This is a genomic window from Cyanobium sp. Aljojuca 7A6, assembly GCF_024346455.1.
Classification (GTDB): Bacteria; Cyanobacteriota; Cyanobacteriia; order PCC-6307; family Cyanobiaceae; genus Cyanobium.
In genome coordinates, this window is record NZ_JAGQCY010000001.1 from 1 (window position 1) to 219503 (window position 219503).

Genomic DNA, 219503 nt, shown 5'->3' on the forward strand with positions numbered 1-219503 from the left:
GAACGCACTGTTGCCGGCCTACCTGCGGATCTATAACGGCTGCAGGTGCCACATGGCCCTCGGTGGCCTCACCCCCCAGCAGCGGCTCGCTGAGCTGCAGGCATGAACAACCTGGTGGGAAAGCACACCTAGAGGATCTGCTCAGCTGAAGCCACATCAGGGAGGGTGAAAGGGACGGGGGTCTTGATGAACTACAGGAAGGCCGCCTGGGGCAGGGGCCGGCTCAGCAGGTAGCCCTGAACCTCATCGCAGCCGAGGTCGCGCAGCAGGGCCAGCTGCTCGGGGGTTTCGACCCCCTCGGCGATTGTGCGCATGCCCATCGAGCGAGCCAGGTTGATGATCGTCACCACGATCGCGCGATCATCTTCGCTGGACACCAGATCGCGGATGAAGGATTGGTCGATCTTGAGCCGATGGGCATGGATCTTCTTCAGGTAGCTCAGGGAGGAATAGCCGGTGCCGAAGTCATCGATGGCCAGTCGGATGCCAAGGGCGTAAAGCTGCTCCATCTGGGCCAGGGCCTTCTCCGGATCCGCGAGCGTCACCGACTCGGTAAGCTCCAACTCCAATTGGTCGGGCGGGAACCCTTCCGCGTCAAGCTCTTCGATCACCATGCTGACGAGATCCCCATGGTCGAACTGCAGCGCAGAGATATTGACCGAGACGGTCAAAGGGGTTGATCCAAGCTCCATCCAGGCGCTGGCATCCTGGAGGGCCACGCACATCACCCATTGGCTGATCGGCAAGATCAGACCACACATTTCGGCCAGGGGAATGAATTCGGCAGGCGATACCGGACCCAGCTTGGAATGGGTCCAGCGGACCAGGGCTTCGGCCCCGAAGATGCGGTTGCTACTGAGCTCGAACTGGGGTTGGTATTCCACGCTGAGTTCTCCACGCTGGATGGCCTGGTGCAGGGCATTGGTGAGCTGCAGGGCGCGGATACTCCTTTCCTGAACGTTGGGTGTGAAGAACTGGAGGCCGTTGCGGCCGGCGATCTTGACCTGATGGAGTGCCATGTTGGCGTTGCTCATCAGTTGCTCGGGTGTGGTGCCATCGTCGGGGAACATCGCAATGCCCACCGAAGCGGTTAGGTAGAGGGGTTCCGCGCCGAGGCTGAAGGCCATGGCAACCAATGTCCGCAACCGTTCCGTCATCGCCAGGGTGGCCGTGGTGTCCGAATCGGGCAGCACCACCACGAATTCGTCGCCACCGGTGTGGGCCAGAGTGTCGGCGTCCGCCAGGTTGGCCTTCAGGCGCTTGGCCATCTCCAGCAGCACCCGGTCGCCGATGGCATGGCCCAGGTTGTCGTTGACGTGCTTGAAGTTGTCGAGATCGAGAACCAGCAGGGCCAGGGGCAGGTTGGAACGCCTGGCCACCTCAAGGCCGTTGCGGATCCGATCCTGCAGCAGGGTGCGGTTGGCCAGGCCGGTAAGGGGGTCGAAAAAGGCCAGCCGCTCAATCTGCTCCTTGGCGAACTTGCGTTCGGTGATGTCACGGGTCACCCCGTGGAGCTCCACCCGGCCGGTGCGTTTGTTGCGCACCATCTTGGTGACCGATTCGGTCCAGACCCTCGAGCCGTCCTTGCTCAGGAGTTCGGTCTCGTCGATCGAGACGATGTCGCTGCTGCGCAATCCGGCGCTGAACTGGGCCAGCTCTTGGCTGATCTGCCCTTTCAGCCGCTCGGCGGCCTCCCCACCCAAGGCCTCACCGAACGGCCTGGCCATCACCTCCTCGGCCGTGAATCCCTGCAGCCGCAGCACGGAGGGGCTCACATACAGGTAGCGAAGCGTTTCGGGATCCAACGACCAGATCACTTCGTGGGTGGACTCGGTGATCTCCCGAAACTTCTCCTCGCTGACCTTGACCGCGTCCTCGAGCGCCACGTGGGCGGCCTCGAGGCTGAGCCGATCGAGGGCGACATCGATGTCACCGACCATGTCGAGCAGCAACTGCTGGCTCTTGACATCGAAACTGTCGGTTTCATTGGCGTAGATCCCCAGACCTCCGATCACGACGCCGTCGCGATGCAGGGGCAGGAAGGCGGCAGCCCCCCAGCCGTAGGGGATTGCCTGCTCGTGCCAGGGGACGCACGAGGCCTCCGTCATGAAATCACTGATCCAGCAGGGGTGGTTGTCCCGCAGGGCAATCGCAAAGGGGCCTTGTCCCTTCGGGTCTTCCGGATCGAGGTTGATCTCCAATCCAGCCAGATAGGCGCTGTCGTTGCCGAACCAGGCCACCGGCCTGATGCGGCGGCTGAGCGGTTCGATCATCCCCACCCAGGCCAGTCGCATCTCCCCCGACGTGACCGCCAGGCGGCAGATCTGCGCCAGCATCTCCTCAGAGTCCCCAACACTGGCCACCACTTTGTTGGCGGCACTCAAGGTGGCGTAAAGGCGATTAAGGCGCAGAATCCCGGCTTCGTGATGTTTGCGCTCGGTGATGTCCCGGCAGAGCATCAGGTAGCGGGGGCCATTCCCGTTCTGCGGTTCCCGACGGGCTATCGAGAGCTCGAACCAGACGGCGCCCCCGGGCTTGGCCACCTCGATCTGCTGCCTCGGGGACCTGCCGTTCGCCGCGGCCTGCCCCAGCGCCGCCTTCATCTTGTCGGCGGCGGCGGGAGCAAGCACATCCTCCAATCGACTCAGCACCTCGGATTTCTCGGGCAGGTGGAACAGCCCCCGTTCGGCACTGTGGATCGCCAGGATCTCGCCGGCATCGGAGAGTTCGACCAGGGGATCGGGAATGGCGTTGATGGTGGCATTGAGGTCCATCTGGACCCTTTCCAGCTCCGCGGTCCGCCGCCGCACCACCACCTGCACGCTGCCCACCCAGAGGGCGATCAGGCCCACCACGGCCAGCACGCTGGCTACCAGAACTGAGGTCTCCGGCCCGGACGTCGAGGTGGCGATCACGGGCACCGAAGGGCATCGCCGCCGCTGCCGTCACTCCTGTGACGTCTCATTGGGAGAACTGGCCGAGGTCAATGTGAAAACTTAGTAAGGATGTCCGGATCGATCCCGCTTCTGCCCCGGATCCGCTGCACCAATTCCAGACTGTTGCGTGGATCCAGCAACTGTTGCGAGGATCGGGCCGCTGCCACCATCGGCCTGAGAGAATCCGCCCCAACCCTCAGGACCCCATGACCTCGGCGGTGAGCACGGCTTTCGACTTCACCGCCTACCTGGAGGCGGCACGCTGGCGCGTGGAGGCCGCTCTGGAGAGCTCCCTGGGCCCGGAGCGCCCGGAGTCCCTGCGAGAGGCGATGCGCTACTCGCTGCTCGCCGGCGGCAAACGCCTGCGGCCGATCCTCACCCTGGCGGCCTGTGAGCTGGCCGGCGGTGACGCGGAGCTGGCCATGCCGACGGCGGTGGCCATGGAAATGATTCACACCATGTCGCTCATCCATGACGACCTGCCCGCCATGGACAACGACGACCTGCGCCGCGGCCGGCCGACCAACCACAAGGTGTACGGCGAGGCCAAGGCGATCCTGGCGGGCGATGCCCTGCTGACCCGAGCGTTCGAGATGGTGGCGCTGCGCAGTCCGGGAGTGCCGCCCGAACGACTCCTGCAGGTGGTGGGTGAGCTGGCCCTGGCCTCCGGTGCCCCTGGTCTGGTGGGCGGCCAGGTGGTGGACCTGGAGTCCGAGGCCCGGCTGGTCGATCTCGACACCCTCGAGTACATCCACCTGCACAAGACCGGCGCCCTGCTGCGGGCCTGCGTGATCTGCGGCGCCCTGATCGCCGGGGCCTCCGAGGAGCTGCTGGCGTCCCTGCGCACCTACGCCCGCGGCATCGGCCTGGCCTTCCAGATCATCGACGACATCCTGGATGTCACGGCCAGCAGCGATGTGCTCGGCAAGACGGCGGGCAAGGATCTGGCCGCCGACAAGACCACCTACCCCAAACTGCTGGGCCTGGAGGAATCCCGCCGCCGCGCCGATGCCCTGGTGAGCGAAGCCAAGGCGGTGCTCGACCCCTGGACCACCCAGGCCGCGCCCCTTCTGGCCCTGGCCGATTACATCACCAGTCGCGACCGATGAGCGAAGCCGTCGGCGCGCTCGAGGCCCTGGGTGAACTCCTGGCCAATGGTGTGCTCGCCTGGGGATTGGTCGCGTGCGGCATGGCCCAGCTCTCCAAACTGGTGATCGAACTGGTGCTGCATCGCCGTTGGCGGCCGGCGGTGCTGGTCGAGACCGGCGGCATGCCTTCGAGCCACTCCGCCCTGATGACCGGCACCGCGGCGGGCCTGGGCTGGGAACTGGGCTTCGCCGATCCCCTGTTCGCCCTGGCGGCCGTGCTCTGCTTCGTTGTCCTCTATGACGCCAGCGGCGTCCGCCGCGCCGCCGGACTCACGGCCCGGCGGGTGAACGGCCTCCCCGACGGCCTCTGGGACACCCAGGCTGGGGCTGGCGACAGCAGCACTGACCCCGTGCTCCTTCCCCTGAAGGAGAATCTGGGCCACACCCGCAGCGAGGTGCTGGTCGGCAGCCTGATGGGCCCCCTGGTGGCCCTGCCGGGCCTGGCCCTGCTGGGATCGCCCTGGCAGATCGCCCTTCAGGCCGGTTGGTTGCCGCTGGGGTGAGCGATCTCCCCGGCCTGAGCGACGACCAGCAGAACGCCGCCGCGGCCTTTGCCGCCTGGCTGTCGGCCCCCGCCGACGGCCAGGCGTTCGTGCTGGAGGGCTTTGCCGGCACCGGCAAGACGTTCCTGTCGATGCGCTTCCTGGCCCAGGCGGAGAGGGCCGGCCTCTGCTGGACCGTGGTCGCCCCCACCCACAAGGCGGTGGGCGTTCTGCGCCATCACCTTGCCCTGGCGGGCCTGCAACCCACCTGGTTCCCCTCCACCATTCACAGGCTGCTGCGGCTCAAGCTGAAGCGGGAAGGGGATCGGGAGCGTTGCGAGGAAACCACACAAACCGCCCTGGCCCTCGAGAACCTTGGACTGGTGCTGGTCGACGAGGCCTCCATGGTGGATGGCAGCCTGCTGGACATCACCCTCCGCTGCGCCCAGGCCTCCCGCACCCGCCTGGTGTTCGTGGGGGATCCGGCCCAGTTGCCACCGGTAGGGGAGGAGCAGAGTCCGGTGTTTGCCATGGCCCGGGCGCAGCGGGTGGCCCTGACCCATGTGGTTCGCCATCAGGGCCCGGTGCTGCGACTGGCCGGCGGCCTGCGGGAAGGCCACCTGCCCTGCCGCCGGCCCCCTGTGCTGGCCCCGATCCGCAGCAGCTCCGGCCGGGTGTCGCTGCTGGGGCGGGACGACTGGCTGGCCGCTGCCCAGGAGGGTTTGCGCCGCAGCGCCGCCGAAGGGGATCCCGACCTGGCCCGGATCCTCTGCTACACCAACCGATCCCTGGAGCGGCTGGTGCCGATCGCCCGCCGCGCCCTGCATGGCGCCATGGCGGACCAGCTGCCCGTGCTCCCCGGTGAGGTGCTCATCACACGCACGGCCGTGATGGCACCGGCCTGCCGCGAGGGGGACGCCGCCGCCGAGGAGCCGGACCTGCTGCTGGGCAGCAACCGGGAGCTGGTGGTGCGCGATGTGCGCCCGGACCGCTGTGATCTGGCCGATTTCGGTGTGGAGGCCTGCCTCGGCGCCCCCGTGATCGACACCCTCACCGCCACCGTGGAGGCAGGGGAGGCCCAGCTGAACCTGCGGCTGCTGCCGCCCCTGGGCAGCGGTCCACGCGCCAGCCTGGATGGGGTGATGGAGGGGCTACGGCAGCAGGCCCGTGAGGCGGGCAAAAAAGATGGCACGCCCTTCTGGCGCCGCTACTTCCTGGTGCGCGACGCCTTCGCCTCCCTGGGACCGGCGGCCGTGCTCACCGTCCACCGCAGCCAGGGCAGCACCTTCGGCGAGGTCTTCATCGACGAGGACGTCTTCTGGCCCCGGGACCTGCGGCTGCGTCAGCGGCTGGTCTATGTGGCCGTGAGCCGGGCCAGCCAGGCGGTGACCCTGATGGCCGGGGCCGGTGATGCTGCCGAACGGGAGCACTGGGGACACTGGCTGCGGGAGGCCGACGCTGGCGCAGCCGCCCCGTGAAGTGGCGCTGACGCGTGCCCACCGCCTACCCTCTGGTCGTTGTTTCCTGACGGGACCCCCTCCCCTGAATCCTCTGCTTGCCATGCCGCCGCCTCTCGCGGAGCCGACGCGTGTGCTGGGTACCAGCCAACCGGAGAGCAAGGACTCAGCCAACCCTCCCGGGACCAGGGAATCCGATGGCGGCGGGGAGCTGGGCAGTGACGTAGGGGCCCTGCTGATCGCAGGTGTAGTGGCGGGAGTTGTGGTGCTGGTGCGGCGCTGGCTGAGGCTGCGCTCTCGGCCCCCGGTGCCGGGACTACCACGGGAGCGGGTGTTGCCGTTCTCGCGCCACGGCACCCTCCACGACCCCAAGTATCTCGGCCGGATTCTCGAGGCTGAGGACCCACCGGCCGGTCCCTGATCTCAACCGGCCCGCAGCCCCTCGATCCCCTGGGAGCCGAGGTAGGCGGCCAGGCCGAAGCAGACGGCGGCCACGATCAGCTCAGCGTTGGCAAACAACCAGCCCTTTCCTGCCTGCAGCACGGGCAGCAGGCGTTCCTGGCCTACCAGCGCCAGCCCCGCCAGGGGCAGCAGCAGCAGCACGCCGGTGAAGAGGCTGAAGACGCCAGTGATGAGCACTTCCCTGGGCCGGCTCAGCCCCGCCTCCAACAGGCTGGCGGCGGTCTTGGCGTAAAGGAAAAGATCGTCGGGGCTCGACACCTGCACGGCGGCACTGAGGCCGAGCAGCAGCGGCAGGGGCAGGGCGCAGAAACCATCCAGTCGGCGGGTCCAGCCGGGAGGTCCACCCTCCTGGCGACTGCCCAGCAGACCCTTGAGGCCCAGCGCCAGCAGCCCCCCCGCGCCCAGCAGGTCGAGGCCGGTGCGCTGATCGGTGCCCTGCTCCATGGTGAGCAACAGACCATGGCCCACGCCCAGCAGCAGGGCCATGGCCGCCGCAGAGGTGAGCAGCCACCCCAGCACGAACAAGCTGCCCCGACGCAGTGGGCTGGGGCCCACCAGGATCAGCAGCAGCAGGCCGATGTGCAACGGGCTGAAGCTGATCGCCAGGCCGAAGCCGAACAATTCGCGCCAGAGGCTGGTGGTCGGCATTGCGATGGTCTCTGACGCTCCATTGTCCGGTGCCGTCCTGCCCAGGCCAAGGGGTTGTTGGGGCGGCACCAGAAGGGGGTGGCGTCAGAGTGGCGGTTGGTTGCATGCCCGTCACGATGGCCCGTCTCCAGGAAGCCCTGCGCTCGCTTCGCACCCTGCGGCTGCTGGGGGACATCGGCCGCAGCGGTGGATCCCTGACCAGCGTGGCCGATCTGGTCGACAATTTCGCCGGCAGCCAGCAGATGGCCCTCTGCCTCGAGCGCTTCCTCGCCCTGCCCGGTGGCCCGGAGCTGCTGGAGGAGGCGCCACCGCCCCTGCAGCTGGATCTGGAGTCCCTGGCGCAGCTGCCGCGGGGGACCCTGGGCCACAGCGTCGCCGGGGTGCTGCTGCGGCTCGGCTACGACCCGGACTTCGCCCGGCCCCGGCCTGTGGCAACGCCGGAGCAGTGGCTGATCCAGCGCCTCGCCACCACCCATGACATCCACCATGTGGTGAGCGGTTTCGCCACCGTCGGTGAAGGGGAGAACGGGGTGCTGGCGATCACGGCCGTGCAGATCGGTTTCCCCGCCTTCGTCATCCTCAACACCGCCGCAGCCTTCGGCAGTTTCCGCTTCCAACCCGAGCGCTACGCCCTGGTGAGCCAGGCGATCGCCCGCGGCATGGCCATCGGTCTGGCGAGCGCCCCCTTCTGCGTGCAGCGCTGGGAAGAGGGCTGGGATCGGCCCCTGGCCGACTGGCGGCGGGAGCTGGGCGTGCTGGATCCTCTGCAGGACGAGCCCTACGCCTTGCGGCGGATGCTGGACGATCTGGACGCGGAACTCTGAGCGTTCAGCGACTTCGGGCGGCCCGGGCGTTCAGGTGCGGATCTCGAACCAGTCGGTGCCAGCCACCGCCACCTGGGCGCTGGTGACCCCGCTGACATGGGCGCCCTGGGGCCCCTTCTCGCACCAGAGCCGCAGTTCCACCAGCCGATCGGGAAGCCCCTCCGCCTCCAGTTCCACCGAACCGTCGGAGCGGTTGCGCACCCAGCCACTGAGGCCAAGATCAATGGCCTTCTGGCGACAGCCCACCCGGTAGCCCACCCCCTGCACCAGCCCCCGCACGTTCATGCGCCAGCGTTCCTGGGGGGTGGCAGTCACCCGGAGAGCGGGCTGAACGAAACGGCGTTCATCGGCAGCGGCACGGCGCTGGCGGCGGCTCTCGCCAGTCTCGAGGGAATCGCCGGGCATCCAGCCCAGTGGAGGTGCAGCCAGCTGGCGTGAACGTTCGGGGCGGTCCATCCTTCGCTCCTTGCTGGTGTTCCCCAGCCATCAAGTTGCCACAGTCCCTCCCCGCCTGACAACTCATCACCGATGGGCGGTTGGGGCAACAGCTGCCAGCGGTGGAACTCATGGCCGCAGAGAGCTTCACCGCGGCGCACCAGCAGCCCATCGGCACCCGGCAGGGCCTGGCGGTAGCCGAGGCTGAGCACTCCCCGGCGGGCGCTGAAAGGGAGCAGTCCGGCCATGGGGTGAGCAATCCCGTCGGCATCCTCCAGCTCCCGGCCCAGCAGCAGCAAGCCACCGCATTCGGCCACGATCGGCAGACCGGCACGAGCCGCGGCGCTGAGGGATCCCAGGCTGCGGCGGCTGGTCGCCAGCTGGGCGGCATGCAGCTCGGGATAGCCCCCGGGTAGCAACAGCGCGCGGCAGTTCTCCGGCAGGGGCTCGTCGGCCAGGGGACTCCAGGGCACTGGCCGCAGGCCGCAGGCCGCGAGCAGCTCCTGGGCTTCGGGGTAACGGAAGTGGAAGGCCGCATCGGTGGCGATCGCCACAGGCAGCGGGCCGGAGGCGGTGGGCGGCGCCGGCGGAGTCTGTTCCAGGCACCAGCGAATCGGATCCAGCTGTTCCGGCCGGCCGGCCGGCGGCGCCAGCAGGGGCCAGAGACGGGACAGATCGAGGTGCTCTTCGGCCAGCCGGGCCCAGATCCGCTGGCGCTCGCCCAGGTCGCCCAGTTCGCCCGGGGTGAGCAGGCCCAGGTGGCGGGAGGGCAGTTCCAGGCTGGGATGGCTGGGCAGCACCCCCAGCAGGGGAACTTCGATGGCCTCGAGGGCTTCGGCGAGCAGGCGGTGGTGCCGGTCGCTGCCGACCCGGTTGAGCACCACCCCGGCCAGGGCCACCCGAGGGGGGCCGTGGTCACGGAAACCGCGCACCAGGGCCGCCAGGCTGCCGGCCTGACGCGAAGCCTCCACCACCAGCACCACCGGCAGCCCCAGCAGATCCGCCACGGCGGCGGAGCTGCCCTCACTGCCGGAGCCACGGCCATCGAACAGACCCATGACCCCCTCCACCAGCACCCGCTCGGCCCGGCCGCCATGCCAGCGGTAGCTGCGCCGCACCCACTCCTCGCCGCAGAGCAGGGTATCGAGGTTGCGGCAGGGGCGGCCCGCCACGGCCCCCAGCAACTGGGGGTCGAGGTAGTCGGGCCCCACCTTGAAGGGCTGGAGGCTCTCCCCCCGCGCCCGGGCCACGGCCGCCAGGGTGAGGCTCAGCAGGGTCTTGCCGCTGCCGCTGCAGGGGGCGGCGATCAGGCAGCTCATGCGATCGGATCGGGACGGCGATGACGCGCCGCCGGATGGGAGAGCGCTTCAGCCTGGCAGCAGGGTGGCCGCCAGGGGCACGGCCGCCGCCAGCAGCGGAGAGGTGGAATCGTGGCCGCCGGACAGCAGGCGGGCCATTTCCATCTCCTCGCTCTCCTCGGGCAGGGGCACCACCCCCTCGGCCAGTTCCATGCTCGCCATGCCCCCCGACTCCAGACGCATGCAGCCCCCCGACTCCGAGCAGAGGATCACGCACAGGGGTGGCCTGCTCACCGGTTCGCAGATCAGCCGCATGCCGACGATGGCGCCTGGGTGGGTCTTGGGCACCCCCATGGGCACGGGCATCAGGGTGAACTGGACCGCCACCCCGTCGGTGCGCTCGAACTCTGCGGTGATTCCCGAGCCGGGCCCATCGACCTCCACCAGATAGCTGCTCACCAGGTGCCAACCCAGGCGATCGGCGACCCAGGCCGCCAGCAGCAGGCCCTTGACCGGGTGGTCCCCCTCCACGTCGATGTCGAGCTGCACCACATGGCCGAGGGCATCCCGACGGGACGGGGGGTCGAACACCATGGCCAGGGACTCGCGCCAGGTGCGCAGCCGCAGCCAGTTGAGATCGTTGACAGCCTGGCCGGAGCTGATCCGGGCCAGCATCAGGTCGAGGCAGCGGCGCGGCTCCCCGAGGGAACTGTCGATCACCAGCCGCCGCGGCACCGGCGCCAGGGCCTCCAGCATCTCGGAGGGTTCATCCAGGCTGCTGTTCCACCACACCCAGCAGGGCAGGGTGTCATCGATGAGGGTCTGGAACAGGTCGAGGCTCTGCTGCAGCGCTCCCATGCCGCCGCGCAGCACCACCACATCCCCGCAGGCGGCGCCAGCACCGCCCTCCTCCGGCAACGGGCAGTAGGCGGCCACGAGGGTCTCGAGGGGATGGCCGGGGTCGAGGGTGGGGGCCAGGGTGATCAGCCGCCGTGGCATGTGGGCACTGATGGCGCTTTCCACGAACTGGCCACGCAGGTCCTGGCTCTTGTGGTCGCCATCCTTCTGGCCGATGGCCCAGGCCAGCCGGGGATCCATCGGGGCCGTGCTCAGGGGCAGGTCGGTGTCCGGCAGGGCCAGCCGGGCCGCCTCGAGAAGCTCCTGGCGCAGCAGACCTGTGATCGGGCCATCCACCCGGCCGATACGCACCATCTGCTGCTCCAGCCAGGACGGCTCCCACACCACCAGGGTGAAGGTGGAAGCCCCGATGGATCCCTCCAGATCATGGGTCCAGAGGCGTTGAAGATAGGGATGGACCTCCTCGGGCGGCAGATCGAGGGGAGCCTGGAGGGTGAGCTGGGGAGCCATGGGGGCGCGGAAGGGTCGGAGATCGCTGGTCGGCGGAAATGGATCGGACGTGGGGGCCTGGGGCCGTTCGTCAGGGGCGGCGCCAGCTCAGGCCGTCCTCGGCCAGGAGGCCGTCGGCGGCGGCCGGACCCCAGGTGCGGGCTTCATAGGGGTGAACCGGTAGCTGCCAGGGGGATTCCTCGATCAGGGCCAGCAGCGGGGTGTAGAGCCGCCAGGCCGCTTCCACTTCGTCGCTGCGGGTGAACAGGGTGGGGTCTCCCAGCATGGCGTCGGCGAGCAGCCGGACGTAGCCCTCATCGGAAGGTTCCCCGAAGGATTCGTCGTAGCTGAAGGCCATGTCGACGGGCCGGCTGCGCATCCCCGAACCCGGCGCCTTGACCTCGAACTTGAACTCGGCGCCCTCATCGGGCTGGATGCGCAGGATCAGCTGGTTGGGGGTGGGGGCGCCACCGGCGGCGTCGAAGAGATGCACCGGGGCCTCGCGGAAGGTGAGCACCACTTCGCTGAGGCGCTTCGGCAGACGCTTGCCAGTGCGCAGATAGAAGGGGACCCCCTGCCAGCGCCAGTTGTTGATGGCCACCTTCATGGCCACGTAGGTCTCGGTGGTGCTGTTGGGGTTCACCCCGGGCTCCTGGCGGTAGCCGGGCAGGGGCTTGGCCAGGCTGCCGCCGGCGGCGTACTGGCCGCGCACACAGCACTTCCAGGCCTCCTCCTCATTGGCCAGGCGGGCCGACTGCAGCACCTTGGCCTTCTCGTTGCGGATCGCCTCCGGATCGAAGCGGCCGGGGGCTTCCATCGCCGTCAGGGCCAGGATCTGGGTGAGGTGGTTCTGCACCATGTCCCGCAGGGCGCCGGAGGATTCGTAGTAGCCGGCCCGTTCCTCCACCCCTACGGTTTCGGCCGCCGTGATCTGGACGCTGGAGATGTAGTTGCGGTTCCAGATCGGCTCGAAGATCGTGTTGGCGAAGCGCAACACCAGGATGTTCTGGACCGTTTCCTTGCCCAGGTAATGGTCGATGCGGAACACCTGGCTTTCCTTGGCGCAGGCCTGCACCACCTTGTTGAGGGCCTGGGCGCTGGCGTAATCACGGCCGAAGGGTTTCTCGATCACCACCCGGCTGCGCTCGGGATCGGCCAGCAGGCCCGCCCCGGCCAGGGCACGGCAGCCGCTGCCGTAGAACTCGGGCGACACCGAGAGGTAGAAGGTGCGGTTGCCGCGGGTGGCCCGCAACCGGTCGATGCCCTCCAGCCGCTGGCCGAGGCGCACCAGGTGCTCGGGCTGCTGCAGATCCACCGGCTCGTAGAAAAGACCCTGGGCGAACTGCTCCCAGGCGCTGCGATGGGCGGCGATTTCCTCCGCCAGCGCGGCGCCCATCTTGTCGCGAAACTCCTCGTCGCTCCAGGGTCGCCGGGCGCAGCCGAGCACGGCGAATTCGCTCGGCAAGCGGCGCTGGCGGAACAGCTCGAACAGGGCCGGGATCAGCTTGCGGTGGGTGAGATCGCCGCTGGCCCCGAAGATGACGATGCACTGGGGCGAGATCACCCGCTCCTGGCGCAGACCCACCCGCAGGGGATTGGTGAGGATGGCGGTCATGGGGAGGGCGTCCGGTCACCCTGGTTTAACGGCTGCTCCGGCATCCCGCTGCATCGCCGCCGCAGGGAGCCTGCCGGTGTGTGCATTCTCGGATCGTCGGCCATGAAAAAGGCCCGCTGGAAGCGGGCCTTGAAGCGGTTGGGGAGTCTGGTTGGCCGCTGGGGTCAGTAGGTCTCCACGTGCCAGCGGTCAGCCTTCTTGAGCTGGGGCCGCAGCTCGCTCCAGTTGAGGTCCTTGGCGGCGGCGGCGGCGGTCATGGCCTCGTCGATGCCGGGCTCCATGCCGCGCAGACCGCACATGTAGACGTGCGTCTTGGGATCTTCGATCAGGGAGAAGATCTCATCGGCATGCTCGGTGACCCGGTCCTGGATGTACATGCGCCCGCCACTGGGGTTCTGCTCCTCGCGGCTGATCGCCTTGGTGTAGCGGAAGTTCTCCGGGAACTCGGCCAGGTAGCGCTGCAGGTCGTCTTCGTAGAGCAGGTTGGGGGTCTTGGGCACGCCCATGATCAGCCAGGCCTTGCCACGGAACTGGTAGTCGGGGTTCTTGGCGCGCTCGGTCGGTTCGAACATGCGGCGCAGGTAGGCCCGCATCGGGGCGATGCCCGTGCCGGTGGCCAGCATGATCACGTTGGCCTCCTCATCGGCGGGAAGAAGCATCTCCTTGCCCACCGGGCCGGTGATCTTCACCTTGGCCCCCGGTTCGATGTCGCACAGGAAAGTGGAGCAGACGCCGTTGATGATGCTGCCGTCCTTCTCGTACTGGAGCTGGCGGACGCAGAGGGAGACCGTGCCGCCCTCGCAGTTGTCGCCATGGCGGGTGCTGGCAATGGAATAGAGGCGCAGCTTGTGGGGCTTGCCGTTGGCGTCCTCGCCATCGGGAATGATGCCGATGCTCTGGCCTTCGACGTAGTGCAGGTTGCCTTCGGAGAGGTCGAAGGTGATGTGGTTCACACGGCCGATGGCTCCCTCCGTCAGGAGGCTGTAGTTGCCGATGACCGTGCCGATGAAGGGGTCCTTGGGCTTGTAGAGGTTGACCGGGACGTCGGCGTGGCTCACGGGGGCTTTCCTGGCGGGGGTGGTAGAGGCGGCCGGGGCTTCGGAGCCGGCGTCGGTGGAGGGAGCCTGGGTCGCGGACCCGGCCGGGAGCTCCTCGGCGTTGATGGCTCGGATCTGACCACCCTGAAGGGCAATGGTCTGCATCAGTCGCTGCAGTTGGCCGAACGGCACGGTGAGACGTCGTTCCGCCCGCCGCTGCAGACCGACGCCGAAGCCTTCAACGACAACCGTGAACATGCGGCCGTCGGACTGGGTGGCCTTGCCGGTGGAAACGCGCATACGGACGACGGTGCCGAAAATCGGCCCGATCATAGAGAACACGCCTCAGACCCATCGGTGTGCCTTCTTTGACCGGAAAGCGGAAACACGGGCTAGTTTGTGTTTCGACGCACCCTTGCCGGTGCCGTCCGCTGCCTCCTTCCCCCAAGCCCCGAGCGAGCTCCGATCCGTCTTGGCACAGCTTCTGGCGTTGTTTCCCAGCCCCGTGACCCTCCCGTCCCCCGAGGCCATGGTCGCCAGAGAGGCCTGTTGTGCCCTCGACACGATCCAGCAGGAGATGGAACGATTGCCCCAGGGCACCCGTCGTCTGGCGGTGCAGCTGCGCCTCAACCTTGCTCCCGAGTGGATCTGGTCGGTCCTCACCGACTACGACCACCTCGATCAGTTCATCCCCAACCTGGCCAGTTCCCGCCAGCTCTGGCGTCGCGGCAACCAGGTGGCCCTGGAGCAGGTGGGCACCCAGCAGTTCTGCGGCCTGCGCTTCAGTGCCCGCGTGCAGCTGGAGCTCAATGAAGAGCCTGACCAGGGCTGCCTCGCCTTCCGCATGCTGGAGGGCGATTTCCGCTGCTTCCAGGGCCTCTGGCAGGTGGGTGTCGACGACACCAGCACCTGGCTCCTCTACGACCTCACGGTGCAGGGCAAACCGGGCATGCCGATCGGTCTGATCGAGCAGCGTCTCAAGGAGGACCTGGCCAGCAATCTCCGTGGCGTGCAGCGGGAAGCCCAGCGGCGCTTCGAAGCGGGCTGAAATCCTTCGCGGCACAAGGCCGAGAGTTGGGCATGAAGGCTTAGCCGCCAACGTGATTGGCTGCCCATCGGGAAACGGATGACCCCGCGGTCCAAAGCATCACCGCCTCGGACCCGGAACCGATGCATACCCCCAAGGGGATTCGAACCCCTGTCGCCTCCGTGAAAGGGAGGTGTCCTAGGCCTCTAGACGATGGGGGCGAGGCCACAGCCGGCTTGCGGCCGATCTGATGTGATGGACGCTACGGGCCAGAGGGACCCTTCGTCAAGGAAGGCCAGTGGCGGCGGACGGTTCGCTGGCAGCGCGCACCGGCTCTGGGGAGCTCTGGCCGGTCCAGACCGGCACCGTGAAGTTGAAGCAGGCGCCCTCACCGGGTTCGGATACCACCCAGATGCGGCCCCCATGCACCTCGGCGATGCGGCGGCACACGGAGAGCCCAACGCCAAAGCCGGAGGTGGTGCCGGAGGTCTGGGGCAGACGCACCCGGTCCTGGAAGATGCGGTGCTGCTCCTGGCGGGGAATGCCCGGGCCGCTGTCGCAAATGCTCACCTGCACCCACTGGCTGGTGCGGTGCATGAGGCTGAGGCTCACCTTGCCGCCATCGGGGGTGAACTTCAGGGCGTTCTCCAACAGATTGAGCAGCACCTGGCGCATGCGCCGCTGGTCGGCATGGACATCGGGCAGGTCGGAGGGGATGTCGGTGACCAGCTGCAACCCCCGACCCAGCCAGAGCTTCTCCAACTCCAGGATCGCTTCGGCCGCCACCTGGCTCAGGTCGAGGCGCTGGGGATTGAACATGGCCTCCCAGCGGGTGGTGCCCACCTCCAGCAGGTCCCTGGAGAGGGCCTCAATGTCGTCGAGCCTGCGGTTGAGCACGTCGCGGAAGCGGCTCTCGTCGATCTGGCCCAGGGCGTGGCTCTGCAGGGCCAGCTTGGCGGCGGTGAGAGGGGTGCGCAGCTCATGGGCCACCATGCGCAGCAAGCGTTCCTGGACCCCGAGCCGCTCGATCAGGGTTTCGTTCTCCTGTCGCAGCACCAGCAGCTGGTCCTCAAGCTGCACCTCCCGCTGGCTGCGGCTGCCGTCGATCTCCGCCGGCCTCAGGCTGAGCCCCAGGCTGGTGACCACCTCCATCTGCTGCCAGCGGGGTAGCCAGGTGCGCAGCTGCACTGCCAGGGTGTTGCCCGCGAAGACCTGCTTCGGCAGGGGGTCGAGCTTGATCAGGGCCGGGGTAGCCACCAGCCGGTGCAGTTCGAGCAGCTCGGGATGGTCGGCGGGATCGGCCACCTGAAGCGACACCTTGCAGGTGCACTCCTCGGAGTTGAGGAAACCCAGCAAGGCACGAAGGTCGGCCGATGCCATGTGGTGGTGGGCGGCCACCAGGAGCAACTTCAGCGGTTTCTGGGGCTCACCGCCGGCCGCGCTGGCCTCAGCGGTGGCGACCGGCACCGCCGACATCGGGAACTCGGACTCCCCCAAGACCGGCAACGGCAGGCATGCGGCAATGCACCCAACCTTATGGGGTTCTGGGCACAACCCCGTGAACCTCGCTAGGACTTCAGGCAACGACTGTCTGTGCCGGGGTGGGCCAGCTATGACCACACCAAGACAGCCGGGCCTTGCCAGCGGGGGGCCCGTGCAGAGCCGTATCCGCCTCGACACCAGCGTGCGGCGCTGGTTTGCCCGCAACCTGGGCCTGTGGCGCTCGCGCCGCACCTACTTCTTCACCGAGGACGACGCGGTGCTGCGCGTCGACATGAACCTGCGCATCGAGGTCCACAGCGAATTGGTGGACGGGGATGAGGGCTACCGGTTCACCTGGTGGGCGGAGGGGCATCAGCCCTTCTTTGAGAGCAAACCCGACTACAGACCCGAGGGCACCATGGAGGCCTGGCTGTGCGGCCACCAGTTGCGGCGCAGCTGCGGCTATCTGGCGGGGGCCCCCACCGTCAGCCAGATCCGCCAGATCGATGAACACACCATGGCGTTCCAGTCCCACTACGACGATTGGGAGGTGCTGGAGCAGATCCGCCTGGTGGATGGGGACAACTACCGCTCCCGCTCGATCCATACCTGGCGCCACGGCAGCCTCGAACTGGTGGAGCTCCACCACGAGATCCGGCTGGAGCCAGCGGGAGAGCCGATCGGTTAATCGCTGTCAGCGCCTTGGCCACGGCGCCAGGGCCGCCTCGCGGAGCGGTCTCTGTGGCGGGTGTGGCAGCCGCTGCGATGCATCACGATGGAGGTTCACGGATTCCTACCCCTTTGTCTCTCCTGCTTCGCCGCACCCGGCCGCTGCTGGCAGCACCCCTGCTGGCCATGCCGTTGCTGCTGGCTCCCGTGGCAGCCCACGCCGCACCCGCCACCGCCGCTGAGATGGGTCTCTACACCCGCATCGGCGCCGTCAACGTCTGCATCTCCCGCGCCGCCGGTATCGACTTCGAGAAATCGGTGGGCATTGCCGGAGAAACCATCGCCCAGCTGATTCTCGGCCAGCACAAGGGCGAAATCCAACAGGTGGGCACCAAAGCCCTCTCCATCGAGGAGTTGCGCCGCGGTGCCATCAACTCGGCTGTGCTTGGAGCGGCCGAGATCTGCCCCAAGGAGGTCCCGGCCGACGTGATGAAGAAGGTTCAGGACGCCATCAAGCAGCAGGGCGCCGCCAAGCCAGCCCCCAAGTGAGTCTCTGATGGCTGTCGTGCACCTCGCCGACTACCGGCCCGCTCCCTACCGTCTCGAGCGCACCGATCTGACGGTGCGCCTGTTCGACGACCACGCCCTGGTGGAGGCGCGACTGGCGTTCCTCCCCGGGCCTGGCGCCGAAGCGCCGCAAGGAGCCATTGCACCGCTGGAGTTGAGGGGTGTGGATCTGGAGCTTCGCTCCCTGCACCTCGATGGCCTACCCCTGCCCGCCGAGGCCATCCAGCTGGAGCACGACCGCCTGCTGCTGCTGCAGCCGCCCCAGCGGCCCTTCGTGATCACCAGCGAGGTGTGGCTCGATCCGCGGGCCAACACCAGCCTCGAAGGGCTCTACGTCAGTGGGGGGATGGTCACCACCCAGTGCGAGGCGGAGGGGTTCCGCCGCATCACCTACCACCCGGATCGCCCCGACCTGCTCAGCCGCTTCCGGGTGCGGATCGAGGCTGACCGGGACAGCTGCCCGGTGCTGCTCTCCAACGGCAACGGCGTCGAGAGCGGGGACCTGCCGCCCGGACCCGACGGGGCCGCGCGCCACTACGCCGTCTGGGACGACCCCTTCCCCAAGCCCTCCTACCTGTTCGCCCTGGTGGCGGGCCGGCTGGAGGAGGTGCGCGACACGTTCGTCACCGCCGACGGCCGCACCGTGCAGCTGCGCCTGCACGTGGAGCCGGGCGATGCCCCCTTCACCGCCCACGCCATGGCGTCGCTGAAGCGGGCGATGGCATGGGACGAGCGCGTCTACGGCCTGACCTACGACCTCGACGAGTACAACATCGTCGCGGTGCGCCACTTCAACATGGGCGCGATGGAGAACAAGAGCCTCAACATCTTCAACTCCAAGCTGGTGCTCGCCGACGCCGCCACGGCCACCGATGCTGAGCTGGAGCGCATCGAAAGTGTGATCGCCCATGAATATTTCCATAACTGGACGGGCAACCGCATCACCTGCCGCGATTGGTTCCAGCTGTCCCTGAAGGAGGGGCTCACCGTCTTCCGGGATCAGAGCTTCTCGGCCGATCTGCATGGCCATGCCCTGAACCGGATCGAGAACGTGGCGATGCTGCGTAACACCCAGTTCCGGGAAGATGCGGGGCCGACGGCCCACCCGGTGCAACCGGATCAGTACCAGGCGATCGACAATTTCTATACCACTACGATCTACGAAAAGGGCTCGGAGGTGATCCGGGTGCTGCACACCCTGCTGGGGGAGGAAACCTTCCAGCGGGGCATGGCGCTGTATGTGGAGCGCCACGACGGCACCGCTGCCACCTGCGAGGACTTTGTTCAGGCGATGCAGGACGCGGCCGGCGAAGTGGACGACAGCTGCCGCCTGCCACCCTTCGATTTCGTCCAGTTCCGCCGCTGGTACCACCAGGCGGGCACGCCGGTGCTGCACGTCCGGCGCCGCTGGAACAAGGCGGCCGGAATCCTGGAGCTGTACGTGCGCCAGGCGACCCCCTCCACCCCCGGCCAACCCCAGAAGCAGCCCCTGGTGATCCCGCTGGCCGTGGGACTGGTGAGCCAGGCCGGCCAGCCCCTGCCGATGCGGCTGGTGGCCGAAGACCCCGACCACGGCGCCGCTCCTCTGCTGCCACGGCGCTGGGGGGCGGGCACCCGCCTGCTGCTGATCGATCAGGAGGAGCAGTGCTTTCGCTTTGAGGGACTGCCGGCCCAGGCACCGCCGCCGGCCCTGTCCCTGCTGCGCCAGTTCTCGGCACCGGTGAAGGTGGAGCTGGGGCGGCCCTCCAGCGAGCTGGTGCACCTGCTGGCCGCCGACAGCGACCCCTTCTCCCGCTGGGACGCCGGCCAGCTGCTGCTGCGCCGGGCCGTGCTGCGCCGGGCCGCCGGCCGGGTCGACGCGGTCCTGGAAGAGGCGCTGATCGCCGCCTTCGAGCGGATCCTGGCCGATCCCTCCCTGTCGGAGGCCAGCCGCAGCGTGCTCCTGGCCCTGCCGGGGCTGGCCGAACTGGAGGATGCCGCGCCACAGCCCGACCCTCCGGCCCTGTTCGCAGCCCTGCAGGCCCTGCGTTGCCGCTTCGGGGAGGCCCTGGCCGAACCGCTGCAGCGGGCGCTGCAGCGCTGCAGCGCCCAATGGTCCCTGGCCTGGCCGGAGGGGGTGGGCGACCGGATGCTGACAGCTTCGATCTGGAGCTGGCGCGTGGCCGCCGGCGACGCTGCGGTGATCGCCGCGGCACGGGCCGCGGTGGATGGCCCGTCGATGACCCTGGCCCGGGCAGGCCTGCGGGCGCTGCAGGATCACCCGATCGCGGCCCGCCAGCAGGCGATGGAGGCCTTCTATGCCCGCTGGGAGCACAAGCCGGTGATCCTCGATTCCTGGTTCGCCCTGGAGGCCGCCGCCCCGTTCGCCGATGGCCTGGAGCGGGTGCAGCGGCTGCTCGACCACCCCCGCTTCGATCCGGCGGCACCCAATTCGGTGCGGGCGGTGCTGGGGGGACTGGCGGGCAATCCGCCGGTGTTCCATGCCACCGATGGCAGCGGCTACCGCTTCATGGCCGACAAGATCGCCGCTCTCGATCGCCGCAATCCGATCACGGCCTCACGCATGGCCAAGGTGTTCAGCCGCTGGCAGAGCTACGGCGCCGGAAGGCGGGAGCGGATGCAGGAAGCTCTCGAACAGCTGGCGGCAGCGGAGCTCTCCACCAACACCAGGGAAGTGGTGGGGCAGTGCCTGGGCGGACCGGTGCAGAGCACCTAGGGGCGTGGCGGAGGCTGGATCCTTGGGGCTGCACCGCTCCCGGTTCCGAACACCTCCTTGTTGAGGCGGCGGAAAGCGGCCTGGCGGAAAGCCGCGCCCTCGGGCCCCGCATACTGCCCCCAGAGCCCCTCCCAGTAGAAGAAGATCACCCCATGACCCCGGGCGGCGGAAAGGCGAACCTTCTGCTCGAGGATGGTCATATCGGGGGTGCGGCCGCCGAAGCCGGAGAGGATGCCGATCTCCACGGGCATGCCCCAGCGACGGGCCTTGACCAGGGCCGGCTGGTCGAGGTCGCGGGCGAATCCCTTGACCGAATAGGCGTAGTTCTGCACGATCAGGTCGTCGACCAGTTCGCCCAGGGCCCAGAGCTCCCAGTCCTGCAGCCAGTGGTTGTAGGCGAAACGAAAGGGGCCGGGCGACAGGCTGATCACCGTGCGGCGCGGGCCGCCCACGGTCTGCATGGTGCTGCGCAGTTCCCGCAGCAGGGCGGTGAGCCGCTGGCGGCGCCATTTCATCCAGTAGCGATCGTTGAAGTTGGCGGGCGGCTCCCGGCCGGTGTCCGCCAGGTAGAGGGCGCGGGTGTAGCGGTCGTAGCCCAGCTCCACCGGCCAGGCGAAGTGGTCGTCGAGCTGGATGCCGTCGACGCCGCAGCGCTGGACGATCTCGCTGATCAGACCGATGAAGCGGGCCCGCACCCCCGGATGGGCCGGATTCAGCCACACCCGCAGGTCCTTGAGCGGGGAGGTCTTGAGGTTGGCGCCGTGCATGGCGTAAAGCGCACTGCCATCGGCGCGGCGCAGCACCCACTCGGGGTTCCGCTGCACAACCTCGGCATCGGCCGGCTCCATCAGGCCGTACTCGAACCAGGGGATCACCTGCATGCCACGGCGGTGGGCCGCCTTGGTGAAGCGGCAGATGGGGTCGAGGCCGGGGTTGGAGCGGGCCAGGGCCGGCTCCAGCGGTGCCCAGCGACTGCGGTGGAAAGTGGCCCCCCGGCTCCAGACGTTGGGGTAAAGGGTGTTGAAGCCGGCGGCATCGAGCTGGCCCACGGCGGCCTCGATGCGGTTGGCGTCGTAATAGAGGGGGCTGGGGCTGTTGGTGAGCCAGACCCCCACCCGTCGCTCAAAGCCTCCTGGCAGGCGGCCCTGGGCGCCGGCCGGCCGGGGAGCTCCCACCGTCAGGGCCAGCAGGGCCGTGACGAGCACGGTGAGCGGCACCGGCAGATGGCGCTTGAGATGGGCGAAGCGCTTGAGCGGCACCCGCTGGACGGGTGGTTCGGGAGCGGTCATGGCGGTGCCGCTCAGCGGAACATCGAGCTGACCGAGCTCTCCTGGTGGATCCGCCAGATCGTTTCCCCCAGCATGTTGGCGATCGAGAGCACCCGCAGCTGGGGAAAGTGCAGATCGGGGGGCAGGGGGATGCTGTTGGTCACCACCACCTCCTCGAACAGGCCCGGGGTGGAGAGCCGCTCAAAGGCGGGAGGGGAGAACACGGCGTGGGTGGCGCAGGCCAGCACCCGGGCCGCCCCCCGCGCCCGCAGCAACTGGGCGCCCTGGAAAATGGTGCCGCCAGTGTCGATCATGTCGTCGATCAGGATCGCGGTCTTGCCGACCACATCACCGATGACGGTGAGGCTTTCGGCCACGTTGTGGCCGGAGCGGCGCTTGTCGATGATGGCCAGGGGGGCATCCTTCATCTGCTTGGCGAAGGCCCGGGCCCGGGCCACACCGCCGACGTCGGGGGAGACCACCACCACCTCACCCAGATCCCTGGTGGCGAGGTAGTCGACCAGGACCGGCGAGCCGTAGATGTGGTCGCAGGGGATGTCGAAGTAGCCCTGGATCTGGGAGGAGTGCAGGTCCATGGCCAGCACCCGCTCGACCCCGGACTTGACCAGCAGGTTGGCGACCAGCTTGGCCGTGATCGATTCCCGTCCCGCCGTCTTGCGGTCGGCCCGGGCATAGCCGTAGTAGGGGATGACGGCCGTGATCTGGCGCGCCGAGGCCCGCCGGCAGGCATCCACCATGATCAAGAGCTCCATCAGGTGATCGTTCACCGGAGCACAGGTGGGCTGGATCAGGAAGACGTCGCAACCGCGGATCGACTCCTGGATCTGAATGTAGAGCTCGCCATCGGCGAAGCGCTTGATCACCCTCGGGCCGTCGGGCACGCCGAGGTAGGCGCCGATTTCCCGCGCCAGGTCGGGATTGGCGTTGCCGCAGAACAACCGCAACCGGCGAGGGTCGTGGCTGGTGAGGGGCGGCTGCCCGCTCTGCTCCACCCGTTCAGCGGTTGAGAAAGTGGACAAGGGCGCAGGCGGCGATGCTTCGCAGCACGATGGTAGAAGCGTGCCGGCCCGGACAGTGCAAACAACCATGTCGGTTTCAGGGACCGAAACGAAGCGCCACGGCGGCCTGCTGCTGGTGGGGTTGGGGTTGCGCCGTGAGCTCGAGGGTCTGGCGCCCCTGGCGGCGCGGCTGGCTGCTGCCGAAGCCATGGCCCTGCGGCAGCTGGCCAGGGCCAAGGATCCCGATGCCAGCCTGGCGGCCCTGACGAACGAAGCCACGGGCCCATGGCTGGCCGCCCTGCCCCTGGATCCGGGCCTGCCGCTGGCGCGGGGTGGTAGCTGGGCCGAGGCCCTCGGCGCCTGGCGCCAACCCTGTCTCCTGGTGATGCGGGGGGAGCAGATGGCCACGGGATTGCCGGCGGCCGGCGCCGCCCTGCTGGCGCAATGGCGAGTGCCCCTGGCCGGCCTGGTGCAGATGGGCGGCGACTGGCAGCCCCTGAAGCGCCGCCGCGATGGCCTGCCCTGGCTGGGTTGGCTGCCTGATGCTGGCGAGGCGAGCGGCGAGGGGGAGGCCGCGATGGCGGCGCTGCAACAGGTGCTGCGCAGCCGCTGGCGGGTGCTGCAGGCGGCCTAGGCCCCAGGCATGGCACGCCTAGCCCGGCTCACTCCCCGAGGGCCTCGGCCACGGCGCGCTGGAACACCGCTTCCTCGGGGGTCACGCCGGTCCACTGCTCAAAGATCTGCATGGCCAGCTGCACCAACATTTCCACGCCATCCACCACTGGGCAGCCGCGGCTGCGCGCCGTGGCCAGGAACGGGGTGATGCGGGGGTTGGTGATCACATCCACCACCACGCAGGCCGGATCCACCGTGTCCCAGCGGATGGGCACCGGCTCCGGCTCCGGCGCGCAGCCCAGGTGGGTGGCGTTCATCAGCAGGGTGGTGCCCGCCGGCACCAGCACCTCCCCCTGCCACGCCTGCCACACCGCCGGCACACCGGCGGCGCGGGTGACCGTGCCCGCCACCTCCTGGCCCTGCTCCTGGCGCCGGGTGATGAGGGTGAGGTGGGCCGCACCGGCCCAGGCCATCTCCACCGCCATCGCCCGACCGGCACCGCCCGCCCCGAGCATCGCCACCCGCTTCCCGGCCAGGGGCGCCAGCTTCTCGATCGCCTTCACCACCCCTTTGCCGTCGTTGTTGTGGCCGATGAGGCGTCCCGCCTCGATCGTGAGGTAGTTGGCGGCACCGATGGCACGCACGTCGTCATCGACGGCATCCAGCAGCGGCATCACCGCCACCTTGTAGGGCACAGTGATCGCCATGCCGCGGTAGCCCAGGGGCACCAGGGCCCGCACCGCCAGGGCAAGATCCGCCGCGCTGGCGATGTCGTTCTTCCAGAACTGCCAGCACAGCCCGTGGTGGGCATACACCGCATCGAACATCCGATCGATCGGGTTCTCAGCCACAGGATGGCCGAGCATGCCGGTCATCTGCTTCTGGGGAGGGATCACGGCAAGCCGGCGGCAGCCCCAAGGCTGGCAAGGGTGAGGCGTTGGGGTTGGCGGGGGACAACAAGGCGATACAACGTTCCAGCCCCGCGCCATGGGCGCCGAGAACCACCTTCAGGTGATGCCTCCTGCCCCCACCTTCAAACCCGCAGCGTGATCTGGCCAAGGATGGTGCTGGCGCCGGTGGCAATGAACTGAACCCCGATCGCCAGGGTGAACAGGCCCATCACCTTGATCAGCACCGTCATGCCCACGTGGCCCAGCATCTGGGTGAGGCGGGTGGCGAAGGTGAACATCAGGCCGATCAGGGTCGTCATCGCCAAGATCGCTGCGAATAGGGCGATGTGATTGCTGAGACTATGGGCACTGCTGGCGTACACCGTGATCGTCGACATCGTTCCGGCGCCGGTGGTGAGGGGCAGGGAGATCGGCACGATCGCTGATGATGTCATCTGCCCCACATCCATGTGCGACACATCGAAATTCTTCTCGTGTGAATCGCCCGGATCGCTGGCATTGAGCATGCTCAGGCCGCTGAAGCCCAGCAGCAGGCCGCCAGCGATCTGGAAAGCACTCACGCTGATGCCGAAGAACTTCAGCACCGCCGTGCCCAGGACGTAGGCGCCCAGCATGATCAGCAGGCTGGAGAAGGTGGTGATGCGAATCACCCGCCGCACCTGAACGGCCGGCACCCCCTGGCTCAGGGTGAGAAACGGCCCGATGGCAGGGAAGTTGTTGGCGACAGCGAACAATCCCAGCAGGTAATGCTGAAAGCTGCTGGGCAGCATCAGTTCGGGGGTGATGGCCATGGAGCCCAGCAGCTGACGGCCATCATCCCGGACACAGCCCGGAGCGCTATGGGGCCGCCGGCTCCTTCCACAGCGGTGGCGTGACGGCGGGATCCAGCTGGCGCAGTCCCTTGTGCTTCTCCTCGGCGGGCTTCAGCGGCAGGCTGGCGAACTGCACCGGCTGGCTGCCATCCAGCCCGGCCGCCAGCAGGCTGAGGGCCTCGCTCGGCGAGAGGTTGGTCTCCACCTTCGGCTGCAGCTGGCTCACCAGAAAGGGCAGCTTGGCGAGCCGTTCGGGCTGCACCATCCGCTCCCGCAGGCTGCTGGCCACCAGCTGCTGGTTGCTGCGCCGGCCGGTGTCGCCGAGCCATGGGTCGCGGAAGCGCACCAGCTGCTCCACCTTGGCGCCGCCCAGCTGCTGCAGGCCGGCCTCCAGGTCGATGGTCAGCTTCTGGGTCTTGTCGGTGTAGCTCATCCGCCGGGGCGGGCTCAGTTCCAGCCCCCCCAGGCCGTTGACCAGATCCCTCAGCGCCCCCCTCGAGAGCACCAGGTAGCGGTCGGGACTGGGGGGCTGCAGCCCCACCAGCTCCCGCACCGCATCGGCGGTGAGCGCCACGCCCCCGAGGCGGAACGCCTCACCGAGCCGTTTCGGGCCCTTCTGGCCGGGCAGGTTCACCGCCACTTCGGTGGGCAAGTTGAGCACCTGCAGGGGTCCCTCGGGATTGATGCGCACCAGCAGCAGGGCATCGGCGTTGGCCGGGCCGGCGGGGGCGGCGCCATTGCGCGGCGCGCCGATCCGCTCGGCATCGCTGCCGATCACCAGCAGGGTGATGGCCCGCGCCGGCTTGGCCGCCAGGCTGGCCGGGCCGACCTCGGGCGTGGGGGCCAGGGCCCGGTCCGGCATCGGCCAGAGCAGTCCCAGGGTGGCCATCCCCACCACGGCGCCGGCGGCGGTGATGCCGAGGCTCTTCAGCATCCGCCCGCTCAGCAGGGGCCGCTTCGGGGCCGGGGCCGCCACCGTGGACGTCGCCGTGGAGGTTCCGGTTCCGGGTGCCGGGGTTTCGGCGGGGCGGCGGGGCTTCCGGCGGGCGGGCATCGGGGCCGAAACGGAGAGGTGCTGGAGGGCACTCTGACGCAGGCGCCGCCCCCCCTTCGGTCCTGGCGCTATCAGGGGCCGGCGGCATCGAAGCGCAACGACGGATAGCTTGAGCGTCGAGCCACTGCGCCCACCACCGCTTGTCCACCGTTCCTTCACCGGCGCCGTCGTCCCTGGCGCCGCACGATCGAGCCCGACCCCTGGCCAAGGGCAGCCCCAAACCGGCCAAGGATCTCTGCAGCGACTGCGGCCTCTGCGACAGCCGCTGGGTGGCCTACGTCCGCCGGGCCTGCGCCTTCCTTGAGCAGCGCTTCGAGGCGATGGAGGAGCAGGCCCACGGCCGCAGCCGCCGCCTCGACGACGACGATGAGCTCTATTTCGGCGTGCACCAGCGCATGGTCACCGCACGCCTGCGCCAGCCGATCGAGGGGGCCCAGTGGACGGGCATCGTCAGCCGCCTCGGCGTGCGGGCCCTGGAGACGGGCCTGGTGGATGCGGTGCTGTGCGTGCAGCAGAGCCCGGACGACCGCTTCACGCCGGTGCCCGTGCTGGCCCGCACCCCGGAGGAGGTGCTGGCGGCGCGGGTGAACAAGCCCACCCTCTCCCCCAACCTGGAGGTGCTGGAGCAGCTGCCGGGCAGCGGCATCGAACGGCTGCTGGCCATCGGGGTGGGCTGCCAGATCCAAGCCCTGCGGGCCGTGCAGGCCACCCTGCCCCTGCAGAAGCTTTACGTGCTGGGGCTGCCCTGCGTCGACAACGTCAGCCGCCAGGGGCTGCAGACCTTCCTGGAGAGCGCCAGCCGCTCCCCCGACACGGTGGTGCACTACGAGTTCATGCAGGACTTTCGCATCCACTTCCGCCACAGCGACGGCCAGGAAGAAACGGTGCCCTTCTTCGGCCTCGACACCCCCGCCCTCAAGGACGTGTTCGCGCCGAGCTGCCTGAGCTGTTTCGACTACACCAATGCCGGCGCCGATCTGGTGGTGGGCTACATGGGGGCCGGCTTCGGGCGCCAGTGGATCACCGTGCGCAACGCCCTCGGCCAGGAGCTGCTGGATCTGGTCGAACCGGAGCTCGACCTGGCGCCGGTGACCAGCTCCGGCGACCGCCGCCAGGCGGTGCAACAGGGCATCGACGCCTACGAGAAGGCCCTGAAGCTGCCCATGTGGCTCGCCGAACTGGTGGGGGTGTTCGTGCAGCGCTTCGGGCCCAAGGGCCTCGAGTACGGCCGCTTCTCGATCGATTCCCACTTCACGCGCAACGCCCTCTGGCTGCAGCGCCACCACCCGGAGAAGGTGGAGGCCCACATCCCCGCCTTCGCCCGCCGGATCGTGGACCGCTATCGCCTGCCGAAACCGTGAGCGGCGACCCCCGGGCCTGCGGCGTGCTGCTCCATCCCACGGCCCTGCCGGGAACCGGGGCCTGCGGCAGCTTCGGTGCCGCCGCCCGCGACTGGATCGACCTGCTGGCCGCCGAGGGGGTGGGGGTATGGCAACTTCTGCCGCTATCTCCCACCGATGGCACCGGCTCCCCCTACAGCTCCCCCAGCGGCTCGGCCCTGAACCCCTGGCTGATCGATGCCGACGGGCTTGTCGCCGAGGGCCTGATCACCCCCGCCGACCGGGACGCCCTGCCCGCCGGGCCTGACGATCGCCTCGATCCGGCCTGTGCCGGGGAGCGGGCGGCCGCCATTGCCGCCGCCCTGGCCCGGGGCTGGGCCGGGCAGTCGCCGGAGCGCCTGGCGGCCTTCGATCGCTGGGAGGCGCGCCAGCGCTTCTGGCTGGTCGACCACTGCCGCTTCATGGTGATCCGCCGCCTGCAGGGGGGACAGCCCTGGTGGGAGTGGCCCGAACCCCTGGCGCGGCGCCAGCCCCAGGCGCTCCGTGCGCTCGCCGGCGCCCAGAGCCAGGCTCTGCTGGAGGAGGCCCTGCTGCAGTGGCAGCTCCAGTGCCAGTGGGGCCGCCTGCAGGACCGGGCCCATGCCCAGGGGGTGCGGCTGGTGGGGGATCTGCCCTTCTATGTGGCCCACGACAGTGCCGATGTCTGGAGCCATCGGCGCCTCTTCTCCTTGCGCGCCGATGGGGGGCTGGTGGAGCAGAGCGGCGTGCCGCCCGATTACTTCGCCGCCACCGGCCAGCTGTGGGGCACCCCGGTGTACCGCTGGTGGGTGCATCGCCTGGGCGGCTTTCGCTGGTGGCTGAAACGGCTGCAGCGCCAGCTGGAACTGATGGATCTGCTGCGGCTGGATCACTTCCGGGCCTTGGAGGCCTACTGGAGCGTCCCGGGGCGGGATATCACCGCCGAGCACGGCACCTGGCGCCCCTCCCCCGGCCGGGCCCTGCTGCGCCGCCTGTGGTGGCGCTGCCGCCGCCAGGGCCGACTGCTCGCCGGTGGGCGGCTGCCACTGATCGCCGAAGACCTTGGCGTCATCACCCCGGCGGTGGAGGCCCTACGCGATCGCTTCGCCCTGCCGGGGATGAAGATCCTCCAGTTCGCCTTCGACGGCAACGACGACAATGCCTACCTGCCGGCGAACTACAAGGGCAGCCGCTGGGTGGTGTACACCGGCACCCACGACAACGCCACCAGCCTCGGTTGGTGGCGGGATCTCGACGACGACGCCAGGGGACGGGTCGCGGCGGTGGTGGGAGGTGAGGTGCGGGCGCCGAGCTGGCAGCTGCTGGAGGTGGCCCTGGCCTCCCCGGCCGAGCTGGCCGTGGTACCGCTGCAGGACCTGCTGGAGCTCGGCGACGAGGCCCGCTTCAACACCCCCGGTACGACTGAAGGCAACTGGAGCTGGCGGCTGTCCCAGCCCGTGGCGGCGATGGCGGGGCCCCTGCAGGGCTTCGGCGCCATGGCGGCCCGCTACGGCCGGGGACGGGAGGCGGCGGCGGCCGGGGGCGGATAGAGGAACTGCGCCTGGCCCTGGCCGCTGGAGGGGTCGGGGCTCTGGGCGGCAGGGGTGGCGGGCGCCAGGGGCTGGCCGTTCCAGCGCACGGATCCGGCCGCCGGGGCCGGCTCCAACCGCAGACTGAAGGGAGGCAACACTGGCAGGCTGAGGCTGCCCTGCACCGCCGGCAGCTGGGTTTCCACGCCCCGATCACTGCGCAGCGAGACCCGGGTGGGCTTGGCCAGCTCGAGGCGCAGCAGGCCGAGGGCCAGATCGGGTCGGTTCTGGCTGGTTTCTCGGCGCAGCCGCTGCAGCCCCTGGCCGGCGGCGGCCTTGCCCAGGGGGCGCAGGTCGGGGTAGGCCTCCAGGATGACCCGATCGGCATCCTCCAGATTCGCCTGGTCGGTCTGGGCCGCACTCAGGGGCGGGATGGGCTGCAGGGCATGCAGGCCCTGGGCGGCCAGCTGGCGCTGTTGCAGGTTGAGGCCATAGAGGAGCGCAGCGCAGAGCACCGCGTAGAGCACGGTGCCCTGCCAGGTGGTGAAGACATCGATCGAGCCGGGGGTGAAACGCAGCAGCACCGTGTCCCGCCGCCGCCCGTTGCGCCGCTCCTGCTCCGGCGGCAGCACCCCATCGAGACACCCCCCGGGCAGCTCCAGGTGGTGCTCCAGCAGAGGGAGCATGGTGCGCAGGTAGGCCGCTTCCGGCAGCCGGTCCCGCCAGCCCCGCTCCAGGGCCTCCAGCACGGCGGTGCTGATGCGGGTGTCGAGGGCCAGCTGGCGCAGGCCGAGGCCGCGGCTCTCCCGGGCCTCGCGCAGCTGCTGGCCGGCGAGCAGCAGGGGATCCTGGCGTCGCTCCTCCACCACCGTCCCCATGCGGCGGCGCTGCCCCGGCAGGCGCTCGCGCAGACGCTGAAACAGGGACGGGGCCGGCTTGGGCAAGGGAGGGGGGCTCAGGGAGCGACGGCCAGGGGGCCCCATTCTCCCGGTTCGACCTCACGCCAGGATCCTTCCGCCAGATCGCCCAGCTGCACCGGGCCGACGGCGACCCGCCTCAGATCCAGGACCGGGTGGCCGAGGATCGCCGCCGTGCGCCGGATCTGGCGGTTGCGACCCTCCCGCAGCACCAGCTCCAGCAGGGTGGCGCCGCGATGGTGGCGCAGACGATGCAGCTCCACCGGCTGGCTGGGCAGGCCATCCAGGGGTACGCCGGCCCGCCAGCGCTCCAGGGTGGCCGCCCGCGGCCATCCCTCCACCCAGACCTGATATGTCTTGCGATGGCCGTAGCGGGGATGGGTGAGGCGCAGGGTGAGGTCGCCGTCGTTGCTGAGCAGCAGGGCACCACGGCTGTCGGCATCGAGCCGACCCACCGGATGCAGGCCGCGACGCCGCTCCGGCGGCAGCAGGTCGAGCACGGTGGGGCGGCCGTGGGGGTCGTGGCAGGTGCTTAGCACCCCGGGCGGCTTGTTGAGCAGCAGGGTCAGGATGGTGCGAGGCAGCTCCAGGGGCTGGCCGTCGACGCTGATGCGGTCGCAGGTGGGATCGGCGCGGTCGCCCAACTGGGCCAGGTCACCGTTGACCCGCACCCGGCCGTCGCGGAGCCACGTCTCCGCTTCCCGGCGGGAGCAGAGCCCTGCGGCAGCCACGAGTTTCTGCAGACGGTCGGCAGCCATGACCCCATTCTGCGGACCGCTCCAGGTCGGAGCGAGTCCGCAAAGTGATGGTAGATTTACGAAACCAAATGGTTTCGTAACAAGGGACGATGCCTTCGATCACCGTCACGGCTGCTTCCGCGTCCCTGCTGGTCCCCACCGGCGATTCCTTACGCTCCTATCTGCGGGACATCGGGCGGGTGCCCCTGCTGAGCCATGAGCAGGAGATCACCCTGGGCCGCCAGGTGCAGGAGCTGATGGCCCTTGAAGACCTGCGCGAGGAACTCAGCCTGCGCTCCGGCGGCGAGGAGCCCAGCCCCGAACTGCTCGCCGCCGAGGCGGGCCTCACCCCGGCGATGCTGCGCAAGCGCCTGCACGCCGGCCGCCGCGCCAAGGAGCGGATGGTGGCCGCCAACCTGCGCCTGGTGGTGAGCGTCGCCAAGAAATACACCAAGCGGAACATGGAGCTGCTGGATCTGATCCAGGAGGGCACGATCGGCCTGGTGCGGGGTGTCGAGAAGTTCGACCCCACCCGCGGCTACAAGTTCTCCACCTATGCCTACTGGTGGATCCGCCAGGGCATCACCCGGGCCATCGCCGAGAAGAGCCGCACGATCCGGCTGCCGATCCACATCACCGAAACACTCAACAAGCTCAAGAAGGGCCAGCGGGAGCTGAGCCAGGAATTGGGCCGCACCCCCACCCTGAGCGAGCTGGCGGTGGCGGTGGAACTCCCCGAAGAGGAGGTGAAAGACCTGCTCTGCCGCGCCCGCCAGCCGGTGAGCCTGGAGACGAAGGTGGGTGACGGGGAGGACACCGAGCTGCTGGACCTGCTGGCCGGGGACGACCTGCTGCCGGCCGACCTGGTGGATGGCGAGTGCCTCAAGGGCGACCTGCGGGCCCTGCTGGAGCAGCTGCCGGAGCTGCAGGGCAGGGTGCTGAAGATGCGCTACGGCATCGACGGCGAAGAGCCGATGAGCCTGACCGGCATTGCCCGCACGCTGGGGATGAGCCGTGACAAGACCCGCAATCTGGAGCGGCGTGCCCTCGAAGGTATTCGGCACCACTCCCGCTCCCTCGAGGCCTACCTGGTGGCCTGAGCCACCACGGCTCGCCAAAAAGCCCCCGTTTCCGGGGGCCTTGTTCGTGCCAGGGGCGGCTTGGCTTCAGTAGCGGGGACGGCCACCACCGGCGCCGCCGCCGCCGCCACCGGTGCGGGGCTGGGCCTTGTTGACCCGGATCATCCGCCCCATCCACTCGACATCCTGAAGGTCGTCGATGGCCTTGGTTTCATCGGCCTCATTGGCCATTTCAACAAAGGCGAAGCCGCGCTTGCGGCCGGTTTCCCGGTCGACGGGCAAGCTGCAGTTACGCAACTCTCCATACTGCGCAAACAGATGGTTGAGATCCTCCACCTCCGCATCGAAGGAGAGATTTCCAACGTAAATCGTCATGAACAGAGAAACAATTATGAACGGATTCGTCGATAGCCCTTGCAGGACGTTGTCACTCGCCGAAGAGAAATCTTTGAATCACTAGAAGCGTACAGCCTGGTTGGACTGGCAGGCTGGGGCCGTTGCTAAAGGCGAACCATGAAGGGACAAGGGTCGGCCATCGCCCTGGTGGCGCTCTGGATCCTCGGCTGGGGCGTTGGCGGTTCGCTGATCGATGCCGGCCTGATCAAGGCGGCGGTCTACAGCCTGGAAGGGGGACAGGTGGGAACCCTGATCACCTTCGTGCTCTGGAGCCTGCTGTGGGGCGGACTGGGCTTGAAGCTGTGGCAGAGAAGGGGCGCTGGGGGATCCCAAGACGCCCACCCAGAAGACGCACCCTGACTCTCGCCAAGAGCCCTGGGCTACTTGCGGATGCCGAGCAGCTGGGCGCCGTAGTGCTCGCTGAATTCGGCCTGGTGCTGCCAGGCGGAGAGGAGGGTCTTGGCGACCTTGCGGAGTTCCTCGATGTCGTCGCAGCTGTCGATGGCGCGGGAGTGGACGGCGATCGAGAACTGCCGGTTAAGCGAGAGGGAGGTCGGCATGTCCTGCTTTCAATGTTTCAGAACGTTACAAGACCTTGCCGGCAGGAGGGCGGCGGCTAACCGTACTGGCTGCCCAGCAGGCCTGAGCCCTCAGAAGAACTGGTCGAAGTTGTCAAAGTCGACAGCACTGAAGGTGCCGTCCTGCACCTGGGCCATCAGACGCTCCAGCTGAACCCACAGGGCACCACCGGTCAGCAGGGACAGCACGAAGGCCACCAGCAGGGCGGTGCCGGCGCCGAAGCCGAACACCTGCAGGCTGGCACCGATGAAGAGGGTCACGCCGATCACCAGGCCCCCGTAGGGCAAGGTCGTTTCCAGGTTGGAGATCGGCAACAGGGCCAGCCGGTCCTGCTTCCAGCCCTCGAGCCGGTTCTGGATCATCTTGGCGAAGGTGAGGCCACACAGCACGGCCATGGCCAGGCCAATGCCGGCCAGCATGTAGGGCGGGTAAGTGAGCGGGGCGTATTCCAGCAGGATCTCCAGGGCATCCAGATCGCCGAAATCGCCGCTGGCCTGGTCCAGCCCAGCCTGCTGCAGGGTCACCGGAGCATTCGCGAGGGCGGCCAGCAGCTGGGTCACGGCAGGGAGTCAGGAAGCGATCGGGCCCGACCCTAGGCGCCGAGGCCGCCTCCTCAGCTGAATCGGCTGCGCAAGCGGTGGACGATGGCATTCAGGGCCAGCAGCAGCAGGCCCACGCCGATGAATACCAGACCCCGCAGACCCAGGTCCGCCTGGGCCATGTCGATGGCCAGCAGGCGCAGCAGGCAAGCCCCCAGCCCCACCAGGGCCACCAGTCGGAACTGGGGCTCGCGCAGCACCACCCCCAGCAGGTAGATGGCGAAGGCTTCGCCGGTCCACAGGAGCGTCAGCAGGGCGCGGTCGTAGCCGCTGGCCAGCACGAGGGCCACGGCGACAAACAGGGGGTAGTACAGCCAGCGGTTGCGGCGCTGCGCCACCCGCGCTCCGATCCAGACCAGAACTGGCCATCCTCCGGGCTGGGCCAGCCGTTCCAGATCGAGCCAACGGTGGGAGGCCACGACGAAGGCCGTCTGCAGCGCGATCGCCACCACCCCGGCAGCCTGGGCAGCTCGGCTGCCCATGGGGATGGGCGAAAGGCCCCCACCGAGGCTGTACACCAGCGCCAGCACCGACAGCCAGTAGACGATCACGCCATACACCTGCAGCCGGATGGCGAACAGCCGCACCAGCGCCGGGGAGACCAGTACCAACGCCAGCAGGGACCAGGCGACGGGTCGCCAGGGGGCGCTCATTTCCCCCTGCAGCGTCAGGCCCACACCCAGCAGGGCGCCCTCAAGGAAACAGGGCTGAACCAGCTGCCAGGTCCGCAGCCGGGCCAGGTCCGCCCCCGCCCGGAAGAACCAGCCGTGCAGACAAACGGCGATGGCCAGGAGCTCGACCAGCCAGCGACCCCGCAACTGCAGGGCCCCGAGCGTCACCAGCTCCTGGCTGGGCCCGATCACCAGCAGATAGGCGACGCCGAAACCGGCCAGGTAGATCAGAGAGAGCCGCAGAGCCACCCGCACCGCCGCCCCCCGCAGTCGGTGGGTGGTGGCCAGGACCCCGGCGGACAGCAGCAGCCAGGCCACCCCTGGCAACAGCGGTGAGATCGGCTCCAGGAGCCACAGGGCGCCCAGACCCACATCGAAGCCCAGCAGGCCGAGGCCGAGGCCTTGCAGGCGGCGGCGGCCACCCCACAGCGCCAAGAGCAGCGCCAGCAGCCCCAGGGGCAGCAGGCGTCCGAGCAGGGCGACCGGCGGCCAGGGGGCCTGGGCCAGCAGCGCCAGCCAGCCAAAGGCGTGGGCCGCCCCAATGGCCACGCTGATGCCCAGCAGCAGGCCGGGGGGGTGCCAGCGCCGTGCCGCCACCAGGAAGGCCCCCATCACCACCAGGCTCAGCGGAGAACGCCAGTCCTGCGGTACCACCAGCGCTGGCCCCACAGCGATCAGGCCGCCGGCCAGCCAGCCCAGCAGAGGTGGCAGGGGTAGCGGCACGCCGCGGCGTTGCAGCAGCACCTGCATGCCGGCCAGCAGGGCGGCTCCGCCGGTGAGCACGGCGCCGGCCTGCAGCTGGGCCACCGGGTCACGGTTCACCAGCGCAGCCACCAGGGCCGTGATCGCCAGCAGCAGGCCGGCCGCTGCGCTGAGCCACCAACCGACACGGCGCAGGGGCTCGGAGCCCTCCCGCACCGCCAGGCCCAGGAACAGCAGGCACTCCAGCAGCACAACGCCGGCCAGCAGCGGCCCATCGGCGATCAATGGCGCCAGGCTCAGCAGGGCGACCAGCACCAGGGTCTGCCCAACCAGCGCATCGCCCAGGGCCAGCCAGCGTGGACCACGGCACCGGGCACCCCGCCCGAGCAGCAACGCCGCCGCGGCGCTGAGCGCCAGGGCCGTGGCCCTGGCGGCTGCCTCACGGGGATAGAGCAGCAGGCCGAGGCCGAGGCCGCCCCAGAGACTCAGCAGCAGGGCCGCAGGCAGGGCCTGAAACCGGGCTGGCGCCGCGCCCGGCCGGTGCAGCCGCAGCAGGCCCAGGCCGAACACCAGCAACGCCGCCAGGGCGGCGCCGCTCGTCAGGAGGCTGGAGACAGCCAGCGCCGGGGCGTTGGCCAGAAACCAGGCGAGCTGAAACAAGCCATAAACCCAGCTCACCACCAGCCGGTGCCACGGCCAGCGGTGCCGCAGGGGCAGCTCGCCGCCCACCAGGGCGATGACCGTGGCGATCGTCAGGGCAGGGCCGCCCTGGGGAGCGATCGCCAGGGGCACCAAGCTCACGGCCACGTGCAGCGACGCGATCGTGGCGGTGCGTGCGGTGGCGGCCAGGCCGAGGTTGACCGCCACACCCATGGCCAGCAGGGCGAGAACCGCCGCCGGGTCCTCCACCCACTGCAGACCGAGCTGGGGCAGCCCACCGGCGGCGGCGCAGGCAAACAGGACCAGGGCACCGCCACCGCTGCGCAGGCCATCGGTGAGGTCGCGCCAGCGCTCCCGCCGGCCCCAGAGCAGCGACGGCAGGGCCAGGAGCCCGCCCGCCAGCAGGATGACCAGAAAGCGCTCCCGGGCCTCCAGCCGCAAGCCTGCATTGATCGTCATGAAGGTGACTCCGGCCACCACCACGAGCACGCCGAGCAGGCCGCTCCAGTTCTCCACCAGCAGCCGCTCGATCCGCTTCCAGGGCCCGGCGGCGCCCTGGGCCGACCGCAGCGGAGCCACGGGCGCAGGCGCGGGCAGCATCGCCGCCGGCTCCAAGGCCGCCGACGTCAACGCGGCAGGCTTCTCCGCTGGGGCGATCCGTGCCTGACCGGGCCAGGGTTCTCCCGCCAGGCGCTTCTCCAGGGCCTCGCTCCACAGCGACAGGGCGAAGAAGCGCTGGCTGAGTGAAACGGTGTGCCGCTCAAGGCGTCTGAGACGCCGCTCCAGGGACAGGGTCTGCAGAATCCACCCGGCCACCAGCAGCAGCAGGACGATCAGCAGCAGAGCCTCGGTCAAGGGGCCGACGGGTTGTCAGGCAGCGAGTGGATTCAAGCGGGCCAGCAAGCCCGTGGCCAGCTTGCGGGCGGAGAAGGTGCGGCCCATCAGCCCCAGCAGGGCCTGGAGATCGTCGGTGTGCAGGCGGTCGTGGCTCACCAGGCTGAGCAGCAACCGTTGACGCAGGCTGGTTCCCTCCTTGCCCAGCAGCAGTCGCAGGCCGTCACGCGCCACCGGCAGCAGGTCGGTGGCGGTGGTGCCGTTCTCCACCACGTCCAAAAGGTTCTCCAGCCGCTCCACCCGCAGGCGCCCGTCCCGGTCGAAGATCACCTCCAGCAGCTTCTCGCGCATCTCGGCGGTGTCTCCCGCCAGCAGGCGCCGCGCCACGTAGGGATAGGCCACACGGATGATGCGGAAGTCAGGGTCGAGACGCATCGCCAGGCCTTCCTGGCTCACCACCGCCCGGATGATCAGGGCGAAGCGGGCCGGCACCCGGAAGGGGTAGTCATACATCAACTCCGAAAAGCGATCGGTGATCGCCTTGAAATTGAAGCTGCCCACGTTCTCGCCCAGGGCACCACCGAGCACTTCCTCGAGGGCCGGCACGATCGGCCCCAGGGGAGTGCTGGGATTGAGGAAACCGAGCACCACGAAGTCGCGGGCCAGGGCCTCGAAATCCCGGTTGATCAGATGCACCACCGCCCCGGTGAGGGTGAGCCGGTCGGAATCGCTGAGCGAATCCATCATGCCGAAGTCGACATAGGCGACATGGCCCAGACCGTTGGTCCTGCCAGGCAAAGCGAACAGATTGCCCGGATGGGGATCGGCGTGGAAGTAGCCGAACTCGAGCAACTGCTGCAGCCCGGCGATCACCCCGGTGCGAATCAGGGCCGCCGGATCCAGGTGGTGGGCCTCCAGTTCGCGGCGGCTCTGCAGCTTGGTTCCGTTGATCCAGCTGGTCGTCAGCACCCGGCGGCTGCTGAGGGGGCGCACCACCGCCGGAACGGTCACCTCGGGATGGTCCTGGAACAGGGTGGCGAAGCGTTCGGCGTTGTCCGCCTCACGTCGGTAGTCGATCTCCTCGAACAGCGTGGAGCCGAACTCATCGATGATCGCCCCAAGACCGAAGCCCAGATTGAGGGGCAGGAACGGGGCCGCCAGCACCGCCAGCGAACGGATGATGACCAGGTCGCGGCGCAGCACGAAGGGGAGATCGGGACGCTGAACCTTCACGGCCACCCAGTGGCCCTCGGCCAGGCGCGCTCGGTACACCTGCCCCAGGCTGGCCGCCGCCATCGGGTAATCGGGGAACTCCTCGTAGAGCTGGTGGGCGGGGGCCCCCAGTTCCTCCTCGATCAGCGCCAGGGCGATCGCGTGGGAGAAGGGGGGCAGATCGTCCTGGAGCCGGGCCAGTTCCTCCAGCCAGTCGCGCCGCACCAGGTCGGGGCGGGTGGAGAGGGCCTGCCCCACCTTGATGAAGCAGGGCCCGAGGTCATTGAGGGTCTCGAGGATGGCGCGGGCCAGCCGCTGCTGCACCCGGGCATCGGTGCTGCTCGACTGAACCGCCAGCCGCAGGGCCAGCCCCGCCAGCCGCCAGATCACCACAATCACCCGGCTGACCAGAACCCACGGCCGCAGCAGCAGCCAGCGCAAATCACCGTTGGGGTCGTAGGTCGGGGGGGGGGTGACGACCTCAGCCAGTGTTCTGCCGCAACGATGGCCAGACTCTAGGAACTGTGTTCCCTGGTCCATGGGCCCCTTCTGGCGGTCAGCGCCGCTGGCCCTGCACCTGCCGGCCCACGGCCGGGGCCGGGCCCTGGCCCCCGGCCTGCGCCAGCTCCTGCGCCAGCCGCCGGGGAGCTGGGATCTGCCGGAACTGCCCGGCTTCGGCGGGCCCCTCGAACCGGAGGGAACGGTGGCCGAAGCCCAGCGGCGCGCGGCGGCTCTGCTGGGGGCGCAGCGCTGCTGGTTTGGAGTGAACGGGGCCTCGGGGTTGCTGCAGGCCGCCCTGCTCACCCTCTGCCCACCGGGGACCCGGGTGCTGCTGCCCCGCAACCTGCATCGCAGCCTGCTGCACGGCTGCGTGCTGGGCGACATCGAGCCACTCCTGTACGACCTGCCATGCGATCCGCTCACCGGTCTGTGGCGGCCGCCCGAGCCCCAGCGGCTGGAGCAGGTGCTGGCGGCAGCCGCCGCCCTGCGAGGCGCGCCCGTGGCGGCCCTGGTGCTGGTGGATCCCACCTACCAGGGGCTGGTGGCCGACCTGCCGGCCCTGGTGGACCTGGCCCACCGGGCGGGCCTGCCGGTGCTGGTGGACCAGGCCCACGGCGGCGGCGAGGCCCTGGCCGCCGGCGCCGATCTGGTCGTGCTCTCCGTGCAGAAGAGCGGCACAGGCCTGGCCCAGAGCGCCGCCCTGCTGGCCCAAGGTGACCACGTGGCCCCTGAGGCCATCGAGCGGGCCCTGCTGTGGCTGCAGACCTCCAGCCCCAGCGCCCTGCTGCTGGCCTCGACCGCCGCGGCCCTGGAGCATGCCGCCAGCGACGCCGGCGCTCGCCAGCGACGCCGGGCCGAAGCCAGGGCCGCCCGCCTCAGCCGGCGCTTGGAAGCCCTCGGCCTGCCGCTGGTCGCCAACGGGGATCCCCTGCGCCTGGTGCTGGCGACGGCCCCGCTGGGAATCAACGGGCTTGAGGCCGACGCCTGGCTGCTGACGCGGGGTGTGATCGCGGAACTTCCGGAACCTGGCAGCCTCACCTTCTGCCTGGGGCTGAACCCGCCCCGGGCCCTGGAGCGGCGCCTGCCGCGGCGGCTGCAGGAGCTGCGCCGGTCCCTCGGCAAGGAGCCGCTGGCGCCTTTCTCGCCTCCCCCCCTGCCACTGCTGGCGGCTCCGGAGTTGCCGATTGGCCTGGCCTGGCGGAGCCCGGCCGAGGCCGTTCCCCTGGAGCGGGCCACCGGCCGGGTGGCGGCAGCACCGATCTGTCCCTACCCACCGGGGATTCCGCTGCTGGTGCCCGGGGAGCGGATCGATCCGGCCCGGGCCCAATGGCTGCTGGGTCAACGGCTCCTCTGGCCCGGTCAGATCGCTGATACGGTGAGCGTTGTGGTCGGTTCGTGAGCCCGTTGCCGAACCCCTTCCACTGGGATTTCGTCACCCCCGGGCTGCCTGACAGCGCCTTCGAGGACGCTCCGGGATTCAGCCCCACGCCCCTGGAGCTGCGGGTGATGCTGCTGGCCCATCTGCGCCCCCGCGCCGATTCACTGGTCTGGGACGTGGGCGGCGGAACCGGTGCCCTGGCCCTGGAGATCGCGCGGCTGATGCCCACCGGCGCCGTGCACACCCTGGAGCGGGATCCGGAGGCGATCGACCTGCTGGAACGCAACCGACAGCGCTTCGGCATCCACAACCTGCACATCCACGCCGGCGAGGCCCCGGATGGCCTGGCCCTGCTCCCCCCCAACCCCGACCGGGTGCTGCTGGAGGTGGGCCGGCCCCTGGAGGGCGTGCTTCGGGCCGTCTGGGGGGCCCTGCAGCCCTCCGGACGGCTGGTGATCAGCACCGTCAATCTGGAGGGTCTGGTGAAGGCCACCGACACCCTCGCCCAGCTGGGGGCCCACGATGTGCAGGTGGTGCAGGCCACCGTGCACCGCATGCAGCGCCGCGGCAGCCAGGCCAAGCTGGCCGCCGCCGAACCGCTGTTCGTGATCGCCGCCGAGCGTTGAGTCCCAGCCCTTGCCTCCCGCCCCCCGCCCCGCCACCTCCCTCTCCCGCCTGCTGAGCGGCTGGCTGGCCGGCGGCTTCGGGCTGGTGGTGGTGGGTCTGGGCGGCTGGTGGTTCACCGTCGCCGTTGGGGTGATCGTGCATCTGGGCCTGCTGGAGTTCTTCCGCATGGCCCAGTTCAAGGGCATCCGACCCGCCGCCAAGACCACCCTGGTGGCGGTGCAGCTGCTGCTGGTCTCCACCCAGGTCGCCGCCGGCAACCTCTGGCCGGGGGGGGGCATGGCGGGCGACGTGGCGGCGGCCGTGCTGCCTGCTTCCGGGGCCGTGATCTGCGGCTGGCTGTTGCTCCAGCCGGTCACCGGCACCATCGCCGACATCGCCGCCTCGGTGTTCGGCCTGTTTTACCTGGGCTTCCTGCCCAGCCACTGGATCAAGCTGCGGGATCTCACCGACCCCGCCCTGGCTCCCGCCCTCGACGGACTGGGCTGGCCCTGGAGCCCGGGCATGGCCCTCACCTTGCTGGCCTGCCTGATGATCGTGGCCACCGACATCGGCTCCTATGTGATCGGGCGGCGCCTGGGTCGCCACGCTCTCTCACCGATCTCCCCCGGCAAGACGGTCGAGGGGGCCCTGGGTGGGGTGCTGTGCGCCCTCCTGGTGGGGGGCGTGGGCGGGGTGCTGCTGGGCTGGCGCTGGGGCTGGCTGATCGGGGCGGTGCTGGGGGCGGTGGTGTCGCTGTTCGCCCTGGTGGGCGATCTGACCGAATCGATGATGAAACGGGACGCGGGCCTCAAGGACTCCGGTGATGCGATCCCCGGCCATGGCGGCATCCTCGATCGGATCGACAGCTACCTGTTCGTGCCGTCGGTGGTCTATTCCCTGGTGACCCTGGTGCTGCCGCTGCTGCAGCGGGGCTGAGGCTCCAGCTCCGGGGCCCTCAGGGGGAGACCCGGGCCTCGCCCTCCAGGTGCAGCAGGCCGGCACCGAGCTCGGCCCGATCGATGCGGATGTTGGGATCCATCGGCAGCCGGGCCTGGGGGGTCCCTTCCGCGCAGCGCAACTCCACAGTGCCGCCGTCGGCCCGTACCGCCACCTCACGCTCCACCGGCTCGCGATCGCCGCTGGCGAAGGCCCGCAGCACCAGCCGGTCCTCCCGGATGCGCAGCCCCGCCAGGGGTGTCAGACCCAGCAGGTCGTCGGCCAGGCCATCCCCGAGGCCGCGCCAGGCCGGGGTGCTGAGGGAACGGCTGAGGCCATCGCCGCTGAAGCTCACCAACCCCTGGATCCGGAAGGGCTGCTCAAGCCTCACCGCCTGGTTCCGCACCAGGGACCCCATGCGCACCTGGATGCCATCGCAGCGCAGTTCCACCTCCTCGATCTCCATCGCCTGATAGACGACCCGTCGGGCCCGCAGCCGCACCCCATCCAGACGCCCCCGCAGCAGCCGCAGCCCCGAACCCTCCAGGCGGATCTCCAGCCTCTCGATGGCCTCGCACTGCTGCCGCAGCCACAGTTCCAGACCCTTGGCCAGAAGAGCCATCACGGGGCCACCGGAGTCCGCCTCGGCGGCGGGTTCCGGAGTCTCAGGGGGGCGGTCGCCGGCTGGGGTGTCGCTCATCCGCCACCAGGGGGCACAGGGATTCTCCGATTCTCATTCCTTCCGGACCCCACGGGCTTCGCGGAAGGCCTCCGCCGCCGTGAGCGCCGCCAGCAGCAGCAATCCCCCCAGGCCGACCAGCTGGTTGCGGGGATCAGCGGCCTGCAGATCCGCCGTGGTGCCGGCGCCGCCCAGCACGGCCCCCAGCAGGAACCAGCCCGTGGCCAGGGCCGTGGTGATCCAGTAGGCCCGCCAGCGGCGCTGGTAGATGTAACCGGTTCCCAGGCCGGGCACGACGTTGAGCAGGGCCCCCAGCCAGGGGGCGGACGCGGCCAGGATTGTCTTGTCTTCAGGCGTCATTGTCATCACGGCATGGCTGGATCCCCGGGTGAGTCTGGTCGGGCGCAGCCCAGAAACGCGCCGTCGCTGGCGGTGATCGGCGCCGGGGTGGCCGGTTGTGCCCTGGCCGCCGGGCTTCGGCGTGGTGGCTGGGAGGGATCGATCGTCCTGTGGGAGGCAGGTCGGGGGCCGGGCGGCCGGGCCGCCACCCGCCGCTCGCGCCACGATGCCGGTTGGCGTGTCGACCACGGAGCGCCACTGCTCAACCTGCTTGAGGGCCCCGAGCCGGAGCTGGTGGCGCCCCTGCGGTCGGGGGGCTGGATCGTGCCCTGGCAGGAGCCAGCGGCGGTGCTGCTGGGCGAGGACGGGACGCTGGGGCCGGCCCAGGCCGATCCCCTGCTGCGGGGCTCTTTGTATCGGGGCCGCCGGGGCATGGACGGCCTCTGCCGCGGCTTGCTGACCCTGGCCCTGGCCCAGGGGCCGCCGGACACGTTGACCAGCCGCTACGGCACCCTGGTGCGCCACCTGGAGGTTCGCCCTGAAGGGGGCTGGCGCCTGGCCGATGCCACCGGGGCGCTGCTGGGGGAGGCCGACTGGCTGGTGCTCTCGAGCACCCTGCTGGCCCATCCACGTGCCATGGAGCGATTCGGCTGGTCGCAGCTGCCGCTGCAGCACGCGACGGAGGGCCTGGGCGATGGAGCCCTGGCGGCCGCCCTCGCCGCCATCGCCAGGATGGAGGTGGCGGCCCGCACCAACCTGATGCTGACGATCGACCCCACGACGGCGGCCCGATGGCTGGCCCTGCCCTTCCGGCTGCTCAGTTTTGACAGCCAAGCCCAGCGGCGCTGGGGGCTGCGCCGGCTGTCGGTGCAGCCCCTGGCGGACGGCCGCTGCACCGTCGTGGCCCATGGGGCCCCCTCAGGGCCAGCGGCCAGAGGTGGGGCCGAACAGGACACCGCCGACATCGCCGCCCTGGAGGAGGCCGTCGCCGGCGCCCTGGCCCCTTGGCTCGGGGATCGTTCCTGCGGCGGCGACGCCCTGGAGGGGGTGGCCCAACGTCAGCTGATGCGCTGGGGGGCCGCCTTCCCCGTTGCCCCGGGCCTGCCCACCGCCGCCATGGTCTGCCCCGCCAGCCGGGTGGCTTTCTGCGGCGACTACATCGAGGGGCCGGGCTTCGGCCGCATCGAGGGGGCCCTGCGCAGCGCCCAGGCCCTCGCGGGTCGGCTGCTGGCCCTGGTGCTGCTGCTTTGTCTCGCCCTGGGGGGACCGTCAATGGCGGCGGCTGAGGCCGTCGCTTACCGCTGCGACGGCGACCTGCTCCTCGCCACCAGCGATAACGGCGCCGTGGACGCCCCCGGGATCCCCAACACCACCGGTGGCACGGTGCCAGGTGCCACGGTGCTGCTCGCATGGCGCGATCTGCGTCTGCAGCTGCCCCGCACCAACAATGCCGGTCCCCCCAGCTACACCGACGGGCTCTGGTGGTGGAGCCTGGAGGACCCCCAGCAGCCCCGTTTCCTGCACCGCCGGGGGGGCATCGAACAGTTCAGCTGTCAGGCAATTCCTGCCGCAGCGCCGCCAGCCGACGGGCGTTGACGCCCAGGTCCGAATCCCCCAGCCGTGAGCTGGAGCGGGCCTGCAGCACGCCGGCGGAGGGCAGGGCCTGCAGTTCAAGGTCGTCGACGAAGCCGAACAGCCGGCTGGTGGCGGTGGCATGCAGATAGGGTCCGTCGCGCTCGACGATCCGCACCCCCTCGGTGGTTTCCAGAACCGGCACCAGCGCGCTCAAGGCCGCCGCCGGATCGCTGAGGGCCCAGTCGACCCGTGCGCAGTGGGCCGGCGCCGCACAGGGAGAAAGCGAGCCGCCATGCACCCCAAGCTCCTCGGGCACGGGCCCCTCCAGGTGCAGCAACGAGGCCTGGACACGGCTCGGCAGGCCCAGCCCCGCCAACCCGATCACCACGGCAAGCAGAAGGGCGGCCACCGGGCGCGGCAAGGTCGTGGTCATGGGGGTGGGGAGCGAGGCGGTGAGCCAGGGCCTCCAGGATGGCCGGTCCACGCCGGGATGGTCAGCCCCCGGCCCGCCAGGCGGCGGCGACCCGCTCGGGCTGGTCGATGTGGGGCAGGTGGCCGCACTCCGCCAGTTCGCTGATGCGGGACCCCAGCAGGGCCTGGGCGGCCCGCTTCTGCGGGGCGCGCAGGATCCGGTCGTCGGCGCCCCAGAGCACCGCCAAGGGCTCGGGGGGCAGGGGCTCGCCGCAGCCGGCAAAGCCGCCGCTGCGGGCGAAACGGCGCAGGGCCTCGGCCCAGCCCGGCGTCCGCAGGTGCAGCGAGGCGATCTCCAACTCCGCCGGGCCCACGTCCCGATCGGGGTCGGCAAAGGCGCTGCGGCAGAGGCCGCGGCGCACCGACGGCAGGGCCAGGAAGCGCACCCCCAGCCCATCCAGCAGCGGCGGCAGGGGCATGGGGCGGCCGGTGAGTCCGGCCGGAGCCAGCAACAGCAACCGCTCGAAGCGCCCGGGGTGGCGCCGTGCCAGGGCCACCGCCACAGCGCCGCCCATCGAGGCACCGATCAGGCCCAGCGGTTGACCACCGGCAGGCTGCTGGCGATCGAACGCCTCCAAAAGGGCGTCCAGGTGCCGCAGCACAGCCTCGGGGGTGTAGTCGCGCGCAGCGGGCCTGGGGCAGAAGCCGAAGCCATGCAGGTCGGGGATCAGCAGCCGGTGGCTTGCCGCCAGCAGGGGGACCAGGCGGCGGAACTCCAGGAAGGAACTGTCGAAACCATGCAGCAGCAGCAGGGGCGGCCCCTCCCCCAGCACCGCCACCGGCCAGCGCTCCGGGTGATCGGGCAGCTCCCACCACTGCACATGGCCGGCCAGGGCGCGACCCAGGGGGTCGAGCAGGCTGGCGGCGGCGGCCGTGACCAGATCTCGGCCAGTGGGCAGGTTGACGCGGCTGACGCTCACGCCTGCTGCCGGTCGGCGGTGGCAGCCACCATGGCCGCCAGGAGGTCTTCGGGGGCCACCGCGAAGGGCAAGTGGTGCAGATCGGAACCGTCCCGACAGGCGAAGCGGCAGACCTGCCTCAGTTCCTCAAGGGTGGCCCCGCCGAGCCCCAGGGCCTCGAGATCGGTGGGCAGCCCCAGCCGGCGGAAGAAGGGGAGCAACTGGCGGCGAGCCTGGGCCGCCAGCCGGTTGCCCGCCAACTGCTCCTCCAGCCACAACTGCACCAACACCCCGAATCCCACCTTCTCGCCGTGGAGATGGCCGTGGGTGGCGGCAAGCTGGGTGAGTCCGTTGTGAACGGCATGGGCGGCCACGGTGCGGCAGCGTGCGCCGCCGATGCCGCCGATCAGTCCGGCCGTGAGGCCGCAACCCTCAGCCACCCGCACCCAGGACTCACTGCTGGGGTCCGCCAGGGCCGTTTCTCCCTCCAACAAGAGCAGGTCCCGCAGCAGACGGGCCATCTGCACGGCCTGCTGCACCAGGCCATCGCCACTGGAGCCACTGCTCACCGAGGCCTCGTACCACTTGGCCACCGCATCGGCGATTCCGCTGGCCAGGGTGCGCGCCGGCGCCTGCCGCACCAGGTCGTGGTCGAAGACGAGCAGATCGGGGCAACGGTCGAGGGCCACATCGCCCAGGAAGGCCCCATCGGGGGTGTAAAGGTTGGCCAGGGCCGTCCAACCCGCACAGGTGGCGGCACTGGTGGGCACCGTGATGCAGGGAAGGCCGAGGCGATGGGCCAGCAGCTTGCCCGCATCCAGAACCTTGCCGCCGCCGGCGGCGATCAGGGCATCACAGCCAGCTGCACGGACCTCCTGGGCCAGGGGCCCCAGGTCCTCTTCGCAGCAGTCACGCCACCCATGGCTGGCCGCCGGTTGGGCCCCGGCCCGCTCCAGATCAACCAGCAGTTGCTGGCGCAGCCCGAAGGTGGAAGCGCTGCGCCCCAGCAGGAAGGGACGCCTGCCCAGGGCCACGACGCGGGGCAGGGCTTGGGACCAAGCCCCGCCACCGCGCAGCACTACGGCTGGAGCGATGGCGTTGGTCTGCAGGAAATCCGTCATGGCCGACTACCGATCATCGAAATGTAGAAGTCGGCCGATCGGCGTTGCGTCGACTCAGGCGCTGGCACCGGCCAGTTCCGGCAGAGGAGGGGTGATCGACTGCTTGCGGATCACCACCTGCTTGTCGTCATCGACGTCCACCAGACAAGCATCGCCATCGCTGATCCGGCCGGAGAGGAATTCCTCCGCCAGCGAATCCTCGAGCAGACGCATCACAGCACGGCGCAAGGGCCTGGCTCCGTAACTGGGGTTGTAGCCCTCTTCGACGAGACGCTCCTTGAAGGCCTCGGTGACGGACATGCCAATCCCTTTGTCCTGCATGCGGGCGAAGACCTCCCTCAACATGATCTCGGCGATCAGCTTGACTTCGTCGCGGGTGAGCTGACGGAAGACAATGATTTCGTCGAGGCGGTTGAGGAACTCAGGGCGGAAGTACTGCTTGAGCTCTTCATTGACGAGGGAGCGGATGCGGTTGTACTGGGTTTCCTCGACGTCGCCGCCGCCAAACTCGAAGCCCAGACCGCCACCGCCTTTTTCGATCACTTTCGAACCGATGTTCGAGGTCATGATGATCAGGGTGTTCTTGAAGTCGACCGTCCGACCCTTGGAGTCGGTGAGCCGCCCATCCTCAAGCAGTTGGAGCAGGAGGTTGAACACATCGGGGTGGGCCTTCTCAATCTCGTCGAACAGCACCACGGTGTAAGGACGACGGCGAACGGCTTCCGTCAGCTGTCCGCCCTCGTTGAAGCCGACATAGCCAGGAGGCGAACCGATCAGCTTGCTGACGGTATGGCGCTCCATGAATTCGCTCATGTCCAGGCGGATCATGGCGTCTTCGCTGCCGAAGAAGTAAGCCGCCAGGGCCTTGGTGAGTTCCGTCTTGCCGACGCCGGTGGGGCCGGAGAAGATGAAACTGGCGATCGGCCGGTTGGGGTTCTTGAGGCCAACGCGGGCCCGGCGGATAGCCCGGGACACGGCCTTGACGGCCTCGTCCTGGCCGATGAGGCGCTGGTGGAGGGTCTCCTCCATGTTGAGCAGCTTCACCGACTCACTCTCGGTGAGCTTCTGCACCGGCACCCCGGTCCAGGAGGCGACGATCTGGGCAATGTCCTCCTCGGTGACCAGAGGAGCGCGGCTTTCATCGGTTCCGCCGCCATCGTCGGGGGGAGCGACTCCGGCGAAGGAGGAACCGCCCGTTTCGGCAGGAACAGGGGAATTGGCGGGTTCGTCGTCGCGGCGGGCCTGGAGGATCGAGCGGATCTGGTCGCGCAATTCGACTTCCTTGTCGCGCAGTTCACCGGCCTTGCTGAAGTCCTGCTGGCGGACGGCGTCCTCCTTTTCCTTCTGCACGCCGCGCAACTGCTTGTCGACCTCCTTGGCCGCCGGAGGCAGCTTGGAGTTGAGCAGCCGCACCCGGCTGCCGGCCTCGTCGATCAGGTCGATGGCCTTGTCGGGCAGGAAGCGGTCGCTGATGTAACGATCACCCAGGGTGGCGGCGGCCACCAAAGCTTCGTCGCTGATCTTGAGGCGGTGATGCTGCTCATAGCGCTCCCGCAGCCCCTTGAGGATCTCGATGGTGTCGATCACCGAGGGCTCGCCGACCATCACCGGCTGGAAGCGGCGCTCAAGGGCCGCATCGCGCTCGATGTGTTTGCGGTACTCGTCGAGGGTGGTGGCGCCGATGCACTGCAGCTCACCGCGGGCCAGGGCGGGCTTGAGGATGTTGGCGGCATCGATGGCGCCTTCGGCGGCGCCAGCACCGATCAGGGTGTGCACCTCGTCGATCACCAGGATCACGTTCCCTGCGGAGCGGATCTCCTCCATGATCTTCTTGAGGCGCTCCTCGAACTCACCGCGGTATTTGGTGCCAGCCACCAGAAGGCCGATGTCGAGGGTGAGGACCCGTTTGTCCTCAAGGATGTCGGGGATCTCACCCTGGGTGATGCGCTGGGCCAGACCTTCGGCGATGGCGGTCTTACCGACGCCGGGTTCGCCGATCAGCACGGGATTGTTCTTGGTGCGACGACCCAGGATCTGGATCACCCGGTCGATCTCGTTGTGGCGGCCGACGACCGGATCAAGCTTGGCCTCGGCGGCCAGCTGGGTGAGGTTGCTGCCGAACTCATCGAGGGTGGGGGTCTTGGTGGATCCCTTGCCCGAGCTGCCGGAGGCCACCTCGGCCGTTTCGCCCAGCATGCGGATCACCTGGGTGCGCACCTTGGCCAGGTCGACGCCGAGGTTCTCGAGCACACGGGCGGCCACACCCTCACCCTCGCGGATGAGGCCGAGCAGGAGGTGCTCGGTGCCGATGTAGTTGTGACCGAGCTGGCGGGCTTCCTCAAGGGACAGCTCCAGCACCCGCTTGGCTCGCGGTGTGAAGGGGATCTCGACAGCAACGAAGCCGGACCCCCTGCCGATGATCTTCTCGACCTCGACCCGGGCGTCCTTGAGATTGACCCCCATCGACTTGAGAACCTTGGCGGCGACACCTGTGCCTTCGCCGATCAGGCCCAGCAGGATCTGCTCGGTGCCGACGAAGTTGTGGCCGAGGCGGCGGGCCTCTTCCTGGGCCAGCATGATCACCTTGATGGCCTTCTCGGTAAACCGCTCGAACATGGGGCGGGACCTGATGCAAGTGCAACCAACCTATCAGGGTTGAAGGGCTCAGTGGGAGGCCGAGAGCACTCTTTAGAGAAACCCTTGTGCCGCAGGCGCTCAGGGGAAGCTGAAAACAATCAACACGCAGAGAATGATCGGATGTAGGTATAGATATCTACGGTTATCCGCACCCTTTCACCTCTTCAGGTTGACCCATTGGATCAGGGCATCCTCGCCATTGCGGTAGTAACCATGACGGATGCCGGCGGTGCGGAACCCCAGGGCCCCATACAGCCCCTTCCCAGGGCCGTTGCCGGCCGCCACTTCCAGGGTGGCCCGGGTGGCGCCGCTGCGCAGCCCGGCCTGCATCAGCGCCTCCAGGATCCTGCGCCCCAGTCCCTGGCGGCGATGGCCAGGGGCCACCGCCACCAGGGTGATGTGGAGCTCGTCGACCACCAGCCAGCCGCAGGCCATGGCCAGCAGATCCGGCCCCTGGACCAGGCCGAGACCCGGCCGTGCCTCCTCTTCCAGTTCCCGCTGCCACTGGGCCAGGCTCCAGATCCCCCCCAGGGCGGCCCGATCCAGCTCCAGGCAGGCGCCCGCCTGGCTTGGGGCCAGCTGGATCAGCATCGGGGCTGGCAGCGGTGACGGGGACGGCACAGCCGGCGCGCACGGAGATCCTTACGATCAGACATCTTGATCTCTTTCTCGGGCAGGCCGTCATGGTGACCAGCGCATCTCCGGCGACCGATTCGGTCGCCCCTGCCGCCGGGGAGCCTGCGGCGCCGTTCGAACAGGACCTCGATCGCCTCAGCCCCAACCGCAACCTGGCCCCGCTCACCGCCCGGCTCGATGCCCTCGGCCGACTGGAGGTGGGAGGGATGGCGCTGGGCGATCTGGCCCAGACCTACGGCACTCCGCTTTATGTGCTCGACGAGGAGACCCTGCGGGCCACCTGCCGGGCCTACCGGCAGGCCCTGGCCGCCCATTACCCGGGCGAAGCCCTGGCCCTTTATGCCTCCAAGGCCAACAGCTCCCTGGCGATCACGGCGCTGGTGGCCTCCGAGGGGCTGGGCCTCGATGCGGTCTCGGCCGGCGAACTGCTCACGGCCCTTCAAGGCGGTATGCCAGCGGAGCGCATCGTCTTCCACGGCAACAACAAGTCGGCCGAGGAGCTCCAGCTCGCCATTGACCATGGCGTCACGGTGGTGCTGGACAACTGGAATGACATTGACCTGCTCTCCGCCCTGGCGGCCGGGCGGAGCCAGCCGGTGCGACTGCTGGTGCGATTCACACCGGGCATTGAATGCCACACCCACGAGTACATCCGCACCGGTCACCTCGACAGCAAGTTCGGCTTCGACCCCGACCAGCTGGAGTCGGTGCTGCGTCACCTGGCCGGCTGCCCCTGGGCCCGGGTGGATGGCCTGCATGCCCACATCGGCTCCCAGATCTTCGAACTGGAGCCCCACCGCGATCTGGCTGCGGTGCTGGCGGAGGCCCTGGTCGTGGCCCGCTCCCTGGGCCACCCCTGCGGCGACCTCAACGTCGGTGGCGGCCTCGGCATCCGTTATGTGGGCTCCGATGATCCCCCGAGCATCCAGGAGTGGGTGCGGGTGGTGGCGGAGGCCGTGGCGGAGGCCTGCCGCCAGCGCCAGATGGAGCTGCCGCGGCTGCTGTGCGAACCCGGCCGCTCGCTGGTGGCCACGGCCGGCCTGACCCTCTACAGCGTGGGCAGCCGCAAGGAGATCCCGGGCCTGCGCACCTACCTGTCGGTGGATGGCGGCATGAGCGATAACCCCCGACCGATCACCTATCAATCCCTCTACACAGCGGTGCTGACCGACCGCCCCCTGGCCGAGGGCAGCGACCTGGTGACCGTGGCCGGCAAACACTGTGAGTCCGGCGACGTGCTGCTGCACGACGTCCGGCTTCCCGTCACTGCGCCCGGCGACGTGCTCGCCGTCTTCGCCACCGGGGCCTACAACGCCGCGATGGGATCGAACTACAACCGCATCCCCCGGCCGGCGGCGGTGCTCGTCCACAACGGCGTGGCGGAGGTGGTGCAGCGGCGGGAACAGCCGGAAGACCTACTGCGCTACGACGTTCTGCCCCACCGGCTCCTGCCGGTATCCTGACCGCGTCAGGCGGCTTTCCGTTGAACCGGCCTGCCCATCTGTTGTGTTGTGATCTGGCTGCGGCTCATCGATTTCCGCCTGCTGCTCGATCTTCTGTTCGCCTCCCTGCTCGGGCTGCTTCTGCTCGGGCGGGTCACGGAAGAGCGCACCCTTTGGCTACTGCGCGGCTACCTGTTTCTGGTGGCGCTGGCCTGGTTCGTGCAGCGTTACGCCAACCTGCCGCTCACCAGCAGCCTGGTGGACGCCCTGGTGCTGGCCTGCAGCCTCGCCCTGGCGATCCTGTGGCAAGGGGAATTGCGCCGCCTGATGGAGCTGCTGGGCACCGGGCGCCTCGGGGTGCTGTTCGCTGATCGCAGCCGTGATCAGCTGGCGTCGGGGTCGGTGAGCCTGCTCACCGAGGCCGCCGGCCGCCTCTCCCAGGCCCGTTGCGGGGCTTTGATCGTGCTTGACCTGGGCAGTGATCTGCGCCCCGAAGACTTTCTCAACCCCGGCATCCGCATCGACGCCCATCTCTCCGTCGACCTGATCCTGAATCTCTTCGCCGTGGATACCCCGCTCCATGACGGCGCCATGCTGGTTCAGAAAAACCGCATCGTGGCGGCCGGTGTGATCCTGCCCCTTTCCCGCCAGGGGCTGAACCGCTACGGCACCCGCCACCTGGCCGCCATGGGGCTGACCGAGCGCCACGACGGCTGTTTCTGCATCGTCGTCTCCGAGGAAACGGGCACCTTGTCGCTGGCGTCCCAGGGCCGGCTGGAGCGGCCGATCACCAGTAGCCGGCTCCACGACCTGCTCACCGAGGCCCTGGCCTCCGCACCCACGGGGCGTAGCGTGACGGCGGACCTGCCTGAACATCGCGGATGAGTCGCGCCCTGGCGACCACTCCATCGTCCGATCCCGACCAGCTGCCCGCCCAGCTCGATCCGGCTCGACTGCCCCGTCACGTGGCCGTGATCATGGACGGAAACGGCCGTTGGGCCCGCCAGCGGGGGCTGCCCAGGGCCATGGGTCACAGGGCCGGGGTGGAGACGCTCAAGCGCACCCTGCGCCACTGCAGCGACTGGGGCATCGGTGCCCTTACGGCCTATGCGTTCTCCACCGAGAACTGGACCCGACCCGGTGAGGAGGTGGCGTTTCTGATGGCCCTGTTCGAACGGGTGCTCGCCCGGGAGCTGGAGGCGCTCGAACGCCAGCAGGTGCGCATCCGCTTCCTGGGCGATCTGGAGCCCCTGCCGGAGGGCCTCAAGGAGTTGATCAGCGACGCGACCGAACGCACCGCCGCCAACAGCGGCATCCATTTCAACGTCTGCACCAACTACGGCGGCCGCAGCGAGCTGGTGCGGGCCGCCCGCCGTCTCGCCGAGCGGGCGGCCCGGGGCGACCTCGATCCGACCAGCATCAACGAGGACCTGTTCGCCGCCGAGCTGTTCACCGCCGGCGATGCCGACCCCGACCTGCTGATCCGCACCAGCGGCGAGCACCGCATCAGCAACTTCCTGCTCTGGCAGCTGGCCTACGCGGAGCTGCACATCACCGAGGTGCTCTGGCCCGACTTCGACACCGGGGCCCTGCTGGCGGCCCTGCTCGACTATCAGGGTCGCCAACGCCGCTTCGGTGGCGTCCAGAGTGGCGTCCAGAACGGTGTGGAGAACGCCCCATGACCCTGCGCCACGACTGGTCCCGCCAGGAGATCCAGGTCCTGCTCGAACTGCCCCTGATGGATCTGCTGTGGCAGGCCCAGGGCGTCCACCGCAGCGCCAACCCCGGCTACCACGTGCAGCTGGCCTCGCTGCTGAGCGTCAAAACGGGAGGCTGCGAGGAGGACTGCGCCTATTGCCCCCAGTCGATGCACCACCCCAGCGACGTGGGCGGACGCCCGTCACTGACGGTGGCACCGGTGCTGGAGCGCGCCCGGCAGGCCCGGGATGCCGGAGCCCATCGCTTCTGCATGGGCTGGGCCTGGCGGGAGATCCGCGATGGGGCGCCGTTCGAGTCGATGCTCGCCATGGTGCGGGGCGTGCGGGAGCTGGGTCTGGAGGCCTGCGTCACGGCCGGCATGCTCACAGGCGACCAGGCGGCCCGGCTGGCGGAGGCGGGGCTCACCGCCTACAACCACAACCTCGACACCAGCCCCGAGCATTACGACCGGATCATCTCCACCCGCACCTACCAGGAGCGTCTCGACACCCTGCAGCGGGTGCGGAGCGCCGGCATCGATCTCTGCTGCGGCGGCATCATCGGCCTGGGCGAGGGGCCGGAAGACCGGGCCGCTCTGCTCCAGGTGCTGGCCTGCCTGGATCCCCACCCCGAGAGCGTGCCGATCAACGCCCTGGTGGCGGTGGAGGGCACTCCGCTGCAGGAACGGCCGGCGGTCGACCCCCTGGAACTGGTCCGGATGGTGGCCACCGCCCGCATCCTCATGCCCCACAGCCGGGTGCGGCTCAGTGCGGGGCGCGAGCAGCTGGGGCGCGAGGCCCAGATCCTCTGCCTGCTGGCGGGTGCCGATTCGATCTTCTATGGCGACACCCTGCTCACCACCTCCAACCCGGCGGTGAGCAGCGACCAGGAGCTGCTGCGGGCCGCCGGGGTCACGGTGGTGCAGCTGGAGGGCCAGCCGCTCGCTGCCGCCGGCCGCTGAGGGTGCAGGTCGCCGCGTTCTACAGATTCGTCCCCCTGGCCAGCGAGGAACTGCCCGGTTGGCAGACCAGGCTGCTGGCGCTGGGGAGCGAGTCCGGTCTGCTGGGCACCATCCTGCTGGCCACCGAGGGCATCAACGGCACGGTCGCTGGATCGGCCTCCAGCGTGGCCGCCCTGCTGGAGCTGCTGCAGGCCGATCCACGCCTGGCGAACCTTGCGGTGAAGCGCAGCGAGGCCGAGGGGCGGGTGTTCCACCGCTTCAAGGTGCGCCTGAAGGCGGAGATCGTGACCATGGCCGAGCCTTCGGCCCAGCCGTCACGGGGCACGGGGGTCCCGGTCCCCCCCGAGCACTGGAACACCGTGCTGAGCGATCCCGGCACCCTGACCATCGACACCCGCAACCACTACGAGGTGGCCCTGGGCAGCTTCGAGGGCGCCATCAACCCCGGCACCGACAACTTCAGCGATTTTCCCGCCTGGGTGGAGCAACGGCTCAGGCCGCTGCTGGCCGAGACGCACCCCCAGCGGCTGGCCCTGTTCTGCACCGGCGGCATCCGCTGCGAGAAAGCCACGGCCTACCTGCTGGCCCAGGGCTTTGAGAACGTGCTGCAGCTGCAGGGCGGGATTCTCAACTACCTCGAGCGGGTGCCGGAAGCCGAGAGCCGCTGGCAGGGGGAGTGCTACGTGTTCGATCAGCGGGTGGCCCTGAACCACCAGCTGCAGCCGGGCTGCTTCCACGTGTGCCATGCCTGCGGCCTGCCCCTGGCCCCTGCCGACCTGGAGCTGGAGAGCTACGTGGCGGGGGTGAGCTGCCGGCACTGCCTCCATCGGTTCACGGCCGCCGACCGGGAACGTTTCGCCGAGCGCCAGCGACAGATGCGGCGGGCCGAGGCCTGCGGCGAGCCCCACATCGGCCGGGTGATGCCCCCCGCGGGCGGTTGAGAGGATGGCGGCCGCCCTGCCGATCCTGTACAGCTTTCGCCGCTGCCCCTACGCGATCCGGGCGCGGCTGGCCCTGGCGGCGGCGGGGCTGAAGCCGGGGCTGGATCTGGAGCTGCGGGAGGTGCACCTGGGCCGCAAGCCGCCTGAGTTGCTCGAAGCCTCCGCCAAAGCCACCGTGCCGGTGCTGGTGCTGCCACCCGAAGCCGGCGGTCCTGCTGAGGCGGCGGACCTTGTGCGACCCGACAGCCTGGCCGTGATGGAGTGGGCCCTGGCGTTGCACGATCCGGACAACCTGCGCCGCAGCGGTGAAAGCGACGCCGCCGGCGAGCGGGCCCGGATCGCGGCCCTGATCGAGCAGAACGATGGGGTGTTCAAGCACCATCTGGATCGCTTCAAGTACGCCCACCGCCACCCCGGCGACGACCCGGAGTTGCATCGCGGCGCGGCGCTGGAGATCCTGCGGGGCTGGAGCGCCGCCCTGGAGCCCGGCGGCTGGCTGCTGGGGGAGCGTCCGTCCCTGGCCGATGTGGCCGTGCTGCCCTTCGTGCGCCAGTTCCGGCTGGCCGATGCGGAGGGCTTTGATCGGCAGAACGACCTGGCTCCTCTCCAGGACTGGCTGCAACGTTTCCTGCAGGGGCCGGATCTGGCGGCGGTGATGGCCGGGTCCTGGGCGCCGCGGCGAGCCTGGCGCTCCCGCCGCTGGATCTACCACCTGGCCCTGGCGGGCGAATGGCGCCAGGCCAAGGCCGCAGGGGTGTACGAACGCTCGACCCGCGGCCAGTCGCTGCAGGAGGTGGGCTTCATCCATGCCAGTGGGGCCGATCAGGTGGAGGTCACCTACGGGCGCTTCTACGCCGATGCGGGGGAAGTCCTGCTGCTGACCATCGACCCCGATCGGCTGACGGCACCGCTGCGCTGGGAGCCGGCTCCAGACACGGGCGAGTGCTTTCCCCACATCCACGGTCCGTTGCCGCTGGAGGCGGTGCTTGCGGCCGAGCCATGCTGAGACTGGCCGAAGTGGAGGAGCGGGCCAGGGGCCACGGACTGCTGGTGCGGCTGCAGGTGCGTGGGCTGGCGGGCGTGCGGGGGCTGAGGGTGGCGGTGGCCCGGCCGCGGGCGAAGCAGCCGCCGCTGCTGCTGGGGGAGCTCAAGGGCTGGTGCCTGCCCCTGGCCGATGGTTTGCGCCTCGACACACTGCGCGTGCAGGGAGAGCGCACCGAAGCCGTGGGGCCGATGATCTGGGCGGCCACCTTTGCCTGGGCCCTGGAGGCCACCCCCTGCCGCTGCGCCCGGTTGCTGGCGATTCGCGACGGGGAGCGCCAGCACCAGCGCCTGCGGCGCTACTTCCGGCGACTCGGCTTCACACCTCTGAGGGAGCTGGGCGGCGGTCCGCTGGACCTGGCCCCCCGGCTGCTCTGGGGTGGGGCAGGTTTGCTGATGCAGGGCGACTGCGACGAAGGCCTGCGCCGCAGCGTGCGGTGGCTGGACTGCAGGCGCTGACACCGACCTTTCCCCCTATTCCTTCAGCACAAGCCGCTCGGCCCAGACCATTGCGGAGATAATCTTTCTGTCCAGGTCAGGGATCCGGTGTTTGACCATCTGGCCATCCCCGCGAACGAATCGCTCACGGCCTCGCCGGGGAGCGGCGCTTGAGTGACCCGTGGGGCTGATCGACCGCATCCTGACCAGCCCCGACAGGTGGGCTCAGGATCGGATCACGCGGCACTTGTGGCGGAATTGGACATCTGGGAGTCAGCAGAGGGATCTGTGGGCGTACAGCTGCGTTTACGGCGACAGCGCTCCGAGCAATACCGCACCTCCTCCCAGACATCCTTCCACTTCTTTCGCCACTGGAACGGTCGTCCGCAGACCGTGCAGATCTTGGTGGGGCGGTCAACGTGATGGGGCATTTGCTGACGAAGGTGATCACCCAGCCTTACAAAGGCGAAGGCGTTGCCGTGGCACGACCCACCTACTCTTTTAGCAGCCACTCAACCACGTCGACGTGTCTGACGCCTGCTTTTATCAGATCGGACGCGATGGCCCGGCGAAGCCCGTTGCATCGGCGGCAGCAGCGATCGCCGCCGCCGAAGTGGATGGCTTTGCCTGGCTGCATTACCGCGAGGCCAGCAGGGAAGATCTGGCAGAGCTTGTTGGCCTGCTCGGCCTTCACGCCCTGTCGATCGAAGATTGTTTCGATGACAATCAGATTCCCAAGATCGACGATTTCCCCGACAATACCTTCATTCTCTTCAACACGTTTCAGTACGACCGTGGCGTCCTGGACGTCGGTGAGATCAACCTGTTCCTCGGCAAGAACTTTCTGGTCAGCATCAGTCATGTGGATGCCGGCCAGCGCTCCTACCTTGATGGGGTCGAGCGGATTGTCGCGAGGGGCATCGAAGAGGCCCGCCTGGGCCCGTCTCACCTCATGCATCTGATCCTTGACAACGTCGTTGATCAGAAGTTTGTGGCGATTGAAGCGCTTGAGGATGAGCTGGATCGGGTGGAGGGAGCCCTGATTGCCGATCCCGCCAGTTTCAAGCCAGCCGAACTGATCAGGTTTCGGCGCTACCTGCTGCGGCTGCGCAAGAGCCTGTTTCACGAGCGCGAGATCCTCAGCAAGATCTGCCGGCGGGATTATCCACTGATCTCAGAACAGGCGATCTATCACTATCGTGATATCTATGACCATCTGGTTCGGTTTTATGAGGTCACCGAGTCGTACCGGGATATCGTCACCAGCCTGATGGAGATGTATCTGTCGATGCTCAACAACCAAATGGCCAAAGCGGCCAACGAAACCAATGCCACCGTCAGGCGCTTGACCCTGATCACGACGATCTTCATGCCGCTGACCCTGCTGGCGGGCATCGGCGGCATGTCCGAGTGGACAATGATCACCGGCCCCAATAACTGGCGGGTGTCCTATCCGGCGTTCATGCTCGCCATGGTGGTGATCGGCTTTGCCAGTTATGTCTTTCTCAACCGCCTGGACAGGAAGCGAAGCGGTGCGTCGCGAACCCGCTCGCGACGACCCTCGCCCACAACTCCATCACGCACCGCATAGATCCTCTGCAGGCGGGGCAGGATTTTTTCATCGTGGGTGACCACGATCACGCTCGTGCCCATCTGGCCAGCCAGCCGCTCCAGCAGATCCATCACCGCCATCGCCCGAGGACTGTCGAGGGGGGCGGTGGGCTCATCCGCCAGCAGGATCGGCGGCCGGTTGACCAGGGCCCTGGCGATCGCCACCCGCTGCTGTTCCCCACCGGAGAGCCGGTTGGGCATCGCATCGGCGCGGTGGGCCATATCAAGATCGGCCAGCAGTTGGTCGGCGGCGGCGCGGGCCTCCTGATTGGAACGGCCCAGCAGCATCGCCAGCAGGGCGACGTTGTCTCGCACCGAGAGGAAGGGCAGCAGGTAAGGCGACTGGAAGATGAAGCCGATCTGCTCCCGCCGCAGCCGGGTGAGGTCGGGATGCAGCCAGTGATCCCCATCAAACACAACCTGCCCCCCCAGTTCAATCTGCCCTCCGGAGGGCGTCAGCACGGCCCCGAGGCACTTGAGCAGGGTGCTTTTCCCCGATCCCGAGGGGCCCACCAGCCCCACCACCTCCCCGGGCTCCACCCGCAGCTGCACGTCCCGCAGGGCTATGACAGCGGAGTTGCCGTTGCCGTAGGTCTTGTGCAGACCGCTGACGACGATGCCGGCAGGTGGCGGTGGCCGTTGCTGTGGCGAGCTGCTGGTCACTGGATCGCCTCCGCCGGATCCACCCCCAGGGCCGCCTTCACCCCCACCAGGCTGGCCAGGCTGCTGCTGGCCAGGGCCACCGCGGCCGCAGCGATCAGATCACGGCGCTGCAACACCACGTGGCGGGGAAAGCGTGGCGCCATCACGGTGGCCAGAGACGTTCCCACCACGAAGGCGAACAGGCCGAGCGCCACCGCCTGCTGCACGATCATCCAGGCGATCAGGCGGCTGGGCATGCCGATCAGCTTGAGCACGGCGATCTCTCGCAGCTTCCCCTGGGTGAGGGTGAAGACGATGAAGCCGATCATGGTCGTGGTGACCAGCGTGAGGATCACCAGAAACAGGCCGATCTGGCGGGCCGAGGCCTCGATCAACTTGCCCACCATCGCCTCCTTCATCGCCGGGCGGGTGTAGGCCGTGAGCCCCAGCCAACGTTCGATCTCGGCCGCCACCAGCTCCGGCCGGGCGCTGGGTTCAAGCTGCACCAGCACCGCATTGGTGAGCGCCTGACGTTCCGCGGGCCTTGCTTGGCGGCGGCGCTGGCGGGCGATCGCCTCATTACCGGGCAGGAACTGCAGATCCTGGCCATCGCGGAACGGCACGAACAGCATCGGGTCGCCGGTGGGGGACACCATGCGGGTGGTGAGACCCACCACGGTGAAACGCTTGCGCCGGATGGGCACCACCTCCCCCAGCTGCAGTCCGGTGCCGGGGTCGGCCAGCAGCTCATCGCGGTCGCGCAGCAGCGGCCGACCCGCCACCAGGCCCGGCGGTTGGCCCAGGCCACCGGGCACCCCGAGCTCCACGCCAGCCACCAGCACCCGCAGACTGCGGCCGGGGCGCTGGATCAGCAGGGTCTGGAAGCTGCCGTTGACGGCCCGCCGCACGCCCGGCAACTGGCGGAGGCTGCGATAGAGATCGTCGTCGATCCGGGAGGCCTCGGCGAAGGGGCCGAGGGTGTGTTGCTCCACCACCCACAGGTCGGCGCCGCTGCCCCCGATCAGGGCCTCGGCATCCTCCACCATGCCGCGATAGACCCCGGCCATCGACACCGTCACACCCACCAGCAGCCCAAGCCCGCAGCCGGTGATCAGCAGCTTGCCCCAGTTGTGACGACTGTCCCGCCAGGCCAGGTTGATCACGGTGTCGCCTCCTGCCTGCTGGTGGTCTGCAGCCGGTAGCGCCGCAGGCCGGCGGGATCGGCGGGGGGCTGCAGCAGCAGCCTCGCCCCCGGCTCCAGGCCATCCAGCACCTCCACCCGGCCCTCAGCGTCGTGGCGGCCAAGGCGCAGAGGGGCAAACACCAGGCCGCCCTCGCCGGCCAGCCAGACCCCCAGGTCATCCCCGCGGCGCCGCAGGCTCTGGGACGGAATCGCCAGGGCCTCAGGGGCGGCCGGCAGCGCGACGCGCACCTCGGCCAGCTCCCCCAGCGAGGCTGTCAGCCCCATGGCCGTCAGGGCCCCGGGCGCCAGACGCACTTTGGCGCGCATGTCTTCGGTGAGGCTGTCGGCGGTGGGCTCGATCCGTTCGACCACCCCGGCCAACCGTTGGCCCTGCAGGCGTCGGAACTCCACCGTTGCCGGCTGCCCTGCGGCCAGACCGGTGGCCTGGCGCTGGTCAAAGCGGACATCGATCCAGAACTGGCCAGGATCGGCGATCTCAAGCACAACCTGACCAGGCACCACGGTGCTGCCGGGATCCACCAGACGACGCATCACCAGGCCGTCGGCTGGTGCCACCAGGCGCAGGCTCTGGCGCTGGGCCTCCAGGGCCGCCAGGGCCGCAGCCGCCTGCCGTTCCGCCGAGAGGGCCGCCTGGTGCAGGGCCGCGGTGGTGGCCACACCCGCCCGGGCCTGGGCCAGGCTCCTGCGTCGCTCCAGCAGGGCGTCGTCACTCACGGCTCCCTGGGCGGCAAGCCGCTCGAAGCGCGCCGTGTTGCTGCCCACATAGGTGAGGGTGGCTTGCGTCTGGCGCCACTGGGCGGCAGCGGCGGCACTCTGCTGGCGGCTGGCCTGCCAGGCCGCCCGGGCGGCTGACAGCCGTTGCGGCAGATCAACGGGATCCAGCAGACCAAGCAACTGCCCCTGCTGCACCCGGTCGCCGGTGCCGACCGCCAGGGAGAGCAGACGGGCCGACAGCACACTGCTGAGCTGGTGGGTGCGGCGTGCCTCCACCCGGCCGATGCCCACCAGGCCCGGTTGCATCCGTAAGCGCTCGGGCCGTGCCACCTCGAGCAGTACCGGGGCCAGGGGCCCGACTCGCTGGCTCAGTACCACCACTGACAGCAGGGCACCACCGGCCAGGGCCAGGAGCCAGGGACGGCGATGCTGGGTCGCGGGGAGCTGGTGCGTCATAGGCCCTCTGCCAAGCCTGGAAGCAGCAGCGGCAGGACGGCATCAAGCTGGCGCGGCAACGGCGTCAGATCCCCGGCCAGGAGTCCCTGCAAGACCAGGCCCTGGAGCTGGGCCAGCAGAACGTTGGCCAGCAGGTCGGGGTCCGGTAGCGGCTTCAGCCGCTCGACCAGCAGGGCACGGAAACGAGCCAGGAAGCGTTCCACCACCGCCCGAGCCTCGCTGGGATTCGGGTTCTGCAGCTCATGCAGCAACAGACGCGCCACACCCGGCCGCTCACTCACCAACGTGGCATGGCTGCGCAACAACGCCGCCACCAGGGTGCAGGAGGGGCCGTTCCCCCCAGGCCCACTTTGGTTCAGCGCCTCGATCCGCTGCCAGCTGGAGTTGGTGATGTGCTCCAGCGCCGCTTGCCAGAGGGCCTCTTTGGTGGGGAAGTGGCGAAACAGGGCGGGTTGGGTCACCCCCATCCGCTCGGCGATCTCGGCGGTACGAATGACACTGGGCGCCCGCTCCCAGGCCAGCGCCAGCAGGGCCTCAATGGCCTGCTGGCGGCGCTGGTCGGCGGGGGCAGCAATGGCACGGGGCAAGTAAGTGAGTGAGTGCTAACTCACTCCGTTCTACACGGTCCGAAGGCCATGGCCCGCGCAGAATTGGTGTGGTCTCACCCTTCCATCGGTCTGCCACGTCCCATGGTCCAACCTGTTGCCATCGACGGCCTGGACGCCACGGCGGCGCGACGACGCCTGTGGCTCGCCGCCCTGCACCAGCTGGCCCTGGCCGACGGGGATTTCTCCCCCGCCGAGGAACGGCTGCTGGCGGAGCAGCTGACCAACGATCTCCCCGGTCTGTCTCTCGACGACCTGCACCATCCCGGTGACGAGGCCCTTGTCCACCGCTTCGGGGTCGGCACACCCACCGCGGAGGAATTCCTGCGCTCCGCTGTGCTCGTGGCCCTGGCCGATGGCCATCTCAGCGCAATCGAATGCGAGCGGCTGCGGCACTGGAGTGAGCTGCTTCAGGTGGGCCAGACCTTGATCGAAGACCTGCTCAAGACCCCGACGAGCCGCGACGACAGCAGCGACGTCCGCTGCGACACCCATCAGCACCCAGGACATCTCGATGCGCTGCGGCACTGGATGGATGACCTCGATCCTTCCGATCCAGAGGTTGCCCGCTTCCTGGTGCGGCTGATCCCCGCCCAGTGTCCCTTCGAGCGTGACGTGAAGCTGTTCGGCTGGAAGCTGGTGCACATCCCGCCGATGTGCAAGATCAATCCACTCTTCGACCAGCTGATGGCGCTGCGCTTCCGTTGCCTCTGCCGGCTGGAGGAAGGCGGAGAGGACAGCCATCATCCCTGCGAACAATCTCCCGCTGCCGGCGCCAGGGTGACCGTATTTCTACCGGCTTCCTTGGAAGCATAAAGCGCCTCATCCACGCGCTGAATCCAACGCTTCAGCAGCTCTCCAGGCTCACGCTCCGCCACGCCAAAACTGGCGGTGACCGTTCCCACTTCGGCAAAAGGAGAATCGGCAATCATTCGGCACAGCTTTTCGGCCACGGGCTGGGCGGACGCTGCATTGGTATGGGAAAGAAGGATCATGAACTCTTCTCCTCCCCAACGGGCGAAATCATCGCCGGCACGCAGATTTGCTGCAATCCGCTGGCTGAATTCGATCAAGACCTGATCGCCAGTTTGATGTCCATAGCAGTCATTGACAGCTTTGAAGAAGTCAATATCACAGAGGACAAGGGAAACTGGTTCGCCGTAACGGTCTGAGCGTGATAAAGCCGTTTGAATCAGCGACTCCAGCTGGCGTCGATTGGCGATGTGTGTCAGCTCGTCCGTTGTCGCCAGTGCATGCAGCTGCTTGTTGACGAGACTGAGATCCTGCTCGTAACGCTTGCGCTCCGTGATGTCTCGGCTGGTTCCCAGCAATTTGACGAGCCGTCCGTTGTCATCGAGAACGGGCAAGGCGATCACATCGGTCCAGATGGTGGATCCGTCCTTGCAGTAGTACTCCAATTCGGATCGGAAGGCCTCAGGCCGGCGTCCTGCTTCGACATCGGACAACAGCTGACTGAAATAGGCCTGGGAGCGGGCCAGTGAATCTGGTGGGTGAATCTGCTCCAACGGCTGGGCAGCGGCCTCCTGAGGGGTGAAGCCACGCAGCTCAAGAATGGAAGGACTGATGTAGCTGATAGCGCCATTGGGCTCCATGGTCCAGATCACATCACGGGCATTCTCCGCCAGCAGTCGATACCGCTCCTCGCTTTGCCGCAGCTGTGTCTCGGTTTCGACCATGGCATCCACCATATGGAAATGGCCAACGCATCCCTCAAGGCAACCAGAGGAATTGTAGAAAGGACTGGCGTGGGTTTCCATCCAGTGAACCGTGCCATCGCTGGCCAGGATCTGATCACGGGCGATGATGGTCTCTGACTTTGAATGAAGTTCCTGCAGATTGATCTGATAACCGGAATCCTGGCCATGATGCAGGATGAAGTCCGTCCCCTTTCTGCCAATCCAGTCCTCAGGGAGCCAGCCAAGGGCTGTGGTCAGCGAAGGAGAGACCCAGCGCACATAACCCTCCAAGTCGAGGAGGAAAACCACATCACCAGAGTTTTCAGCGAGCAGACGAAAGTGCTCCTCCGATCTTGCCAATTGAGCACCGGCTTGCTTCAGCTCCGTGACATCGCATGACATGCACACCAGGCAAGGCTCCTGGGCCTCTGCTCGATAGATCAGCCGCTCCGTCAAATAGATTCTTTCGCTTCCATCGGCGCAAGGAAAGTGCTCTTCAAAAAACTGGGGATCGCCGCTGCTGAAAACGTCTTCGTCAACACGTCGAATCGACTCCAAGCATGGCGACGGAAAGATCTCCCTGTCACTCAAGCCAAGCACGCTTTCCCGACCCGTCGCAATCTGCAGAGCTTTCTGGAGGCTTCGGTTGACGTAAAGGTACCGCCCTTGCCTGTCCTTGATGCAGACATGGGCGTGACTGTGGTCCAAGGCTCTGTGCAGCTGATCGCTGTCAGTCGCGGAACCGTTGGACGCTTCTGGTGGTGATGCATGCCACGCAACAGCTTGCACGATCAGCCCGAAGGAGCCATCAGGGATCTTGCATTCTGAGATGGTCCATACCTGAGCAATCAGATGGCCTTGGCTGTGCTGACAAAGAACCTTGAGAGACGCTGGCTCATGCAACCCAGCCAGAATTTCATCCACCTCCCGAACACATTTCTCTCGTTCCACGGGATGGAGAACATCCCACAGTCTCAGGTGTTGCAGGGCCGATCCATCCCGTCCGAGCTGGTCGCCAAAGGCTTGATTGATCTGGAGAATCTCCCCTGCGGAGGAAATGATCGCCATACCAACAGCGGAGCTTTGAATCGCTTCACTCCAAGCCTCGCCGAACCCTGCGGCTGGCTTCCAGTGATCGGCTGCGGAACGACCCATGGGGCTGACAACGCGCTTCTTAGCCGGGTCTTAATGGAACTATCCTAAGGGACTAAGGCACCAGTCAAGGGACGACACTCGGGTCGAGGGACTGGCCGCGGGCAAGGCCAACCACGATGCCGCGGCCTTCAGGCCACAAACCGCCCGTAGAGCCAGCGAACAAAGCCCCCTACCAGCGGCACCGGAGCAAAGGTGGGGCCGACGAAATCGAAATAGTCGCGGTGCTCGACGATCTTGCCGTCGGCGCCGAAGCGAAGCCGGGTCGTGCCGGGGTAGACGAATTCGATGCCTTTGATCTTCAGACCCATGGTCCACTCCACGAAAGCCGTGTCGCCGGAGATGGCCACGGCGACAGGCTCAAGGAACACGTCGTCGCAACGCTGCATCAGTCCTTCCTGGGCGACGATGTAGGCGCTGAGGCCTCGCCGTTCCTGGGTCGGATCCTGGAAATGAACGTCCTCGTCGTAGACGGCCCGCCACTGCTGCGCCGTGGGACCGGGGGCGCCGTAGGGCTTGGTGAACAGGGCCCTGAGTGAGGCCTCGCCCAGAGGTGGCTGCAGCGCGTCGGTCATGGCCGTGGTGGCTTCAGGCTTCCGCCGACTGCGGACGGTTCATGACCAGGACCGCGCCGCCAATGGCCACCAAACCCAAGGCTCCCGCAGCGGCCAGGAACACCAGGGTCTGGAGGGCCAGCAGGAACAGGCCCAGGGCCGATGCCGCCTTGATCTGCACCTTGGCCTTGATCAGCAGGGTGAGGAGCAGCAGCACCGTGGCCTGCAGACCGGCGATCCGGGCGGCCGTGAAAGGACAAAGGGGGAGCGGGATCAGCATCAGAACTGGGTGATCAGCATCAGGAGGGGGCGATCAGAAACAGAACGGCAGGAACTGGGTGCGGCAGGCGGCGTAGCCGTCGGTCAGGGCACCAAGGCCGATCTGATGGGCAATGCCGGAACCGGTGATGGCTTCTGTAAGAACACCGATCACCAGGCCAAGCATGGCAGCGCGGCCATTGAACAGCTCAACACGCTTGAGCTGCTCCATATGAATGGAATGCTCGCTGTTGTCCTGCAGGAAGGGAGCGTTGGCGGGAGTGTTGGTCATGGGGCTTTGGCTAAGGGAGAAAATGATTTGATCGTCAGCTGATCAGCGGGTTCTGGGTTCCAGGTCGCTGGGGCGGCTGAGCACGAAGGTGACCATGCCGGTGAGCAGCACCACAAGGGCGACGACGACGTTGATGGCCGGGGTGTAGTCGGTGGCCATGGCGATCAACCCAGACCGATCTGAGAAAGAATGCCCTGGCCGGTGAGCAGCTCGGTGCCGAGGCCGATCACGAAGCCGAGCATGGCCAGGCGGCCATTCCAGGTTTCGGCGAAGGCGACGAAGCCGAAGCGGGAAGTGGAGTCAGTCATGTGTGTGACGGTTTGTTTCGGCAAATGTAACAGCTTGTAAAGGGTCTTGTCAAGCCGGCTTCCGGCGTGCTGGGGACTACAGCGGTGGTGGCGGCAGGAACGGTCAGGAGGGGCTGCTGGCCGGTGGGCCGCTCAGATCCTGGTCGTGACGGGCTGGGCGATCCGCCAAACCAAGGCCCGCTGTCGGAGCTGGTGAAGCGAGCCCAGAAGCAGCCGCAGCAGCTCCCCTCCCATGGTGAGCCGGTGGTGGAGGCCGAAGAGCTGGATCTGTAGCGGTGCCTGGATCTGCCGGGGGACATGGACCTCTGACACATGGCTGCGGGCTACCTGATCGACACCAAGGTGATCTCCGAGCTACACCGCCGCGAGCCGGAGGCCCGGGTGGTGCAGTGGTTTGAGCAGCGCCCATCGCGGCAGCTGGCCCTGAGGAGCTGGCTGGAGCAGCAGCGACCGGCGTTCTTCTCTGGGCGGGTCCTGCCGATTGATGCGGCCATCACCCACCGTTGGGGGCGGTTCCTGGCAGAGATGGGCAGGACGCTGCCGGCGATCGACTGTCTGCTCGCCGCCACAGCTCTGGAGCACAACCTGGTGCTGATCACCCGCAACCTCAGGGATGTGGCGAACCTTCCACTCATGGTGGTCAACCCATGGCAGGGGGAAGGCGAGCCGTGATCACTCCTCAGCCTCCAGCACCCCAGCGCCCACGGGCGCTGCACTACGGCGAGGCGCTGCTGATAGACGCAACATCGGTCCTGCTCATCGCCAAGGCCGAGGCCGCCGCTGCCCCCTTCATGAAGACCCGTTGCCGCCAATGAAGACAGGTGTCGATCACCCAGAAGGTGTTGCCCGCATCAGTGGGCTGAACGATGGTGATGGCACAGGGATTCGGAGGCTTCGATGACGGAAGACACCCCCCCGGAGCAGGCACCAGGAGCGCGCTGACGATCCGGCCCCTGCTCCAACACTCTCCACGGATCTCCTGACGTTCCAGGTGTGACACGGCTGCTCTCGCAACGGTCTCGCCGTCCACTGCACCGCTCACTCCAACGCAGACAGGTGCCCCGGACCCAACGGAACGTCCCACTAGACACCTGGCCCCAGGTGCCAGCGCCAGCGGCTCCGAACCTTCAACCCAAGAATCCCAAGGCCCGGGGCCAACGCTCCGGGCTTTGTTGTGGGTGCAGAAATGCAGGCGGGATCAGAAAGCTGCCAGAGAAATGGCCCGAGACAGCGTCAATCCCATGATGTCCCACATCATCAGGCCATGCAGAAAGATCAATGTCCGAGCTGCGCGAGTCTCCCCGGTGAATCCACCCAGTGTCGTTGAGATCAAGGATGTAAAGGAAGCAAGCACATAATCATACGGACCAGGCGACTCATCGGCAGACATTTTAAACAGGAAGATTCGCTTGCCATTGCGGGCGGTGGAGCTGATATCCATCCGCCAGTAGATCCATCCCCACATCAGCAGCAGACATGGCAAAAAAAGCAACAGCTGCGTGATGGGCATAACACGATCAGACGGAGGAAAAAGAATCAGCAGGTTGAGCAGAAAGAAGATCACCACGATCTTGCCCATGAACGCCACCGCCATAGCGTCGATCAGGATCCGGCGTGAACGCGAGCAGCTGGGGTTGAACAGGCAGTACAGAAGGACAACGAGCACGGCCGGCAGGAGGACAGGCACGACACGTTGATGAAACTGGATGAGAACGGCAACAGACTGACCGATAAGCAAGTCATTGCTGTTTCGATGGCCAGTGGCACTGAATGTATGCCCAGAAACGTACTGAAGCAGAGCAACCAACAACAACAGAAGGAGCTCCCAGTTACGCTTCAAAACGCCGGCGGGCATTTGGATTCATTCTGATTGATTGGTGAAGGATAGGGGCCGCCAAAAACCGGTCAACCCATTGACTGGCCGCCTTGCGAAGCAGATCAATGTCGCCAGACCTTTCTGGCGGCAATGCAATGACCGCTGATTCGATCGCTGGGGCCAGAATCGACCCCTGTCAGGGCGGATGACGATCTGGCCAGCAGGAATCAGCGTCAGCTGGAGAGGATTGGAATGGGCACCAAAGCTGCGCTTTGATGGCATGAGAGCGTTTCTGCCATGTCTGCATCCCAAGGCAACAACCCCTTTTGGTTCCTGAACCAGCGTTCGCCGGTGTTTGCCAGCGAGTGCATCGCCTCCTCCAGTTCACCGCTGGCCACACAGGTCGGTCTTGGTGTTCTGCGGGATGGGGGCAATGCCTTCGATGCCGCCGTGGCGATGGCCGGGATGATGGCTGTGGTCGAGCCGATGTTCAGCGGTCTGGGCGGCGACACGATGATCTTGGCCTGGTCGGCCACCGACCAGCGTGTGTATGGCCTCAACGGCAGTGGCCCGGCGCCATCGGGTGCCTCGTTGGAGCGGATTGGGCCCGGGCCGTTCGTGCCTGACCATGGCGCCACCTCCGTGACGCTGCCGGGCGCCCTGGCCGGCTGGCTTGCGCTGCAGGAGCGCTTTGGCTCTCGATCGCTGGAGCCGTTGTGGCAGCCCGCCATTCGCTATGCCCGCGAGGGGTACCCGGTTGGAGAGTCGATCGCCGGGGTCTGGCAGTTCGCGGAGCCCATGATGCGGCGCTCCGCTTCTGCCGATTTCCTCGCCATCCTGTTCCCCGAGGGTCGTGCGCCCCAGCCCGGAGAGCTGAGGCGCTTCCCCCAACTGGCTGACACCCTCGAACGGGTGGCCCGTGATGGCAGGGAAGCGTTTTATGAGGGGCCCGTGGCCACCGCCATCGCCGAGACGTTGACGGCCCATGGCGTGCCAACCACTTGCGACGACCTGGCCGCCGTTCAGCCGCAGTGGGTGGAGCCGTTGTCCGTGTCCTATCGCGGCCACGACGTGCTTGCCCTTCCCCCCAATTCCCAGGGAACGGTGGCGTTGCAGGCCCTCGGCATCCTGGATGGCTTCGATCTGGCCGGGAGGGATCCTGCCGATCGGCTGCACCACGAGATCGAGGCTCTGCGGATGGCCTTCGCCTTTGCCATCGACAATCTGGGAGAGCCCAATGAGCCCATGCTCGAGACGGTCCGCCGGGCACTCTCACCTGAGGGGCTGGCAGAGGCACGCGGTCGTATCGGAAAACAGGCGCTGTCCCTCAAGCGCGCTGTCGGTGCCAGCTCAAGCGACACAACCTATCTCTGTGCCGTGGATTCCCAGGGGAACATGGTGTCGTTGATGACCAGCCTCTTCGGTGCGTTCGGCTCTGGGTTGATGGCCGGCGATACAGGGGTGATCCTGAACAACCGCGCGGCGCAGTTTTCCGCCCAGGCCGGGCACCCGAATGCACTCACCGCCGGCCGGCGGCCCCGTCACAGCATCCTTCCCGGGCTGGTGCTGCGCAACGGCCAGCCGGAATTCCTGCTCGGCTGCATCGGAGCCAACAACCATCCCCAGGGGCAGCTGCAGACCATGGTGAATGTGTTGGAGCTGGGCATGAATCCCCAGCAGGCTGTCGATGCGCCACGGTTCCGGGTGGTGATGACCAACGATCAGGTGAGCCTGGAGGCGGAGTTCCCCGAATCGGTGCGCCGGGATCTGGAGTCGCGGGGCCATCAACTGGGCACGGCACCTGATTTCATGGGTGCTGCCCAGATGGTGCGCATCCACAGAGGCGAAGGCGGGATCGGCCCCTGTCTGGAATGTGGTGTGGACCGCCGGCTCGATGGCGTGGCGCTGGGTTGGTGATCAAGGCCTTTTGGATGAACGCGGCGATGGCTGCCCTGGCAGGGAGGACGTGTTGAGCGGTGGAGGCGGCGGCGGAACGCGGTGGGCTGGTGGCTCCTGAGCCCCCAGCAGTTCGGCCAGACCTTCGATGCGGGCCTCCGCTGGCTCAGGGCCCAGGCTCCACAGGCTCTCGAAGTAGAAGAACGCCACCCCCAGGCCCTGGGCCCGGTTGGCGGCCACCTTCTGAACGATCAACGCCAGAGGTGTGGGTCGGTTGCGCTGGCCGCTCATCACGGCGATGGCAGTGGGGATGCGCTGGCGGGCCTCCTGCACCTCCGGCCGGCTGAGGTGGGGCCGATAGCTCTCCAGGTCCGGTCTGTAGATCTGCACCAGCAGTTCATCGGCGATGCCACGCCGCACCCACTCGCGCCAGTCCTGCAGCTGCAGCTTGTAGGCAAAGTCGTAGTAGTTGGGCGAGATTGAGACCAGGGCGCCTGGGCGAGCCGTGCGTACCGCCAGGGCCAGGCGCTCCAGGAAGGCGGTGATCCGGTCGGCGCGCCACTTCACCCAGGCGGGGTCCTCGGGGTTGGCCGGTGGATCCTTGCCGGTGTCCTTGCGGTAGAGCGCCGTGGTGAAGGGGTCGTAGCCGAACTCCCTCGGCAGGCTCATGTGGTCGTCGAACTGGATGCCATCGGCGCCGTAGTCGCTCACCACCTCCAGCACCAGGTCGGTGATCAGCTGCTGCACCTCCGGCCGGAAGGGATTGAGCCACACCACCGTTCCGGCGGCGCTGATCGACGTGAGCCCACCATCGCGCTTCTGGGTCAGCCAGCTGCGGTGCCGACGCGCCAGCGGTGAATCCGGCGGCGCCATGAAGCCGAATTCAAACCAGGGGATCACCTTCAGCCCCCGGTTGCGGCCGGCGCTGATCAGTTCGCCCAGGATGTCCTGCCCTTGCAGGCCCCTGAAGCTGAAGTCCTGCAGCTGGCGATCTTGGCTCACACGGCTGGGGTAGTACGCAAAACCGCTGTTCCACACCACCGGATACAGCCGGTTGAACCCCAGCACCGCCAGCTGGTTCACCGCGGCCTGCATGCGGCCGCGATCGCGCAGCACCGGCATGTCGTTAGCGGTGAGCCACACCCCCCGCAGTTCCACGGGTTTGGCCTGGGCTTGTGCTGCAGGCGACAGCGGCGACAGGCTCGCCAGCAGCCCAGACAGCAGGCAGCCGCAGAGGGCCAGCGCGATCCAGCGCAAAGGACCATGGCGTGGCGTCACGGGATCGGCGCTGCTGATCCCTCCACCATGGGGCCGATTCCCACCTGCAGCGGCCACCGCCTGCCAGGCGAACGGGTGGCGAAACAGGCCCATTAGGGTCTGCGGGCGCGATGGCGACCGAGATGGGCCTGCTGGTGGACGGGGTCTGGAAGGACCAGTGGTACGACACCGGCAAAAGCGCCGGTCGCTTCGAGCGATCAGCGGCCGCCTTCCGGCACTGGATCACCCCGGACGGTTCGGCCGGTCCGAGCGGTGAGGCCGGATTTCGGGCCGAAGCCGGCCGCTATCACCTTTACGTCTCGCTGGCCTGCCCCTGGGCCCATCGCACCTTGATCGTGCGCGCCCTCAAGGGACTGGGCGATCTGATCCCGCTCTCCGTCGTGCACTGGTTCATGGGCGACCAGGGCTGGACCTTCCAGGCGGGGGAGGGGGTGGTGCCGGATCCCAACGAGGGCGCTGAGGCCCTGCACCAGCTCTATACCGTGGCCGATCCCCATTACAGCGGCCGCGTAACCGTGCCGGTGCTGTGGGACAGGCAACGGCGCACGATCGTGAGCAACGAATCCTCAGAGATTCTGCGCATGTTCAACAGCGCCTTCGATCACCTGGGCGCCCTGGACGGGGACCTCTATCCTCCGGCGCTGCGCCAGGAGATCGACCGCCTCAATGAACGGATTTACCGCACGGTCAACAACGGGGTCTATCGCTGTGGTTTTGCCACCACCCAAGCGGCCTACGAGGAGGCCCTGGATCCACTGTTCGCCAGCCTGGATTGGTTGGACGCTCAGCTGGCCGGCCGGCGTTATCTGTTGGGCAGCACGCCCACGGAGGCGGACTGGCGCCTTTTCACCACGCTGGTGCGTTTCGATCCGGTCTATGTGGGGCATTTCAAGTGCAACCTTCGGCGGCTGGTTGATTACCGCCATCTGTTCGCCTACTGCCGCGATCTCTACCAGCTGCCGGGGGTGGCGCCAACGGTGAATATGGCGCACATCAAAAGGCACTACTACCAAAGTCACACCATGATCAATCCCACGGGCGTGGTGCCGCTGGGTCCGGAGATCAATCTGCTGGCTCCCCATGACCGGGAACATCTGGGCGGGTTGCCGAATCCTGCGGATCGGTCTCATCAAAGCGACTGAAATCGAGGCAGACGCTGTCCGGGTCCTCCAGCCGCACCATGTCGCGGAACTGTTCCCCCAGGCGCAGGTCCGCCGCCCCGTAGCTGCAGCGAAAGTGCACCGGTGCCAGCAGGATCTCATCGAGTCCCTGGAAGGCCACCAGGATTTCGGCCTGGCGCTGCTCCAGTTCCTCCCTGGCGAGGCCGAAGAGGGGGCTGTGGTGGTCGATGCGGTGCATCACGGTCCACATCAGCTGGAAGCTGATCGACTGATCACGCACCAGCGGCAGGGGCACCAGGCGGCGCATCCTGCGGCCGTTGCTCTCCTCATTCATCGCCAGGGAGGCCCGGATTCGCCCATCCACCAGGCTGTTCTGGCGCACGTTGGCGACCCGGAAGGTGAGGGTGGGGTATCCCTGCCAGGGTTCGATCGTGGCCACGCGGCTGAAGCGCAGGCGGGCGCGGCTGCGGGAGAAGCGGGCAAAGGCCAGACCGGTGGTGACAGCAATGAACAGCAGCCCGAACAACGCCTCCACCGTGACCACCAGATTCACCCAGAGGCTGCTGGGATGGAGCACCCCGTAACCGATCGAGCCCAGGGTCTGGACGCTGAAGAAAAAGGCGTCCAGAACCGAGAGGCGCTGCCCGTCAGGGGCCCCGCCGATGCCATCGAGATCCAACGCATACAGAAGCGTGAAGGCGAGATTGAGCAGCAGGTAGCTGGCGGCGATGCTGAGCAGAAAGCCAGGCCAGGGAATGGCCAGCATGAAGCGATAGGGCTCCCGCCAGTGGCGGTGCCAGCCCTGCAACTCTTCCGCATGCAGCACCCCTCCCCGCTGGCGCAGCCGCACCGAACGGATCCGGTGGCGACGTTCGACCGGTTGCCCCATCCACTGCCAGCATTGGCGCTGCCGTTTCCGCCCCATCTCCTGGGCCAACGGATGAACTCGGCCACGAATGACGGTTCCCCGATCCTGAGCGCTCTGGGTCTCGAGCGGCGGTTGGGGGCTCGACTGCTCTGGAGCCAGCTGGATCTTGAGCTGGCGGTCGGTGATCGACTGGGGCTGGTGGCCCCCTCGGGGGCAGGCAAAACCCTGCTGCTGCGGACCCTGGCTCTGCTCGATCCCCCGCAGGCCGGGACGCTCAGCCTGCGGGGGCGCCCGCCGGCGGCCTGGGGTCTGCCGCGCTGGCGCGCCATGGTGGCGTACCTGGCCCAGCGGCCGGTTGCCGCTGGGGGAACGGTGGAGGCGAACCTTCGCGCGCCCTGGCGGTTTCGGGAGCATCGAGGCGGTAGTGGTTGGTGCTGTGGGCGAATCACAGGCTGGCTGGCGGCACTGGGGCGCGATTCAACGTTCCTGAGCTACGACGCCGAACGGCTCTCCGGCGGCGAGCTGCAGCTGTTGGCGCTGTTGCGGGCCCTGCAGTTCGATCCCACCGTGCTGCTGCTGGATGAACCCACCGCCTCCCTCGACGGGGTCACCACCGCCGCCGTCGAGGCCCTGCTGATCGCCTGGCTTGCTGCGGGCCCACGCGCCGTCGTGCTGATCAGCCATGACGGCGAGCAGATCCACCGCTTCGCCAACCGCACCCTGGAACTGCAGCCATGACACCCCTGAGTTCCGGCGCCCTGAGCATCAGTGATGGCCAGCTGGCGCTGTCCGCCCTGCTGATCCTGGTGAACGTGGGCCTCTCGGCGGCGCTGCGCCTGGGCCTCGGCCGCAGCCTGCTGCTGGCCTCCGTCCGCATGGTGGTGCAGCTGCTGCTGGTGGGCTTCGTGCTCGAGTGGCTGTTCCGCCAGGACCAGGCGCCGCTGATCGTGCTGGTGGGGGCGGCCATGGCGATGATCGCGGGGGTGTCCGCCGTGCAACGCACCCGGCATCGCTTTGTCGGCATCTACCTCAACAGCCTGTTATCCGTGATGGCCTCCTCGGCACTGGTGACGGGCCTGGCCGTGACGGGGCTGATCCAGCCCCAACCCTGGTACAACCCCCAATATCTGATTCCCCTGCTGGGCATGGTGCTGGGCAACACGCTCAACGGCCTCTCCCTGGGCCTGGATCGCTTCATGGAGGGGTTGCGCAGCGGGCGCGACCAGGTCGAAACGGACCTGGCCCTCGGAGCGACCCGTTGGGAGGCCTGTCAGTCGGTGGTGCGCGACGCCATCCGCGTGGCGATGATCCCGACGATCAACGCGATGATGGTGATGGGACTGGTGAGCCTGCCGGGAATGATGACCGGACAGATCCTCCAGGGAGCGGCGCCGGCGGCAGCCGTCCGCTACCAGATCGTGATCCTGTTCATGATTGCGTCGGCGACGGCGCTGGGGGTGTTCGGTGTCGTGGGCCTGGCCTATGGACGGCTGACCAGCGCCGACCATCAACTGCGGCTCGATCGCTTGGTCAAGGTTGGCGAGCGGGATTAGGGAGTGGCCGGCCCGAACGCCAGGCGCTGTCGATGCCGATGGTGCGTCGAGCCGTGAAACGGACCGTACGTTGAAGGTCCGGGCCTGTGGCACCGCAAGGCGCCACCGATCCTGACCCAGTGGGACCTGCGATGGTGATGCGAAGGGAACTTCTGCTGGGGGCCGGTGCTGCCGTCGTGGCTGCGGGCGGAGCGGCCTGGGCGAAAAGGAACGGCATGGGCTCGATGGCCGACTACGAGGCTGCCGTTGCCGCGATGCGGCGGCGACCCACCACAGCACCGGAGACCGGCGATCTGATCCGATACGCGACCCTGGCCCCCAACGGACACAACACCCAGGCCTGGCTGTTTCGCCCCGACAACACGGGGATCACGATCCTTCCGGACCTCGCGCGACGCACCCCAGTGGTCGACCCCGACGATCACCATGTGTTCGTGTCGCTGGGCTGTGCCGCCGAGAACCTGGCCCTGGCGGCGGGCGCCGCGGGCCGGGCCGGTGCCCTCGACTTCGATCCAGCCGGCGGCGGCCAGGTGCGGTTCCGCTTCGGGACTGGCAACGGCGGCGACCAGGCCCTGTTTGAGGCGATCCCGCACCGGCAGTCAACGCGAGCCGATTACGACGGGTCGAACCTCAGCAGGTCCGAGCTGGCCCAGCTGAGAGGGGCGGCAACGGTTCCGGGGGTCGATCTGGTGCTGGTCACCGAGCGGCCGCAGATGCAGAGGCTCCGCGATCTGATCCTTGCGGGCAACACCGCTCAGATCGGCGATCCGGCGTTCGTGGCGGAGTTGAAGCACTGGCTGCGGTTCAGCCCGAACGCCGCCCTCCGCACGGGCGATGGGCTGTTCAGCGCCGCCAGCGGCAATCCGGCCCTGCCGGAGTGGATGGGGCCCTGGCTGTTCGATCGGGTCTTCACCGTGAAAGCCGAATCGGACCGCTATGCCCGGCAGATCGCGACCTCCGCCGGCATCGCCGTGTTCGTAGGGGCCGAGGCGAACCCGGCGCATTGGGTGACGGTGGGACGGGCCTGTCAGCGGTTTGCCCTGCAGGCGACAGCGCTGGGCCTGACGTGCTCCTTTCTCAACCAACCGGTCGAGGTGCCGGGGCTGCGCGCCGATCTGGCCAGCCTGGTGGGCTTGCCTGGGCGGCGCCCGGACATCGTCATGCGTTTCGGGCGCGGCGCGGCGCTGCCCTTTTCAGCCCGTCGGCCACTGGCGGCGGTGATGGTCTGAGCTGTGCCTGATGGCATCGCTGATCATCCTGATTCCCGCCGGTTCGCCTCCGGAAGGTCTGATCAGGTGGACGGCGGCGATGCCTGCCTTCCTCCTGTCCACTGAGCCAGCCACAAACCAATGCCTGAACCCGCCACGAACAGGGTGAGCACGCCAAGCAGGGTGGAGCAATAGGGCTGAAGATTGATGGCCCCGAAGTTACCGATGTGCAGCTTCATCAACCAGAAAGCTTCGATGTCGCGGGCCGATAGAGCGCTGTAGAGCGAACCTGACAGGGCCGTGACCAACAGGGGGAGAGCCGCCATCGGCACGAGGGTGCGGTGCAGCCGGCGCAGCAGTTGTCGGCGGTTCATTCGTTTTGAAGCGCCTTGTGCAGCATCTGTTCGTTGGCACAGGGCATCCACAGGGAGCCCATCGCAAAAACCCCCTTGCACTTGAGCTCGACAGCGCGCTTTTCGGCTTCCTGCCTGGTCTTGAAAAGGCCCTTCGTGTGGGCCGCAGCCGGTGGGCTCGTGAGTAGCGGAGAGATCGCTGCCGCTGCCAAGGCAGCCAGCAAGGCCCAGCGGTGGTAGGGCAGCAGGCGGCTGGTCTGGCGCTGGTTCATCGGGTGGTGGCGGTGTGGGTCAAGGAAACGGGCACGAGAAGGGGTCATGTCTCCATGAAGCCAGCCATCTGACCAACAGCGAAATTTTGACAAGGCTTCGAGACCTTGCCCATCGCTAAAACGTCGCTGAACTTCAGCTGCTTCGCCCACTTATCCGCGGCGGCCGTGGTCGGGACCATGTCAAAGGGATGGGGCAGATCAGAGCGACAGCTTAGAGTCTCCCCATAGATGGAGAGTCAAGCCCATGGCGGCCATCAGCATCGCGGCTGGGATGAAGATCGGCGTGCTGGCGTCGCGCAGTGGCCTGACCGTCAAGACCTTGCGCTACTACGAGGACCTGGGACTGCTGCCGGCGATCGGTCGCAGCGAGGGCGGCTACCGCCTGTTTACTGAGGAGAGCCTGCGGCGCCTGGAGTTCATCCGGCGCCTCAAGACCCTTGGCCTCAGCCTGGAGGAGATCCAAGGCTGCCTGGCCGTTCACGATGCCGGTGAGCTGCCCTGCGGCGACATCGAGATACAGCTGGGGCGCCAGATCAAACGCATCGATGGCCAGATCAGGGAACTGCGGCAACTCAGAATGGAACTGCAGGAGCTGCTGGCCGGCTGGCAGCGCGATCCCGCCAAGGACGGCAATGTGATCTGCCCCAATCTTCAGGTGTGAGAGCTGCCATGTGAAGCACCGACCCACAGCTGCGTCCAGCTTGCTTCTACGTCCCCATGGTGATGACAGGCAGGAGCCATGGAGCAACGCTGACGATCCACCGACTCGCGGCAACGGCAGGACTTGGAGTGCTCGTCCTGTCCCTGGGGGCTGCAGCCCAGGGTGGGACGCCCCAAGCGGGAGGCTCTCCGGAAGGAGGGATCGGAGCAGGGAGGATGGGTCCGGGGCGGATGGGCTCCCCATCGATGGATCAACGCTTCATCGTGATGATGATTCCCCACCACCGCATGGGCGTGATGATGGCCTCGATGGCCCAGAACACCAGCCAGCATTTGCAGCTGAAGACGCTGCAACAGGCCATGGTGTCCGGCCAGAGTCAGAAGTTTGAGCAAATGGCACAGTGGTACGGCCGCTGGTACGGAGCGACCTGAGCTTGACTTGAACATTCCAAGCAAGGACAGAGGGGGGCGAATTGGTCGGTGACCAAATGACCCAGTCATTGCTATAGCATGAAAGCAGTAGTGTGTCTCACTTGAAAAACTTCGCTGGCCCTGTACGTAGAGCCATGATTTATGGTCTGATCAGCTACGGGGGGCTGGTCTTGATCAACAACTCCGAACTTGAACTCCCCAACATGTGGATCGCCTATCTGCCAATGTTCATCGGCGTGTACGTGGCGACACAGTGGTTAGACAAGAAGTTTGGGGGCTGAAAGCCTCAAAATTGGCTTGTCGTGAAGTTACTCAAGTTCATGACTCCCTATCGGCTGACCGCTCAGGGCTTTTGGATCCCGAGCGCCTGAGCTCCGTACATCTCGCTGAACATGGCTTGAACTTGCCAAGCCCTCAGCAGTGATTTGGAAACCTTGCGGAGCTCCTCAAGTTCCGTGCAGCTGTCAATCGCCCGTGAATTGGCTTCGACAAAGAACTCTCTGCTGACCGAAAGCGAATGGTTCATGGGAATGGCAGGGTTGAGTTAGACGACCGCCTCGCGGCACAGGCTTCAGCCGATGCCGAGCAGTCCACGGGTGAAGGCTTCACCACCCATGGCGAATTCGGTGGCCAGCAGGGCAATGAAGCCGAGCATGGCCATGCGGCCGTTGAGCTTCTCGGCGCGCTCGTGGAAGCCCCAGCCGCTCTCGGCACTCACCACTTCCATGCGGGGCTCCATGGCAAACGCATTGAGGCGACCGCCGTCTTCGGTGGTGACGGTGGCGCCGCGGATGGAGGAGCGATCAAGGGAGCTGGGGGCAGTGGCGGTGGCTTGGGTCACGTGGCGTTCGGCAGGGATGAGAGAACCGTAACAGATTGTTGCAGGTTGTAGACGCTTGTAACTACTGGGTTGCGGCAGCGGTGACTCGGCGGCGTGGGCGCACCAGCAGGCCATCCTTCGGCGAAGGGCTGGGAATGACCAGGAGCGTCAGGTCCTGATCCAGCTCCAAGCCAAGGCTCAGCTGCTTGAGCAGACCCACCGCCAGAAGCCGGATTTCCAGCTCCGCCAGCGCCTTGCCCAGGCAGACCCGCTCACCCCCCCCCCGTAGGGCAGCAGGAACACTGTTGGGTCTCCCCCCAGATGCCGCTGGGGCCGAAAGGCCGCCAGATCCTCCAGATCAGCACCGTGACGGTGGCTGGCGCTGATGCTCACCTGCACCACCCGATCGGCCGGTACCAGCACACCCGCCAGGACAACGGGCTCCCGGATGCGACGAAAGACCCCCCCCCACCGGCGGGGTCAGCCGCATCACCTCCTTCACCACCGCATCAAGGCGAGGGGCCCGCAGGGCGTCGTAGTCGGTCACGGCTTCCCCTTCCGCCGGTGGCCAGGGCAAGCCGTCGAGTTCCTCCAGCAGCCAGGCCAGCTCAGCGGGATGCTGAAGCAGGGTGAGCACCAGGCAACTCAACGAGGAGGCCGTGGTTTCGTAGCCGGCGAACAGCAATAGCAACAGTTGCTCTGCCACGTCGTCGTCGGCCAGGGGCAGACCTGCCTCATCAAGACCTCCGGCCAGCAGATCAAGTCCGCCGGCGGCCAGGGGCGCGCCGGAGGCAGCGGCGGCCTGGGCCTTCTTGAGCACGGCACCCAGGCGAAGCAACAGGCGCTGACGGGCCTGACGGGCTCGGGCGAAGGGACTGCCGGGCAGGGCGAACGGGAAGGAGAACAGGCCCTGGCACCAGGTTTCAAAATCCAGAAACAAGGACTCGCGATCGACGCCATCAAGGCCCAGCACCGTGGTGGCGATCACACGGAAGGCAAAGCGCCGCAACCTTGGCACCAGGGCAACGGGCGACTCCGCACCCAGCAGCTCCTGGTTGAGCGCCTCGACCAACGCCACGATCTCCGGGCTGTAGCGCCTCAGGGCCGCGGAAGCGAACAGCTGCCCCACAACATGGCGGCGGGCCTTGTGAGCGGCACCGTTGCGGTTGGCCAGCGACAGGGGCCCCAGCAGCTGCCGCACACTGTCCGGCCACCAGCCCGCGACCGCCTCTGCCTGGGCGAACAGGTCGCCGATCGCCCGCTCGCCACGGATGAACACGGTGCGTTGCCCCAACAGGCTTGTTTCATACACATCGCCATAGCGCTCAAAACGTGAGCGGGCGAAATCAGGATCTCGAAAGAAGGCGAGGGTCTCGAGCACCCCGCTCATCGCTGGCGTGCTTGGAACGGGGCGAAGGGTGGCGGGATCGAGGGGCAACCGACGTCATCCAGATCAATCCCCAGCCTGGCAGCCGAGCGATGGCCATGCAAAGCATTGGCAAGGGCAGTGGCAACAGGAAATGAAGCGTCAAGATCCATGTCTCTGAACAGCGCGTCGATGCATTCATGCTGCACGTCATGCCGACCAACCAGGAATGGGCTGTAGGGTTGAAATGTTCATTCCATAAGAGTTGACATGAAGAATTTACTGATGTCCTTTCTCTCGTTAGCCATACTCATGGCTTCTCTGTTGATTGCATCTCCAGTGATGGCCATGTCGATCCCTTTAACCCAACCCCAGACACTCCTGGGAGCGAAAACAGCGAAAGTCCCTGCCTCAACGCAAGCTACCGATAGCAAGCTTCAATCCAGCATTGGCTCTGTCTCAGGGGATGGAGGCCAGACGGAGAAGAAAGCAAATGCAGAAGACAGGGCCGAGGATGGCGAGAAGATTGATCAGATGACAAAAGGACTGATGAAGGAGAGCGGGACGTAAATTCATCGGGACATCTGTTCAGACCCATGGGTGACCACGAGCGCGTGGACACCCCACAACCGGCTGGCTAGACACCAACAGAATGGGTTTCAGGCCGCTCCAGGTAGGTGGCGACCCATTGTTCGGGATCTTGTTGCCGTGGCAAACGAGCCAGCAACTGCGGACAAGTCAGCATGTCGCGAACGGCATCTCCCAGCAACTTGACGGAGCGACTGGCGGGCAGCAGGGGTTGAAGCTGCTTGTGGAGACTCCAGAAGTACCAAGCCGATGCATCAAACCCGGGGGGGAAGCGGCTCCAGCTGGCTGGATCGACGACGGCATCAAGGAAACGATCGCGGCAGTTATGGGCCTTATCCGCGGCGGTGACGAGCAGGGAGGCGTCTGGAAGCTGTGGCAACGTGGCGATGAAACGTTGTTTGCGTTGCATCCACGGGGCCGCTGCTGCAGCTCCGGGAGCTTTGCCGGGGTCGGTGCAGTCGCCCACAATGGTGGCCACACTGTTCCCAAACCGTTCCCGGATCGAGGCCTGGCTCTGGCCGGCATCTTCGATGCTGTCGTGGAGCAAGCCGGCGATGGCCTGATCTTCATTGCCACCGTCCTCCCAGACCAGAGCGCTGACGCTGATCACATGGGCGAGAAAGGGCACAGCCTTGCCATGACGCGACTGATGCTGGTGCAACTGTTCCGCCCAGTTCAGGGCCTCTCCGTAACGGGAGGACGTTGTCATGCTTCAACCTAAGCCGGGATCCATTGGGGAGTGCACGGTCAGCCCGTTGATCCAGTGGACAGGCCGTTGAGGACAGTGCATTGCAGAGTTGGATCCCTGGCGTGGCAGCCTGGGCATCTCAGCGTCCAGGTCCAGAGATCACGTTGCCACCGCCCACTGGTCGCACTTTGCAGGCTGAAGGATTAAGGTTGTAATCCATTGATGATCAAACTGCCCGCTGCTTGCCTCGCGACATTCCGAAGAGACAAAGAGACGCGTGAACCGCCGTCAGAAGGTATTCAGAATAGATTGCCCTTGCCTGGGTTCCATGGGATCAGATAGTTACCATTCGTCAACACAGTTCGATTCAGAAGTTCACACCCGGACAGGACATCAGTGAACTTTGCCGCTCCCAGAACAGTCATGAGGCTGGATACTCCCTTGCAAGTATCACGCCGCTTGATCGGTGCCGTTGGCACGAAGGTGTCGTTGCATCACTGTGATCGGGTTCCGGCCACCAGCCGACTTCTGGTTGTCAGCAACCACCGCAGCCTGCTCGATGCTCCCTTGCTGATGACAGCCTTGAATCGTCCTGTTCGGTTTGCCTGCCACCACTACATGAGTCGGGTTCCACTATTGCGAGACATGGTGTCAGCGATGGGAGCCTTTCCTCTCGATGCCCCCCAGGACAGACAGAAGCAGTTCTTCCAGCAGTCCGTTGAATTTTTAGAGTCAGGCCAGGCCGTAGGGATTTTCCCAGAAGGCGCGCAGCCAATGGTTCAAGTCAAGCCGGCGAATCAACTCAGCGCCTTTCATCGTGGTTTTGCCCATCTGGCTTTGCGCGCGCAGGTTGATGACTTGGCCATCCTGCCCGTGGCGATCGCTTCAACCAATGAAGACAGGCACAATCTGGCTCCATTGAAGCTGTTCAGCCTGTTTGATCCGACAGAGCCCCTGTTCAACTGCGATGGCTGGCATTCCGCCATTGTCTATCGACGCGTCCACCTTCTGTTTGGCTATCCTATTTGGATCGACACGGTTCAAAGACAGCATTACGGCGGCCGACGAGCAGGTCTGTTGGCGAAACAGCTCACCCAGTCGTGCTGGGATCAGATTGCTGGGCTGCTGCATCAAGGCTGTCACTAATTGATTTCTATTCTCCATGGCAAGTGCAACCAAGCCCTTAAGACTTCTGACCAGCAAAGTATCCAAGCCCATCCTTCCTAAGTTTGTTTTTCTGCCAGGGATGGACGGGACTGGCGAATTACTGCAGCCCCAATCGGCTGAGTTGAATTCAGCCTTTGACATCTGCAGCTTGTCGATTCCCTCCGACGACTTGTCAGGCTGGGCCGAATTAACCGAAAAGGTTGTTGCTCTGATTGCGGGCGAGAAGAAGTACGCACCTTCGCGTCCCATCTATCTTTGTGGCGAGTCCTTTGGCGGTTGCCTGGCCTTAAGGCTGGCGGCGCACTTCCCACATCTTTGCGATCGTCTGATTTTGGTGAACCCTGCGTCTTCGGCGATCCGCCAACCCTGGATGGGCTGGGGAGCTTCCGTCACTCAGCGATTGCCAGAATCTCTCTATCGCCTGTCCACTTTGGGGCTTCTTCCATTTCTGATTGAACCTCAGCGAGTCACCGCTTCCCGCCAGAAGGCTTTGTTGAAGGCCATGCAGTCGGTGAGTCCATCCAGTGCTGCCTGGAGACTTTCGCTACTGCGCCAATTCGTTCTGGAAGATCTGCCCCTTGGGCGCATCAAGCAACCTGTCTTGGTTTTGGCATCAGGCTCAGATCGACTCCTGCCTTCCGTGGCAGAGGCAAGCAGAATCACCAAGTACCTACCCAATGCGCAGACCGTCCGCCTGCCCAGAAGTGGACATGCCTGCTTGCTGGAAACGGACATCAAGTTGAACAGAATACTTAAATCCCAGAATTTTGTACCATCGTGAACCTCTGAAGGCCGGTGGCCGCCCCTTGGAGGGGTCCTGGGCCATCGAACCCGTAGAAGGCGTGGCAGGGCTCAGCATTGGGGTGCCCCTTGGCGCAGGCATCGATGAATTCATGTAGCCCTGAATTAGCCGTCCCAGGAATCAGGTCTTCAAACGATGATTCCTGACTCAGCCAAACAGAATGGTGAAACCAGCATTTGTAGCCGATCTGCATCCATGGCGCATCACTCCTCTTCAATTGACTCTTCTGTCGGCTAAATGAGAGAAAATGCACTGGAGTGGACGAAGACATGCCACCTCTTTCGGCCCTATGTCGCGCACTGGTTATCCATCGTTCAGTCAGCAGTTATTCCAGAGAGAAGTGCTCACCAAGAAAGACACCAATAGGACTGACCGCTCCATCTGATTGGAAGTCAGCGTTGGCGTTGGCATGCAGCTGCATTGCCGTGACTTGTCTTGTCACGGCAGAGGCACAGGCAAGACAAACATTTCTATTTAGCTACGACAGACTCTTTGACGATGATCTTGGACGGACCGAAGGCGCCAGATTGCGTATAACAACCGAGAGTATAAGGTCAACCGTGAATAATTTCTCAGGCTTCTTCATTACAAGTATCACCGGGACCCACCAAGGCAATAGGGTAACGGCGCTACTACCAGTTGGGTTTTTCAATCCGATCCTATCTGGACGCCCCACCGACAATCTGTTTCATCCCTTGGTTGGCAATCCGACACCGGCAGATCAGTTGTCGAGGAATGGCTTTGCCTATGCAGCAGGCGAGACGGTCTTTCAGTTCTATCATGGTGAGTACGAGTTGGTATCGAGACCACGACTCAGTCCGCTTGATCTCGATTATCGAGAGGTCCCATGTATCACAGATTCAATTGTGTATGAATGCAGGGCGCGCGGCAGAAGGTCTGAAATTACATTTGTCAAGACCATTCCCGTTCCCATACCAGCGCCCCTGCCTCTTTTCGGTGTCGGTGCCGCCTATGGCTACAGCCGAAAGCTTCGCAAGCGAATCAGGCCAAGCAGGACAACTCCAGCCATGACATCGCCGTACCGCCTTGATTCAGAGGGCATTATCTGATTTCTGAAGTTGGAAGCGGTGTTTCGAGATGATATGCATCTGTCTTGATCGACTGCAAGATCAGCAAGCAGAGGATGGCGAAAGACTTCAAAACTCAGACGGTCCAACTGACGTCAATTAGTCTCAAGGGACCCGAAACTCAGTCATGGTCTGCATTGTGGATTGGAGCCGCGCCTCTGATGGCCTGTCCAGCGTGAGTGTGCGTTCGTTGCAGCGGCTTGCTGTCGGTTCGCTTGGCCTGGTGGTTACAAGCCTGATGAGCATGGGCTCGGTGCTTCCGGCCAAGGCCCAGGACGGAAGCAAGCCTGTGAAAGTGGCGGCCGTCGACTTCATCCCCGCCTGGGGTGACCAAGAAGGCAATATTCGCCGACTCAGCCAAGCCGTTGAACGGCTAGCGGCGCAGGGTGTGCAGTATGCCGTGTTTCCGGAAACAGCCATCAGCGGTTACGACTTCAGTGATCCAGCCCAGTTGGCTCCGTACGTGGACACCATTCCTGGGCGCGCGACAGCAGCCTTGCTGCCCGTCCTGAAGCGTACCGGGCTGATCATGAGCGTGGGAATCGCCGAAAAGGATGCCACAACGGGCCTCTTCTACAACACAGCTGTCTTGCTGGGGCCGGAGGGCATCATCGGCAAGTACCGCAAAAACGGACTGAATGGCCAAGACGTGCAACTGTTCGGCCCAGGCGACACCGATGTCGGTGTCTTTGACACATCCATTGGACGCATTGCCCTGATCATCTGCTACGACGACACCTATTGGCAGTACGACAGGTTGGCGGCTCTGCGAGGGGCTCAGATCATTGGATGGCATTCGGTTTCCGACCGTGTGATGCCTGGCACAGCTCCAGCCAAAGCTCGAATGAATCACTCCACGGTGGCCAGCGTCCAGCACATGAGTGCACTCAACGGTGTCTGGGTGGTTGGTGCCACCCGCAGCGGCATTGAGCGCAACCCGATCACGGGCAGCCAGCTGTACTACAACGGCGGCTCCAGCATCTGGTCGCCCCTCGGACGCAAGCTTGTCCAGGCACCCATCGTGCCCCCCGAGACACTCCCTCCAGGGCTCAACGGATTCATCTCGGCCACTATCATTCCCGCCGAGGCTGATGGGGTTCGCCAGAAGCGATTAGCGGCCCGTCGGCCATCGCTTTACAACCCCCTGTTGGCGCTGCGCCGCGCGCCAGTTGACTCCACCGCAACAGTGGGTCAACGATCGGTGCCGTTGGCCGCCGCGCAGTGGCTTGGGAGTGCCTCACGTCTGGGCAGCAGCCAGCCCCAGGCCAATGAACTGATGGTGCTGCCCGAGCTCTCGGGGTTGCCAACCGGTCTCGGGGCCGCTGGGATCAGAGACCGGGCCGAGCCTCGCGGGGGAAGCTTCGAGACGGTTCTGGCGGCGCGTGCAAAAGCCGGCCGTGGCTACCTGGTGGGTAGCTACCCCGAGCGCGAAGGCTCCAAGGTGTTCCATACCGTGGCCCTGGCCGGCCCTCGCGGCACGATCCTTGGTCGTTACCGCGCCACCCACCTCAGCGATTCGGAAAAGGAATGGGCCAGTCCCGGTGACGCCCCCCTTGTGGTTCCAACGCCGCTGGGCCGCATCGGGCTTGCCACGATCGGGGATCTTGCTGTGCCTGAGCTGGTTGGTCTCTACCAAACCCTGCGTACTGACCTGCTGGCGGCACCAGGAGGCGAGCCGTCACCACTCAAGGTGGAGATCGATCCACGCCTGTATGCGGTGAGTGATCCCCCGACGGGCCGAGCCGATCTGCATCCCTATCTGGCCGCAAAGCTGGGCCAGTTCTGGGTGATCAGTGGCGGCCGGCGGGTTGGCAGCGCCACCGCGGCGGGGATCTTCGGACCTGAACCGGTGGTGTTCACCCCCACCCTCACGGCGGCAGCGACAGACGATGCCGTGCGCTACCGCACGGTGGTGCCAGCGCTCGGCACCTGGATCAACCAGCAGCAACTGATTGATGGTCAGCGCAACGACCTGTACCGGCCCCTGGTTCTGGATCCTCAGAACAGCTGTTTCCAGACCTGGAAGCAAGCCGGTCACGGGATCGTGCGCTGCCCCTAGGGGGGTCGGCAGCCAGCGGAGTCGCCAGCAAGAGATGGCGAAGCGGGAGGCCGTCGCGGGTCATCTGGTCTCTATCTGAACTCTGGTCAGCCCTGACTTCCAGAGAGGCATTGCTGCAGCTTGCGTTGCCGCCAGCAAAGACCCACAAGGGCAGCAACACCGGAGAGCAGAACAAGCAGTGAAATGAAGGCCGACTCATTGGCCGCAGCATGCTGGAAGCTGGAAAAGGCAAGATAGAGACACGCCACTGCGAACAGTAGTGGGAACAATGGAAACAACGGCGTCCGGTAAGTGTTTCCAGTTTCGGCACCGGCGCGACGGCGCAGGATGATCAGCGAAAGGGAGATCAGGGTGAGGAAGGCCCAGAACAGGGGCGCTGTGTACTCCACGATGGCGGTGAAGCCATCGGGTTGAACGGCGGCAATGGCGATCAGGGCTGTGCTGATCAAGCTCTGCACCAGAAAACTTCGGGTGGGGATGCTGCGCTGTCTCTGCCAGCCACCCAGAATCCCCAGGGCTTGCCAGTCCTGGCCAAGGGCATGGTTCGCCCGGGCGCCCATCACCATCGTGGCGTTGATGCTGGTGAGGGCGGCCGCCCCGATCAGCATCACCACGGCCAGTTCCGCCCACCGGCCAAAGGATTGCCCCAGGACATCCACCGCGGCCGCGGAACTCTGGGCCAGCCCCGTGAGGCCCAGAGCCGACAGCAGGGAAAGGTTGAACACCAGATAGATGGCAGTGATCAGCACCAGGCTCAGCAGCAGCACGCTGGTGGCTGCGCGATGGCCCCCCTTCACTTCAGAGGAGATGGTGGCCGCCTCGTTCCAACCGCCGAAGGTCAGCAGCACAAACACTAGAGCCGTGCCCAGACTGGCTGGACGGGGCGTGCTCTGGAAGGCCGTCGCAGGTACGGCACTGAGGTGGACGTTGCTGGCGAACCCCACCACCGAGATGATCAGCAACCCAGCCAGGATCAGCACCACAAGGGGTTTCTGCAGGCTGGTGGCGACGTGCAAACCGAGCAGATTGGAGGCGGTCAGCACGACCACCACCGCGAGCGCCCACAGGCCTTCGGATCGTGGGCCCAGGGGCAGCAACCGGCTGATGGTGTCGCTGAACACGAAGGCCAGCAGAGCGATCGAGCCGGGATTGATCACGGTTGCCTTGGTCCAGGCATAGAGGAACGACAGCTTGCGGCCGTAGGCGAGGGTGAGGAAGTGGTACTCACCGCCGATGTGAGGATGGGCGGAACTGAGCTCGGCATAACAGAGGGCGCCGGTGAAGCTCACCACGGCGCCCACAACCCAGGCCGTGATCAGCCAACCGGGATCCTGGGTGAACTGCGCCACCAGACTGGGGGTCTTGAAGATCCCAGCGCCGATCACCAGGCCCACGATCAGGCACACAGCTTCCCACTGTTGAATCACCCTGGCGGGTTGGGTCTCGGCTGCTGTTGATGGACTCATGGCTCCTGGCCGATCCGACGACCTGCCATCGGCCGTTCCACCCCCTGATCGCTGAGAGTTCCCGTCAGTGCTCCGGCTCGCACCGTGCCCTGGAACGTGCCGCGGGCTTGATCGCCACGGCTTGTTCTGGTGCCGTAGGTGAAGGCGATGGCCTCACCCCGCATCCGCCCGGAAAGAATGCTCAGGCTCTCGCCGTTGAGCAGCAGACGGCCGCTGAGCATCTGGAACGTCTGCTGAATGTCCAACTCAGCCGCAGGCTTCAGATCCGGATCGCCGAGCTGCCAGCGACCCTCCACCTGGGCTGGAACCACCCAGAAATAACCCCTGCCGCCCTGAACTTCGATGGTGGTATCGGCTGACCAGGTGCCCATGTTGAAGGTATTCGACACGACACGAGTACCTGGACGCATGGCCAGGATGATGGGCTTGAGCTTCAAGTTGAGCTCTGGCAGCAAATAAAGCGTCAGCACGGTGGCAGCGCCGAAATCCTCCTTGAAGATGTCGCCTTGGATGAACGTCACCTTGTCGCTCACTGCAGCCCGGACGGAATTTCGCTTGGCCAGCAGAACCAGATCCGGATTGTATTCAATCCCAACACCTTTGATGCCATAGCGCTGGGCCGCACCGATCACGATCTTGCCGTCTCCAGAGCCAAGGTCATAGAGAATGTCGTTGGGCTGGATCTTCACGACATCCAGCATGGCTTGCATGAGGACATCGGGTGTGGGCACCCAGATCACGTCCTTGCCTTCCTGGCCAACGCTTGGTTCGTACAGGGCATCGCCATGGATCTGCCGGAAGTAATCGGCACCGAAAGCTGCGATTGGCATCAGCCAAACCAGCAGGGCTGTTGCCACCGTGGCGGTGGCTCTCCTCCTCACAGCAGGGCGGCTTAGGCGCTGGCCTGAACCCCAGGATCCGAGCAGCTGTCTGACGCGATGGGCCATAGGGGGCATCGCCTGAACCAAAGATGACAAGATTATCCTGGCTGCCCCACCCCATGAAGTCCGTGTGTTCCAAAGCACCCCGCCGCTCCCTTTCAAGCAACGGGGGTCGTGCTTTTGAGGCTGATGAACCACGACCAGCCAACGGGAATGCACAGCTACCTATTCATGATCCCATTGAAGTTCCCCGGATGTGATCTTCGAGAGGACCATCTCTTGAAGAAGCTGCAACTCAGCAGGGGTGACCTTCCCGTCCGCCCAGGCACGCGTCTTGAATGCTTTCATCTCATTCTGGGAAATCACACCATCTGAAATGGCCCGCTCCAAGACAGCCATCAGCTTCTTGAGATCGTGAAGTTCTTCTGGAGTGGGGGGTTGAGCATTTGGGTAAGCAATGTCCATCCTTGAACTTCAGAGTTGGTCGTAACGGTGTTGATCATAGGATTGTCTGAGGGTATGCCTGGATACAGAAACCTGCCATGAGGATGTCGAGCCATCCGCTCTCGGTCAACCGATGCGGTTCTGCAGGAACAGCCGGGTGCCCGTCGTGTCGGCCATCCGCCAGGGCACGTCGATGAACGCCTCGGCCGCAAATCCAACCCGCCGCTCACAGCTGGAGGTTGGACTGACTCCAGAGAGGGAACGCACCCCCGCCGGGGAGCTGGGGGTGATGGCGCGGGCGACGGTCCACAGCACCCGACGGCCCTGGTGGTGCCGCTCAAAGCGATAGCCATAGGCCTCATGGCCGCTGCGCCAGGACATCACCCCCTGACCCAGGAGGGCCGCCAGATCGGTGGTGGTGAGGACCAAGCGCAATCGGCAGCCTCCGCCAGCCCCCGAGCCCGCAGCAGGGGATCCGCCGCTGGGACCGACGCCGCTTCCCGCATGGCCAACGGCTTCAGGCCAGGGAAGGTGCCCATGGGCTGCCCCGACTGGAGATGGTCGTGAAGCCGCTCCCCGAGCTCGACATACGCACCCGGCCAGGTGGTGAGGGTGGAGGAGACACGGATCAGATCGACCCCGAGAGCGCGGGCGCGGGCCTTGAGGCCGTTGCGGCTGATCCCCCAGCGTTTCTCCAGATCGCGGATGGAGAGATCGACGGGCGCCACGTCAGTGAGTGCTGTCATGGTTTCGCGGTGCCATCACGACAGCATGAGAGCGCGAGAAAGGCTTCTCCTGTCGCAGTTCCGCCCCTGACTAACCACCAGCTCTCAGAGCAACTGGACCACGAATGGGGGGGGTCACGTCAATTCGACTTACTCCGCTATCTTCATTGCTCCAGCCATCGTGCAGCGATGCATGAGCATCGGCCAGGCTGATTCATTCTGAGACTTTCTTGTCTGGTTGGGGCGGACAGAAATGCTCGTACTTCGAGATGCCCATAAACCAGTGTGAGAAATTACGATTCGGCGCCCGTCAAACCCGAGAAGATCTTGAGCATCTGCTGCACCAACTGATTGACGTGGGCCTCTTTTTTTGCACGACTGAGATCGCTGAGGCTAGCCCGCCGGTCACTGACCAGTTCGGCCAGGCGTTCCACCAAGCGCGGATTGCCTTCCAGGAGAACCCTCAGATCGTCGCGCTCCACCTCCATCAGCACGCATTCCTGCAATGTTCGAACGGTGGCACTGCGGGGTTCTCCGCGAAAGACGCTCATTTCGCCGAAGATTGCTCCTGGCTCCAGTTCAGCCACTTTTCTCTCTAAGCCTCCCTCCAAGAGCTTCGTGACCTCGATCCGTCCCTCAACCAGTTGATAAAGAATGTCGCCCTCCTCGCCTTCGATCACCACAGCCTCTCCAGCCGCAAAACGAACACAGCGGGTGAGAGGAGCAACTTGCTGCAGTTGTTCAGCACTGAGATGACTGAAGAGAACATTTTGTGCAAGCAGATCCATACGGGCCTGCGTGTCGTAGCCAGCGGCGTCCTTGCTGGAGACTGGCTGCCGCATTGGCCTCAGCGTCCGAACCGGGTAAGGCAGCTTGCTGCCCTGTCGCTCAAGGGCATACCAGATCTGGGCGAGAAGCTGACCTCTCAGAATATCAAGACCATTGTCTGTCGGGTCCTCATGCCACACCTCCAACTCATACGTGATGGCATGATCCGCGTAGGCATAGACGAACGCCGTGGGTTCAGGTGTTTGAAGCACAAGAGGATTGCTTCGCGCCACCCGAATCAAGATCTCTGTTGCCCGCTCTGGCGGCAGCGTCATGTCGAGATTCACGTGGATCTCCCTGGCGATCGGGCCGCGCGGACAAAATCGAAGAATTTCTGTATCGGCATTCCACAGTCTGCTGTTGGGGAGAGTAATCAAGGCCCCGTGAACATGCTGGAGACGTGTGCTCATCAACGTGAGGGAAATAACCCAGCCTTCGATGCCATCACCTGAAGTGATGAAGTCGCCTTCCTGGAATGGTGAATCGATCTGCAGAACGATGCCTGCAAAGAAGTCTTTGAGAGATTCCTGAGCCGCCAGGCCAATCACGGCAGTCAGGATAGCGGATGTGGTCACCAGGCCCACCACATTGATCTTTGCCTGTTCCTGAAGCACTACTACGGTGATGAATGCCGCGACGATCAACATGCCGAGATCGCGCAGAATCTTGGCTGGCCGTGGCCACCAGGGCAACGCGCTGGGAAGATCCAGTGTGAGCCATACCACCAACTGCAGGATGGCGTAGAAGCGGACCAGCAGGAGAACGGTTTCCAGCCAGGGACGCAGTTCAGGTGTGAGAAACGCCACCGGCAGACTACGGATAGCCAGCCAGGTCAGAATGGCCAGACTGGGCAGCCGTAAAGGGATCGCTGCCAGACGGCGCTTGCGACAGACGAACCGCACGGCAAGCAGCAATAGCTCCAGTCCGAGTGCGAGCAGAATGTTATCTAGGATAGACATGCCCCAAGTGGGAGAGTGATTGGGAGCAGGATTGCAGGCCTGTTCTCATTAAATAAAATCGCGTTCTGCCAGGAGAGGACGGATCTCACTCCTCAAGGACAAGCGCTTTTTAGCATCATCACCATTGCCGTGGATTCAACTTACTCTGGATGGTCATACTAATTCAACACAAAGACATCGTAGCCCTCCGAATGCGAAGGTTCTTTAGCCTGCGATCCAGACACATCCTTGTACGCAACCATGTAAGCAGTGGCATCTTTGCGCAGCCACCACACATCAGCAAGGTCGCTAGCCGTCGAGACTCAGTCTGGTGTCGGCGCCAGAGACGTCCAGCTTGTCCATCAGCACGCCGCTGAGATCGTTGCCTCGGAGGCTGGCCTGTGGAGAGGGGGCTCCAGCCCATGAGAAACGCCGCACCTATCCCCCTGAGCCAAGGACCTGGCTGAGGCTTTCGCTTGCGGTGGGTGGCCAAGGAGGCGATCAGTGATCGCCAGAAGCTCCAGGAGCACGGCCAGAACCGATTGACAGCGCTAGTGCATCTGTACGCATCAGGGGTTCATGGCTGGTCGTCTGCGTCGCTCCACACTGGAAGGCAGCGGCTCGGTGGCCTTGCCCATCGAGGAGTGGCCCTATCTCGATGAAAAGGAACGTTTTCGCAGCCGCAAGAGTTGCATGAGCTGCCACTGGTTTCGCCACCACGCCGGGTGCACTGGATCATTGGGCTCACCTGCCTATTGCACCAGGGCCTGCTGTGCTGCCCCAGGGGGAACACCCCATTGGCCGCTTTCAGGGCTGAACCGATGACATGTGTCAGGCGACTTCCGCTCTCCCCCCGGACCGGAGCGCAAGGCTTCTGCGCTGTGGCTTAACGAATTCCATCGACCTCACAGTGCAGGGGATCGGAGACCCCGGTCCATGTACGTTGATTGGACCGTGTTGCGTCCAGTCTCTTGCTGAGCGTGGGGTGGAGCCAGAAGCAACCTTCCCCAGCGGCTCCGGAGAACCGTCGCAGGATCCTGGTCCTGCATCTGGCCATGGTCGGGCTGTTCCTGCTCGATCTCGCCCTGCCCAAAAACATCCCGCTGCTGCCCTACTACTTCCTGATGGTGGTGCTCTCAGCGAGCTTGGCGACGCCCCGCCAGATGGTCCCCTTGGTCGTTCAGGCCTTTGGACTGGCGATCATCTCCGGCCTTTACTGGGGCTTCCTCCCCTCGATCGACTACGCCACCCGCCTTCTGGCGCTGACCGGCGTGGCGGCTGTGGCCTTGCAGCTCTCAGCCCAGCGCTGCCGGGAAATAACCCTGCGTCGCCAGAGCGAACAGACCCTCAAGCTCACATTTGATAACGCCGCCGCCGGCGTGGCTCTGGCCGATCCAAGCGGCCGGTTGCTGCGCGTCAATCCCGCGCTTTGCGACACTCTCAACCGTGACGCCCGGACCCTGCTCACGCTCTCCTGGCCTGAGATCAGTCATCCGGACGACATCGCCCGGGAACAGCCACTGGTGGAGGCGATGCTGGCGAACCGGTGCGATGGCTACCGGCTCAAGAAGCGGTATCTGCGCGGCGATGGCAGCACCATCTGGGTCGACCTGAGCGTTTCGTGTGTGCGTGGCCACGACGGGCACCTTGAGTTCTTCATCGGCCAGGCCGTCGACATCTCCGCCGAGATGGCGGCCCAGGAAGCCCTGGCCAGCTCCGAGCAGACGCTGCGCCACACCCTGGATCAATGCAGCATGGGCCTGGCGCTGTGCGCTGCGGGCACGGGGACCATCCTGCAGGCCAATTCGCAGCTCTGCACCGAACTCAACCTGACCCCAGCGGCGTTGGTGGGCAGCGGCCTGAACCTGATGATGGATGCCCTGGAGAAGGTGTCTGAGCAGGGTGCAGAGTCCAGCACACCGATCGACCATGCCGCACTGGAGGCCCTGCTGCGCGGCGAGAACGATGTCTACAGAGCGCGTGTGCAGCTGCTGCGGGACGGCCGCCCCAGAGGCTGGGGTGACCTGCGGCTCAGCAACCTCCGCGATGCCAGTGGTGCCGTGGGCCATGTGCTGCTGGAGGTCGATGACATCACCGACATCGTGGCCCCGACGGAGTACCTCCAGGCCGCTGCCGCCGCGGGGGTGGTGGGCATCTGGGACTGGGACGTGCCGGCCAACGTGCTCACCTGGCATCCGGTGATGTATCGGCTCTACGGCCGCAAACCGGGCGACTTCGCCGGCGCCTACCAGGCCTGGGCCGAAGCGGTGCATCCTGAGGATCGGGCCTATGCGGAGGGGGAGATCCAGGCGGCCCTGCGCGGAAAGCGGGAGTACGCCCCGCGCTTCCGGGTGATCTGGCCCGATGGCTCTGTGCACCACGTCCAGGCCATCTCCCACACCACCTACGACCGCGAGGGCCAGCCCCTGCGCATGCTCGGCGTCAACTACGACGTGACGGAGCTGGTGCAGACCCAGCAGCAACTGCAGGCCGAACAGCACCGGCTCAGCACCACCCTCGATTCGCTGCTGGATCCGCACTTGATGCTAGGCCCGGTACGCGATGAGGCGGGTTCCATCGTGGATCTGCGCATCCTGCGGGCCAACCCCGCCGCCGCCGTTTACAACAACATGGCGCTGGAGGATTTTGTTGGGGCCAGGGTGCGGCAGTTCTGGGCCGACCATGTGAGCGATGGACTGTTCGATCGCTACCTGGAGGTGCTCGGCAACGGCAAGCCGCTGGTGCTCGACAGCTTCCCCCTCCACCATGTCCAGCAGGGCGGACTCCGCTACTTTGACATCCGCGCCGTCAAGGTGTCCGAGGAGCTGAGTGTTACCTGGCGCGATGTGAGTGAGCGGATCGCGATGGAACAGGCCCTTGAGCGCCGGGCCGCCACCGACAGCCTGACCACCCTGCTGAACCGCGAGGAGGTCTTCGCGCAGATGGGTCGGCTCCTGGCCGACGACCGGCGCCGGGGTGGGGAACTGGCCGTGCTCTTCTGCGACCTCGATCATTTCAAGGAGGTGAACGACAACTACGGCCACCAGGCCGGCGATGCGGTGCTCCAGGCCGTGGCCAAGCGGATCCGCTCCTGCCTGAGGGGGTCGGATCTGGCCGCGCGCATCGGTGGTGATGAGCTGATGGTGGTGCTGCCTGGCTTGCAGGGTCTCCCGGATGCGCTGACCATCGCAGAGAAGTTGCGCCGCCTGGCAAGCGAAGCGGTGCCAATCCCTCAAGGGCTGGTGCAGGTCAGCGTCAGCGTTGGCGTGGCCCTCGCCTGTGACGGTGAATCGCCGGACGAGCTGATCGCCCGGGCCGACACGGCGATGTACACCGCCAAGCAGCAGGGCCGCGATCAGGTTGTGGCGATCAACTGAAGCGGCTACACGACGACGGTGTGTGCCCCATCACTGATCAGGGCCTCAGCGGGTAGGGCGCATCAGCCCGTCGCTACGGCGGCCGCGTCAAGAACAAAGCGATAACGCACATCACCCAGGCGCAGGCGCTCGATCGCGTCGTTGACCCGATCCATCGGCAAATGCTCCACCAGCGGGCGGATGTTGTGGCGCACGCAGAACTCCGCCATCTTCAGCAGGCTGGCTGGGGAGGAGGTGGGGCTGCCGGTGATCGAGCGCCGGGACATGATCAGGTCGAAGGCGTCCACTTGAATCGGCTCAAGCACAGCGCCGAGCTGGTGCAGGCGGCCGCGGGGAGCAAGGGAGGCCATCACCGCGCCCCAATCGAGGGAATGGTTCACGGTGTTGATCACCAGGTCAAACCGGCCGGCCAGGTTGGCCAGGTTGTCGAGCGCTTCCACCTGATGGGCGCCGAAACGCTTCGCCTCCTCGGCCTTGGCCAGGGTGGTGGTGAGCGCCGTGACTTCACAGCCCCAGGCCCGGGCGAACTGCAGGGCCATATGGCCCAGACCACCAATTCCGATCACGGCCACCCGGGCCGTGGGTGAAACGGCCTCATCAATCAATGGGGCGAACACGGTGATTCCGCCGCAGAAGAGAGGGCCAGCTACGGCCGGATCCATCCCCTCGGGCAAAGGAATGGCCCAGTCTTGACGGGCAGTGACATGGCTGGCGAAGCCCCCTTGGCGGCCAACGATCGTGGCCTCCAACGACGGGCAGAGATTGCCGGTGCCGCCCAGGCACTGCCCGCAGTGAGAGCAGCTGCCGCAGATCCAACCCAACCCGCGCAACTGGCCGATCACACCGGGATCCACCCCCTCCCCCACCTGCACGACCCGGCCCACCACTTCATGCCCCGGAACCAGGGGGAAGCGGCTCACACCCCATTGGTTCTCAAGCATGGAAAGGTCGCTGTGGCAAAGGCCGCAATGCAGCACTTCGAGCACCAGCTCATCGAGCGCCGGCTCCAACATCGGACGCTCCGCGCGCTCCAGGGGAGCGCCGGGTTCACGGGCCTGCCAGACAGTGATGGACACGACAGAACGGCGGTGAACCCTTGTTCTAGTCAGAACGTTCTGTGGGAGGCGTGATGGCGCCCCGAGCACGTGATCCCGTTGATCCACCCGACAGGGCGTTGATCGCTGGCCGATTCGGACAGGGCGGACGCACCCCCCCGTGCCAGCTGGCTCACTGAAGACCTGCCGGACTCCCCCAAAGCCACCAAGGATCTGGTGGCTTTGGGGGAGCCCCTTCACCATCCCCTGGATGGAAGGCGCTGCACTTGCTCCGGTGGGGATCACCGAGCCATTGACCACCGTGCAGAGACGAGCTCTAGCTGCCCCCATCCTTCCTTCATCGGGAGCGCAGCGGGAATAGCTGGTTTCGGGAAGTGCCCTACACGGATCCGCTGAAATGAAGCAGGTTTGCTGACGATACGCATCATTTCGCCCAAGCTAGAAGATGGCTGAATATTTATTCAGTCCCGCAGGATTAGCACAGAAGAACTTAAGAAAGAAATAAGATCTTTTGCGAATCAATCATCTTGTTTCCGCGCAGACTTGTAGAGCACATCCCTATCGCATGGATGTGAACACCCACAAAGGAGTGAGTCATGGGATTGGATAAAGATATGAAAGCCACGGCCAAGAACATCGAGGGCAAGACTCAGGAGACCATTGGCACCATCACCGGTGACAAGAAGGATCAGCTGGCGGGCAAGGCCAAGCAAGCCCAGGCCAGCGCTGAACATGCCGTGGAAGACCTGAAAGACGCACTGCATGACACGACAAACTAAACGTCGCTCCATTTCACAGTAAGACTTTCAACACTTTGACGTCTGCCAATAAGTTATCCACTGCCATGACCAGTCCACGCATGCAAGCTATTATTGATTTTTCCACCATGTTCAGTAAAGCCTGTGCTTCGCATGAGACACCTGCAGGCCTGGTTGAATATTTATTGCCAGAGATCTCAACAACATCTTGGCTACTGATCACCAGCAACTCCCTTATTAGGGCAACAGAGAGCACGACGCTGACGATGGTTCTTGAGCGTGCGATTCCACATGGCGTTGCCATCGCCCTTGATGTGGCCTGGAAACCTAATTCTTGGGGCCTAGAGCCAGGCTCCAAACCAACGCCAGAGGTTCTGAGACGTTTTCTCCCATTGGCCCAAGAAGCAACCTTGATCCACTGCACCGCAGAAGAAGCCGATGGCTTCTTTTCCTCTCACGATCCCTTGGCGATTCATAGTTCACTCTCTCAACGTCCAGGGGTGGCCATCACAGGTATGGATGGATCTGTTCGTTGGTGCATCGGTGGAAGGATGGGCACCATGGATACGCAGATGCACAATGATCAAGAAAGCTTCTTCTCTGCTCTGATCGAGTCTTTCGCTGAACAACCTGGCCTTCTGGGGAATGCTGGTGAGGGTCCTGGCACGGATGCTGTTGCCGATTCTGACGGGCTAACGGATGCCCTGCTTTCGGCAGCGTCAAAGTAAGCAACTTCTGATCGAGCAGTCGTTGTTCAACAGCAACAGTGTGGGCTGTTGAGGCTCCCCCACCACCACCACCACCCCGTGGATGCGATCCCATTGACCTAACCGCCTGGGTATCGATCGCCGGGAGACTCGGACAGGGCCGGACATGAAAACCCCAGGGTCGGACAGTGGAGTGTCTCGCCCCTCTCCCCAGTCCACGCCTCAACCCAGACTGCCTGGACAGGGCGGAGACACCAGCAAAAGACATTGAGCGGGATCCCCCCTCCCCTGCACAGAAGAGAACTCTGAGTGGGCCCCGCACACTGTCCGGGGTATCCGGGTAGTCCGGCACTCGGGGGTGGGGGCTACTCAGCGAGGTCTCGCCGATGGGGGGGGGATGACCCCCTCTCGCCACCAGCGGTTGAGCATCAGATCCACACGCTGCTCCCTCTCGCGTCCGCAGGCCCTACGAACTCGATACCCCCAGCCCCTCGAGCCCAAAGGCTGTTCGCTCCTCTCCTCTCCATGCAGGGCCTGGCCCCGGTCCTTCCTCTGATCACCCCCCCTGGCCGCCGTAGCCGCCACAGTGATCTCAGTCGGTGACGGCGACACCCCTTCGGGTAGAGGACGGCGGGAAGACGCTCACAATCCGGGTGGCCTGAATCGATGCCCAGAGATGGCGCAGTCGCCCTAGGGGCAGCAGCCAAGGCAGGCCCTCCAGACTCTCCTCCCTGTCGGCTCAACAGTCACGCTGAAGACTCAGAACACCGACCGCGAAGGCCAGACCGTTGCCGAGGTCTTCACTCCGAACGGCCCCAACGCTGGCCTCACCATGGTTCAGCAAGGCAACGCCTTCGCCTACCGGCAGTACCTGAAGCAATGCGACGAGTGGGCCTAGCTCGATCGGGAGAAGCTCGCCGAGCGATACCGGGCTTGGGTCTGGCGGGTTGATGGCGGGGTCCAGCGACCCTGGGACTGGAGGGCCGCTCGGACAGGAGGGCAGAGCGAGACGGTACAGCGAACTCAGCGTCCAGTGAGCTTCTGAGGGAAGGGCATTCGTATCTGGATGGCGATGGTGATAGAGAAGCCTGCCAAGCATTGAGGTGAGACAGGCATGGTCATCTGGAGGGTTAGCTTCGCACGAGACTGCTTCTATGAGAATCTGAATGTTGAGGTACCCTCTTGTGGCTTCGGTGATCCTTGTTTCTCATCCCGGAATAGCGCAACACGAAGCCCCAGGATACGGCAGGCCCAAGCATGAAGGACTGGATGTAGTCAGATGGATTCAATCCATGAATCCACATGGCACAGACTGGTACATTGACCCATCATCAAAGGAGCTCACATCCAATGGCTATAAAGTCTTCAGTAGATCGGTAGGGCCAACACATCTAAATCACGGCCCCATCCAGATTGACTGCATGAACCGTAAGGCCTCAGTCTATTACGAGCCTTACGAAACCATTGACTTCCGGCTTGATAACCTGGTGACGAGACTATGCAGGATTCATTGCCCAACGCCCTGATTAGATTTGAGAGACCGCATTATTGACAATTCTTGAATGAGCTGATCATGACTTGAATAGGTTGAGCAGGAGCGTCTGACTGGAGAACCGCAGGCTAATACGATTGCCGAGGATCGTAGTTGAATGGGACAGTCTCCCACTTCCAGTATTTAGATTGATCACCAGGATACCCGCTATCTCTGGAGTGCCTGACGGCAAACATGTTCCGCCTGATATACCACCGTTCTGTTCCACCAGTCGCCCCGCTAAATGCAACTATTGCTACCTGCGGACATGCTTTAGAGATCTCTCGTCCAGCTGTGCCCTCTTTGGACTCGTCTGCGAAGAACTGATTAGCTGCACTCCTCCAAGATAGACTTATATCTCCATTTCCATCAATATGCACTTCAGGTCCGCCTGGAACCATGCGGGAATCAGGGCCGAATTGATTTATTGCATTGCGGCACGTAGTAGAAAGAGCAGAAAGAGCGACTTCCCTTGGTGCAGATCGCGCTGGGCCAATCAAGCTACAGGGTCCAAGCGCAAGGCCAGTTAAGGGGATAGCAAATTGGAGAGCTCGGATAGGATTCATCTCGTTTCTGACGTGTGATTCGAATGCAATGAAGGCAAGAGTCGATGTCGTCAATGTACCGGCATTGAATTCTCATGATCCAGGCGTGATAATAAGGGATGGCCATGTAAGTCCAAATAGCTCATTGGGAGGCAAAACCACCAATGAGGCCCACAGTGAAGTGGATTGCCTGCTCTGGAATGGGCCCGTCGTTAACCTGTGAGACTGTGCACCGCGCCTGAAAGCGGGCTCCCAGCGTTGGCGAAGCCTATTCCGAAGGAGTTGAGCAAACACCACACCCATAGCCCCAGTTCAAGGCCAAAGTCGTCATGGAGGCGATCATTGGCCGCAAGACGCTCCAGGAGATCGCCGCTGCTCAAGCGCGCACTTGATCCAGGTGAGCCAGTGGAGGAAGCAGGCAATTGATGCAACGCCATATCGGCCTTGGGGGTGGGGCCGCACAGTTGGTTAACCAAGGACCCCTGCCCACCCTGTCACGACCTCCAGCCATCCCCCATCACCTCACCCACTACCCCGAGGACGCAACCCCGAGGACGCAACCCGTTCCTCCTCTCCACAGCCCAATGAAAAGCCCCCGAGGGAGGCGTTCTCCCCCGGAGGCTGAACCGGCCGAATCCGAGCTCGGGGCAATCGCTCAGCCCTGGCTCAGCAGAGCCACATCGGCGAGCTGCTGGAGGATGCCGTGACCAGTGAGGGCCTCGATGGCCACGCCGATCAGGAAGCCGAGCATGGCGAGTCGGCCGTTGAGGCGTTCGGCACGCTTCAGTTCCGAGTCTCGGATCTGCTGGGCAGCGGTGTTCAGGAACCAGGTGTCATCGGCCTGAGAGGAAGCCTGGAAGGATGGGGTGGAGCTGGTCATGAGTAAGAATGCTTACTTGGCAGAACATTACGGAACGTCTCAAGGGCTTGACGTATTGCTCGCTACGTACTCTTGCTTGATGCTGAAGGGCTGACCTAGGAGGCCTCGGGTCGTTGAGTCCCCGAGCACGATGAGCCCTCTGGCTGGTACCTGCAGATTTCACCTCAACTGGCTACGCCGATGGGGAGTGCCCATCCACAAGCGCCATCAGGCGTTGCCACCCCCTACCGAGAAAGCCGATGGTCAGCTTCACCCGCATGTGCTGGAACGTGGAGAGCCTGTTCCTGCCTGATGCCGACGCCACCCACTAGGTGCGCGAGTGATTCCAGGCCAAGGTCACCACCCCACAAATTCGAAAGCACCGAAATGGCATCCGAGAATAATCTTGCTAAAGTCTGGAATATTGATTCTTTAAAATGGCTCTGGATACATCCTGCCTTCGATCGGTGATGTTGTCAGGCGCTTTGGGGCTGGGACTGCTATCGCAGGCTGTGACTCCAGTGCTCGCTGCGCCAACCGTTCAAGTCTTCGACATCAACATCACTGAGCCCCAAGTCCTCACTGCTCAGAATGGTTGGTGTAAAGCTCTACTGCAAATCAGTTCCGATTATGCCAGTGGCGGTATCACGAAAGCAAAAGCGACAGCTGCTCATGTGATCGACCAAGCCTATGCCTTCCAGTTTGGTCCAGTGGCTTTCAAACCCACCCTGACGACAGGCAAGCAGACGTTCCGTACGACCCGAGCTGGCGCCTTGGCCTATTTCGTTGGCAATGACTCCAGCTTTCCCCTCGATACAGGTTTTGCCCTTACCCCTTGGCGCACTTGCAAGGTGGTGAATCAGGTTATTCAACTCAACGGTGCCCTTGCCATCACGATGGGCAATGTGATTTTATCCGACGCTACTGGCAATCTGACCAGCGTTGACAAAACCTGGGGCTTTATGAAAGAGCCAGATGGCAGCGTGAGAATTATCCTGCACCACTCTTCCCTGCCGTTTAAACCTTGATGCCTGAGATCTTCAGCATAAACTCCTGGTTGAGGATCAGTCTGCTTCGGGAGTGCTTGATTGAACTGGTCTGGGTTTGCTTAAGAGGGTCCCTCGTTAGCCCTTACCGGTAGCACTCCCTCTCTGACGGGGCGCCAACCGATGAGCGAGCGCCGAACACTCTGCTCTTTGTTCAGTTGCCTTGCCCTCAGCAACGGCCTTCCCTAGCGGCGTCGATCTCGGCGGGATTTCAATAGATGTCCCCGATAGTTAACCACTGAGGGCGGCCCATCCCTTTCCTGGTTATCCAGTCAGCACCACGCGTCGAACACACTCCCCCGAGCACGCGTACCCAACACCACCGACAGCCATGGCCTCAATTGCCGGCAGGCTCGGACAGTGGCGGACAGGGTGTCGCGATTGGCCGGACAGGGCAGGCCAACCTCCCTCTTCCCAGTCCCAATCTCACTCCGGACTGCCCGGACTGGGCGGACACCCTCAAACCTGACAATTGCTGAGATCCCCCCTCTTCTGGATCAGGAAGCTTTGAGAGGGGGGCGCGGGGCTGTCCGGCGCGTCCGGGCTGTCCGGCTCAGGGGGGGGGTAGGGGGGCGGTCCCCAGCGCATCGGTCCCTGGGGACCGCCTGCAAACAAACGATCAGGTCGGCAGAGGCATTGGCAGGAAAGGGTTCTGGCAAAGAAGGGATCCATTGCCGCCGACCAAACCCAATGGTCCCATCACTGCCGAGCGCACTGGTGAAAGTCTTTCAATGAGCCCTGACCACCAGGGGGTGGTGAGCAGAAGGTAAATGTCAGGACGGCAGGAACCGAAACTAGTCATTCGCAATGAGGGATCACCACGGGTACGCGAGGAAGATCTTCTCAGTAGAACAGGAGACTATGTTCAGCAGGCTCAACCGGTAGTCTTCTTGCATCAATGCCAACCATGTCCGTCACTGGCTCCATGAATCGAATGATTCCTGCTGCAACGACTCCGAAGTTACTGCAGATCGCCCAGTGGATACTCGATCCCATCGGCTACATGGCAAACAATTTCAGGCTCGACGGGCTATCACCCTGGGGCATGACGCGCCAGTGCGCATCAGAGGTCATGGCCTGCGCACCAGGTAAAGCCCCATACCCATCGGCGCGAACCAGGAGGTCCAGCCAGGGCCAGCTCGATCGCGGCCTCGCGCTCTGGAGTCGACTGTTGAATCAGCAGGACCGAGGACTGGCGGTTCTGCTGGCGATCAGATCAGGGTTTGAGGCGCTGATCCATACAGAGCACGAAGGAAGCGCCGCTGGCGTGCTCCAACCTCGTGGCCACGGTGCGGCAGGGCAGGCCGGTGGCCAGGCTGATGTAGGTGTCGGTGATGTGCTGCTGGAGACCCGTGTCAATCAGGCTGAAGAAATACTCCTTGTTGGCGTGGTCGGTGCCCCGCGTGGCGGGTGTGAACAGGCGGTTCCTCGACGGGGGGAGACCCTGGCCCAGGTGCGTGTTGCTGATCTGCAGTCCGTCGCCATCGAGCACGTAGGCCGCTTCGATCATGGTGTTGGTGCCTACCCAGTTGGCAAGGCCGCCGTCGAACGTTTGGGGAGCGATGTGACGTAGGCCTTCACACCCTGCGCGGGCCAGATTGATCAGATCGAGGTCCTCCATGTGGCGGGCCTGGATGGCGGCCACGGCTTTGACCCGTTGCCGGCGGGCGGCTTCCATCAGCACTGGGTGCAGGGCCGCCAAGTGCAGGTTGGCCGCTGGCTTGGGGCGCGCAAAGTGATAGCCCTGGAAGAACTCTGCTCCGAGGGCGGCGCAGGTGTCCAGTTCTGCCTGGGTTTCCACCCCTTCAGCCAGCACCAGAGTGCCGATGGTTTTTCCAAGTAAGACCAGCGACTTCATCATTTCCTGCTTGAAAAAGTCGCGGTCGACTCCGGCGATGAGACTGCGGTCGAGCTTGATGATGTGGGGCCGCAATTCGGCGATGCGGGGCAGATTGCTGTGGCCGGATCCCAAGTCGTCAATGGCGATCAGGAAACCCAATTCACGATGGCGCTCCACGAAGCGTTTCAGGGTTATCGTGTCTAGAACCTTGGTTTCGTTGAGCTCGATCACGATGTCTCTGGGTTCCAGACCCGTGGCCTCGGTGGCCTCGAGCAAGGCTCCCGAGCCTTCCACTCCCTCGTCGATCAATGAAGTTTCAAAGTTGAGAAACAGAAAGGGGCGTAGGGACCGGGGCAAGTTGAGATCCCGGTAGGCCTCCATGGCCCGGAGGCGGCAGCGGCGATCCAGCTCCAGCAGCTTCCCAGCCTTGCGGGCCTTGGCGAACTGCTGTCCGACACCCATGTGCGTCGGGCGCGCAAGGGCCTCCAAGCCCACCACGGAGGTTTGCTTGAGGGAGACGATGGGTTGAAAGTGAATGTTTAGCTGATTCGATGGGAGGATCCGAGGGACCTCCATCGTTAGCACCATAGGTTCAGCGTGAACCATTGAGTACGAATGACGGCTGACTACAGTTGTAGTGAGCCATCAGCATTGAACCCTAGGGAACATCTGAAAATCGTACTAAAATCAATCGAGATCCAAGACTGAGACTGGAACGGATGGCCGCCCCCCTCCAGCTGGGCTTTTCGGACTACAAGTAAATTCACGCCAAAAAGAGGACGCGTCGCCAGCGCTTCTTGGATGAGATGGAGGCCACGGTTCCCAGGGAAGCCTTCCTGGCCTTGATCGAGCCCGTCTATCACAAGCCCTCCAGCAAGGGAGGTCGCCCGCCGATTCCTTTGGAAGTGATGTTGCGGATCCACCTGCTGCAGCAGTGGTTCACGCTGTCCGATCCTCTGATGGAGGAGATGCTGATCGATAGGCCCTGCTACCGCCGCTTTGCCGGAATCGAGACGATGGAAGGGAGAATCCCCGATGAGACCACGACCGCTACGGACCAGACCCATGCCTGGGAGGCGCTCCTTGACCGCTGAATAGGCCACCTCGTCATCTCCCTGCCAACCTGCTCAGAAAGGGCTTGCCGGGCCGCCTGGTTGCCGATGGTGGAGCCGTCGCCAGGAAGGATCGCCAACAGAGCATTCCCCAGCTCCTCCTCGATCTCAAGTTCCTCTGTGGGGAGGCCTGCTACAAGATCTTTCTCGGGCTGGTCTGAGGACAAGTCGTGAATATGGCGACCGCCGTTCGATCGGGCTCCAGCCACTGATTCGGACCTATTGGGACGGCCTCCGTTACGAGGAGCTCGCGAGCCGCATCGAGGCACTCCGCCCAGCAATGCTTGAGGGAGCCAGGAGAGCAGAAGGGATGGATCTCCCGTGCTAGTACAGGCGTACTCGACGATGGAAGGGAGAATCCCCGATGAGACCACGACCGCTACGGACCAGACCCATGCCTGGGAGGCGCTCCTTGACCGCTGAATAGGCCACCTCGTCATCTCCCTGCCAACCTGCTCAGAAAGGGCTTGCCGGGCCGCCTGGTTGCCGATGGTGGAGCCGTCGCCAGGAAGGATCGCCAACAGAGCATTCCCCAGCTCCTCCTCGATCTCAAGTTCCTCTGTGGGGAGGCCTGCTACAAGATCTTTCTCGGGCTGGTCTGAGGACAAGTCGTGAATATGGCGACCGCCGTTCGATCGGGCTCCAGCCACTGATTCGGACCTATTGGGACGGCCTCCGTTACGAGGAGCTCGCGAGCCGCATCGAGGCACTCCGCCCAGCAATGCTTGAGGGAGCCAGGAGAGCAGAAGGGATGGATCTCCCGTGCTAGTACAGGCGTACTCACCGAGGACTGCCATGGGTGTCCGTCTGCGTCGCTCCACCTCGGGAGCCGGTGGTTCCGTGGAGCAACCCGTCGAAGAGTGGCCCTACCTCGATGAGGAGGTGCTGGTGGCCAGCCGCAGCCGCAAGGTCTGCATGACCTGCCACTGGTTTCGTCACCACGCCGGGGTGAACGGCATCCCTGTGCTCACCTGCCAGCTGCACCAGGGCCTGCTGACCCATGGGGAGCACCTCACTCGCCGCTGCCAGGGTTGGACCGAAGACATGACGCGCCAGCGGGGCTGGTGCCCGGAGGTGGCATGAGCAGCCGGCGTGCGGTGGTGGGTGTGATGGGTGCTGGAGAGGGCGCTTCCGCTGAGGCGGTGGCCCTGGCCGAGGAACTGGGGGAGTGCATCAGCACCAGGGGATGGGTGCTGCTCACCGGTGGCCGCCCGGCGGGGGTGATGGCGGCGGCCAGCCGCGGCGCGGTGCGGGTGGAGGGGCACCTGGTGGTGGGGGTACTGCCCGATGAAGGGAACGGAAAGGAGAGGCAAAGCACGGCGGAGCTGGATCTGGCCGTGTTCACCGGGATGGGCAAGGCCCGCAACGTCATCAACGTGCTCAGCGCCAATGTGGTGGTGGTCTGCGGCGGCGGCGGCCCCGGCACAGCCTCAGAAGCCGCCCATACGCTCAACGGCGGCCGGCCGCTGATCCTGCTGGCGGTGCCGCCGTTGTGGCAGGACTTCTTCTGCTCGCTCAGCAAGGGGGTGGAAAGCGCGAGCGACGTGGATGAGTGCTGCCGGCTGATCGAGGCCAGGCTCCGAATGGCATGAGCCAGCGACCACCGCGTGTCCCCTGACCCCGCAGGAGGGTTGGCTGAGCGATGGACGCCAGGTGCTGCGCTTTCGCCCGACCCACTGGGAGCGATTGGTGCAACGGCTGGAGATCACAAGCGGTGAGCTGCTAGCTGATCAGGAGATCCCGTTGCTGAAATCGCGCCGGGAACTGAGCCGGGCTGAGGCTCTGAAGCTCTGGGCTGAGAAGCGCAAGGTGGGCTGGGCGCCCTGCAACCCCCAGTGGTGATCACCATGACCGCCCAATCCCATCCACCCCCACCAAGCTGAGCTCGGCACCGATGGCCCCTCCTTGCCGATGAGCAGCAGCCACCAGCCACGGCGATACCGCCTGGTGGATCAGCACGGCCAACCGCACCCTGAGCTTGATGAGCAGTTCGACTCGATCCAGGAGGCGTGGTCGTTCGCCATCCGCTGGTGGCAGCAGCAGCAACCCGCTGGCGCACCAGACACCCAGGTGGGGCTTGGTTTGGAGGTGAGCACCGAGAGCGGCAGCTGGCGCACCCTGCGCCATCCGCGAGGCTGAAGCCTGCAAAGGTGAGCCCAAAGGCCACACCCGCCCTGCCGCTTCCGTCTCCCAGCGATCCGGCCCAGGCCAGCCCGCAGCCCACCGAGGTGCTGGCGGGCTCAATCGAGCGCGTCACCTTCCACAACGCCGAGAACGGCTTCTGCGTGCTGCGCATCAAGGCCCGCGGCCACCGCGACCTGGTGACGGTGGTGGGTCATGCCGCCGAGATCAGCGCCGGCGAATGGGTGACCGTGAGCGGCACCTGGGTGAACAGCCGCGAGCACGGCCAGCAGTTCAAGGCCTCCTTCCTCAGGGCTTCGGCGCCCACCACCGCCGAGGGGATCGAGAAGTACCTGGGTTCGGGAATGATCCGCGGTATCGGCCCGATCTACGCCAGCAAGCTCGTGGCGGCCTTCGGCGATCAGGTGTTCGAGGTGATCGAGCAGGCCCCCGAGCGGCTGCGGGAGGTGCCCGGCATCGGCCCGGTGCGGGGGCAGCGGATCAGCCAGGCCTGGGCCGATCAGAAGGTGGTGCGCGAAATCATGGTCTTCCTGCACAGCCATGGCGTCGGCACCGCCCGGGCGGTGCGGATCTTCAAGACGTACGGCAATGACGCCGTGCAGGTGATGGCGGAGAACCCCTACCGCCTGGCGCGTGACATCCGCGGCATCGGCTTCCGCACCGCTGATGCGATCGCCGCAAGGCTGGGCATCGAGTCCGAGGCGATGATCCGCCTGCGCGCCGGGATCAGCTACGCGCTGCTTGAGGCCAGCGGGGATGGCCACTGCGGCCTGCCGAGTGCCGAGCTGCTGAAGCTAGCCGGAGAACTGCTGGCGATGGAGCGGCCCAGTGGACCGCTTGATGAGAGCGGCTCCACCAGTCGGGTGCCCCTGGAGAGCGGCTTGATCGAGAGCGCCCTGGACCTGGAGCTGAGCGAGGGCTCGGTGGTGGCCGACACCCTGGCCGGTGAGCCGGCGATCTTCCTTTCAAATTTGCACCGCGATGAGCGCCGCATCGCGGCGTCCCTCCAGGCGCTGGCGGTGGGCTGCCCGCCCTGGGGAAGCATTGAGGCCGCCAAAGCCATCCCCTGGGTGGAGCAACGCCTGGGCCTGGAGCTGGCCGCCAGCCAGAAGCTGGCGGTGGAGCAGGCCCTGGCGGCCAAGGTGCTGGTGATCACCGGTGGTCCGGGGGTGGGCAAGACCACCTTGATCAACGCCATCCTGCGCATCCTGGCGGCCAAGAAGCTGCGCATCCTGCTCTGCGCCCCCACCGGCCGTGCCGCCAAGCGGATGGGCGAAACCACCGGCCTTGAGGCCAAGACGATTCACCGGCTGCTGGAGTTCGACCCGGCGGCCTTTGGCTTCAAGCGCAACGCAGAACTGCCGCTGGAGTGCGATCTGCTGGTGGTGGATGAAACCTCCATGGTGGATGTGCCGCTGATGGCCTCCCTGCTGGAGGCCCTGCCGCCGGAGGCGGGATTGCTGCAGGTGGGTGATGTGGACCAGCTGCCCTCGGTGGGGCCCGGCCAGGTGCTCGCCGATCTGATCAACAGCGGCTCGCTGCCGGTGGCCCGGCTCACGGAGGTGTTCCGACAGGCGGCCTCGAGCCGCATCATCACCACCGCCCACGCCATCAACGCCGGCACCATCCCCGATCTGCGGCCGCCGCCGGCTGAGGCCAGCACCGACTTCTATTTCCTTCCCGCCGAGACACCCGAGCAGGCGGTGGCCTTGATCCTCAAGGTGGTGGGGGAACGCATCCCGGCCCGCTTTGGCCTCGATCCGATCGCCCAGGTGCAGGTGCTCTGCCCGATGGCGCGCGGTGGCTGCGGCTCCCGCTCGCTGAACATCGAACTGCAGAACTTGCTCAACCCCGACCCCACTGAGCAGGTGGAGCGATTCGGCTGGCGCTTTGCACCGGCCGACAAGGTGATGCAGGTGGCCAACGACTACGAGAAGGAGGTGTTCAACGGTGATGTCGGCACGGTGGAAACCATCGACGCCGATGCCAGTGAGCTGACGGTGCGTTTTGACGGCCGCGAGGTGACCTACGGCTGGGGCGAACTCGACAACCTCGTGCCCGCCTATGCCTGCACGATCCACAAGAGCCAGGGTAGCGAATACCCCGCCGTGGTGATCCCTTTGCTCACCCAGCACTACGCCATGCTGCAGCGCAACCTGGTGTACACCGGCATCACCAGAGGCAAGCAGCTGGTGGTGCTTGTGGGCCAGAAGAAGGCCTTGGCGATGGCCGTCAAGAATCACCTGGGCCGCAGGCGTTACACCAAGCTGGTGGAGTGGTTGACACCATCTGGAGCCCCGTCTGCCGGGATGGCTCAGATGGTCATGGGTCAGCCAGAGCCGCGATCGCAGCCAGCGTCTGCCGCAAGTCCGGCAGTCGCTGCTGGCTGGCCTGATCACCTGGGAGGAACGCAGGAAGTGCCTCGATGAAAGCGGGCATCGCCAAAAGGCCGTTGAAATGTGCCGCGAGCGCGTTCCGCAGCTCCGGCGGGCTCAGCCGACACTCCTCCAGCAGAAACTCGCGACCATCGACGACCGCCATCAGATCCTCCAGGTCGTGGCTGAAGAGGAATGCTCCCTGCCCGCGGCCGTGGAAGGCCTCCAGCTTGGTGGCCAGAAACAACGGTGCGGTGATCATCCGAATCGAGCGGCCGCTCGGCAACACCTGAAGCTGGGCGGACTCCACGGCCAGGGGATACCAGCGATTGGAGAAGCCCAGAATCTCACCCTGGGTTGGCATCAGGTCGAGGATGATCTGCTCGATGCACCAGCGACAGAGGGGAGCACCGGGCCGTGTGTCCTCCTGGAAGCCCCGTTCCCGCAGCTGCATCCCCAGCTGGTAGTAGTCGGCACTGGCGATCACGCGGCAGATCACATCCACATCCTGGGTGGGCCGGATCTCTGGCATGGCCGGATCTGTGATCAACAGGCCGGCCACCGCCCCGCCGACAAACACCAGTTGCTCGAGCAGGGCCTCTCCCAGATGCGCAGCCGCCTGTTCGAGCAGGGAGACATTGGGGTCATTGGGGTTCATGGCTGCAGCCGCTCCTCCAGAAGCGCCACGGCCAGGGCCTGTTCACGGGCACTGCCGCCACGCACCGCATCAAACAGGGCCAGCAGCTCCCCCAGTGCTGGGTTGCGCGCCGCAGCCTCAGGGACACTCGGGTAGAGCGGGGTGAAGGCGAGGCCACGGGTCGTGCCGTTCTTCCACGGCCAGACCGGCGGCGGATCGTTGCCCGGCCGGATCTGCTCCTTGAGGGGGGAGGCGGCGTACCCGGTTGGGATACCCCGGGTCATCCCGCCCTGGCTGGCCGGGAAGCAGTAGCGGGCACCGTGCTGAAGAAACTGCCGCAGCGCCGCCCGGATCACCTGTGGCTTGCCATCACTGGTTTTGATCGCCAGCCTGGCCACCACCGCCCGATCGACAGCCGCATGGGCCTCAGAGGCCGTGATGCCAAGCTCAGCACCGAGGACGGCATAGCTCGGTGCCAGATCAAACGGAAGCGCCAGCCGCAGCAGCACCACCAGGTCCTGGGGGCGCAGCACGGGCTGGGGATTGGAAGGGAAGCGGGCCAACGACGTGCCTCATTCGCCATTCGCGAATAGCAAATATAAGCCGCCTGGTGGACGACACCCTGGGCCTGAAGCTCACCCCCAGACAGAAGGCAGCCGTCCGGACGATCGAGCCACTCAGGCCCACCACCTCCACCAGCGTCTGCGGACTGCTGGCTTGGCGTGGCAGCCATCGCAGAGCGGGGCGTGGCGGCTGCGGCCGCAGCGGCAGAGCTGGTGCACTCCCGCTGGCAGGTCCAGGGGAATCGGCCCCGCAGAAGGCGGAGCCGATTCAGCCATGGCCGTCACAGCCACAGCCGGCGTGGCAGGGCTCACCGTTGGGATGCCCCTTGGCGCAGACCTCGCTGCTGCCCGACCCAATGGGAGCGCTTGGTTCAACGGCTGGAGATCACCACCGGCGAGTTACTCCCCGATCAGGAGATCCCGGAGCTGCAATCGCCCCGAGGAACAGTCCCGGGATCCTGAGCCTCTGAAGCTTCAGCACTGTGGTGACGCTCCAGAAAGGCCTGGATCATCCCTTCCATGCCCTGTTGCGTGCGGCCATGGGGCCGAAGCCCTTGCTCGGCCCAGACGCGATCGAGCTTCAGGCGCAGATCTTCTGAAATCCAGCAGGAGAGCATCACCTTGCCCACACGGCTGGACGTGCATCGCTGCTGAGCGGGGGTCATGGCGATGATTGTGCACTTGTAAACAATCATGGCACTGGAGCCATCCATGGCCCCCTTGCCCTTGATGGGCCAGAATGAGAACCGTTCTCAGCCATGTTTTGGGGCTGGGCGGCTGCTCACCCACACCTCATGCCCCAGATCCCCGTCACCGTGCTCACCGGCTTCCTCGGCGCCGGCAAGACCACCCTGCTCAACCACATCCTCACCAACCAGCAGGGGCTGCGCACCGCCGTGCTGGTGAACGAGTTCGGCGAGATCGGCATCGACAACGAACTGGTGGTGGCCACCAGCGACGCCATGGTGGAGCTGAGCAATGGCTGCATCTGCTGCTCGATCAACGGAGAACTGCAGGAGGCGGTGCATCGGGTGCTGGAGCGCCCCGATCCGATCGACTTCATCGTGGTGGAAACCACTGGCCTGGCCGATCCCCTGCCCGTGGCCATGACCTTCATGGCCGGCGACTTCCGTGACCTGCTGCGGCTGGATTCGATCATCACCCTGATCGATGCCGAACACTTCAACGCCACCGCCCTGGACAGTCCGATCGCCCGGGCCCAGGTGGTGTACGGCGACATCCTGCTGCTCAACAAGTGCGATCTGGTGGCCGAGGAGCGGCTGGCCGCGGTGGAGACCAGCCTGCGGGAGATCAAGACTGACGCCCGCATCCTGCGCGCCAGCCATGGTGAGGTCCCCCTGGCCATGCTGCTGAGCGTGGGGCTGTTCGAAACCGATCGCCTGGCGGCACTGCAGGCCGCCGAGGACGCCCGCGAGGACGACCACGAGCATCACCACACTCCTGACCACCCCCATCACGCGCCTCACGGTTCCCACCACGAGCATCACGATCACGCCCATCACCACGCCCATACGCCGGAGTTGGAGGGTTTCAGCTCCGTATCCCTGGCGGTGGACGCGCCGTTTGATCTGCGCCGCTTCCAGAACTTCCTCGACAACCAACTCCCCGACACGGTGTTCCGGGCCAAAGGGGTGCTCTGGTTCCGCGAGAGCGAGCGCCGGCACCTGTTTCACCTCTGCGGCAAGCGCTTCACCATCGATGATTCCGATTGGCCAGCCGGCACGCCGCGCCACACCAAGGTGGTGGCGATCGGCAAAGGACTCGATCAGCCCACCCTCAAGGAGCAGCTCAAGGCCTGCGTGGTGGCGCCATGAGCCAGATCCTGCTCATCTCCGGCCCGCCGGGTTGTGGCAAGACCAGCTGGATCCTGAGCCAGCTGCAAGCCCACAAGGGCCCCTGCGGTTACCTGCGTCTGGCGGGCTTCCCGGCTGAGGGCTGCACGCAGGCCCTCGATGGCGGCATCGATCTGGCCGTGCTGGCGGATCACTGCCCGGGTCTGCGCGATCTCGCCGATCCGGCCCAGGCCCTGGCGCCCCCTGGCGGCGATCTGCTGGCCCTGATTGAACTGCCCCAGTTCCACCCGCCTGCCGATGCCGACAGCTCCGGAATCGACCCACGGCTGCTCCCCCCGCTGGAAGCCCTGCAACTCCTGCCGCAGCGCCATCTGAGCTTCGGCCGTGACGCGGAACTTCCCGCTCAGGACACCTTGCAGTTCAACGCCCTCGAAGCCTGGAGCCTGGACCTGACCCGAAGCGTCTGGGATCCCCCCAGCCTCAACAGCTTCTGGTTTGAGCTGGTGAATGGGGCCTACGGCGAGGTGTATCGCGCCAAGGCGCTGATGAACCTGCCCGATGGCCGCAGCTTCTTCTTCAACTGGATCGTCAGCCAGGAGGGGACCCAGTTCCTGCCGCTGGAGCGTGTTGCTCCGCCCGTGGGCCGCCCGCAACGCCTGTCGCGGCTGGTGGTGCAGGGCAAACACCTGTATGCGGCTGGCATCGAGGCCACCATCGCCGACGGCCTGCTCAGCGATGCGGTGCTGGAGCTGCAGCAGGCCCCACAACGCCCCTCCGGCGCTCCGCTCCCCGCCACCCGCTGACTGCCTCCATCTCCAACCACCGCCCCATGGCCCACGCCGTTATCTCCTGCCTGCACGCCAATCTCGCCGCCACCGAAGCGGTGCTCAGCGACATCGAACAGCTCGGCATCGACAGGATCACCTGCCTCGGCGATCTGGTGGGCTATGGCCCCCAGCCCAATGAGGTGGTGGAGTTGATCCGCGCGCGCCAGATCCCCAGCTGCCAGGGCTGTTGGGATGAAGACATCATCGAAGGCCTCAATTCCTGCGAATGCAGCTACCCCTCCCAGCTGGCTGAGCGGCGCGGGCAACGGGCTCATCACTGGACGGCGGCCCAGCTCAGCGAGGAGAACAAGGCCTTTCTCGCCAGCCTGCCGTTGTCGTTGCGGCGCGATCGCCTGCTGTTCGTGCACGGCAGCCCCAACAGCCAGCACGAATACCTCCTGCCCGACATGAATGCCTTCGCTGCCCTTGAGCGGGTGGAGGCGGCGCAGGCCGACACGCTCTTCTGCGGCCACACCCATCGCCCCTATGTGCGTGAACTGCGTGAGGGGGTGATCAAGCTGCGGTTGCACCGAGCCGTTGCGAACCCTGGGCCCGACATCGAACGCGAGGTGGATCTTCCCGTTCGTCGCATCGTCAACGCCGGCTCGGTGGGGGAACCGCGGCACGGCGGCACCAGCGCCACCTACGTGATCCACCACGAGCAGGACGACAGCGTGGAGATCCGCGAGGTTCCCTACGACGTGGAACGCACCTGCCAGGCGATCGTGGCCGCTGGGCTGCCGCCGCTGTTCGCCTGGCGGCTCCGCCACGGATTCGAGTACGCCGAGCGGGCCGACGACGCCAGCCACGTGTGTGAGCGCTGATGGCGAGGTGGGCACTGCTGAGCGGCTTGCGCGGTGATCTGACGGTCTATGCGGCGGTGCAGGCCGAGCTGCGCCGCCAGCGGGTCGACACGTTGTTTGTGCTCGGCGATCTGATCGGCCCGGAGCGCGAGGCGAACGCCCTGCTGGAGCGTCTGCAGCAGCCGCGCCGGGGAGATCTGCAACCGCACTGCCTCTACGGCTGGTGGGAAGAGCAGCTGCTGGCCGAGCGGGGCTTTCGCGGTGAGCGCCGGGCCGACGCCCTGCGCCAGAGCGGCGGGGAGGCGGCCGTGGCAGCCCTGCTGCAGGCGGTGGATCCCGTCCACATGGCCTGGCTGGCGTCGTTGCAGTTCGGTTTCGTGGAGCTCGATTGCGCCCTGCTGCATGGCAGTTCGGCCGATGTGGGCGACAGCCTCACCGCCGACACAGCCCCATTGCAGCTGCTGGACCGTCTCACCCGCATGGAGGCGAATCGCCTGTTCACGGCCCGCAGCGGCGAGCAGTTCTGCGTGGAGTTGTGCGGCGGTGGCATCGAATCACGCCTGCGTGATCTCGAAGGAGAACGGCAGCAGCACCAGAGCGTGCCCAGCCGCAAGGTGATCGGCGTGGGCAGCGGGCTGCACTACACCCTCTACGACCCGGGCAGCGACCATATCGCGTTCCGACGGGCCGGCGGTCCGATCCACGCCACTGGCAGGGGGTTCGCATGAACACGGGCTTCGGAGGTGTGGCGGAAACGCTGTCTCTCGATTTAGGTGGTCGCCGGCTTCAGGTGGTGCTGGAGCGCCGGGGGCCGACGGGGGCGCCCACCTGGCTGCTCTTGCCAGCCCTGAGCACCGTGTCGAGCCGCAGCGAGTGGCAACCGCTGGCGGCGGCGGTGGCGGAGCGCTGCCAGCTGGTGAGCTTCGACTGGCCGGGCTTCGGTGACAGTGACCGCCCGTGCCTTGACTACGACGCGGACCTGTTGCGCTCGGCTCTGCGCTCCATCCTCAGCTACCTGTACGCCCAGAACCGCACACGCCTCACCGTGGTGGCCGCTGGGCACAGTGCCTCCATCGCCCTGGCCCTTGCCACCGAATGGTCAGGACAGTGGCGGCGGCTGGTGGCCGTGGCGCCCACCTGGCGGGGTCCATTGCCCACCATGACGGGCTGGTCACCGCAGCGCTTCGGCTGGTTGCGGCAGCTGGTGGGCGCGCCGCTGATCGGCCCGGCGCTCTACCGGCTCAACACCAGCCAGGCGGTGCTGGGGCTGATGCTGCGGCGCCACGTCTGGGTCGAGCGGTCGCTGTTGACGCCGGAGCGCCTTATGGAGCAACAGCAGCTGGCCCGCCGCCGCGGCGCCCGCTTCGCCAGTGCGTCCTTCGTGAGCGGCGGGCTCGATCCCGCCGAAGACAGGACCTGGTGGTTGGAGCAAGCGCAACGGCTGCAGTGCCCGTTGCACGTGGTGCTGGCGGGGGAAGCGCCGCCACGCTCCAGTGAGGAGATGGGGCGGCTGGCAAAGAGCGCCGATCACGTCACGCTCATTCCCGGGCGGCTTGGGCTGCACCAGGAGTTCGGGCCCCTGCTGGCACAGCAGTTGATGGAGACCAGCAACGGATTTGGCTGACCAGCAGGGCCAGCATGAAACCGGCGAACTGCACAATCACCACGCAGGGCCCCGAAGGCAGGTTGGTGAGCCCCGAGACCAGCAGTCCCAGCAGGGCACATCCCCCGCCCAGGGTGCCTGAAATCAGCATGTAAACAGGGAAGCGGCGGCTCAGCAGCCGGCCTGCACAGGCCGGAATCACCACGAAGGCGCTGATCAGGAGCACCCCCACCGCCTTGATCGAGACGGCCACCACCACCGCCAGCAAGATGATGAAGGCCAGGCGATGCCAGTTGGCGCGGACGCCGAACGCCCCGGCCAGGTCGTCGTTGAGCGTGAGCAGCACTTGGGCCCGCAGGCTCAGGGCCAGATAAACCAGCGCACCCAGGAGCAGCACGGCGATCACCGCCAGATCCAGCCAACCGATGCCGAGGATGTCGCCGAACAGCAGCTGCTGGATGCCGCCCCGGTAGGTCTCCAGCAGGCTGAGAGCCACCACGGCAAACGCCAGGGAGGTGGAATACACGATGTTGAGCAGGGCATCGGCCGGTAGGTGGCTGCGTTGGACCAACTGGTTGACCAGCAGCGCAAAGATCACCGCAAACGGGACCAGCACCAGGGTTGGGTTGATCCCCAGCAGCAGGCCCAGGGTGATGCCCAACAGGGCGGAGTGCCCCAGGGCATCGCTGAAAAAGGAGAGCTGACGCAGCACCGCAAAGCTGCCCAACAGCCCCCCAAGACTGCCGGTCAGCAGCCCGCCGATCAAGGCGCGCTGCATGAACGGTTGGTCCAGAAGCGTGGCCAGAGCTGCGCCGTCAACCACGACGCCCACCATGGCTGTGCTCGTGCCGGTAGGGCACCACATTGGGCCCGTAGAGCTCAGCCAGACGCGCCGGGCTGAGGGCGTGATCGGGTGCCCCACTGCAGCGCAAGCGGCGGTTCAGGCACAGCACCTGATCACAGCTGCGCCGCACCATCTCCAGATCGTGCGACACCTGCAACACGGTCCAGCCCTCCTGGCGGCGGAGCTCCAGCAACAACTGGTGAAACTGCTCGCTGGACGGGGCATCGAGGCCAGCCTGGGCCTCATCGAGCACCAGCAACTGCCGGGGCCGCACCACGCAGAATGCCAGCAGCACCCGCTTGAGCTGGCCGCCGGAGAGCTCGCTCAGCAGCCGTTCGCCCAGATCGCGGCAACCGGTGCGCTCCAGGGCGCGCTGCACCGCCCCATGGCGGCGTTGGCCGCCGGCCCAGGGAAGGCGCGGGCCTGGTGGATCGAACCCGAAGCCCACGAATTCAGCCACGCTGAGGGGGAAACGGCCCTGCAGGGCCAGGCTTTGGGGCAGGTAGGCGATCTGGGCGCGAACCGAACGGGGCAGCTGACCTGCAGGGCCGAGGGCGTGGCCCATGAGGAGCACCGTGCCCGCTTGTCGCGGCAGCAAACCGAGAAGTGCTGCCACCACGGTGCTCTTCCCCGCTCCATTGGGTCCCACCAGGGCCGTGTCCGTTTCCCTTACCAGCTGAAAGCTCACCGCATCCACGGCCAGCAGCCCATCGCGCTGCACGGTCAATCCCTGCACCGCCAGCACCGGAGTGGCCGTGGAGCTGCTCATTCGCCGAAGGCCTGGCGCAGGTCCGCCACATTGCGGCGCATCACGCTGAGGTAGGTGCCGGGATCGCGGGAGGCCTGCTCGCTGGCGGTTTCCATTGGGTCGAACACGCTGACGCGCACCCCCAGATCCTTGGCCAAGGCATTGAAGGAGCGGTTCCCCTCCTGGGGTTCAGTGAGCAGCGCCCGCAGCTGGGTGCGCTCCACGATCTCGCTCACCCGCTGCAGATCGGCGGGGGAGGGATTGATCTCGGGCACGTCCACCACGAACTCCGCCTTCAGGCCGAAGCGCTCAGCGAAGTAGGGAGCGAAGTCGTGGAAGGCCACGAAGGTCTTGCCCTGGAAAGGCTTGAGCTGGCCTGCAATCTCGGTGTTGAGCGCCCTGAGCTGGGTGGTGTAGGCCTCCGCATTGCGGCGATAGCCCTCGGCGCAGCTGGGATCGGCCTTCACCAGACCGTCGCGGATGTTCTCCACCTGCTGCACCGCACGCAGCGGATCCAGCCAGATGTGGGGATTCACCGCGCCGTGGGCGTGGCCGTGGCCCTGCTCCTGGCCGTGCTCAGGCTCAGCGTGACCTGGCTCCTCTGGGGAGTCGATCGTGGGTACCCCGCGGCTGGAGTCGATCACCACCAGCTGGCTATTGCCGGACGAGCTCACGAGCTTGTCGAGGAAGGCCTCCATCCCCAGCCCGTTCTTCACCAGGACCCGGGCCTCCCTAAGGGCGGCCAGATCGCCCGGCTTGGACTGGAAGTCGTGGGGGCCAGTGTTGGGCGGAATCAAGGCGGTGACGTCTGCGCAATCTCCGGCCACCGCCCTGGTGAACAGGGTGATCGGCACGAAGGTGGTCATCACCTTGAAGCCCTTGCCACCGGAGCTGGAGTCGCTGGTCTGCCGCGGGGCTCCGCAGCCCACCAGGACGAGAGCCAGTGCCAAAAGACCCGTGCGTTGCAGGCAGGCGAACAAAAGGGTCATCAGGATTCAGACAACACGAGTGGATGGCCCATCAGGGAAACCAGGGCAGCGACCCTCACGGCAGAAGGTACTACAATGAGAATCGTTCTCATTGTAGCGGAGACTGTTTCGTCTTTTTGCGCACGCCACGCCAGGAGAAGCCGCAGGCTGCGAGGCCCGATCCCGACAGCTCCGCTGCTGCGAGGGACTCGATCAGGGCCAGCCTGCTCGCCTCAGGCCGGCTGCTCGGCTTGCTGCAGCACGATCCCCATCAGGCTCTGGCCGCGTTGCAGGTCCCGTCCCGGCAAGTCGAACGGTCGCAGCAGAAGCTGATCGAGGCGGGGGTGACGGTCGCAGACGGCCGGGCCTGCCGTCCCATCGCTCCACCAGCCCCTGCCAACCCCTCCCATCACCATGGCTGAAATCGTGACGCGTCTCCTGCTGCTACTGATCCGCGGCTACCAGATCCTGATCAGCCCACTGCTGGGGCCCAACTGTCGCTTCACTCCCAGCTGCTCCCACTACGCCATCGAGGCGATTCAGATCCACGGGTTGATCCGAGGCAGCTGGCTGTCGCTCTGCCGGCTGGGTCGCTGTCATCCACTTCACCCGGGTGGCTACGACCCCGTTCCACCCCCTATTCAGTGAGAGACAAGCCAGCCATGACCGACTCTGATCCGCAACGGCGCCTGGATCAGCTCAAGACGTTCATTGGCGTTGGAGCCACTGTTCAACCAAACCCGGCCCCACCCGAACGCCGCTGACGTTCCCTGCTTGGCACCTCCACCGGCCACAGCCACCAGCGGCCTTGATCGCCACCGGCCGCCAGATGACGGCCATCAGGCCGCCAGGCCAGCGCCTGGAAACCTTGCCCCTCCCCTTCCAGCGGTTGCCGCAGCCGGCCGCGGCTATCCCAGAGGCCCACGGTGCCGTCGGCGGAGGCGCTGGCCAGCAGGTTGCTATCGGGCGCAAAGGCAAGAGCATGAACACGCTGCTGATGCCAGAGGAGGGGCTCGGGCTTCCAGCCCTGCTGGCTCTGATTGCGCTGTTGCCACAACACCACGGTGTCGCCTGAGGCCACCGCCAAGGCGGGTGCCAGCCGACCTGGCTGATCGCTCCAGGCCAGGGATCGCACCTTGGCAGGAAAGCCGCTGAACTGCCACGGCCGCCCCTGACCCGCCTCGGGCCAGAGCAGCAGCGAGCGATCCATCTGGCCACAGGCCAGCAGGTCACCGATCGGCGAGAAGCTCAGCACCAGACCAGCTGAGCCGGTGGGAGCCCTCAGGGGCGTCGCTGCGGTGGCAGCCTCGGGCTGCCAGAGGGCCAGCTCACCATGGCAGCTGGCAGCCAGCCGCCTGCCGTCGCAACTCCAGGCAAGGGCCTGAACCGTGCCCGGCATGTCCAGGCACTCAGGGCGCCACGCGCGGACAGCCCCATCCCAGAGACGCACCTGGCGGCCAGCTGCCACCGCTAGCAGCAAGCCCCGGGGCTGCCAGGCCGCCGCATCAAGCCAACCGGCATCCAATGGAATCGGTTCAAGGGCCATGGGCCGGACACCGGTTTCGCCCAGCTCCCAGAGCAGCAGCTCACTGGCCTGGCCCACCGCCATCAGAAACTGTCCATCAGCGCTGAAGCCAATGGCATTGAGGCTGCTGTCGCGATCACCGCGCAGCAGCTCCTCACAACCGGCCCGGAAATCAAGCAGCAGCAGTTCACCGCCAGCACTGGCGATCGCCAGAAACTCGCCATCCGCCGACCAGCTCATGGCCGTGATCGCCTGCTGCAGTTGCCCGCAGAGCCGTTCACTCACCAGAGGAGCCGTCGCTGTCATCGTCCGGGACCCATCAGGCCACACAGGCGCTGAAGCCGTCCCGTAGTCCTTCTGGATCGAGATCCCGGCCGATGATCACGAACTGGGTGCAGCGCCGCTCTGCGGGTTTCCAGGGGCGATCGAAATCACCGTCCAGCAGCATGTGCACCGACTGGAACACGTAGCGATTCTCCTCTCCTTTGAGCTGGATGATTCCCTTCATCCGAAACAGATCAGGCCCCCGCTTGGCCACCAGATCCGAGAGCCAGCTCCCCAGCCTGTCGAGATCCATGGGCCGCTCCTCCACCAGCGCCAGCGAGCCCACGGCATCGTCGTGCTCGTGGGCATGCTCCTCAAGCAGGAAACCCGGATCGAGGCCCAGGGCACGCTCCAGCTCGAACGCCTCCACACCCAGGATCTGATCCATGGGCACATCGGCTCCCGTGGTTCTCAGCAGCCTGGCCAACGGGTTGATCGCCCGGATCCTCTGCTCAATCGACAGGATCTCCTTCTCGTCCACCAGATCAACCTTGTTGAGCACCAGGACATCGGCAAAGGCCAGCTGCTCCTGTACTTCCTCGGCCTCCCAGTGCAGGAGAACATGCTTGAGATCCACGACGGTGACCACCGCATCGAGCGTCAGCTCATCGCGCAGGTCCTCATCGACAAAGAACGTCTGAATCACGGGTGCAGGATCAGCGAGACCGGTGGTTTCGATCACCAGATGATCAAAGCGATCCCGACGCTTCATCAGGTTGCCGATGATGCGGATCAGATCACCACGAACGGTGCAGCAGATGCAGCCGTTGTTCATCTCGAAGATCTCCTCGTCGGCATCCACCACCAGCTGGTTGTCGATGCCCACTTCGCCAAACTCATTGACGATCACGGCCACCTTCAAGCCGTGCTCATGGGTGAGGATCCTGTTGAGCAAGGTGGTTTTACCGGCACCCAGATAGCCGGTGAGCACCGTCACCGGCAGGCGTTCGGCGGCTGGAATGGCACTGGTGAACGCCATGGCAAGGGGGAGAGGCCAAAAGGCCCCGAGTGGGGTGAGAATGGTTGTCGTTCTAGCAGCGGCACCTTTCCATCCGCCGGGCCCCCATGGCAGCTTGCGCATCGAGCACGATCCCGATCCAGCTGGAGTCCGCTGCCCCGCCCTTGAGCCCTCGGCAGCAGAGGCTGATCCAGCTGCTACGCCAAGCGGATCGGGAGCTGAGTGGCCAGGACCTGCATGCACTGCTGACCAAAGCAGGCCCCTCCTACGGCCTTGCGACCGTGTACCGCGGCCTCAAACAGTTGCAACGCCATGGCTTGGTGCGCTGCCGAAAGCTTGCCAACGGAGAGGGTGTCTATGCCCTGCTGGAGCGGGATGATCACCACCTCACATGCGTTCTTTGCGGCCGCAGTGAACGGCTGTCGATCTGCCCGCTGGGGGCCAGTGGTTTGGGGCTGACAACCGTTCTGCTGCAGGGATTCAGGCCGTTGTTTCACACCTTCGAAATCCACGGGATCTGTGCCCGCTGCCAACACTCCGAGGCCGCCAGTTTTGGATGAGCTGGTGATCGCAGGGGCTGGTCCTCAGGCTCTCAGCCTCTGTTGCCAGCTGCTGCAGAAACGGCCTCACTGGCGCCGGCGGCTACGGGTTGTGGACCCCAGTGGCACCTGGCTCTCACGTTGGGAGCAGCAGATGCAGCGCTGCGAGATTCCCTGGCTGCGCTCCCCTTCGCCCCACCATCCGCACCCCAACCCCCATGCGCTGCGGCGCTTTGCCCAGGAGCGGCGACGCAGCCGCGAACTGGAGGGCCCCCACGGTCTGCCGCACACAAGCCTGTTCAGCGCGTTCTGCCAGAGCGTGGTGGAGGAATTCCAGCTGGTCAAACAGGTGCAGGCGGCTTCGGTGCAGCAGATCCACCTGGATCAGGCAAAGCCTGCATCCATGGAAGTGAGACTGAGCGACGGTTCTGTCGTGAGGCCCCGCCGACTGGTGATTGCCACGGGCGTGGGCGCACCTGTGCTGCCGAGCTGGGTGCACGCCATCACGGCTGGTTATCCGGCAGAAGCCCTGCAGCACAGCCAGGCGATCGATCTCGACACCTGCGTGGGGCTGCGAGGGCAGCACATCCTGATCGTGGGTGGTGGTCTCACCAGCGCCCATCTGGCCATGGGGGCCCTCAAGCGAGGCGCTCAGGTCAGCTTGTTGTGCCGGCGGGCACTGAGCAGCAAACCCTTTGACGCAGACCCGGGCTGGATGGGTCCGAAACGTCTCAAGGACTTTCAGGCTGAGCCCTGCTGGCAGCAGCGACGCCAGCAGGTGCTGTCAGCGCGTGATGGCGGCTCCATCACGCCCCAGTTGGCTGTCCAGCTGCAACAGGCTCGCCGTCAAGGCCACCTTCAGCTCCACGAGCACTGCCAGGTGCAGACGGCTTCCTGGCATGCAGGCCAGTGGCAGATTCTCTGCCTTGACGGCAGCCGGCAACCAGCCCATCGCCTCTGGCTGGCCACAGGTCAACACCAAGGCATCAGCCACCACCCGTTAGTGCGCCAGCTGCTGGATCAACAGCCGATCGAGCTGATTGACGACCTTCCTGTGCTGACCAGCGACTTGCGGTTGCCTGGAACCAACATTCACTTGATGGGAAGCCTGAGCGCGTTGCAGCTGGGTCCGGCTGCCCGCAACTTGTTTGGGGGCAGGGAGGCGGCGCAACGGATCGCCCGGGCTGCCATCAAGGCATGAATCCGGGAACACCTTCAGGGCCGCAGACTCTGCCGCCGCTCTGGATCCAGCCAGCCAGGCCCAACCTGGCCTCAAGTCTCAGCCATGGCAGTCACAGCCACAGCCGGAGTGGCAGGGTTCACCGTTGGGATGCCCCTTGGCGCAGACCTCGCTGCAGAACAGCAAGGCGCCGTTGCGGAACGGGCTGTCCTCTTGCACCGTGCAGTGGCAGCCCGGGCAGGCGCACTGCAGCGTGGCGGGTTTCTCCAGGGTCGCGTTCATGGCCTCTCCTTGCTCCGATGAACCCAGTCTGGTGACGCCGTCGCCGGGGAGGAACGGCTTGCCGTACTGACAAGCGGGACTGCTGGATCTACTAATGAATCAGAGGCCACGACCAGGGCAGCGCGAGCCCAGACCCTGCAACCGGCCCTAGCCCTTGGCTTCTGCGAAGCAGTAGGGCGCTCGATACGGGGCGCCCTTCCCATTGAAACTGAGTCCAGCGGTGACCATGAACAGAGGCGGCAAAGCGAGCTGAGCCGCTTCTCTTAGAATGGCCCTGGCTGCTAGGCATCCATGCGCCTCGACGACCTGCTGGCTCAGGCTCCAAGGATCCGGGAGATCGCCACCGCGCACGGCGCCACCAATCTGGCGGCGTTCGGCTCCGTGGCCCGTGATCAGGCCGGACCCGACAGTGATCTCGACCTCCTGGTGGACCTGCCCCCCCGCACCGGCCTGCTGGAGCGCATCGCCCTGAAGCTGGCTTTGGAGGACATGCTGCATTGCCGCGTGGACCTGATTCGCCGCCGCAATCTCAAACCAACCGCTCTGGCCTCTGCTGAGCGGGATGCGATTCCCCTGTGATGTCACCAAGGGACCGTGATGCCCTGGCTGACATCCTGACCGCGATCCGTCGGATGCAAGGGTTTCCCATCCCCGATCGCGAGACGTTCCTGGCCAGCGACGTTCTCCAGGACGCCGTGGTGCGCAATCTCGAGATCATTGGAGAAGCCACCAAGCGGCTGAGCGACAGTTGCCGCCAGCAACATCCGCTGATTCCCTGGCGGGAGATGGCCGCGATGCGGGATGTGCTGATCCATGCCGATGACCGCGTGGACTCGAGGAGGTGTGGATTACCCTGAGCGAGTGAGCGAGCAACTACCTGCGCTTTTCGCACAGATCGAGCCTTTGCTCAGCGAGTGATCAGGTGGCCACTGATCGGGGCCGCTTCCCTCATCGCCGGGTGGTGCAGCGGCTTCTCCGTTGGCCTGGCGAAAGCTGAACAGCAGGTTCGCGCCACGGTGCTCTCGATCGGGGACGGCGACACCATCCGTGTGCTGCAGGGACAGCAGCGGCTCACGATCCGGCTGGCCTGCATTGATGCTCCGGAGATGGCGCAGGCTCCTCTGATGGCACCAACGCCCGCCGCTACCTGCAGAGCCGGGCGCGGCTGGGCTCCAGCGTGACCCTCAGGCCCCAGACGGTGGATCGCTAAGGCCGCACGGTGGCGGAGGTGATCGGGGAGGTGAATCTGAACCTGGCGCTGGTGGAAGACGGCATGGCCTTTGCCAACCGCAACCACCTCGGCCAGTGCGATGCCGGGAGGATGTGGAGGCCGAGTTTCAGGCGTCCCGCAGCCGCTACGGGGTATGGAGGGTGCCGGGTGGAATCACCCGCCCCTGGGACTTTCGAGGTGGCAGAACAGCGGGGCGATCAGCCAGCACCGCCGAATCGATTCCTGGTGGCCGGAGGTTACGCTGCCGCAGGATCGGCTCCTTTGCACGCACCCAGGAGTTGCTGCGGCTTCTGCTGGCCATGGGGTCCTCACGATTCAGCGAAGCCGTGTCAACGCAAGCCCACGGCTCAACGTTGCAGTTTGGACCCTCCGCAGTCCTGCCAGCTGCTGAGCAGACGTGCCAGCTCGTCTTTCATGGCGGCGAGCTCACCGATCCGCAGGTTGATCGATTCCATCTTTGCCGCAATGCTGTCTTTTAGAACACCGCAGTTGCAGACACCAGCTCGGCGCACTTCCAGGATCCTCGCCAACTCTGGAATCGAGACGTCCATCGCCCGCAGGGCTCGAATGATCGCCAGCTCAGCGAGATTCTCCTCATCAAACAATCGGTATCCACCGGCGGAGCGATCCTTGGGCTGGAGCAGGCCCTCATCGCAGTAATAACGGATCGTCTTCACCGGCAGGCCGGTGCGCCTGGCTACCTCGCCGATGCGCAGGCTGGGAGCAGGGTTTGCTGATAGGGATCCCTGGCGGGCCAAGGCAAGAACCCTCCACTGGGTAGAAGCTTCACCAGCCTAGGAGGCGCCATAAAGCGAGGGAAGCTGGCCAAGAGTCTCCAGCAGTCGCGCGTTACTAGAGACATTCGCTAGGGTGGGTGCTCAGCAGGCCAGCCTGCGCTCGCACCCGTCCCGTGTCGATCCTTTCAAGTCCGTGGCCAGCTCGGGCAGCAGCCGCGATCGGAGCCAACCTCCTGCTCTCCGCCGCTGGGCTGGCCTCTCCAGCCGCCGGTTCTGGCGGCGTCCCGGCGATGTACGCCACCCAGGCAGAAGCGGAGAAGGCCGCCAAGCTGCATTTCAACTGCACCGGCGCCCACAAGATGGGAGATCAGTGGATGCCCTGCGCCAAGCATGGTGGCGCCCAGGGCTCCTCGCACTCCCACTGAGGCCAGGCACTCCCATGGCCCAGTGTGGCGACAAGCCCAAGCGGATCGCTTTCGGGGTGGCGCCCCTGGGCATCATCTCGATCGGCATCGTGCCGATGGGGGTGGTGAGCATCGGCGTCGTGCCAATGGGGGTGATCAGCATCGGGGTGGTGGGCATGGGTGTGCTCAATGCCTGCGTGGTGGGGATGGGGGTGGTGGTGGCCGGTGTCAGTGCCATGGGGATCTGGTCGCTGACCCCAGGCAGTGGCCATCAACACCACAGCAGCGGGGCGGCGCAGCAACAGCTGCTGGCCTACCCGAGCCGGCAGGTGGCCCTTCAGAAAGCGCGTGAGCTGGGCTGCGAGGGCGTGCACGCCATGGGTGACCTCTGGATGCCGTGCTCTGAGCATTCAACGCAACATTCCACACATCAACACTGAACAATGAAATCGATTCGCAACCTCAGCGCGGCCCTGATCTTTACCCTCCTGGCATCCACGCCTGACGCCCTGGCCTGTGGCGGCGGCGGGTCAGGCAGCTATCGCAAACCAGCCCGGCCTGGCCAGCACCAGCATCAACACAGTCCGGCGGTACCATCCTCCGAGAAAGAATCCACAACTCCCCAGGTCGCTCCCCGGTAGGAACGATGCGGGAGCTGTGGATGTCAATCTCAACTAACGAGCCTGCGATCAGAAGCGGAAGCTCGTCTTCACCAGTCCGCCGAACTGACTGAAGCTTTCGCCCGAAGGTGTTGCCTGGCCGAGGGGGCGGCTGAGATAGATCAGAGCCGGTGTGATCGAGATGTTGTCAGTCACCTGAAACTTGTACCACCACTCCCAAACATAGTTGCCGTCGTTCGGGGTTACGCCGCCGCTGAGCGCTGTAGCAAAGACGGGTTGGGCCACAGCAAAGCCGAAGTCATTGCCCTTGGCGAACACATCGGTCCACTGCAGACCCACCATCCAGGACTGGCTGGTGCTGAGGCTGCCGCGGGGTTGGGGCGTGCTGTAGGTGGTGCTGTTAATTCCCCATCCGAGGCTCAGGGAAGGCAGCCAACCGCTGCGGAGCGGTTGCCAGAAAGCGCTCAGGCCCCAGGCACTGGTTGAGGCATTGATGTTGTGATCGATCGCGCTGTGAGTAAACGGGGTGGTTCCCGGAACGAACTGGGTCTCCGGTTGCACATAAGACCAGATGGCAGCCAGACCCCATTGCTCCTGCTGATAGCCCAGCTGCACGCTCGCGGTGGCGCCGGAATTCCTGTTGCCAAGACCACCGCCACCGTCCTCCACCGAAACACTGGGATTGCCGCTGTCGCCATTGGCGGCCACATAGTTGGCACTGAGGCTGAAGCCATTGCTCTGCCACCACAACCCTGCACCAGCGCCGAGATTCTTGCTGTAGGCCGCCGGCGCACCATTCACCGTCATCACGTTAAGGATGGTGTCCGCCGGATACACGCTGGGCCACAGCGCCAGCATGTCTTCCTGCCCCACGCGGGCACCCAGGGTGGCCGTGAACCCACCACCGAGGGGCCATTGGTAGAAGAGCTTGTCAATGGAGACGACGTCGCCGCAGTCGGTTCCGGTCCCGCAATCCTCTTCGAACGCCACTTCAAGCTCAGCCAGGCCGAGGGCATGCGGTTCACCACCAAACACGCTTTGGCCGAAGTTGCCGGCCCGCAGATTGGTGCGCAGCAGATCCTTGCCGGTGAAGCTGGTGTCGAAGGTCAGCTGCACGTCGTAGTTGAACGTGGTGGCATTGGGCAGGGGTACGGGCGTCCGTGGACGGCCCGTGAATTCATTCGGTGCCCGATTGACCGTGTTGGCCCCTGTGTTGATCGCCGATCCTGAGAAGGTATTGGCGCCCACCACAAACGTGGCCTGGCCGCTCAGCTTGGTGGTGGTGGAGAACCGGGTGGCCTCCAGCTCACCCACCTTGGCTTCGAGGCCATCGACGCGGCCGCGCAGCATGGCGAGTTCCTTCTCGAACTCGGCCATCAGGCGCTTCAGCTCGTCGGTCACCTCGGTGATCCGGTCGAGGCAGGCGTTGAGCAGGGCGGCGGCCTCGTAGCGGGTCATGGCCTGACCACCCTTGTAGGTGCCATTGGGGTAGCCGGCGACGCAGCCGTAGCGCTCAATCAGGTTGGTCAAAGCCTGAAAAGCCCAGTCGCTCGGCCTGACGTCGGAGAACTGGGTGATGCTGGTGACCTGCTCCTGGGTGGCGTATCGGTTCACACCCGCCATGTCGAGGTTCGCGGCGTGGGACGCCAGCGGAGCCGCCAGACCGACAGCGATGAGCGTGGAACGCAGAGGAAGCATGGAACAGAGTCTCCAGAGCACCGCCGGGCTGGCGGCTTGCTCGAAATAATCACCCATGTCTCCACCAACTCGCGAGCACTGGAGACAACGGTCATGGTTTGGACACCACAGCCAGGCCGTCGCTCCCGGCCACGGTTTCGTCCCTCGCGCAGTTGCTCGCCATCGGCCTTGTTCCTGGCAGCTTCTCTGGGCGCCAGTGGATGCCCTGCTCCGAACACCCCCATTAGGGGCACGCCTGGGGCCCGGGTGATAGATCCAGGATGGAATGCAGCGGCCGAAGACTGATGGCTCGAACCAACTGGCCATGGACCTTGCTGGCCGGTGTCGCCCTGGCCCTGGCGCCGATGGCTGCCTGGGCCCATGCCGATCCGCACCCCGGTGGTGGGTTCGTGGCCGGTTTTCTACATCCAATCTGCGGCCTCGATCACGTCGTGGCGATGGTGGCCGTGGGCCTGTGGGGTGCGGTGCTCGGCCCGCCGGCCCTGTGGGTGCTGCCGGTGGCGTTCCCGATGGTGATGGCCTTCGGTGGTCTCCTCGGCCTCCTCGGCGTTCCGATTCCTGGGGTGGAGATCGGCATCGCCGTCTCAGGTCTGGTGATGGGTCTGATGGTGCTGTTCGAGCTCAGGCCACCGCTCGCTCTGGCGGCGCTGATCGTGTCCGCCTTTGCGGTGTTCCACGGCCATGCCCATGGCGCTGAACTGCCCGCCGGCAGCAATGCCCTCCTCTACAGCCTGGCTTTTGTGATCGCCACCGGCCTGCTGCACCTGGTTGGGATCCTGCTGGGCGAGACGCGCCGCTGGCACGGTGGGCGGCGTTTCGTGCAGGCGGCCGGCGGGTGCGTGGCGCTGGTGGGGCTGTGGTTTCTGGAGCAGGCCCTCACATGACCCTGCCGCTGGCCCATCTGGTCCCCACCGGCCTGGGCCCCTGGGGAGATGGGATGGCCCGGCTGTTCCTGGAGCCCACGGAGCTGCTGCTGGTGATCGGCCTTGTGCTGCTGGGTGTACAGGCCCGCCAGCCCTGCAGCGATCTCATGCCCGTGCTGTTGCCGCTGACCTGGTTGCTCGGGGGCCTGATTGGGATGGGTCTGCTGTCGGAACTGCTGCTAGCACTTCCCTGCACCGCCCTGGTGGCCTTGGTCGGGTTGCTCGTGGCCCTGGATGTGCGGCTGCGGCCTGTGTTGCTGTTGCCCCTGGCTGCCGCTCTTGCCTTGCTGTTCGCTCTGGTGGCGGGCTCGGCACTGGCCGGCCATCCAGGAGCGCTGGCGGCTCTGCTGGGGGAGACCGTGGCCATGGCAGTGGTGAGCACCCTTCTGTGCCAGTCGTTGGCGCCGCCCCACCCCCGCTGGCGGGCCCTCGGCCTGCGGGTGGGCGGCAGCTGGATCACCGCCGCCGCCCTGCTGATGCTGGGCTGGCTGGTCCGCCATCCCCAGTAGTGCCCCAGCGTCTCCGCAGCCACACAATGGAGACAACGGTTCCAGCGGGTCACTCCCTGGAGGCAATGAGGAAAGTCCGGTGGGGAGCAGGTTCGTCCTGCGCCGAGTCCGGCGCTGTCCCGCAGCTGTGATGGGAGCTCCGGTTCCCTCAGTCAGAACGCTCGCCGTGCCCAGCCCATCCATCACCGACGCGGACCGGATCCCACGATGACCCCATCCTTTTCGGCCAGGTCCCTGGCTCTGTTCGGCGCTGCCTCGGCCCTGGCGCTGCTTCTGGATCAGCCAGCCCAGGCCCACGGCATCGCCCACGGCGGCATCGCCGCAGGCTTCCTGCATCCGATCACTGGCGCCGACCACCTGCTGCTCCTGCTCGGCGTCGGTGCCGCCGCCAGCCACATCTCCTCCCAGCTCCTCCTCTGGGCCCTAGCCGGTGCCATTGGTGGTGGCGTGTTCGGGGCGTTGGGCGGCACCTTGCCGGCCCAGGAGTTCCTCGCGGCCCTTGCGATCACGGCGGTGGCAGTGCTGGTGCTCCGCAGCCTCCGCTCCAAGCAGAGCCCCAGGCTGGGCGCCTGCTCGGCACTGGTGGCCGCAGCCGTGGCGGTGCACGCCATGCTCCATGGCCTGGAGGCGCCGGCCGATTCTTCCGCCGCGCTCTGGTGGCTGGGGGCTTTCAGCGGCTCGGTGCTGGTGAGCGGCGGTAGCTTCCTGCTGCTGCGGCGCCTGCCTGTGGCCTGGACCCGTGGCGTCTGCCTGCTGCTCGCCCTCTGTGGCGGCGTGGTGGCCTTGGGGCCGATCGGGTTGCTGGTGCGCTGAGCTGGAACCCTGGAGGATTCGTCGCCTGCGGAACAAGGATCACCACCACTTTGATCCAGCTTCCTTGGACACGTCCACCACGCCCCTGCTGATCCGCTCCTACGAGGCGGCCGACTGGCCAGGGGTGTGGGCGCTTCTGGCGCCGGTCTTCCGCGCCGGTGAAACCTTCCCCCACGACCCAGCCATCAGCGAGGCCGAGGCCCAGCTGGCCTGGGTGAAGCAGAGCCAGGCGGTGATGGTGGCTTTGGATGCCACCGGTGCGCTGGTGGGCACGTATTACTTGTACTTGCGGCCCAACTCCATTGCCCTCGGCGCCCATGTGGCCAACGCGGGCTACGTGGTGGCCGAGCACAGCCGGCGCCAGGGAATCGGCAGCAGGCTCTGCCAGCACTCGCTGGCGGCGATGCGGCGGGTGGGTTTACAGGCCATGGAGTTCAACCTCGTGGTGAGCACCAACGCCGCTAGGATCCGCTGCTGGCAGCGAAATGGCTTTCAGTTGGTCGGCACGTTGCCGGGGGCGTTTCGCCACAAGCAGTTGGGCTATGTGGATGCGCTGGTGATGTTCCAGGGCCTGGTGGAGGGGCTGGCTCCATGAAGGTGGTGCCGCTGCGGCTGCAGCCAGGCGCTGACCTGCGCCGGGCGCTTGAGGGCTGGATGGGCGAGCAGGAAGAGAAGGCCGGCTGTGTGATCAGCGCCGTCGGCAGCCTGTCAGTCGCCCGGGTGCGCTTCGCGGGAGCATCTGAAGCCACCGTGATCCGGGGCGATCTGGAGATCCTCAGCCTGGCCGGCACCCTCTCGCCCGATGGCGCCCACCTGCACATCGCCGTGGCCGACAGCAGCGGCGCCTTTATCGGCGGGCACCTCTGCGCCGGCTCGCTGGTGCGCACCACCGCCGAGCTGGTGGTTGGCCTGCTGCCGGAGTGGCGGTTCAGCCGGGAGTTCGATCCGTCCACCGGCTACGCCGAGCTGCAGATCAGCCATCGCACATGAGCGCTACCTACAGACCTGCATCCTCCTGAGGTACCGGCTCCGGCATGGCCCTGTTCGGGTGCGGCTCAGTCAGGCGAGACGTCAGGCCCGCCCTCGGCGCTGGCGATCACCCCACTCGGCCTGCCCCACCTCGCACGCCGCGCAAGGGCTGACGCGAGTCGCTCAACTGCACTGAGCGACCATTGCGCGGCGCTGGCTTCTCCGGGGCGCAGCGGTGGGGTCGTTCGCCAGCCCAGCCATGGCCGCCACTCCCCTCGACCGCGCCTGCCCGATCCGCATCGTCTCGGTGCACCTGCTCGATGCCGCCGGTTGGCTGTTGCGAGTGCTGTTCCTGGATCGCGAGGGGCACTTCACTGCCCAGCCCTACTACCTGCCTCGCGAGGAGGCACTGATCCTGGCGGCAAACCAGCAGCTGCTCATCCGTCAGGTCGGGCCCTTCAGCCCGCTGCTGCTCGATGCTTGGTGGTGGTTGCATCAGAGGAAAGTAGGTCGACGGCGGGTGGTCACGGGTTGTGCTCCAGCACCAGGCGACAGAACTCCTTCAATTCTTCACTGCTCATGTCGTGCTTGGCGTCATTTGTGCGCCAGGCGCAAATGACGAAGTCGCAGATGGGCCTGCTATCGCGGTGATCGATGGTCGGTTGCAGTGCCCGCGCTCGCTTGTAGGTTGCGCCCTGCAACCCCGACTCGTCACTGTCGTAGTTGCCGAGCAGATCCCATCGCAGCTGTTCGCCCGTCCAGTAGTCGCGTCCACCGCAGTCAGCAATTGCGGCATGAACAGCTGCCTTGGCCTCACTGACCGAATAGTGGCCCCCACGTTGTTCGTCACGGCGGGCAAGTCCCTGAGCCTTTCCGCGCAGCCAGTTGTTGTAGGCAGTTGGAGTCAGGTGCTCGGCCACCCACGGCGGTGGCTGGTACTTGTGGCGGGTAATGACGCCTGGCAAGTCTGGTGTCACTGGTCGGATAACTCGAGCGGTCATGGCCAGGATGCTTTTGGACTGCTGGCCGCCTCCATGATCACCGCCAAGTGGGGGTAATGACACGGGCCTTTGCCCTACGAATGCCGCTGCTGGTATCCGGCATGGCCCTTCTGTCAAGCGACATTGAAAACCGAGCGCTGGCCTAGTTTTCGATGTCGCTTGACACATCCTGTGACCCATTCTCCGTCGCCACCCCTGGGATTGGAATTCCTAGGATTAATCGGACTCGATCCGTTGGCGATGGGCTCCCCTTTCTCCCCTGATCCTCAGACCCAACACCCGACCAGGGCTTGGGTCAATTTTTCCTCCATGGTCGCCATCGCTCTTTCAGCGGCCCTCGGGCTACCGGCCTGGGCCCGTGCGGGCACCACCCTGGATCCGGCACGGATCGTGGCCCAGTCTCCCGCACCCGCCATCACGATTCAGCAGGCCATCACCAAAGCCACTGCTGCCGTCCCCGGGGGAAGAGTGATCAAGATGGATCTCGACCGGGAGAAGGGCCGCGTGATCTGGGAGGCCTTGGTGGAGAGCCCAACGGGCCGATTCGAGATCTATGTGGACGCCACCACCGGACAGATTCTCAAGAAGGAACGCGACTACTGACGGTACGTCTTACCGGTGTTGCACGTCTGGCCGGTCCTTTACGCCCGTTGGGTCCGGGGCACCTGGAGCTGAACTCTTGAACGGTGCGATGGACGGCGACGGCGTGACACGCCAGGGAAGCCAGAGATCCGTCGAGAGTGTTGGAGCAGGGGCCGGATCGTCAGCGCGCTCCTGACGTCTGCCCCGGGGGAGTGTCATCCATCAAAGGGCCTCCGAATCCGATGCAGCAACGATCGGATGGCCTGCCGGCCAGGGCAATAGGGGTTTATGCCTGAGGGGTTGATGCCGTTGCTGCAGTGGTGGAGCTGGAGCACCTCGGCACTAGCAACCAAGCCCTGCAGGAGAGAGAGGCACAGGCCAACACCAACGCCGAACCCGGAAGCGATCCAGGATCTGTTGATGACGAACAAGCCCCCCACCCACAGCGAGCGCTACGACGAGGCCCTGCTCTGGACCGCTCAGCTGCACCGCTGCCAGTCCCGCAACGGCAAGCCGGTGCCCTACATCTCCCACCTGATCGCCGTCAGCGGCCTGGTCTGGGAGGATGGCGGCACGGAAGATCAGGCGATCGCAGGCCTGCTGCACGACGCCATCGAGGATGCGGGCCAGAGCCACACCTCAATTGCCCAGCGCTTTGGCGAGGAGGTGGCCGCCATCGTGCTCGACTGCACGGACACCGCCGAGGGCCTGACCGGTGCCGGCAAAGAACCCTGGCTGGTGCGCAAGACCCGTTACGTGGCCGCTCTTGATCACAAGAGTGAGGGCTCGTTGCGGGTGACAGCAGCTGACAAGGCCCACAACGCCCGCGACCAAGTGCTCGATGCCCGCCGCAATCCTGCCAGCTGGGATCGCTTCAAGGCGGGGCTCGACGGCACCGCCTGGTACCTACTGCGCATCCACCAGAGCCTCAATCACCGGCTGCCCAACAGCCGCTCCAACGAACTGCTCGGTGAGGCCGTGAACGAGATCCTCGCCAGTGAGGCCTACGGGCACCTGGTGCCATCCGGGATTGCCCCGGCGGTGTGGGCGGCGGGGTACCTGGAGCGACCGGAGACGCACCGGCGCGGCTCAACGGCCGGCGGATCGAGCAGCGGCGCTGCCTGACAGACGCCTAAGGCCCCGATCTACGCGCCACCGTTGCTCGTTGGCCCCGGCGGCACATTGCTCCCCCATGGGCCCGCGCACCGATGGACAGTCCCGTTCATGGCGTCGAACGCCGTCAGCCTGCTTCCAACCGGGGCAGCGTGACAGCTCCTGCCCCAGCGAGGCGGCGACATTCGGCCACGGGAGTGGCTCAGCCCAGCACCGGCTGCAGCCCCAGATGCTCCACGTAGGGCAGGAAATCACGATCACTGAACAGCAACGGCAGGTTGGCCTCGATGCAGGCGGTGGCGATGATCCCGTCGATCGTCTTGCGCACCGTGATCCCCTTGCTGCGCAGCTGCCGGTAGTTCTCTGCCGCCACCCAGGCGTTGCGTCCCTCCAGCATCGGCAGCAGGGTCAGCGACTGGAACAGCTGCCGGGCCTTGGCCACATCACGTCCATGGCGGAATCCCTGCAGCACCTCCACCAGGATCAGATCGCCGATCGCCAGCGGCCTCTCCCCGAGCAGCCCATCGAGGCGCTCCACCTCGGGCGTGCTGACCCCGTTGAAAAAGTCGATCCAGACCGAGGAATCAACGACGATCACGCCGCTACATCGGGCCCATCAAGCCGTTGGGCCTCTAGGTCACCGTCCCAGTGGAGCTGGCCGCGGAACGCCCGCATCTCACCCTGCTGCTGCAGCCGCACCAGGGTGCGCAGGCCCAGTTCCACGGCCTCCCGCTTGCTGCGGGCCCCACTGACCTGCATGGCCTGCTGCATCAGGTCGTCGTCGATGACGATGTTGGTGCGCATGGCCCTGCCATCACCGCTGATGTGTAAAGCGTAGGCCATTCGTACACATGCGGGGCCGTGGAACAGACAGGTCCGGCAAGGGTCGCCCGAGCCATCGAGCCGGCCCCTTCAGCCAAGGACCAGCTCCAGCTCGCGCCGCTGCGGCGAGCCGGGCACCTGCAGCTGGGCCCAGAGCCAGTGCCGGTAGCGGGCTGGGCCGGCCCACATAGACCTGACCGGGCAGGGGATCAGAGAGCTGGCCGCGACGGGCCTTGCCGATCGTGATCTCCATGGCGCCTCCACCTGGCAACAACACCCAACGCCAAGGAAGCTTCGGCGGCAATGGCAGAACTGGATGGTGGCTCCGGTGGACGCCTGGGGCAAGATCTGCAGCAGAGTCACCACAGCTCTGGAAACCATCCCTCGGCCGAGCTGTGCAGCTTCAGAATCAAGCTTCTGCCGTAAGGCTTGGCTGCTGGTTATGGCGTGGAGCAGTGCATTCCGCAACCCTGTGCGAATGGCGTAGTACGGGGAATGAGCAGCGTTCAGTATCGCTTTGCAGCATGACCACCCCACCGTCCAAAGGTCTGCCCGAATCAGGGCGCCGGACGTTTTGTGCTCATTTTGTGCTCAACCCGCTGGGCCGATGCCTGAAAAGTCAATCGGGGCGACAGGATTCGAACCTGCGACCTAGTGCTCCCAAAGCACCCGCGCTACCAAGCTGCGCCACGCCCCGATAGGGAGACCTTAGTTCACGGGCCTTCAAGCCGTCAGGAGTTCTCGGACGGCCAAGCCCGGCATCCCCCCACCTCACCCCCAGCGCCGCCGCCGGCTGACGGTCACGTTGCCGTCGAAGCCGGGAACCGGCACCCGGCACTTGCAGACTTCCACCGCCAGGGGAATCGTCCCGTAGCAGGCTTCAAGGGCATCGAGGATCCGCTCGCTGTAGTGCTCCAGGGTGAGGCAGCGGATGGTGCGGGCCTGCTGCTGCAGCGCCGCAATGCCGCGGCCGTAGTCGAAGCCCTGGCTGAGGTCGTCACTGCGGGCCACGGCGCCCAGATCCACCCCCAGAGAAAAGGCCAGCTCGAACCACTGGCCGTGCAAGCGCTCGCGCTCGTACACCCCCACATGGGCCCAGAGCCGCAGACCGCGCACATGGATCGCCTCGGTCACAGGGGCAGGGGGCGATGGCTGAACTGCCGCCGGCCTTCGGCGTAGTCGGCGGCGATGTGGCCCTCACCGCGCAGGCGGTAGCGGTAGGTGACCAGCCCCTCGAGCCCCACCGGGCCTCGAGGCGGCAGGGTCTGGGTGCTGATGCCCACCTCAGCGCCGAAGCCGTAGCGGTTGCCGTCGGCGAAGCGGGTGGAGCAGTTCAGGAACACCCCGGCGCTGTCCACGGCCCGCAGGAACCGGTCGGCGGCCGCCGGGTCGGCGGTGGCGATGGCGTCGGTGTGGCGGGAGCCGTGGCGTCTCACATGCTCCAGGGCCGCCTCGAGATCCTCCACCACCTTGACGTTGAGGATCAGATCCGAATACTCCGTGTCCCAGGCGCCGGGCCCGGCCGCCTGCTCCACCCCCAGGGCGCAGGCGGCGGCATCGCCCCGCAGCTGCACCGCCGCCGCCGCGAAGGCCGGCAGCGCCGCCGTCAGGAACGCTGGTGCGATGGCCTGGTGCAGCAGCAGGGTCTCGATGGCATTGCAGGCCGCCGGGTACTGGATCTTGCTGTCGAGGGCGATGCGCAGCGCCAGGGCCGGATCGGCGGCCCGGTCCACATACAGATGGCAGATGCCGTCGGCGTGGCCGAGCACGGGGATGCGGGTGTTGTCCTGGATGAAACGCACCAGGGCGTTGGAGCCCCGGGGAATGATCAGATCCACCAGGCCATCGAGCCGCAGCAGCCCCAGGCTCTCGGCGCGGCTGGTTAGCAGCTCCAGGCTGCCAGGGGCCACGGCGCTGGCGGCCAGGCCCCGCTGCAGGGCCGCCACGATCGCCTGGCAGCTGCGGCTGGCCTCCCGGCCCCCTTTGAGCAGGGCGCCATTGCCCGAGCGGATTGCCAGCGAGGCGATCTGCATCACCGCATCGGGCCGGGCCTCGAAGATCACCCCCAGCACCCCCAGGGGCACACTCAGCCGCTCCAGCACCAGCCCCTCATCGAGTTCGGTGTGCAGTTGGCGCCGGCCCACCGGATCCTCCAGGGCCGCCACCTGGCGTACGCCGGCGATGGCGCCCGCCAGTTTGGCGCCATCCAACTTGAGGCGGGCCACCAGGGCTGGTGCCAGCCCCTCGGCAGCCGCGGCCGCCAGGTCGGCGCGGTTGGCCTCCAGGATCTCGACGCTGGCCGCCTCCAGGGCCTCGGCCATCGCCTCGACGGCGGCACGGCGTTCGGCATCGCCGCATTGGCCCAGGGCCATGGCGGCGCGGCGCACCGCCGCGGCCCGCTGCAGCAGCTGGGGGTCGGGCTCCGGCACGACGCTGGCGGGCGGGGTGATGGTCTGGCTCATGACGGCCATTCTCCCAAGCGATCCAGCGCCAGCCGCACCGCCCCCAGCCGGCCGGCGCCATTGCCCAGCGCGCAGCGGCGGATCACCAGACCCTCCCGGCTCACCGCCAGCACCCGCTGCTCCACTTCCCGCCAGACCGCCGGCAGGAAATGGTGGCTGGCGCCGCTGAGGCCGCCGCCGATCAGCACCAGCTCCGGGGTGAGCACGTAGAGCAGCGAACTCAGCCCCACCCCGAGCAGGCGTCCATAGGCCTGCCACACCGCCAGGGCCTCGGTGTCGCCGGCATCGGCACGGCGGCAGAGCTCCATTGGATCGAGCGGGCTGAGGCGGGCCAGGCCGCCGAGGCTGCAGAACTGCTCCAGGGAGCCCCGGTTGCCGCTGCGGCATTCGGGGCCATCGGGATCCACGCCGATCAGGCCCGGTTCGGCCGCCGCGCCGCCGTGGCCGGTGAACAGCTGGCCGCCGAGCAGCACCGCCCCGCCCACACCGGTGCCAAGGGTGAGCAGCAGCACGTTGTCGACACCCCGGGCCGCCCCCTGCCAGGCCTCACCGAGCAGGGCACAGTTGGCGTCGTTGCCCAGGATCACCCGCCGCCCCAGCTCGGCTTCCAGCCAGGCGGCCAGGGGTACATCCCGCCAGAGCGGCAGGTTGATCGAAATCCGCGCCACCCGGCCCGCCGCATCGCAGGGCCCCGGCAGACCGAGGCCCACCCGGCCGGCGAGGCGATCGGGGTCGATGGCCGCGACGGCCTCGGCCAGGGCCACGCACACCGCCCCCGGCATCGCCGGCTGGGGGGTGGGCACCTCGGCCTCGGCAAGCAACGCGCCCTGCTGATCACAGCGGGCCAGCTTGATGGCCGTGCCGCCCAGATCGATGCCGATCAGCTGGGCCTCACCGGGAGGTCGGGCGGGAGACGACGCCATCAGAAGCGCAGGAACACCTGCAGCAGCGACTGCCAGGCCCCTTCGGTGTCGACCGAGGTCTGCAGGTTGAAGGTGTCGGAGGCCTTGTAGGTGAGCGTCACCTGGGGGGGCACATCGGAACGGTTCGGGGCCGCCAACACCGACATGCTGAAGCGGTTGGTGATGTCAACGCCGATCTCGGCGCCCAGCACCAGCTGGGGCGGCACCCGCCGGCTGGTGCGTTCCCGCTCGGTGTCGATCGACTGGTTCACGTAGGTGGGGTAGAGGGCCAGGCTCACCCGCTGACCGAAGGCGTCGCTGAGCGAGGCCAGCAGCGGCGACAGCAGGGTCTGGCCCACCACCGTGGCCAGGGCCGCCCCGGCACCGCCGCCGCTCAGACCGGCCAGGGAGTTGCCACCGATCAGGGCCACGAGCCGCTCCTGCGGCAGGGGGGGGCTGCTGCGCAGCGTGAGGTTCTCGGCGATACGGTCGGCCGGACCGCTCACCGCCACGACGACCAGGATCAGGTTGAGCTGGTTGAGGGCCGAGAGGCCGGCCTGGTTGGGGGCGTTCTGCACCGAGGGTCCCACCTCCCCCACCCCGGACGGGGACAAGACGCTGAGGCTGTCGGAGATGCGGGTGCGCAGGGCGATGTCGAGGTAGGGCACCAGCCCCATGGAGGGGGTGAAGATCGCCACGTTGGGGGCATCGGGATCGAGGCTGAAGCTGGTGGTGAACAGGCTCAGCCGTCCCCCCAGCAGCCGCACCACCCCGGAGGCCCGAAGGGAGGGATCGAGGCGGCCATTGATGCGCAGCCGGCCGGCCGTGGTGAAGTTGGCGATGTTGGGGATCACCACCCGCAGATCCGGACCCAGCCGCAGGGTCAGGTCCTCGAAGGCCAGGTAGGGAAAGCGGGGCACCGAGCCGCGCAGGGCTTCGGCGGTGGTGGACTCCACATCGGGACCGAGCAGCACCAGGGGCTGGTCGAAGGTCCACTTCGACTCCAGCAGCTCGGGCATGGTGCGCGGCTGCACCGGCTGGTCGGACACCGGCTCGCTCGCCGCCAGCTGTCCAGGCTGGACGTTGATCGTGCCGCGGCCGATCGCCACGTCGCCGCCCAGCACCGGGGCCAGCAGGCTGCCGCTCAGGTGCAGCTGCCCATCCCCCACCGCCACCACGCGCGGCACCGAGAAGGGCACCTGCTCCAGCTTCATCACCAGGGTCTTGTCTTCGGCGAGGGGACGGAACAGCCCCAGACGACCGTCGCCGACGACCACACCCTTCGGCCCCACCCGGGCGCGGAACTCCTGCACCACCAGCTGCTCGAAGTCGAACAGGATCGTGGCTTCCACCTCGCGCACCTCCTGGCCGATGAAGCGGAAGCTGAGCTCCCGCAGGCGCAGGAAGCCGTTTGCGATCGGATCGTCGAGGCTGCCGCGCACCAGCAGCTGCAGGTCAGCGCCACCCTCCTGCCACGTGAAGGCCTGACCCCCCAGACGGGTGAGGAAACGCAGGCCATCGCCCCGGGTGGCGAGGCGCAGTTCGAGGCCCTGCTGCGACGCCACCAGCGGGATGGTGCCCGACAGGTCGACGCTGCGGGAGGCTCCCTCGGCCCGCAGGGCTAGATCCAGCCCGATCCCTTCGGCCTTCAGCTCCACCCGCCCCCGCTCCAGCGCCAGGGCCTCCTCGCCGAGGCGGCCCTCCACCAGGGCCAGATCGAGGCTGAGCTCGGGGCGAGCGCCGCCCAGCCGGTAGCGGCCCCGGGCGGCCAGAGCGCCGCGCAGGTTCTCCGGCAGGGGGGTCAGCAGGGCCAGCAGGGAAAGGGGCAGGTCGGCGAGGCTGAAACTGCCGCTGCCCCCCGTGAGCGGACCCTCCAGCCGCACCTCGAACGGCTTGCCGGCCAGGGCCTGGGCCCGGTCGCCCTGGTTGTACCAGAGGTGGCCGGTGGCCTTGAGGTCGGCCCTGGTGCGGGCGAAATCCGGGCCGCTGAGCAGCAGATCGGCATCGATCCGGGCCTGCAGGCGCTCGAGCCGTTCGGCCCGGCTGGCCCGGCTGGCCGCCTGGACCCTGGCGGCGACCCGCTGCTCCGCCTGGGCCAGGGCCAGCAGCTGGTCGGTGACCGTGCCGGCCATGGTGTCGATCACCAGGCTGCCCAGGTCGCTGGCCCGGCCGCGCTGCGGCGCCGGCGCCCCGCGCCAGATCGGCCAGGCGTCGTTGAGCTGGCGGAACAGCAGGGTGGACAGCTGGCGGGCCTCGAAGCGGGCCCGGAACGGACCGTTCCAGCGCCCGGAAACCGTTGCGGCGATGCTGCCCTCACCGAGGGGCTCGATCTGGCCGTTCACCCGGTACTGGCGGTCGTCGTAGGCCACATCGGCCTGGATGCGGCGTCCCCCCACCCCGAGGAACTGGGGCGAGAGCAGCTCCACCCGGCCGTCGAAACTGAGGGGCTGCAGCCCCAGCCGGCCGCTACCGCTGAGGTCCCCCTCCAGGGGGCGCAGGCGGCGGTTGGGTCCGGTGGCCACCGACAGGCCCCGCAAGGGGAAGGCGCGCGCCACCCAGCGGTAGCCCGCCGGCCGGCCGTCGAGGCTCAGCTGGCCGCCGTCCCGATCGATGGCGGCCCGCACCGGTTGCCAGCGACGGTCGAGCAGGGCCGTGATCCGTCCCTGCGGCGTCGGCGCCACCGCCGTCAGATCCAGGGAACGGTCCTTGAGGCTGCCGCTCCAGGTTTCCCGCAGCAGCAGGGGACCCGCCCCGGGCTGCTCCAGGCGCAGCTGCAGGTCGGGACGCAGTTCCGCCAGGGGCCCGGCGATCGTGCCCGCCCCATCCAGCTGCCCCTGCAAGGTGGTGCCGAGCAGCGGATTGAGGCGGGCCAGGGGATAGTCCTGGACATCGACGCGGGCCAGCAAAGGACCGGCCACCAACCCCTTGCCCGCCTGGAAGGACAGGGGCAGCTGGGCGGTGGCCTTGAGGCGGTCGGCCTCGAAGCGCTCCAGCCGCAGCAAACGGTCGCGCCACACCAGCGCCGCCTGCCAGGGGCCCAGGAGCCGCTGGGACGCCTGGCCCGTCTCCAGCCGCAGGCGCGGCGCCGCCAGGCGGCCATCGGCCCGCAGGCGGCCGGCGAGGGGCTGCCGCAACCACTCCGGCAGCTTGGCGGCGGCGGGAAAATCATCGGGATCCAGGCGCCAGCGGGCGTCGAGGGCCAGCGAACGGCCGACACTGCCGCTGGCCCTGAGCGTGGAGCGACCCAGCCGGCCATCGAGCCGGGTGAGGCGCAGCAAGCCATCGCCCCAGCGTCCCTTGAGGTCGGCCTGCAGGGGTTGGCGCCCCAGGGGATGGCGCGGTGGCGGCTGGACGACGAGCTGGAGGTCCAGGCGGCGATCCGCTTCGGCCCTGGCGGTCAGGCGGCCGCCCCAGGTCCCGTAGCGCCAGGGGCTGGCGGGCAGGATCAGGGCCCTGTCGCGACAGCTGAGGGGCAGCCGCTCCGCCGTCAGCGGCACCGAGCCGGTCTGCAACTGCCAGCGCAGATCCCGCAGCTCCAGGCCGCCATCGCAGCGGGCCAGGCCCTTGTTGATCGTCAGCCCCAGGCGCCCGTCGGCCACACCGGCGAGGCTCCCCCCAGCCCGGTCACCGGAGGGAAACAGCGACCGCAGCGGGGCGAGGGGAAAACGGCGGGCCGTCAGCCGGCCCAGCCACTGCTGCGTCTGCCACTGCCCCCCGCCGTCCACCAGGAGCGAGCCGCCGCCGGCCGGGGGGGCCAGCCGCAGGCCCAGGTCGATCTCGCGGCGGTGCAGGCGCACGGCCACCTGGCCCGAAAGGGTCAGATCGAGGGGCCGAGCCGTGGCTCCGGCGCCCCAGACGCGCACGGCGCCGGGCTGGAGCAGACCCAGGCGCAGGTCGATCCGTGGGGGCTCGCGGCCGGGGGGCGCCGACCCCAGCACCCAGAACTGCCCCCTGGCGTTGCGGCGCAGGTCGGCGCGGGCCCCCTTGAGGCCCAGATCCAGCACGGGCCCGCGCAACAGCAGGCTGGCCATGGGGTCGAGGCGCAGCCGCACCGCCTCCACTGTCGCGGTGGAGCTGTCCTGAGGGCCGGCCAGAAAACGGCTGGGGCCGATCCAAACGCCATCGGCGTTCAGGCCCCGGTAGGGACCCAGGGCCAGCGGACGGCCCATGGCCGTGCCGATCTGGCGCTCCAGGGTCGGCCTGAAGCGCCCGTAGAGGTCACCGACAATCCGGTCGAACCAGAAGACTCCGGCACCCAGCCCCGCCCCGAGCAAACCCACCGCGAGCAGTCCCTTCCCCACGCGCCGGCGGGCGGCTAAAGACTGTCTGTCAGGCTTCCAACGCATCCACCGGGGTCGGTTGCCGTCCATGGCGGCCGCAATATAGGGGGCTTGTCACGCCTTCCCCAGCCCCATGGCCGCTGATCCGATCCTGCTTGTGGCCGGCACCTGGCTGGGTGCCGCCAGCGGCGTGCTGGCGGTGCTGACCATCGCCGGATTCCTGTCCCGCTGGGGGATCCGCTTCCGTCTGGTGGGAATCACCAGTTTCACGGCCCTGCTCTCGCTCTCCTGCCTGGCCTTCTCCATCAGCTACAACCCGCGGGTGAGCGTGCCGGGAGCGATCCAGGTGCCCGTCGTGTTCGACAACGGCACCGATCTGGTCATTGCCGCCGCACCCGCTGATCTGGAGAGCGCCGCAGCGGCCCCCAGCGTGGAGCAGGTGGCGCGCAACCTGCGGGGCAGCGGCCGTGGCGGCAGTGCCGGCCAGGTCCGGGTGCGGCTGCGGCGGGTCGAAGCCGTCGAGCCAGGCCTGGCACGGCCCGTGGTGCTGGCGGAAACCACCCGCGAGCAGGCGACCAGCAGCCTCGACGACGCGGTCTGAACCCCAGTGGTGCACCCCTTCCAGCCAGCGGGCCACATGCGGCGGGAGCAGCAACGCCTGCGCCGGGCCGGCATCGAGAGCTGGGACGACCTGGCGGCCTTGGATGACGGGCAACTGCGGCAGCTGGCGGCCTCCGGCGAGGCCAGCGAAGCCAAGCTGATCCGCCTGCGGGGTCAGGCCCGGCTGGTGAGCGCGGTGGGGCTGGCCCCGGAGGAAGCGGCTCTTTTGCTGCATGGAGGCATCGCCAACCCCGCCGGCCTGGCCGGCGCCGATCCCCAGCAGTTGCTGCTGCAGCTGGGACGGCTGCAGCGTCGTCTCACCGGGGCCGCCGTGGCTCCGGTGGACCTGCCCCTGGTGCTGGGCTGGATCCGCCGAGCCAAGCAGGCGTCCGGTCGCTCCCCGAACTGACCCACAGGCCCGCGCCACCCCGGCGGGGGTGACTGGAATGGAGAAAACGGACGGAGGCAGTGATGCCCCCAGCAATCCGCCTTTCTCCCCTTAAAGCCACGAACCACTCCTTTCGCAGGCGCCTCACGGCCCTGCTCTGCGCCACCTGCCTTACGGCCGTGGCGGCGCCCATGGGGCGCGCCCAATCCGCCCTGCTGGAATCGGTGAAGCAGAACCCGGCCCTGGCCCAGAGCCTCTGCCAGCAGTTCCGCCAGCTGAACGCCCAGGGCGTCTCGGCCACCTCCAAGGCGTCGATTTCCAGCCTGGCCAGCAGCCGCAGCCTGAGCCCCATGGATGCCGAGGTGCTGGCCACCTATGTGATCGGCCTGCACTGCTCCACCGTGTTCTGAGTCCCGTGGTCTGGGCCCGGGACGCCACCCTGCTGCTGGCGGATGGGGCGCGGCTGGTGAGCCGTGTGTGGCACCCCGACGGGCAGGGCCCCTGGCCCGTCCTGCTGATGCGCCAGCCCTATGGCCGGGCGATCGCCTCCACGGTGACCTACGCCCATCCCAGCTGGTATGCCGGCCACGGGTTCCTGGTGGTGGTGCAGGACGTGCGCGGCCGGGGGGTGTCCGATGGCCGCTTCGATGGCTTCACCCAGGAGGCGGCCGATGGCGCCGCCACGGTCCGCTGGGCCCGGACGCTGGAAGGCAGCAACGGCCGTGTGGGCAGCTACGGCTTCTCCTACCAGGGCCTGACCCAGCTGCTCAACAGCGGGGGCGACGACGCCGCAGCCCTGCCGGACTGTCTGGCCCCGGCGATGTGTGGCCTTGACGAGCGCCTGCACTGGGCCAGCGAGGGGGGCGCCCACTGGTGGGCCCTGGGGCTGGGCTGGGCTCTGCAACTGGCGGCGGAGGGCTGCCGTCGCCGCGGCGATGGGGCCGGCTGGCGGCAGATCCGCCGCAGCCTGCAACTGGGCCAGTTCAGCGACGAGGGGCTGGCCCTGCTGGAGCGCCACGACCCCAGCGGCATGGGCCTGCGCTGGCTGCGGCAGGATGCCACCCGCCCGGAGGGCTGGACGGTCCACACCGTGGCGCCGGCACTGCTGCGACGCCCGATGCTGCTGATCGGCGGCTGGCATGATCCGCACCTGAATGGCGTTCTGGATCTCTGGGCCCGGGCCCGCGCCGCCGGCGGCCGCCCCGGGCTCGTGATCGGCGCCTGGAGCCACCTCGATTGGAACGGCGGCCTCGACAGCACGCTGCTGGCCTTCTTCCAACGCCATCTGCAGGAGGCAACAGTTGCGGCCCCCAGCCCGCCGGCGGCCCCCGAGACCCCCATCCACCTGCAGTGCTGCGCCAGCGGCGCCTGGCACAAACTGGACGATCCCAGCGAGCCGCAGGGGGCGGCCCTCAGCTGGTCGCTGCATTCGATTGGTCTGGCGGCGATCCGCTGCGATGAAGGGGAACTGCGGCCGGAGCCGGCGGGGCAGGGCGTGGTGGTGCTGGTGCACGACCCCTGGCGGCCGGTGCCCGGCCGGGGCGGCCATCTCGGCCTGGTGCCCGGACCGGTGGAACGCGCTGACCTGGATCGGCGTGCCGATGTGGCCTGCTTCAGCAGCGCCCCCTTGGAGCAGGATCTCTGGCTGATCGGCACCGTCCGCCTGCAGCTGCGGGTGAGCGCCGACCAGCCCAGCTTCGATCTCTGCGGCGCCCTCTCCGAGGTGAGTCCGGACGGCCAAAGCGTGCGCCAACTGAGCACCGGCGTGGCCCGCTTCGGCCCTGAAGAAGCCGCCGCCGCAGGCCCCCGCAGCCTGGCCCTGCAGCCGCTGGCGACCCTGGTGGCCGCCGGTCAGCGGCTGCGGCTGTCCCTGGCGGCGGCGGCCTGGCCGCTGATCGCCGTCAATCCCGGCGACGGCAGCCTGCCGGCGGGTGGCAGCAGCGCTGCCCACCGGGTGATCAGCCTGACGCTGGAGCTTGACGGCAGCCGGCTGGGCCTGGAGCCCCTGATTCGGGCAAACTGAGCCGAATCGAACCCCGTCGCCCATGCCGCGCCCCCAACCGCGCCGAGCCCTGATCGGCCTGACGCTGCTCCTGAGCAGCCTGGCGGTCCTGGCGCCACGGGGGGCGTGGGCCCAGGCCGTGCCGCTTCCCACCAGCAGCGGCCAGCCGAGCGCCGCGCTGAGCGAAGCCAAGGCCCGCGCCGCCGCCGAGCGGTTCCTGGCCACGATCCGCAACGGGGACGCCCAGGCGCGCTTCAACCAGTTCTCGCCGGCCCTGCAGCGCGTCAGCAGCCCCAGCATGGTGGCGGCCACCATGAAAACCCAGCCCAAGCTGTTGCGCTGGGCGATCCGCAGCATCCAGCCCGGCTACGACTCGAGCACGGTGGAGGCCACCCTGTTCACCAGCGCCGGCCAGCGCGATCTGCTGATGGTGATCGATGCCGAGGGCAAGATCGATGGCTATCACTTCGACGTCACCGACCAGCCCGCCGAAAAGGTGGTGCGGGACTTCATCAGCGCCCTCTCGGCGGGTCACTTCATCTCCGCCAGCAGCTTCCTGTCCCCGGTGATGCAGGAGCAGATTTCCCAGGCCCAGCTGCAGCAGAAATGGTTCAACCTGCAGCGCATCACAGGAAATTTCGTGCGGGTGAAGCGCATCCATCGAGCCGAGAGCACCCCGGACATGCGGCTGGTGATTGTCAACACCGAGTTCAATCGCCTCACCGACAACCTGTTCGTGACCCTGGATGCCCAGAACCAGATCGTCGGCGTGGATTTCCCCACGGATCCGGCCCCTCCCTCGCCGGCGCGCTGAGCAGGCGCTCCCACCGACGTAAGCTCCCGGCGCATGCCCGCCCCATCTTCCATGGCCCTGTCCAGCCTCGAATGGATGGTCGATGATGCCCATCGGCTGGCGGAATGTCGCCACGACCATCCCTTCTCCGTGCTCGGACCGCAGCCCCTGGATGGCGGTGGCTGGGTGGTGCGGGCCTGGATGCCGGACGCCCATTCGGTGGAGTTGTTGCTCGGGGGCGAGCGGCTGGCCATGGCCAATCCCCACCATCCCTGGATCTTCGAAACCCGCTTGGAGGCCGACCCCGGCTGCGGCTATCGCCTGCATGTGCAACGGGGCGGCATCGAGCACGAGCAACACGACCCCTGGGCCTTCCGCCATGAGTGGATGGGGGATCTCGACCGGCACCTGTTCGCCGAGGGCAACCACCACCACGTCTGGCGGCGCATGGGTGCCCACGTCGTCGAACGGGACGGCGTCGCCGGCGTGCAGTTCTGTCTGTGGGCGCCCAATGCCCGCAGCGTGGCCCTGCTGGGCCATTTCAACGGCTGGGACGGCCGCCATCACCCCATGCAGCAGCGGCTCGGGGGCGCCTGGGAGCTGTTCATCCCCGGGCTGGGCGTCGGCGAAACCTACAAGTACGAGGTGAGGGCCCAGAACGGTCACTGCTATCAGAAGGCCGACCCCTACGGCTTCCGCCATGAGATCCGGCCGAACACCGGCTCGATCGTGGCCCAGCTGGGCACCTATCAGTGGAACGACAGCGCCTGGATCGAGGAGCGCGATGGCCGCGATCCCCTGCCCCAGCCGATCGCGGTGTACGAGATGCACCTGGGCAGCTGGATGCATGCCGCCGCCGACCAGCCCTTCATCGAAGCCGACGGCAGCGCCCGGCCACCCGTGCCCGCCGCCGACATGAAACCGGGGGCCCGGCTGATGACCTACCCGGAACTGGCCGACAGGGTGATCCCCTATGTGAAGGAGCGGGGCTTCACCCACATCGAGCTGATGCCGATCTCGGAGCATCCCTTCGATGGCTCCTGGGGGTATCAGGTCACGGGCTGGTACGCGCCGACCAGCCGCTTCGGCAGCCCGGACGAGTTCCGCGCCTTCGTCGACCGCTGCCACGCCGAGGGCCTCGGTGTGATCCTCGACTGGGTCCCCGGCCACTTCCCCAAGGACAGCCACGGCCTGGCCTTCTTCGATGGCGCCCACCTCTACGAGCATGCCGACCCCCGCATCGGCGAGCACAAGGAGTGGGGCACGCTGATCTTCAATTACAGCCGCAACGAGGTGCGCAACTTCCTCGTCGCCAACCTCATCTACTGGTTCGAGGAGTTCCACATCGATGGCATCCGGGTGGATGCGGTGGCCTCGATGCTTTATCGCGACTACCTGCGCCCGGATGGGGAATGGCTGCCCAATGAACAGGGCGGGCGTGAGAATCTCGAAGCCGTGCGCTTCCTGCAGCAGGCCAACCACGTGCTGTTCCAGCACTTCCCCGGCGCCCTTTCGATCGCCGAGGAATCCACCACCTGGCCGATGGTGACCCAGCCCACCGACATGGGCGGCCTGGGGTTCAACCTCAAGTGGAACATGGGCTGGATGCACGACATGCTCGATTACTTCGAGCTGGATCCCTGGTTCCGCCAGTTCCACCAGAACCACGTCACCTTTTCGATCTGGTATGCCTTCACCGAGAACTTCATGCTGGCCCTGAGCCACGATGAAGTGGTGCACGGCAAGAGCAACCTGCTGCACAAGATGCCGGGGGACGACTGGCAGAAGTTCGCCAATGTGCGCGCCCTGCTCGCCTACATGTGGACCCACCCGGGCAAGAAAACGATTTTCATGGGTATGGAGTTCGGCCAGCGGGCCGAATGGAACGTCTGGGGCGATCTGCAGTGGGAACTGCTGCATTACGAGGCCCACAAGGGCCTGCTCAACCTGGTGGACGACCTCAACGTCTTCTACAAGTCGGAGGCGGCGCTGTGGGGCGATGACTTCGACCAGTACGGCTTCCAGTGGATCGACTGCAACGACAACCGCCATTCGGTGATCAGCTTCATGCGCCGCGACAGCGGCAGCGGCCGCTGGGTGGTGGTGGTGGCCAACTTCACCCCCCAGAGCCATTCCCACTACCGGGTGGGTGTGCCCCTGGAGGGCTTCTATGCCGAGGTCTTCAACACCGACAGCAGCCGCTACGGAGGCAGCAACCTCGGCAACCTGGGCGGCCGCTTCACCGATGCCTGGGCCATCCACGACTACCAGAACTCGCTCGAGCTCTGCCTGCCCCCCCTGAGCGTGGTGGTGTTGCGTCTGGACGAGACCCGCAGCCTTGCCAGGCCCCAGCCCGGCGAGTCCTGAGACCCGGATCCCGCCACCGCCGAGGCTTCTACGGCCACCTGCTGATCACCACCTTGCTGGTGATCGCCGCTTTTCTGTTCACCGGCCCCGAGGCGAAGCTGCCCTGGCTGGGGTACCTGTATCTCACCGCCGTACTGACCTTCCGCCAGCCACCGATCGAGAGCCTGGGCGCTTCCCAGAGTCTTGGGCGGCTGCATCGCCCTGTGGGTCTGACCTGTATGGCGGCGGAGGCCCTCTGGCTGCTGCGTCCTGATCTGCTGCGCTTGGTCGGTCCCGCCCTGCTGGTGCTCTACACCCTGTTCCTCGGCCTCTGCCTGCGGCGGCTGATCCACTGCCTTGCCGCCGAGGAGCGGGTGGACGGCGCCGTACTGGCCGGGGCCACCGCCGGCTATCTGCTCCTGGGCCTGGGCGGGGGCCTGCTGCTGGTGCTGTTGGAGAGCCTCCAGCCCGGCAGCTTTCGCGACAACATCAACGGCTTGACGCTGGTGTTGCCACAGGACACCAAGGACATCGGCGGGGCCGATTGGGAGCAGACCGTTCAGCGACTCCATTACTTCTCCTTCGTCAGCCTTACCACCCTCGGGTATGGCGACCTCACACCGGTGAAACCCGCTGCCCGCCTGGCCGCCGTGGCCCTGGCGGTACTGGGCCTCCTGTACACCTCCGTGGTGCTTGGGGTCCTGATCAGCCGGTTCGGGCCCATCGACCCTCCCTCGGGGCGACAGCGGTGACACCGTCGCGCCCAGCGTTTCAGCGTCCGTCAGCCATCGATGGCACGGCGGCGTCGACCACTCCGGCCGTCGGATCGACCAGCCCGGTCTCCAGCTCCAGCACGGAGCGGTCGAGGGCCTGACGGGTGAGGCTGGTGAGCAGGGAGGCGCGGCTGGCCTGGAGGTCCCGCTGCACCAGAAGCACTTCGGTGAGCGGATCCACCAGGGCGCGGTAGCGCAGCTGGGCATCGCGCAGGGCCCGTTCGCCGGCCCGCACCGCCTCCTGGGCTGCCGCGATCGCCGCCGCGGAGCTGCGCAGGTCGCTCCAGGCACGGCTCACGTCCTGGCGGATCCGCTGGCGGGCCAGGTCCGCATCGGCGGCCAGCAGGTCGGCCTGGCGCTCGGCGAGCCTTGCCGTGGACGCCGCCCTGCCGCCATCCCAGAGCGGCTGGCGCAGCAGCAGGGCCGCGCCCCAGTTGCTGAAGCTGCCGCTGGCCGAACCGTTCTGGTTCAAGTCCGGCAGGGGCAGCTCCGCCCCCCCCCGCAGCGTTCCGCCCTGCCGCAGCACCGGTACCGCCAGGCGGTTGCCGCTGTAACCGACCCCAGCGACCAGGGCAAGGGAGGGCATCAGGGTGGCCCGTGCTGCCCGGGCCTCCTGGGCCTGGGCCTGCTGCTGGCGGCGCAGGGCCTCCAGCAGCGGCCGTTGCCGCAGGGACGCCTCCACGGTGGCCGCCAGATCGAGGGGCCAGGGCGGTTGTTCGCGGATCGGATCGGCGGCGCGCAGGTCACTGCCGCTGGCCAGGCCCATCAGGGTGGCCAGACTCTCCCGATCCGTCAGCAGGCGAGCCTGGCTCTGCTCCAGTCCCATCTGGTCGGAGGCGCGCAGGGCCCGGGCCCGCTCGAGATCGAGCCGGGCCGCCAGCCCCTTGCTGAGAAAACTGGCCACGGTGCGCTCCAGGGCCGTAGAACCCGCCAGGGCCTGGGCCCACACCGGCACCAGGGCCTGGCTGAGCTGCAGCTGGCGGTAGCCGTTCACCAACTCGAAGCGGGCCTGCCGCTCGCTTTCCTGCAGGGTGGCTTCGCCGCTGCGTTGCTGTTCACGGCTGGCCCGCAGCAGGGCCAGGCGGCCGAGGGGCAGCAGGTCGGCATCGACCAGCAGCCCCACGTTGGCGAAGCTGTTGCGGAGCTCGGCGTAACCGTTCGGCTGCAAGGAGAAGCTGATGTCGCCGAGGGTGGGGAGGTTGGTGAGCAGCCCCACCGAGCTGTTCACTCCGGTGTAGCTGGCGAGGCCCACCAGGCTCAGGCGCGGCAGCAGCAGGGCCTTGTTCAGCTGCACCAGTGCTCCGTCGCGCTGCAGCTGGCGGCGGGCCCGCTCCAGCCGCAGGGAACTGGGCAGCGCCTGCTGCAGCACCTGCTCCAAGCTCAGGACCTGGGCCATCGCCGGGGAACACGGCATCGCCAGGGCCACCAGCGCGGCCAGGGCAGCCAGGGGCCGGACGCTGCCGATCGCGCCTGCACATCGGGACAGGCGGAAGGCCTTCAAAACGGGGGCGCAATGTGGCGCCAAAAGTAGCTCAATTTCGGCGCGATCTTCCTCTACGCTCTGGGTGTTTCAGGCCCGTTGCGGCCTTCTCCGGCCCGCCATGGCCCCTGCCACGCTCGGCCGGATCTACGCCATCCTGCCCACCCTGCTGGTGGCCGCCGCCACCGGCGTGTGGGCGCTAACCCCAGCCATTCCGGTGATCGTGCGCGGCATGGGGGTGATGGCACCGCCCGATGCCCGCCGCGGCTTCTATGCCCGCGGCCCCGGCGAGGTCCAGGATCTCAAGGTGGCCGTCGGCGATCGGGTGCAGGCCGGCCAGCTGCTGTTGACCCTGAGTCAGGTGGGCCAGAGCGCTCCTGGGGCGGGAGCCGGGCCGGAGGGCAGCCCCCAGGCCACCACAGCCCGGCTGGTGGCCGTGGCCCAGCGCCAGGCGGTGCTGAAGGTGCAGAGCCTCGCCCTCGACGACCACCAGCGGGCTCTGCAGACCCGGCGCGAGCAGATCGAGGCCACCAACCGTCCGGTACGAAGCCAGCTGAATGCCCTGGAGAGCCTGCGCAAGGACGATGTGATCGCCCGCTACAGCCCGCTGTGGGTGGGCGCCCAGAACCTGTGGCTGCGCAACCGGGCCGAGATCTCGTCGGTGGAGGCCCTGCAGGCCGATCTGCGCGTCCGTCGGGCCGCGCTGCAGGCCGAGGCCGCCCTGCTGGGGGCCGAGAGGGCCTCCCTGCTCAGTGCTGAGCTGGCCCAGGACGTGTTCAGCCCCGTGGCGGGCCAGGTGCTCGACCTGGCGGTGCTGACCGGCCAGCCGGTGCTGCCCGGCCAGCGGCTTGGCAGCATCGCCCTGGCCAGCCTTCGCCCGGGCCGGGAAGCGGTGGTGCTGTTCACCGCCGCCGACGCCACGCGCCTGCGGGTGGGCGAGGAGGTGCAGCTCAATCCCCAGCTGCTCAGCCGTGACAGCTTCGGCAGCGCCGAGCAGCGCTACGGTCTTGTGGCCGGCCGGCTGCTGAGTCTCTCGCGCGAAAGTGTCAGCGCCGAAGAGGTGGCGGCCCGAGTCGGCAGCCGGGAGGAGGCCCTGAACCTGATGGCCAGCGCCCGGGAGCGCTCCTATGGCGACGGCGGCGACCTCACGGCCCAGCTGCCGGGGCGCACGGGTGCTCCGCTGGTGCTGGCGGTGGTGGAACTGGAGGCGGCGGCCACCCCATCAGGACTGCGCTGGAGCCGCGGCCGCGGTCCGGCCGGCCCCCTGCCCACCCGCACCCCCGCCGAGGTGGAGGCCGAGGTTGAGCGGCGCAGCCTGGTCAGCTACGTGACGCCGTTCTGGCGCTGGCTGGCGGGGCTGCGCTCATGATCGATCGCCGCGTCCTGCTGGCCCCCTGGCGCCGGCCCCTGCCGTGGCTCAGCCTGGCGCTGCTGCTGCTGTGCCTGCGCAGCGACCCGCCCCGTCTCTGGTTCTGGCTGGCGCTGCTGCTCATCAGCCTGGTGATGGGGTTGATCCAGGGCCTGGCCCGCCCCCGGCCATGACCCCTGTCGCCAAGGAGCCGGCGGCTCCATGGCACCGGTCACTGCGGCTGGTGCTCTGCATCGCCCTGGCCTCGGGTCTCACCTGGTCGATCTGCCACAGCTTCGGCCTGGGGGGGGCGACGCCCTACGGCGTCGTGATCGCCGCCCTGATGGTGCGTCCCCGCTTCGACCGCTGGCCGGCGCCGGTGTTCCTGCTGCTTCCCCTGGTGGTGGCCGTCGGCCTGGGGCTGGGCACCGGTCTGCGGCCGCTGCTGCAGGCCCCCCAGGTCTGGCAGTTCGCGGTGGTCACCGCCTGCGCCCAGCTCCTGGGTCAGGCCCTGCCCGACCGGCTGCTGGTGGTGCGCAACCTGCTGGCGGTACTGGCGGTGCTGCCGCTGCTGAGTGCCGACGCCACCTGGCTGGTCGCCTGGAAGCAGCTGCTGGCGGTGACCGTCGGCATGGCGGTGGCGGCGGGGCTGCAGGAGGGACTGCGGCTACCCGGGGAGGGGGTGGGCAGCGCACCGGAGCCGGAGCTGGACCTGCCCCCACGGGGCCTCGGCCAGCGCTTCGCCGATTCCTTTTTCTGGCGCAAGGTGGTGGTGTCGATGCTGGCCCTCAGCATCGGCCTCGGCGTCGGTGCCGTGACACCCAAGTACCTGTATTTCGGGGTGGTGCTGCTGCTCAACGACAGCCTGGGCGCCACCCTGGGCCGGGTGCGCGACCGCATGGTGGGGGTGAGCCTGGGGGTGCTGATGCCCTGGCTGGTGTTCAACACCCTGGGGGTCGATCCGGTGACGGTGGCGATCGTGATGGGTGGCACCACGGCGCTGCTGCTAACGCTTGGCCTGCTGCCCCACCTGCGCACCGCCCTGATCTCCAGCGGGGTCACCTTCGTGGGCTACGGCGTCCTCACCGACTGGTACGTACCAAGCCGCTGGCTCGACTACCTGATGGGCTCCGCTCTGGCCCTGCTGGTCTGTCTGCTGGTGCGGCCCGTCTCGGCCTTGCGCCGCTTCCGGGCCCTGGCCCGCGGCCAGCAGGAGCTCCCGGGGCCGATGGGCCTCGGTCCTGACCTGGCGGCCCTGCTACCCAGCGCCCTCGAGGAAGCCCGGCTGCTGGGCCAGGAGCAGGACTTCCTCCGCCTGCTGCAGCAGCTCCAGCCGGAGGAGGCCCAGGCGGTGGCCCCATGCCACGACAGGTGACAGGAGCGGCCGGGGGCCGGGGATGCTGGTTTAGGTTTCGCGGTTGACCTTCCGACCGGCGCAATGACTGAATCCGCCCCCCTGCTGCTGCGCGCCGCCCGAGGGGAGCAGGTGGAGCGGCCACCGGTCTGGATGATGCGCCAGGCGGGCCGCTACATGAAGGTCTACCGCGACCTGCGCGACCGCCACCCCGGCTTCCGTGAGCGCTCGGAGAACCCCGATCTCTCCTACGAGATCTCGATGCAGCCGTTCCACGCCTTCCGTCCCGACGGCGTGATCCTGTTCTCCGACATCCTCACGCCCCTGCCGGGCCTCGGCATCGACTTCGACATTATCGAGAGCAAGGGGCCGATCATCGAGCCCGCCATCCGCAGCCAGGCCCAGGTGGACGCCCTGCGCCCCCTCGATCCCGCCGAAGCCCTGCCCTTCGTGGGCGAGGTGCTGAAGCGGCTGCGGGCCGACGTGGGCAACCAGGCGGCGGTGCTGGGCTTCGTGGGAGCCCCCTGGACCCTGGCCGCCTATGCGGTGGAGGGCAAGAGCTCCAAGACCTATTCGGTGATCAAGGCGATGGCCTTCCAGGAGCCCGCCCTGCTGCACCAGCTTCTGGGCCACCTGGCCGATTCGATCGCCATCTACGTGCGCTACCAGATCGACAGCGGCGCCCAGGTGGTGCAGCTGTTCGATTCCTGGGCGGGTCAGCTGAGCCCGATCGACTACGACGTGTTCGCGGCCCCCTACCAGAAGCGGGTGATCGACCAGGTGAAGGCCACCCACCCCGACACGCCCCTGATCCTCTACATCTCCGGCAGCGCCGGCGTGCTGGAGCGCATGGCCAGCACCGGCGTGGATTTCATCTCGCTCGACTGGACCGTGGACATGGCCGATGGCTGCGCCCGCCTGCCCCAGCACCTGGGCGTGCAGGGCAATGTGGACCCCGGCCTGCTGTTCGGCACGCCTGAGGCGATCCGGGCGCGGATCCTCGACACGGTGCGCAAGGCCCGCGGCCGCCGCCACATCCTCAACCTGGGCCACGGCATCCTGCCCGGCACCCCGGAAGACAACGCCCGCGTCTTCTTCGAGACCGGCAAGGCCGTGAATGAGCTGCTGGGGGCCGCTGTTTGAGCGCCGCCACTTCCGGGCCGCAGCGGATCCTGATCACCGGCGCCAGTGGCTGCGTCGGCCAGTACATCGCCGAAAACCTGCTGGCCAACAGCGACGCCCAGCTGCTGCTGCTGCTGCGGGATCCCGCCAAGCTCAGCGCCGTGCCCGCCGATCACCCGCGCATCACCCTGCTGGTGGGTGACCTGCGCGAGCTGGCCCCCCACGCCGAGGCGATCGCCAGCGCCGACCGGATCATCCACACGGCCACCGCCTGGGGTGACCCGGAGCGGGCCCAGGCGGTGAACGTGGTGGCCGTGAAGGAACTGCTGCGGCTCACCGATCCAGAGCGGCTGCAGCAGGTGATCTACTTCTCCACCGCCTCCATCCTCGACCGGCAGCTGCAGCTGCTGCCGGAAGCGATGGCCTACGGCACCGAGTACATCCAGACCAAGGCCACCTGCCTGCAGGACCTGGAGCGCCACCCGCTGGCTGCGCGGATCGTGGCGGTGTTCCCGACGCTGGTGTTCGGCGGCTCGGTGGGCACGGCCGATCCCCACCCCACCAGCTACCTCACGGCAGGGCTGAAGGAGGCCTTCGGCTGGCTGTGGCTGGCCCGCTGGCTGCGCACCGATGCCAGCTTCCACTTCATCCATGCCGCCGACATCGCCACGGTTTGCGCGCACCTGGCCACCACCCCCCACGGCCCCAATCCGGAGCCGGGCCAGGGGCCGGTGCGGCGGCTGGTGCTGGGCCAGGCGCCGATCACGATCAACGGCGCCGTGGCCTCCCTGTGCCGCTGGCGGCGGGTGTGGGTGCCGCCGCTGGGCATCGATCTGCGCGGCTGGCTGATCGAGGGGCTGATCAAGCTGCTGCGCATCGAGGTGAACGCCTGGGACCGCTTCTCGATCCGTCAGCGCCACTTCGTACACCAGCCGGTGAGCCCGCCCGAGCGCTTTGGCCTGGTGAGCTTCGCCCCCACCCTCAACGCGGTGCTGGAGACGGCGGGTGTGCCGCACCGGGGCCGGCTGGGGCCGGGGCGCCAGCCCTGAAGCGCCAAATTGTTGCGAATGTGCCGGAGGCTCCCAATGGGTCTCGGCCGTTGCCTAATTTGTTCCGGTTGCACGTGCTATCCGGCACCCTCCTTCGCACCTTCCCATGCGTCGTCTTCTTTCCCTGTTCGCTCTCTGCCTGGCGCTGGTGCTGGGTGCGGCCCCGAGCTTCGCCGCCGATGTGGCCCACGGCGGTCAGATCTTCTCCGCCAACTGCGCCGCCTGCCACATGGGCGGCGGCAACGTGGTGAACGCCGAGCGCACCCTCAAGGCCGATGCACTGGCCTCCTACCTGGCCAACTACGACGCCGACCACGAGGCCGCCATCTCTTACCAGGTCACCAACGGCAAGAACGCCATGCCCGCCTTCGGTGGCAAGCTCAGCGAAGGCGACATCGCCGACGTGGCCGCCTACGTCGAGGACATGGCGTCCAAAGGCTGGGCCTGATCCCCGCCCAGCGGGTCAACCCGACTGGCTCCTCACACGTCCAAGCCCCGGCCAGCCGGGGCTTTTTTTGTGGCCACCGCCCAAGGCCGGCCAGCAGACCTCAGGACTCGGCCCGGCAGGCGGCCAGCACCGCCAGGTAGAGCTCCTCGGGAACGTCGCGGATGTCGTACTCGGAGGGCAACATGCCGTGGACGTGACGGTGAACGACCCGCCAGCAGTCGCGCTCCGGCTCAAAGACGCCACCGAGGGCCTGGGATTCGGCGGCCAGCTGGGCCACCAGGGCCTGGTCGTCGGCGGCAGAGGGCATCGGTGACGGGCGGGCTGGAGAGGCGAGAATGGAGCTCAAGCCGCGAGCCCATCATGGCGATCCGCCCTTCTGCCGCGCTGCTGGCGGGCCTGCTGGCCGGCGTGATGCCACTGGCCCTGCCCCTGGCGGCGCAGCCAGCCCTGGCCCAGGCAGTGTCCCCCAATCAACCGCTGGCGATTGAGGCCAGCCCGGGGCTGTCGCCGCCGGCCTGCCGGTTGTTGGTGCCCAGGAGCGAGGCGGTGCTCCAGCCCCTGCGGATCCATCCGGCCCAGGTGGCGCAGAAAAACAGCATGGGCTGCCTGTCGGCGGCCGATGCCCGCTACGGCCCCGACGGTTGCCCCAGCCAGCTCTGCGGCCAGAAGCACGGCTACCAGGTGCCCCTGCCAGCACAGATCGGGCGGTAGGCCTCCCCCCGGCGGTTCGGTCCTCCCACTCGGACAATTCCGAAGGGATTCATACGGTTGCTGCATTGCCAGCCCCAGGGAGAGTCGAGCCATGCATCCCACCGCCGAACTGTTCACCGAGAAGGCCTGGGGGGCCATCGTGGCCTCGCAGCAGCTGGCCCAGCAGAAGCGCCAGCAGCAGATGGAGAGCGAGCACCTGTTCGCCGCCCTGCTGGCCCAGCAGGACCTGGCCAGCCGGATCCTGGAGAAGGCCGGGGTGGACCTGGGGGTGCTGAGCCAGAAGCTGGAGGCGTTCATCGCCGCCCAGCCCAGCCTGGCCGCCGCCCCCGAGAACGTCTATCTGGGCAAGGGGCTGAATGCGGTGCTGGATCGGGCCGATGGGCTCAAGAAGGAGTTCGACGACAGCTACATCGCCGTGGAGCACCTGGTGCTGGCCCTGGCCGGCGATGAGCGCTGCGGCCGCCAGCTGCTGTCGCAGGCGGGCGCCGATGGGGCGAAGATCAAGGACGCCGTTCAGGCCGTGCGAGGCAGCCAGCGTGTGACCGACCAGAACCCGGAGGGCACCTATGAGTCGCTCGAGAAATACGGCCGCGACCTCACCGCCGCCGCCCGCGACGGCAAGCTCGACCCGGTGATCGGCCGCGACGAGGAAATCCGCCGCACCGTCCAGATCCTTTCGCGGCGCACCAAGAACAACCCGGTGCTGATCGGTGAACCGGGCGTCGGCAAGACCGCCATCGTGGAGGGGCTGGCGCAGCGGATCGTCAACGGCGACGTGCCCACGGCCCTGCAGAACCGCCAGCTGATCGCCCTCGACATGGGTGCCCTGATCGCCGGCGCCAAGTACCGCGGCGAGTTCGAGGAGCGCCTCAAGGCCGTGCTCAAGGAGGTCACCTCCAGCGAGGGGCAGATCGTGCTGTTCATCGATGAGATCCACACGGTGGTGGGGGCCGGCGCCAGCGGCGGCGCCATGGACGCCAGCAACCTGCTCAAGCCGATGCTGGCCCGCGGTGAGCTGCGCTGCATCGGCGCCACCACCCTCGATGAGCACCGCCAGCACATCGAGAAGGATCCGGCCCTGGAGCGCCGTTTCCAGCAGGTGTTCGTCGACCAGCCGACGGTGGAAGACACGATCTCGATCCTGCGCGGCCTGAAGGAGCGCTACGAGGTGCACCACGGCGTGCGCATCGCCGACAACGCCCTGGTGGCGGCGGCGGTGCTGAGCAGCCGCTACATCGCCGATCGCTTCCTGCCCGACAAGGCCATCGACCTGATGGACGAATCGGCGGCGCGCCTGAAGATGGAGATCACCTCCAAGCCGGAGGAGATCGACGAGCTCGACCGCCGCATCCTGCAGCTGGAGATGGAGAAGCTCTCCCTGGGGCGGGAATCGGATCCGGCCAGCCGCGACCGGCTGGAGCGGCTGGAGAAGGAACTGGCCGACCTGGGGGAGCAGCAGAGCAGCCTCAATGCCCAGTGGCAGAAGGAGAAGGGCTCGATCGACGAACTCTCCGCCCTCAAGGAGGAGATCGAGCAGGTGCAGCTGCAGGTGGAGCAGGCCAAACGCCAGTACGACCTCAACAAGGCCGCCGAACTGGAGTACGGCACCCTGGCGGGGCTGAACAAGAAACTGGCCGCCCGCACCGCGGAGCTCAGCGCCCATGCCGGCGAGAAGAACCTGCTGCGCGAGGAGGTCACCGAGGACGACATCGCCGAGGTGATCGCCAAGTGGACCGGCATTCCGGTCAGCAAGCTGGTGCAGAGCGAGATGGAGAAGCTGCTGCATCTGGAGGACGAGCTGCACACGCGGGTGATCGGCCAGGACCAGGCCGTGACGGCGGTGGCCGATGCCATCCAGCGGTCCCGGGCCGGCCTGTCGGACCCCAACCGCCCGATCGCCAGCTTCCTGTTCCTCGGCCCCACGGGCGTGGGCAAGACGGAGCTGTCCAAGGCCCTGGCCTCGCAGCTGTTCGACAGCGAGGAGTCGATGGTGCGCATCGACATGAGCGAGTACATGGAGAAGCACGCCGTGAGCCGGCTGATCGGAGCGCCTCCTGGGTATGTGGGCTACGAGGAGGGCGGCCAGCTGACCGAAGCGGTGCGGCGCCGCCCCTACGCGGTGATCCTGTTCGACGAGGTGGAGAAGGCCCACCCCGATGTGTTCAACGTGATGCTGCAGATCCTCGATGACGGCCGCGTCACCGATGGCCAGGGCCGCACGGTGGATTTCACCAACACGGTGCTGATTCTCACCAGCAACATCGGCAGCGCTTCGATCCTTGATCTGGCCGGCGATCCGTCCCGCTACGGCGAGATGGAGAAGCGGGTCAATGAGGCGCTGCGGGGTCACTTCCGGCCGGAATTCCTCAACCGTCTGGATGAATCGATCATCTTCCGCAGCCTGCGGGAAGACGAACTGCGCCAGATCGTGTCCCTGCAGGTGCAGCGGCTGACGCGGCGCCTCGAAGAGCGCAAGCTGGCCCTGCGGGTGAACAGCGACGCCCTCGACTGGCTGGCCGCCGTCGGTTACGACCCGGTGTACGGGGCCCGGCCGCTGAAGCGGGCGATCCAGCGGGAACTGGAGACGCCGATCGCCAAGGCGATCCTGGCGGGCACCTTCCCCGCCGGCAGCACCATCGCGGTGGATGTGGAGGACGTGGGCGAGAACCCGCGGCTGCACTTCCGCCAGGCCGAACCGGCCGAGATCCAGGCGGTGGCGCCGGCACTGGTGGGGTGACCGCGCAGCACAGGGAAAACTGGTTGGTCGGTTGGAACGGAGGAGGCGATGGGGAGATGGCTGAAACGGCTGATTGCCCGGCTGCGCCTCTACTGGCTGGCGGCGCGGCTGTACGAAACCTGGCAACTGCTGGTCCGGCCCCACAACCACGGCGCCCTGGTGGCGATCTGGCACCAAGGGCGCCTGCTGCTGGTGCAGACGAGCTACCGCCACGGCCTCGGCCTCCCTGGAGGGGGCCTGGAGCGACGGGAAACGGCGCGGCAGGCGGCGGTAAGGGAGCTGGCCGAAGAGCTGGGGCTAGGGGTGTCGGCGGAGGAGCTGCTGGATCCCTGGCAGATCACCGAAACCTCGTCACGGGGCAAGAACACGGTGACGATCTTCACGCTGCTGGCGGCGCGGGAGCCGGCGATCCATCTCGACGGCCTTGAGCTGGTGGCGAGCCACTGGCTGACGACGCAGGAAGCCCTGGGCCGGCCCCTGGTCATCCACGTGCGGACGTATCTGATCGAGAGGGGCTGAGATCAGCCGGCCCAGACCTCGGCCAATTCGATCTGCAGGCCGGGGAACAGCGGTGCGGCATCGAGCCGCTGGGCTGGGGCGATGCGCTGCGGGGCAGCGGCTTCGGCTGACCAGATCTCCACGGCCTGCTCCTCGGGAATCAGCAGCCAGCCGAGTTGGGCGCCATTGGCGCGGTAGCGCTCCATCTTCTGGCGCAGGGCCGTCAGCCCGCGGGGGCCTTCGTCCGACGGGCTGGCGAGTTCCACCACCACATCGGGGCAGAGAGGGGCGAAACCGCGGCGCTGCTCGGCCGTGAGGGCCGTCCAGCGCTCCAAGTGCAGCAGGGAGGCGTCGGGGCTCAGCACAGAGCCATCGGGAAGGCGAAAGCCGGTAGAGCTGTCGAACAGCTTGAACGGCAGTCCGCTGGAGCGCACCGCCAGGGCCAGAAGCCCGTTCAGGGCAGCGTTGCAGGCGCCGGTTTCGCTGCCGGTGGGCGTCATGGCGATCAACCGACCATCAGCGGCAAGTTCGAGCACAGCCTCAGGGTTCGCCTGGCACACCTGCTCGAACTGCTCCGGGCTGAGGCGCAGATCCCAGGGCAAGGCCAACGGCTCCAGCGTCGGAGCGGATGGAGAGTGGGGAGGTGCCAGGGTCATGCAGCGAGCGGCGGAACTCCTTCAGCCAACACTAAGAGCAATCAGAAGCCGCCAGAGCCTCGCTCAGCGCGGGATTCGCCTGCCAGCTGTAGGTCCCCTCCGTCACGGCCTCGATGCCCAGCTCGGCCCGCAACTCCTCCAGGTTCTGCTCCATCCGCTCCTCCCAGATCACCGGGAACAGCGGCCGGGCCTCGGCGCCGATGTGCAGACCCTTGCTGATCATGCCGAAGGCGTAACCGGCGGTGCGGGCCTGCTCCGCCGGGGTTTCGTGTTCATCGAGCGGCTTGTCGTTGCGAAACCAGTTGAGCAGCAGGGCCATCAGATCGGTGAAGGCCAGGCCCGGATGGGCGAACTGGGCCACGCTCATACTGATGACACCGAGTTCACCGAAATTGTCGAGGCTGAAGCCGCTGACGATGTGGTGGATGTCGTGGGTGGCATAGACGCGGTAGTTGATGTAATCGGCGTCGGTTTCGAGGTTGGCGTAGAAGTCGGGATTGGGGAAGAAGTTGATGTCGTACCCCATCGTCTCGAGCACCGTGGCATAGGTGTGCCCCAGGCTGCCCTTCGGCAGGGCCTGGAGGGCGGCCGCGTCATAGGGGCCGCTGAGCCGCCGCTGCTCGATCAGGGCCACCGCGGCCGGGTCCCGCTGCAACAACGCCCGGCAGACCTGCATCGGCCGGGACTGGCGCAGCCGATGGGAGAGCTGGAAGACGTTGTTGGCGGACGCACCGGCTCCGGCGGCCAGATCGGCGAGTTCCAGAAACGCGTGGATGTTCTTCTCGGTGGCGATCCGATCGAGGTAGCGAAATCCCATGGGTGCGGCCTCAGCTCACGAAGCCATCAATCTGCTTCGCCAGGGCCACGTCGAGGTCCGACAGCCCGCCGGTGTCATGGGTCGTGAGGTTGATCGTCACCCGACTCCAGACGTTGCACCATTCCGGGTGGTGCCCCAGGGCCTCGGCCGCGAGGGCCACCCGGGTCATGAAGCCGAAGGCGGCCGAAAAATCGGCAAAGCGCAGTTCGCGGTGCAATTTGCCCTCCCGCACGGTCCACTGCGGCAGTTCGGTGGGCAACGCAGCGATCTGGGCCGGAGTCAGGGGCTTGGCAGCCATGGCGGTAGGGGGCAGGGGATCAGGGTCATTCGCCCAGCAGATGCAGGCTGAAGCGGCGCCGGTGCGGCCGGGCCCTGTGCTCCCACACATACACCGCCTGCCACATTCCCAGCAGCAGCCGGCCCGATTGGAACGGCAGCACCAGGCTGGTGCAGGTGAGCGCGGTGCGGATGTGGGCGGGCATGTCGTCAGGGCCTTCGTCGTCATGCACCCAGGCGCGGCGCTCGCCCTGGCCGCTGATCGGCCGCACCCCCTCAGGAGGCACCAGGGCCCGCAGAAAGGCGGCCAGATCAAGAAGCACCCTGGGATCAGCGTTTTCGTTGATCGTCAGCGAACACGAGGTGTGCTGGCTGGCGATGGTGGCGCTGCCCAGCTGCAGCCCGCTGGCGGCGATCAGCCCGTTGATGGCGCCGGTGATGTCATCGAAGCCCTCGCCTTTGGTGCTGATCTCCAGCGAGCTCAGGGTCTGGCGCAACATCAGGGCCTCCAGGCGATGGTCAGCCGGCAGCGGCCACCGGGACGGCTGATTTCTGGTCAGCGATCGTGGTCAGACGGCAGGCCTGGGGATCCCAGAGGATGTAGCTGAAGCACCCCGGAATATCGGCCAGCGACAGCCGCCGCACCCCGGTGAGCAGGTGGGCGTTGCGCCCATGGCAGGCCCGCAGCCGGTAGTTGGGGATCTTCGAGGAGAGGTGGTGGATGGCGTGGCAGCCGATGTCGGCCGAAAACCAGTTGAACAGCGGCGGCAAGTCCAGATCACTGGTACCTTCCAGCACGCCGGTCATCTCGCTCCAGCCGGCGGTGGCATGGGCGTAGGAGCCGGGGAAGTTGTGCTGCACGAAGAAGATGCAGATGAAGATCGCCGCCGCACAGGCCATCACCGGGGTGTAGAGCGACCAGAACACACCGGCACCGAGCCAGTGGGCCATCAGCCACCAGGAGCCGATCACGGCGATGTTGTTGGCCACCAGGTGGCGGAATTCCTCATTGGTGTACCAGTGCTTGGAGCGGTAGCTGGCCAGGATCTGGCCGAGGCCCATCGGCTCCGGGCTGCGCAGGCAGGCCATCAGGTGGGGGAAGAAGCCCGCCAGCCCCAGCACCAGGGCCACGCGGGGCTTGATCACCAGATAGAAGAAGCCACCGGGAAACAGCATCGCCGGGTGGCGCAGCACGCCGTAAAACCGCTGCTGGCCGGGGCTGAGTGCCGCAAAGGCGCTGGTGGTGACCAGGGCCGACGGTCCCTGGTACTTCTCCCAGTCGCCGTTGTGGCGGTGGTGGTAGGCGTGCCCCCGCGACCAGGGGTACTGGGGAATGGCGCTGAGTACCCCGAGCAGAAAGCCGAACACCTGGTTGGCCCGCCGGCTGCGGAACAGGGAGTCGTGGCCGCAGTCGTGCATCAGCGAGAAGATGCGCGCCAGCAGCAGCACCATCACCACCATCGTGGGGATCAGCAGCAGCGGAGCGTGCTTGAGGCTCCAGTCGGCGACCCACCAGAGGGCCGCGTAGGGGATCACGGTGTTGGCGATCTGCCAGCCGCCACGCAGATTCGAACTGTCCATGAACGGCTTCAGCTCAAAATCGCCGCGTTTCGGTTGTCGAATCACGGCGTGATCGGACAGGGTGGCTGGCGAGGATCCCTGCGGCAATGCAAATCTTTGATAGATGGCGCGATCCTAGGCAGGGATCCAGCGCGGCGCTAGGCGTCCTGGCAAAGGGAATCTGCCTAGGATCTGCAGCGGATCTGCTGCGCCCAAGGTGAGCGACCTGATCGTCGTGGGCAGTGGCCTGGGCGGCCTCTGTGCCGGCGCCATTGCCGCCCGCCATGGCCTCGATGTGGTGGTGCTCGAAGCCCACACCACCCCTGGCGGTGCCGCCCATGGCTTTTGCCGCGGCCCCTTTCAGTTCGAATCCGGCCCGTCGCTGTGGAGTGGCCTGGGCCGCTGGCCCAGCACCAATCCCCTGGCCCAGGTGCTGCGGGCGGTGGGGGAAAGCCTGCCCGTGGCCACCTACCAAGACTGGGGCCTGCTGCTGCCCGAGGGCTCGCTGCGGGTCGGGGTGGGGCAGGGGCCCTTCCTGGCCCTGCTGCGCGAGCTGCGCAGCCCGGCGGTGGCCGCCGAATGGGACCGCTTCCTGACGGCCCTCCAACCCAGCTGCGACGCGGCCCGCTCCCTGCCCCTGCTGGCCCTGCGGCCCGGGGCGGGGCTGGCCACCACCCTCGGCGGCGGCAATGCCCTGCGCCTGCTCGGCCAGGCGGGGAGGCTGGCCAGCCTCGGGGGGGCCTTCGGGCCGATCGCCCGCCGCCACCTCAGCGATCCCTTCCTGCTGCATTGGGTCGAGCTGCTCAGCTTCCTGATCTCGGGCCTGCCCATGGACCAGACCAGCGCCGCCGCCATGGCGACCCTGTTCGGCGAATGGTTCGAGCCCGAGGCCTGCCTCGACTACCCCATCGGCGGCAGTGGGGCGGTGGCCGCCGCGCTGGTGCGCGGACTGGAGCGCCACGGCGGCCGACTGCGCACCGAAGCGCCGGTGGCCGAAATCCTCGTGGAACGGGGGCGGGCCGTCGGCGTCCGGCTCGAGAATGGCGAACGCCTCGAGGCCCAGCGCGGCGTGATCGCCAACGCCAGCCCCTGGGACCTGCTCAGCCTGCTTCCAGAAGACGCGGTGCCCTCGCGCTGGCGGCGGCGCCAGGCGGCCACCCCGGCCTGCGCCAGCTTCCTGCACTGGCACCTGGCCCTGCGCGGCGACGACCTCGATCAGCTGCCGATCCACCACGTCTGGGTGGGCGACTGGCAACGGGGCATCGGCGCCGAGCGCAACATGGTGGTGCTGTCGATGCCCTCCCGGCTCGACCCGGCCTGCGCCCCACCCGGCCACCAGGTGTTGCACGGCTACACGCCGGCCAATGAGCCCTGGGAGCTGTGGCAGGGGCTGGAGCGGGGCAGCGCCGCCTACGACGCCTTGAAAAGGAAGCGCTGCGCCATCTTCGGGCAGGTACTCTCCCAGGTGCTGCCCGACTGGCAGGAGCGGGTGGTGATCGAACTGCAGGGCACCCCCCTCACCCATCGCCGCTACCTGCGCACGCACCAGGGCAGCTACGGCCCGGCCTGGCCGGCCAGCGGCGGACCCTTCCCCGGTGGCACCACCCCGATCGAAGGGCTGGTGCTGTGCGGTGCCGGCGTGTTCCCGGGCATCGGCGTGCCCCCGGTGGCGGTGAGTGGCGCCATGGCGGCCCACCGCTTCGTGTCGGCGCGCCAGCAGCGGCAACTGCTGGAGGAGATCGGCCTGACGAACCTTTAGGGCGGCAGCGCTCAGAAGTGCCGCAGGGCCTTGTTGCCCAGCTGCACCTCGCGCAGCAGCAGCAGCACCGCCGTCATCAGCGAGCCCATCGCCAGTACGAACAGCAGGGCCACCAGGGGGGTCAGGTCGATCGTGGCCACGGTGCTCAGAAACAGCACCATCACCACCGTGGCCACCAACAGGAAGCTGGTGGTGGCACAGGCGAAGGCCGCCGAGGCCAGGGTCATGCGGCGGCGGTGCAGCAGCAGCTCCCACTGCAGCTCCCGCGACCGGGCCTTGCTGGCGGCCGGATCGCGAGCCTTGATCACCCGGGCCCGGTCGATGATGCGCGACAGGCGGGTGGTGATCACCCCCAGCAGGCCACTGATGCCCGCCAGCAGGAACACCGGCGTCACCGCCAGCCGAATCGTTTCGGCCAACCCCACGGAATTCGGGTTGGCCACCAGCAGGATCAGCGGCAAGGATCCACAGCGCGCGGCCAGCAACTTAGGGCGACAGCCCCTGCCAGCCTGCTGGAACAAACGCCAGTCCCCCGCCCGCCATGACCACGATCACCTGCCGCTACGAAGGGGCCCTGCGCTGCGCGGCGGAGCACGCCGCCTCCGGCTCACGGCTGATCACCGATGCCCCCGTCGATAACCAGGGCAAAGGAGAGGCCTTCTCCCCCACCGACCTGGTCGGCACGGCCCTGGCCACCTGCCTGCTGACGGTGATGGGGATCGTCGCCGAACGTCAGGGCCTAACCCTGGAGGGGGCCTCGGTGCGGCTGGAGAAGGGCATGAGCAGCAGCGGCGAGCGCCGCATCGCCCTGCTGGAGGCCTGGATCGACCTGCCGGCCGGCCTCGGGGCCGAGCAGCGCGAACTGCTGATCCGCGCCGGTGAGAGCTGCCCGGTGAAGGTCAGCCTGGAAGGCTGCGTGCCGATGCGGCTGCACTGGACTCCGGCGGCGGCGGACTGAGGGTGACCCCCACCTCCAGCTGCTCGAGTGGGGAAATCGGGTCCACCGGCACCAGCAGCACCATGGTGCTGGCGGCGGGCCGGGTGCCGGGCTGCTCCTGGAGGATCTCCAGCGCCACCATCGTCTTGCGCCACTGCAGGATCTTGCCCTCCAGCAAGGCCACGAAGTCGTCGCAGGTCCAGCGGGCCCCCTCGCCGCGGCAGGGGTAGCGCTCCAGCACATCAAGAATCTCCATTTCCCGCAGCGGAGCTGCGTCGGCCGGATCCCACACCAGTAAGTAGTTGCCATCGAGGGCGTTGGCCTCCAGCAGGCTCGCCTCACTGGCCAGCAGGGTGTCGAGGGCCATCTCGTCATCGTCCCGCTCGATGGCAGTGAGCAGGGCCTCCAGCACCAGCTGGGTGTCGTCGTCGAGCTGGTCGCAATGGACGGTGAGCAGGCCCGTCACCGCCAGTTCGATCTCCCCGAGCGGCAGCACCATCGTCAGGGCCCGCAGGATGGCGCTGAGCACATCACCGGCTTCCCCGCTGACGGACTCATCGTCCAGCACCAGATCGGGGTCGGCCATGAACCGTTCGATGGCCGCGAGCACCAGGTCCTGCTCCGGAGAAGGGGGATGCATCGATCCGGCTGCAGACGTCATGTAGCACCACCATGGCGCCGCCAGCGGCAGGCCGCAGCGCCCGTGGGGTCCCCCATCACCAGAGCAGGCGGCAGGGGAAGGTGGCCAAGGCAGGGTCGATGCTCACCAATTGCAAACCCTCCAGTTCCGCCTGGGCCGCCAGCAGCCGATCGAACGGATCGCGATGGGCCTGGGGGTAAGCGCCAGCGCGAACGCCGTGATGCAACTGCACGGCAAGGGGCTGGAAGCCCTGCTGCTGCAGAAGGGAAGGCAGATCCAGCAGCAGTCCTTCAGCGCCAGGAAGTTTGCCCAGCCTGGCCTTGGTGGCGATCTCCCAGCCCGATGCGGCGCTCACGAAGATGGCCGCCGCCGGATCGCCAATGGCCTTCTGGGCGATCCCGGAGAGCTTCTCCGGTTCCACCAACCACCAGAGCAGGGCATGGGTATCCAGCAGGAGGGACGTAGCCATCAACGGGGCAGCGCCACCTCAAGGGCATCGAGCTCCTCGGGGGGCAGGGGGGCCAGGAGCACGTCCGTGGCAGGAAGCTGCAGTCGCCCACGCAGCACCCCGGGCTGGCGGCGAGGCTGATCGAGGTCCAGCGGCACCAGCCGCGCCCAGGGCTTGCCGTCCTTCGCCACCAGGATGGTTTCGCCGGCATGGGCGGCGTCGATCAGCCGCGAGAAGTGGGTCTTGGCCTCATGAACGTTGACGGTGCGCATGGCGGACGCTGCCCATCGAGGGCTCAGGCACGAATTGAGATTAGTCCGGATGTGGACCCAGGACAGCGTCCCCATGGCGCCATGCTGGCCCCACCGGCTCGTCCGATCCCATGCCCGCAGCGGCTCCAGCCCTCGACCAGCTCCAGCAGCACCTGCAAACCACCCGCCTGCTGGGCTCGATCAGCAGCACCCTCTATTACGACCAGAACACGGTGATGCCCGCCGCCGGTGCCGCCTGGCGCGGTGAGCAGCTCGCCCTGCTGGCCGCCCAGCTCCATGAGCGCCAGAGCAGTGCGGCCTACGCCGACCTGGTGGCCGCCGCCGAAGCCGAACTCGGCCCTGACGCGCCCCCGCAACGGCGCCGCAACCTGCAGCTGCTGCGCCTGGAGCTGGATCGGCAGTGCTGCCTTGATCCGGCGCTGGTCACCGCCCTAGCCCGGGCCCAGTCGCGGGGCAATGCGGTCTGGCAGCAGGCCAGGGCCGCCAACGACTTCTCCGCCTTCGCGCCGGCCCTGCGGGAGCTGATCGCGCTGCGCCGCGAACAGGCCGGCCAGCTGGCGGCGGCTGAGCCCGTGGCCCGCAGCCCCTGGGAAATTCTGGCCCAGCCGTTCGAGCCCGACATCAGCAAGGCGCGGATCCAGGAGCTGTTCGCGCCGCTGGCGGCCCAGCTGCCGGGCCTGCTGGAGCAGGTGGCGGCCGCCCCTGCGCCCAGCCCGCCGCAGGCCTTTGATCTGCCGGAAGGCCTGCAGGAGAGCCTCTGCAGCGAGCTGCTCGACGGCTGGGGCTACGACGGCCGCCGCTGCCAGCGCTCCCGCTCCGCCCACCCCTTCTCCTGCACCGTGGGCCCCGAGGACTTCCGCATCACCACCCGCGTTGTGCGCGGCCAGCCGCTGTCGGCCTTCCTGGCCACCGCCCACGAATGGGGCCACTCCCTGTATGAGCAAGGCCTGCCCCGCACGGACGACCATTTCTTCCCCTGGCCCCTGGGGGAAGCCACCTCGATGGGGGTGCACGAGTCCCAGTCGCTGTTCTGGGAGTGCCGGGTGGCCCGCAGCCGTGCCTTCGCCGAGCGCTGGCATCCGCGCTTCTGCCAGGGCCTGGGTTCCGATCCCTGGGGCGGCGCCCGCGGGTTCTGGCGGTCCTTCAACCCGCTGCGGCCGGGCCTGATCCGAGTGGAAGCCGACGAACTCAGCTACAGCCTGCACATCGTGCTGCGCTTTGAGCTGGAGCTGGCGCTGCTGGAGCAGGACCTGCCGGTGGAGGAACTCCCCGAGCAGTGGAACCGGCGCTTCAAGGACCTGCTGGGCCTGGTGCCGCCCAGCGATGCCGAAGGCTGCCTGCAGGACATCCATTGGGCCGAGGGCCTGTTCGGCTATTTCCCCTCCTACGCCCTGGGCCATCTGATCAGCGCCCAGATCTCTGAAAGCTTGGAGCAGCAGATCGGCCCGATCGAAACTCTGGTCGCGGCAGGCCAGGAGTCCGCACTGCAGGACTGGCTCGCCCGGAGCCTCTGGCCCCTGGGCCGCTCGGTCAACGCCGAGCAGCTGGTCGAGCAGGTCACGGGCCGGCCGCTGAGCTCGGACGCTTTTCTGACCTACCTGCGCACCAAGGTGGACCAGCTGGGCAGGGAAACCTGAAGCGGCTCTGCCGGGGCCTGCTGCCTAAGATGCCGCCGCAGAAAAGACCCCACCATGGCGAACATCGACCACGCCCCCAGCCGCACCATGCTGAACCTGCTGCATGTGCTGCCGGCCTTCGCCGATGAGTCCGAGCTGCGGCTCAACGCCATCGTGGAGCTCAACTCCAACACAATCAACAAATACGAGCTGATCAACGAAACCGGCCACCTGAAGCTGGATCGGGTCGGCTACTCCTCCCTGGCCTACCCCTTCGCCTACGGCTGCATTCCCCGTACCTGGGACGAGGACGGTGATCCCCTCGACATCGAGATCGTCGGCGTCACCGAACCCCTGGTGCCCGGCAGCCTGGTGGAGGCCCGCATCATCGGCATCATGTGCTTTGACGATGGCGGCGAAGTCGACGACAAGGTGATTGCCGTGCTGGCCGACGACAAGCGCATGGATCACATCACCAGCTACACCCAGCTCGGTGACCACTGGCTGAAGGAGACCCAGTACTACTGGGAGCACTACAAGGACCTCAAAAAGCCCGGCACCTGCAAGGTCAACGGCTTCCACGACAACGGCGAAGCGGTGCGGATCATCAAGGAATGCGAAGATCGTTACATGACGGTCATCGACCCCTCTCTGGTCGGCTGACGACCCCCGCCTCCGCCACCCGGCGTCTTCCCTGATCCCGCTACATCCATGTCGCGTTCCCTCGTCCTTGCCCTGCTTTTGACAACCGGCGGGAGCGCCGCGATGGCCTCAGGGGCACCGGCCACAGCCCCGGTCATCGCGCCGGCTGTACAGGTGCCGGCCACGACACCGGCAACCCCAGCTCCGGCCCAGGCCGCTGTCACCAGCACCAAGGAAATCGTGCTGGAGCTGGGCAAGCGCACGATCAGCCTGCGCGACAACGGCAAGGTGATCGGCAGCTGGCCCGTGGCCATCGGTGATGCCGCCAACCCCACCCCCAAGGGGCGTTTCCTGGTGGAGACCAAGGTGGTCAACCCCCAGTACCAGAGCACCGCCAGCGGCAAGATCAACCCCACCAAGGGGCCCAATGGCCCCCTGGGTGATCGCTGGATCGGCTTCAAGCGCAGCGGCCTCAACCAATACGGCATCCATGGCACCCCGAGTGCCTGGGCCTGGACCGTCACTTCCCGCTCCGCCGTCACCAACGGCTGTGTCCGGATGCTCACCCCCCATGTGCGCGCGCTGTTCGACCAGGTGCAGGTCGGAACGCCGGTGGTTGTCAAACCCTGAACGCCGAAGGGCGATCCCGGGGAAACGAACGGCCGACCGAAGAGATTCTGGAGATTGGCCTGGAAGGGTTTGATGTCTGGGTGCAAACACCTAATCTCAAAAGACCGATCCCGAACGGCATCCTTCCAGGCCGTCCCCTTTCCATGTTCGACTCCGGCAATCCCCTCACCACCGACCAGCTGAACAGCACGTCGCTGAAATGGGGCAACGATGGCGAGCTCTCCGAACTGGATCTGCAGCGCATTCTCGGGCTGCTTTCTCAGGTTGATCCCGTCGCCGAGGCCCTGATGGAGGGCCGCTCGGAAGCCGCCTGAAAACGGCGCGCCTGGGCCCTGGCCATGCCGTCACGGCTGGCCATGCCCCGCAACCGCTCCACGGCAAGCCCACCGGCAGGCAAGCCGTGGGGCAGGTGATCCCCAGATCCTCCCTCCAGCTCGAAGACCGGCAGCTGCCGCAGACCATTGGGTCCCAGCTGATCTTCGAGTCGATCGAGGTTCACCCCCATCGGCAGCCACACCAGGTCCGTGCGCACGCAGTCGGCCAGGCACAGCGGCCCCTGACGTCGCACGTCGGAGGAGAGCCCTCTCTGCAGGTCGCCGATCGTCACCAGCCCCAGGACCAGTCCGTCCTGCTCCACCAGCAGTCCATGGCCATGGCTGTCGATCAGCCTGGCCAGGGCGGCGGAGGCCATCGTCGCCGCCGGCAGCACCAGGGGCGCCTCCGGATCGAAAGCCTCCTCCACGCCGATCCCAGCCAGCTGGCCGCGGCGCCGCTCCTCGAGCGGATCGGGGCCCATCAGACCGGGATCGTGGATGCCCTGCCAGCGTTCCACAAGGGCGGCGCTGAGGCCGGCCGCCGCCATCAGCGGCAGCACGATGCGGATGTCGCGGGTGAGCTCGAACAACAGCAGCAACGCCGTGAGCGGCGCCCTGGCGCTGCCCGCCAACACCGCCGCCATGCCGACCATGGCGTAGGCCGGAGGTTCGGCCACCGGCAGATTGAGGCCGCCGCTGCCCAGGACCTGGCCATAGCAGCTGCCCAGCACCGCGCCCAGGAAGAGGGAGGGCGCGAAGCCTCCGCCCACAAAACCGGTGGCGTTGCTCACGGTGGTGGCCACCAGCTTGACGCCGATCAGGGCCACCAGGGTGAGCAGGGGGATGCCGCCGTCCCGGCCAAGCAGCGCTTCGATCGTGTCGTAGCCGACGCCCAGCACCTGGGGAAACACCAGGGCCATGGCCCCAAGCGCCGCTCCCCCCAGAGCTGTGGGCATGCCCGGCGGCAGCCGCCGCACCACGGCCTGGACCCGCTCGCCCCGGCCCGCCGCCAGCAGCCGGATGAGCAGCCACGACATCAGGCTGGCCAGGAGGCCAAGCCCCAGATACAGGGGCAGCTCCAGGGGCGAACGCACCTCGTAGGCGGGCAGGCGCAGGATCGGCGTGTCACCAAGGCACAGCTGGGTGACCAGGGCTGAGGCCACCGCCGCCACCAGCACCGCCCTCAGGCTGGGCCGACCTGGGATGGCGCTGTAACTGCCTTCGAAGGCGAAGAACACGCCGGCGATCGGCGCCTTGAAACCGGCCGCCAGGCCCGCTGCCACGCCGGCCCCCACCAATGCTTTCTGGGCCTGGGGGGAAAGACGGGCCTTGAGGGCCACCCACAGGCCGATGTTGCCGCCGCCCTCCACACTCGGACCCTCCGGCCCGAGGGAGGCTCCGCTGCCGAGGCTCAGGGAGGCCGCCACCAGCCGCAGCCAGGGCAGGCGCGGCTCGCCCCCCTGGCGACCATCGGCGATCGCCATCAAGCTCGACAACCCCGGACCGATGCTGCCGGCCACATGGCGCAGCAGGCCCACCGCCAGCCCGCCCAGGGTCGGCACCACCACCACCGGCCAGAGAGCCAGCCAGTCGGGCGCGGTGGGCAGGCTGATGGGCGCGGGTTCGGGCGGTGGCAGCGGTGCCGTCGCCAGCAGGCCGATGCCATCGAGGCCGAGCTGAAGCAGGGCCCGCAGGGGGGTACCACTGTCGGGCGCCAACGGTGGCAGGTCGATCGGCGGCAGGTCAGCGGGGGAAGCAGGCGAGGAACGCCCGATCACCAGCAGGCCCTCCACGAACGGGCCGAACAGAAAATTGTTGATGAAGCCCAGCAGTTCGTGGAACGCCACCACCGCCAGGCCGGTCAGGGTGCCGATCAGGGCTGCCCAGGCCAGCAGGTTCCATTGGAAAGGGAGGCCGCGATCGGCCTCCGGCCCTGGGGCCCGGTGACCGTTGGCCTCAGCTTCCGGGGCGGACGGTGGCAAAGATTTCCTCCAGGATCTCTCCGGCCCCCTGGGCTCTCAGGGTTCCCGCCAGCGCCAGGCCGATCGCCTCGGGGTCGCTGGCCGGACCACGACAGCTGTCGCGCAGCAGCCGCTGACCGTCGATGCTGGCCACCATGCCGGTCAGCACCAGCTGGTCGTTCTCGAAGTGGGTGTTGACGCCGATGGGCACCTGACAACCCCCTTCCAGGCTGCGCAGGAACGAGCGCTCGGCCAGGCAGCGACGGGCCGTCGGCAGGTGCTCCAGCACGCCGATGGTGTCGAGCACGGCCTGGTCACCGGCGCGGCACTCGATGCCCAGGGCCCCCTGGCCCACGGCATGCAGCGAAATCGACGGATCGATCAGCTCGTGGATGCGCTCACCCAGGCCCAGCCGGCTGAGACCGGCGGCCGCCAGGATCAGGCAGTCGTAGACGCCGGCGTCGAGCTTCTCCAGGCGGGTGATCACGTTGCCCCGCACGTCCTTGAACACCAGGTGGGGGTAGTGGTGACGCAGCTGGGCCAGGCGCCGCAGGGAGCTGGTTCCCACCACGCTGCCCTCGGGCAGGGTGGCGAGGCTGAGCTCTTTGTGCCGTTCATGCACCACCAGGGCATCGGCGGGATCCTCCCGCTCGGTGATGCAGCCCAGGATCAGTCCCTCCGGCAGGTTGGTGGGCAGGTCCTTGAGGCTGTGCACGGCGATGTCGGCCCGGTCGACCAGCATCTGGGCCTCCAGTTCCTTGGTGAACAGGCCCTTGTCGCCGATCTTGGCCAGGGCCACATCGAGAATCTTGTCCCCCTGGGTGGCCATCGCCTCGATCGCAATCGTCAGCTCGGGGTGGGCCAGGGTGAGTTCGTCCCGCACCCAGTGGGTCTGGACCATGGCCAGCTGGCTGCGGCGGGAGGCGATGCGCAGGGTGGAGCTGGCCATTGGACGCTTCGGGCGGCAGCGACGGCTGCCAGGCAACAGCCGATCAGCCTAGGGACCGGCCTGACCCTGCTTACGGCCTGCGGGCGGAACGTGATCAGCTGATGGGATCAGGCGAACAGATCCAGCGGCAGGGGACCCCAGGTGTCCTCGGCGGCGGGATCGGTGGCTTCATGGCCGGTGATCAGGATCCCCGCGCCGAGGCCCTCCTCCCGGCGTACGTGGAACAGTCCCGTGCGCTGGTTACCCTTCAGGAACACACCACCGGGTTCGCCACTGGGCTCCCCCTCACCGGTCTCGCCAGGCTGCAGGGTCGGCCAGGCGAGGGCCGCCTCAAGCTGTCGCAGGGCCGCCATGGCCACCGTCGCCGACGGCGCCATGATGCCGACCGTGAACCAGCCACAGGCCCCCAGCATGGGAATCAGCTCCTCACGCAGCAGGCGGGCCTGATCCCCGTCGAGATGAGGGGCGGATCGGAGTCCCCTCAGAGCGGCCAGGCCGGAGGTGGGCAGGTCGGTCGTCAACGGATCGCAGCGATAAAACTCTGCCACTCTGAAGGTCCGCGGCGACGGGCTGCCGCCAGAAGCCCAGACACACCGTCAGCCAGGCCAGTCCGAGGGAAGCCCCCGCCAGCAGATCCGTGGGCCAGTGGGCGCGCACGTAAAGGGTGCTGAGCCAGACCAGGCCCACCAGCAGACAGGCCCCGACCATGAGCAGACGCCGCGCACGGGGATGGTGGGACCCCAGGATCACCACCATGGCGAAGTAGAAGGCCAAGGCCCCGGCGGCATGGCCGCTGGGGAAGCTGTGGCCATCGAGCGGCAGCAGGCTGCCGGGGGGCCGCGGTCGGCTGAACAGGGGCTTGAACACCAGATCCACCAGGGCCAGGATGCCGCCGGTGGCCATCACCAGCAGGCGCAGATCCCTCCACCAGTGCCGCAGCAGCAGATGGAACAGCGCCATCGCCACCAGAACGGCGGTGAAGCCGACACCGGTGGCCCTGTACACCTGGGTCAGACCATCCCCCAACCAGACGGGCAGGTGATTGCCGAGCCAGACCAGGACGGCGTCATCCAGCAACGCCAGGGGCCGGCCCGGGGCCACGGCCTCAAACAGCCCCACCAACAGGGCGAGGCAGGCCGGTACAAGAACCTTGTCGCGCGGCAGCAGACGGAAATGGATCACGGCACCAGGTAGCGACGGGGCACACGCCAGAGGGCCAGCTCGCCAGAGCGGGACAGGCGCTCGATCGCCTCCGCGGGTAGGCCCAGCCCTTCGAGATCCCGGCGATCACCCAGCAGCCGCAGCGACCGACTGGCCGGGGTGAGCCTGAGGGAGGCGGGGCCCTGCAGCGCCAGCTGGGCGATCTGGACGCGATCGGAGACGAAGACGGCCTCGGGCTCGCCGTAGAACAGCAAGCTGTAGCGCAAGGTGCCGACGATCAGCAGCGGCTCGTCAGGCTGGGCGGCGGCCTTGGCCCCACGGGCCATCTGGCGCAGGGGCAGCTGGCGCTCACGGTCGAGCAGGGGGCCGAGGGGCGCGATCACCAGGCCCAGCACCGCCAGGAAGCCGGCCAGGCTGGGCAGCCACAGCCAGCCGGTCGCCGCCGGGCGCAGCAGCAGCACCAGCAGGGCCAGGGCCGTGAGCCACAGACACAGGGACAGCAGCAACGGCAGGCCCGACCGTGACAGGGCCGCAGCGAACTCCGGATAGGCGGGATCGGTGGCCACCCACCCAGGGGCCAGGGCCGCCGCCACCGCCATGGCCGCCAGCAGCAGCACCTCGAGGCCAGCGGCGATCCGCACCCCTGCCCCTGGCCTGCCGGCGTCCAACTCCGGCAGGGGGCGCCACAGCAGCGCCACCAGCAGGCCTGCCGCCGGCAGGGCCGGCAGGATGTAGCCGGGCAACTTGGTGGCGGCGGCGGAGAAGAAGGCCAGCACCAGCACCAGCCACAGCAGCAGGAACAGGCCCAGTTCCGCCGGGGCGGCCGCTTCAGCAGGGTCGCGCTTCGCCAGCCGCCAGCGGCCCGGCTGCCAGAAACCCTGGGCCGCGATCGCCAGGGGCAGGAACAGCGACCAGGGCAGCACCAGCAGCACCAGCCAGGGCAGGTAGAACCAGGGCGGACCGGGGTGGTTGTACAGCACCGTGGTGAAGCGCTGCAGGTTGCTGAACCCCAGGAACCCACCCAGGAAATCAGCGCCGTTGACGACGGCCGCGGCCGTGTACCAGGGGGCGCTCACCCCCAGGAAGAGGGCCACCATGGCCAGCAACGGACGCCAGCGCAGCCAGGGCCGCCAATGGCCCGTGAGCAGCAGAAAGACCACCACCACCAGGCCGGGCAACAACAGACCGACCGGCCCCTTGGCCAGCACGGCGATGGCTGCGAACAGCGCCATGGCCACCCGGCCGAGGTCAGCCCGCCAGGGATCGCTGCGGTGGCGATGGGCCAGCAGGAAGCCGAACAACGCCAGGCTGATGGCGCTGGACAGGAACATGTCCGTGGTGGAGGTGCGTCCCCAGCCGATCCAACCCGGAGTCGTGGCGATCACCCCGGCCGCCAGCGCCGCCCGCAGCACCCTGGGCCGACCGGCTTCCCCCGCCGGGGACCAGGCCAGCATCAGTCCGAAGCCCGCCACCACCACGGCACTGGCGGCGAGGGCCACCGGCAACCGAGCGGCCCATTCGCTGACCCCGAACAACTGGAAGCTGAGGCCCACCATCCAGTACCCCCAGACGGGGTAATCGAAGAAGCGCTCGCCGTTCCACCAGGGGGTGATCCAGTCGCCCCGCTCCAGCATCTGGTGGCCCACCTCCACGAACAGGGCCTCGGTCTTGTCCATCAGACCGAGGCTGCCCAGGCCCTGGAAGAAGGCCAGCCAGCAGAGCAGCAGCAGCCAGAAGCCGCTCAGCACCCAGATCATCCGCCGGTGCATCCGAGCGCTGGCACGCTCCGGCAGGGCCCCATGGGCAGCAGACACCATCCTTGGAGAACGGCAAGGTAAGAGAAAGTTAAGGCCAGGGGGCGCCTGCCCGCCTGGTCACCTCCGAGGGCCTCTGGATCGGGAGACGCGAGCGCTCTGACGCACCACCGACGCCCTTCGAAAAAGGGGTAGGGGGCGACACCACATGGGATGACTGCTACCGTCCAGCACAATGTAAAGAACGAACCCGAGATTCTATGGCTGCTGAACTGATCAAGCACCCACAGAAACGTTGGCATGCTGTTTATCTGTCTGTGCTGATGATCTCAATCACAGCAACCTTGTTCTTCATCCTGAAGGACAATGGATCTGCCCCACCATGGCCGATGGACCAATCTTTCATTGGCACTGTAGATCTTCGGATTTACAGGCTAGATGGCCATTGGAACTTTCACTATCCTCAGCTACAGAATTCAGGTGGGATCAGCTCCAGCCTGCTTGTGGGTCTATACAAGCTCATCGTCCCTCTCAGCCCTGAAACACTCAATTGGCAAGTTCGCTCCATGGCGATGCTGGGCTATCTAGTCTCCAGTGACGTTCTGATCAGAACCTTTATTCAGCAACCCCTTGCAAGAATCTCGGCCCTCCTTCTGGTCGCAACGTCTGGATTTGCCTTGATTCAACCATCCAGTGAGATCCTGGCGGGGAGCCTGTTCACACTCTTCGTTGTGGCAGCCACCAGGCGCTGGCCCGTCATCCTGGCGTCGCTCCTGCTGGCTGGCTTTGCACTCTGCAAAGTTGAATTCCTGCTCGCAGCACCCTTTCTGGCGCTTCTGTGGTGGTGGCGTGAGCGAAGAACATTGAAGAACAGCTGGAGAATTCCCTGCTTGGTTGGACTTTGGGTCGGCCTGCTACTAGCTCCAGGATTTGCCGTCCACGGCAGCAGAGTGATCGCCGGCAACCGCAGCTTCGCCGCTTTCTCCGTGCACTATGCATCGCTTTTCTTACCCCACCAGTACCAACCCTATTCTCTCGATCCCTGGAAGTCAGCCATAGCAATTATGAACCAAGTCTTCCCCGAAGCCAAGAGCATAGTCGACGTTATCTATCGTTATCCCAAGCCCTACCTTGACTTTCTTGCGCTCTCGGCCATTCAGAGCATCAGCAATATAGCAGCCTCACTCAAGCTCATGCTAGTGCCTATGCTCACCACAATGGTGAACTTCAAGACACTTGGTGGCCTTCGATTTCCAATTTTGCTGATTACCGTCGCGATGGTCTGCACTCTCATTCCAGGATGGATGTTCGCCTTCGTCCACATTCGTTACATGGCGAAGTTCTATCCAGCCATCATCGGCCTATCCCTGGCAGGGCTGCAAGCTCTCCAGTCGAGACTCCAGCCTGCAACACTCCTGGCCAACCTGTCAGCCATCCTCATTACCATTATTTGGCAAACCTTCAATTTTCCCATGATAGCGAGCCATTCTCACTTCCTTTAGCCCCATTGGCCGCCGAAACATCCTGTCGGACTCACCAACCTAGGGGGTGTTCCAGACGAAGCGCGAGGACGCTGCGTACTTCCAGACGAAGTCGACGGCGATCCCCGCCAGCAGTGCCAAGAGCGGCTGCGGGGTGACCTGGCGGAAGAAGGCCGAGGACACTCCGACGTTGGCCGCCATCCCCAGGGATGTGACGAGCAGAAAGCGGATCAGACCGAACACCAGCGCCATGCCGCTGAGCTGCTGGGAGCGGAAGGTCAGCACGTTGTTGATCAGATAGTTGGAGCAGCCGGCACAGACCACAGCCACCACCTGCGCCTGCTCGAAGCCCAGTCCGGCCACCTGCTGCATCAGGGCGAACACCAGCAGGTGAATGCCGATGCCGGTGGCGCCCACCAGGGCAAAGCTGACGGCCCGCCGCGGCACCATCCGCAACAGCAGGGTGTGCAGGATCGAGACGCCAAGATCCCAGATCACCGCCAGATTCAGCTTCGACTCTCCAGCACTGCGGGGCTGGAAGCGCAGCGGCACCTCCGCCACCACCAGGTGACCGTGGCTGAGCGCCAGCAATTCGTAAAGAAATTTGAACCCATTGACATCCACCTGCCGGACAAAAGGCAGGCATCGCTCCGGACGCAGCGCGAAGAAGCCGCTCATGTAGTCGGTGAGATGGCGGTAACGGGGCAAGCTGAAACGGGCCACCGCATTGGCCCAGGTGGAGTTCCGCTCGCGCTGCTCACTCAGGCCCCTGATGCTGGCCTGATGGTGGAACCGGCTGCCGATCAACAGATCGCCGCCACCCTCCAGCAGGGCTGAGACGGCGTGGGCCACGGAGGCGGGTTCGTGCTGGCCATCGCTGTCCATGACCACCACGACATCGCCGGTGGCATCAAGAATGCCTTCCTTGATGGCACTGGAGAGACCAAAACGCCCCACCCTGCGGATCAGCCTGACACTGTCGTGGCGATGGGCCAGCTGACGGACTTTTTCGGATGTTCCGTCGTTGGAGTCGTCATCGACGAAGAGCAATTCAAGGTCGTATTGATCTCCCAACGACAGCAATGCGCTGACGATGGGCTCAACGTTGTCGCATTCGTTGAACGTGGGCAGGACCACCGACAACCGCAACACATCACCAGCTTCAGTCATCAGGAGGGTTGCCCGTGGGTTGGAAGCCGTCAGTGGGCAGCTACTTGATGTACTCCTTCAGAACGCCATTGCGGTTGGGATGGCGAAGCTTGCGCAGTGCTTTGGCTTCAATCTGACGGATGCGCTCGCGCGTCACGTCGAAGATCTGACCGATTTCTTCCAGCGTCTTCATCCGGCCATCATCCAGGCCGTAGCGCAGGCGCAGCACGTCGCGCTCGCGGGGGCTGAGGGTGGCCAGGACACCTTCAAGATCCTCCCGAAGCAGATTTTTGGCCACATCCTGCTCAGGATTCTCGATATCGGCCTCAATGAAGTCGCCCAGCCTGGAGTCTTCCTCCTTACCAATGGGCGTTTCCAGGGAGATCGGCAGCTGGGCCGATTTGGCGATGAAGCGCAGCTTCTCGATCGTCATCTCCATGCTCTCGGCGATCTCTTCTTCCGTGGGCTTACGGCCAAATTCCTGGGAGAGGGTCTTGGTGGTCTTCTTGATCCTGGAGATCGTTTCGTAGAGGTGAACGGGCAGCCGGATGGTGCGGCTCTGGTCGGCAATCGCGCGGGTGATCGCCTGGCGGATCCACCAGGTGGCATAGGTGGAGAACTTGTAGCCCTTCTCGTGGTCGAACTTCTCAGCGGCACGAATCAGTCCGAGGCTGCCCTCCTGGATCAGGTCCTGGAAGGAAAGACCCCGGTTCATGTATTTCTTGGCGATCGACACGACCAGCCGCAGGTTCGACTGGACCATCTTTTCCTTGGCCCGCCGGCCCAGCATCAGGCGGCGCCGGAACTTGATCAGCGGCATGTCGAAGATGCCCGCCCATTCCTTGCTGTCAGGGAAATGGCCCTTGTCGGCCTCAAACTCGGCCGCCTTCTCCTCCAGCTCGAGCAGGTCGGCGATCTTGCGGGCCAGCTCAATCTCCTCATCGGGCCGGAGCAGCCGGATTCGGCCAATCTCCTGGAGATACACGCGAATCGAATCCTCGGTGTAGACCCCCTTGGGCCCCACCTTGATGCCGGCCAGGGCCTTGGCGCTCTTGGCCTCCTTGGGAGCGTCGGCGCCGGCCTCCGGCTGGTCATCAACACCGTCGAGGCCCTCCTCGAGGACCATCACCACGGGCTTGGCCACAGCGGTCTTGGCGGTGGCTTTCGCGGCCGTCTTGGGGGCAGCTTTCGGGGGGGCTTTCGCGGTGGTCTTGGCCGCAGGCTTTGCAGCCGCCTTGGCACGGGGGGGCGTCTTTCTGGCCGTCACAGAGGCTGCCGCGGCCGCCGGCTCGATCGGCATCACGTCCCCGTTGGCCGTGACGGTGGCAAGGATTTCAGGAACGGCGACTTTGGCCTTGGCGGCGACTGGGCTCATGGAAACGACGCGAAAAGGGAGAGGAGGCTGGGCAGGACTGGCGGGGAAAACCCGATCGATCCGTCGGGGCTCAGGGGGCGATGTCTCGACCTGGAGCTCCCATCCTCCAAGGACCCGGCACGAAGCAGGTCGGGAGGGCGAGGAGAGCAACAGGACGTCGCGGGATGGATGACCCCCGTTACGGAGCCCCTGAGTCTGGATCGTGGATGGATCGCTCCAGGAGCGCGAATGGGATGGGAAGAACGGCCAGAGCCGGTGCAGGGCTGTCACGGGTGGTCTCAGACCGGAGAAATGGCAAGGGAGTAATTCCCTGCATCCTCAGCGGGTCTTCCCTGTGGACGGAACTCTGCGCGGTTCCGACGGCAGCCTTGCGAGCCGCCCAGTTCCGTCATCCTAGGAATGGCGTGAGATCTTTGCAAGATTGCCAGCCAGCTCCACACCCCCTCTGCTCGGGACAGCCGCTCCAGGCTGGCTGGAGGTCTGGCTGGAAGCCGGCAGGGAAGGGCGGATCTTCACCTACGCCAACCCCGAAGCCCGCGCCATCGGCGTGGGGGATCTGGTGCGGGTCCGTCTCCAGGGGCGGCCCCACACCGGCCTGGTGGTGGCCACGGCGGCGGTCTGCCCGGCGGCCATGGAAGGACGGACGATCCTGCCGCTGGAAGCGGTGCTGCAGAGCGCCGCGATCGATCCCCACTGGCAAGAACTGCTTGAGGCGGTGGCCCGGCAATGCCACACCGGCCTGTTCCGCACCCTGAAGAGCGCCCTACCGCCCGGCTGGCTGGGGCAGGCCCGCCGCGCGCCCGCCGGCCAGGGGCGGATCCTCTGGACGGTGCGGCTCAACCCCGACTCCATCGCGGTGATCAGCCACCCCCGCCAGCAGGAACTGGTGGACCATCTGGCCAGCCACGGGGGAGCGCGGCTGTTGCGTGATCTGGTCCATGAGGCCGGCTTCGGACGCAGCCTGATCGGCACGATGGAGCGCCGCGGGCTGCTGCTGAAGGAGTCCGGCCGCGGCCCGGCGCGGGCCAGCGGCGCTGGGGCCACCCCCCTGGAGCTCCCCCAGCGGGCCAGCCCGGCCCAGGCCGAGGCGATGGCGGCGATCGCCGACGCCCCACCCGGCCAGGCCCTGCTGCTGTGGGGGGTGACCGGATCCGGCAAGACCGAGGTCTACCTCCAGGCCGCTGCCCGGGAGCTAGCGGCGGGGCGCAGCGTGCTGATCCTGGCCCCGGAGATCGGCCTCATCCCCCAGTTGCTGGATCGTTGCCGGCGACGCTTCGGCGTGGCGGTGATCGAATATCACAGCGGCATGGGCGATGGCGAGCGGGTCGTGGCCTGGCGCCGCTGCCTCGAAGCCACCCTGCACCAGGAGGCCTGCCTGGCCGTCGGCACCCGCTCCGCCGTCTTCCTGCCGCTGGGCCACCTGGGCCTGATCGTGCTTGATGAGGAACACGACGCCTCCTACAAGCAGGAGAGCCCCATGCCCTGCTACCACGCCCGGGAGGTGGCCCGGCTGCGGGCCCACCAGACCGGTGCCAGGCTGGTGCTCGGCAGTGCCACGCCCTCGCTGGAAACCTGGTGGCGCTGCCAGCCGGGGCCACAGGGCTGGCCCGGCGACACCCGTCTGTTGCCGCTGCCGGAGCGCATCGGCCAGCGGCCCCTGCCGCCGGTGCGGCTGGTGGACATGCGCCAGGAGCTGGTCGACGGCCATCGCCGCCTGATCAGCCGCCCCCTGATGGCCCGGTTGGAAAAGCTGCCGGAGAGGGGCGAGCAGGCCGTCGTGCTGGTGCCGCGGCGCGGCTATCGCTCCTTCCTGAGCTGCCGCAGCTGCGGCGAGGTGGTGCTCTGCCCCCACTGTGACGTGGCCCTGACCGTGCATCGCGGCCCCCGGGCCGGCGGCCAGGAGGGCCGGGAGTGGCTGCGCTGTCACTGGTGCGACCATCGCCAGGAGATGGGCGACCGCTGCGGCCACTGCGGCTCCACCGCCTTCAAACCCTTCGGTGCCGGCACCCAGCGGGTGATGGAGCAGCTCGCCACGGAGCTGGAGGGCCTGCGGCTGATCCGCTTCGACCGTGACACCACCCGGGGCCGGGATGGCCATCGCCGCCTGCTGGAGCGCTTCGCGGCCGGCGAGGCGGATGTGCTGGTGGGGACCCAGATGCTGGCCAAGGGCATGGACCTGCCGGCGGTGACCCTGGCGGCGGTGCTGGCGGCCGACGGCCTGCTGCACCGGCCGGACCTGCGCGCCTCGGAGCAGTGCCTGCAGCTGCTGCTGCAGCTCGCCGGCCGGGCCGGCCGGGGCGAACGGCCCGGCGAGGTGCTGGTGCAGACCTACAGCCCCGACCATCCCGTGATCCGGCATTTGGTGGACGGCCGCTACGGGGCCTTCCTGGCCGAGGAGCTGGAGCTGCGGCGCCAGGGCGGCATGGTGCCCTTCGGGCGGGCCTGCCTGCTGCGACTGGCCGGTCCCACCGCCAGCGGCACCGCCACGGCCGCCGCCGCCCTGGCCGAAAGGATCCGCCCCGCCCTGGAGGAGGCCGGCTGGGTGCTGATCGGGCCTGCACCCGCCCCGGTGGCCAGGGTCGCGGGCCGCAGCCGCTGGCAACTGCTGCTGCACGGCCCTGGCACGGCGGTCCTGCCCCTGCCCCACGACAGCGACCTGCGGCGGGCCCTGCCCCCGGGGGTCAGCCTGACGATCGATCCCGACCCGCTGGAGCTGTGAAGATTCGTGCCCGCGCGGAGGGCCTCAGGCCGGCAATTCCGGCAACCCGAAGCCCAAGCGGCGGCGGGTCGCCTGCAGGGCGAGCACCAGCGGCAGGAGCAGGCCCACCGCCGCCGCCCCCACCCCCAGGCCACTCCAACGCCAGCAGCGCAGCTCAAGCACGTTGATCTCACCGGGCTGCAGGGGCCAGACCAGCTGACGCCGACCGCCCCGCTCGCCGGGAGGGGCAGGCATGAGACCGGAGGGGGCCGCCTGCAGGACGGCCGCCGGCCGCACCGGGGCCAGGACGACCGCCAGATCCAACCCTGGGATCACCTCCAGCGACTGCAGATCAAGCTCCAGCAGCAGGTGCTGCCGCACCCCCACCAGCCAGTTGCGCTCCTCCCAGACCACCGCCGGAGCGGCCAGGGCGACACCGCTGAGCTGGCCCGCCAGCTCAAGGCTGCCGGCCAGGGCCCCAAGGGCCTGGCCAGCCGGCAACACCGGGGTGGCGAGAATCTGCTCACCACTCCCCTCCGACAACCGAAACGGACCGGGGGAGGGGATCTGGGGCTCGTGCCCCTCCAGCGCCGCGACGAACCGCTTCTGCCAGGGGCTCGGCGGGCCGCCGGAGCTACGCAGCTGGTGGCTCACCTGCAGCCGCCCGGGCCCCTCGAAGCGCAGCTCGGTGCGCACCTCCATGCAGCCCCCCAGCAGGGAAGCCAGCAACAGCAACACCACCGCCACCACCAGCGCGAAGCCAACCGGGGCCCGGGTGGGGCCCACCGGCGGTGGCGGCGGTGGCTCGGGGCGCCGGCGCGAGCGACGCGACACACCGCCGCCAACGCCTTCAAGGGGGGTGGTGCCGGCAAGATCCGGCAGAGTGAGCGACCAGTTGCTGGGACGGCGCAGCTCCGGGGCCTCCAGCACCATCAGCAGCGCCTTGGCCTGGGCGCGCAGCGTCGGGTCCTGGCAGCGCACCAGGCCCCGGCAGCAGGCGGCGGCCTGGTCGGTGCGGCCCTGGCCCATCAGGGCGGTGGCCATCAGCAGCCTCAGCTCGGCGCCGGCGGCGGTGAGCGGCGAACGCTCCTCCTGGAGGGGCTCCAACAGCCGCAGCACCTGACCGTATTCGCCGCGATCCAGGGCCCGCCGGGCCTCGGCCAGCGGATCCTCAGGCATGCAGCAAGCCGGGGCTACCCACCACCATGGTGCCGATGCCGGCGTTGGTGAACACCTCCAGCAGCAGGGAATGGGCCACCCGGCCATCGATGATGTGGGCCGCCTTCACCCCCTGGGCCAGGGCCCGGATGCAGCATTCGGTCTTGGGGGTCATCCCGCCTTCCACCACGCCGTCCGAGATCAGCTGTCGGGCCTCGGAAAGGCTGAGCTGGCGGATCAGGCTGGTGGGGGCGGTGCGATCGCGCAGGATGCCCGGGGTGTCGGTGAGCAGGATCAGCTTCTCCGCCTGCAGGGCGGCCGCCAGCTCCCCGGCCACGGTGTCGGCATTGATGTTGTGGGCCAGGCCATCGGCATTGGGGGCCACGCTGGAGATCACCGGGATGTAGCCGGCCGCCAGCAGGGGGGCCAGCACCGAGGGGTCCACCCGCGCCACGTCGCCCACGACGCCGAGGGTGCCATCGCCCATGGTGCGGGCCTGCACCAGACCGCCATCGCTGCCGGAAAGGCCCACGGCCCGGCCCCCCACCTGGTTGAGGCCGTTGACGATCTGCTTGTTGACCCGGCCCACCAGCACCATTTCCACCACGTCCATGGTGTCGGGGCAGGTGACCCGCAGGCCGTCCTGGAAGCGGGGCTCGATCGCCAGTCTCTCCAGCCACTGGTTGATCTCCGGCCCACCCCCATGCACCACCACCGGCTGGACGCCAACGCAGGCCAGCAGGGCGAGGTCGCGGAACACCGCCTCGCGCAGGTCTTCGTGCACCATGGCGGCCCCGCCGTACTTGATGACGATGCGGCGGCCCGCGAAACGCTGGATGTAGGGCAGGGCCTCACTGAGCACGGACACCCGCAGGGTGTCTTCCGAGCTGATGTGCCGATCGGGACTCAAGGGACGGGGGCGGCGAGGGGCGGGTCGAAGGGAGCGGGTGCCGGCAGCAGGCTCAGCGTCAGGCGACCCGGGCCAGCCTGTTGCAGATCAGCGGTGAGCCCGGGACCGAAGAAGCGGCCCAGCCGCTCCTGGCGATCCTGCCAGCGCTCGAACGGCACCCCCTCGCAGTCGATCGTGAAGCGCAGCCCGTAGCCGCCGTCGTGGTTGAGCTCCTCAACGGCCAGCAGCTGGGGAGGGGCCTCCTCATCCCAGAGCTTGAGGGCTTCGAGGGAACTTTCCAGGTGGGCCTTCTGGCCGTAGCGCCAGCGGGTGACGTCGGCCAGGAGTTTGCGCAGTGGTTCGTTCTCAGGCAACTGACGCACATCACGCAGCTGGGCCGCGGGGGTGAGGCGCTCGGCGGGAGGCAACTCGGAGGACTTCAGGGCCAGCCCCCCCAGCAGGATCGGCACGCCATAAAACACACCGGCCAGGCTGATGTTGGGGCTGTCGGTCGCGTAGGCGATCGAACCGATCACGGTGAGGACGGCACCAGCCACGGTCACCAGACTGCCAGGGGAGAGAAACGCTTGCATCTCCCCATTGTCCAGCAGCGGGGGCCAGGATGGGGCGCCGCCCCGCCAGCCCCATGGCCAGCCAGCCCGACAGCCAGCCCGATCTCTCCACCGCCAGTCCGGAGGATCCCGGCACAGCCGCAGACACTCCCTGGAGCGGGGTGGAGGTGGAGGCCCTTTCAACGGCCGAACTCCTCGCCCAACTGGGCGAAGACCGGCTCTGGCTGCTGCGCCAGCTCGACAGCGGCCGCTGGGGCCAGTGGCGGCTTGATCTGGCGGCCCTGGAGCGGGAACTGGGTCAGCTGATCGACCAGGCCGGGGAACGGCTCTGAACCAGGACCCGACTCAGAAGGGAATGTCGTCGTCGTCGCCCAGGGGCACCAGTGGGGAGGTGTCCCACACGGGCGCCGCCGCCTCGACGGGCGCGGCGCTGGCGGGGCGCGTGGGGGCCGGCGCCGGGGCCCTGCCAGCGGCAGCGGGACGGGGCGCCGCAGCCGGGCCAGCAGCAGCGGGACGGGGCACCGGCTGGGGGGCAGGGGCTGCTGGAGCCTGGCTCTGGGCCTGGGGGACGGCCGCGCCGGGGCTGAGAGGATGGAGCCGCGCCAGGGTGAACTCGGCCCGCTTCTCCTTGGTCCCGTCCTGCCGGGTAACGGTGTTCATACGCAGCCGCCCCTCGAGGACAAGCCGCTGACCCACCTGAACCCTGTTCTGCAGATCCTGGGCGAGATTGCCCCAGCCCACCACCTTCAGCTGACCCGGCGGATCATCGGGCCGCAGGCCCTCGATCTGCACGGCCATTTCGGCCACCGGCGTCTGGTTGTCCTGGGTGTAACGCACCTGGGGCGCTTCCAGGACCTCCACCTCGAGCAAGCAGTGATTCACGCCAGGACCAACGGATGGAAGGATCCATCCTGATGCATCCTCCGCGCGGCGGCAGGGTCTGGCTGATCGCCGGTACGGGGGAAGGGCCGCCGCTGGCCCAGCGGCTCCTGGCCAGCGGCTGGCGCCTGAAGGTGTCGGTGGTGAGCCGGGCCGCCGCCCTGGCCTACGGCGCCCACCCCAACCAGGAGCTGGCCGTGGGGGCCATCGGCGGCCCGCAGGGGCCGGAGGCAGGGATCGCCACCGCCTTGGGTGAGGCCCGACGCCGGGGGGAGCCCTACACCTGGGTGATCGACGCCACCCACCCCTTTGCCATCCGCATCAGCGCCGCCCTGGCCCACACCTGCGCCGCCCTGGGGCAGCCCCTGCTGCGATTGCTGCGACCCGATCTCAACGCCGCGGGCGCGCTGGTGCTGGGCGATCTGGCCAGCCTCGGCGCCCACTGCCGGCCGGGCGAGCGGTTGCTGCTGGCGATCGGCGCCCGCCGCCTCGGCGACGCCGTGGTGGCGGCGCCGGCGGCCTTCCATCACGCCCGCCTGCTGCCCCATGGCGAGGCCCTGGCGCTGGCCCTGGCCGCCGGACTGGCGCCGGAGCGGCTGGCCCCGCTGCGGCCCAGCAGCGATGGCCGCGTCGAGCGGGCCCTCTGCCGCCACTGGGGCATCGAAACGGTGCTCTGCCGCCGCTCCGGCGGCGCCAACGAAGCCCAGTGGCACCGGATCTGCGCCGATCTGGGGCTGCGCCTGCTGCTGCTGGAGCGCCCCCCTGAGCCCGGCCAGGCCCAAGCCCTGCCACTGCAGGAGTTGCTGCAACGGCTGGGCCAGAGTGGTCCCCATGCCTGATCCCGACCCCATCCCCCTGGCCTTGGTGCTGACCACCGAAGCCGACAGGGAGCGGGCCGAGGCCCTGGCCCTGGCCCTTCTGGAACGGGGTCTGGTGGCCTGCGCCAGCCTGCATCCGGTGCTGTCGCTCTACCGCTGGCAGGGGCAACTGGAGCGCAGCGAGGAGGTGCAGCTGCTGCTCAAGACGAGCCCCGAGCGGCTGGAGGCCCTGCGCCGCACCCTGGGGCAGCTGCACAGCTACGACACACCCGAATGGATCGACTGGCGGGCCAGCAGCGAGGGCCCCTATGGCCACTGGTTGCTGGAGCAGCTGCCGCTCAGCCCAGGTGGCAGGCCACCAGCTCCGGCAGGGACGCCTGGGGGCGCGGACCCAGCTGGGTGACCACCTGGCCGGCGCAGAGCGAACCGAGCTGGCCGCAGCGCTCCAGGCTCTCGCCCCTGGTGTGGCCGTAGAGGAAGCCGGCGGCATAGAGGTCGCCGGCGCCGGTGGTATCCACCAGGGGGCCGAGCTGGAACGGCTCGATCGCCAGGGTGGTGTCACCGCTCAGCAGCAGGGAACCCCGCTCGCTGCGGGTGAGGGCCGCCAGTTTGCAGCGGCCCCGCACCTGATCGGCGGCCGCTTCGAAGCTGTCGGTCTCGTAGAGGGAGGTGATCTCGGTCTCGTTGGCGAACAGCACATCGACGTGGCCGTCGACCAGCTCCTGGAAGCTCTGACGATGACGCTCCACACAGAAGGCGTCGGAGAGGGAGAGGGCCACCTCGCCGCCACTGGCTCGCATCACCTCGGCGGCGGCGATGAAGGCGCGCTTGGCCTCCTCGCTGTCCCAGAGGTAGCCCTCCAGATACAGCACCTTGGCCTGGCGCACCATGTCCAGATCGAGGTCGGCGGGATCCAGGCCCACCGACGCCCCCAGGTAGGTGCACATGGTGCGCTGGGCATCAGGGGTGACCAGGATCAGGCAGCGGGCGGTGGAGGGTCCACTGCTGGCCGGTGGCGTTTCGAAACGAGCCCCGACGGCCCGGATGTCGTGGGCGAAGATCGCCCCGAGCTGGTCGTCCCTGACCCGGCCGATGAACCCGGCCTGGCCGCCCAGCTGGGCGATGCCGGCCAGGGTGTTGGCCGCCGAACCGCCGGAGGTCTCGAGCCCGGCACCGACGCTGGCGTAGAGCTTCTCGGCCTGGGATTCATCCACCAGGGCCATGGTGCCCTTGGTGAGGCCGTGGGCCTCGAGGAAGGCGTCATCGGCCTGGACGAGGACATCGACGATGGCATTGCCGATGCCGACGACATCAAAGCGCTTGGCGGGGCTGGTCAAGGGGAGGGGGAGGGGGAAGAGGTGGCTGGGGCTCAGACGCTGAGCAGGGCCCGCTTGGGGCCATGGATCGGATCCTCGACCACGATCGTCTGATCCCGCTTGGCACCGAGGGAGACGATGGCGATCGGGACTTCCATCAACTCGGCCAGGAAGCGCAGGTAGGCCATGGCCGTGGGGGGCAGATCCTCCAGGGCACGGCACTCGGCCGTGGAGCACTGCCAGCCCGGCAGGCTCTTGAACACGGGACGGCAGCGGGCGAATTCGTCCGAGCTGCTGGGGAAGTAATCGATACGCCGGCCGTCGAGTTCGTAGGCCACACACACCTGGATTTCGTCCAGCTCATCGAGCACGTCGAGTTTGGTGATCGCCAGGCAGTCGAGGCCGTTGACCTGAACCGCATAACGTCCGATGACCCCGTCGAACCAACCACAACGGCGACGGCGGCCGGTGGTGGTGCCGAATTCACCGCCGCGGTCGCAGAGGTGGTCGTTGAGGCTGCCCTCCAGTTCGGTGGGGAAGGGGCCTTCGCCGACCCGGGTGGTGTAGGCCTTGGCGACGCCGATCACCCTGTCGATCAGGGTGGGGCCCACGCCGGCGCCGATGCAGGCTCCGCCCGACACGGGATTGGAGGAGGTGACGTAGGGATAGGTGCCGTGGTCGAGATCCAGCAGGGTGCCCTGGGCGCCCTCGAACAGGATGTTCTTGCGGGCCCGGGCCGCCTCGTGGATGGTGCGGGTGCAATCCACCACGTGGGGGGCCAGCCGGCGGCCGTAGGCGGCGTACTCCTCGATCACCGCGTCCGCATCCAGGGCAGGGAGGCCATAGACCTTTTCGAGCAGGTCGTTCTTCTCGGCCAGGGGGCCGAGCAGCCGATCGCGCAGACAGTCCGGATCGAGCAGGTCGATCACCCGGATGCCGTTGCGCTGGGATTTATCGGCATAGGTGGGACCGATGCCCCGGCCCGTCGTGCCGATGCGGCGATCACCGCGGCGCTGCTCCATCGCCAGATCGAGCAGCCGGTGGTACGGCATCGTGACGTGGGCCGTGGAGGCCAGCTTCAGCCCGGAGACGTCGATCTCCAGTTCCAGCAGGGTGTCGATCTCGCCCAGCATCACCTTGGGATCGACCACCGTCCCGGAACCGATCAGGCAGATGGTGTCCGGGTAGAGGATCCCGGAAGGGATCAGGTGCAGCTTGAGGATTCGATCCTCGACGACGATGGTGTGCCCGGCGTTGACACCGCCCTGATAGCGGACCACGACATCGGCGGAACGACTCAGCAGATCGGTGATCTTGCCTTTCCCTTCGTCACCCCATTGCGCACCGATGACGACAACATTGGCCAAGGACACAGCGGCCCGTAGCCGCTTCTAAGCACAAGGAGAGAGCTTCTCAGATCGGGGTCCCCTTCGTCAAAGGTTCAGGCCCCACGCACCGCGGACGCCTCGGCTTTCTTGAGCTCCTTCTCCAGCCGGCTGCGCAGCGCCTCGGGCAGGGGGCGGTTGGCGTAGCCGGCGTAGTGGGCCGCCAGGGAATTCACCGCGGTCTGCATGGTGGTGAAGGAAGCCAGGCTGTGGATGTCCTGGCGGGGGCGGTAGAGAGCGGTGTAGCCATTGATCAGCTGACGGGCCTGCAGCTCCGCCTCCTGGTGGGCGGGATCCTCCTGGGGCAGGGCAATGGTTGTCAGCAGGGTCTGGGCCACGCTGACGGTGTCATCGACGTAGTTGCCGCTGAGGCCTGTGGTGGCCTGGCTGCAACCGCTCAGTCCGAGACAGAGACACAGGCCGAGGGCCAGAAGGGGACGGAGCAGGCTGCGGCGCAGAAAGGCGACCAAGGGAGGAACGGCGGCTGCCGAAATCCTACGGGGATGCACCCGGGAGCTCGAGCAGCTGCTCGAGGGCGGCGTCGGCGGTCAACTCCCGCTTGCCCGTGTCACCGCTGCGATCCACCAGCTCCACCTTGCGCTCCCCGGCGGCCCGGCCCACCACCAACCGCCAGGGGATGCCGATCAGGTCGGCGTCCTTGAACTTCACCCCGGCCCGCTCGGGGCGGTCATCGAGCAGCACGTCGCACCCCCCCACACGCAGCCGTTCGTAGAGCTCCTCGGCCAGGGCCACCTGGACCGGATCCTGGCTGCTGGCGATGACGATGATCACCGTGAAGGGCGCGATCGCCACGGGCCAGCGGATCCCATCGGCGTCATGGTTCTGCTCCACGGCCGCCTGGGCCAGGCGGGACACGCCGATGCCGTAGCAGCCCATCCAGAGGGGCTCTTCGCTGCCGGCCTCATTCGTGAAGCGGGCCTCCAGAGCCTCGGAATACTTCCGCCCCAGCTGAAAGATGTGACCCACCTCAATGCCCCGGGCCGCCGCCAGCCGTTGGGACGGATCGTGCAGGCAACGGTCTCCCGGCTGGGCCGCCCGCAGGTCCACCACCTCAGGGACAGGGCAGAGCTCACCCCAGCGCGCCCCCACCAGGTGCTGATCGCTGCGGTTGGCCCCGCAGACGAACGCCTCCAGATCGGCGGCGGAGGGATCGGCCAGGCGCAGCAGCGGCGGGGCAGCCACGCGGTCCTCGCCCTGGCGCAGGGCCGGATCCTCCAGATGGGGGCCCAGGAAGCCGAAGGGGACGGGGTCGCAGAGGTGCTCGGCCAGCAGCGGCACGATCTCCAGCAGGGCTCCGGCCTCGGGGCAGCGGGCCGTCACCGCGTTGGCCAGCTTGACGTCGTTGAGCTGCTGGTCGCCCCGCAGGCACACCAGTACCCCGCGGGGGGGCGCCGCCGCGAAACGGGCCTGCAGCAGCAGCACCTTCAGCGTCTGGGTGGGGTCGAAGCCATGGGCAGCACAGAGCTCCTCGATGCTCTTCTGGGCGGGCGTGGCCAGGGGCGTGCAGCCAGCGGCCTCCAGGGGAACCGGCGGGGCCGGCAGGGAGACGGCCCGCTCCTGGTTGGCGGCGTAGCGGCCATCGGGACTGGCCAGGATCAGGTCCTCGCCCGCCTCGGCGGTGACCATGAACTCCTGGCTGGCGGAGCCACCGATGGCGCCACTGTCCGCCTCCACGGCGACGGTTCGCAGGCCACAGCGCTCAAAGATGCGTCGGTAGGCCCCGTCCATGGCGGCGTAGGTGCGGCGCAGGCAGGCTTCGTCGGCGTGGAAGGAATAGGCGTCCTTCATGATGAATTCCCGCCCCCGCATCAGGCCGAAACGGGGCCGGATCTCATCACGGAATTTGGTCTGGATCTGATAAAGGCAGACCGGCAGCTGGCGGTAGGAGCGCAGCAGGTCGGCCGCCAGCTCGGTGACCACCTCCTCGTGGGTGGGACCGAGCCCCAGGGAGCGCTCCTGGCGATCCACCAGGTGGAACATGATCCCCTCCCCGGCGGTGTAGCCATCCCAGCGGCCGCTGCGACGCCAGAGATCAGCGGGCTGGAGCTGGGGCAGCAGCGTCTCGAGGGCGTCGACGGCGGCCATCTCCTCCCTCACGATGGCGGAGATCTTCTGGAGCACCCGCCACAGCAGCGGCAGATAGGCGAAAATCCCCGGCGCCAGCCGCCGCATGTAGCCCGCCCGCAGCAGCAACTTGTGGGAGGTGATTTCTGCTTCGGCCGGGTCGTCCCGAAGCGTCACCAGCATCAGGCGGGAGACGCGCATGGAGAAAGTCCGGCTCGGCGCTGGACGCTATCACCGCAGGCCCGCTGACCCCTGCAGTGGAAGGGGCGAGGAGTGAGTCACCGCAACGGCCTTACCTCCATATGGCAGGGCCTTCCGCCAACGAAAAACTCTGCTATGGTCAGCAGCTAGTCCAGCGTGTCCAACACCAGTCTCAATGCTTGCTCACCCAGCCCAGGCCGGCCCACCCATGGGCGGCCCCCCTGCGTCGGCGGCTCTGACGGCTTCGGTGACGCCGTCGCAGACGTTGCAGGCTGAGTCCGGGGCTGAAGCCGAGACCCTGATCGGCATCGATGAGGTGCAGCGTTCCCTGAACCGATCCCGCGCCTCGGTGTACCGCTACACCAACACCGACCCGCGCAATCTCAACCCCCCCTTCAATCCCCGCAAACTCAACCCCGAGTACCGCAGCGACCAGAAGGAGCCCCTCGTTTTCCACCCCCACGAAGTGGCCCGCTTCGCCCGTGATGTTCTTCGCATCAAAGAGGTGACGGTGGAGGTGCTCAACTCCCCCTCCACCGCCACCCAGCAGCTGCTGGCCTCGATCCTGGAAGAGTTGCGGGCGATCCGTGCCCAGCTCGATGGGGCCGAAGCCCCCCCCGCCGACCTCCACCTGCACCGCCAGCAGCACTCCCAGTCACGGCCCGCGGCCTGAGTTCGCCAACCCTGTCCGAATGCGCTGGCAGGGGGCCGATCGGGCCGATAAGTGTCAGAATCGGCCAAACAACCTTTGTTCTCTGTCCAGTGCACCGGTCCGTCCGCTGCACGACTGCATGGATCACGCCCAACCCGCCCACCAACCCGTTCGTCCCGCTTCCCTCTCCGACTCCGGATTCGATCGAGGAACCAGCTCTGCCCTCGCCCTCGCCGCCACGGGCGAGGCCGAACCCAGCGGAGAGCCAGACAGTCCGGGCCCCCGATCTCTTCATTCAGGCAACGGCGTTGATGCCACCGCCGACCTGTTCTTCGACCAACCTTTCGGCGCCGTGGCCGGCTTCCTGCTCGGCCTCCTAACGCTCCTGGTTCCGCTGGCCGGGGTCGTCATGGACAGGCCCCTGCTTCCCGGCCATCAGGAGTCCAGCGAGCGCCGCTTCAGGCCCGTCGCTGTAGCAGAAAGCCCTGGAAGTCCAGGGCCTGGAAAAACGGCGCCGGATCGCTGAAACCGGCGGCCTCCACCAGGGCCGTCAGCCGAGCGATGCCAATGGGATGGAACCCCTGGATCTGGGCGGTGGGATCCACCGCCTCGCCATCCACGCCGCTGGCCCGCTGGAAGCAGCGCCAGGCTTCGGCCACCTGGGGCGAGAAGGGTGAGCGTTCCGGTCGCATCAGATCGACGAGCACCAGCTGACCCTGGGGCTTGAGGCTGCGGGCCAGAGCCGTGAGGAACGCCAGCTTGGTGCCGTCGTCGGGAAGCGATTGCAGCACCAACACCGACAGGGCGCCATCGAAACGGGACTCGGCGCCCAGCTCCTCCACCGTGGCGTGATGCCAGTCGATCCGGCCCCGGTTCTGCAGCCGTTGCCGTGCCACCGCCAGCATCTCCGCCGACGGATCGATGGCGGTGAGTTGCCAGTCGGGTCGCTGGGCCTCAGCCTCGAGCAGTTCGGCCCCCGTGCCACAGCCCGCCACCAGCACCGCCGACTCCTGTGACGACGCCAGGGGGGAGGAGGCCAGCAGGGCCACCGACAGGCGGGCGAGGCTGGCATAGCCGGGGATCAGCTGCTGCACCACCAGGTCGTAGGTGCCTTGCCGGGCCGGGAAGGGGTCGGAAGAGAGCAAGGTCTGCAGGCAACCCGCCCATCGTAGGGAGCCCCCCCGGCTGCCCCGATCCTTTCCCAAGGCAACGAATGTGGGACCGCCGGGACGCGGTGTGACCTAAGTTGGTCGGCGCCCCTCACCCACGATCGACCGTGCCCACCATCCGTTTCGAAAAGGAAGGCCAGCAGGTTGGTTGCATTGAAGGGGCCAATCTCCGCAAGGCGGCTCTGGATGCCGGGGTGAACCCCTATACGGGACTCAACAATCTCAACAACTGCGGCGGCCTCGGCCAGTGCGGCACCTGCGTGGTGGAAGTGGTTGAGGGAGCCCGTAACCTCTCCCCCCGCAGCGACGTTGAGGAGGTCTACCTGGCGGATCGGCCCTCCAGCTACCGGCTGAGCTGCCGTACCACCGTCAACGGTGACGTCACGATCCGCACCAAGCCGGACTCCGGGGTGGGCAAGGGCTCCAACAGCCTGGTCGGCGCCCTCAAGGCTCTCGTCGGCCGCAAGTGAGCAGCGATGGCTGATCCGGCCGTCCATCGCCTCTTCCAGTACGCCAGCTGCAGCACCTGCCGCAAGGCCCTGGCCTGGATGCGGGATCGGCAGATCCCGTTCGAAGCCATCGACATCACCACCTCCCCACCGTCCCTGGAGCTGCTCAGCGAGGCCCACGGCCAGTTGGGTGGATTCGGCCGGCTCTTCAACACCAGTGGCCAGAGTTACCGGGCCCTGGGCGCCGCCACGGTGAAGGCGATGGACACGGCCACCGCCTTGGCGGCCCTGGGGGCCGACGGGCGCCTGATCAAGCGTCCCTTCCTGGTCACGGCCTCGGGGCGCATCCTCACCGGCTTCCGTCCCGAGGAATGGCAGGAGCTGCTCGGCTAGGTCGCGTCGTTGCGTTCGCCCTGCTCCTGGGCTCCCTTCACCATCAGTTGGTCGAGCTCCTCGATCAGCCCTTCGATGCCGGCCCGGCTGATCTGGCTCAGGTAAGTCCCTTTGAACTCCTCGAGGAAGGTGCAGAGCAGCTGCTGGGAGCGTTCCAAGGCCGGGCCGCTCTCAAGGGCTTCGGCCAGCTCCTCCCAGAAGCGGTCGATGAAGCGCTGCAGCAACTCCAGCTGCTGATCATCACGCCGACTCAGGCGCTCGCCGGTGCTGCGGGTGAGGTCGAGCAGGCTGTCCACCATTCCTCCGGCCAGCTGGCGGCTGAGCCCCTTCTCCACCTGTAGCAGGGGCTGGAGCTGCCGCAGGCCCGGCGGCACGATGGCGTTCTGGAGGCTCTGCTGCAGGGCATGGCCCAGCACCCCCTGGAGCTCGGGGGCCAGCCGCGGGGCCACCCGCACCAGCAGCAGGGGGCCCCAGATGCGCACCAGTTCCACCAGTTCCCGCTCGTCGTTGCTCACCACCGTCTGATGGCTGCGCAGGGCCCGGATCCGCATCGGCCAGCGGCGCGAGCGGATCAGCTGCTGCAGGCCATCGATCAGCTGCAGCGCCAGCACCTCAAACAGCTCCACCGCCAGCAGGGCCACCACCCCGCGGCTGATGACGGCCCGGACCGGTTCGATGGTGATCAGCCCGCTGGTGTGCAGCCGCTCCAGCACCGGCACCACCCGCAGCAGGCGCCAGAAGGGCAGCAGCAGGGGCAGATCGATCCAGCGCCGCAGCAGGGCCCGGTTCCAGCTCAGGCCCGGTAGGCGGCGGCGCAGGCGAATGGTCCGCAGCAGGATGTCCAGGGCGAAGACGCTCTGGAACAGGATCAGGTCGTAGCGCCAGAAATGGTCGGTGGGCCGGCCGTTCTCATCGATCGAACGCCAGTAGGTGGTGGCCACCAGCGGCAGCACCTGCTGGCGCCAGAACAGCCGTTCCTGCTCCCAGGGATGGGAGGCGAGCCAGGCCGGGCTCAGAAGCACCGCCGCTGCCTGCTTGGCCGAGTCCTTGTCGGCCCGCTGCCGCAGGCGGTTCTTGATCTTCTCCAGGGTGCCGGAGGTGCCCGAGGCCAGCATCGGGTTGGAGTCGATCATCTCGGCGGTGAGCCGCACCTGGTCCGCCAGGAGTTTTTGCTGGGCGGGGCTGAGCTGCCCCGGGGGGCCCTGGCGCAGGGCCCCATCCAGGCGATCGAACTGGGCCTGGTAGGCCTCGGTCTCGCGGTGCGGTTCGATCCCCTTGATCGGATCCACCCAGGGGGTGATGTCGGGGATGAACGTGAGCGGCACCACCAGCGGCACCGAGGGCAGCGGGTAGAGGTTGCGCTGCAGCCAGAAGGTGCGCAGGGGGATGTAAGTGACGTCGAAGGCCACCCACAGCAGATTCAGGGCGGCCCAGAGCGCCACGAAGCGATCCCAGCGGCGACCCAGGCCACTGGAGGGCAGGGCCAGGGGCTGGTGCCAGCGTGGGCGTGCCATCGGGGACCCGGCGGGCGGATGCGTGCCTAATCTGCCTCCCGACCACGGAACCTGCCGCACGAACCCCTTGAGCCCATCGGATTCCCAGCCCGGCGGCGGCGCCCGCGACGAGACGTCGCCTCACCCCGAAGCGCGGCAGGAGAGCCCCTGGGCCTTCTGGCGCAGCGTTCTGATCACCCTGGCGGTGGCCCTTGGGATTCGCCAGTTCCTGATGGAGGCCCGCTACATCCCCTCCGGCTCCATGCTTCCCGGTCTGCAGCTTCAGGACCGGCTGCTGGTCGAGAAGCTGACCTTCCGCCAACGCCCCCCCAAACGCGGCGAGGTGGTGGTGTTCCGCTCCCCCTACCACTTCGATCCGATCCTCACTGGACCCACAAAACCCGGCGGGCTGCGCTGCCTGCTGGTCAACCTTCCCCTGATCGGTTCCTTGCCAGGCCTCCAGCAGCCGGCCTGCGACGCCTACATCAAACGGGTGATCGCCCTGCCCGGGGAGCGGGTGGTGGCCGATCCCCGCGGCCGGGTCACGATCAACGGCCGCCCCCTGGCCGAGCCCTACGTCCGCAACTACTGTCCCGTCGATCGCCACGGCGTCGGCCCCTGCCGCACCATCGACGTGGTGGTGCCCCCCGGCCATCTGGTGGTGATGGGCGACAACCGGGCCAACAGCTGGGATGCCCGCTTCTGGCCCGGCGGGCCGCTGCTGCCCGAAACCGAGCTGATCGGCCGAGCCTTCTGGCGTTTCTTCCCCTTCAATACGGCGGGCTCGCTGCCAGAACCCAGCCAGCCGGATCCGTAAGCCCGGTGGCGATCACCCGGCCCTGCAGCTGACGCTCCCGGCAGGGCCGGTTGGCCGCCAGGGAGCCAGCCGGCGCGTCGTCCCAACGCCAGGCATGCCCAGGGTCGAACAGCAGCCACTGGCGCGTGTCGGGGGCCAGGGCCGGCTGCGGCACCCCCAGGAACCGGGCTGGCCCCCAGCAGAGCGCCTGCCAGAGCTGCTCGGCCTGCCACCCCTGGCGCCCCACCAGCTCCTCCCAGAGCAGGGGCAGCACCAGGCCATGGCCCGCCACCCCGGGGCGTCGCTGATCCAGGGGCAGCAGCTCCTCTTCGGCATCGAGGGCCACGTGGTGGACCGCAACGGCGCCGATGACGCCATCGGCCAGGGCCTCGATCAAGGCCCGCCGGTCTGTCGGTCCTCCCAGAGCGGGCTCCAGCAGCCAGCCGTCATCGGCCGGATCCAGGCCACCACTGTCCGCAACCAGATGCCACCAACCCACCGACGCCATCGGCGGGCGGGCCTGGCGCCGCAGCCGCGCCACCGCTTCGGCGGTGGACACCTGCATCAGCCGCAGGCTCAGGTCGGGAAGGTCGCCGGCCAGGGTGAGCAGGGTTTCGAGGGGGAGGGTTTCGCTGCTGGGGGGATCGAGGGGCCACCCCGCCCGCAGGGCCTCCACCCGCTCCCGCACGAAGCCCCGCTGGGCCAGGGATCCGTCCCGCGGCGGCAGCAGCACCGGCCGATCCCCCATCTCAGCCAGCCTCAGGCCCCGCTCCAGCAGGTCGATCGGCGGCAGGCTCGCCCCGGCCGCCAGACCGCAGGCGCCGGCGGCCAGCTGATCGGCATGGGGCGCCAGCTCCCGGTCGAGGCCATCGACGCTGAAGCTGCCCCAGACCAGCAGCTGCAGGGGTGCGGGCCAGCTCCAGCGCAGCCGCTCGGGCCGGTCCCGCCAGGTGGGGGCCCAGGGCAGCAGGGCCACGGTGCCGTAGCCACCGCTGGCAGCGGCCTCGCCAAGGCTGGCCAGGGTTTCGGCCTGCCCCTGCAGCGGCTCCTCCAGCACGCTGTGGGGATCCACCAGCGCGGGGCCGAGCCAGCACCCCCCGCCGTCGGCCGTCGCGCAGGCCCCCCCCGACACCGCGGCCGGATCCGGGTCAATCGCCACCAGCGCGCCCTCCTCCAGCAGCACGTCGGCCCGCCGCGGCGGCTGGCCTGGGGCTTCCAGCAGAGTCACCCCGCGGATCAGCAGCTGACGGACCATGGCAGGGGCCTCGGGGGGGATGGGCCGGCTACAGGGCGCCGGCGGCCGTGCGGTCGATCACGCTCCCCAGATGGGCCGTGAGGTTGAGGGCGGTCACCACCGGCGCTGCCGTTGCTCCACGGGGATAGTCGATCACCGTGACACCGCCGTTCCCCTGCTTCACGGTCCAGATGTCAGCGGGGCAGAGACCGAGCAAGGCGCAGAGGATCGTCTTGTTAACCGCATCATGGGCGACCACCAGGGCCGTCTCCTCGGGCCCCAGCCCGGCGGCGATGCGGTTCCAGGCTGTCAGCGACCGGTCCCAGACCTCGCCGATGGTCTCGCCCTCGGGCATCTGGACCGTTTCGGGGCTGCGCTTCCAGGCGGCCAGAAGATCGGGCCAGCCGGCGGCGATCTCGCTCTCCAGACGGCCCTCCCAGAGGCCGTGGCCGATCTCCCGCAGCCCCCGGCTCGTGGTGAGGGGCACGCCGGGATGGGAGCTCAGGATCACCTCAGCGGTGCGCAGCGGGCGGGCCATGTCACTGCTGTAGGCCCGCTGCAGCGCGATTGGGGCCAGAAAGGACCGCGCCGCCTCGGCCTGGGCCAGGCCATGGGGATTGAGCGGGATGTCGATCTGGCCCTGGAAACGCCCCTCCCTGTTCCAGTCGGTCTCGCCGTGGCGCACCAGCAGCAGCCGGCAGCCCGCAGCCGCTGGCGGCAGGGGGGCACCCAGGTGGGACGTGCCGTTGAGGGACTCGATCTGAACCGACGGGCACCTCCCCTCGCCGTGGACCAGGTTGAGCACGGAAATGGAGGCGTTGTCCAGCCTCAGTCGCTGGAAACGACTGGCCGGCAGGCCGAGGAGATGCAGCACCAGGCAGCGCAGGATGGCGTTGTGGGCCACCACGAGCACGGTGGCGTCGTCGCCGTGGCGCGCCAGCAGCCGATCGGCGAAATGTCCCGCCTGCTCCAGCAGCTCCGGCACCGGCAGAAAACGGCTGCCGTCGCTGCGTTGCAGCTCCATGGTCTCGGGGGCTTCGCGCCAGCGGCGCTCCTGTTCCGGGTCGAGGGCCCGCACCTCGCTGCGCAGCAGGCCGCTCCAGGGGGCCAGGTCGATCTCCAGCAGGTCGTCGTCGTAGAGCGGGCTCAGCGGGGTGCCATGGCTGGCCAGCAAAGCCGCTGCCGTGGCGCTGGCCCGCTGCAGGGGGGAGCAGTAGACGGCGTTGAAGGCGAGCTCCGCCAGGGCTTCTCCGGTGCGACGGGCCTGGAGCTGCCCCTCCTCGGTGAGGTTGGAGAGGTCGTCTCGGCCCTGGATGCGGTGCTCCAGGTTGAAGCTGCTCAGCCCATGGCGGACCAGCACGATGCGAAGGGGCAAGGTGCTTGTGGCGCAGGCCCGGCCATCGTATGGGAGCGGGGCGTCGTCAGGGCAGGGTGTCAGGACGGGGGCCAGGGACAGGGACAGGGGAGAATCAGCTGCCATTGCCGCCCGAGGTGGTCCGGTTGAACGGAACCCCTTCCCGATCCGGACCCCCCACCGCACCGCCAGGCTGGAAATCCCTGCTGGCTCTGCTCAGCCTGGCCCTCTGCGCCCTGCTGTGGCTGGGGGGGCTGATCGACAGCCTGGAGCGGCCGTCGGTGGTGGATTCCCTCAGCCTGCGCCAGCTGGAACTGGGGGCCCTGGCGGCCGAGGCCGTCCCGCCGGGCCTGCGACCGGTTCTGTCCGGGGAGGCCCCACGCCAGGACCTGAAGCAGGAACTGAGGCGGCAGCTGGAGGCCTCCGAGGAGCCCCCCCTGGCCTTGCGACGCCTTGAACTCGCCCTGCTGGAACGCTCCGAAGCGGCCCCGGCGGCGTTGATCGATGACACGGATCTGCGGCAACTGGCGACCCAGGTCGACGCCGTGCGGCGTCCGCTGATCGAAGCGCTGCTGAACGGGCGGCCGGTGGACGCCCAGCGGCGGCAGCAGTTGCTGGCCCCCTGGTCGGCGCCCCTGATGGTGCAGCAGCTGGTCTGCGAACAGCTCCCCGGGGGCCAGGGGGACTGCCCGGCGGAGGAGCGTTCCGTGCGGCTGCTGCTGATGCTGGTGGCGGTGACCATCCTGCCGGCGCTGTTTCTGCTGGCGGGGGTTGCCCTGCTGTTACGGCAGGGCTGGATGGCCTGGCGGCAACGGCTGCCCGCCGCTCCACCGCTGCTGGGTCCGCCCCTGAGCCTGGTCGATGTGACCCTGCTGATCGCCGGTGGTTTCGTCGTGCTCGGCGAAGTTGTTGTGCCGCTCCTGGTGCAGCCACCGCTCCAGATTGCCCTGCAGAGCCTTTCCGTCTCCAGAGCCCTCAGCCAGGGCCTCGAGGTGCTGGTGCTCTACGCAGCCCTGATGGCCGTGCCGCTGCTGCTGCTCGCGCTGATGCTGCCGCGCCGGACCCCAAGGCCAGCGGGGGGCTGGCTGCAGTGGAAGTGGCGGCCGGCCGGGTCCGCCTTCAGCGCTGCCATCGTCAGCCTGTTGATGGTGCTGCCGGTGGTGACCGCCTCCAGCTGGGTCATCGACCGGTTCTGGAGCGACCCCGGGGGCAGCAATCCGCTGCTGGAGCTCGTGCTGACCAGCGCCGATCCCCTCGCCTTGGCCTGTTTCGCCTTCACCGCCCTCGTGGTGGCCCCCCTGTTTGAGGAGGTTCTCTTCCGGGGTGTCTTGCTACCGGTAGCGGCTCAGAGGCTCGGTGGCGCCGGAGCTGTGATCCTCAGTGCGGCCGTGTTCGCGATCGCCCACCTGAGCCTGGCGGAGCTGGCGCCGCTGTTCGTGCTGGGCCTCGGCCTCGGCTGGCTGCGCTGGCGCAGCGGCCGACTGGGCTCCGCCGTCCTGATGCATGCCCTCTGGAACGGGCTGACCTTCATGAATCTCCTCTTTCTCGCCGACTGACACCGCTTGCTGCCACCCCCCAGGGGTGGTTCACTTGCGCAGTGCCTCCCAGGTCCATTGGCCGCCTCTCCCGCCCCACGCAGCCAGAACCCCCTGCCAAGACTGAGGCCCCTCCATCTGATCGAGGGGTCGCTTTCGGCGCGGAAGATCGAACGTCAGGCGCCCTGGCTGGCCGGCCTGCATCGGATCAGCAGCGGCGCCCTGGTGGGACTGGGACTCTCCATGCTTGGCCTGAGTGCCCTCACCCTCCACTGGCAGAACCAGTGGGCCTACAGCTTCGCCCAGTTGCAGGCCTCCAAGACCCTTGAGCACCGCATGCAGGAGTCCTCCGCCCTGCTTGAGCAGCACCATCTCAGCCTGGTCCGGCGGCCCGGACTGCTGGAGCCCACCAGCAGTGAAAAGCTCATCCACCTGCCGGAGCCCCACAGCAGCCGCCCCCGCGCCTCCCTGCCCCTGCTCGCCGGCTTCCAGTTGCGCGCCATTCCGGCCGGCTATTGATGCCTTCCCCGTTCCGTTCCAAGTCCGGTGACTCCGGCAGCCAGGCCGCCTCCGGCACGGGCAGCGGACGCCGGGTCAAGGGAACGGCAACGCGACGGGTGGTGGAGATCCAGCCGATCCCCGCCGGACGGATGCTGGCGGTCTATCTGCTGCTCTGCGCCGCCCTGGTCGGGCTGGCGGGTCGCCTGGCCTGGCTGCAGGTGGTGCAGGCGCCGGCCCTGCAGGCCAGGGCCAGGGCCATCCAGACCCAGGCGATCACCCCCATCGGCAAACGGCGCACCATCGTCGACCGGATGGGCCGGCTGGTGGCCCTTGATGAGGAGCGGTTCACCCTCTGGGCCCATCCGCGCTACTTCAACATCCCCGGCGACGAACCCCAGGAGATTCGCCCCCCCGCCGACATCGTCAGGAAGCTGTCGACGGTGCTGGCACGGCCGCCCGGCGAGATGCTGCAGCGCATCGGCAGCCGCCGCAGCGGCGTCAAGCTCGCCACCGGCCTTGATCCGGAAACGGCCCATCGGGTGCGCGAGCTCGGCATCAGCGGCATCGATCTGGAGGCGTACCCGCAACGGGTTTACCCCCAGGGTCAGCTGTTCGCCAATGTGGTCGGCTTCCTCAACCTGGAGCGGGTCGCCCAGGCCGGTCTGGAGCAGAGCCGCGACAGGGACCTGCGTCGCCAGGAGGTGACGATGAGCATGCGCCGCGGCGCCGACGGCACCCCCCTGCCTGATGGTCTTCAGGCCGGGTCGCTCTACGGCGACGACCTGCGCCTGCAGCTCACCCTTGATGCCCGCCTGCAGCAGGTGGCCCAGCAGGCGCTGGGCAAGCAGGTGAAGCAATGGAAGGCCAAGCAGGGTGCCGCCCTGGTGATGAATGCCAGCAACGGTGAAATCCTGGCCCTCGCCTCCACCCCCAGCTACGACCCCAACAAGTTCTGGAGCTTCAACCCCGGCCTGTTCCGCGAATGGTCGGTGCAGGATCTCTACGAGCCAGGCTCCACCTTCAAGCCCATCAATCTGGCCCTGGCCCTGCAGGAGAAGGCGATTCGCCCCGGCGACAAAGTGAACGACGTGGGGCAGCTGAGCATCGGCGGCTGGCCGATCTTCAACCACGACCGCCGCGCCAACGGCCTGATCGATTTCCCCACGGTGCTGCAGGTCTCCAGCAACGTGGCCATGGTGAAGGCCATGTCACAGGTGAAGCGGGAGCGCTTCTGGCATTGGCTGCGGGCTTTCGGCATCGACGAGATGCCCGACACCGATCTGCCCGGGGCCGTGGCCGGCCAGCTCAAGAGCCGCAGCGAATTCACTTCGGCGCCGATTGAGCCGGCGGTCGCCGCCTTCGGCCAGGGCTTCTCCCTCACCCCCCTCAAGCTGCTGCAGCTGCACGGCATGCTCGCCAACGGCGGCAAGCTCGTGAGCCCCCACATCACCCGCGGCCTGCGCTCCGGCGATGCCCTCGCCAGCGCCACCAGCCCTACGGGGGTGCAGATGCTGGATCCGGCTGTCACCCGCACCGTCGTCAACTGGATGGAAACGGTGGTGGAGAATGGCAAGGGGATGAAGATCCCCGGCTATCGCATCGCCGGAAAGACGGGCACCGCCCAGAAGGCCCGCAACGGCGTGTACATCCCCGGGGCCAGGATCTGCAGCTTCGTGGCGATCCTGCCCGGGGTCGCTACGAGCTATGTGGTCCTGGTGGTGGTGGACGAGCCCCAAGGCAGCAACGCCTACGGCTCCACCGTGGCCCTGCCGGCGGCTCGCCAGATCGCCGAAGCCCTGCTCGTCATCGAGAAGGTGCCTCCCAGCCGGCCGATCGCCAGGGTAACCAGGACAGCCACACCGTCCTGAGACCGAGCCTTGTCCTCATTCCCACAACCCTGGTGCCTGTCCCCGGGGGAGCACGGCTAGCGTCGGTTCCAGAAGACATCGCGCCCGACACCGTTCCACGATGGCCAACCTTCTCGAACAACTGGCCGCCATGACCGTGGTCGTGGCCGACACCGGCGACATTGAGGCGATCCGCCAGTTCACGCCGCGGGATGCCACCACCAACCCGTCCCTGATCCTGGCCGCCGCCCAGATTCCGGCCTATCAGGAGCTGATCGACCGCTCTCTGCGCGAATCCCGTGAGGTGATCGGCAGGGAGGCCCCGGCCGAGGACGTGGTGCGGGAGGCCATCGATGAGATCAGCGTCACCTTCGGCAAGGAGATCCTCAAGATCGTTCCTGGCCGGGTCTCCACGGAGGTGGATGCCCGCCTCAGCTACGACACCGAGGCCACGATCACCAAGGCCCGCAAGCTGATCGGCCTTTACGCCCAGGCCGGCATCGGACCCGACCGCGTCCTGATCAAGATCGCCTCCACCTGGGAGGGCATCAAGGCGGCGGAGGTTCTTGAGCGCGAAGGGATCCACTGCAACCTCACGCTGCTATTCGGCTTCTCCCAGGCCGTGGCTTGCGCCGAGGCGGGCATCACCCTGATCTCCCCCTTTGTGGGGCGGATCCTCGACTGGTACAAGAAATCCACCGGTCGCGACAGCTATCCCGGGGCGGAGGATCCCGGCGTGCTCTCGGTCACGCGGATCTTCAACTACTTCAAGACCCACGGCTACGGCACCGAGGTGATGGGCGCCAGCTTCCGCAACCTCGACGAGATCATTGAACTGGCGGGCTGCGACCTGCTGACCATCTCCCCTGGCCTGATGGACCAGCTGCGTCAGAGCGAGGACCACCTGGAACGGCGTCTCGACGCCGCCCATCCGGGCGCCAGCGAGGCCAAGATCCACGTCGACGAGGCCGCCTTCCGCCGCATGATGGACGCTGACCCCATGGCCAGCGAGAAGCTCGACGAAGGCATCCGCGGTTTCTCCAAAGCCATCGAGACTCTGGAAGGCCAGCTGGCCCATCGTCTGGCGGTGATCGAGGGCGGAGCCGCCTTCACCCACGCGGTGCACGAAATTTTCCTGCTCAACGATCTCGACGGTGATGGCTGCATCACCCGCGAGGAGTGGCTCGGCAGCGATGCCGTCTTCGATGCCCTCGACACTGACAACGACGGCCGCCTGGCGCCGGAAGATGTGCGCGGCGGCCTGGGAGCGCCGCTGGCCATCAGCCGCTGAACGTCCGATCTCCGCCCCATTCCTTGATCGGATGTTCACCTTGATGGGCAAGGATGGATCTCCTTTCCACTGACGAATGGCCCACACCGTCCATGCCCTCGACACCATGCGCGCCCTCGCCGCCAAAGGTGAAGTGAGGGACGTCGAGGCCGGATCGATCATCTTCCAGTCCGGGGAAGCCGGTGACTCCATGTTCGGTCTGCTGGAGGGAACGGTGCGCCTGAGCTGGAACGCCGATGCCGGTCACGAGGACATCCAGGCCGGTGACGTTTTCGGAGCTGGCGCCCTGGTCACAGCGGAACACCGCCGCTACGGCAAAGCCACGGCGCTCACCGCCTGCAAGCTGCTGGTCATGAACCGTGAGAAGTTCCTGTTCGCCGTCCAGGAGGCGCCCATGTTCGCCCTTGAGTTGCTGGGCTCCATCGACCAGCGCCTGCGGGACCTCAAGGGCGTGACCCGCAACTGAGGCTGGACACACCAGACGCAGGGCTGGGGAGTGGCCTCAGCCCCGCTGGAACAGCAGGCGCCGGATCACCCGCTGGGCGATCTCCCCGTAGCCCATCTCGCCGGAGAGGATCTGGGCGATGCGCTGGGGGGCGGTGGGCCGCTTGATGCCGAGCTGGTAGCCCACCCGCGGCACCCGGTAGAACACCTGGGCGATGCGTTTGCCCCAGGCCATCGAATCGCCCCAGGCCTCGCGCATGCGCAGGCTGTAGTGCTCCAGGGCCAGGCCATCCCCGTCCAGCCACAGGTCGAGGGCCGCCGCCGCTTCGCAGCCACTCAGCAGGGACGGGCGCAGGCCCTCGGCCAGGAAGGGATCACAGAGCGAGGCCGCGTCGCCAACGGCCACCAGGCCAGGCCCGTGCAGGGCATGGTGGCCATTCCAGAGCCGCAGCTGGCCATGGCGTCGCTCGCCGGCGGCCGCTGGCAACCCCAGGCTGGGCAGCAGGGCGGAGAGCACCGCCTCGCTATCGGCTTCCTGCTGGCCGACGAAGGTGCCCACCCCGATGCTGTAGCCCCCCTGGCGTGGGAACACCCAGCAGAAGCCGTGGTGCACCAGGCCGAACTCAAAGCGGGCCATGTCGGCGGGGTCGGGATCCGCCGCCACCTCCACCGAAACCGTGGCCGCGAAGCGGGGACGGGGGGGGCCCAGGCCGAGGGGCGCCGCAAAACGGGAGGCGGAGCCATCGGCGATCACCACGGCCCTGGCCCGCAGCGGCCCCTGCCCAGGACCCGACACCTCCCAGAGACCATCGGCACCGCGCTCAATCCGCTCGACCCTGCAGCCATGGCGCAGGTCGCCGCCCGCCTGGACGGCCTGGTCCGCCAGGAAGGCATCGAGCACGCTGCGGCGCACGATCCAGAAGGGGGCCGCACCGGGCAGCTCCGCCGTCACCGGATCCTCCAGGCACCAGGTGAAGCGAACCCGGCGGATCACCTGATCCACCGTGGGCGCCAGATCGAAGGGGAACCAGCCCTGCACCGAGGCCGCCATGCCACCGCCACAGGGTTTGGAGCGTCCCGGGGCCTGGGCCTCCAACAGAATCACCCGGCGGCCACGGGCCGCCAGATGGAACGCCGCTGCGCCGCCGGCGGCGCCGGCGCCCACGACGATCACATCGGCATGGGCGGTCTGGCTCACACCTTGAGGATGTCGGCTTCCTTCTCCGCCAGCTTCTTCTCCAGCTCGGCGATGTAGCGATCGGTCAGCTTCTGGACCTTCTCCTGCTCGTCATGGCTCTGGTCCTCGGAGAGCTCACCCTCCTTCTCCAGCTTCTTGATGCGATCGACGCCCTCGCGGCGGAGGTTGCGCAGACCCACCTTGCCCTCCTCGGCGTACTTGGCCGCGAGCTTGCAGAACTCCTTGCGGCGGTCCTCGGTGAGGGGCGGGATGTTGATGCGGATCAGGCGGCCATCGTTGTTGGGGGTCAGGCCGAGATCACTCATGGCGATCGCCTTCTCGATCAGCGCCATGGAACCCCGGTCAAAGGGCTGGATCTGGATCGTCTGGGCGTCGGGGGTGGAGATCGTCGCCAGCGACTTGAGGGGCGTGTCGGCCCCGTAGTACTCGACGCTCAGCTTGTCGAGCAGGGAGGGGTTGGCCCGACCGGTGCGGATGGTGTTGAAGGTGCGCTGGGTGGCTTCCACCGACTTGCGCATGCTGGCTTCGAGATCCATGGCAGGGGAAAGGCGGGGAGGGTGAGGGTCAGCGGGGGGGCGCCGGCACGATGCTGGTGCCGATGGGCTCACCGGCGACCGCTCTGGCGATGTTGCCCGAGCCGAACAGGTCGAAGACCACGATCGGGATCGCGTTGTCCTTGCACAGGGCGATGGCGGTGCTGTCCATCACTTCGAGCTCGCCGCTGAGCACATCGAGGAAGGTGAGGGTTTCGTAGCGGACCGCATCGGCATGCTTGGCGGGGTCCTTGTCGTAGACGCCATCCACCTTTGTGGCCTTGAAGATCACGTCGGCATTGATCTCAGCGGCCCGCAGGGCGGCGGTGGTATCGGTGGTGAAGAAGGGGTTGCCGCAGCCAGCCCCGAAGATCACCACCCGCCCTTTTTCCAGGTGCCGGATGGCCCGGCGGCGGATGTAGGGCTCGGCCACCTCCTGCATGGAGATGGCGCTCTGGACGCGGGTGGGCACACCGGCGCGCTCGAGGCCATCCTGCAGCGTGATGGCATTCATCACCGTGGCCAGCATGCCCACGTAATCGGCCGTGGCCCGGTCCATCCCCGCCGCCGAGCCCTTCAGCCCCCGAAAAATGTTGCCGCCACCGACGACGATCGCCAGTTCGGTACCCCCGGCCACCACCTCAACCACATCGGTGGCGATCGACTGGACGATGGCGGGATCGATCCCATAACCCTGGCCCCCCATCAGCGCTTCACCGCTGATTTTGAGGAGAACGCGCCTGTAGGCCATCGACTCATGCGATCGGCCGAACAGTAGCAACCCTCCCCGCAGCACCACCAGGTTGCCCGCCTCACCGTCACCCGCTTCACTGCCCCAAAGGAGCATCGCCATGCCCGTCGACCAGCCCGGACCTCGCAGCAGCGATGTGATGGCCCGCCTGACGCTCTCGGCCATGGATCGGGCCAGCGACAGCCCCGGCTTCTGGGGCCAACCCGAAGTGCACCGCGCCCTGCTGGTCAGCGGGCTGTCGGTGCTGGTCTGCAGCCTGGCCCGGCTGCGGGCCGACCTGGGCTGATCGCACTCGCCCCAGCCAGCGTCAGAACTCGATGCCCGCCTGGGCCTTCACCCCCTGCTCCCGGAACGGATGGCGCACCGCCTTCATCTCGGTGACCAGGTCGGCGCGCTCCAGCAGGGCCGCCGGGGCGCCACGACCGGTGAGGGCCACATGGGTCAGCGGCGGGCGCAGGGCGAGTCCTGCCAGCACCTGGTCAGGGTCGAGATAGCCGAGCTTGAGGGCGACGTTGATCTCATCGAGCACCACCAGCTTGCGATCGGCGGCGGCGAGGTAGGCGCGGGAGCGCTCCCAGGCGCTCTGCACCAGCTGGCGGTCCCGCTCCCGGTCCTGGGTCTCCCAGGTGAACCCCTCGCCCAGGGCATGCCAGTGGAGCGCGTCGCCGAAACGCTCCAGGGCCCGGGCCTCGCCCGGCTGCCAGCCCCCCTTGATGAACTGCACCACCGCCACGTTCTCGCCATGACCCAGGGTGCGCAGCACCAGGCCCAGGGCGGCGGTGGTCTTGCCTTTGCCGTCGCCGGTGAAAACGAGCACCAGGCCCTTCTCCAGGTTGCGTTCCCCCACCCGCTGCTGCTGCACCTCCCGGCGGCGCTGCATACGGCGCCGATAGGCCTCCTGGTCGACCTCGGGGGCCAGGTCGCCCCCCGGGCCCAGCTCTTCGGCCTGGCGATCCAGGGCCAGCGCCCCGTCTGCCGCGGCTGGGGTCGTGGAGGCGATCGCCGTCATGGGAGCCGGTTCCGTTTGGCGCACTCTGGCGGAACCCCGAACGCCCCGGGCGGCCCCTGGCCTCAGGAGGCCCGCAGGCGTGCCAGGGCGGTGTCGACCGCCTGCTGCTGGTCGCGCCGCGTGATCCAGTGGTGGTACGTGCGGGTGTGGATCGCCACCGAGTGGCCCATCATCCGGGCGGCCACCGTGTCGGGCAGACCGATGTGGATGGTGCGCACGGCCCAGGCATGGCGCAGGTCGTAGGGGGTGATCGGCAGCCCGTAGCGGCGGAACTGCTCCGCCACCCGCCGGCCCACCTGCTGCAGGGTGGTGCGGCGCAGATCGGTGCAGACCTGGGGCAGCCTTCCGTCGCCCTCGGCCAGGCTCTCAAGGCCAAAGCGCTCCACCCAGTCGGGCTGGAACGGCCACACCTGATGCTCGCCAGTCTTGCTGGTGGGCAGCACCCGCAGCACCCTGTCGCCCCCGGGCGCCAGGGCAGAAAGATCACAGAAAAAAACCTCGTGATTGCGCAGGCCGTAGGTGGCCATCAGGCCGTAGGCCAGGCGCCAGCGGGGATTGGGGATGGCCGCCACCAGCTCCTGGATGCGGGCATCGCTGGGCAGGCCCCGGAAGCGGGCCACGTGCAGGCCGTAGCCGCCACTGCGCTCGCTCCAGTCGGACGGCAGCGGCAGTTGCAGGTGGCGGGCCAAAGCCCCCAGGGCGATGCCGCACTGCTGGCGGCTGCGGCTGGCCAGGGGGTAGGTCTCCAGCACCCGCTCCAGCAGGGTGGCCTCCACAGCCGTAGCCCCATGGGCCCCGGCGGCCACCGCCTCAAGACGCCGCAGGTAGGGCCGGTAGGCACCGCTCCAGGTGCTGCGGCTGCCCGCGGGCCGGCGGCGGCGGCGGGGATCGGCGAAGAAGGCGGCCTCGAAACCGGCCAGCAGCGGCCGCAGTTCCCCGGCCTCAGAGGAGGTTTCCGGCGGGGATGGGGGCGCCACCTTCGGGACTGACGTCTGGGCTGTCTTGGTGGACGGGCGCCGGCGCCAGGGCTCCCAGCTGAAGCTGCCCTGCTCCAGCGCCTGCCGCACCCGCTTGAGCTGCTCGAGGGCGGCGGCCACACCGGCGCTGGTGGCCGGCAGCCCCAGGCTGATCCGCTGCACCGGCTGCGCCGCCGTGCCCTGCGGGCAAGGCAGGGGGCCGCGCAAGCCCAGCCGCTGCTGACGGATCTCCAGGCGCAGGCTGGTGCCCGAGGACGCCAGACGCTGATTCTCCTGCCGCACCAGTGCTGCCGGGTCGGCGTCCGAGGTGGCGCCCGAATCGGAAGCGGCTGGCGATGGCAGGGCAGCCAGGGCGATGGCGCGGCAAGCATGGAGCTCAGCCGGAACCTACCCGTGCCATCCCATGGCCGCCAGGGTGCGGTTCGGTGACCTGGCTGGCGCCCGCCGGTGGGGAGGCGGCGTTACGCTCAGCCTTTCGGATCGAAGGCATGGCCAGGGTCGGCGTGCTGCTGCTGAACCTCGGCGGTCCGGAACGGATCGAGGATGTCGGGCCTTTCCTCTACAACCTGTTCTCCGATCCGGAGATCATTCGTCTGCCCACGCCGGCGCTGCAGAAGCCGCTGGCCTGGTTGATCAGCACCCTGCGCAGCGGCAAATCCAAGGAGGCCTACCGCTCGATCGGCGGCGGTTCTCCCCTGCGCCGCATCACCGAACAGCAGGCCAGGGAGCTGCAGAGCCGCCTGCGCCAGGAAGGTGTCGACGCCACCAGCTATGTGGCGATGCGCTACTGGCATCCCTTCACCGAATCGGCCGTGGGCGACATCAAGGCCGACGGTGTGGAAGAGGTGGTGGTGCTCCCCCTCTACCCCCATTTCTCGATCAGCACCAGCGGCTCCAGCTTTCGCGAACTGCAGCGGCTGCGCCAGGCCGACCCGGCCTTCCGGCGGCTACCGATCCGCTGCATCCGCAGCTGGTACGACCATCCGGGGTACATCAACGCCATGGCCGGGCTGATCGCCCGGGAAGTGCGCGCCTCCGGCACGCCGGAGTCAGCCCACATCTTCTTCAGCGCCCACGGAGTGCCCAAGAGCTACGTGGAGGAAGCGGGCGATCCGTATCAGCAGGAGATCGAGGGCTGCGCCGCTCTGGTCATCCAGCGACTGCAAGAGATGCTGGGCCATGCCAACCCCTCCACCCTCGCCTACCAGAGCCGGGTGGGGCCGGTGGAATGGCTCAAGCCCTACACCGAGGATGCCCTGCGGGAGCTGGGCGAGCAGGGCGTCAAGGAGCTGGTGGTGGTGCCGATCAGCTTCGTCAGCGAGCACATCGAGACCCTTGAGGAGATCGACATCGAGTACCGGGAGATCGCCACCGAAGCCGGCATCACCCACTTCCGTCGGGTGCCCGCCCTCGACACCGATCCCACCTTCATCCAGGGCCTCGCCGACCTGGTGCACGAGGCCATGGCCGGCCCGGAGGTGAACCTCGACATGGCGGCCCAACTGCCCAAGAAGGTGAAGCTCTACCCCCAGGACAAATGGGCCTGGGGCTGGAACAACAGCTCCGAGGTGTGGAACGGCCGACTGGCCATGGTCGGTTTTTCCGCTTTTCTGCTGGAATTGCTCACCGGTCAAGGCCCACTTCATGCCCTCGGACTGCTCTGATCGCCCCAGGCGTCACCGCCTGCGGGGCCGGTCGCTGCTGATGGCGGCGACCCTGGGCCTGAGCAGCCAGGGTCTGCCCGCCGAAGCCCGCAACGCCAGCCTCTGGAGCCGGGGGGCCTTTCCGGTGGCCAGCTTCGCCGGCTACACGAGCGGTTTCGGCATGCGCTCCCACCCCCTCAGCGGCGACGTACGGCCCCACTACGGCATCGACATCGCCGCCCCCCTGGGATCACCGATCCGCAGCTGGTGGACAGGGACGGTGAGTGAAGTGATCGTCGATGGCGGCTGCGGCAACGGACTGGTGATCCGCTCCGGCAGCTACGAGCACATCTATTGCCACCTCAGTGGCCAGGCCGGCAACGGCGTCTACCGCAGCGGCAACGTCCTGCTGCGGGTCGGCCAGCGGGTGGCCACCGGCCAGGTGATCGCCCACGTCGGCCTGACGGGCAGCACCACCGGCCCCCACCTGCACTGGGGCCTGCGCTACCGGGGCGCCTGGATGGACCCGGCCCGCGTGTTGCGGGCCATGGCGGAGAGCCGCCGCCAGCGCAACCCAATTCCCCTGCAGCGACCTAACCTGGGTGTCTTCCGCTGATGGTGTCCAGACCGTTGCCCGGCTCGATGCCGTCCGGGGCTTCCGGTCTTCCAACCTGACGACCCCCTCCCCCCTCGCCAGTCCCCAGCCGCCGCCGTGACGCTCACGCCCCTTTCCACCGCCACAGCCGCCGCAGGGCACACAGCCGCCGCAGGGCCCATAGCCGCCCCTTCAGCCCCTGAAATGGCTCCTGAGGCGTCGGTTCCGAGGCGGGTGAGTGGGGGTTATGCCCTGATGGATGCCCTGCACCGCCATGGTGTAAGGCACATCTTCGGCTATCCGGGCGGGGCGATCCTGCCCATCTACGACGAGCTCCACAAGGCCGAATCCCGGGGCTGGCTGAAGCACATCCTGGTGCGTCACGAGCAGGGCGGCACCCATGCCGCCGATGCCTACGCCCGTGCCACCGGGAAGGTGGGTGTCTGCTTCGGCACCTCCGGCCCCGGCGCCACCAACCTGGTCACCGGCATCGCCACCGCCCAGATGGATTCGGTGCCGATGGTGGTGATCACCGGGCAGGTGCCCCGGGCTGCGATCGGCACCGATGCCTTCCAGGAAACCGACATCTTCGGCATCACCCTGCCGATCGTCAAACACTCCTGGGTGGTGCGCGATCCCGCCGACATCGGCCGCATCGTGGCGGAAGCCTTCCTGATCGCCGCCAGCGGCCGCCCCGGCCCGGTGCTGATCGACGTGCCCAAGGATGTGGGTGCCGAGGAATTTGACTACACACCGGTGGCTCCGGGGTCGGCTGTCCCCTCCGGCTTCAAGCGTCCGCCGGCCCCCAGGCCGGAGGCGATACGGGCGGCCCTGGACCTGATCCGCCAGGCCCGCCGCCCGCTCCTGTATGTGGGGGGCGGCGCCATCGCCTCCGACGCTCACGCGGAGGTGCACCAGCTGGCGGAGCGGTTCCGTCTGCCCGTCACCACCACCTTGATGGGCAAGGGGGCCTTCGACGAGAACCACCCTCTGGCGGTGGGCATGCTGGGCATGCATGGCACCGCCTATGCCAATTTCGCCGTCACCGAGTGCGATCTGCTGATCGCCGTCGGGGCTCGCTTCGATGACCGGGTCACCGGCCGACTGGACAGCTTCGCCCCCCGGGCCCAGGTGATCCACATCGACATCGATGCGGCCGAAGTGGGCAAGAACAGGGTGCCCGAGGTGCCGGTCGTGTCCGATGTCCGCCTGGCCCTTGAGGCCCTGCTGCAGGCCTCGGTCGGCGAAAGCTCCAACCGGCGCACCGACGCCTGGCTGGAGCGCATCGACACCTGGAAACACCACTACCCCCTGGTGATTCCCCAGCCCACCGGGGACATTGCCCCCCAGGAAGTGGTCATCGCCCTGAGGGAGCTGGCCCCTGAGGCCTTCTACACCACCGATGTGGGCCAGCATCAGATGTGGGCGGCCCAGTTCCTGCGCAACGGACCCCGTCGCTGGATCAGCAGTGCCGGCCTGGGCACCATGGGCTTCGGCATGCCTGCCGCCATGGGCGTCCAGACGGCTTTCCCCGACGAACGGGTGATCTGCGTGGCCGGCGACGCCAGCATCCTGATGAACATCCAGGAACTGGGCACCCTCAGCCAGTACCAGCTGCCGGTGAAGGTGGTGGTCATCAACAACGGCTGGCAGGGCATGGTGCGCCAGTGGCAGGAGAGCTTCTACGAAGAGCGCTATTCCAGTTCCGAGATGACTGGAGGCATGCCCGACTTTCCCGCCCTGGCCGAGGCCTTCGGGGTCAAGGGCATCGGCATCACCGACCGGGCCCAGCTGCGCTCCGGCCTCGCTGAAGCCCTGGCCCACCCCGGTCCGGTGTTCGTCGATGTGCGCGTCCGACGCAACGAGAACTGCTACCCGATGGTTCCCCCAGGAGCCAGCAACGCCCAGATGGTGGGTCTGCCCAGCCATCCCGAACTCGCCATCGATACGATCCGTCAATGCAACGCCTGCGGCAGCACCACGGCCAGCGCCCACCTCTTCTGTCCCAGTTGCGGCGCCAAACTCTGACCCTGGTCGGGGTCCTGCTGGCCCTCCTGCTGCTCTGGCCCGGAGCGGCGGCGGCGGCGGAGGTGTTTCAGGTGCGTAGTGGAACGCTGCTCCAGGTGGGTGATGGAAACCGCAGCTACGCCGTGGAGCTGGCCTGCATGGAGCTGGTGGCGAACCACGAGACGGAGGCGACCGCCTGGCTGCGCCAGGCCCTGCCCCGTCGCACCAAGGTGAATCTGCACCCCATGGGCCAGCGGGACGGCACGCTCCTGGCCCAGGTGAGCCTGCTCTCCAGTGGCGCCGACATTGCCACCGGCCTGATTGAGGCCGGCCTGGCGCAGGCGGTGGCCTGCCCATGAGCCTCAACCGCACCGCCAAGGGCATCGTGCTGGTGCCCACCCTGCTGCTCGGTGGAGCCTTTCTGGCCGCCGGCACCTGGATGGAGGGCCCCGCTGCCGCGAACCGTGGCCTGGCCCTCACCCTGGGAGGGCTCCTGATGGGAGCCGGTCTGCTGGCCCAGCTGCTGCCCGAACCCGGCCCGGACCCATAGTTGGTGTAGTCAGGGCGAAGGGGATGCGGAACTCCGATCAGCTCGTGGTGCCCCTGGCACAGGTCGGCCTGGAATCCATCGCCGAGGTGGGGGGCAAGAACGCCTCCCTCGGGGAGATGATCCAGCAGCTGGGGCCTGTGGGCGTCCAGGTGCCGGGAGGCTTCGCCACCACGGCCGCCGCCTACCGCCTGTTCATCACGGCCAACGGGCTCAGGCCCGCCCTCGCCACCCTGCTCCACGGGCTCGACACCAACGACCTGGCGGCCCTGCAGGCGGCCGGCCAGGGGGCCAGGGAACTCCTGGGCGGGGCCGAACTGCCGCCGCCCCTGAAGGAGGCGATCGTGACGGCTTACCGGGAGCTGGCCGGCGAGATGGCGGCCTGCGGCGTCCCTGCCGCCGTGGCGGTGCGCTCCAGCGCCACGGCCGAGGACCTGCCGGAGGCGAGCTTCGCCGGGCAGCAGGAGACCTACCTGCACGTTGAGGGGGAAGCGGCCCTGCTGGCAGCCTGCCGGCGTTGCTATGCCTCCCTGTTCACCGATCGGGCCATCGCCTACCGGCAGCAGCACGGCTTCGATCACCTGGAGGTGGCCCTTTCGATCGGGGTGCAGCGCATGGTGCGCTCCGACCTGGCCAGCTCCGGGGTGATGTTCAGCATCGACACCGAAACCGGTTTCCGCGACGCCGTGCTGCTGACCGCCGCCTACGGGCTGGGGGAAAACGTGGTGCAGGGCGCCGTGAACCCGGATGAATGGCTGATCTTCAAGCCCACCCTGGAGCAGGGTTTCGCCCCGATCCTCAGCCGACAGCTGGGCAGCAAAGCACTGCGCATGGTCTACGCCGACCCCAGCGGCGGCGATGGCCGGGCGGTGCGCAACGAAGCGGTGTCCCCGGACGACAGCCGGCGCTTCGCCCTCAGCGATGGCGAGGCCCTCACCCTGGCGCGCTGGGCCTGCGTGATCGAGCGCCACTACAGCGAGCGCCGGGGAGTGCCCACCCCGATGGACATCGAATGGGCCAAGGACGGCCTCAGCGGGGCGCTGTTCATCCTCCAGGCCCGGCCGGAGACGGTGGAATCCCGCCGGGGCGGAGCGGTGCTGCGCAGCTGGCACCTGGAGCCGCACCAAGCTGAGGAGATCACCAGCGGCCGGGCCATCGGTGCCTCGGTGAGCAGCGGCCGGGCCCGGGTGATCAACGATCCCAGCGAGATCGCCCGGTTCAGCAGCGGCGACCTGCTGGTCACCCGTCGCACCGACCCCGACTGGGAGCCGATCCTGAGGAAGGCCAGCGGTGTGGTCACCGACCAGGGGGGCCGCACCTGCCACGCGGCGATCATCGCCCGTGAGATGGGCCTGACGGCGATCGTCGGCACGGGCGACGGCACCAGCCGCATCGGCGACGGCGACACCGTCACCCTCAGCTGCTGCGAGGGGGATGTGGGCCATGTGTACCGCGGGGCCCTGCCCTTCCGGGTGGAGGAGCAGGCCATCGACGACCTGCCCGACACCCGCACCAGGATCCTGATGAACGTGGGCAATCCCGAGGAGGCCTTCAACCTGGCCTCGATCCCCTGCGACGGAGTGGGGCTGGCCCGTTTGGAGTTCATCATCGCCAACCACATCCGGGTCCACCCGATGGCGTTGCTGCAGCCCGAACGGGTGACGGCGGCGGCCGATCGGGCCGCCATCGCCGAGCTGGTCGTGGGCTACGACGACCCGGCCGATTACTACGTGGACCTGCTGAGCCAGGGCATGGCCCGGATCGCCGCCGCCTTCCATCCCCGGCCGGTGATCCTGCGCTTCTCCGACTTCAAGAGCAACGAATACGCCCGACTGCTGGGGGGGTCGGCCTTCGAGCCCGCCGAGGAGAACCCGATGATCGGCTGGCGGGGGGCGTCGCGCTACTACGCGCCGGCCTTCCGCGCCGCCTTCGCCTTGGAGTGCCGGGCCCTGCGCCGGGTGCGCGAGTCGATGGGCCTGGGCAACGTGATCCCAATGGTGCCCTTCTGCCGTACCCCCGAGGAGGGGGACCGGGTGCTGGCCGTGATGGCCGCCGAAGGACTGGTGCGTGGAAAGGACGGGCTGGAGGTGTACGTGATGTGCGAGCTGCCCAGCAACGTGATCGGTGCTGAAGCCTTCGCCGAGCGCTTCGATGGCTTCTCGATCGGCTCCAACGACCTCACCCAGCTGACCCTGGGACTGGATCGGGACTCCGCCCTGGTGGCGGACCTGTTCGACGAGCGGCATCCCACGGTCAAGGAGATGATCCGCCTGGCGATCCGCACGGCCCGGCGCTGTGGCCGCAAGATCGGCATCTGCGGCCAGGCCCCCAGCGACTACCCCGACTTCGCCCGTTTCCTGGTGGAGGAAGGGATCGACTCGATCAGCCTCAACCCCGATGCGGTCGTAACGACCCGCATTGCCATCGCCGCCATGGAGGCCGAGCTGGACGCTGCGGCCTCAGCAGGAAGCCTGACGCAGCCCGACTGAGGGGGCACCCATGGGTGGGGCCCAGAGGCGCCAGAGCAGCAGGCCGTGGGCGCTGCAGCGCACCACGCAGAGCGCCGCCAGACCCATGCAGAGGGGACAGTGAGCCAGACCCATCAGAACTCCGGCTCCAACCTCGATCAACTTCCACCATGGCACCTTCCGCGGCGTCGTGCCCTAGAACGCCAACAGACCCATGCCTCCGCCGGCCGTGCTGCGCCTCAGCGAGCTGAAGTTGCCGCTCGATCACAGCGCCGCCGATCTGGAGGCGGCCATCATCAAGCGGCTGGGGCTGGCGCCCGGTGAACTGCGCAGCCACCAGCTGGTGAAACGCAGCGTCGATGCCCGCCGGCGCGGGGCCATTTCCCTGGTGTACTGCCTCGACCTCGCACTGGAGGGCGGCGCCCGGCGCCGCCTGCTGCGCCGCTTCGCCGGCGATCCCCATCTGCGACCAACCCCGGACAGCCGCTACCGCCCCGTGGCCCGGGCCATGGGGACGAGCCCGGCGCTGCGACCGGTGGTGGTGGGCGCCGGCCCCTGCGGTTATTTCGCCGCCCTGCTGCTGGCCCAGATGGGTTGGCGGCCCCTGCTGCTGGAGCGGGGCAAGGTGGTAAAAGAGCGCACCGCAGACACCTTCGGCTTCTGGCAAGGCCGCCGCCGCTTCGATCCCGGCTCCAATGCCCAGTTCGGTGAGGGGGGCGCGGGGACCTTCTCCGACGGCAAGCTCTACAGCCAGGTGAGTGAAGAGCCCGCCTACATCCGCAAAGTGCTCGAAGAGCTGGTGGCGGCCGGGGCCGACCCCGACATCCTCACCCTGCACCACCCCCACATCGGAACCTTCAAGCTGGCCACGGTGGTGCGGGGGCTGCGGGCCCGGATCGAGGCCCTGGGCGGTGAAGTCCGCTTCGGCCAGCACGTGGTGGAGCTGCTCCTGGAGCCGGGGACCGACCGACAGCTGGCCGGTGTCCGCCTGGCCGACGGCACGGCCGTCGCCACCCGGCATCTGGTGCTGGCGCCGGGCCACAGCGCCCGCGACACCTTCCTGATGCTGCACGCGTTGGAGGTGGCCATGGAGCCGAAGCCCTTTGCCGTCGGGGTGCGAATTGAGCATCCCCAGGCCCTGGTCGACCAGGCGCGTTGGGGGGAGGCCGCCGGCCACCCGCGGCTCGGCCCCGCGGAGTACAAGCTGGTACACCACTGCCAAGGGGAAGCCTCAGCCGGCCGCAGCGTCTACAGCTTCTGCATGTGTCCGGGCGGCCTGGTGGTGGGAGCCACCTCGGAGGAAGGCTGTGTCGTCACCAATGGCATGAGCCAGCATTCCCGCCAGGAACGCAATGCCAACAGCGGTCTGGTCGTGCCCGTGGGCCAGGCGGATCTGGCGCCCTATGGCCAGCCTGGGGGAGAGGCCCTGGCCGGGATGGCCTTCCAGCGCCACTGGGAACAGCAGGCCTTCCGCGCCGGCGGCGGCGACTATCGGGCACCGGCCCAGTGGCTGGGCGATTTCCTGGCCCGTCGCCCCAGCCAGGAGGCGCCCCCGGGGGCGGTGGAGGGGTCGTACCAACCCGGCCTCCGCTTCGGCAGCCTCGATGGCTGCCTGCCGGACTACGTGCTCGAGGCGATCCGGGAAGCGCTGCCGGTGTTCGCCCGCCGCATCCCGGGTTATGCGATGGACGGCGCCCTGCTCACCGGCGTCGAGACCCGCACCTCCTCACCCCTGCGATTGCAGCGTCATCCAACGCGGCTCGAAAGCCTGAACACCCCGGGGCTGTTCCCGGCGGGGGAAGGGGGAGGCCATGCGGGCGGCATCCTCTCGGCGGCAATCGACGGCATCAAGGTGGCGGAAGCCGTGGCCCTCAGCCTCTGTGCGACGCCGCCCCCTGGGACACCACCCCACTCCACTGCACAGCCTTGACCCCGTCGCGGCGCCAGGAATGGAACAGCAGCGGTTCGGCCACCGTGCAAAGCGGGCAGAGGGCGATCTGCTCCGGCGCCAGACCGTCCCGCTCCAGCTGCAGCGCCGTGGCCCGGCGGATGTCCAGCCGATCCCGGCCGGGTGCCGGATCCAGCAGCAGGGCACCGCAGCGTTCGAGATCCGCCAGGGCGCCGTCGGGCACCGGGTCGCCGCTGCCCGCCACCATGGCCGCGGCCACCTGCAGGGTGACGGAGCGCTCCACCTGGTAGCGGATGCCGTCCACGGCTGGTCCGAGGGCCACCCGCAGCTGATCCCGGTGGGCCCCGTCCGCCACCAACGCCTCGATCGCTGCCGGCACGATCCGGCCCGCGACCCCACGCCAGCCGGCGTGGCAGGCCGCCACCCGGCCGCCGGCGCGATCAACGATCAACACCGGGGTGCAGTCGGCGCCGCACACCCAGAGGCTCTGGCCGCCGCCATCGCTGCGCAGTCCATCGGCCTCCGGCCAGGGGGCCCGCTCGGCGTCCCCGGCGGCGAGAACGGTGCCGCCATGCACCTGGCGGGTGCGATGCACACCCACGCCGGCACTGATTTCCCCAGCCAGCTCCTCTGGCTGGCGGCCCTGCCACTGGCGGGTGAAGAAGCCGTGCTCGAAGCCGGCCAGCAGGTCACACTGGAGGTAATGGCCGCCGTAGGTGCCCACCCAGGTCCAACCGGGCAGGTCATTGAAGCCCGCATCGGGCCGCTCGAAGGGGGGGTCGAGCGCCTCAGCCATCCGGCTGATCCCGCAACAACCAGAACCCTTCCAGGGCCGGAGCCTCCTCGCTCGCCTGGATGGCGATGAACTGCAGACCGCCGGCCCGCTCCCGGGCCTCCGCCAGGGCCACGCTGGCCAGCTGCGCTTCTTCCTCCGGCAGGCGGGCGAGGATCCAGCGGTCCTCCAGGCCGGCCTCCAGCACCAATTGACCGGCGCAGACTTCCAACCGCGTCGGCTCCAGGCCGGACAGCCAGCCGGCGATGGCCAGGGCCCGCCGGCTGCTGAACAGCCGGATCCCGGGGACCGGGGTGGCGGGATCCACGCCGTCGGGCAGGGCCACCAGGCCGGGGAAGGCGATCTCCCAGCTCCCGGCTTCTGCCAGGGTCGCGGCATTGAGGGTGGCCCAGCTCCAGCTGTCGCCCCGGGCCGCCTCCGGCAGGGGCAGGGCCACCGGCGGAATCGGTTGCGGGGGTGGGGCCAGGGGACCGGCCATGTAGCCCGGCTCCTGGGGGTAGACGGTGGTCTGGCGCTCCCGCAGCCACTCCACCAGGCCGTAGCAGCGCCGGCTCGGCACCAGCTCCAGGCCAAGACCCTCGGCGGCCCGCTGCACCATGGCGCGCATCGAGCCGCGCCAGCAACGCAACCGCCGCGGCGGGCCGAAGCCCTGCTCCGCAGCGTCCTTGATGGCCGCTTCGATCGCCTCGCGCAACCACTGGGAATTGACGCTGGCGGCCGGGCACGCCATGCACCAGCGGAAGGGCTCAGGCGCCGGCTGCAGTCCCGCCGTGGTGCAGATCAGCAGTTCCCAGCGCTTCTTGCCATCGGCCTCCAGGATTGGCCTGGAGTAGTAGTCGAGTTCCCAGTCAGGGCCGGGCGCCAGTAACGCTCCGCTCATCCTGCGTCCTGTTCCTGCTGGCGCAGCAGCGAGCGGGCTCGGTGGGCCCGGTCCTCGGCCTCGGCCATCACGGTCTCCTTGGCGATCAACAGTTCTCCGGCGGGGCCTTCGAGCAAGGCGGTGTTGAGGGCGATGCGACCCCGGGCGGGGTCGATGGCGGTGACCAGGGCCTTGATGGCCTCCCCCTGCTGGAAGGCCTCCCGCAGGTCGCGCAGGACGCCGCCGGTGATGCAGGAGTGGTGCAACAGGCCGCTGACGCCGCCCAGATCGACGAAGTAGCCGTAGGGCTTGATCGAGGCCACATGGCCTTCGACCAGCTGCCCCACCTCCAGGGTGGCGAAGCGGGCGGCGCTGGCGGCCCGCTTTTCGGAGAGCACCAGCTTGCGGGTCTCGGCGTTGACCTCCAGGAAGGCCACCCCCAGGGTCTGGCCGACGAGGGCTTCGTGGTTCTCACCCTCGTTGAGCTGGGAGCGGGGAATGAAGCCGCGCAGCCCCTCCAGATCGCAGGTGACGCCACCACGGTTGAAGCCGCTCACCTTGACCTGCACCACCTTGCCCTCTTTCTCCAGCTGGCGCACCTTCTCCCAGCTGTGGCGCAGGGCGAGGGCACGGGCGCTGATGGTCACCATCCCATCGGCGTTCTGCTCACGGGTGACGAGCACCTCGATCGGCAACCCCTTGGGGAAGCGCTCCTTGAGGTTCGTGATCACCCCGAGGCCGCACTCGCTCTTGGGCATGAAACCGGGGGC

At 67.3% G+C, this 219503-nt stretch carries 225 protein-coding genes, 2 tRNA genes, 2 pseudogenes and 1 riboswitch (1 of these 230 running past the window's edge); of the genes and pseudogenes, 115 read left to right on the top strand and 114 right to left on the bottom strand.

The window, feature by feature from the left end; all coding sequences use genetic code 11:
• Nucleotides 1-191 precede the first annotated feature (191 nt).
• Nucleotides 192-2915, bottom strand: coding sequence for an EAL domain-containing protein (locus tag KBY95_RS00005; RefSeq protein ID WP_254962624.1), 2724 nt, complete (start codon nt 2913-2915; stop codon nt 192-194).
• Between the two features lie 227 nt (nt 2916-3142).
• Here KBY95_RS00005 and crtE point away from each other — a divergent pair, with 227 nt between their 5' ends.
• The 4 genes from crtE (at nt 3143) to KBY95_RS00025 (ending at nt 6444) form a co-directional block, all read left to right on the top strand.
• Nucleotides 3143-4045 (top strand): geranylgeranyl diphosphate synthase CrtE, encoded by a 903-nt coding sequence (crtE, locus tag KBY95_RS00010; protein ID WP_254962625.1) that lies wholly within the window; start codon nt 3143-3145, stop codon nt 4043-4045.
• Entirely contained in the window at nt 4042-4587 is a 546-nt protein-coding gene (locus tag KBY95_RS00015) for a divergent PAP2 family protein (protein WP_254962627.1), read from the top strand. The genes crtE and KBY95_RS00015 overlap by 4 nt, the downstream gene beginning before the upstream one ends.
• Nucleotides 4584-6044: an AAA family ATPase gene (locus tag KBY95_RS00020; protein ID WP_254962628.1), complete on the top strand. Its 1461-nt coding sequence runs from the start codon at nt 4584-4586 to the stop codon at nt 6042-6044. Before KBY95_RS00015 ends, KBY95_RS00020 begins: the two co-directional genes overlap by 4 nt.
• Before the next feature lie 82 nt (nt 6045-6126).
• Nucleotides 6127-6444, top strand: a complete 318-nt coding sequence (locus KBY95_RS00025; protein WP_254962629.1) for a hypothetical protein — start codon at nt 6127-6129, stop codon at nt 6442-6444.
• Between the two features lie 2 nt (nt 6445-6446).
• On the opposite strand, the gene KBY95_RS00030 is transcribed toward KBY95_RS00025, so the two are convergent.
• Entirely contained in the window at nt 6447-7133 is a 687-nt protein-coding gene (locus tag KBY95_RS00030) for a GAP family protein (RefSeq protein WP_254962631.1), read from the bottom strand.
• A gap of 104 nt (nt 7134-7237) precedes the next feature.
• Here KBY95_RS00030 and KBY95_RS00035 point away from each other — a divergent pair, with 104 nt between their 5' ends.
• A complete protein-coding gene (locus KBY95_RS00035) occupies nt 7238-7957 on the top strand; it encodes a Coq4 family protein (RefSeq protein WP_254962633.1) in 720 nt (239 codons plus the stop codon).
• A 30-nt stretch (nt 7958-7987) separates the two neighbouring features.
• Here KBY95_RS00035 and KBY95_RS00040 read toward each other — a convergent pair whose 3' ends face one another.
• From KBY95_RS00040 to petH, 5 genes are all read right to left on the bottom strand, one after another.
• Nucleotides 7988-8272, bottom strand: a complete 285-nt coding sequence (locus KBY95_RS00040) for an acylphosphatase (protein WP_254962634.1) — start codon at nt 8270-8272, stop codon at nt 7988-7990.
• Complete coding sequence (locus KBY95_RS00045; RefSeq protein WP_254962636.1) at nt 8269-9711, bottom strand: cobyrinate a,c-diamide synthase; 1443 nt, start codon at nt 9709-9711, stop codon at nt 8269-8271. The genes KBY95_RS00040 and KBY95_RS00045 overlap by 4 nt, the downstream gene beginning before the upstream one ends.
• A gap of 48 nt (nt 9712-9759) precedes the next feature.
• A complete protein-coding gene (locus KBY95_RS00050) occupies nt 9760-11058 on the bottom strand; it encodes a glucose-6-phosphate dehydrogenase assembly protein OpcA (protein WP_254962637.1) in 1299 nt (432 codons plus the stop codon).
• 70 nt (nt 11059-11128) lie between these two features.
• Complete coding sequence (zwf, locus tag KBY95_RS00055; protein ID WP_254962638.1) at nt 11129-12652, bottom strand: glucose-6-phosphate dehydrogenase; 1524 nt, start codon at nt 12650-12652, stop codon at nt 11129-11131.
• Nucleotides 12653-12816: 164 nt separating this feature from the next.
• A complete protein-coding gene (gene petH, locus KBY95_RS00060) occupies nt 12817-13989 on the bottom strand; it encodes a ferredoxin--NADP reductase (RefSeq protein ID WP_254962639.1) in 1173 nt (390 codons plus the stop codon).
• A gap of 229 nt (nt 13990-14218) precedes the next feature.
• Between petH and KBY95_RS00065 the strand changes: the two genes are divergently transcribed.
• On the top strand, nt 14219-14737 hold the full coding sequence (locus tag KBY95_RS00065) for an SRPBCC family protein (protein ID WP_254962950.1): 519 nt from the start codon (nt 14219-14221) through the stop codon (nt 14735-14737).
• A gap of 127 nt (nt 14738-14864) precedes the next feature.
• On the opposite strand, the gene KBY95_RS00070 is transcribed toward KBY95_RS00065, so the two are convergent.
• Nucleotides 14865-14937, bottom strand: a tRNA-Glu gene (locus KBY95_RS00070).
• A 64-nt stretch (nt 14938-15001) separates the two neighbouring features.
• Nucleotides 15002-16192 (bottom strand): histidine kinase, encoded by a 1191-nt coding sequence (locus tag KBY95_RS00075; RefSeq protein WP_254962951.1) that lies wholly within the window; start codon nt 16190-16192, stop codon nt 15002-15004.
• A 178-nt stretch (nt 16193-16370) separates the two neighbouring features.
• Here KBY95_RS00075 and KBY95_RS00080 point away from each other — a divergent pair, with 178 nt between their 5' ends.
• The 3 genes from KBY95_RS00080 to pepN all read left to right on the top strand — a co-directional run bounded on the left by KBY95_RS00080 (nt 16371) and on the right by pepN (nt 20150).
• On the top strand, nt 16371-16886 hold the full coding sequence (locus KBY95_RS00080; protein ID WP_315858871.1) for a hypothetical protein: 516 nt from the start codon (nt 16371-16373) through the stop codon (nt 16884-16886).
• A gap of 113 nt (nt 16887-16999) precedes the next feature.
• Nucleotides 17000-17416 (top strand): cAMP phosphodiesterase, encoded by a 417-nt coding sequence (locus KBY95_RS00085; RefSeq protein WP_254962642.1) that lies wholly within the window; start codon nt 17000-17002, stop codon nt 17414-17416.
• A 7-nt stretch (nt 17417-17423) separates the two neighbouring features.
• Nucleotides 17424-20150, top strand: coding sequence for an aminopeptidase N (pepN, locus tag KBY95_RS00090; protein ID WP_254962644.1), 2727 nt, complete (start codon nt 17424-17426; stop codon nt 20148-20150).
• Here pepN and KBY95_RS00095 read toward each other — a convergent pair.
• Entirely contained in the window at nt 20147-21439 is a 1293-nt protein-coding gene (locus KBY95_RS00095; RefSeq protein ID WP_254962646.1) for a glycoside hydrolase family 10 protein, read from the bottom strand. The genes pepN and KBY95_RS00095 overlap by 4 nt on opposite strands.
• Nucleotides 21440-21450: 11 nt before the next feature.
• Nucleotides 21451-22458: a ribose-phosphate pyrophosphokinase gene (locus tag KBY95_RS00100; RefSeq protein WP_254962647.1), complete on the bottom strand. Its 1008-nt coding sequence runs from the start codon at nt 22456-22458 to the stop codon at nt 21451-21453.
• A gap of 67 nt (nt 22459-22525) precedes the next feature.
• Between KBY95_RS00100 and KBY95_RS00105 the strand changes: the two genes are divergently transcribed.
• Entirely contained in the window at nt 22526-23071 is a 546-nt protein-coding gene (locus KBY95_RS00105; protein ID WP_254962648.1) for a hypothetical protein, read from the top strand.
• 28 nt (nt 23072-23099) lie between these two features.
• Here KBY95_RS00105 and KBY95_RS00110 read toward each other — a convergent pair whose 3' ends face one another.
• The 3 genes from KBY95_RS00110 to KBY95_RS00120 form a co-directional block, all read right to left on the bottom strand.
• Nucleotides 23100-23948 (bottom strand): shikimate dehydrogenase, encoded by an 849-nt coding sequence (locus tag KBY95_RS00110; RefSeq protein ID WP_254962649.1) that lies wholly within the window; start codon nt 23946-23948, stop codon nt 23100-23102.
• Nucleotides 23949-24085: 137 nt separating this feature from the next.
• Entirely contained in the window at nt 24086-24754 is a 669-nt protein-coding gene (locus KBY95_RS00115; protein ID WP_254962650.1) for a MarC family protein, read from the bottom strand.
• Nucleotides 24755-24800: 46 nt separating this feature from the next.
• The gene (locus KBY95_RS00120) at nt 24801-25829 is read right to left on the bottom strand and encodes an LCP family protein (RefSeq protein WP_254962652.1); all 1029 of its coding nucleotides are present in this window, start codon (nt 25827-25829) and stop codon (nt 24801-24803) included.
• A 173-nt stretch (nt 25830-26002) separates the two neighbouring features.
• On the opposite strand from KBY95_RS00120, the gene KBY95_RS00125 reads away from it, so the two are divergent.
• Both KBY95_RS00125 and malQ read left to right on the top strand, forming a co-directional pair.
• A complete protein-coding gene (locus tag KBY95_RS00125; protein WP_396094859.1) occupies nt 26003-27190 on the top strand; it encodes a Coenzyme F420 hydrogenase/dehydrogenase, beta subunit C-terminal domain in 1188 nt (395 codons plus the stop codon).
• Nucleotides 27187-28737 carry a 4-alpha-glucanotransferase gene (malQ, locus tag KBY95_RS00130; RefSeq protein WP_254962655.1) on the top strand — a complete coding sequence of 517 codons (1551 nt, stop codon included), beginning with the start codon at nt 27187-27189 and terminating at the stop codon, nt 28735-28737. Before KBY95_RS00125 ends, malQ begins: the two co-directional genes overlap by 4 nt.
• Here malQ and KBY95_RS00135 read toward each other — a convergent pair.
• Both KBY95_RS00135 and KBY95_RS00140 read right to left on the bottom strand, forming a co-directional pair.
• Nucleotides 28695-29660, bottom strand: coding sequence for a RodZ family helix-turn-helix domain-containing protein (locus KBY95_RS00135; protein WP_254962656.1), 966 nt, complete (start codon nt 29658-29660; stop codon nt 28695-28697). The two genes, malQ and KBY95_RS00135, sit on opposite strands and share 43 nt — an antisense overlap.
• Nucleotides 29661-29671: 11 nt before the next feature.
• A complete protein-coding gene (locus tag KBY95_RS00140) occupies nt 29672-30391 on the bottom strand; it encodes a pseudouridine synthase (protein WP_254962657.1) in 720 nt (239 codons plus the stop codon).
• A gap of 89 nt (nt 30392-30480) precedes the next feature.
• Here KBY95_RS00140 and KBY95_RS00145 point away from each other — a divergent pair, with 89 nt between their 5' ends.
• Nucleotides 30481-31470: an RpoD/SigA family RNA polymerase sigma factor gene (locus tag KBY95_RS00145; RefSeq protein WP_254962658.1), complete on the top strand. Its 990-nt coding sequence runs from the start codon at nt 30481-30483 to the stop codon at nt 31468-31470.
• Between the two features lie 66 nt (nt 31471-31536).
• On the opposite strand, the gene KBY95_RS00150 is transcribed toward KBY95_RS00145, so the two are convergent.
• Entirely contained in the window at nt 31537-31824 is a 288-nt protein-coding gene (locus tag KBY95_RS00150) for an RNA-binding protein (protein WP_254962659.1), read from the bottom strand.
• A gap of 138 nt (nt 31825-31962) precedes the next feature.
• On the opposite strand from KBY95_RS00150, the gene KBY95_RS00155 reads away from it, so the two are divergent.
• Nucleotides 31963-32205 carry a hypothetical protein gene (locus KBY95_RS00155; protein WP_254962660.1) on the top strand — a complete coding sequence of 81 codons (243 nt, stop codon included), beginning with the start codon at nt 31963-31965 and terminating at the stop codon, nt 32203-32205.
• Between the two features lie 20 nt (nt 32206-32225).
• Here KBY95_RS00155 and KBY95_RS00160 read toward each other — a convergent pair whose 3' ends face one another.
• From KBY95_RS00160 to KBY95_RS00175, 4 genes are all read right to left on the bottom strand, one after another.
• A complete protein-coding gene (locus KBY95_RS00160; RefSeq protein WP_254962661.1) occupies nt 32226-32405 on the bottom strand; it encodes a hypothetical protein in 180 nt (59 codons plus the stop codon).
• Between the two features lie 90 nt (nt 32406-32495).
• The gene (locus tag KBY95_RS00165) at nt 32496-32984 is read right to left on the bottom strand and encodes a hypothetical protein (RefSeq protein WP_254962662.1); all 489 of its coding nucleotides are present in this window, start codon (nt 32982-32984) and stop codon (nt 32496-32498) included.
• Nucleotides 32985-33037: 53 nt separating this feature from the next.
• On the bottom strand, nt 33038-35911 hold the full coding sequence (locus KBY95_RS00170; RefSeq protein ID WP_254962663.1) for a hypothetical protein: 2874 nt from the start codon (nt 35909-35911) through the stop codon (nt 33038-33040).
• Between the two features lie 15 nt (nt 35912-35926).
• On the bottom strand, nt 35927-37642 hold the full coding sequence (locus KBY95_RS00175; RefSeq protein ID WP_254962665.1) for an AarF/ABC1/UbiB kinase family protein: 1716 nt from the start codon (nt 37640-37642) through the stop codon (nt 35927-35929).
• Between KBY95_RS00175 and KBY95_RS00180 the strand changes: the two genes are divergently transcribed.
• Genes KBY95_RS00180 through KBY95_RS00190 form a run of 3 tightly spaced genes read left to right on the top strand, consistent with a single transcriptional unit; the run spans nt 37641 to nt 40523 of the window.
• The gene (locus tag KBY95_RS00180) at nt 37641-39002 is read left to right on the top strand and encodes an aminotransferase class I/II-fold pyridoxal phosphate-dependent enzyme (RefSeq protein ID WP_254962666.1); all 1362 of its coding nucleotides are present in this window, start codon (nt 37641-37643) and stop codon (nt 39000-39002) included. The genes KBY95_RS00175 and KBY95_RS00180 overlap by 2 nt on opposite strands.
• Nucleotides 39003-39007: 5 nt before the next feature.
• Nucleotides 39008-39607 (top strand): precorrin-6Y C5,15-methyltransferase subunit CbiT, encoded by a 600-nt coding sequence (cbiT, locus tag KBY95_RS00185; RefSeq protein ID WP_254954410.1) that lies wholly within the window; start codon nt 39008-39010, stop codon nt 39605-39607.
• A 10-nt stretch (nt 39608-39617) separates the two neighbouring features.
• Nucleotides 39618-40523 (top strand): phosphatidate cytidylyltransferase, encoded by a 906-nt coding sequence (locus KBY95_RS00190; RefSeq protein ID WP_254962667.1) that lies wholly within the window; start codon nt 39618-39620, stop codon nt 40521-40523.
• A gap of 19 nt (nt 40524-40542) precedes the next feature.
• Here KBY95_RS00190 and KBY95_RS00195 read toward each other — a convergent pair whose 3' ends face one another.
• Both KBY95_RS00195 and KBY95_RS00200 read right to left on the bottom strand, forming a co-directional pair.
• Complete coding sequence (locus KBY95_RS00195) at nt 40543-41223, bottom strand: DUF2993 domain-containing protein (RefSeq protein WP_254962668.1); 681 nt, start codon at nt 41221-41223, stop codon at nt 40543-40545.
• A 33-nt stretch (nt 41224-41256) separates the two neighbouring features.
• Nucleotides 41257-41568, bottom strand: coding sequence for a hypothetical protein (locus tag KBY95_RS00200; protein WP_254962669.1), 312 nt, complete (start codon nt 41566-41568; stop codon nt 41257-41259).
• 6 nt (nt 41569-41574) lie between these two features.
• Here KBY95_RS00200 and KBY95_RS16340 point away from each other — a divergent pair, with 6 nt between their 5' ends.
• The gene (locus tag KBY95_RS16340; protein ID WP_315858872.1) at nt 41575-43137 is read left to right on the top strand and encodes an NAD(P)-binding protein; all 1563 of its coding nucleotides are present in this window, start codon (nt 41575-41577) and stop codon (nt 43135-43137) included.
• Here the strand turns inward: KBY95_RS16340 and KBY95_RS00215 are convergent.
• The 5 genes from KBY95_RS00215 to KBY95_RS00235 all read right to left on the bottom strand — a co-directional run bounded on the left by KBY95_RS00215 (nt 43088) and on the right by KBY95_RS00235 (nt 48835).
• Nucleotides 43088-43549 (bottom strand): DUF1499 domain-containing protein, encoded by a 462-nt coding sequence (locus KBY95_RS00215; RefSeq protein ID WP_254962671.1) that lies wholly within the window; start codon nt 43547-43549, stop codon nt 43088-43090. The genes KBY95_RS16340 and KBY95_RS00215 overlap by 50 nt on opposite strands.
• Before the next feature lie 61 nt (nt 43550-43610).
• Nucleotides 43611-44507: an alpha/beta fold hydrolase gene (locus KBY95_RS00220; protein WP_254962672.1), complete on the bottom strand. Its 897-nt coding sequence runs from the start codon at nt 44505-44507 to the stop codon at nt 43611-43613.
• Nucleotides 44504-45607, bottom strand: a complete 1104-nt coding sequence (locus tag KBY95_RS00225; protein WP_254962674.1) for an iron-containing alcohol dehydrogenase family protein — start codon at nt 45605-45607, stop codon at nt 44504-44506. The genes KBY95_RS00220 and KBY95_RS00225 overlap by 4 nt, the downstream gene beginning before the upstream one ends.
• A 54-nt stretch (nt 45608-45661) precedes the next feature.
• Nucleotides 45662-48223 (bottom strand): ATP-dependent Clp protease ATP-binding subunit, encoded by a 2562-nt coding sequence (locus tag KBY95_RS00230; protein ID WP_254962675.1) that lies wholly within the window; start codon nt 48221-48223, stop codon nt 45662-45664.
• Nucleotides 48224-48400: 177 nt separating this feature from the next.
• Entirely contained in the window at nt 48401-48835 is a 435-nt protein-coding gene (locus tag KBY95_RS00235; RefSeq protein WP_254962676.1) for a GNAT family N-acetyltransferase, read from the bottom strand.
• Between the two features lie 92 nt (nt 48836-48927).
• On the opposite strand from KBY95_RS00235, the gene lysA reads away from it, so the two are divergent.
• The 7 genes from lysA to KBY95_RS00270 are packed head-to-tail and all read left to right on the top strand — an operon-like array spanning nt 48928 to nt 55422.
• A complete protein-coding gene (gene lysA / locus KBY95_RS00240) occupies nt 48928-50343 on the top strand; it encodes a diaminopimelate decarboxylase (RefSeq protein WP_254962677.1) in 1416 nt (471 codons plus the stop codon).
• A 48-nt stretch (nt 50344-50391) separates the two neighbouring features.
• Nucleotides 50392-51207 (top strand): diadenylate cyclase CdaA, encoded by an 816-nt coding sequence (cdaA, locus tag KBY95_RS00245; RefSeq protein ID WP_254962678.1) that lies wholly within the window; start codon nt 50392-50394, stop codon nt 51205-51207.
• A complete protein-coding gene (locus KBY95_RS00250; RefSeq protein WP_254962679.1) occupies nt 51204-52004 on the top strand; it encodes an isoprenyl transferase in 801 nt (266 codons plus the stop codon). The genes cdaA and KBY95_RS00250 overlap by 4 nt, the downstream gene beginning before the upstream one ends.
• On the top strand, nt 52001-52981 hold the full coding sequence (gene bioB / locus KBY95_RS00255) for a biotin synthase BioB (protein ID WP_254962680.1): 981 nt from the start codon (nt 52001-52003) through the stop codon (nt 52979-52981). Before KBY95_RS00250 ends, bioB begins: the two co-directional genes overlap by 4 nt.
• A complete protein-coding gene (locus tag KBY95_RS00260; RefSeq protein ID WP_254962953.1) occupies nt 52978-53922 on the top strand; it encodes a rhodanese-related sulfurtransferase in 945 nt (314 codons plus the stop codon). The genes bioB and KBY95_RS00260 overlap by 4 nt, the downstream gene beginning before the upstream one ends.
• 4 nt (nt 53923-53926) lie before the next feature.
• Nucleotides 53927-54928 (top strand): DUF952 domain-containing protein, encoded by a 1002-nt coding sequence (locus tag KBY95_RS00265; protein WP_254962681.1) that lies wholly within the window; start codon nt 53927-53929, stop codon nt 54926-54928.
• Nucleotides 54922-55422, top strand: a complete 501-nt coding sequence (locus KBY95_RS00270) for a hypothetical protein (protein ID WP_254962682.1) — start codon at nt 54922-54924, stop codon at nt 55420-55422. The genes KBY95_RS00265 and KBY95_RS00270 overlap by 7 nt, the downstream gene beginning before the upstream one ends.
• Nucleotides 55423-55637: 215 nt before the next feature.
• Here the strand turns inward: KBY95_RS00270 and KBY95_RS00275 are convergent, their stop codons facing one another.
• Nucleotides 55638-55832, bottom strand: coding sequence for a DUF2256 domain-containing protein (locus KBY95_RS00275; protein WP_254962683.1), 195 nt, complete (start codon nt 55830-55832; stop codon nt 55638-55640).
• A gap of 95 nt (nt 55833-55927) precedes the next feature.
• Between KBY95_RS00275 and KBY95_RS00280 the strand changes: the two genes are divergently transcribed.
• Nucleotides 55928-56992, top strand: a complete 1065-nt coding sequence (locus KBY95_RS00280) for a magnesium transporter CorA family protein (protein WP_254962685.1) — start codon at nt 55928-55930, stop codon at nt 56990-56992.
• On the opposite strand, the gene KBY95_RS00285 is transcribed toward KBY95_RS00280, so the two are convergent.
• From KBY95_RS00285 to KBY95_RS00300, 4 genes are read right to left on the bottom strand one after another with little or no spacing between them, the layout of a single operon-like run.
• Nucleotides 56896-57675 (bottom strand): ABC transporter ATP-binding protein, encoded by a 780-nt coding sequence (locus KBY95_RS00285; RefSeq protein ID WP_254962686.1) that lies wholly within the window; start codon nt 57673-57675, stop codon nt 56896-56898. The two genes, KBY95_RS00280 and KBY95_RS00285, sit on opposite strands and share 97 nt — an antisense overlap.
• Complete coding sequence (locus KBY95_RS00290) at nt 57672-58817, bottom strand: ABC transporter permease (protein ID WP_254962687.1); 1146 nt, start codon at nt 58815-58817, stop codon at nt 57672-57674. The genes KBY95_RS00285 and KBY95_RS00290 overlap by 4 nt, the downstream gene beginning before the upstream one ends.
• Nucleotides 58814-60028, bottom strand: a complete 1215-nt coding sequence (locus tag KBY95_RS00295; protein ID WP_254962688.1) for an efflux RND transporter periplasmic adaptor subunit — start codon at nt 60026-60028, stop codon at nt 58814-58816. Before KBY95_RS00295 ends, KBY95_RS00290 begins: the two co-directional genes overlap by 4 nt.
• A complete protein-coding gene (locus KBY95_RS00300; RefSeq protein WP_254962689.1) occupies nt 60025-60615 on the bottom strand; it encodes a TetR/AcrR family transcriptional regulator in 591 nt (196 codons plus the stop codon). The genes KBY95_RS00295 and KBY95_RS00300 overlap by 4 nt, the downstream gene beginning before the upstream one ends.
• 102 nt (nt 60616-60717) lie before the next feature.
• Here KBY95_RS00300 and KBY95_RS00305 point away from each other — a divergent pair, with 102 nt between their 5' ends.
• Nucleotides 60718-61449, top strand: coding sequence for a Mo-dependent nitrogenase C-terminal domain-containing protein (locus tag KBY95_RS00305; protein WP_254962690.1), 732 nt, complete (start codon nt 60718-60720; stop codon nt 61447-61449).
• Here KBY95_RS00305 and KBY95_RS00310 read toward each other — a convergent pair.
• The 5 genes from KBY95_RS00310 to KBY95_RS00330 all read right to left on the bottom strand — a co-directional run bounded on the left by KBY95_RS00310 (nt 61377) and on the right by KBY95_RS00330 (nt 64894).
• Entirely contained in the window at nt 61377-63485 is a 2109-nt protein-coding gene (locus tag KBY95_RS00310; protein WP_254962691.1) for a PAS domain S-box protein, read from the bottom strand. The two genes, KBY95_RS00305 and KBY95_RS00310, sit on opposite strands and share 73 nt — an antisense overlap.
• Before the next feature lie 128 nt (nt 63486-63613).
• On the bottom strand, nt 63614-64057 hold the full coding sequence (locus KBY95_RS00315; protein WP_254962692.1) for a nuclear transport factor 2 family protein: 444 nt from the start codon (nt 64055-64057) through the stop codon (nt 63614-63616).
• A gap of 13 nt (nt 64058-64070) precedes the next feature.
• Nucleotides 64071-64316, bottom strand: a complete 246-nt coding sequence (locus KBY95_RS00320) for a hypothetical protein (RefSeq protein WP_254962693.1) — start codon at nt 64314-64316, stop codon at nt 64071-64073.
• Nucleotides 64317-64349: 33 nt separating this feature from the next.
• Nucleotides 64350-64586 carry a chlorophyll a/b-binding protein gene (locus tag KBY95_RS00325; RefSeq protein ID WP_254962695.1) on the bottom strand — a complete coding sequence of 79 codons (237 nt, stop codon included), beginning with the start codon at nt 64584-64586 and terminating at the stop codon, nt 64350-64352.
• Between the two features lie 164 nt (nt 64587-64750).
• Entirely contained in the window at nt 64751-64894 is a 144-nt protein-coding gene (locus KBY95_RS00330; protein ID WP_254962696.1) for a chlorophyll a/b-binding protein, read from the bottom strand.
• 66 nt (nt 64895-64960) lie between these two features.
• Here KBY95_RS00330 and KBY95_RS00335 point away from each other — a divergent pair, with 66 nt between their 5' ends.
• Both KBY95_RS00335 and KBY95_RS00340 read left to right on the top strand, forming a co-directional pair.
• Nucleotides 64961-65167, top strand: coding sequence for a hypothetical protein (locus KBY95_RS00335; protein ID WP_254962697.1), 207 nt, complete (start codon nt 64961-64963; stop codon nt 65165-65167).
• 39 nt (nt 65168-65206) lie between these two features.
• Nucleotides 65207-65566 carry a type II toxin-antitoxin system VapC family toxin gene (locus KBY95_RS00340; protein WP_254962698.1) on the top strand — a complete coding sequence of 120 codons (360 nt, stop codon included), beginning with the start codon at nt 65207-65209 and terminating at the stop codon, nt 65564-65566.
• A 526-nt stretch (nt 65567-66092) separates the two neighbouring features.
• On the opposite strand, the gene KBY95_RS00345 is transcribed toward KBY95_RS00340, so the two are convergent.
• Complete coding sequence (locus KBY95_RS00345; protein WP_254962699.1) at nt 66093-66749, bottom strand: hypothetical protein; 657 nt, start codon at nt 66747-66749, stop codon at nt 66093-66095.
• A gap of 258 nt (nt 66750-67007) precedes the next feature.
• Between KBY95_RS00345 and KBY95_RS00350 the strand changes: the two genes are divergently transcribed.
• Complete coding sequence (locus KBY95_RS00350; RefSeq protein ID WP_254962700.1) at nt 67008-68627, top strand: gamma-glutamyltransferase family protein; 1620 nt, start codon at nt 67008-67010, stop codon at nt 68625-68627.
• Here the strand turns inward: KBY95_RS00350 and KBY95_RS00355 are convergent, their stop codons facing one another.
• Nucleotides 68628-69884, bottom strand: coding sequence for a family 10 glycosylhydrolase (locus KBY95_RS00355; RefSeq protein ID WP_254962701.1), 1257 nt, complete (start codon nt 69882-69884; stop codon nt 68628-68630).
• 122 nt (nt 69885-70006) lie between these two features.
• Between KBY95_RS00355 and KBY95_RS00360 the strand changes: the two genes are divergently transcribed.
• A complete protein-coding gene (locus KBY95_RS00360; protein WP_254962954.1) occupies nt 70007-71026 on the top strand; it encodes a glutathione S-transferase family protein in 1020 nt (339 codons plus the stop codon).
• Here the strand turns inward: KBY95_RS00360 and KBY95_RS00365 are convergent.
• Nucleotides 70947-71894: an ion channel gene (locus KBY95_RS00365; protein ID WP_254962702.1), complete on the bottom strand. Its 948-nt coding sequence runs from the start codon at nt 71892-71894 to the stop codon at nt 70947-70949. The genes KBY95_RS00360 and KBY95_RS00365 overlap by 80 nt on opposite strands.
• A 51-nt stretch (nt 71895-71945) precedes the next feature.
• On the opposite strand from KBY95_RS00365, the gene KBY95_RS00370 reads away from it, so the two are divergent.
• The 3 genes from KBY95_RS00370 (at nt 71946) to KBY95_RS00380 (ending at nt 74655) form a co-directional block, all read left to right on the top strand.
• On the top strand, nt 71946-72611 hold the full coding sequence (locus KBY95_RS00370; RefSeq protein WP_254962703.1) for an ATP-binding cassette domain-containing protein: 666 nt from the start codon (nt 71946-71948) through the stop codon (nt 72609-72611).
• A complete protein-coding gene (locus KBY95_RS00375; protein ID WP_254962704.1) occupies nt 72608-73426 on the top strand; it encodes an ABC transporter permease in 819 nt (272 codons plus the stop codon). Before KBY95_RS00370 ends, KBY95_RS00375 begins: the two co-directional genes overlap by 4 nt.
• Before the next feature lie 131 nt (nt 73427-73557).
• Nucleotides 73558-74655 (top strand): Acg family FMN-binding oxidoreductase, encoded by a 1098-nt coding sequence (locus KBY95_RS00380; protein ID WP_254962705.1) that lies wholly within the window; start codon nt 73558-73560, stop codon nt 74653-74655.
• Nucleotides 74656-74717: 62 nt separating this feature from the next.
• Here the strand turns inward: KBY95_RS00380 and KBY95_RS00385 are convergent, their stop codons facing one another.
• Nucleotides 74718-75008, bottom strand: a complete 291-nt coding sequence (locus KBY95_RS00385) for a hypothetical protein (RefSeq protein WP_254962706.1) — start codon at nt 75006-75008, stop codon at nt 74718-74720.
• Nucleotides 75005-75259, bottom strand: coding sequence for a DUF3721 domain-containing protein (locus tag KBY95_RS00390; protein ID WP_254962707.1), 255 nt, complete (start codon nt 75257-75259; stop codon nt 75005-75007). The genes KBY95_RS00385 and KBY95_RS00390 overlap by 4 nt, the downstream gene beginning before the upstream one ends.
• A 244-nt stretch (nt 75260-75503) precedes the next feature.
• Here KBY95_RS00390 and KBY95_RS00395 point away from each other — a divergent pair, with 244 nt between their 5' ends.
• The 3 genes from KBY95_RS00395 to KBY95_RS00405 all read left to right on the top strand — a co-directional run bounded on the left by KBY95_RS00395 (nt 75504) and on the right by KBY95_RS00405 (nt 76632).
• Nucleotides 75504-75920, top strand: coding sequence for a heavy metal-responsive transcriptional regulator (locus KBY95_RS00395; RefSeq protein ID WP_254962708.1), 417 nt, complete (start codon nt 75504-75506; stop codon nt 75918-75920).
• Between the two features lie 245 nt (nt 75921-76165).
• Nucleotides 76166-76351, top strand: a complete 186-nt coding sequence (locus KBY95_RS00400) for a DUF305 domain-containing protein (protein ID WP_254962709.1) — start codon at nt 76166-76168, stop codon at nt 76349-76351.
• Nucleotides 76352-76485: 134 nt separating this feature from the next.
• The gene (locus KBY95_RS00405) at nt 76486-76632 is read left to right on the top strand and encodes a hypothetical protein (protein WP_254962710.1); all 147 of its coding nucleotides are present in this window, start codon (nt 76486-76488) and stop codon (nt 76630-76632) included.
• A gap of 62 nt (nt 76633-76694) precedes the next feature.
• Here the strand turns inward: KBY95_RS00405 and KBY95_RS00410 are convergent, their stop codons facing one another.
• The 3 genes and pseudogenes from KBY95_RS00410 to KBY95_RS00420 form a co-directional block, all read right to left on the bottom strand.
• Nucleotides 76695-76877 carry a hypothetical protein gene (locus KBY95_RS00410; protein WP_254962711.1) on the bottom strand — a complete coding sequence of 61 codons (183 nt, stop codon included), beginning with the start codon at nt 76875-76877 and terminating at the stop codon, nt 76695-76697.
• Nucleotides 76878-76922: 45 nt separating this feature from the next.
• Nucleotides 76923-77192, bottom strand: coding sequence for a high light inducible protein (locus tag KBY95_RS00415; protein WP_254962712.1), 270 nt, complete (start codon nt 77190-77192; stop codon nt 76923-76925).
• Nucleotides 77193-77253: 61 nt separating this feature from the next.
• Nucleotides 77254-78561, bottom strand: a pseudogene (locus tag KBY95_RS00420) (cytochrome P450).
• Between the two features lie 246 nt (nt 78562-78807).
• Between KBY95_RS00420 and KBY95_RS00425 the strand changes: the two are divergent.
• The gene (locus KBY95_RS00425) at nt 78808-79107 is read left to right on the top strand and encodes a hypothetical protein (protein WP_254962713.1); all 300 of its coding nucleotides are present in this window, start codon (nt 78808-78810) and stop codon (nt 79105-79107) included.
• 67 nt (nt 79108-79174) lie between these two features.
• Here the strand turns inward: KBY95_RS00425 and KBY95_RS00430 are convergent, their stop codons facing one another.
• Nucleotides 79175-79834 (bottom strand): HD domain-containing protein, encoded by a 660-nt coding sequence (locus KBY95_RS00430; protein ID WP_254962714.1) that lies wholly within the window; start codon nt 79832-79834, stop codon nt 79175-79177.
• A gap of 402 nt (nt 79835-80236) precedes the next feature.
• Here KBY95_RS00430 and KBY95_RS00435 point away from each other — a divergent pair, with 402 nt between their 5' ends.
• The 3 genes from KBY95_RS00435 to KBY95_RS00445 all read left to right on the top strand — a co-directional run bounded on the left by KBY95_RS00435 (nt 80237) and on the right by KBY95_RS00445 (nt 84929).
• Entirely contained in the window at nt 80237-80959 is a 723-nt protein-coding gene (locus tag KBY95_RS00435) for a 1-acyl-sn-glycerol-3-phosphate acyltransferase (protein WP_254962715.1), read from the top strand.
• Between the two features lie 16 nt (nt 80960-80975).
• Nucleotides 80976-81761, top strand: coding sequence for an alpha/beta fold hydrolase (locus KBY95_RS00440; protein WP_254962716.1), 786 nt, complete (start codon nt 80976-80978; stop codon nt 81759-81761).
• A 1284-nt stretch (nt 81762-83045) separates the two neighbouring features.
• The gene (locus KBY95_RS00445) at nt 83046-84929 is read left to right on the top strand and encodes a nitrilase-related carbon-nitrogen hydrolase (protein WP_254962717.1); all 1884 of its coding nucleotides are present in this window, start codon (nt 83046-83048) and stop codon (nt 84927-84929) included.
• An 86-nt stretch (nt 84930-85015) separates the two neighbouring features.
• Here KBY95_RS00445 and KBY95_RS00450 read toward each other — a convergent pair whose 3' ends face one another.
• From KBY95_RS00450 to KBY95_RS00475, 6 genes are all read right to left on the bottom strand, one after another.
• Nucleotides 85016-86395 carry an APC family permease gene (locus KBY95_RS00450; RefSeq protein WP_254962718.1) on the bottom strand — a complete coding sequence of 460 codons (1380 nt, stop codon included), beginning with the start codon at nt 86393-86395 and terminating at the stop codon, nt 85016-85018.
• Nucleotides 86392-87252: a methyltransferase domain-containing protein gene (locus tag KBY95_RS00455; RefSeq protein ID WP_254962719.1), complete on the bottom strand. Its 861-nt coding sequence runs from the start codon at nt 87250-87252 to the stop codon at nt 86392-86394. The genes KBY95_RS00450 and KBY95_RS00455 overlap by 4 nt, the downstream gene beginning before the upstream one ends.
• Nucleotides 87253-87501: 249 nt before the next feature.
• Nucleotides 87502-87741: a hypothetical protein gene (locus tag KBY95_RS00460; protein ID WP_254962720.1), complete on the bottom strand. Its 240-nt coding sequence runs from the start codon at nt 87739-87741 to the stop codon at nt 87502-87504.
• Between the two features lie 105 nt (nt 87742-87846).
• Entirely contained in the window at nt 87847-88149 is a 303-nt protein-coding gene (locus KBY95_RS00465; protein WP_254962721.1) for a hypothetical protein, read from the bottom strand.
• Entirely contained in the window at nt 88101-88466 is a 366-nt protein-coding gene (locus KBY95_RS00470) for a hypothetical protein (RefSeq protein WP_254962722.1), read from the bottom strand. Before KBY95_RS00470 ends, KBY95_RS00465 begins: the two co-directional genes overlap by 49 nt.
• A 272-nt stretch (nt 88467-88738) precedes the next feature.
• The gene (locus KBY95_RS00475) at nt 88739-90232 is read right to left on the bottom strand and encodes a mechanosensitive ion channel family protein (protein ID WP_254962723.1); all 1494 of its coding nucleotides are present in this window, start codon (nt 90230-90232) and stop codon (nt 88739-88741) included.
• Nucleotides 90233-91266: 1034 nt separating this feature from the next.
• On the opposite strand from KBY95_RS00475, the gene KBY95_RS00480 reads away from it, so the two are divergent.
• Nucleotides 91267-93588, top strand: coding sequence for a diguanylate cyclase (locus KBY95_RS00480; protein WP_254962724.1), 2322 nt, complete (start codon nt 91267-91269; stop codon nt 93586-93588).
• A gap of 62 nt (nt 93589-93650) precedes the next feature.
• Here KBY95_RS00480 and KBY95_RS00485 read toward each other — a convergent pair whose 3' ends face one another.
• Nucleotides 93651-94664 (bottom strand): NAD(P)-dependent alcohol dehydrogenase, encoded by a 1014-nt coding sequence (locus tag KBY95_RS00485; RefSeq protein WP_254962725.1) that lies wholly within the window; start codon nt 94662-94664, stop codon nt 93651-93653.
• A 575-nt stretch (nt 94665-95239) separates the two neighbouring features.
• Between KBY95_RS00485 and KBY95_RS00490 the strand changes: the two genes are divergently transcribed.
• The 3 genes from KBY95_RS00490 (at nt 95240) to KBY95_RS00500 (ending at nt 97006) form a co-directional block, all read left to right on the top strand.
• A complete protein-coding gene (locus KBY95_RS00490) occupies nt 95240-95422 on the top strand; it encodes a CsbD family protein (RefSeq protein WP_254962726.1) in 183 nt (60 codons plus the stop codon).
• Nucleotides 95423-95487: 65 nt separating this feature from the next.
• Nucleotides 95488-96129: a fructokinase gene (locus KBY95_RS00495; protein WP_254962727.1), complete on the top strand. Its 642-nt coding sequence runs from the start codon at nt 95488-95490 to the stop codon at nt 96127-96129.
• 730 nt (nt 96130-96859) lie between these two features.
• Nucleotides 96860-97006 carry a thermonuclease family protein gene (locus KBY95_RS00500; RefSeq protein WP_254962955.1) on the top strand — a complete coding sequence of 49 codons (147 nt, stop codon included), beginning with the start codon at nt 96860-96862 and terminating at the stop codon, nt 97004-97006.
• A 1833-nt stretch (nt 97007-98839) separates the two neighbouring features.
• On the opposite strand, the gene KBY95_RS00505 is transcribed toward KBY95_RS00500, so the two are convergent.
• Nucleotides 98840-99064, bottom strand: coding sequence for a high light inducible protein (locus KBY95_RS00505; RefSeq protein ID WP_254962728.1), 225 nt, complete (start codon nt 99062-99064; stop codon nt 98840-98842).
• 416 nt (nt 99065-99480) lie between these two features.
• On the opposite strand from KBY95_RS00505, the gene KBY95_RS00510 reads away from it, so the two are divergent.
• Entirely contained in the window at nt 99481-100071 is a 591-nt protein-coding gene (locus KBY95_RS00510; protein WP_254962729.1) for a phosphoribosyl-AMP cyclohydrolase, read from the top strand.
• A 1234-nt stretch (nt 100072-101305) separates the two neighbouring features.
• Here the strand turns inward: KBY95_RS00510 and KBY95_RS00515 are convergent.
• A complete protein-coding gene (locus tag KBY95_RS00515) occupies nt 101306-102535 on the bottom strand; it encodes an EAL domain-containing protein (RefSeq protein WP_315858874.1) in 1230 nt (409 codons plus the stop codon).
• A gap of 155 nt (nt 102536-102690) precedes the next feature.
• Between KBY95_RS00515 and KBY95_RS00520 the strand changes: the two are divergent.
• The 6 genes and pseudogenes from KBY95_RS00520 to KBY95_RS00545 form a co-directional block, all read left to right on the top strand.
• Nucleotides 102691-102975, top strand: a pseudogene (locus tag KBY95_RS00520) (transposase); the annotation flags it as partial.
• Nucleotides 102976-103836: 861 nt separating this feature from the next.
• Nucleotides 103837-104124: a galactose oxidase gene (locus KBY95_RS00525; RefSeq protein ID WP_254962731.1), complete on the top strand. Its 288-nt coding sequence runs from the start codon at nt 103837-103839 to the stop codon at nt 104122-104124.
• Complete coding sequence (locus KBY95_RS00530) at nt 104121-104633, top strand: hypothetical protein (RefSeq protein WP_254962732.1); 513 nt, start codon at nt 104121-104123, stop codon at nt 104631-104633. The genes KBY95_RS00525 and KBY95_RS00530 overlap by 4 nt, the downstream gene beginning before the upstream one ends.
• A 61-nt stretch (nt 104634-104694) precedes the next feature.
• Nucleotides 104695-104883, top strand: a complete 189-nt coding sequence (locus tag KBY95_RS00535) for a DUF1651 domain-containing protein (RefSeq protein WP_396094852.1) — start codon at nt 104695-104697, stop codon at nt 104881-104883.
• 69 nt (nt 104884-104952) lie between these two features.
• Nucleotides 104953-105180, top strand: a complete 228-nt coding sequence (locus KBY95_RS00540) for a hypothetical protein (RefSeq protein WP_254962733.1) — start codon at nt 104953-104955, stop codon at nt 105178-105180.
• An 11-nt stretch (nt 105181-105191) separates the two neighbouring features.
• Nucleotides 105192-107612: an ATP-dependent RecD-like DNA helicase gene (locus tag KBY95_RS00545; RefSeq protein ID WP_254962734.1), complete on the top strand. Its 2421-nt coding sequence runs from the start codon at nt 105192-105194 to the stop codon at nt 107610-107612.
• On the opposite strand, the gene KBY95_RS00550 is transcribed toward KBY95_RS00545, so the two are convergent.
• The 3 genes from KBY95_RS00550 to KBY95_RS16460 all read right to left on the bottom strand — a co-directional run bounded on the left by KBY95_RS00550 (nt 107506) and on the right by KBY95_RS16460 (nt 109034).
• Nucleotides 107506-108216 (bottom strand): hypothetical protein, encoded by a 711-nt coding sequence (locus KBY95_RS00550; protein WP_254962735.1) that lies wholly within the window; start codon nt 108214-108216, stop codon nt 107506-107508. The genes KBY95_RS00545 and KBY95_RS00550 overlap by 107 nt on opposite strands.
• Nucleotides 108213-108758, bottom strand: a complete 546-nt coding sequence (locus KBY95_RS00555) for a hypothetical protein (RefSeq protein ID WP_254962736.1) — start codon at nt 108756-108758, stop codon at nt 108213-108215. The genes KBY95_RS00550 and KBY95_RS00555 overlap by 4 nt, the downstream gene beginning before the upstream one ends.
• Nucleotides 108759-108872: 114 nt before the next feature.
• Nucleotides 108873-109034, bottom strand: a complete 162-nt coding sequence (locus tag KBY95_RS16460; protein ID WP_396094853.1) for a CDGSH iron-sulfur domain-containing protein — start codon at nt 109032-109034, stop codon at nt 108873-108875.
• A gap of 518 nt (nt 109035-109552) precedes the next feature.
• On the opposite strand from KBY95_RS16460, the gene KBY95_RS00560 reads away from it, so the two are divergent.
• The 5 genes from KBY95_RS00560 to KBY95_RS00580 are packed head-to-tail and all read left to right on the top strand — an operon-like array spanning nt 109553 to nt 113826.
• Complete coding sequence (locus KBY95_RS00560; protein ID WP_254962737.1) at nt 109553-110593, top strand: GTP-binding protein; 1041 nt, start codon at nt 109553-109555, stop codon at nt 110591-110593.
• Nucleotides 110590-111375, top strand: coding sequence for an ATPase (locus KBY95_RS00565; protein ID WP_254962738.1), 786 nt, complete (start codon nt 110590-110592; stop codon nt 111373-111375). The genes KBY95_RS00560 and KBY95_RS00565 overlap by 4 nt, the downstream gene beginning before the upstream one ends.
• Nucleotides 111376-111401: 26 nt before the next feature.
• Complete coding sequence (locus KBY95_RS00570) at nt 111402-112223, top strand: metallophosphoesterase (protein WP_254962739.1); 822 nt, start codon at nt 111402-111404, stop codon at nt 112221-112223.
• Entirely contained in the window at nt 112223-112930 is a 708-nt protein-coding gene (locus KBY95_RS00575) for a phosphoesterase (RefSeq protein WP_254962740.1), read from the top strand. The genes KBY95_RS00570 and KBY95_RS00575 overlap by 1 nt, the downstream gene beginning before the upstream one ends.
• Complete coding sequence (locus KBY95_RS00580) at nt 112927-113826, top strand: alpha/beta fold hydrolase (protein WP_254962741.1); 900 nt, start codon at nt 112927-112929, stop codon at nt 113824-113826. Before KBY95_RS00575 ends, KBY95_RS00580 begins: the two co-directional genes overlap by 4 nt.
• Here KBY95_RS00580 and KBY95_RS00585 read toward each other — a convergent pair.
• The 4 genes from KBY95_RS00585 to KBY95_RS00600 all read right to left on the bottom strand — a co-directional run bounded on the left by KBY95_RS00585 (nt 113741) and on the right by KBY95_RS00600 (nt 116781).
• Nucleotides 113741-114640 carry a metal ABC transporter permease gene (locus tag KBY95_RS00585; protein ID WP_254962742.1) on the bottom strand — a complete coding sequence of 300 codons (900 nt, stop codon included), beginning with the start codon at nt 114638-114640 and terminating at the stop codon, nt 113741-113743. The two genes, KBY95_RS00580 and KBY95_RS00585, sit on opposite strands and share 86 nt — an antisense overlap.
• Complete coding sequence (locus KBY95_RS00590) at nt 114621-115418, bottom strand: metal ABC transporter ATP-binding protein (RefSeq protein ID WP_254962743.1); 798 nt, start codon at nt 115416-115418, stop codon at nt 114621-114623. Before KBY95_RS00590 ends, KBY95_RS00585 begins: the two co-directional genes overlap by 20 nt.
• Entirely contained in the window at nt 115415-116386 is a 972-nt protein-coding gene (locus tag KBY95_RS00595) for a metal ABC transporter substrate-binding protein (RefSeq protein WP_254962744.1), read from the bottom strand. The genes KBY95_RS00590 and KBY95_RS00595 overlap by 4 nt, the downstream gene beginning before the upstream one ends.
• 212 nt (nt 116387-116598) lie before the next feature.
• Nucleotides 116599-116781 carry a hypothetical protein gene (locus KBY95_RS00600; RefSeq protein WP_254962745.1) on the bottom strand — a complete coding sequence of 61 codons (183 nt, stop codon included), beginning with the start codon at nt 116779-116781 and terminating at the stop codon, nt 116599-116601.
• On the opposite strand from KBY95_RS00600, the gene yidD reads away from it, so the two are divergent.
• Entirely contained in the window at nt 116780-117013 is a 234-nt protein-coding gene (gene yidD / locus KBY95_RS00605) for a membrane protein insertion efficiency factor YidD (RefSeq protein ID WP_254962746.1), read from the top strand. The genes KBY95_RS00600 and yidD overlap by 2 nt on opposite strands.
• An 82-nt stretch (nt 117014-117095) precedes the next feature.
• Here yidD and KBY95_RS00610 read toward each other — a convergent pair whose 3' ends face one another.
• Together KBY95_RS00610 and KBY95_RS00615 are read right to left on the bottom strand one after the other, a co-directional pair.
• On the bottom strand, nt 117096-118196 hold the full coding sequence (locus tag KBY95_RS00610) for a WD40 repeat domain-containing protein (protein WP_254962747.1): 1101 nt from the start codon (nt 118194-118196) through the stop codon (nt 117096-117098).
• Nucleotides 118197-118209: 13 nt separating this feature from the next.
• Complete coding sequence (locus KBY95_RS00615; protein ID WP_254962748.1) at nt 118210-119193, bottom strand: GTP-binding protein; 984 nt, start codon at nt 119191-119193, stop codon at nt 118210-118212.
• A gap of 86 nt (nt 119194-119279) precedes the next feature.
• Here KBY95_RS00615 and KBY95_RS00620 point away from each other — a divergent pair, with 86 nt between their 5' ends.
• Entirely contained in the window at nt 119280-119732 is a 453-nt protein-coding gene (locus KBY95_RS00620) for a Fur family transcriptional regulator (protein WP_254962749.1), read from the top strand.
• Nucleotides 119733-119736: 4 nt separating this feature from the next.
• On the top strand, nt 119737-120912 hold the full coding sequence (locus tag KBY95_RS00625; protein ID WP_254962957.1) for an FAD/NAD(P)-binding protein: 1176 nt from the start codon (nt 119737-119739) through the stop codon (nt 120910-120912).
• 78 nt (nt 120913-120990) lie between these two features.
• Here KBY95_RS00625 and KBY95_RS00630 read toward each other — a convergent pair whose 3' ends face one another.
• A complete protein-coding gene (locus tag KBY95_RS00630) occupies nt 120991-121173 on the bottom strand; it encodes a metallothionein (RefSeq protein WP_254962750.1) in 183 nt (60 codons plus the stop codon).
• 291 nt (nt 121174-121464) lie between these two features.
• Between KBY95_RS00630 and KBY95_RS00635 the strand changes: the two genes are divergently transcribed.
• Together KBY95_RS00635 and KBY95_RS00640 are read left to right on the top strand one after the other, a co-directional pair.
• Nucleotides 121465-121752, top strand: coding sequence for a nucleotidyltransferase family protein (locus KBY95_RS00635; protein ID WP_254962751.1), 288 nt, complete (start codon nt 121465-121467; stop codon nt 121750-121752).
• On the top strand, nt 121752-122030 hold the full coding sequence (locus tag KBY95_RS00640; RefSeq protein WP_254962958.1) for a DUF86 domain-containing protein: 279 nt from the start codon (nt 121752-121754) through the stop codon (nt 122028-122030). The genes KBY95_RS00635 and KBY95_RS00640 overlap by 1 nt, the downstream gene beginning before the upstream one ends.
• Nucleotides 122031-122751: 721 nt before the next feature.
• Here the strand turns inward: KBY95_RS00640 and KBY95_RS00645 are convergent.
• Nucleotides 122752-123162 carry a MerR family transcriptional regulator gene (locus tag KBY95_RS00645; RefSeq protein ID WP_254962752.1) on the bottom strand — a complete coding sequence of 137 codons (411 nt, stop codon included), beginning with the start codon at nt 123160-123162 and terminating at the stop codon, nt 122752-122754.
• Nucleotides 123163-123431: 269 nt separating this feature from the next.
• Between KBY95_RS00645 and KBY95_RS00650 the strand changes: the two genes are divergently transcribed.
• Together KBY95_RS00650 and KBY95_RS00655 are read left to right on the top strand one after the other, a co-directional pair.
• Entirely contained in the window at nt 123432-123566 is a 135-nt protein-coding gene (locus KBY95_RS00650; protein ID WP_254962753.1) for a DUF3721 domain-containing protein, read from the top strand.
• A gap of 14 nt (nt 123567-123580) precedes the next feature.
• Nucleotides 123581-123985: a hypothetical protein gene (locus KBY95_RS00655; protein ID WP_254962754.1), complete on the top strand. Its 405-nt coding sequence runs from the start codon at nt 123581-123583 to the stop codon at nt 123983-123985.
• 249 nt (nt 123986-124234) lie between these two features.
• Here KBY95_RS00655 and KBY95_RS00660 read toward each other — a convergent pair whose 3' ends face one another.
• Nucleotides 124235-125863, bottom strand: a complete 1629-nt coding sequence (locus KBY95_RS00660) for an iron uptake porin (protein WP_254962755.1) — start codon at nt 125861-125863, stop codon at nt 124235-124237.
• 284 nt (nt 125864-126147) lie between these two features.
• Between KBY95_RS00660 and KBY95_RS00665 the strand changes: the two genes are divergently transcribed.
• The 5 genes from KBY95_RS00665 to KBY95_RS00685 all read left to right on the top strand — a co-directional run bounded on the left by KBY95_RS00665 (nt 126148) and on the right by KBY95_RS00685 (nt 129098).
• Complete coding sequence (locus KBY95_RS00665; RefSeq protein ID WP_254962756.1) at nt 126148-126747, top strand: HupE/UreJ family protein; 600 nt, start codon at nt 126148-126150, stop codon at nt 126745-126747.
• Nucleotides 126744-127295, top strand: a complete 552-nt coding sequence (locus KBY95_RS00670; protein WP_254962757.1) for a hypothetical protein — start codon at nt 126744-126746, stop codon at nt 127293-127295. Before KBY95_RS00665 ends, KBY95_RS00670 begins: the two co-directional genes overlap by 4 nt.
• 19 nt (nt 127296-127314) lie before the next feature.
• Nucleotides 127315-127479: riboswitch (cobalamin riboswitch) on the top strand.
• 23 nt (nt 127480-127502) lie between these two features.
• Entirely contained in the window at nt 127503-128108 is a 606-nt protein-coding gene (locus KBY95_RS00675) for a HupE/UreJ family protein (protein ID WP_254962758.1), read from the top strand.
• Nucleotides 128109-128172: 64 nt separating this feature from the next.
• On the top strand, nt 128173-128703 hold the full coding sequence (locus KBY95_RS00680; protein WP_254962759.1) for a GNAT family N-acetyltransferase: 531 nt from the start codon (nt 128173-128175) through the stop codon (nt 128701-128703).
• A complete protein-coding gene (locus KBY95_RS00685; RefSeq protein ID WP_254962760.1) occupies nt 128700-129098 on the top strand; it encodes a PPC domain-containing DNA-binding protein in 399 nt (132 codons plus the stop codon). Before KBY95_RS00680 ends, KBY95_RS00685 begins: the two co-directional genes overlap by 4 nt.
• Before the next feature lie 503 nt (nt 129099-129601).
• On the opposite strand, the gene KBY95_RS00690 is transcribed toward KBY95_RS00685, so the two are convergent.
• Nucleotides 129602-129997: a hypothetical protein gene (locus KBY95_RS00690; protein WP_254962761.1), complete on the bottom strand. Its 396-nt coding sequence runs from the start codon at nt 129995-129997 to the stop codon at nt 129602-129604.
• Nucleotides 129998-130387: 390 nt separating this feature from the next.
• Between KBY95_RS00690 and KBY95_RS00695 the strand changes: the two genes are divergently transcribed.
• Together KBY95_RS00695 and KBY95_RS00700 are read left to right on the top strand one after the other, a co-directional pair.
• Entirely contained in the window at nt 130388-130681 is a 294-nt protein-coding gene (locus KBY95_RS00695; RefSeq protein ID WP_254962762.1) for a PepSY domain-containing protein, read from the top strand.
• Between the two features lie 399 nt (nt 130682-131080).
• Nucleotides 131081-131785, top strand: coding sequence for an HD domain-containing protein (locus tag KBY95_RS00700; RefSeq protein WP_254962763.1), 705 nt, complete (start codon nt 131081-131083; stop codon nt 131783-131785).
• Between the two features lie 190 nt (nt 131786-131975).
• On the opposite strand, the gene KBY95_RS00705 is transcribed toward KBY95_RS00700, so the two are convergent.
• From KBY95_RS00705 to KBY95_RS16345, 7 genes are all read right to left on the bottom strand, one after another.
• Nucleotides 131976-132371 carry a PIN domain nuclease gene (locus KBY95_RS00705; RefSeq protein ID WP_254962764.1) on the bottom strand — a complete coding sequence of 132 codons (396 nt, stop codon included), beginning with the start codon at nt 132369-132371 and terminating at the stop codon, nt 131976-131978.
• On the bottom strand, nt 132368-132616 hold the full coding sequence (locus KBY95_RS00710) for a type II toxin-antitoxin system VapB family antitoxin (protein WP_254962765.1): 249 nt from the start codon (nt 132614-132616) through the stop codon (nt 132368-132370). Before KBY95_RS00710 ends, KBY95_RS00705 begins: the two co-directional genes overlap by 4 nt.
• Nucleotides 132617-133218: 602 nt before the next feature.
• Nucleotides 133219-133292: transfer RNA gene (locus KBY95_RS00715), tRNA-Pro, on the bottom strand.
• A 74-nt stretch (nt 133293-133366) separates the two neighbouring features.
• Entirely contained in the window at nt 133367-133729 is a 363-nt protein-coding gene (locus KBY95_RS00720; RefSeq protein WP_254962766.1) for a dihydroneopterin aldolase, read from the bottom strand.
• Nucleotides 133726-135057: a glutamate-5-semialdehyde dehydrogenase gene (locus tag KBY95_RS00725; RefSeq protein WP_254962767.1), complete on the bottom strand. Its 1332-nt coding sequence runs from the start codon at nt 135055-135057 to the stop codon at nt 133726-133728. Before KBY95_RS00725 ends, KBY95_RS00720 begins: the two co-directional genes overlap by 4 nt.
• Nucleotides 135054-135980, bottom strand: a complete 927-nt coding sequence (locus KBY95_RS00730) for an ROK family protein (RefSeq protein WP_254962768.1) — start codon at nt 135978-135980, stop codon at nt 135054-135056. Before KBY95_RS00730 ends, KBY95_RS00725 begins: the two co-directional genes overlap by 4 nt.
• Complete coding sequence (locus KBY95_RS16345; protein WP_315858875.1) at nt 135980-140260, bottom strand: translocation/assembly module TamB domain-containing protein; 4281 nt, start codon at nt 140258-140260, stop codon at nt 135980-135982. The genes KBY95_RS00730 and KBY95_RS16345 overlap by 1 nt, the downstream gene beginning before the upstream one ends.
• Nucleotides 140261-140372: 112 nt before the next feature.
• Here KBY95_RS16345 and KBY95_RS00740 point away from each other — a divergent pair, with 112 nt between their 5' ends.
• The 7 genes from KBY95_RS00740 to KBY95_RS00770 all read left to right on the top strand — a co-directional run bounded on the left by KBY95_RS00740 (nt 140373) and on the right by KBY95_RS00770 (nt 147120).
• The gene (locus tag KBY95_RS00740) at nt 140373-140840 is read left to right on the top strand and encodes a DUF2518 family protein (RefSeq protein WP_254962769.1); all 468 of its coding nucleotides are present in this window, start codon (nt 140373-140375) and stop codon (nt 140838-140840) included.
• Nucleotides 140841-140846: 6 nt separating this feature from the next.
• Nucleotides 140847-141248 carry a DUF4332 domain-containing protein gene (locus KBY95_RS00745; RefSeq protein WP_254962770.1) on the top strand — a complete coding sequence of 134 codons (402 nt, stop codon included), beginning with the start codon at nt 140847-140849 and terminating at the stop codon, nt 141246-141248.
• Between the two features lie 170 nt (nt 141249-141418).
• Nucleotides 141419-141637, top strand: a complete 219-nt coding sequence (locus KBY95_RS00750) for a hypothetical protein (protein WP_254962771.1) — start codon at nt 141419-141421, stop codon at nt 141635-141637.
• A 5-nt stretch (nt 141638-141642) separates the two neighbouring features.
• The gene (locus KBY95_RS00755; protein ID WP_254962772.1) at nt 141643-143250 is read left to right on the top strand and encodes a CocE/NonD family hydrolase; all 1608 of its coding nucleotides are present in this window, start codon (nt 141643-141645) and stop codon (nt 143248-143250) included.
• Nucleotides 143251-143272: 22 nt separating this feature from the next.
• Nucleotides 143273-144043 carry a DUF3887 domain-containing protein gene (locus KBY95_RS00760; RefSeq protein ID WP_254962773.1) on the top strand — a complete coding sequence of 257 codons (771 nt, stop codon included), beginning with the start codon at nt 143273-143275 and terminating at the stop codon, nt 144041-144043.
• A 51-nt stretch (nt 144044-144094) separates the two neighbouring features.
• Entirely contained in the window at nt 144095-146389 is a 2295-nt protein-coding gene (gene glgB, locus KBY95_RS00765; RefSeq protein ID WP_254962774.1) for a 1,4-alpha-glucan branching protein GlgB, read from the top strand.
• Between the two features lie 59 nt (nt 146390-146448).
• Nucleotides 146449-147120, top strand: coding sequence for an ion channel (locus tag KBY95_RS00770; RefSeq protein ID WP_254956952.1), 672 nt, complete (start codon nt 146449-146451; stop codon nt 147118-147120).
• A 19-nt stretch (nt 147121-147139) separates the two neighbouring features.
• On the opposite strand, the gene KBY95_RS00775 is transcribed toward KBY95_RS00770, so the two are convergent.
• Nucleotides 147140-148537, bottom strand: a complete 1398-nt coding sequence (locus KBY95_RS00775; RefSeq protein WP_254962775.1) for a TolC family protein — start codon at nt 148535-148537, stop codon at nt 147140-147142.
• A gap of 205 nt (nt 148538-148742) precedes the next feature.
• Between KBY95_RS00775 and KBY95_RS00780 the strand changes: the two genes are divergently transcribed.
• From KBY95_RS00780 to KBY95_RS00805, 6 genes are all read left to right on the top strand, one after another.
• Nucleotides 148743-149990, top strand: a complete 1248-nt coding sequence (locus KBY95_RS00780) for a hypothetical protein (protein WP_254962776.1) — start codon at nt 148743-148745, stop codon at nt 149988-149990.
• The gene (locus KBY95_RS00785; RefSeq protein ID WP_254962777.1) at nt 149987-150163 is read left to right on the top strand and encodes a hypothetical protein; all 177 of its coding nucleotides are present in this window, start codon (nt 149987-149989) and stop codon (nt 150161-150163) included. The genes KBY95_RS00780 and KBY95_RS00785 overlap by 4 nt, the downstream gene beginning before the upstream one ends.
• Nucleotides 150160-151344 (top strand): FUSC family protein, encoded by a 1185-nt coding sequence (locus KBY95_RS00790; RefSeq protein ID WP_254962778.1) that lies wholly within the window; start codon nt 150160-150162, stop codon nt 151342-151344. The genes KBY95_RS00785 and KBY95_RS00790 overlap by 4 nt, the downstream gene beginning before the upstream one ends.
• Nucleotides 151345-151407: 63 nt before the next feature.
• Nucleotides 151408-152466: a uroporphyrinogen decarboxylase gene (gene hemE, locus KBY95_RS00795; protein WP_254962779.1), complete on the top strand. Its 1059-nt coding sequence runs from the start codon at nt 151408-151410 to the stop codon at nt 152464-152466.
• On the top strand, nt 152463-153494 hold the full coding sequence (locus tag KBY95_RS00800; RefSeq protein WP_254962780.1) for an NAD(P)-dependent oxidoreductase: 1032 nt from the start codon (nt 152463-152465) through the stop codon (nt 153492-153494). The genes hemE and KBY95_RS00800 overlap by 4 nt, the downstream gene beginning before the upstream one ends.
• Before the next feature lie 106 nt (nt 153495-153600).
• Entirely contained in the window at nt 153601-153942 is a 342-nt protein-coding gene (locus KBY95_RS00805; RefSeq protein WP_254962781.1) for a c-type cytochrome, read from the top strand.
• 100 nt (nt 153943-154042) lie between these two features.
• On the opposite strand, the gene KBY95_RS00810 is transcribed toward KBY95_RS00805, so the two are convergent.
• The gene (locus KBY95_RS00810; protein WP_254962782.1) at nt 154043-154249 is read right to left on the bottom strand and encodes a hypothetical protein; all 207 of its coding nucleotides are present in this window, start codon (nt 154247-154249) and stop codon (nt 154043-154045) included.
• 53 nt (nt 154250-154302) lie between these two features.
• On the opposite strand from KBY95_RS00810, the gene KBY95_RS00815 reads away from it, so the two are divergent.
• The 3 genes from KBY95_RS00815 to KBY95_RS00825 all read left to right on the top strand — a co-directional run bounded on the left by KBY95_RS00815 (nt 154303) and on the right by KBY95_RS00825 (nt 157909).
• Nucleotides 154303-154653: a hypothetical protein gene (locus KBY95_RS00815; protein ID WP_254962783.1), complete on the top strand. Its 351-nt coding sequence runs from the start codon at nt 154303-154305 to the stop codon at nt 154651-154653.
• Nucleotides 154654-154744: 91 nt separating this feature from the next.
• Nucleotides 154745-157390: an ATP-dependent chaperone ClpB gene (gene clpB / locus KBY95_RS00820; protein ID WP_254962784.1), complete on the top strand. Its 2646-nt coding sequence runs from the start codon at nt 154745-154747 to the stop codon at nt 157388-157390.
• A gap of 48 nt (nt 157391-157438) precedes the next feature.
• Nucleotides 157439-157909, top strand: coding sequence for an NUDIX domain-containing protein (locus KBY95_RS00825; protein ID WP_254962785.1), 471 nt, complete (start codon nt 157439-157441; stop codon nt 157907-157909).
• A gap of 2 nt (nt 157910-157911) precedes the next feature.
• On the opposite strand, the gene KBY95_RS00830 is transcribed toward KBY95_RS00825, so the two are convergent.
• The 5 genes from KBY95_RS00830 to KBY95_RS00850 are packed head-to-tail and all read right to left on the bottom strand — an operon-like array spanning nt 157912 to nt 161218.
• Nucleotides 157912-158544, bottom strand: coding sequence for a Uma2 family endonuclease (locus KBY95_RS00830; protein WP_254962786.1), 633 nt, complete (start codon nt 158542-158544; stop codon nt 157912-157914).
• 31 nt (nt 158545-158575) lie between these two features.
• Nucleotides 158576-159361, bottom strand: coding sequence for a Coq4 family protein (locus KBY95_RS00835; RefSeq protein ID WP_254962787.1), 786 nt, complete (start codon nt 159359-159361; stop codon nt 158576-158578).
• A 10-nt stretch (nt 159362-159371) separates the two neighbouring features.
• Complete coding sequence (locus KBY95_RS00840; protein WP_254962788.1) at nt 159372-159659, bottom strand: 4a-hydroxytetrahydrobiopterin dehydratase; 288 nt, start codon at nt 159657-159659, stop codon at nt 159372-159374.
• A gap of 25 nt (nt 159660-159684) precedes the next feature.
• Nucleotides 159685-160137 carry a secondary thiamine-phosphate synthase enzyme YjbQ gene (locus KBY95_RS00845; protein ID WP_254962789.1) on the bottom strand — a complete coding sequence of 151 codons (453 nt, stop codon included), beginning with the start codon at nt 160135-160137 and terminating at the stop codon, nt 159685-159687.
• Nucleotides 160138-160156: 19 nt separating this feature from the next.
• Entirely contained in the window at nt 160157-161218 is a 1062-nt protein-coding gene (locus tag KBY95_RS00850; RefSeq protein WP_254962790.1) for a fatty acid desaturase, read from the bottom strand.
• A gap of 196 nt (nt 161219-161414) precedes the next feature.
• Between KBY95_RS00850 and KBY95_RS00855 the strand changes: the two genes are divergently transcribed.
• Nucleotides 161415-162956, top strand: a complete 1542-nt coding sequence (locus KBY95_RS00855; RefSeq protein ID WP_254962791.1) for an NAD(P)/FAD-dependent oxidoreductase — start codon at nt 161415-161417, stop codon at nt 162954-162956.
• Between the two features lie 11 nt (nt 162957-162967).
• Here the strand turns inward: KBY95_RS00855 and KBY95_RS00860 are convergent, their stop codons facing one another.
• On the bottom strand, nt 162968-163417 hold the full coding sequence (locus KBY95_RS00860; protein WP_254962792.1) for a DUF2721 domain-containing protein: 450 nt from the start codon (nt 163415-163417) through the stop codon (nt 162968-162970).
• 80 nt (nt 163418-163497) lie between these two features.
• Here KBY95_RS00860 and KBY95_RS00865 point away from each other — a divergent pair, with 80 nt between their 5' ends.
• Nucleotides 163498-163914: an OsmC family protein gene (locus KBY95_RS00865; protein WP_254962793.1), complete on the top strand. Its 417-nt coding sequence runs from the start codon at nt 163498-163500 to the stop codon at nt 163912-163914.
• On the opposite strand, the gene KBY95_RS00870 is transcribed toward KBY95_RS00865, so the two are convergent.
• The 3 genes from KBY95_RS00870 to KBY95_RS00880 all read right to left on the bottom strand — a co-directional run bounded on the left by KBY95_RS00870 (nt 163856) and on the right by KBY95_RS00880 (nt 165253).
• Nucleotides 163856-164533 (bottom strand): hypothetical protein, encoded by a 678-nt coding sequence (locus tag KBY95_RS00870; protein WP_254962794.1) that lies wholly within the window; start codon nt 164531-164533, stop codon nt 163856-163858. The genes KBY95_RS00865 and KBY95_RS00870 overlap by 59 nt on opposite strands.
• A gap of 76 nt (nt 164534-164609) precedes the next feature.
• On the bottom strand, nt 164610-165002 hold the full coding sequence (locus tag KBY95_RS00875; protein ID WP_254962795.1) for a type II toxin-antitoxin system VapC family toxin: 393 nt from the start codon (nt 165000-165002) through the stop codon (nt 164610-164612).
• Entirely contained in the window at nt 165002-165253 is a 252-nt protein-coding gene (locus KBY95_RS00880; protein WP_254962796.1) for a type II toxin-antitoxin system Phd/YefM family antitoxin, read from the bottom strand. The genes KBY95_RS00875 and KBY95_RS00880 overlap by 1 nt, the downstream gene beginning before the upstream one ends.
• Before the next feature lie 110 nt (nt 165254-165363).
• Between KBY95_RS00880 and KBY95_RS00885 the strand changes: the two genes are divergently transcribed.
• The 4 genes from KBY95_RS00885 to KBY95_RS00900 all read left to right on the top strand — a co-directional run bounded on the left by KBY95_RS00885 (nt 165364) and on the right by KBY95_RS00900 (nt 168455).
• On the top strand, nt 165364-166890 hold the full coding sequence (locus tag KBY95_RS00885) for a carboxypeptidase M32 (RefSeq protein WP_254962797.1): 1527 nt from the start codon (nt 165364-165366) through the stop codon (nt 166888-166890).
• Nucleotides 166891-166944: 54 nt separating this feature from the next.
• Complete coding sequence (locus tag KBY95_RS00890; protein ID WP_254962798.1) at nt 166945-167532, top strand: inorganic diphosphatase; 588 nt, start codon at nt 166945-166947, stop codon at nt 167530-167532.
• A 48-nt stretch (nt 167533-167580) separates the two neighbouring features.
• The gene (locus tag KBY95_RS00895; RefSeq protein WP_254962799.1) at nt 167581-168141 is read left to right on the top strand and encodes a L,D-transpeptidase; all 561 of its coding nucleotides are present in this window, start codon (nt 167581-167583) and stop codon (nt 168139-168141) included.
• Between the two features lie 143 nt (nt 168142-168284).
• The gene (locus KBY95_RS00900) at nt 168285-168455 is read left to right on the top strand and encodes a hypothetical protein (RefSeq protein ID WP_216909607.1); all 171 of its coding nucleotides are present in this window, start codon (nt 168285-168287) and stop codon (nt 168453-168455) included.
• Here the strand turns inward: KBY95_RS00900 and KBY95_RS00905 are convergent.
• The 5 genes from KBY95_RS00905 to KBY95_RS00925 all read right to left on the bottom strand — a co-directional run bounded on the left by KBY95_RS00905 (nt 168401) and on the right by KBY95_RS00925 (nt 174343).
• Nucleotides 168401-170437: a chloride channel protein gene (locus KBY95_RS00905; protein WP_254962800.1), complete on the bottom strand. Its 2037-nt coding sequence runs from the start codon at nt 170435-170437 to the stop codon at nt 168401-168403. The genes KBY95_RS00900 and KBY95_RS00905 overlap by 55 nt on opposite strands.
• On the bottom strand, nt 170412-171365 hold the full coding sequence (gene hemC, locus KBY95_RS00910) for a hydroxymethylbilane synthase (RefSeq protein WP_254962801.1): 954 nt from the start codon (nt 171363-171365) through the stop codon (nt 170412-170414). Before hemC ends, KBY95_RS00905 begins: the two co-directional genes overlap by 26 nt.
• Nucleotides 171366-171472: 107 nt before the next feature.
• Nucleotides 171473-171886, bottom strand: coding sequence for a DUF1824 family protein (locus tag KBY95_RS00915; protein ID WP_254962802.1), 414 nt, complete (start codon nt 171884-171886; stop codon nt 171473-171475).
• Nucleotides 171792-172547, bottom strand: coding sequence for a phosphatase PAP2 family protein (locus KBY95_RS16350; protein WP_254962803.1), 756 nt, complete (start codon nt 172545-172547; stop codon nt 171792-171794). The genes KBY95_RS00915 and KBY95_RS16350 overlap by 95 nt, the downstream gene beginning before the upstream one ends.
• Nucleotides 172544-174343 (bottom strand): glycosyltransferase family 39 protein, encoded by a 1800-nt coding sequence (locus tag KBY95_RS00925; protein ID WP_254962804.1) that lies wholly within the window; start codon nt 174341-174343, stop codon nt 172544-172546. The genes KBY95_RS16350 and KBY95_RS00925 overlap by 4 nt, the downstream gene beginning before the upstream one ends.
• A 197-nt stretch (nt 174344-174540) precedes the next feature.
• Between KBY95_RS00925 and KBY95_RS00930 the strand changes: the two genes are divergently transcribed.
• Nucleotides 174541-175782 (top strand): hypothetical protein, encoded by a 1242-nt coding sequence (locus KBY95_RS00930; protein WP_254962805.1) that lies wholly within the window; start codon nt 174541-174543, stop codon nt 175780-175782.
• 39 nt (nt 175783-175821) lie between these two features.
• On the opposite strand, the gene KBY95_RS00935 is transcribed toward KBY95_RS00930, so the two are convergent.
• Complete coding sequence (locus tag KBY95_RS00935) at nt 175822-176931, bottom strand: glycosyltransferase family 2 protein (protein ID WP_254962806.1); 1110 nt, start codon at nt 176929-176931, stop codon at nt 175822-175824.
• Between the two features lie 40 nt (nt 176932-176971).
• Nucleotides 176972-178285, bottom strand: coding sequence for an RNA polymerase sigma factor RpoD (rpoD, locus tag KBY95_RS00940; RefSeq protein WP_254962807.1), 1314 nt, complete (start codon nt 178283-178285; stop codon nt 176972-176974).
• Nucleotides 178286-178706: 421 nt separating this feature from the next.
• Here rpoD and priA point away from each other — a divergent pair, with 421 nt between their 5' ends.
• Nucleotides 178707-181004: a primosomal protein N' gene (priA, locus tag KBY95_RS00945; protein ID WP_254962808.1), complete on the top strand. Its 2298-nt coding sequence runs from the start codon at nt 178707-178709 to the stop codon at nt 181002-181004.
• Between the two features lie 24 nt (nt 181005-181028).
• Here the strand turns inward: priA and KBY95_RS00950 are convergent, their stop codons facing one another.
• Genes KBY95_RS00950 through KBY95_RS00960 form a run of 3 tightly spaced genes read right to left on the bottom strand, consistent with a single transcriptional unit; the run spans nt 181029 to nt 183623 of the window.
• Nucleotides 181029-182162, bottom strand: a complete 1134-nt coding sequence (locus KBY95_RS00950; protein WP_254962809.1) for a DUF3153 domain-containing protein — start codon at nt 182160-182162, stop codon at nt 181029-181031.
• On the bottom strand, nt 182155-183051 hold the full coding sequence (gene argB / locus KBY95_RS00955; protein WP_254962810.1) for an acetylglutamate kinase: 897 nt from the start codon (nt 183049-183051) through the stop codon (nt 182155-182157). Before argB ends, KBY95_RS00950 begins: the two co-directional genes overlap by 8 nt.
• Nucleotides 183048-183623 carry a DUF2854 domain-containing protein gene (locus KBY95_RS00960; protein ID WP_254962811.1) on the bottom strand — a complete coding sequence of 192 codons (576 nt, stop codon included), beginning with the start codon at nt 183621-183623 and terminating at the stop codon, nt 183048-183050. Before KBY95_RS00960 ends, argB begins: the two co-directional genes overlap by 4 nt.
• Nucleotides 183624-183676: 53 nt before the next feature.
• Here KBY95_RS00960 and KBY95_RS00965 point away from each other — a divergent pair, with 53 nt between their 5' ends.
• A complete protein-coding gene (locus KBY95_RS00965) occupies nt 183677-183934 on the top strand; it encodes a hypothetical protein (RefSeq protein ID WP_254962812.1) in 258 nt (85 codons plus the stop codon).
• Between the two features lie 13 nt (nt 183935-183947).
• Here the strand turns inward: KBY95_RS00965 and KBY95_RS00970 are convergent, their stop codons facing one another.
• Nucleotides 183948-184484 carry a single-stranded DNA-binding protein gene (locus tag KBY95_RS00970; protein ID WP_254962813.1) on the bottom strand — a complete coding sequence of 179 codons (537 nt, stop codon included), beginning with the start codon at nt 184482-184484 and terminating at the stop codon, nt 183948-183950.
• Between the two features lie 32 nt (nt 184485-184516).
• On the opposite strand from KBY95_RS00970, the gene KBY95_RS00975 reads away from it, so the two are divergent.
• Nucleotides 184517-185320 (top strand): precorrin-6A/cobalt-precorrin-6A reductase, encoded by an 804-nt coding sequence (locus KBY95_RS00975; protein ID WP_254962814.1) that lies wholly within the window; start codon nt 184517-184519, stop codon nt 185318-185320.
• Entirely contained in the window at nt 185313-185702 is a 390-nt protein-coding gene (gene cutA, locus KBY95_RS00980; protein WP_254962815.1) for a divalent-cation tolerance protein CutA, read from the top strand. The genes KBY95_RS00975 and cutA overlap by 8 nt, the downstream gene beginning before the upstream one ends.
• Here the strand turns inward: cutA and KBY95_RS00985 are convergent.
• The 4 genes from KBY95_RS00985 to KBY95_RS01000 form a co-directional block, all read right to left on the bottom strand.
• A complete protein-coding gene (locus KBY95_RS00985) occupies nt 185638-186636 on the bottom strand; it encodes an adenosine kinase (RefSeq protein WP_254962816.1) in 999 nt (332 codons plus the stop codon). The two genes, cutA and KBY95_RS00985, sit on opposite strands and share 65 nt — an antisense overlap.
• A gap of 32 nt (nt 186637-186668) precedes the next feature.
• A complete protein-coding gene (locus KBY95_RS00990) occupies nt 186669-187982 on the bottom strand; it encodes an adenylosuccinate synthase (protein WP_254962817.1) in 1314 nt (437 codons plus the stop codon).
• Nucleotides 187983-188056: 74 nt separating this feature from the next.
• Nucleotides 188057-188470 (bottom strand): photosystem II protein Psb27, encoded by a 414-nt coding sequence (gene psb27 / locus KBY95_RS00995; RefSeq protein ID WP_254962818.1) that lies wholly within the window; start codon nt 188468-188470, stop codon nt 188057-188059.
• 25 nt (nt 188471-188495) lie between these two features.
• Entirely contained in the window at nt 188496-190286 is a 1791-nt protein-coding gene (locus KBY95_RS01000) for a proline--tRNA ligase (protein WP_254962819.1), read from the bottom strand.
• A 208-nt stretch (nt 190287-190494) separates the two neighbouring features.
• On the opposite strand from KBY95_RS01000, the gene KBY95_RS01005 reads away from it, so the two are divergent.
• On the top strand, nt 190495-190959 hold the full coding sequence (locus KBY95_RS01005) for a resolvase (RefSeq protein ID WP_254962820.1): 465 nt from the start codon (nt 190495-190497) through the stop codon (nt 190957-190959).
• Nucleotides 190960-191396: 437 nt separating this feature from the next.
• On the opposite strand, the gene KBY95_RS01010 is transcribed toward KBY95_RS01005, so the two are convergent.
• The gene (locus KBY95_RS01010; protein WP_254962821.1) at nt 191397-192083 is read right to left on the bottom strand and encodes a class I SAM-dependent methyltransferase; all 687 of its coding nucleotides are present in this window, start codon (nt 192081-192083) and stop codon (nt 191397-191399) included.
• A 131-nt stretch (nt 192084-192214) separates the two neighbouring features.
• On the opposite strand from KBY95_RS01010, the gene KBY95_RS01015 reads away from it, so the two are divergent.
• A complete protein-coding gene (locus KBY95_RS01015; protein WP_254962822.1) occupies nt 192215-192577 on the top strand; it encodes a 2Fe-2S iron-sulfur cluster-binding protein in 363 nt (120 codons plus the stop codon).
• Between the two features lie 6 nt (nt 192578-192583).
• On the top strand, nt 192584-192949 hold the full coding sequence (locus KBY95_RS01020) for a Spx/MgsR family RNA polymerase-binding regulatory protein (protein ID WP_254962823.1): 366 nt from the start codon (nt 192584-192586) through the stop codon (nt 192947-192949).
• On the opposite strand, the gene KBY95_RS01025 is transcribed toward KBY95_RS01020, so the two are convergent.
• Nucleotides 192946-194463, bottom strand: a complete 1518-nt coding sequence (locus KBY95_RS01025; RefSeq protein WP_254962824.1) for a hypothetical protein — start codon at nt 194461-194463, stop codon at nt 192946-192948. The two genes, KBY95_RS01020 and KBY95_RS01025, sit on opposite strands and share 4 nt — an antisense overlap.
• Before the next feature lie 67 nt (nt 194464-194530).
• Here KBY95_RS01025 and lepB point away from each other — a divergent pair, with 67 nt between their 5' ends.
• Complete coding sequence (gene lepB, locus KBY95_RS01030) at nt 194531-195259, top strand: signal peptidase I (RefSeq protein WP_254962825.1); 729 nt, start codon at nt 194531-194533, stop codon at nt 195257-195259.
• Here lepB and KBY95_RS01035 read toward each other — a convergent pair.
• On the bottom strand, nt 195213-196493 hold the full coding sequence (locus KBY95_RS01035) for a dihydroorotase (RefSeq protein ID WP_254962826.1): 1281 nt from the start codon (nt 196491-196493) through the stop codon (nt 195213-195215). The two genes, lepB and KBY95_RS01035, sit on opposite strands and share 47 nt — an antisense overlap.
• A gap of 28 nt (nt 196494-196521) precedes the next feature.
• The gene (locus KBY95_RS01040) at nt 196522-197847 is read right to left on the bottom strand and encodes a histidine phosphatase family protein (protein ID WP_254962827.1); all 1326 of its coding nucleotides are present in this window, start codon (nt 197845-197847) and stop codon (nt 196522-196524) included.
• A 125-nt stretch (nt 197848-197972) separates the two neighbouring features.
• On the opposite strand from KBY95_RS01040, the gene KBY95_RS01045 reads away from it, so the two are divergent.
• The 5 genes from KBY95_RS01045 (at nt 197973) to KBY95_RS01065 (ending at nt 203466) form a co-directional block, all read left to right on the top strand.
• Nucleotides 197973-199382, top strand: a complete 1410-nt coding sequence (locus KBY95_RS01045; protein ID WP_261353378.1) for a CPBP family intramembrane glutamic endopeptidase — start codon at nt 197973-197975, stop codon at nt 199380-199382.
• A 57-nt stretch (nt 199383-199439) separates the two neighbouring features.
• Entirely contained in the window at nt 199440-199880 is a 441-nt protein-coding gene (locus KBY95_RS01050) for a hypothetical protein (RefSeq protein WP_254962829.1), read from the top strand.
• The gene (locus tag KBY95_RS01055; RefSeq protein ID WP_396094854.1) at nt 199880-201730 is read left to right on the top strand and encodes a peptidoglycan D,D-transpeptidase FtsI family protein; all 1851 of its coding nucleotides are present in this window, start codon (nt 199880-199882) and stop codon (nt 201728-201730) included. The genes KBY95_RS01050 and KBY95_RS01055 overlap by 1 nt, the downstream gene beginning before the upstream one ends.
• Nucleotides 201731-201830: 100 nt before the next feature.
• Nucleotides 201831-203000, top strand: a complete 1170-nt coding sequence (locus KBY95_RS01060; RefSeq protein WP_254962830.1) for a transaldolase — start codon at nt 201831-201833, stop codon at nt 202998-203000.
• A gap of 76 nt (nt 203001-203076) precedes the next feature.
• On the top strand, nt 203077-203466 hold the full coding sequence (locus tag KBY95_RS01065; RefSeq protein WP_254962831.1) for a Crp/Fnr family transcriptional regulator: 390 nt from the start codon (nt 203077-203079) through the stop codon (nt 203464-203466).
• Between the two features lie 36 nt (nt 203467-203502).
• Here the strand turns inward: KBY95_RS01065 and KBY95_RS01070 are convergent, their stop codons facing one another.
• Genes KBY95_RS01070 through pyrH form a run of 3 tightly spaced genes read right to left on the bottom strand, consistent with a single transcriptional unit; the run spans nt 203503 to nt 205926 of the window.
• A complete protein-coding gene (locus KBY95_RS01070) occupies nt 203503-204642 on the bottom strand; it encodes an NAD(P)/FAD-dependent oxidoreductase (protein ID WP_254962832.1) in 1140 nt (379 codons plus the stop codon).
• Nucleotides 204639-205178 carry a ribosome recycling factor gene (frr, locus tag KBY95_RS01075; protein WP_254950357.1) on the bottom strand — a complete coding sequence of 180 codons (540 nt, stop codon included), beginning with the start codon at nt 205176-205178 and terminating at the stop codon, nt 204639-204641. Before frr ends, KBY95_RS01070 begins: the two co-directional genes overlap by 4 nt.
• A 28-nt stretch (nt 205179-205206) precedes the next feature.
• Entirely contained in the window at nt 205207-205926 is a 720-nt protein-coding gene (gene pyrH, locus KBY95_RS01080; protein ID WP_254962961.1) for a UMP kinase, read from the bottom strand.
• Nucleotides 205927-206026: 100 nt separating this feature from the next.
• Here pyrH and KBY95_RS01085 point away from each other — a divergent pair, with 100 nt between their 5' ends.
• Nucleotides 206027-206212, top strand: a complete 186-nt coding sequence (locus tag KBY95_RS01085) for a hypothetical protein (protein ID WP_254962833.1) — start codon at nt 206027-206029, stop codon at nt 206210-206212.
• Nucleotides 206213-206233: 21 nt separating this feature from the next.
• Here the strand turns inward: KBY95_RS01085 and cobO are convergent, their stop codons facing one another.
• On the bottom strand, nt 206234-206935 hold the full coding sequence (gene cobO / locus KBY95_RS01090) for a cob(I)yrinic acid a,c-diamide adenosyltransferase (protein ID WP_254962834.1): 702 nt from the start codon (nt 206933-206935) through the stop codon (nt 206234-206236).
• Between the two features lie 62 nt (nt 206936-206997).
• Nucleotides 206998-208194 carry a site-specific integrase gene (locus KBY95_RS01095; RefSeq protein WP_254962835.1) on the bottom strand — a complete coding sequence of 399 codons (1197 nt, stop codon included), beginning with the start codon at nt 208192-208194 and terminating at the stop codon, nt 206998-207000.
• Nucleotides 208195-208400: 206 nt separating this feature from the next.
• Between KBY95_RS01095 and hemH the strand changes: the two genes are divergently transcribed.
• The 7 genes from hemH (at nt 208401) to KBY95_RS01130 (ending at nt 217102) form a co-directional block, all read left to right on the top strand.
• The gene (hemH, locus tag KBY95_RS01100) at nt 208401-209576 is read left to right on the top strand and encodes a ferrochelatase (RefSeq protein WP_254962836.1); all 1176 of its coding nucleotides are present in this window, start codon (nt 208401-208403) and stop codon (nt 209574-209576) included.
• On the top strand, nt 209557-210171 hold the full coding sequence (locus tag KBY95_RS01105) for a M23 family metallopeptidase (RefSeq protein WP_254962837.1): 615 nt from the start codon (nt 209557-209559) through the stop codon (nt 210169-210171). Before hemH ends, KBY95_RS01105 begins: the two co-directional genes overlap by 20 nt.
• 234 nt (nt 210172-210405) lie before the next feature.
• Nucleotides 210406-212178 (top strand): biosynthetic-type acetolactate synthase large subunit, encoded by a 1773-nt coding sequence (gene ilvB / locus KBY95_RS01110; protein WP_254962838.1) that lies wholly within the window; start codon nt 210406-210408, stop codon nt 212176-212178.
• A complete protein-coding gene (locus KBY95_RS01115) occupies nt 212160-212516 on the top strand; it encodes a hypothetical protein (protein ID WP_254962839.1) in 357 nt (118 codons plus the stop codon). The genes ilvB and KBY95_RS01115 overlap by 19 nt, the downstream gene beginning before the upstream one ends.
• Nucleotides 212513-212707: a GIVxVP protein gene (locus KBY95_RS01120; protein WP_254962840.1), complete on the top strand. Its 195-nt coding sequence runs from the start codon at nt 212513-212515 to the stop codon at nt 212705-212707. The genes KBY95_RS01115 and KBY95_RS01120 overlap by 4 nt, the downstream gene beginning before the upstream one ends.
• Nucleotides 212708-212730: 23 nt before the next feature.
• A complete protein-coding gene (gene ppsA, locus KBY95_RS01125) occupies nt 212731-215193 on the top strand; it encodes a phosphoenolpyruvate synthase (protein ID WP_254962841.1) in 2463 nt (820 codons plus the stop codon).
• A gap of 208 nt (nt 215194-215401) precedes the next feature.
• Nucleotides 215402-217102 carry an NAD(P)/FAD-dependent oxidoreductase gene (locus KBY95_RS01130; RefSeq protein WP_254962962.1) on the top strand — a complete coding sequence of 567 codons (1701 nt, stop codon included), beginning with the start codon at nt 215402-215404 and terminating at the stop codon, nt 217100-217102.
• Here KBY95_RS01130 and KBY95_RS01135 read toward each other — a convergent pair.
• The 3 genes in view from KBY95_RS01135 to KBY95_RS01145 are tightly spaced (each overlapping or abutting the next) and all read right to left on the bottom strand, a layout consistent with a single transcriptional unit that may run on beyond the window.
• Nucleotides 217044-217877: a polyphenol oxidase family protein gene (locus KBY95_RS01135; RefSeq protein WP_254962842.1), complete on the bottom strand. Its 834-nt coding sequence runs from the start codon at nt 217875-217877 to the stop codon at nt 217044-217046. The genes KBY95_RS01130 and KBY95_RS01135 overlap by 59 nt on opposite strands.
• Nucleotides 217870-218754 carry a Tab2/Atab2 family RNA-binding protein gene (locus KBY95_RS01140; RefSeq protein WP_254962843.1) on the bottom strand — a complete coding sequence of 295 codons (885 nt, stop codon included), beginning with the start codon at nt 218752-218754 and terminating at the stop codon, nt 217870-217872. The genes KBY95_RS01135 and KBY95_RS01140 overlap by 8 nt, the downstream gene beginning before the upstream one ends.
• On the bottom strand, nt 218751-219503 hold the 3' portion of the coding sequence (locus KBY95_RS01145) for a S1 RNA-binding domain-containing protein (RefSeq protein WP_254962844.1). It continues 546 nt past the right edge of the window; 753 of the gene's 1299 nt are visible here — the last part of the coding sequence; the start codon falls outside the window, past its right edge; the stop codon is at nt 218751-218753. The genes KBY95_RS01140 and KBY95_RS01145 overlap by 4 nt, the downstream gene beginning before the upstream one ends.

What these genes read in the sequence shown, in the direction of transcription:
- crtE (WP_254962625.1), top strand. Translation starts at nt 3,143, where the DNA reads ATGACCTCGGCGGTGAGCACGGCTTTCGACTTCACCGCCTACCTGGAG.
- KBY95_RS00015 (WP_254962627.1), top strand. Translation starts at nt 4,042, where the DNA reads ATGAGCGAAGCCGTCGGCGCGCTCGAGGCCCTGGGTGAACTCCTGGCC.
- KBY95_RS00025 (WP_254962629.1), top strand. Translation starts at nt 6,127, where the DNA reads ATGCCGCCGCCTCTCGCGGAGCCGACGCGTGTGCTGGGTACCAGCCAA.
- KBY95_RS00030 (WP_254962631.1), bottom strand. Translation starts at nt 7,133, where the DNA reads ATGCCGACCACCAGCCTCTGGCGCGAATTGTTCGGCTTCGGCCTGGCG.
- KBY95_RS00035 (WP_254962633.1), top strand. Translation starts at nt 7,238, where the DNA reads ATGCCCGTCACGATGGCCCGTCTCCAGGAAGCCCTGCGCTCGCTTCGC.
- KBY95_RS00045 (WP_254962636.1), bottom strand. Translation starts at nt 9,711, where the DNA reads ATGAGCTGCCTGATCGCCGCCCCCTGCAGCGGCAGCGGCAAGACCCTG.
- KBY95_RS00050 (WP_254962637.1), bottom strand. Translation starts at nt 11,058, where the DNA reads ATGGCTCCCCAGCTCACCCTCCAGGCTCCCCTCGATCTGCCGCCCGAG.
- zwf (WP_254962638.1), bottom strand. Translation starts at nt 12,652, where the DNA reads ATGACCGCCATCCTCACCAATCCCCTGCGGGTGGGTCTGCGCCAGGAG.
- petH (WP_254962639.1), bottom strand. Translation starts at nt 13,989, where the DNA reads ATGCGCGTTTCCACCGGCAAGGCCACCCAGTCCGACGGCCGCATGTTC.
- KBY95_RS00065 (WP_254962950.1), top strand. Translation starts at nt 14,219, where the DNA reads ATGGTCGCCAGAGAGGCCTGTTGTGCCCTCGACACGATCCAGCAGGAG.
- KBY95_RS00075 (WP_254962951.1), bottom strand. Translation starts at nt 16,192, where the DNA reads ATGTCGGCGGTGCCGGTCGCCACCGCTGAGGCCAGCGCGGCCGGCGGT.
- pepN (WP_254962644.1), top strand. Translation starts at nt 17,424, where the DNA reads ATGGCTGTCGTGCACCTCGCCGACTACCGGCCCGCTCCCTACCGTCTC.
- KBY95_RS00095 (WP_254962646.1), bottom strand. Translation starts at nt 21,439, where the DNA reads ATGACCGCTCCCGAACCACCCGTCCAGCGGGTGCCGCTCAAGCGCTTC.
- KBY95_RS00105 (WP_254962648.1), top strand. Translation starts at nt 22,526, where the DNA reads ATGTCGGTTTCAGGGACCGAAACGAAGCGCCACGGCGGCCTGCTGCTG.
- KBY95_RS00115 (WP_254962650.1), bottom strand. Translation starts at nt 24,754, where the DNA reads ATGGCCATCACCCCCGAACTGATGCTGCCCAGCAGCTTTCAGCATTAC.
- KBY95_RS00120 (WP_254962652.1), bottom strand. Translation starts at nt 25,829, where the DNA reads ATGCCCGCCCGCCGGAAGCCCCGCCGCCCCGCCGAAACCCCGGCACCC.
- KBY95_RS00140 (WP_254962657.1), bottom strand. Translation starts at nt 30,391, where the DNA reads ATGGCTGCCGACCGTCTGCAGAAACTCGTGGCTGCCGCAGGGCTCTGC.
- KBY95_RS00145 (WP_254962658.1), top strand. Translation starts at nt 30,481, where the DNA reads ATGCCTTCGATCACCGTCACGGCTGCTTCCGCGTCCCTGCTGGTCCCC.
- KBY95_RS00150 (WP_254962659.1), bottom strand. Translation starts at nt 31,824, where the DNA reads ATGACGATTTACGTTGGAAATCTCTCCTTCGATGCGGAGGTGGAGGAT.
- KBY95_RS00155 (WP_254962660.1), top strand. Translation starts at nt 31,963, where the DNA reads ATGAAGGGACAAGGGTCGGCCATCGCCCTGGTGGCGCTCTGGATCCTC.
- KBY95_RS00160 (WP_254962661.1), bottom strand. Translation starts at nt 32,405, where the DNA reads ATGCCGACCTCCCTCTCGCTTAACCGGCAGTTCTCGATCGCCGTCCAC.
- KBY95_RS00180 (WP_254962666.1), top strand. Translation starts at nt 37,641, where the DNA reads ATGGGCCCCTTCTGGCGGTCAGCGCCGCTGGCCCTGCACCTGCCGGCC.
- KBY95_RS00175 (WP_254962665.1), bottom strand. Translation starts at nt 37,642, where the DNA reads ATGGACCAGGGAACACAGTTCCTAGAGTCTGGCCATCGTTGCGGCAGA.
- KBY95_RS00195 (WP_254962668.1), bottom strand. Translation starts at nt 41,223, where the DNA reads ATGAGCGACACCCCAGCCGGCGACCGCCCCCCTGAGACTCCGGAACCC.
- KBY95_RS00200 (WP_254962669.1), bottom strand. Translation starts at nt 41,568, where the DNA reads ATGACAATGACGCCTGAAGACAAGACAATCCTGGCCGCGTCCGCCCCC.
- KBY95_RS16340 (WP_315858872.1), top strand. Translation starts at nt 41,575, where the DNA reads ATGGCTGGATCCCCGGGTGAGTCTGGTCGGGCGCAGCCCAGAAACGCG.
- KBY95_RS00215 (WP_254962671.1), bottom strand. Translation starts at nt 43,549, where the DNA reads ATGACCACGACCTTGCCGCGCCCGGTGGCCGCCCTTCTGCTTGCCGTG.
- KBY95_RS00225 (WP_254962674.1), bottom strand. Translation starts at nt 45,607, where the DNA reads ATGACGGATTTCCTGCAGACCAACGCCATCGCTCCAGCCGTAGTGCTG.
- KBY95_RS00230 (WP_254962675.1), bottom strand. Translation starts at nt 48,223, where the DNA reads ATGTTCGAGCGGTTTACCGAGAAGGCCATCAAGGTGATCATGCTGGCC.
- KBY95_RS00235 (WP_254962676.1), bottom strand. Translation starts at nt 48,835, where the DNA reads ATGCTGATCCAGCTGGCCCCAAGCCAGGCGGGCGCCTGCCTGGAGCTG.
- lysA (WP_254962677.1), top strand. Translation starts at nt 48,928, where the DNA reads ATGGTGACCAGCGCATCTCCGGCGACCGATTCGGTCGCCCCTGCCGCC.
- KBY95_RS00250 (WP_254962679.1), top strand. Translation starts at nt 51,204, where the DNA reads ATGAGTCGCGCCCTGGCGACCACTCCATCGTCCGATCCCGACCAGCTG.
- bioB (WP_254962680.1), top strand. Translation starts at nt 52,001, where the DNA reads ATGACCCTGCGCCACGACTGGTCCCGCCAGGAGATCCAGGTCCTGCTC.
- KBY95_RS00265 (WP_254962681.1), top strand. Translation starts at nt 53,927, where the DNA reads ATGGCGGCCGCCCTGCCGATCCTGTACAGCTTTCGCCGCTGCCCCTAC.
- KBY95_RS00270 (WP_254962682.1), top strand. Translation starts at nt 54,922, where the DNA reads ATGCTGAGACTGGCCGAAGTGGAGGAGCGGGCCAGGGGCCACGGACTG.
- KBY95_RS00275 (WP_254962683.1), bottom strand. Translation starts at nt 55,832, where the DNA reads ATGCCCCATCACGTTGACCGCCCCACCAAGATCTGCACGGTCTGCGGA.
- KBY95_RS00295 (WP_254962688.1), bottom strand. Translation starts at nt 60,028, where the DNA reads ATGACGCACCAGCTCCCCGCGACCCAGCATCGCCGTCCCTGGCTCCTG.
- KBY95_RS00305 (WP_254962690.1), top strand. Translation starts at nt 60,718, where the DNA reads ATGGTCCAACCTGTTGCCATCGACGGCCTGGACGCCACGGCGGCGCGA.
- KBY95_RS00310 (WP_254962691.1), bottom strand. Translation starts at nt 63,485, where the DNA reads ATGGGTCGTTCCGCAGCCGATCACTGGAAGCCAGCCGCAGGGTTCGGC.
- KBY95_RS00315 (WP_254962692.1), bottom strand. Translation starts at nt 64,057, where the DNA reads ATGACCGACGCGCTGCAGCCACCTCTGGGCGAGGCCTCACTCAGGGCC.
- KBY95_RS00320 (WP_254962693.1), bottom strand. Translation starts at nt 64,316, where the DNA reads ATGCTGATCCCGCTCCCCCTTTGTCCTTTCACGGCCGCCCGGATCGCC.
- KBY95_RS00325 (WP_254962695.1), bottom strand. Translation starts at nt 64,586, where the DNA reads ATGACCAACACTCCCGCCAACGCTCCCTTCCTGCAGGACAACAGCGAG.
- KBY95_RS00330 (WP_254962696.1), bottom strand. Translation starts at nt 64,894, where the DNA reads ATGACTGACTCCACTTCCCGCTTCGGCTTCGTCGCCTTCGCCGAAACC.
- KBY95_RS00340 (WP_254962698.1), top strand. Translation starts at nt 65,207, where the DNA reads ATGGCTGCGGGCTACCTGATCGACACCAAGGTGATCTCCGAGCTACAC.
- KBY95_RS00345 (WP_254962699.1), bottom strand. Translation starts at nt 66,749, where the DNA reads ATGCCCGCCGGCGTTTTGAAGCGTAACTGGGAGCTCCTTCTGTTGTTG.
- KBY95_RS00350 (WP_254962700.1), top strand. Translation starts at nt 67,008, where the DNA reads ATGTCTGCATCCCAAGGCAACAACCCCTTTTGGTTCCTGAACCAGCGT.
- KBY95_RS00360 (WP_254962954.1), top strand. Translation starts at nt 70,007, where the DNA reads ATGGGCCTGCTGGTGGACGGGGTCTGGAAGGACCAGTGGTACGACACC.
- KBY95_RS00365 (WP_254962702.1), bottom strand. Translation starts at nt 71,894, where the DNA reads ATGGGGCAACCGGTCGAACGTCGCCACCGGATCCGTTCGGTGCGGCTG.
- KBY95_RS00370 (WP_254962703.1), top strand. Translation starts at nt 71,946, where the DNA reads ATGAACTCGGCCACGAATGACGGTTCCCCGATCCTGAGCGCTCTGGGT.
- KBY95_RS00375 (WP_254962704.1), top strand. Translation starts at nt 72,608, where the DNA reads ATGACACCCCTGAGTTCCGGCGCCCTGAGCATCAGTGATGGCCAGCTG.
- KBY95_RS00380 (WP_254962705.1), top strand. Translation starts at nt 73,558, where the DNA reads ATGGTGATGCGAAGGGAACTTCTGCTGGGGGCCGGTGCTGCCGTCGTG.
- KBY95_RS00385 (WP_254962706.1), bottom strand. Translation starts at nt 75,008, where the DNA reads ATGAACCGCCGACAACTGCTGCGCCGGCTGCACCGCACCCTCGTGCCG.
- KBY95_RS00390 (WP_254962707.1), bottom strand. Translation starts at nt 75,259, where the DNA reads ATGAACCAGCGCCAGACCAGCCGCCTGCTGCCCTACCACCGCTGGGCC.
- KBY95_RS00395 (WP_254962708.1), top strand. Translation starts at nt 75,504, where the DNA reads ATGGCGGCCATCAGCATCGCGGCTGGGATGAAGATCGGCGTGCTGGCG.
- KBY95_RS00400 (WP_254962709.1), top strand. Translation starts at nt 76,166, where the DNA reads ATGGATCAACGCTTCATCGTGATGATGATTCCCCACCACCGCATGGGC.
- KBY95_RS00405 (WP_254962710.1), top strand. Translation starts at nt 76,486, where the DNA reads ATGATTTATGGTCTGATCAGCTACGGGGGGCTGGTCTTGATCAACAAC.
- KBY95_RS00410 (WP_254962711.1), bottom strand. Translation starts at nt 76,877, where the DNA reads ATGAACCATTCGCTTTCGGTCAGCAGAGAGTTCTTTGTCGAAGCCAAT.
- KBY95_RS00425 (WP_254962713.1), top strand. Translation starts at nt 78,808, where the DNA reads ATGAAGAATTTACTGATGTCCTTTCTCTCGTTAGCCATACTCATGGCT.
- KBY95_RS00430 (WP_254962714.1), bottom strand. Translation starts at nt 79,834, where the DNA reads ATGACAACGTCCTCCCGTTACGGAGAGGCCCTGAACTGGGCGGAACAG.
- KBY95_RS00435 (WP_254962715.1), top strand. Translation starts at nt 80,237, where the DNA reads ATGAGGCTGGATACTCCCTTGCAAGTATCACGCCGCTTGATCGGTGCC.
- KBY95_RS00440 (WP_254962716.1), top strand. Translation starts at nt 80,976, where the DNA reads ATGGCAAGTGCAACCAAGCCCTTAAGACTTCTGACCAGCAAAGTATCC.
- KBY95_RS00450 (WP_254962718.1), bottom strand. Translation starts at nt 86,395, where the DNA reads ATGAGTCCATCAACAGCAGCCGAGACCCAACCCGCCAGGGTGATTCAA.
- KBY95_RS00460 (WP_254962720.1), bottom strand. Translation starts at nt 87,741, where the DNA reads ATGGACATTGCTTACCCAAATGCTCAACCCCCCACTCCAGAAGAACTT.
- KBY95_RS00470 (WP_254962722.1), bottom strand. Translation starts at nt 88,466, where the DNA reads ATGACAGCACTCACTGACGTGGCGCCCGTCGATCTCTCCATCCGCGAT.
- KBY95_RS00475 (WP_254962723.1), bottom strand. Translation starts at nt 90,232, where the DNA reads ATGTCTATCCTAGATAACATTCTGCTCGCACTCGGACTGGAGCTATTG.
- KBY95_RS00480 (WP_254962724.1), top strand. Translation starts at nt 91,267, where the DNA reads ATGGTCGGGCTGTTCCTGCTCGATCTCGCCCTGCCCAAAAACATCCCG.
- KBY95_RS00490 (WP_254962726.1), top strand. Translation starts at nt 95,240, where the DNA reads ATGGGATTGGATAAAGATATGAAAGCCACGGCCAAGAACATCGAGGGC.
- KBY95_RS00495 (WP_254962727.1), top strand. Translation starts at nt 95,488, where the DNA reads ATGACCAGTCCACGCATGCAAGCTATTATTGATTTTTCCACCATGTTC.
- KBY95_RS00505 (WP_254962728.1), bottom strand. Translation starts at nt 99,064, where the DNA reads ATGACCAGCTCCACCCCATCCTTCCAGGCTTCCTCTCAGGCCGATGAC.
- KBY95_RS00510 (WP_254962729.1), top strand. Translation starts at nt 99,481, where the DNA reads ATGGCTCTGGATACATCCTGCCTTCGATCGGTGATGTTGTCAGGCGCT.
- KBY95_RS00515 (WP_315858874.1), bottom strand. Translation starts at nt 102,535, where the DNA reads ATGGTTCACGCTGAACCTATGGTGCTAACGATGGAGGTCCCTCGGATC.
- KBY95_RS00525 (WP_254962731.1), top strand. Translation starts at nt 103,837, where the DNA reads ATGGGTGTCCGTCTGCGTCGCTCCACCTCGGGAGCCGGTGGTTCCGTG.
- KBY95_RS00530 (WP_254962732.1), top strand. Translation starts at nt 104,121, where the DNA reads ATGAGCAGCCGGCGTGCGGTGGTGGGTGTGATGGGTGCTGGAGAGGGC.
- KBY95_RS00540 (WP_254962733.1), top strand. Translation starts at nt 104,953, where the DNA reads ATGAGCAGCAGCCACCAGCCACGGCGATACCGCCTGGTGGATCAGCAC.
- KBY95_RS00550 (WP_254962735.1), bottom strand. Translation starts at nt 108,216, where the DNA reads ATGAACCCCAATGACCCCAATGTCTCCCTGCTCGAACAGGCGGCTGCG.
- KBY95_RS16460 (WP_396094853.1), bottom strand. Translation starts at nt 109,034, where the DNA reads ATGGCTGAATCGGCTCCGCCTTCTGCGGGGCCGATTCCCCTGGACCTG.
- KBY95_RS00560 (WP_254962737.1), top strand. Translation starts at nt 109,553, where the DNA reads ATGCCCCAGATCCCCGTCACCGTGCTCACCGGCTTCCTCGGCGCCGGC.
- KBY95_RS00565 (WP_254962738.1), top strand. Translation starts at nt 110,590, where the DNA reads ATGAGCCAGATCCTGCTCATCTCCGGCCCGCCGGGTTGTGGCAAGACC.
- KBY95_RS00570 (WP_254962739.1), top strand. Translation starts at nt 111,402, where the DNA reads ATGGCCCACGCCGTTATCTCCTGCCTGCACGCCAATCTCGCCGCCACC.
- KBY95_RS00575 (WP_254962740.1), top strand. Translation starts at nt 112,223, where the DNA reads ATGGCGAGGTGGGCACTGCTGAGCGGCTTGCGCGGTGATCTGACGGTC.
- KBY95_RS00580 (WP_254962741.1), top strand. Translation starts at nt 112,927, where the DNA reads ATGAACACGGGCTTCGGAGGTGTGGCGGAAACGCTGTCTCTCGATTTA.
- KBY95_RS00585 (WP_254962742.1), bottom strand. Translation starts at nt 114,640, where the DNA reads ATGGTGGGCGTCGTGGTTGACGGCGCAGCTCTGGCCACGCTTCTGGAC.
- KBY95_RS00590 (WP_254962743.1), bottom strand. Translation starts at nt 115,418, where the DNA reads ATGAGCAGCTCCACGGCCACTCCGGTGCTGGCGGTGCAGGGATTGACC.
- KBY95_RS00595 (WP_254962744.1), bottom strand. Translation starts at nt 116,386, where the DNA reads ATGACCCTTTTGTTCGCCTGCCTGCAACGCACGGGTCTTTTGGCACTG.
- yidD (WP_254962746.1), top strand. Translation starts at nt 116,780, where the DNA reads ATGGCTGAAATCGTGACGCGTCTCCTGCTGCTACTGATCCGCGGCTAC.
- KBY95_RS00600 (WP_254962745.1), bottom strand. Translation starts at nt 116,781, where the DNA reads ATGGTGATGGGAGGGGTTGGCAGGGGCTGGTGGAGCGATGGGACGGCA.
- KBY95_RS00610 (WP_254962747.1), bottom strand. Translation starts at nt 118,196, where the DNA reads ATGACAGCGACGGCTCCTCTGGTGAGTGAACGGCTCTGCGGGCAACTG.
- KBY95_RS00615 (WP_254962748.1), bottom strand. Translation starts at nt 119,193, where the DNA reads ATGGCGTTCACCAGTGCCATTCCAGCCGCCGAACGCCTGCCGGTGACG.
- KBY95_RS00620 (WP_254962749.1), top strand. Translation starts at nt 119,280, where the DNA reads ATGGCAGCTTGCGCATCGAGCACGATCCCGATCCAGCTGGAGTCCGCT.
- KBY95_RS00630 (WP_254962750.1), bottom strand. Translation starts at nt 121,173, where the DNA reads ATGAACGCGACCCTGGAGAAACCCGCCACGCTGCAGTGCGCCTGCCCG.
- KBY95_RS00635 (WP_254962751.1), top strand. Translation starts at nt 121,465, where the DNA reads ATGCGCCTCGACGACCTGCTGGCTCAGGCTCCAAGGATCCGGGAGATC.
- KBY95_RS00640 (WP_254962958.1), top strand. Translation starts at nt 121,752, where the DNA reads ATGTCACCAAGGGACCGTGATGCCCTGGCTGACATCCTGACCGCGATC.
- KBY95_RS00650 (WP_254962753.1), top strand. Translation starts at nt 123,432, where the DNA reads ATGTACGCCACCCAGGCAGAAGCGGAGAAGGCCGCCAAGCTGCATTTC.
- KBY95_RS00655 (WP_254962754.1), top strand. Translation starts at nt 123,581, where the DNA reads ATGGCCCAGTGTGGCGACAAGCCCAAGCGGATCGCTTTCGGGGTGGCG.
- KBY95_RS00660 (WP_254962755.1), bottom strand. Translation starts at nt 125,863, where the DNA reads ATGCTTCCTCTGCGTTCCACGCTCATCGCTGTCGGTCTGGCGGCTCCG.
- KBY95_RS00665 (WP_254962756.1), top strand. Translation starts at nt 126,148, where the DNA reads ATGGCTCGAACCAACTGGCCATGGACCTTGCTGGCCGGTGTCGCCCTG.
- KBY95_RS00670 (WP_254962757.1), top strand. Translation starts at nt 126,744, where the DNA reads ATGACCCTGCCGCTGGCCCATCTGGTCCCCACCGGCCTGGGCCCCTGG.
- KBY95_RS00675 (WP_254962758.1), top strand. Translation starts at nt 127,503, where the DNA reads ATGACCCCATCCTTTTCGGCCAGGTCCCTGGCTCTGTTCGGCGCTGCC.
- KBY95_RS00685 (WP_254962760.1), top strand. Translation starts at nt 128,700, where the DNA reads ATGAAGGTGGTGCCGCTGCGGCTGCAGCCAGGCGCTGACCTGCGCCGG.
- KBY95_RS00695 (WP_254962762.1), top strand. Translation starts at nt 130,388, where the DNA reads ATGGTCGCCATCGCTCTTTCAGCGGCCCTCGGGCTACCGGCCTGGGCC.
- KBY95_RS00700 (WP_254962763.1), top strand. Translation starts at nt 131,081, where the DNA reads ATGACGAACAAGCCCCCCACCCACAGCGAGCGCTACGACGAGGCCCTG.
- KBY95_RS00710 (WP_254962765.1), bottom strand. Translation starts at nt 132,616, where the DNA reads ATGGCCTACGCTTTACACATCAGCGGTGATGGCAGGGCCATGCGCACC.
- KBY95_RS00725 (WP_254962767.1), bottom strand. Translation starts at nt 135,057, where the DNA reads ATGAGCCAGACCATCACCCCGCCCGCCAGCGTCGTGCCGGAGCCCGAC.
- KBY95_RS00730 (WP_254962768.1), bottom strand. Translation starts at nt 135,980, where the DNA reads ATGGCGTCGTCTCCCGCCCGACCTCCCGGTGAGGCCCAGCTGATCGGC.
- KBY95_RS00740 (WP_254962769.1), top strand. Translation starts at nt 140,373, where the DNA reads ATGGCCGCTGATCCGATCCTGCTTGTGGCCGGCACCTGGCTGGGTGCC.
- KBY95_RS00750 (WP_254962771.1), top strand. Translation starts at nt 141,419, where the DNA reads ATGGGGCGCGCCCAATCCGCCCTGCTGGAATCGGTGAAGCAGAACCCG.
- KBY95_RS00760 (WP_254962773.1), top strand. Translation starts at nt 143,273, where the DNA reads ATGCCGCGCCCCCAACCGCGCCGAGCCCTGATCGGCCTGACGCTGCTC.
- glgB (WP_254962774.1), top strand. Translation starts at nt 144,095, where the DNA reads ATGGCCCTGTCCAGCCTCGAATGGATGGTCGATGATGCCCATCGGCTG.
- KBY95_RS00775 (WP_254962775.1), bottom strand. Translation starts at nt 148,537, where the DNA reads ATGGCCCAGGTCCTGAGCTTGGAGCAGGTGCTGCAGCAGGCGCTGCCC.
- KBY95_RS00780 (WP_254962776.1), top strand. Translation starts at nt 148,743, where the DNA reads ATGGCCCCTGCCACGCTCGGCCGGATCTACGCCATCCTGCCCACCCTG.
- KBY95_RS00785 (WP_254962777.1), top strand. Translation starts at nt 149,987, where the DNA reads ATGATCGATCGCCGCGTCCTGCTGGCCCCCTGGCGCCGGCCCCTGCCG.
- KBY95_RS00790 (WP_254962778.1), top strand. Translation starts at nt 150,160, where the DNA reads ATGACCCCTGTCGCCAAGGAGCCGGCGGCTCCATGGCACCGGTCACTG.
- hemE (WP_254962779.1), top strand. Translation starts at nt 151,408, where the DNA reads ATGACTGAATCCGCCCCCCTGCTGCTGCGCGCCGCCCGAGGGGAGCAG.
- KBY95_RS00805 (WP_254962781.1), top strand. Translation starts at nt 153,601, where the DNA reads ATGCGTCGTCTTCTTTCCCTGTTCGCTCTCTGCCTGGCGCTGGTGCTG.
- KBY95_RS00810 (WP_254962782.1), bottom strand. Translation starts at nt 154,249, where the DNA reads ATGCCCTCTGCCGCCGACGACCAGGCCCTGGTGGCCCAGCTGGCCGCC.
- KBY95_RS00815 (WP_254962783.1), top strand. Translation starts at nt 154,303, where the DNA reads ATGGCGATCCGCCCTTCTGCCGCGCTGCTGGCGGGCCTGCTGGCCGGC.
- clpB (WP_254962784.1), top strand. Translation starts at nt 154,745, where the DNA reads ATGCATCCCACCGCCGAACTGTTCACCGAGAAGGCCTGGGGGGCCATC.
- KBY95_RS00825 (WP_254962785.1), top strand. Translation starts at nt 157,439, where the DNA reads ATGGGGAGATGGCTGAAACGGCTGATTGCCCGGCTGCGCCTCTACTGG.
- KBY95_RS00830 (WP_254962786.1), bottom strand. Translation starts at nt 158,544, where the DNA reads ATGACCCTGGCACCTCCCCACTCTCCATCCGCTCCGACGCTGGAGCCG.
- KBY95_RS00835 (WP_254962787.1), bottom strand. Translation starts at nt 159,361, where the DNA reads ATGGGATTTCGCTACCTCGATCGGATCGCCACCGAGAAGAACATCCAC.
- KBY95_RS00840 (WP_254962788.1), bottom strand. Translation starts at nt 159,659, where the DNA reads ATGGCTGCCAAGCCCCTGACTCCGGCCCAGATCGCTGCGTTGCCCACC.
- KBY95_RS00845 (WP_254962789.1), bottom strand. Translation starts at nt 160,137, where the DNA reads ATGTTGCGCCAGACCCTGAGCTCGCTGGAGATCAGCACCAAAGGCGAG.
- KBY95_RS00850 (WP_254962790.1), bottom strand. Translation starts at nt 161,218, where the DNA reads ATGGACAGTTCGAATCTGCGTGGCGGCTGGCAGATCGCCAACACCGTG.
- KBY95_RS00865 (WP_254962793.1), top strand. Translation starts at nt 163,498, where the DNA reads ATGACCACGATCACCTGCCGCTACGAAGGGGCCCTGCGCTGCGCGGCG.
- KBY95_RS00870 (WP_254962794.1), bottom strand. Translation starts at nt 164,533, where the DNA reads ATGCATCCCCCTTCTCCGGAGCAGGACCTGGTGCTCGCGGCCATCGAA.
- KBY95_RS00875 (WP_254962795.1), bottom strand. Translation starts at nt 165,002, where the DNA reads ATGGCTACGTCCCTCCTGCTGGATACCCATGCCCTGCTCTGGTGGTTG.
- KBY95_RS00880 (WP_254962796.1), bottom strand. Translation starts at nt 165,253, where the DNA reads ATGCGCACCGTCAACGTTCATGAGGCCAAGACCCACTTCTCGCGGCTG.
- KBY95_RS00885 (WP_254962797.1), top strand. Translation starts at nt 165,364, where the DNA reads ATGCCCGCAGCGGCTCCAGCCCTCGACCAGCTCCAGCAGCACCTGCAA.
- KBY95_RS00890 (WP_254962798.1), top strand. Translation starts at nt 166,945, where the DNA reads ATGGCGAACATCGACCACGCCCCCAGCCGCACCATGCTGAACCTGCTG.
- KBY95_RS00895 (WP_254962799.1), top strand. Translation starts at nt 167,581, where the DNA reads ATGTCGCGTTCCCTCGTCCTTGCCCTGCTTTTGACAACCGGCGGGAGC.
- KBY95_RS00900 (WP_216909607.1), top strand. Translation starts at nt 168,285, where the DNA reads ATGTTCGACTCCGGCAATCCCCTCACCACCGACCAGCTGAACAGCACG.
- hemC (WP_254962801.1), bottom strand. Translation starts at nt 171,365, where the DNA reads ATGGCCAGCTCCACCCTGCGCATCGCCTCCCGCCGCAGCCAGCTGGCC.
- KBY95_RS00925 (WP_254962804.1), bottom strand. Translation starts at nt 174,343, where the DNA reads ATGGTGTCTGCTGCCCATGGGGCCCTGCCGGAGCGTGCCAGCGCTCGG.
- KBY95_RS00930 (WP_254962805.1), top strand. Translation starts at nt 174,541, where the DNA reads ATGGCTGCTGAACTGATCAAGCACCCACAGAAACGTTGGCATGCTGTT.
- KBY95_RS00935 (WP_254962806.1), bottom strand. Translation starts at nt 176,931, where the DNA reads ATGACTGAAGCTGGTGATGTGTTGCGGTTGTCGGTGGTCCTGCCCACG.
- rpoD (WP_254962807.1), bottom strand. Translation starts at nt 178,285, where the DNA reads ATGAGCCCAGTCGCCGCCAAGGCCAAAGTCGCCGTTCCTGAAATCCTT.
- KBY95_RS00950 (WP_254962809.1), bottom strand. Translation starts at nt 182,162, where the DNA reads ATGCCTGAGGATCCGCTGGCCGAGGCCCGGCGGGCCCTGGATCGCGGC.
- KBY95_RS00960 (WP_254962811.1), bottom strand. Translation starts at nt 183,623, where the DNA reads ATGCAAGCGTTTCTCTCCCCTGGCAGTCTGGTGACCGTGGCTGGTGCC.
- KBY95_RS00965 (WP_254962812.1), top strand. Translation starts at nt 183,677, where the DNA reads ATGGCCAGCCAGCCCGACAGCCAGCCCGATCTCTCCACCGCCAGTCCG.
- KBY95_RS00975 (WP_254962814.1), top strand. Translation starts at nt 184,517, where the DNA reads ATGCATCCTCCGCGCGGCGGCAGGGTCTGGCTGATCGCCGGTACGGGG.
- cutA (WP_254962815.1), top strand. Translation starts at nt 185,313, where the DNA reads ATGCCTGATCCCGACCCCATCCCCCTGGCCTTGGTGCTGACCACCGAA.
- KBY95_RS01000 (WP_254962819.1), bottom strand. Translation starts at nt 190,286, where the DNA reads ATGCGCGTCTCCCGCCTGATGCTGGTGACGCTTCGGGACGACCCGGCC.
- KBY95_RS01005 (WP_254962820.1), top strand. Translation starts at nt 190,495, where the DNA reads ATGGGCGGCCCCCCTGCGTCGGCGGCTCTGACGGCTTCGGTGACGCCG.
- KBY95_RS01020 (WP_254962823.1), top strand. Translation starts at nt 192,584, where the DNA reads ATGGCTGATCCGGCCGTCCATCGCCTCTTCCAGTACGCCAGCTGCAGC.
- KBY95_RS01025 (WP_254962824.1), bottom strand. Translation starts at nt 194,463, where the DNA reads ATGGCACGCCCACGCTGGCACCAGCCCCTGGCCCTGCCCTCCAGTGGC.
- KBY95_RS01035 (WP_254962826.1), bottom strand. Translation starts at nt 196,493, where the DNA reads ATGGTCCGTCAGCTGCTGATCCGCGGGGTGACTCTGCTGGAAGCCCCA.
- KBY95_RS01055 (WP_396094854.1), top strand. Translation starts at nt 199,880, where the DNA reads ATGCCTTCCCCGTTCCGTTCCAAGTCCGGTGACTCCGGCAGCCAGGCC.
- KBY95_RS01060 (WP_254962830.1), top strand. Translation starts at nt 201,831, where the DNA reads ATGGCCAACCTTCTCGAACAACTGGCCGCCATGACCGTGGTCGTGGCC.
- KBY95_RS01065 (WP_254962831.1), top strand. Translation starts at nt 203,077, where the DNA reads ATGGCCCACACCGTCCATGCCCTCGACACCATGCGCGCCCTCGCCGCC.
- frr (WP_254950357.1), bottom strand. Translation starts at nt 205,178, where the DNA reads ATGGATCTCGAAGCCAGCATGCGCAAGTCGGTGGAAGCCACCCAGCGC.
- pyrH (WP_254962961.1), bottom strand. Translation starts at nt 205,926, where the DNA reads ATGGCCTACAGGCGCGTTCTCCTCAAAATCAGCGGTGAAGCGCTGATG.
- KBY95_RS01085 (WP_254962833.1), top strand. Translation starts at nt 206,027, where the DNA reads ATGCCCGTCGACCAGCCCGGACCTCGCAGCAGCGATGTGATGGCCCGC.
- cobO (WP_254962834.1), bottom strand. Translation starts at nt 206,935, where the DNA reads ATGACGGCGATCGCCTCCACGACCCCAGCCGCGGCAGACGGGGCGCTG.
- hemH (WP_254962836.1), top strand. Translation starts at nt 208,401, where the DNA reads ATGGCCAGGGTCGGCGTGCTGCTGCTGAACCTCGGCGGTCCGGAACGG.
- KBY95_RS01105 (WP_254962837.1), top strand. Translation starts at nt 209,557, where the DNA reads ATGCCCTCGGACTGCTCTGATCGCCCCAGGCGTCACCGCCTGCGGGGC.
- ilvB (WP_254962838.1), top strand. Translation starts at nt 210,406, where the DNA reads ATGGATGCCCTGCACCGCCATGGTGTAAGGCACATCTTCGGCTATCCG.
- KBY95_RS01120 (WP_254962840.1), top strand. Translation starts at nt 212,513, where the DNA reads ATGAGCCTCAACCGCACCGCCAAGGGCATCGTGCTGGTGCCCACCCTG.
- ppsA (WP_254962841.1), top strand. Translation starts at nt 212,731, where the DNA reads ATGCGGAACTCCGATCAGCTCGTGGTGCCCCTGGCACAGGTCGGCCTG.
- KBY95_RS01135 (WP_254962842.1), bottom strand. Translation starts at nt 217,877, where the DNA reads ATGGCTGAGGCGCTCGACCCCCCCTTCGAGCGGCCCGATGCGGGCTTC.
- KBY95_RS01140 (WP_254962843.1), bottom strand. Translation starts at nt 218,754, where the DNA reads ATGAGCGGAGCGTTACTGGCGCCCGGCCCTGACTGGGAACTCGACTAC.